The 224,190-nt window shown below is 71.3% G+C and carries 218 protein-coding genes and 4 riboswitches (2 of these 222 cut by a window edge); of the genes, 84 read left to right on the top strand and 134 right to left on the bottom strand.

Features of this window, described 5'->3' with window-relative positions; translation table 11 throughout:
- The 3 genes in view from ACGFNU_RS12810 to ACGFNU_RS12800 are tightly spaced (at most 3 nt apart) and all read right to left on the bottom strand, a layout consistent with a single transcriptional unit that may run on beyond the window.
- Nucleotides 1–90, bottom strand: the start of a protein-coding gene (locus tag ACGFNU_RS12810; protein ID WP_392592949.1) for an XdhC family protein. 1,029 nt of this gene lie to the left of the window's left edge; the window shows 90 of its 1,119 coding nt (coding positions 1–90); its start codon is at nt 88–90; the stop codon falls past the left edge of the window.
- Complete coding sequence (locus ACGFNU_RS12805; RefSeq protein ID WP_392592947.1) at nt 83–1,411, bottom strand: VWA domain-containing protein; 1,329 nt, start codon at nt 1,409–1,411, stop codon at nt 83–85. Before ACGFNU_RS12805 ends, ACGFNU_RS12810 begins: the two co-directional genes overlap by 8 nt.
- Before the next feature lie 3 nt (nt 1,412–1,414).
- Nucleotides 1,415–2,320: an AAA family ATPase gene (locus tag ACGFNU_RS12800; RefSeq protein WP_392593519.1), complete on the bottom strand. Its 906-nt coding sequence runs from the start codon at nt 2,318–2,320 to the stop codon at nt 1,415–1,417.
- Nucleotides 2,321–2,426: 106 nt separating this feature from the next.
- On the opposite strand from ACGFNU_RS12800, the gene ACGFNU_RS12795 reads away from it, so the two are divergent.
- The 4 genes from ACGFNU_RS12795 (at nt 2,427) to ACGFNU_RS12780 (ending at nt 6,880) form a co-directional block, all read left to right on the top strand.
- A complete protein-coding gene (locus tag ACGFNU_RS12795) occupies nt 2,427–3,692 on the top strand; it encodes a sulfite oxidase (RefSeq protein ID WP_392592945.1) in 1,266 nt (421 codons plus the stop codon).
- A 57-nt stretch (nt 3,693–3,749) separates the two neighbouring features.
- Nucleotides 3,750–5,153 carry a selenium-binding protein SBP56-related protein gene (locus tag ACGFNU_RS12790; protein ID WP_392592943.1) on the top strand — a complete coding sequence of 468 codons (1,404 nt, stop codon included), beginning with the start codon at nt 3,750–3,752 and terminating at the stop codon, nt 5,151–5,153.
- Between the two features lie 11 nt (nt 5,154–5,164).
- On the top strand, nt 5,165–5,776 hold the full coding sequence (locus ACGFNU_RS12785) for a hypothetical protein (protein WP_392593518.1): 612 nt from the start codon (nt 5,165–5,167) through the stop codon (nt 5,774–5,776).
- 156 nt (nt 5,777–5,932) lie between these two features.
- Nucleotides 5,933–6,880, top strand: a complete 948-nt coding sequence (locus ACGFNU_RS12780) for a D-alanyl-D-alanine carboxypeptidase family protein (protein WP_392592941.1) — start codon at nt 5,933–5,935, stop codon at nt 6,878–6,880.
- 57 nt (nt 6,881–6,937) lie between these two features.
- Here the strand turns inward: ACGFNU_RS12780 and ACGFNU_RS12775 are convergent, their stop codons facing one another.
- From ACGFNU_RS12775 to ACGFNU_RS12740, 8 genes are all read right to left on the bottom strand, one after another.
- Nucleotides 6,938–8,593 (bottom strand): serine/threonine-protein kinase, encoded by a 1,656-nt coding sequence (locus ACGFNU_RS12775; RefSeq protein WP_392592939.1) that lies wholly within the window; start codon nt 8,591–8,593, stop codon nt 6,938–6,940.
- A 66-nt stretch (nt 8,594–8,659) separates the two neighbouring features.
- Complete coding sequence (locus ACGFNU_RS12770; protein ID WP_392592937.1) at nt 8,660–9,241, bottom strand: Uma2 family endonuclease; 582 nt, start codon at nt 9,239–9,241, stop codon at nt 8,660–8,662.
- Nucleotides 9,242–9,369: 128 nt separating this feature from the next.
- A complete protein-coding gene (locus tag ACGFNU_RS12765; RefSeq protein WP_392592935.1) occupies nt 9,370–9,816 on the bottom strand; it encodes a PH domain-containing protein in 447 nt (148 codons plus the stop codon).
- Nucleotides 9,809–10,684, bottom strand: coding sequence for an ATP phosphoribosyltransferase (hisG, locus tag ACGFNU_RS12760; protein ID WP_392592933.1), 876 nt, complete (start codon nt 10,682–10,684; stop codon nt 9,809–9,811). Before hisG ends, ACGFNU_RS12765 begins: the two co-directional genes overlap by 8 nt.
- Nucleotides 10,685–10,726: 42 nt before the next feature.
- Entirely contained in the window at nt 10,727–11,239 is a 513-nt protein-coding gene (gene ribH, locus ACGFNU_RS12755; protein WP_392592931.1) for a 6,7-dimethyl-8-ribityllumazine synthase, read from the bottom strand.
- A complete protein-coding gene (locus tag ACGFNU_RS12750; RefSeq protein WP_392592929.1) occupies nt 11,240–12,469 on the bottom strand; it encodes a bifunctional 3,4-dihydroxy-2-butanone-4-phosphate synthase/GTP cyclohydrolase II in 1,230 nt (409 codons plus the stop codon). It abuts the gene before it with no gap.
- Complete coding sequence (pnuC, locus tag ACGFNU_RS12745) at nt 12,466–13,113, bottom strand: nicotinamide riboside transporter PnuC (protein WP_392592927.1); 648 nt, start codon at nt 13,111–13,113, stop codon at nt 12,466–12,468. The genes ACGFNU_RS12750 and pnuC overlap by 4 nt, the downstream gene beginning before the upstream one ends.
- Nucleotides 13,110–13,757, bottom strand: a complete 648-nt coding sequence (locus ACGFNU_RS12740) for a riboflavin synthase (protein ID WP_392592925.1) — start codon at nt 13,755–13,757, stop codon at nt 13,110–13,112. The genes pnuC and ACGFNU_RS12740 overlap by 4 nt, the downstream gene beginning before the upstream one ends.
- 82 nt (nt 13,758–13,839) lie before the next feature.
- Nucleotides 13,840–13,970, bottom strand: a riboswitch (FMN riboswitch).
- A 186-nt stretch (nt 13,971–14,156) separates the two neighbouring features.
- Between ACGFNU_RS12740 and ACGFNU_RS12735 the strand changes: the two genes are divergently transcribed.
- Entirely contained in the window at nt 14,157–14,564 is a 408-nt protein-coding gene (locus tag ACGFNU_RS12735; RefSeq protein ID WP_392592924.1) for a DoxX family protein, read from the top strand.
- Here ACGFNU_RS12735 and ACGFNU_RS12730 read toward each other — a convergent pair.
- Nucleotides 14,539–14,967 (bottom strand): DUF6069 family protein, encoded by a 429-nt coding sequence (locus tag ACGFNU_RS12730; RefSeq protein WP_392592922.1) that lies wholly within the window; start codon nt 14,965–14,967, stop codon nt 14,539–14,541. The genes ACGFNU_RS12735 and ACGFNU_RS12730 overlap by 26 nt on opposite strands.
- A gap of 114 nt (nt 14,968–15,081) precedes the next feature.
- Here ACGFNU_RS12730 and ACGFNU_RS12725 point away from each other — a divergent pair, with 114 nt between their 5' ends.
- Complete coding sequence (locus tag ACGFNU_RS12725) at nt 15,082–15,540, top strand: MarR family winged helix-turn-helix transcriptional regulator (protein ID WP_392592920.1); 459 nt, start codon at nt 15,082–15,084, stop codon at nt 15,538–15,540.
- A gap of 16 nt (nt 15,541–15,556) precedes the next feature.
- Here ACGFNU_RS12725 and ACGFNU_RS12720 read toward each other — a convergent pair whose 3' ends face one another.
- The 9 genes from ACGFNU_RS12720 to ACGFNU_RS12680 all read right to left on the bottom strand — a co-directional run bounded on the left by ACGFNU_RS12720 (nt 15,557) and on the right by ACGFNU_RS12680 (nt 26,013).
- On the bottom strand, nt 15,557–16,207 hold the full coding sequence (locus tag ACGFNU_RS12720) for an HAD-IA family hydrolase (RefSeq protein ID WP_392592919.1): 651 nt from the start codon (nt 16,205–16,207) through the stop codon (nt 15,557–15,559).
- Complete coding sequence (rpe, locus tag ACGFNU_RS12715; protein ID WP_392592917.1) at nt 16,204–16,887, bottom strand: ribulose-phosphate 3-epimerase; 684 nt, start codon at nt 16,885–16,887, stop codon at nt 16,204–16,206. The genes ACGFNU_RS12720 and rpe overlap by 4 nt, the downstream gene beginning before the upstream one ends.
- A 13-nt stretch (nt 16,888–16,900) precedes the next feature.
- Nucleotides 16,901–17,851 carry a phosphatase PAP2 family protein gene (locus ACGFNU_RS12710; RefSeq protein WP_392592915.1) on the bottom strand — a complete coding sequence of 317 codons (951 nt, stop codon included), beginning with the start codon at nt 17,849–17,851 and terminating at the stop codon, nt 16,901–16,903.
- 58 nt (nt 17,852–17,909) lie between these two features.
- Nucleotides 17,910–18,794 carry a PPK2 family polyphosphate kinase gene (locus ACGFNU_RS12705; RefSeq protein WP_392592913.1) on the bottom strand — a complete coding sequence of 295 codons (885 nt, stop codon included), beginning with the start codon at nt 18,792–18,794 and terminating at the stop codon, nt 17,910–17,912.
- Between the two features lie 35 nt (nt 18,795–18,829).
- Nucleotides 18,830–20,248 carry an RsmB/NOP family class I SAM-dependent RNA methyltransferase gene (locus ACGFNU_RS12700; protein WP_392592911.1) on the bottom strand — a complete coding sequence of 473 codons (1,419 nt, stop codon included), beginning with the start codon at nt 20,246–20,248 and terminating at the stop codon, nt 18,830–18,832.
- On the bottom strand, nt 20,248–21,186 hold the full coding sequence (fmt, locus tag ACGFNU_RS12695; RefSeq protein WP_392592910.1) for a methionyl-tRNA formyltransferase: 939 nt from the start codon (nt 21,184–21,186) through the stop codon (nt 20,248–20,250). The genes ACGFNU_RS12700 and fmt overlap by 1 nt, the downstream gene beginning before the upstream one ends.
- A gap of 238 nt (nt 21,187–21,424) precedes the next feature.
- Nucleotides 21,425–21,970 carry a peptide deformylase gene (gene def / locus ACGFNU_RS12690; RefSeq protein ID WP_392592908.1) on the bottom strand — a complete coding sequence of 182 codons (546 nt, stop codon included), beginning with the start codon at nt 21,968–21,970 and terminating at the stop codon, nt 21,425–21,427.
- Between the two features lie 88 nt (nt 21,971–22,058).
- Complete coding sequence (locus ACGFNU_RS12685) at nt 22,059–23,876, bottom strand: hypothetical protein (protein WP_392592906.1); 1,818 nt, start codon at nt 23,874–23,876, stop codon at nt 22,059–22,061.
- Between the two features lie 16 nt (nt 23,877–23,892).
- Nucleotides 23,893–26,013, bottom strand: a complete 2,121-nt coding sequence (locus ACGFNU_RS12680; protein ID WP_392592904.1) for a primosomal protein N' — start codon at nt 26,011–26,013, stop codon at nt 23,893–23,895.
- A gap of 150 nt (nt 26,014–26,163) precedes the next feature.
- Here ACGFNU_RS12680 and ACGFNU_RS12675 point away from each other — a divergent pair, with 150 nt between their 5' ends.
- Entirely contained in the window at nt 26,164–27,852 is a 1,689-nt protein-coding gene (locus ACGFNU_RS12675; RefSeq protein ID WP_392592903.1) for an MFS transporter, read from the top strand.
- Here ACGFNU_RS12675 and ACGFNU_RS12670 read toward each other — a convergent pair.
- Nucleotides 27,816–29,339, bottom strand: a complete 1,524-nt coding sequence (locus ACGFNU_RS12670) for a DHA2 family efflux MFS transporter permease subunit (protein WP_392592901.1) — start codon at nt 29,337–29,339, stop codon at nt 27,816–27,818. The genes ACGFNU_RS12675 and ACGFNU_RS12670 overlap by 37 nt on opposite strands.
- A 95-nt stretch (nt 29,340–29,434) precedes the next feature.
- On the opposite strand from ACGFNU_RS12670, the gene ACGFNU_RS12665 reads away from it, so the two are divergent.
- Nucleotides 29,435–30,070 carry a TetR/AcrR family transcriptional regulator gene (locus ACGFNU_RS12665; RefSeq protein WP_392592900.1) on the top strand — a complete coding sequence of 212 codons (636 nt, stop codon included), beginning with the start codon at nt 29,435–29,437 and terminating at the stop codon, nt 30,068–30,070.
- Nucleotides 30,067–30,552, top strand: coding sequence for a hypothetical protein (locus tag ACGFNU_RS12660; protein WP_392592898.1), 486 nt, complete (start codon nt 30,067–30,069; stop codon nt 30,550–30,552). The genes ACGFNU_RS12665 and ACGFNU_RS12660 overlap by 4 nt, the downstream gene beginning before the upstream one ends.
- A 220-nt stretch (nt 30,553–30,772) precedes the next feature.
- On the opposite strand, the gene metK is transcribed toward ACGFNU_RS12660, so the two are convergent.
- The 13 genes from metK to pyrR all read right to left on the bottom strand — a co-directional run bounded on the left by metK (nt 30,773) and on the right by pyrR (nt 45,455).
- A complete protein-coding gene (gene metK, locus ACGFNU_RS12655) occupies nt 30,773–31,975 on the bottom strand; it encodes a methionine adenosyltransferase (RefSeq protein ID WP_392592896.1) in 1,203 nt (400 codons plus the stop codon).
- Nucleotides 31,976–32,134: 159 nt separating this feature from the next.
- Complete coding sequence (gene coaBC, locus ACGFNU_RS12650) at nt 32,135–33,340, bottom strand: bifunctional phosphopantothenoylcysteine decarboxylase/phosphopantothenate--cysteine ligase CoaBC (protein WP_392592894.1); 1,206 nt, start codon at nt 33,338–33,340, stop codon at nt 32,135–32,137.
- Between the two features lie 138 nt (nt 33,341–33,478).
- Nucleotides 33,479–33,733, bottom strand: a complete 255-nt coding sequence (rpoZ, locus tag ACGFNU_RS12645; protein ID WP_151566392.1) for a DNA-directed RNA polymerase subunit omega — start codon at nt 33,731–33,733, stop codon at nt 33,479–33,481.
- Between the two features lie 21 nt (nt 33,734–33,754).
- Nucleotides 33,755–34,384: a guanylate kinase gene (gene gmk, locus ACGFNU_RS12640; RefSeq protein ID WP_392592892.1), complete on the bottom strand. Its 630-nt coding sequence runs from the start codon at nt 34,382–34,384 to the stop codon at nt 33,755–33,757.
- Between the two features lie 62 nt (nt 34,385–34,446).
- Entirely contained in the window at nt 34,447–34,770 is a 324-nt protein-coding gene (gene mihF, locus ACGFNU_RS12635) for an integration host factor, actinobacterial type (RefSeq protein ID WP_151566390.1), read from the bottom strand.
- Nucleotides 34,771–35,373: 603 nt separating this feature from the next.
- Complete coding sequence (gene pyrF / locus ACGFNU_RS12630; RefSeq protein WP_392592890.1) at nt 35,374–36,072, bottom strand: orotidine-5'-phosphate decarboxylase; 699 nt, start codon at nt 36,070–36,072, stop codon at nt 35,374–35,376.
- Nucleotides 36,069–37,061, bottom strand: coding sequence for a dihydroorotate dehydrogenase (locus ACGFNU_RS12625; protein WP_392592888.1), 993 nt, complete (start codon nt 37,059–37,061; stop codon nt 36,069–36,071). The genes pyrF and ACGFNU_RS12625 overlap by 4 nt, the downstream gene beginning before the upstream one ends.
- A 49-nt stretch (nt 37,062–37,110) precedes the next feature.
- Entirely contained in the window at nt 37,111–37,989 is an 879-nt protein-coding gene (locus ACGFNU_RS12620; RefSeq protein WP_392592887.1) for a dihydroorotate dehydrogenase electron transfer subunit, read from the bottom strand.
- A gap of 61 nt (nt 37,990–38,050) precedes the next feature.
- The gene (gene carB / locus ACGFNU_RS12615; protein ID WP_392592885.1) at nt 38,051–41,380 is read right to left on the bottom strand and encodes a carbamoyl-phosphate synthase large subunit; all 3,330 of its coding nucleotides are present in this window, start codon (nt 41,378–41,380) and stop codon (nt 38,051–38,053) included.
- Nucleotides 41,380–42,483, bottom strand: a complete 1,104-nt coding sequence (gene carA / locus ACGFNU_RS12610; RefSeq protein WP_392592883.1) for a glutamine-hydrolyzing carbamoyl-phosphate synthase small subunit — start codon at nt 42,481–42,483, stop codon at nt 41,380–41,382. Before carA ends, carB begins: the two co-directional genes overlap by 1 nt.
- A 14-nt stretch (nt 42,484–42,497) precedes the next feature.
- Nucleotides 42,498–43,787 (bottom strand): dihydroorotase, encoded by a 1,290-nt coding sequence (locus ACGFNU_RS12605; protein WP_392592882.1) that lies wholly within the window; start codon nt 43,785–43,787, stop codon nt 42,498–42,500.
- A 115-nt stretch (nt 43,788–43,902) separates the two neighbouring features.
- On the bottom strand, nt 43,903–44,844 hold the full coding sequence (locus tag ACGFNU_RS12600) for an aspartate carbamoyltransferase catalytic subunit (RefSeq protein WP_392592880.1): 942 nt from the start codon (nt 44,842–44,844) through the stop codon (nt 43,903–43,905).
- Nucleotides 44,841–45,455: a bifunctional pyr operon transcriptional regulator/uracil phosphoribosyltransferase PyrR gene (gene pyrR, locus ACGFNU_RS12595; RefSeq protein ID WP_392593516.1), complete on the bottom strand. Its 615-nt coding sequence runs from the start codon at nt 45,453–45,455 to the stop codon at nt 44,841–44,843. Before pyrR ends, ACGFNU_RS12600 begins: the two co-directional genes overlap by 4 nt.
- A gap of 398 nt (nt 45,456–45,853) precedes the next feature.
- On the opposite strand from pyrR, the gene ACGFNU_RS12590 reads away from it, so the two are divergent.
- Nucleotides 45,854–46,348, top strand: a complete 495-nt coding sequence (locus tag ACGFNU_RS12590) for a transcriptional regulator (protein ID WP_030145002.1) — start codon at nt 45,854–45,856, stop codon at nt 46,346–46,348.
- A gap of 124 nt (nt 46,349–46,472) precedes the next feature.
- Here ACGFNU_RS12590 and ACGFNU_RS12585 read toward each other — a convergent pair whose 3' ends face one another.
- From ACGFNU_RS12585 to ACGFNU_RS12570, 4 genes are all read right to left on the bottom strand, one after another.
- Nucleotides 46,473–47,909 (bottom strand): amidase, encoded by a 1,437-nt coding sequence (locus ACGFNU_RS12585; protein WP_392592879.1) that lies wholly within the window; start codon nt 47,907–47,909, stop codon nt 46,473–46,475.
- A 21-nt stretch (nt 47,910–47,930) separates the two neighbouring features.
- The gene (locus tag ACGFNU_RS12580; protein ID WP_392592877.1) at nt 47,931–49,343 is read right to left on the bottom strand and encodes an MFS transporter; all 1,413 of its coding nucleotides are present in this window, start codon (nt 49,341–49,343) and stop codon (nt 47,931–47,933) included.
- 626 nt (nt 49,344–49,969) lie between these two features.
- A complete protein-coding gene (locus ACGFNU_RS12575) occupies nt 49,970–50,467 on the bottom strand; it encodes an SAV_6107 family HEPN domain-containing protein (RefSeq protein ID WP_392592876.1) in 498 nt (165 codons plus the stop codon).
- Between the two features lie 264 nt (nt 50,468–50,731).
- Nucleotides 50,732–51,499, bottom strand: coding sequence for a peptidoglycan-binding protein (locus ACGFNU_RS12570; protein ID WP_392592875.1), 768 nt, complete (start codon nt 51,497–51,499; stop codon nt 50,732–50,734).
- A gap of 77 nt (nt 51,500–51,576) precedes the next feature.
- Between ACGFNU_RS12570 and ACGFNU_RS12565 the strand changes: the two genes are divergently transcribed.
- The 5 genes from ACGFNU_RS12565 to ACGFNU_RS12545 are packed head-to-tail and all read left to right on the top strand — an operon-like array spanning nt 51,577 to nt 54,299.
- Nucleotides 51,577–52,044, top strand: a complete 468-nt coding sequence (locus ACGFNU_RS12565) for a YbaK/EbsC family protein (protein WP_392592874.1) — start codon at nt 51,577–51,579, stop codon at nt 52,042–52,044.
- 4 nt (nt 52,045–52,048) lie between these two features.
- Nucleotides 52,049–52,405 (top strand): arsenate reductase family protein, encoded by a 357-nt coding sequence (locus ACGFNU_RS12560; RefSeq protein WP_392592872.1) that lies wholly within the window; start codon nt 52,049–52,051, stop codon nt 52,403–52,405.
- Between the two features lie 44 nt (nt 52,406–52,449).
- Entirely contained in the window at nt 52,450–53,286 is an 837-nt protein-coding gene (locus ACGFNU_RS12555) for a hypothetical protein (RefSeq protein WP_392592871.1), read from the top strand.
- Nucleotides 53,287–53,307: 21 nt separating this feature from the next.
- Nucleotides 53,308–53,640: a hypothetical protein gene (locus ACGFNU_RS12550; RefSeq protein ID WP_392592869.1), complete on the top strand. Its 333-nt coding sequence runs from the start codon at nt 53,308–53,310 to the stop codon at nt 53,638–53,640.
- Nucleotides 53,641–53,699: 59 nt separating this feature from the next.
- On the top strand, nt 53,700–54,299 hold the full coding sequence (locus tag ACGFNU_RS12545; protein WP_392592868.1) for a GNAT family N-acetyltransferase: 600 nt from the start codon (nt 53,700–53,702) through the stop codon (nt 54,297–54,299).
- Here ACGFNU_RS12545 and metF read toward each other — a convergent pair.
- Nucleotides 54,236–55,171: a methylenetetrahydrofolate reductase [NAD(P)H] gene (metF, locus tag ACGFNU_RS12540; protein WP_392592866.1), complete on the bottom strand. Its 936-nt coding sequence runs from the start codon at nt 55,169–55,171 to the stop codon at nt 54,236–54,238. The two genes, ACGFNU_RS12545 and metF, sit on opposite strands and share 64 nt — an antisense overlap.
- 70 nt (nt 55,172–55,241) lie before the next feature.
- Here metF and ACGFNU_RS12535 point away from each other — a divergent pair, with 70 nt between their 5' ends.
- The 4 genes from ACGFNU_RS12535 (at nt 55,242) to ACGFNU_RS12520 (ending at nt 60,109) form a co-directional block, all read left to right on the top strand.
- On the top strand, nt 55,242–56,294 hold the full coding sequence (locus tag ACGFNU_RS12535; RefSeq protein ID WP_392592864.1) for a polyprenyl synthetase family protein: 1,053 nt from the start codon (nt 55,242–55,244) through the stop codon (nt 56,292–56,294).
- A gap of 75 nt (nt 56,295–56,369) precedes the next feature.
- Nucleotides 56,370–56,897: a carboxymuconolactone decarboxylase family protein gene (locus tag ACGFNU_RS12530; RefSeq protein ID WP_392592862.1), complete on the top strand. Its 528-nt coding sequence runs from the start codon at nt 56,370–56,372 to the stop codon at nt 56,895–56,897.
- Nucleotides 56,897–59,062, top strand: coding sequence for a beta-glucosidase (locus tag ACGFNU_RS12525; RefSeq protein WP_392592860.1), 2,166 nt, complete (start codon nt 56,897–56,899; stop codon nt 59,060–59,062). Before ACGFNU_RS12530 ends, ACGFNU_RS12525 begins: the two co-directional genes overlap by 1 nt.
- 93 nt (nt 59,063–59,155) lie before the next feature.
- On the top strand, nt 59,156–60,109 hold the full coding sequence (locus ACGFNU_RS12520) for a serine/threonine-protein kinase (protein ID WP_392592858.1): 954 nt from the start codon (nt 59,156–59,158) through the stop codon (nt 60,107–60,109).
- Between the two features lie 36 nt (nt 60,110–60,145).
- Here ACGFNU_RS12520 and ACGFNU_RS12515 read toward each other — a convergent pair whose 3' ends face one another.
- The 4 genes from ACGFNU_RS12515 to ACGFNU_RS12500 all read right to left on the bottom strand — a co-directional run bounded on the left by ACGFNU_RS12515 (nt 60,146) and on the right by ACGFNU_RS12500 (nt 62,791).
- Nucleotides 60,146–60,310 (bottom strand): hypothetical protein, encoded by a 165-nt coding sequence (locus ACGFNU_RS12515; protein ID WP_392592856.1) that lies wholly within the window; start codon nt 60,308–60,310, stop codon nt 60,146–60,148.
- Nucleotides 60,311–60,380: 70 nt separating this feature from the next.
- Nucleotides 60,381–61,055, bottom strand: a complete 675-nt coding sequence (thiE, locus tag ACGFNU_RS12510; protein ID WP_392592854.1) for a thiamine phosphate synthase — start codon at nt 61,053–61,055, stop codon at nt 60,381–60,383.
- Between the two features lie 127 nt (nt 61,056–61,182).
- Nucleotides 61,183–61,557 (bottom strand): Rv2175c family DNA-binding protein, encoded by a 375-nt coding sequence (locus ACGFNU_RS12505; RefSeq protein WP_392592852.1) that lies wholly within the window; start codon nt 61,555–61,557, stop codon nt 61,183–61,185.
- A 46-nt stretch (nt 61,558–61,603) separates the two neighbouring features.
- Nucleotides 61,604–62,791, bottom strand: a complete 1,188-nt coding sequence (locus tag ACGFNU_RS12500; RefSeq protein WP_392592850.1) for an NAD(P)/FAD-dependent oxidoreductase — start codon at nt 62,789–62,791, stop codon at nt 61,604–61,606.
- Nucleotides 62,792–62,931: 140 nt separating this feature from the next.
- Nucleotides 62,932–63,077, top strand: a riboswitch (TPP riboswitch).
- Between ACGFNU_RS12500 and thiO the strand changes: the two genes are divergently transcribed.
- The 4 genes from thiO (at nt 63,066) to ACGFNU_RS12480 (ending at nt 66,334) form a co-directional block, all read left to right on the top strand.
- Nucleotides 63,066–64,190: a glycine oxidase ThiO gene (gene thiO, locus ACGFNU_RS12495; RefSeq protein WP_392592848.1), complete on the top strand. Its 1,125-nt coding sequence runs from the start codon at nt 63,066–63,068 to the stop codon at nt 64,188–64,190. It overlaps the preceding riboswitch by 12 nt.
- The gene (gene thiS / locus ACGFNU_RS12490) at nt 64,187–64,387 is read left to right on the top strand and encodes a sulfur carrier protein ThiS (protein ID WP_392592846.1); all 201 of its coding nucleotides are present in this window, start codon (nt 64,187–64,189) and stop codon (nt 64,385–64,387) included. The genes thiO and thiS overlap by 4 nt, the downstream gene beginning before the upstream one ends.
- 2 nt (nt 64,388–64,389) lie before the next feature.
- Entirely contained in the window at nt 64,390–65,199 is an 810-nt protein-coding gene (locus tag ACGFNU_RS12485; RefSeq protein ID WP_392592845.1) for a thiazole synthase, read from the top strand.
- Nucleotides 65,200–65,350: 151 nt separating this feature from the next.
- Entirely contained in the window at nt 65,351–66,334 is a 984-nt protein-coding gene (locus tag ACGFNU_RS12480; protein WP_392592843.1) for a DMT family transporter, read from the top strand.
- Here the strand turns inward: ACGFNU_RS12480 and ACGFNU_RS12475 are convergent.
- Entirely contained in the window at nt 66,304–67,395 is a 1,092-nt protein-coding gene (locus ACGFNU_RS12475) for a serpin family protein (RefSeq protein WP_392592841.1), read from the bottom strand. The two genes, ACGFNU_RS12480 and ACGFNU_RS12475, sit on opposite strands and share 31 nt — an antisense overlap.
- 121 nt (nt 67,396–67,516) lie before the next feature.
- On the opposite strand from ACGFNU_RS12475, the gene pknB reads away from it, so the two are divergent.
- Together pknB and ACGFNU_RS12465 are read left to right on the top strand one after the other, a co-directional pair.
- Nucleotides 67,517–69,466, top strand: a complete 1,950-nt coding sequence (pknB, locus tag ACGFNU_RS12470; protein WP_392592839.1) for a Stk1 family PASTA domain-containing Ser/Thr kinase — start codon at nt 67,517–67,519, stop codon at nt 69,464–69,466.
- A 28-nt stretch (nt 69,467–69,494) separates the two neighbouring features.
- The gene (locus tag ACGFNU_RS12465; RefSeq protein WP_392592837.1) at nt 69,495–70,346 is read left to right on the top strand and encodes a deoxyribonuclease IV; all 852 of its coding nucleotides are present in this window, start codon (nt 69,495–69,497) and stop codon (nt 70,344–70,346) included.
- A 658-nt stretch (nt 70,347–71,004) separates the two neighbouring features.
- Here the strand turns inward: ACGFNU_RS12465 and ACGFNU_RS12460 are convergent.
- The 4 genes from ACGFNU_RS12460 to ACGFNU_RS12445 form a co-directional block, all read right to left on the bottom strand.
- Nucleotides 71,005–72,711 (bottom strand): cation acetate symporter, encoded by a 1,707-nt coding sequence (locus tag ACGFNU_RS12460; protein ID WP_392593514.1) that lies wholly within the window; start codon nt 72,709–72,711, stop codon nt 71,005–71,007.
- Nucleotides 72,712–72,716: 5 nt separating this feature from the next.
- Nucleotides 72,717–73,094, bottom strand: a complete 378-nt coding sequence (locus ACGFNU_RS12455; protein ID WP_392592835.1) for a hypothetical protein — start codon at nt 73,092–73,094, stop codon at nt 72,717–72,719.
- On the bottom strand, nt 73,087–73,902 hold the full coding sequence (locus ACGFNU_RS12450; RefSeq protein WP_392592833.1) for a LytR/AlgR family response regulator transcription factor: 816 nt from the start codon (nt 73,900–73,902) through the stop codon (nt 73,087–73,089). Before ACGFNU_RS12450 ends, ACGFNU_RS12455 begins: the two co-directional genes overlap by 8 nt.
- 87 nt (nt 73,903–73,989) lie before the next feature.
- Nucleotides 73,990–74,850, bottom strand: a complete 861-nt coding sequence (locus tag ACGFNU_RS12445) for a sensor histidine kinase (RefSeq protein ID WP_392592832.1) — start codon at nt 74,848–74,850, stop codon at nt 73,990–73,992.
- A gap of 54 nt (nt 74,851–74,904) precedes the next feature.
- On the opposite strand from ACGFNU_RS12445, the gene ACGFNU_RS12440 reads away from it, so the two are divergent.
- The gene (locus ACGFNU_RS12440; RefSeq protein WP_392592830.1) at nt 74,905–75,543 is read left to right on the top strand and encodes a hypothetical protein; all 639 of its coding nucleotides are present in this window, start codon (nt 74,905–74,907) and stop codon (nt 75,541–75,543) included.
- 336 nt (nt 75,544–75,879) lie between these two features.
- Here ACGFNU_RS12440 and ACGFNU_RS12435 read toward each other — a convergent pair whose 3' ends face one another.
- Nucleotides 75,880–76,485 carry a sulfite oxidase-like oxidoreductase gene (locus ACGFNU_RS12435; protein ID WP_392592828.1) on the bottom strand — a complete coding sequence of 202 codons (606 nt, stop codon included), beginning with the start codon at nt 76,483–76,485 and terminating at the stop codon, nt 75,880–75,882.
- Between the two features lie 271 nt (nt 76,486–76,756).
- On the opposite strand from ACGFNU_RS12435, the gene aroF reads away from it, so the two are divergent.
- The 3 genes from aroF to ACGFNU_RS12420 all read left to right on the top strand — a co-directional run bounded on the left by aroF (nt 76,757) and on the right by ACGFNU_RS12420 (nt 80,352).
- The gene (gene aroF / locus ACGFNU_RS12430; protein WP_392592826.1) at nt 76,757–77,806 is read left to right on the top strand and encodes a 3-deoxy-7-phosphoheptulonate synthase; all 1,050 of its coding nucleotides are present in this window, start codon (nt 76,757–76,759) and stop codon (nt 77,804–77,806) included.
- 342 nt (nt 77,807–78,148) lie between these two features.
- The gene (locus ACGFNU_RS12425; protein WP_392592824.1) at nt 78,149–79,054 is read left to right on the top strand and encodes an EamA family transporter; all 906 of its coding nucleotides are present in this window, start codon (nt 78,149–78,151) and stop codon (nt 79,052–79,054) included.
- Nucleotides 79,055–79,458: 404 nt separating this feature from the next.
- Nucleotides 79,459–80,352, top strand: coding sequence for a DUF5954 family protein (locus tag ACGFNU_RS12420; protein ID WP_392592822.1), 894 nt, complete (start codon nt 79,459–79,461; stop codon nt 80,350–80,352).
- A gap of 91 nt (nt 80,353–80,443) precedes the next feature.
- Here ACGFNU_RS12420 and thiI read toward each other — a convergent pair whose 3' ends face one another.
- From thiI to ACGFNU_RS12400, 4 genes are all read right to left on the bottom strand, one after another.
- On the bottom strand, nt 80,444–81,670 hold the full coding sequence (gene thiI, locus ACGFNU_RS12415) for a tRNA uracil 4-sulfurtransferase ThiI (protein WP_392592820.1): 1,227 nt from the start codon (nt 81,668–81,670) through the stop codon (nt 80,444–80,446).
- Between the two features lie 266 nt (nt 81,671–81,936).
- Nucleotides 81,937–82,938: a Scr1 family TA system antitoxin-like transcriptional regulator gene (locus ACGFNU_RS12410; RefSeq protein ID WP_392592818.1), complete on the bottom strand. Its 1,002-nt coding sequence runs from the start codon at nt 82,936–82,938 to the stop codon at nt 81,937–81,939.
- Nucleotides 82,939–83,444: 506 nt separating this feature from the next.
- On the bottom strand, nt 83,445–84,296 hold the full coding sequence (locus tag ACGFNU_RS12405) for a LysR family transcriptional regulator (protein ID WP_392592816.1): 852 nt from the start codon (nt 84,294–84,296) through the stop codon (nt 83,445–83,447).
- Nucleotides 84,293–85,285, bottom strand: a complete 993-nt coding sequence (locus tag ACGFNU_RS12400; RefSeq protein ID WP_392592814.1) for an NAD(P)-dependent oxidoreductase — start codon at nt 85,283–85,285, stop codon at nt 84,293–84,295. Before ACGFNU_RS12400 ends, ACGFNU_RS12405 begins: the two co-directional genes overlap by 4 nt.
- A 59-nt stretch (nt 85,286–85,344) precedes the next feature.
- Here ACGFNU_RS12400 and ACGFNU_RS12395 point away from each other — a divergent pair, with 59 nt between their 5' ends.
- Entirely contained in the window at nt 85,345–86,160 is an 816-nt protein-coding gene (locus ACGFNU_RS12395; protein WP_392592813.1) for a sugar phosphate isomerase/epimerase family protein, read from the top strand.
- Between the two features lie 209 nt (nt 86,161–86,369).
- Here the strand turns inward: ACGFNU_RS12395 and ACGFNU_RS12390 are convergent, their stop codons facing one another.
- On the bottom strand, nt 86,370–87,410 hold the full coding sequence (locus ACGFNU_RS12390; protein ID WP_392592811.1) for a hypothetical protein: 1,041 nt from the start codon (nt 87,408–87,410) through the stop codon (nt 86,370–86,372).
- Nucleotides 87,411–87,967: 557 nt separating this feature from the next.
- Here ACGFNU_RS12390 and ACGFNU_RS12385 point away from each other — a divergent pair.
- The 3 genes from ACGFNU_RS12385 (at nt 87,968) to ACGFNU_RS12375 (ending at nt 91,046) form a co-directional block, all read left to right on the top strand.
- Nucleotides 87,968–89,245 carry an ABC transporter substrate-binding protein gene (locus ACGFNU_RS12385; protein ID WP_392592809.1) on the top strand — a complete coding sequence of 426 codons (1,278 nt, stop codon included), beginning with the start codon at nt 87,968–87,970 and terminating at the stop codon, nt 89,243–89,245.
- Between the two features lie 71 nt (nt 89,246–89,316).
- A complete protein-coding gene (locus tag ACGFNU_RS12380; RefSeq protein ID WP_392592807.1) occupies nt 89,317–90,186 on the top strand; it encodes a carbohydrate ABC transporter permease in 870 nt (289 codons plus the stop codon).
- Nucleotides 90,183–91,046, top strand: a complete 864-nt coding sequence (locus ACGFNU_RS12375) for a carbohydrate ABC transporter permease (protein WP_392592805.1) — start codon at nt 90,183–90,185, stop codon at nt 91,044–91,046. The genes ACGFNU_RS12380 and ACGFNU_RS12375 overlap by 4 nt, the downstream gene beginning before the upstream one ends.
- 59 nt (nt 91,047–91,105) lie before the next feature.
- Here the strand turns inward: ACGFNU_RS12375 and ACGFNU_RS12370 are convergent, their stop codons facing one another.
- The 10 genes from ACGFNU_RS12370 to ACGFNU_RS12325 form a co-directional block, all read right to left on the bottom strand.
- Entirely contained in the window at nt 91,106–91,867 is a 762-nt protein-coding gene (locus ACGFNU_RS12370) for a DeoR/GlpR family DNA-binding transcription regulator (RefSeq protein WP_392592804.1), read from the bottom strand.
- A 56-nt stretch (nt 91,868–91,923) separates the two neighbouring features.
- On the bottom strand, nt 91,924–92,847 hold the full coding sequence (locus ACGFNU_RS12365; protein ID WP_392592802.1) for a carbohydrate kinase family protein: 924 nt from the start codon (nt 92,845–92,847) through the stop codon (nt 91,924–91,926).
- Nucleotides 92,847–94,406 (bottom strand): alpha-galactosidase, encoded by a 1,560-nt coding sequence (melA, locus tag ACGFNU_RS12360; RefSeq protein ID WP_392592800.1) that lies wholly within the window; start codon nt 94,404–94,406, stop codon nt 92,847–92,849. Before melA ends, ACGFNU_RS12365 begins: the two co-directional genes overlap by 1 nt.
- Entirely contained in the window at nt 94,400–95,254 is an 855-nt protein-coding gene (locus ACGFNU_RS12355) for a ketose-bisphosphate aldolase (protein WP_392592798.1), read from the bottom strand. Before ACGFNU_RS12355 ends, melA begins: the two co-directional genes overlap by 7 nt.
- On the bottom strand, nt 95,242–96,138 hold the full coding sequence (locus tag ACGFNU_RS12350; protein ID WP_392592797.1) for a 1-phosphofructokinase family hexose kinase: 897 nt from the start codon (nt 96,136–96,138) through the stop codon (nt 95,242–95,244). The genes ACGFNU_RS12355 and ACGFNU_RS12350 overlap by 13 nt, the downstream gene beginning before the upstream one ends.
- Nucleotides 96,138–97,007 (bottom strand): SIS domain-containing protein, encoded by an 870-nt coding sequence (locus ACGFNU_RS12345; protein WP_392592795.1) that lies wholly within the window; start codon nt 97,005–97,007, stop codon nt 96,138–96,140. Before ACGFNU_RS12345 ends, ACGFNU_RS12350 begins: the two co-directional genes overlap by 1 nt.
- 313 nt (nt 97,008–97,320) lie before the next feature.
- Nucleotides 97,321–98,340: an ABC transporter permease subunit gene (locus ACGFNU_RS12340; protein ID WP_392592794.1), complete on the bottom strand. Its 1,020-nt coding sequence runs from the start codon at nt 98,338–98,340 to the stop codon at nt 97,321–97,323.
- A complete protein-coding gene (locus ACGFNU_RS12335; protein ID WP_392592793.1) occupies nt 98,337–99,245 on the bottom strand; it encodes an ABC transporter ATP-binding protein in 909 nt (302 codons plus the stop codon). The genes ACGFNU_RS12340 and ACGFNU_RS12335 overlap by 4 nt, the downstream gene beginning before the upstream one ends.
- A gap of 91 nt (nt 99,246–99,336) precedes the next feature.
- Nucleotides 99,337–99,990 (bottom strand): response regulator, encoded by a 654-nt coding sequence (locus tag ACGFNU_RS12330; RefSeq protein ID WP_392592792.1) that lies wholly within the window; start codon nt 99,988–99,990, stop codon nt 99,337–99,339.
- Nucleotides 99,987–101,315 carry a sensor histidine kinase gene (locus tag ACGFNU_RS12325; protein WP_392592791.1) on the bottom strand — a complete coding sequence of 443 codons (1,329 nt, stop codon included), beginning with the start codon at nt 101,313–101,315 and terminating at the stop codon, nt 99,987–99,989. The genes ACGFNU_RS12330 and ACGFNU_RS12325 overlap by 4 nt, the downstream gene beginning before the upstream one ends.
- Before the next feature lie 393 nt (nt 101,316–101,708).
- On the opposite strand from ACGFNU_RS12325, the gene ACGFNU_RS12320 reads away from it, so the two are divergent.
- Nucleotides 101,709–102,434, top strand: a complete 726-nt coding sequence (locus tag ACGFNU_RS12320; protein WP_392592790.1) for a DUF6891 domain-containing protein — start codon at nt 101,709–101,711, stop codon at nt 102,432–102,434.
- Nucleotides 102,435–102,547: 113 nt separating this feature from the next.
- Here ACGFNU_RS12320 and ACGFNU_RS12315 read toward each other — a convergent pair whose 3' ends face one another.
- The gene (locus tag ACGFNU_RS12315; protein ID WP_392593512.1) at nt 102,548–103,573 is read right to left on the bottom strand and encodes a 6-phosphofructokinase; all 1,026 of its coding nucleotides are present in this window, start codon (nt 103,571–103,573) and stop codon (nt 102,548–102,550) included.
- A gap of 141 nt (nt 103,574–103,714) precedes the next feature.
- On the opposite strand from ACGFNU_RS12315, the gene ACGFNU_RS12310 reads away from it, so the two are divergent.
- Nucleotides 103,715–104,116 (top strand): thiol-disulfide oxidoreductase DCC family protein, encoded by a 402-nt coding sequence (locus ACGFNU_RS12310; protein WP_392592789.1) that lies wholly within the window; start codon nt 103,715–103,717, stop codon nt 104,114–104,116.
- Nucleotides 104,117–104,204: 88 nt separating this feature from the next.
- Here ACGFNU_RS12310 and ACGFNU_RS12305 read toward each other — a convergent pair whose 3' ends face one another.
- The 5 genes from ACGFNU_RS12305 to ACGFNU_RS12285 form a co-directional block, all read right to left on the bottom strand.
- A complete protein-coding gene (locus ACGFNU_RS12305; RefSeq protein WP_392592788.1) occupies nt 104,205–104,648 on the bottom strand; it encodes a hypothetical protein in 444 nt (147 codons plus the stop codon).
- Nucleotides 104,645–105,454 carry a DUF692 domain-containing protein gene (locus tag ACGFNU_RS12300; protein WP_392592787.1) on the bottom strand — a complete coding sequence of 270 codons (810 nt, stop codon included), beginning with the start codon at nt 105,452–105,454 and terminating at the stop codon, nt 104,645–104,647. Before ACGFNU_RS12300 ends, ACGFNU_RS12305 begins: the two co-directional genes overlap by 4 nt.
- Nucleotides 105,454–106,329 (bottom strand): TIGR04222 domain-containing membrane protein, encoded by an 876-nt coding sequence (locus tag ACGFNU_RS12295; protein ID WP_392592785.1) that lies wholly within the window; start codon nt 106,327–106,329, stop codon nt 105,454–105,456. Before ACGFNU_RS12295 ends, ACGFNU_RS12300 begins: the two co-directional genes overlap by 1 nt.
- The gene (locus ACGFNU_RS12290; protein WP_392592783.1) at nt 106,326–107,234 is read right to left on the bottom strand and encodes a TIGR04222 domain-containing membrane protein; all 909 of its coding nucleotides are present in this window, start codon (nt 107,232–107,234) and stop codon (nt 106,326–106,328) included. Before ACGFNU_RS12290 ends, ACGFNU_RS12295 begins: the two co-directional genes overlap by 4 nt.
- Before the next feature lie 109 nt (nt 107,235–107,343).
- Nucleotides 107,344–107,979, bottom strand: a complete 636-nt coding sequence (locus tag ACGFNU_RS12285) for a response regulator (RefSeq protein ID WP_392593510.1) — start codon at nt 107,977–107,979, stop codon at nt 107,344–107,346.
- A gap of 151 nt (nt 107,980–108,130) precedes the next feature.
- Here ACGFNU_RS12285 and ACGFNU_RS12280 point away from each other — a divergent pair, with 151 nt between their 5' ends.
- Together ACGFNU_RS12280 and ACGFNU_RS12275 are read left to right on the top strand one after the other, a co-directional pair.
- A complete protein-coding gene (locus tag ACGFNU_RS12280; RefSeq protein ID WP_392592781.1) occupies nt 108,131–108,817 on the top strand; it encodes a hypothetical protein in 687 nt (228 codons plus the stop codon).
- A 1-nt stretch (nt 108,818) separates the two neighbouring features.
- Nucleotides 108,819–111,338 (top strand): AAA family ATPase, encoded by a 2,520-nt coding sequence (locus tag ACGFNU_RS12275; RefSeq protein WP_392592779.1) that lies wholly within the window; start codon nt 108,819–108,821, stop codon nt 111,336–111,338.
- Here ACGFNU_RS12275 and macS read toward each other — a convergent pair.
- Together macS and ACGFNU_RS12265 are read right to left on the bottom strand one after the other, a co-directional pair.
- The gene (gene macS / locus ACGFNU_RS12270) at nt 111,330–112,493 is read right to left on the bottom strand and encodes a MacS family sensor histidine kinase (protein WP_392592777.1); all 1,164 of its coding nucleotides are present in this window, start codon (nt 112,491–112,493) and stop codon (nt 111,330–111,332) included. The genes ACGFNU_RS12275 and macS overlap by 9 nt on opposite strands.
- A 12-nt stretch (nt 112,494–112,505) precedes the next feature.
- Nucleotides 112,506–113,222, bottom strand: a complete 717-nt coding sequence (locus ACGFNU_RS12265; protein WP_392592775.1) for a lysophospholipid acyltransferase family protein — start codon at nt 113,220–113,222, stop codon at nt 112,506–112,508.
- A gap of 382 nt (nt 113,223–113,604) precedes the next feature.
- Between ACGFNU_RS12265 and ACGFNU_RS12260 the strand changes: the two genes are divergently transcribed.
- Nucleotides 113,605–114,402, top strand: coding sequence for a hypothetical protein (locus tag ACGFNU_RS12260; protein ID WP_392592773.1), 798 nt, complete (start codon nt 113,605–113,607; stop codon nt 114,400–114,402).
- Nucleotides 114,403–114,430: 28 nt separating this feature from the next.
- On the opposite strand, the gene ACGFNU_RS12255 is transcribed toward ACGFNU_RS12260, so the two are convergent.
- The 6 genes from ACGFNU_RS12255 to ACGFNU_RS12230 form a co-directional block, all read right to left on the bottom strand.
- Nucleotides 114,431–115,138, bottom strand: a complete 708-nt coding sequence (locus ACGFNU_RS12255) for an endonuclease/exonuclease/phosphatase family protein (RefSeq protein ID WP_392592771.1) — start codon at nt 115,136–115,138, stop codon at nt 114,431–114,433.
- An 11-nt stretch (nt 115,139–115,149) separates the two neighbouring features.
- On the bottom strand, nt 115,150–116,094 hold the full coding sequence (locus ACGFNU_RS12250) for an ROK family glucokinase (RefSeq protein ID WP_392592769.1): 945 nt from the start codon (nt 116,092–116,094) through the stop codon (nt 115,150–115,152).
- 46 nt (nt 116,095–116,140) lie between these two features.
- Nucleotides 116,141–116,614, bottom strand: coding sequence for a hypothetical protein (locus ACGFNU_RS12245; RefSeq protein WP_392592767.1), 474 nt, complete (start codon nt 116,612–116,614; stop codon nt 116,141–116,143).
- A gap of 68 nt (nt 116,615–116,682) precedes the next feature.
- Complete coding sequence (locus ACGFNU_RS12240; protein ID WP_392592765.1) at nt 116,683–117,117, bottom strand: SRPBCC family protein; 435 nt, start codon at nt 117,115–117,117, stop codon at nt 116,683–116,685.
- Between the two features lie 70 nt (nt 117,118–117,187).
- Nucleotides 117,188–117,955 carry a metallophosphoesterase gene (locus ACGFNU_RS12235; RefSeq protein WP_392592764.1) on the bottom strand — a complete coding sequence of 256 codons (768 nt, stop codon included), beginning with the start codon at nt 117,953–117,955 and terminating at the stop codon, nt 117,188–117,190.
- Between the two features lie 237 nt (nt 117,956–118,192).
- On the bottom strand, nt 118,193–118,891 hold the full coding sequence (locus ACGFNU_RS12230; protein WP_392592762.1) for a copper homeostasis protein CutC: 699 nt from the start codon (nt 118,889–118,891) through the stop codon (nt 118,193–118,195).
- A gap of 229 nt (nt 118,892–119,120) precedes the next feature.
- Here ACGFNU_RS12230 and ACGFNU_RS12225 point away from each other — a divergent pair, with 229 nt between their 5' ends.
- Nucleotides 119,121–120,911, top strand: a complete 1,791-nt coding sequence (locus ACGFNU_RS12225) for an AMP-dependent synthetase/ligase (RefSeq protein WP_392592760.1) — start codon at nt 119,121–119,123, stop codon at nt 120,909–120,911.
- Between the two features lie 72 nt (nt 120,912–120,983).
- Here ACGFNU_RS12225 and ACGFNU_RS12220 read toward each other — a convergent pair whose 3' ends face one another.
- From ACGFNU_RS12220 to ACGFNU_RS12195, 6 genes are all read right to left on the bottom strand, one after another.
- Nucleotides 120,984–121,637, bottom strand: coding sequence for an SDR family oxidoreductase (locus ACGFNU_RS12220; RefSeq protein ID WP_392592758.1), 654 nt, complete (start codon nt 121,635–121,637; stop codon nt 120,984–120,986).
- Nucleotides 121,638–121,712: 75 nt separating this feature from the next.
- Nucleotides 121,713–123,020 carry a DUF1996 domain-containing protein gene (locus ACGFNU_RS12215; protein WP_392592756.1) on the bottom strand — a complete coding sequence of 436 codons (1,308 nt, stop codon included), beginning with the start codon at nt 123,018–123,020 and terminating at the stop codon, nt 121,713–121,715.
- Nucleotides 123,021–123,053: 33 nt separating this feature from the next.
- Entirely contained in the window at nt 123,054–123,659 is a 606-nt protein-coding gene (locus ACGFNU_RS12210; RefSeq protein WP_392592754.1) for a DUF4142 domain-containing protein, read from the bottom strand.
- Nucleotides 123,660–123,876: 217 nt separating this feature from the next.
- Nucleotides 123,877–125,388 (bottom strand): ferredoxin, encoded by a 1,512-nt coding sequence (locus tag ACGFNU_RS12205; protein WP_392592752.1) that lies wholly within the window; start codon nt 125,386–125,388, stop codon nt 123,877–123,879.
- On the bottom strand, nt 125,385–126,164 hold the full coding sequence (locus ACGFNU_RS12200; RefSeq protein ID WP_392592751.1) for a hypothetical protein: 780 nt from the start codon (nt 126,162–126,164) through the stop codon (nt 125,385–125,387). Before ACGFNU_RS12200 ends, ACGFNU_RS12205 begins: the two co-directional genes overlap by 4 nt.
- Nucleotides 126,145–127,707, bottom strand: a complete 1,563-nt coding sequence (locus ACGFNU_RS12195) for a hypothetical protein (RefSeq protein WP_392592749.1) — start codon at nt 127,705–127,707, stop codon at nt 126,145–126,147. The genes ACGFNU_RS12200 and ACGFNU_RS12195 overlap by 20 nt, the downstream gene beginning before the upstream one ends.
- Nucleotides 127,708–128,572: 865 nt before the next feature.
- Between ACGFNU_RS12195 and ACGFNU_RS12190 the strand changes: the two genes are divergently transcribed.
- Nucleotides 128,573–128,788, top strand: a complete 216-nt coding sequence (locus ACGFNU_RS12190; protein ID WP_392592747.1) for a hypothetical protein — start codon at nt 128,573–128,575, stop codon at nt 128,786–128,788.
- 474 nt (nt 128,789–129,262) lie between these two features.
- On the opposite strand, the gene ACGFNU_RS12185 is transcribed toward ACGFNU_RS12190, so the two are convergent.
- Nucleotides 129,263–129,871, bottom strand: a complete 609-nt coding sequence (locus tag ACGFNU_RS12185) for a TetR/AcrR family transcriptional regulator (RefSeq protein ID WP_392592745.1) — start codon at nt 129,869–129,871, stop codon at nt 129,263–129,265.
- 72 nt (nt 129,872–129,943) lie between these two features.
- On the opposite strand from ACGFNU_RS12185, the gene ACGFNU_RS12180 reads away from it, so the two are divergent.
- The gene (locus tag ACGFNU_RS12180; protein WP_392592743.1) at nt 129,944–131,125 is read left to right on the top strand and encodes an MFS transporter; all 1,182 of its coding nucleotides are present in this window, start codon (nt 129,944–129,946) and stop codon (nt 131,123–131,125) included.
- Between the two features lie 185 nt (nt 131,126–131,310).
- On the opposite strand, the gene ACGFNU_RS12175 is transcribed toward ACGFNU_RS12180, so the two are convergent.
- Nucleotides 131,311–132,861: a penicillin-binding transpeptidase domain-containing protein gene (locus ACGFNU_RS12175; RefSeq protein WP_392592741.1), complete on the bottom strand. Its 1,551-nt coding sequence runs from the start codon at nt 132,859–132,861 to the stop codon at nt 131,311–131,313.
- A gap of 584 nt (nt 132,862–133,445) precedes the next feature.
- On the opposite strand from ACGFNU_RS12175, the gene ACGFNU_RS12170 reads away from it, so the two are divergent.
- Both ACGFNU_RS12170 and ACGFNU_RS12165 read left to right on the top strand, forming a co-directional pair.
- The gene (locus tag ACGFNU_RS12170; protein WP_392592739.1) at nt 133,446–133,802 is read left to right on the top strand and encodes a hypothetical protein; all 357 of its coding nucleotides are present in this window, start codon (nt 133,446–133,448) and stop codon (nt 133,800–133,802) included.
- Nucleotides 133,803–133,950: 148 nt separating this feature from the next.
- The gene (locus ACGFNU_RS12165; RefSeq protein ID WP_392592737.1) at nt 133,951–134,940 is read left to right on the top strand and encodes an esterase/lipase family protein; all 990 of its coding nucleotides are present in this window, start codon (nt 133,951–133,953) and stop codon (nt 134,938–134,940) included.
- Nucleotides 134,941–134,963: 23 nt separating this feature from the next.
- On the opposite strand, the gene ACGFNU_RS12160 is transcribed toward ACGFNU_RS12165, so the two are convergent.
- The 5 genes from ACGFNU_RS12160 to ACGFNU_RS12140 form a co-directional block, all read right to left on the bottom strand.
- A complete protein-coding gene (locus ACGFNU_RS12160) occupies nt 134,964–136,091 on the bottom strand; it encodes a glycosyltransferase family 4 protein (RefSeq protein WP_392592735.1) in 1,128 nt (375 codons plus the stop codon).
- 165 nt (nt 136,092–136,256) lie between these two features.
- Nucleotides 136,257–137,933 carry a cytochrome bc complex cytochrome b subunit gene (locus ACGFNU_RS12155; RefSeq protein WP_392592733.1) on the bottom strand — a complete coding sequence of 559 codons (1,677 nt, stop codon included), beginning with the start codon at nt 137,931–137,933 and terminating at the stop codon, nt 136,257–136,259.
- On the bottom strand, nt 137,930–139,033 hold the full coding sequence (locus tag ACGFNU_RS12150; protein WP_392592731.1) for a Rieske 2Fe-2S domain-containing protein: 1,104 nt from the start codon (nt 139,031–139,033) through the stop codon (nt 137,930–137,932). The genes ACGFNU_RS12155 and ACGFNU_RS12150 overlap by 4 nt, the downstream gene beginning before the upstream one ends.
- Nucleotides 139,030–139,944, bottom strand: a complete 915-nt coding sequence (locus ACGFNU_RS12145; protein WP_392592729.1) for a cytochrome c — start codon at nt 139,942–139,944, stop codon at nt 139,030–139,032. Before ACGFNU_RS12145 ends, ACGFNU_RS12150 begins: the two co-directional genes overlap by 4 nt.
- A gap of 44 nt (nt 139,945–139,988) precedes the next feature.
- Nucleotides 139,989–140,648: a heme-copper oxidase subunit III gene (locus ACGFNU_RS12140; protein ID WP_392592727.1), complete on the bottom strand. Its 660-nt coding sequence runs from the start codon at nt 140,646–140,648 to the stop codon at nt 139,989–139,991.
- A 190-nt stretch (nt 140,649–140,838) separates the two neighbouring features.
- Here ACGFNU_RS12140 and ACGFNU_RS12135 point away from each other — a divergent pair, with 190 nt between their 5' ends.
- A complete protein-coding gene (locus ACGFNU_RS12135; RefSeq protein WP_392592725.1) occupies nt 140,839–141,264 on the top strand; it encodes a hypothetical protein in 426 nt (141 codons plus the stop codon).
- A gap of 65 nt (nt 141,265–141,329) precedes the next feature.
- The gene (gene trpD / locus ACGFNU_RS12130; protein WP_392592723.1) at nt 141,330–142,379 is read left to right on the top strand and encodes an anthranilate phosphoribosyltransferase; all 1,050 of its coding nucleotides are present in this window, start codon (nt 141,330–141,332) and stop codon (nt 142,377–142,379) included.
- Between the two features lie 291 nt (nt 142,380–142,670).
- Here the strand turns inward: trpD and ACGFNU_RS12125 are convergent, their stop codons facing one another.
- The 3 genes from ACGFNU_RS12125 to ACGFNU_RS12115 are packed head-to-tail and all read right to left on the bottom strand — an operon-like array spanning nt 142,671 to nt 144,389.
- Nucleotides 142,671–142,985, bottom strand: a complete 315-nt coding sequence (locus ACGFNU_RS12125; RefSeq protein ID WP_392593508.1) for a DUF6879 family protein — start codon at nt 142,983–142,985, stop codon at nt 142,671–142,673.
- 2 nt (nt 142,986–142,987) lie between these two features.
- Nucleotides 142,988–143,419, bottom strand: a complete 432-nt coding sequence (locus ACGFNU_RS12120) for a DUF6879 family protein (RefSeq protein ID WP_392592721.1) — start codon at nt 143,417–143,419, stop codon at nt 142,988–142,990.
- A 55-nt stretch (nt 143,420–143,474) separates the two neighbouring features.
- Nucleotides 143,475–144,389, bottom strand: a complete 915-nt coding sequence (locus ACGFNU_RS12115) for a helix-turn-helix domain-containing protein (protein ID WP_392592719.1) — start codon at nt 144,387–144,389, stop codon at nt 143,475–143,477.
- Between the two features lie 532 nt (nt 144,390–144,921).
- Between ACGFNU_RS12115 and ACGFNU_RS12110 the strand changes: the two genes are divergently transcribed.
- Both ACGFNU_RS12110 and ACGFNU_RS12105 read left to right on the top strand, forming a co-directional pair.
- Complete coding sequence (locus ACGFNU_RS12110; protein WP_392592717.1) at nt 144,922–145,134, top strand: DUF397 domain-containing protein; 213 nt, start codon at nt 144,922–144,924, stop codon at nt 145,132–145,134.
- A 184-nt stretch (nt 145,135–145,318) separates the two neighbouring features.
- Nucleotides 145,319–145,576, top strand: coding sequence for a hypothetical protein (locus ACGFNU_RS12105; protein WP_392592716.1), 258 nt, complete (start codon nt 145,319–145,321; stop codon nt 145,574–145,576).
- Between the two features lie 308 nt (nt 145,577–145,884).
- On the opposite strand, the gene ACGFNU_RS12100 is transcribed toward ACGFNU_RS12105, so the two are convergent.
- Together ACGFNU_RS12100 and ACGFNU_RS12095 are read right to left on the bottom strand one after the other, a co-directional pair.
- On the bottom strand, nt 145,885–146,076 hold the full coding sequence (locus ACGFNU_RS12100; RefSeq protein WP_392592714.1) for a DUF397 domain-containing protein: 192 nt from the start codon (nt 146,074–146,076) through the stop codon (nt 145,885–145,887).
- Nucleotides 146,057–146,914 carry a DUF5753 domain-containing protein gene (locus ACGFNU_RS12095; protein ID WP_392592712.1) on the bottom strand — a complete coding sequence of 286 codons (858 nt, stop codon included), beginning with the start codon at nt 146,912–146,914 and terminating at the stop codon, nt 146,057–146,059. Before ACGFNU_RS12095 ends, ACGFNU_RS12100 begins: the two co-directional genes overlap by 20 nt.
- 7 nt (nt 146,915–146,921) lie before the next feature.
- On the opposite strand from ACGFNU_RS12095, the gene ACGFNU_RS12090 reads away from it, so the two are divergent.
- Nucleotides 146,922–147,431: an ATP-binding protein gene (locus ACGFNU_RS12090; protein WP_392592711.1), complete on the top strand. Its 510-nt coding sequence runs from the start codon at nt 146,922–146,924 to the stop codon at nt 147,429–147,431.
- Nucleotides 147,432–147,633: 202 nt separating this feature from the next.
- Here the strand turns inward: ACGFNU_RS12090 and ACGFNU_RS12085 are convergent, their stop codons facing one another.
- From ACGFNU_RS12085 to ACGFNU_RS12075, 3 genes are read right to left on the bottom strand one after another with little or no spacing between them, the layout of a single operon-like run.
- A complete protein-coding gene (locus ACGFNU_RS12085) occupies nt 147,634–147,921 on the bottom strand; it encodes an Lrp/AsnC family transcriptional regulator (protein WP_392592709.1) in 288 nt (95 codons plus the stop codon).
- A gap of 30 nt (nt 147,922–147,951) precedes the next feature.
- Nucleotides 147,952–148,701, bottom strand: coding sequence for a rhomboid family intramembrane serine protease (locus ACGFNU_RS12080; protein ID WP_392592708.1), 750 nt, complete (start codon nt 148,699–148,701; stop codon nt 147,952–147,954).
- A 46-nt stretch (nt 148,702–148,747) separates the two neighbouring features.
- A complete protein-coding gene (locus ACGFNU_RS12075; RefSeq protein WP_392592706.1) occupies nt 148,748–150,547 on the bottom strand; it encodes a DEDD exonuclease domain-containing protein in 1,800 nt (599 codons plus the stop codon).
- Between the two features lie 109 nt (nt 150,548–150,656).
- Between ACGFNU_RS12075 and ACGFNU_RS12070 the strand changes: the two genes are divergently transcribed.
- The 7 genes from ACGFNU_RS12070 (at nt 150,657) to ACGFNU_RS12040 (ending at nt 159,127) form a co-directional block, all read left to right on the top strand.
- Nucleotides 150,657–152,066 carry an NYN domain-containing protein gene (locus ACGFNU_RS12070; protein WP_392592704.1) on the top strand — a complete coding sequence of 470 codons (1,410 nt, stop codon included), beginning with the start codon at nt 150,657–150,659 and terminating at the stop codon, nt 152,064–152,066.
- Nucleotides 152,067–152,203: 137 nt separating this feature from the next.
- Complete coding sequence (locus tag ACGFNU_RS12065; protein WP_392592703.1) at nt 152,204–152,413, top strand: hypothetical protein; 210 nt, start codon at nt 152,204–152,206, stop codon at nt 152,411–152,413.
- Between the two features lie 176 nt (nt 152,414–152,589).
- The gene (locus ACGFNU_RS12060) at nt 152,590–153,543 is read left to right on the top strand and encodes an NlpC/P60 family protein (RefSeq protein WP_392592701.1); all 954 of its coding nucleotides are present in this window, start codon (nt 152,590–152,592) and stop codon (nt 153,541–153,543) included.
- Between the two features lie 473 nt (nt 153,544–154,016).
- A riboswitch (cyclic di-AMP (ydaO/yuaA leader) is annotated at nt 154,017–154,203 on the top strand.
- 61 nt (nt 154,204–154,264) lie between these two features.
- Complete coding sequence (locus tag ACGFNU_RS12055; protein ID WP_392592699.1) at nt 154,265–154,765, top strand: C40 family peptidase; 501 nt, start codon at nt 154,265–154,267, stop codon at nt 154,763–154,765.
- 176 nt (nt 154,766–154,941) lie between these two features.
- A riboswitch (cyclic di-AMP (ydaO/yuaA leader) is annotated at nt 154,942–155,083 on the top strand.
- A 10-nt stretch (nt 155,084–155,093) separates the two neighbouring features.
- Nucleotides 155,094–155,870 carry a CHAP domain-containing protein gene (locus tag ACGFNU_RS12050; protein ID WP_392592697.1) on the top strand — a complete coding sequence of 259 codons (777 nt, stop codon included), beginning with the start codon at nt 155,094–155,096 and terminating at the stop codon, nt 155,868–155,870.
- Between the two features lie 45 nt (nt 155,871–155,915).
- Entirely contained in the window at nt 155,916–157,517 is a 1,602-nt protein-coding gene (locus tag ACGFNU_RS12045) for a hypothetical protein (protein ID WP_392592695.1), read from the top strand.
- Nucleotides 157,518–157,870: 353 nt separating this feature from the next.
- Complete coding sequence (locus ACGFNU_RS12040) at nt 157,871–159,127, top strand: M48 family metallopeptidase (protein ID WP_392592693.1); 1,257 nt, start codon at nt 157,871–157,873, stop codon at nt 159,125–159,127.
- A gap of 4 nt (nt 159,128–159,131) precedes the next feature.
- Here the strand turns inward: ACGFNU_RS12040 and ACGFNU_RS12035 are convergent, their stop codons facing one another.
- From ACGFNU_RS12035 to coxB, 4 genes are all read right to left on the bottom strand, one after another.
- Entirely contained in the window at nt 159,132–160,442 is a 1,311-nt protein-coding gene (locus ACGFNU_RS12035; protein WP_392592691.1) for an Ig-like domain-containing protein, read from the bottom strand.
- Nucleotides 160,443–160,566: 124 nt separating this feature from the next.
- On the bottom strand, nt 160,567–160,977 hold the full coding sequence (locus ACGFNU_RS12030) for a cytochrome c oxidase subunit 4 (RefSeq protein ID WP_392592689.1): 411 nt from the start codon (nt 160,975–160,977) through the stop codon (nt 160,567–160,569).
- Nucleotides 160,978–160,980: 3 nt separating this feature from the next.
- Complete coding sequence (gene ctaD, locus ACGFNU_RS12025; RefSeq protein WP_392593507.1) at nt 160,981–162,600, bottom strand: cytochrome c oxidase subunit I; 1,620 nt, start codon at nt 162,598–162,600, stop codon at nt 160,981–160,983.
- 74 nt (nt 162,601–162,674) lie between these two features.
- Nucleotides 162,675–163,469: a cytochrome c oxidase subunit II gene (coxB, locus tag ACGFNU_RS12020; RefSeq protein WP_392592687.1), complete on the bottom strand. Its 795-nt coding sequence runs from the start codon at nt 163,467–163,469 to the stop codon at nt 162,675–162,677.
- 194 nt (nt 163,470–163,663) lie between these two features.
- Between coxB and ACGFNU_RS12015 the strand changes: the two genes are divergently transcribed.
- Complete coding sequence (locus ACGFNU_RS12015) at nt 163,664–164,800, top strand: cysteine desulfurase family protein (protein WP_392593505.1); 1,137 nt, start codon at nt 163,664–163,666, stop codon at nt 164,798–164,800.
- A 43-nt stretch (nt 164,801–164,843) separates the two neighbouring features.
- Complete coding sequence (locus ACGFNU_RS12010; RefSeq protein ID WP_392592685.1) at nt 164,844–165,158, top strand: sulfurtransferase TusA family protein; 315 nt, start codon at nt 164,844–164,846, stop codon at nt 165,156–165,158.
- A gap of 284 nt (nt 165,159–165,442) precedes the next feature.
- On the opposite strand, the gene ACGFNU_RS12005 is transcribed toward ACGFNU_RS12010, so the two are convergent.
- Complete coding sequence (locus ACGFNU_RS12005; protein ID WP_392592683.1) at nt 165,443–166,429, bottom strand: carbohydrate kinase family protein; 987 nt, start codon at nt 166,427–166,429, stop codon at nt 165,443–165,445.
- A 230-nt stretch (nt 166,430–166,659) separates the two neighbouring features.
- Nucleotides 166,660–167,025, bottom strand: a complete 366-nt coding sequence (locus ACGFNU_RS12000) for an iron-sulfur cluster assembly accessory protein (RefSeq protein ID WP_151566302.1) — start codon at nt 167,023–167,025, stop codon at nt 166,660–166,662.
- Nucleotides 167,026–167,269: 244 nt separating this feature from the next.
- Here ACGFNU_RS12000 and nadA point away from each other — a divergent pair, with 244 nt between their 5' ends.
- A complete protein-coding gene (gene nadA / locus ACGFNU_RS11995) occupies nt 167,270–168,424 on the top strand; it encodes a quinolinate synthase NadA (RefSeq protein WP_392592681.1) in 1,155 nt (384 codons plus the stop codon).
- Nucleotides 168,425–168,538: 114 nt separating this feature from the next.
- Here the strand turns inward: nadA and ACGFNU_RS11990 are convergent, their stop codons facing one another.
- The 7 genes from ACGFNU_RS11990 to ACGFNU_RS11960 all read right to left on the bottom strand — a co-directional run bounded on the left by ACGFNU_RS11990 (nt 168,539) and on the right by ACGFNU_RS11960 (nt 173,771).
- Nucleotides 168,539–169,309, bottom strand: coding sequence for a maleylpyruvate isomerase family mycothiol-dependent enzyme (locus ACGFNU_RS11990; RefSeq protein ID WP_392592679.1), 771 nt, complete (start codon nt 169,307–169,309; stop codon nt 168,539–168,541).
- A gap of 75 nt (nt 169,310–169,384) precedes the next feature.
- Nucleotides 169,385–169,963 carry a hypothetical protein gene (locus ACGFNU_RS11985; protein WP_392592677.1) on the bottom strand — a complete coding sequence of 193 codons (579 nt, stop codon included), beginning with the start codon at nt 169,961–169,963 and terminating at the stop codon, nt 169,385–169,387.
- A gap of 2 nt (nt 169,964–169,965) precedes the next feature.
- Nucleotides 169,966–170,820 (bottom strand): M48 family metalloprotease, encoded by an 855-nt coding sequence (locus ACGFNU_RS11980; RefSeq protein ID WP_392592675.1) that lies wholly within the window; start codon nt 170,818–170,820, stop codon nt 169,966–169,968.
- Nucleotides 170,821–170,999: 179 nt separating this feature from the next.
- Complete coding sequence (locus ACGFNU_RS11975; RefSeq protein WP_392592673.1) at nt 171,000–171,569, bottom strand: hypothetical protein; 570 nt, start codon at nt 171,567–171,569, stop codon at nt 171,000–171,002.
- 3 nt (nt 171,570–171,572) lie between these two features.
- On the bottom strand, nt 171,573–172,490 hold the full coding sequence (gene htpX, locus ACGFNU_RS11970; RefSeq protein ID WP_392592671.1) for a zinc metalloprotease HtpX: 918 nt from the start codon (nt 172,488–172,490) through the stop codon (nt 171,573–171,575).
- A gap of 199 nt (nt 172,491–172,689) precedes the next feature.
- The gene (locus ACGFNU_RS11965; RefSeq protein ID WP_392592669.1) at nt 172,690–172,968 is read right to left on the bottom strand and encodes a hypothetical protein; all 279 of its coding nucleotides are present in this window, start codon (nt 172,966–172,968) and stop codon (nt 172,690–172,692) included.
- Nucleotides 172,965–173,771: a PspA/IM30 family protein gene (locus ACGFNU_RS11960; RefSeq protein ID WP_392592667.1), complete on the bottom strand. Its 807-nt coding sequence runs from the start codon at nt 173,769–173,771 to the stop codon at nt 172,965–172,967. The genes ACGFNU_RS11965 and ACGFNU_RS11960 overlap by 4 nt, the downstream gene beginning before the upstream one ends.
- A gap of 134 nt (nt 173,772–173,905) precedes the next feature.
- On the opposite strand from ACGFNU_RS11960, the gene ACGFNU_RS11955 reads away from it, so the two are divergent.
- Nucleotides 173,906–174,475 (top strand): DUF3043 domain-containing protein, encoded by a 570-nt coding sequence (locus ACGFNU_RS11955; RefSeq protein ID WP_392592665.1) that lies wholly within the window; start codon nt 173,906–173,908, stop codon nt 174,473–174,475.
- A gap of 57 nt (nt 174,476–174,532) precedes the next feature.
- Nucleotides 174,533–175,534 carry an aldo/keto reductase family protein gene (locus tag ACGFNU_RS11950; RefSeq protein WP_392592664.1) on the top strand — a complete coding sequence of 334 codons (1,002 nt, stop codon included), beginning with the start codon at nt 174,533–174,535 and terminating at the stop codon, nt 175,532–175,534.
- Nucleotides 175,535–175,704: 170 nt separating this feature from the next.
- Here the strand turns inward: ACGFNU_RS11950 and ACGFNU_RS11945 are convergent, their stop codons facing one another.
- Nucleotides 175,705–175,905, bottom strand: coding sequence for a hypothetical protein (locus tag ACGFNU_RS11945; protein WP_392592662.1), 201 nt, complete (start codon nt 175,903–175,905; stop codon nt 175,705–175,707).
- Nucleotides 175,906–176,004: 99 nt separating this feature from the next.
- Between ACGFNU_RS11945 and ACGFNU_RS11940 the strand changes: the two genes are divergently transcribed.
- On the top strand, nt 176,005–176,949 hold the full coding sequence (locus ACGFNU_RS11940) for a bifunctional adenosylcobinamide kinase/adenosylcobinamide-phosphate guanylyltransferase (RefSeq protein WP_392592660.1): 945 nt from the start codon (nt 176,005–176,007) through the stop codon (nt 176,947–176,949).
- Nucleotides 176,946–177,692 (top strand): adenosylcobinamide-GDP ribazoletransferase, encoded by a 747-nt coding sequence (locus ACGFNU_RS11935; RefSeq protein ID WP_392592658.1) that lies wholly within the window; start codon nt 176,946–176,948, stop codon nt 177,690–177,692. The genes ACGFNU_RS11940 and ACGFNU_RS11935 overlap by 4 nt, the downstream gene beginning before the upstream one ends.
- Here the strand turns inward: ACGFNU_RS11935 and ACGFNU_RS11930 are convergent, their stop codons facing one another.
- Genes ACGFNU_RS11930 through ACGFNU_RS11905 form a run of 6 tightly spaced genes read right to left on the bottom strand, consistent with a single transcriptional unit; the run spans nt 177,693 to nt 184,433 of the window.
- Complete coding sequence (locus ACGFNU_RS11930) at nt 177,693–180,410, bottom strand: fumarate reductase/succinate dehydrogenase flavoprotein subunit (RefSeq protein ID WP_392592656.1); 2,718 nt, start codon at nt 180,408–180,410, stop codon at nt 177,693–177,695.
- A complete protein-coding gene (locus ACGFNU_RS11925) occupies nt 180,410–181,171 on the bottom strand; it encodes an ABC transporter ATP-binding protein (protein ID WP_392592654.1) in 762 nt (253 codons plus the stop codon). The genes ACGFNU_RS11930 and ACGFNU_RS11925 overlap by 1 nt, the downstream gene beginning before the upstream one ends.
- Nucleotides 181,168–181,944, bottom strand: coding sequence for an ABC transporter permease (locus tag ACGFNU_RS11920; protein WP_392592652.1), 777 nt, complete (start codon nt 181,942–181,944; stop codon nt 181,168–181,170). The genes ACGFNU_RS11925 and ACGFNU_RS11920 overlap by 4 nt, the downstream gene beginning before the upstream one ends.
- Entirely contained in the window at nt 181,941–183,326 is a 1,386-nt protein-coding gene (locus ACGFNU_RS11915) for an ABC transporter substrate-binding protein (RefSeq protein ID WP_392592650.1), read from the bottom strand. Before ACGFNU_RS11915 ends, ACGFNU_RS11920 begins: the two co-directional genes overlap by 4 nt.
- A gap of 20 nt (nt 183,327–183,346) precedes the next feature.
- Complete coding sequence (locus ACGFNU_RS11910; protein ID WP_392592649.1) at nt 183,347–183,574, bottom strand: ferredoxin family protein; 228 nt, start codon at nt 183,572–183,574, stop codon at nt 183,347–183,349.
- Complete coding sequence (locus ACGFNU_RS11905) at nt 183,549–184,433, bottom strand: GntR family transcriptional regulator (protein ID WP_392592648.1); 885 nt, start codon at nt 184,431–184,433, stop codon at nt 183,549–183,551. Before ACGFNU_RS11905 ends, ACGFNU_RS11910 begins: the two co-directional genes overlap by 26 nt.
- A gap of 242 nt (nt 184,434–184,675) precedes the next feature.
- Here ACGFNU_RS11905 and ACGFNU_RS11900 point away from each other — a divergent pair, with 242 nt between their 5' ends.
- From ACGFNU_RS11900 to lipB, 6 genes are all read left to right on the top strand, one after another.
- Nucleotides 184,676–186,139 carry a leucyl aminopeptidase gene (locus ACGFNU_RS11900; RefSeq protein WP_392592646.1) on the top strand — a complete coding sequence of 488 codons (1,464 nt, stop codon included), beginning with the start codon at nt 184,676–184,678 and terminating at the stop codon, nt 186,137–186,139.
- Between the two features lie 154 nt (nt 186,140–186,293).
- Nucleotides 186,294–187,685, top strand: coding sequence for a dihydrolipoyl dehydrogenase (gene lpdA, locus ACGFNU_RS11895; RefSeq protein ID WP_392592644.1), 1,392 nt, complete (start codon nt 186,294–186,296; stop codon nt 187,683–187,685).
- A gap of 37 nt (nt 187,686–187,722) precedes the next feature.
- Nucleotides 187,723–189,216, top strand: coding sequence for a 2-oxoglutarate dehydrogenase, E2 component, dihydrolipoamide succinyltransferase (gene sucB, locus ACGFNU_RS11890; protein ID WP_392592643.1), 1,494 nt, complete (start codon nt 187,723–187,725; stop codon nt 189,214–189,216).
- Nucleotides 189,217–189,435: 219 nt separating this feature from the next.
- Complete coding sequence (locus tag ACGFNU_RS11885) at nt 189,436–190,323, top strand: TIGR01777 family oxidoreductase (RefSeq protein WP_392592641.1); 888 nt, start codon at nt 189,436–189,438, stop codon at nt 190,321–190,323.
- A 103-nt stretch (nt 190,324–190,426) separates the two neighbouring features.
- Nucleotides 190,427–191,161, top strand: a complete 735-nt coding sequence (locus ACGFNU_RS11880; protein ID WP_392592639.1) for a Type 1 glutamine amidotransferase-like domain-containing protein — start codon at nt 190,427–190,429, stop codon at nt 191,159–191,161.
- A gap of 26 nt (nt 191,162–191,187) precedes the next feature.
- The gene (lipB, locus tag ACGFNU_RS11875) at nt 191,188–191,904 is read left to right on the top strand and encodes a lipoyl(octanoyl) transferase LipB (RefSeq protein WP_392592637.1); all 717 of its coding nucleotides are present in this window, start codon (nt 191,188–191,190) and stop codon (nt 191,902–191,904) included.
- Nucleotides 191,905–191,986: 82 nt separating this feature from the next.
- Here lipB and ACGFNU_RS11870 read toward each other — a convergent pair whose 3' ends face one another.
- Nucleotides 191,987–192,457: a YfbM family protein gene (locus ACGFNU_RS11870; protein WP_392592635.1), complete on the bottom strand. Its 471-nt coding sequence runs from the start codon at nt 192,455–192,457 to the stop codon at nt 191,987–191,989.
- A 245-nt stretch (nt 192,458–192,702) separates the two neighbouring features.
- Here ACGFNU_RS11870 and lipA point away from each other — a divergent pair, with 245 nt between their 5' ends.
- The gene (gene lipA, locus ACGFNU_RS11865; RefSeq protein ID WP_392592633.1) at nt 192,703–193,632 is read left to right on the top strand and encodes a lipoyl synthase; all 930 of its coding nucleotides are present in this window, start codon (nt 192,703–192,705) and stop codon (nt 193,630–193,632) included.
- 57 nt (nt 193,633–193,689) lie between these two features.
- Nucleotides 193,690–194,385, top strand: a complete 696-nt coding sequence (locus ACGFNU_RS11860) for a DUF4191 domain-containing protein (RefSeq protein ID WP_392592632.1) — start codon at nt 193,690–193,692, stop codon at nt 194,383–194,385.
- Nucleotides 194,386–194,494: 109 nt separating this feature from the next.
- Here the strand turns inward: ACGFNU_RS11860 and ACGFNU_RS11855 are convergent, their stop codons facing one another.
- Nucleotides 194,495–194,965: an RDD family protein gene (locus ACGFNU_RS11855; protein ID WP_392592630.1), complete on the bottom strand. Its 471-nt coding sequence runs from the start codon at nt 194,963–194,965 to the stop codon at nt 194,495–194,497.
- Nucleotides 194,966–195,141: 176 nt separating this feature from the next.
- On the opposite strand from ACGFNU_RS11855, the gene glnA (ACGFNU_RS11850) reads away from it, so the two are divergent.
- Nucleotides 195,142–196,566 carry a type I glutamate--ammonia ligase gene (gene glnA / locus ACGFNU_RS11850; RefSeq protein WP_392592629.1) on the top strand — a complete coding sequence of 475 codons (1,425 nt, stop codon included), beginning with the start codon at nt 195,142–195,144 and terminating at the stop codon, nt 196,564–196,566.
- Nucleotides 196,567–196,653: 87 nt separating this feature from the next.
- Here the strand turns inward: glnA (ACGFNU_RS11850) and ACGFNU_RS11845 are convergent, their stop codons facing one another.
- Entirely contained in the window at nt 196,654–198,003 is a 1,350-nt protein-coding gene (locus ACGFNU_RS11845; RefSeq protein ID WP_392592627.1) for a peptidase C39 family protein, read from the bottom strand.
- A gap of 141 nt (nt 198,004–198,144) precedes the next feature.
- Here ACGFNU_RS11845 and ACGFNU_RS11840 point away from each other — a divergent pair, with 141 nt between their 5' ends.
- The 4 genes from ACGFNU_RS11840 to ACGFNU_RS11825 all read left to right on the top strand — a co-directional run bounded on the left by ACGFNU_RS11840 (nt 198,145) and on the right by ACGFNU_RS11825 (nt 202,970).
- Nucleotides 198,145–200,319: a DEAD/DEAH box helicase gene (locus ACGFNU_RS11840; protein WP_392592625.1), complete on the top strand. Its 2,175-nt coding sequence runs from the start codon at nt 198,145–198,147 to the stop codon at nt 200,317–200,319.
- Between the two features lie 156 nt (nt 200,320–200,475).
- The gene (locus ACGFNU_RS11835) at nt 200,476–200,877 is read left to right on the top strand and encodes an OsmC family protein (RefSeq protein ID WP_392592623.1); all 402 of its coding nucleotides are present in this window, start codon (nt 200,476–200,478) and stop codon (nt 200,875–200,877) included.
- 382 nt (nt 200,878–201,259) lie between these two features.
- Entirely contained in the window at nt 201,260–202,174 is a 915-nt protein-coding gene (locus ACGFNU_RS11830) for a phosphatase PAP2 family protein (RefSeq protein WP_392592622.1), read from the top strand.
- A 13-nt stretch (nt 202,175–202,187) separates the two neighbouring features.
- Nucleotides 202,188–202,970: a phosphatase PAP2 family protein gene (locus ACGFNU_RS11825; RefSeq protein ID WP_392592620.1), complete on the top strand. Its 783-nt coding sequence runs from the start codon at nt 202,188–202,190 to the stop codon at nt 202,968–202,970.
- Nucleotides 202,971–203,040: 70 nt separating this feature from the next.
- On the opposite strand, the gene ACGFNU_RS11820 is transcribed toward ACGFNU_RS11825, so the two are convergent.
- A complete protein-coding gene (locus tag ACGFNU_RS11820) occupies nt 203,041–206,265 on the bottom strand; it encodes a bifunctional [glutamine synthetase] adenylyltransferase/[glutamine synthetase]-adenylyl-L-tyrosine phosphorylase (RefSeq protein ID WP_392592618.1) in 3,225 nt (1,074 codons plus the stop codon).
- A 164-nt stretch (nt 206,266–206,429) separates the two neighbouring features.
- Between ACGFNU_RS11820 and ACGFNU_RS11815 the strand changes: the two genes are divergently transcribed.
- Nucleotides 206,430–206,792, top strand: a complete 363-nt coding sequence (locus ACGFNU_RS11815) for a hypothetical protein (protein ID WP_392592616.1) — start codon at nt 206,430–206,432, stop codon at nt 206,790–206,792.
- 39 nt (nt 206,793–206,831) lie between these two features.
- Here the strand turns inward: ACGFNU_RS11815 and glnA (ACGFNU_RS11810) are convergent, their stop codons facing one another.
- Nucleotides 206,832–208,193 carry a type I glutamate--ammonia ligase gene (gene glnA / locus ACGFNU_RS11810; RefSeq protein WP_392592615.1) on the bottom strand — a complete coding sequence of 454 codons (1,362 nt, stop codon included), beginning with the start codon at nt 208,191–208,193 and terminating at the stop codon, nt 206,832–206,834.
- Nucleotides 208,194–208,497: 304 nt separating this feature from the next.
- On the opposite strand from glnA (ACGFNU_RS11810), the gene ACGFNU_RS11805 reads away from it, so the two are divergent.
- Entirely contained in the window at nt 208,498–209,553 is a 1,056-nt protein-coding gene (locus ACGFNU_RS11805; RefSeq protein WP_392592613.1) for a terpene synthase family protein, read from the top strand.
- A gap of 64 nt (nt 209,554–209,617) precedes the next feature.
- Here the strand turns inward: ACGFNU_RS11805 and ACGFNU_RS11800 are convergent, their stop codons facing one another.
- Nucleotides 209,618–210,592 (bottom strand): DUF5937 family protein, encoded by a 975-nt coding sequence (locus tag ACGFNU_RS11800; RefSeq protein WP_392592611.1) that lies wholly within the window; start codon nt 210,590–210,592, stop codon nt 209,618–209,620.
- 55 nt (nt 210,593–210,647) lie between these two features.
- Between ACGFNU_RS11800 and ACGFNU_RS11795 the strand changes: the two genes are divergently transcribed.
- A complete protein-coding gene (locus ACGFNU_RS11795) occupies nt 210,648–211,916 on the top strand; it encodes an MDR family MFS transporter (protein WP_392592610.1) in 1,269 nt (422 codons plus the stop codon).
- 20 nt (nt 211,917–211,936) lie between these two features.
- On the opposite strand, the gene ACGFNU_RS11790 is transcribed toward ACGFNU_RS11795, so the two are convergent.
- From ACGFNU_RS11790 to ACGFNU_RS11780, 3 genes are all read right to left on the bottom strand, one after another.
- Complete coding sequence (locus tag ACGFNU_RS11790) at nt 211,937–214,045, bottom strand: SpoIIE family protein phosphatase (protein ID WP_392592608.1); 2,109 nt, start codon at nt 214,043–214,045, stop codon at nt 211,937–211,939.
- Between the two features lie 165 nt (nt 214,046–214,210).
- On the bottom strand, nt 214,211–214,819 hold the full coding sequence (locus ACGFNU_RS11785; RefSeq protein WP_392592607.1) for a TetR/AcrR family transcriptional regulator: 609 nt from the start codon (nt 214,817–214,819) through the stop codon (nt 214,211–214,213).
- Between the two features lie 38 nt (nt 214,820–214,857).
- Nucleotides 214,858–216,435 (bottom strand): MFS transporter, encoded by a 1,578-nt coding sequence (locus tag ACGFNU_RS11780; RefSeq protein WP_392592606.1) that lies wholly within the window; start codon nt 216,433–216,435, stop codon nt 214,858–214,860.
- 200 nt (nt 216,436–216,635) lie between these two features.
- Here ACGFNU_RS11780 and panB point away from each other — a divergent pair, with 200 nt between their 5' ends.
- Nucleotides 216,636–217,529: a 3-methyl-2-oxobutanoate hydroxymethyltransferase gene (gene panB / locus ACGFNU_RS11775; protein ID WP_392592604.1), complete on the top strand. Its 894-nt coding sequence runs from the start codon at nt 216,636–216,638 to the stop codon at nt 217,527–217,529.
- Between the two features lie 64 nt (nt 217,530–217,593).
- Here the strand turns inward: panB and ACGFNU_RS11770 are convergent, their stop codons facing one another.
- From ACGFNU_RS11770 to npdG, 4 genes are all read right to left on the bottom strand, one after another.
- Complete coding sequence (locus tag ACGFNU_RS11770) at nt 217,594–218,331, bottom strand: hypothetical protein (RefSeq protein WP_392592602.1); 738 nt, start codon at nt 218,329–218,331, stop codon at nt 217,594–217,596.
- The gene (locus ACGFNU_RS11765; protein ID WP_392592600.1) at nt 218,331–218,687 is read right to left on the bottom strand and encodes a hypothetical protein; all 357 of its coding nucleotides are present in this window, start codon (nt 218,685–218,687) and stop codon (nt 218,331–218,333) included. Before ACGFNU_RS11765 ends, ACGFNU_RS11770 begins: the two co-directional genes overlap by 1 nt.
- Before the next feature lie 67 nt (nt 218,688–218,754).
- Entirely contained in the window at nt 218,755–219,801 is a 1,047-nt protein-coding gene (locus tag ACGFNU_RS11760; RefSeq protein WP_392592598.1) for a potassium channel family protein, read from the bottom strand.
- A gap of 77 nt (nt 219,802–219,878) precedes the next feature.
- A complete protein-coding gene (gene npdG / locus ACGFNU_RS11755; RefSeq protein ID WP_392592596.1) occupies nt 219,879–220,571 on the bottom strand; it encodes an NADPH-dependent F420 reductase in 693 nt (230 codons plus the stop codon).
- Nucleotides 220,572–220,637: 66 nt separating this feature from the next.
- Between npdG and ACGFNU_RS11750 the strand changes: the two genes are divergently transcribed.
- Both ACGFNU_RS11750 and ACGFNU_RS11745 read left to right on the top strand, forming a co-directional pair.
- On the top strand, nt 220,638–221,255 hold the full coding sequence (locus tag ACGFNU_RS11750; protein WP_392592594.1) for a hypothetical protein: 618 nt from the start codon (nt 220,638–220,640) through the stop codon (nt 221,253–221,255).
- Nucleotides 221,256–221,288: 33 nt separating this feature from the next.
- On the top strand, nt 221,289–222,194 hold the full coding sequence (locus ACGFNU_RS11745) for a cyclase family protein (RefSeq protein ID WP_392592592.1): 906 nt from the start codon (nt 221,289–221,291) through the stop codon (nt 222,192–222,194).
- A gap of 3 nt (nt 222,195–222,197) precedes the next feature.
- On the opposite strand, the gene ACGFNU_RS11740 is transcribed toward ACGFNU_RS11745, so the two are convergent.
- Complete coding sequence (locus ACGFNU_RS11740) at nt 222,198–222,389, bottom strand: hypothetical protein (RefSeq protein WP_392592591.1); 192 nt, start codon at nt 222,387–222,389, stop codon at nt 222,198–222,200.
- 65 nt (nt 222,390–222,454) lie between these two features.
- Here ACGFNU_RS11740 and map point away from each other — a divergent pair, with 65 nt between their 5' ends.
- The 3 genes from map to ACGFNU_RS11725 form a co-directional block, all read left to right on the top strand.
- A complete protein-coding gene (gene map, locus ACGFNU_RS11735; protein WP_392592589.1) occupies nt 222,455–223,306 on the top strand; it encodes a type I methionyl aminopeptidase in 852 nt (283 codons plus the stop codon).
- Between the two features lie 94 nt (nt 223,307–223,400).
- Nucleotides 223,401–224,042 (top strand): ComEA family DNA-binding protein, encoded by a 642-nt coding sequence (locus tag ACGFNU_RS11730; protein WP_392592587.1) that lies wholly within the window; start codon nt 223,401–223,403, stop codon nt 224,040–224,042.
- A gap of 55 nt (nt 224,043–224,097) precedes the next feature.
- A protein-coding gene (locus tag ACGFNU_RS11725) for a DNA polymerase ligase N-terminal domain-containing protein (RefSeq protein WP_392592585.1) crosses the window boundary here: on the top strand, nt 224,098–224,190 show its start. Its footprint extends 936 nt past the window's final position; the window shows 93 of its 1,029 coding nt (coding positions 1–93); its start codon is at nt 224,098–224,100; its stop codon lies off the right edge, out of view.

Below are 224,190 nucleotides of genomic sequence, written 5' to 3'. Positions count from 1 at the left end.
CGCACTGCGAAAGGTGTTGACGACCGTGGCCAGCCCGAACGTCTCCCCGGCCTCGTACCAGCGCACAATGTCATCAAGCACGTCACGCATGACGCTTGCCCTCTCTTTCGAGGGGGGACGACCCCCCACGCCCCCCGGAGCGCGATGGAGGCGGCTTCGCCGCCGGATGGGCGCCCTCCCCTTCGAGGGGGGACGACCCCCCACACCCCCCGGAGCGCGATGGAGGCGGCTTCGCCGCCGGATGGGCGCCCTCCCCTTCGAGGGGGGACGACCCCCCACGCCCCCCGGAGCGCGATGGAGGCGGCTTCGCCGCCGGATGGGCGCCGCCTACCAGCCTGGCCAATTCCTCCAGGGCGGCGAGGCTGTGCCCGGAGGTGAAGTCGTCGACGTGCGGGAGGGCCGCCGCCATTCCGGCGGTCAGCGGCTCGTAGCCGGGCCGCGCCTTGTGCGGGTTGGCCCACACCACCCGGTGGGCGAGCCGGTGCAGCCGCGCCATCTGGGTACCGAGCAGCCCGGCGTCGCCGCGTTCCCAGCCGTCCGAGGCGATGACCACGACGGCGCCGCGGGCCATGCCGCGCTGCCCGAACCGGTCGAGGAACTCCTTGAGCTCCTCCCCCAGCCGGGTGCCGCCGCTCCAGTCGGGGATCGCGGCGGACGCCGCCGCCATCGCGGTGTCGGGGTCGCGGTGCCGCAGCTCACGGGTGAGGCGGGTCAGGCGCGTTCCGGCGCTGAACACCTCGACGTTCCGGCCGCCCGCGCGGGCGGCGGCGTGCGCGAAGCGCAGCAGCGCGTCGGCGTACGGGGTCATCGAGCCGCTGACGTCGATGAGGAGCACCACGCGGCGCGGCCGGGTCCGGTGGGCCCGGTGGCGCAGCGACGAGATCTCGCCGCCCCGGCGCAGCACCTCGCGGATCGTCCGGCCGGGATCGAGGCGGCCGCGGGCCGCCGGGGCGAAGCGGCGGGACCGGCGATGCTCGGCCACGGCGGACAGGAGCGCGATGAGCCGCTCGACCTCGGCGCGCTCGGCGGCGTTGAGCCGGGCGACGTCGCGGTCGCGCAGCACCTCCACGTCGCTGGCGGTGGCCAATTGCACGTCCGTCGCTCGTTCCTCCCCTGCGGGCGCCCGCGGGTTGGGGACCACCGTGTAACGCCGGACGACCGGTGGCACGCGGCGCGTGAAACGGGCCGTGCGACCGGCGAAGTAGGCGGCGAAGCAACGGTCGTAGCGGGCGATGTCGTCGGGGCCCGCGCACAGCGTGAACCGGCCCGCCCAGTAGACGTCGGCCGGATCGAGCACGTCCAGGTGGCCGAGCGCGCTCAGCAGCGCCTGCACCCGTTCGGTGTCGGCGGGGCCGCCCGCCGCGCGCACCGTCCGGGCGAAGCCGATGATCGTCTCAGTGCCGTCGCGCATGCCTCACCCGCCGTCGAGGAGGGCGGCCAGGCCGTTCTTGACGACGCGTTCCTGGTCGTCGCGGTACTTCAGCACCGCGCCCAGCGTGACCGCGGCGGTCTCGGGGTCGAGCTCGCGCGCGCCGAGCGCGACCAGCGCCTCGGTCCAGTCCAGGCTCTCGGCGACCCCGGGCGGCTTGAGCAGGTCGTCGGCGCGGAGCCGCTGCGCGGCGCCGGCGACCTGCCGGGCCAGCCGGTCGGCGGCCTCGGGCAGCCGGCGCCGGATGATCGCTACCTCGCGCTGGTAGGACGGGTGCTCCAGCCAGTGGTAGAGGCAGCGGCGCTTGAGCGCGTCGTGCACCTCGCGGGTGCGGTTGGACGTGACGACCACGACCGGCGGCACCTGCGCCCGGACGGTCCCGAGCTCGGGAACGGAGATCGTGAAGTCGCTCAGGACCTCCAGCAGGAACGCCTCGAACTCGTCGTCGGCGCGGTCGATCTCGTCGACGAGGAGCACGCTCGGCACGGTCTCCAGGGCCCGCAGCAGCGGCCGGGCGAGCAGGAAGCGCCGGTCGTAGAGCTCGCCCTCCAGCCGGTCGACGTCGGCGATCCCGGCGGCCTCGGCGGCGCGCAGATGCAGGAGCTGGCGGGGGAAGTCCCAGTCGTACAGCGCCTGCGCCGCGTCCAGGCCCTCGTAGCACTGGAGCCGGATCAGCGGCGCGTCGAGCACCGCGGCGAGCGCCTTGGCCAGGGCGGTCTTGCCGACGCCGGCCTCGCCTTCGAGGAACAGCGGCCGCCGCATCCGCAACGCGAGGAAGCCCGCCGTCGCCAGGCCCTCGTCGGCCAGGTAGGCCTGCCCGTCCAGAAGCCGCAGGAGGTCGCCGGGCGACTCGATGCCGGACTCGGCCCCGGGCACGCCGTCCGCCGCGATACGCGTCACGACCTCAGGCTACCCACCGGAACGCGAACGAGTGGTGGGCAACTATTCCTACATGTAAGGTTGACTTAATAGGGATTCGTGGCGGACGATCGGTTCCATGGAGCCTGACCTCACCGACGAGGCCACGTACGAGCGGGTGCGCGGCGAGCAATGGAGCCGGTTGTCCCGCCGGGGCATGCTCCGGGCCACCGCCGGCGTGGGCCTCGGCGCCGCGTTCGCCGGAACCGGCTCGGCCCGCGCGGCCGTGCCCGTCCGGGGGCTCGCCCCCGGCGGCCCGATCGTCAAGCCGCTGCCGCCCGAGCTCTTCATCACGCACGGCACGAACGCCGAGACCCGGTGGGAGGCGCTCAAGGGCACCGGGCAGCACACGCCGGTCGACCGGTTCTTCGTCCGCAACCACACCGCCACGCCGCTCATCGACGCGCGCACCTGGCGGCTCAAGCTGTGGGGCGGCGGTCTGCGCGGGGCGCCGGACCCCGATCACCCGATCGAGTTCTCGTACGAGGATCTGCTCGGCCTGCGCGCCGAGACCGTCACCGCGTCCATCGAGTGCACGGGCAACGGCCGGAGCTTCTACACCTCGCAACAGGGGCAGCAGGTCTCCGGCACACCGTGGAAGCTCGGCGCCGTCGGTGTCGCGCGCTGGCGCGGCGTCCCACTGTCGACCGTGCTGGCACGCGCCGGGCTGACCCGGCGGGCGGTGGACCTCCTCCCGCGCGGCCTCGACCCCGAGTACGTCGACAAGGGCGAGAACCTCGGCCGCGTGCGCCGTCCCCTCCCGGTCGCCAAGGCCCTCAAGGACGTGCTGCTCGCGTACGAGATGAACGGCGAACCGCTCGCCCCCGACCACGGCCACCCGGTCCGCCTCGTCGTGCCGTCCTGGGTGGGGATCGCGTCCATCAAGTGGCTCGGCGACATCGAGGTGGCGGACCGGCCGCTGTTCTCGCCGTGGAACACGCGCTTCTACCGGCTGTTCGGGCCGGACCACCCGGCGGAGGGCAGCTCGCCGCTCACGCGGATGAACGTGAAGAGCGCCTTCGAACTCCCCTGGGACGCCCAGCTCACCGGGGGCCGCACGCACGTGCTGACCGGGCGTTCCTGGTCGGGCAACGGGAGGATCCGCCGGGTCGAGGTGAGCGTCGACGGCGGCGCCACCTGGCGGCACGCCCGGACGATCGGGCCGCCCCGATCACGAGGCTGGGTGCGCTGGGAGTTCCCGTGGCGCCCCAAGACCCCGGGATCGTACGAGCTGCTCGCGCGCGCCGTGGACGAGACCGGCGCCGGGCAGCCCGCGACCGCCCCGTACAACACCCTCGGCTATCTCTTCGGCGCGGTCGTCCGGCATCCCGTAAGGATCTCGTAGCCGCCTCTTGCCGGTGTCACAACGAGGGAGAAGCATGCACAGATAACGGGAGGAACCATGGCACTCTGGAAGCCCGATCCCACCTTCTACGCCTCGCCGCGCGACGCCGTCTCCGCACCCCCCGAAAAGCTCGCCTACGTCGCCGCGTTCGACCGTGCCGCGGCCAAACCCGACGCGATCGCGGTGCTGGACGTGGATCCCGGCTCGGACTCCTACGGCGGCGTCGTCGGCTGGGCCGACATGCCGAGCACGGGCGACGAGCTGCACCACTTCGGCTGGAACGCGTGCAGCAGCGCGCTGTGCCCCTACGCGCCGCATCCGCACGTCGAACGCCGCTACCTGATCGTGCCGGGGCTGCGGTCGTCGCGGATCCACGTCTTCGACACCAAGGACGACCCGCTGAAGCCCCAGCTGGTGAAGACCCTGGAGGCTGCGGAGCTCGCCAAGCGCGCGGGTTACTCGCGGCCGCACACCGTGCACTGCGGCCCGGCGGGCCTCTACGTGACGGCGCTGGGCGGCGCCGACGGAGAGGACGGGCCCGGCGGGATCGCGCTGCTCGACCACACCTCGTTCGAAGTGCTGGGCCGATGGGAGGTCGACCGGGGCCCGCAGTACTTCGCGTACGACGCCTGGTGGCACATCGCGCACGACGTGCTGGTGACCTCCGAATGGGGCACGCCCTCGATGATCGAGGACGGGGTCGTCGCCGAACTGCTGCTCGGCCGCAAGTACGGGCACGCGCTGCACTTCTGGGACCTGCGCAAGCGCAAGCACGTCCAGACCGTCGACCTCGGCGACGAGCACCAGATGGCGCTGGAGCTACGCCCGGCCCATGACCCGACCAAGCTCTACGGGTTCGCCGGCGTCGTGGTCAGCGTCGAGGACCTGTCGGCCTCGGTCTGGCTCTGGCACCGCGACGGCGACACCTGGGCGGCGAAGAAGGTCATCTCGATCCCGGCCGAGGCCGTCGCCGACCCCGCGACGCTCCCTCCGGTCATCCAGCCGTTCGGCGCGGTGCCGCCGCTGGTCAGCGACATCGACCTGTCGGTGGACGACCAGTGGCTGTACGTGTCGTGCTGGGGCACCGGCGAGCTCAAGCGCTACGACGTGAGCGACCCGTTCAACCCGGTCGAGGCAGGCTCGGTCCGCATCGGCGGCATCGCGGGCCGGACCCCGCATCCCGCCGCGCCCGACCAGCCGCTCGCCGGCGGCCCGCAGATGGTGGAGGTCAGCCGCGACGGCACGCGGGTGTACGTGACCAACTCGCTGTACGGCGCATGGGACGACCAGTTCTTCCCCGACGGCGTCGGCGCGTGGATGGCCAAGCTCGACTCGACGCCGGAGGGCTTCACGTTCGACGAACGGTTCTTCCCGCACGGCGACGACTTCCGCGGCCTGCGCCCGCACCAGACCCGGCTGCAAGGCGGCGACGCGTCCTCCGACTCCTACTGCTATCCGTGACCCTGCCCTCCGTGGAGCAGGGATCGCTCGCGGCCCTGCTCGTCCTGGGCGCGTTCCACGGCCTCAATCCCGGCATGGGCTGGCTCTTCGCGGTCGCCCGCGGGCTCCAGGAACGCAGCCGCGCGCTGGTGCTGCAGTCGCTGCCCGCCATCGCCGCCGGGCACGCCGCGTCGGTGGGCGTCGTGGCCGTGCTGGTGTCGCTGACCCGGTCGGTCGTCGCCACGCAGGTGGTGGCGATCGCCGGAGGCGCGCTCCTGGTGGGCTTCGGGCTGTGGCGCCTGCTGTCCCAGCGGCATTTCCGCTGGGTCGGCATGCGCCTCACGCTCTGGCAGCTCGCGGGCTGGTCGTTCCTCATGTCGTCGGTGCACGGCGCCGGGCTCATGCTGCTGCCCGTGCTCACCACGACCCCGTCCGGGCACCGGCACGCCGCCGACGGGCTGTCCGCGGGCGTCTTCGTCACGGGCGTGCACACCCTCGCGATGTTCACCGTCGCCGGGGTCGTCGCGGTCGCGGTGTACGAGATCGTCGGCCTGGCGATCCTCCGCCGCGCCTGGTTCAACCTCGACCGGGTCTGGGCGGTCGCGCTCATCGGGGCCGGCGCCGCGACGCTCCTCACCGCCTGACCGAACGTCCGCCGGACGGAACGTCCGACTGACCGGATCATGCCGACTGACCAGATCACGCCAATTTGATCATTCCCCTGCGGCGGCCGTCCCGGGGCTGGCAGTCTCCTTTCGCCATCAGTGGGGCCTATGTGGCCGATGTGAACGGGGGACGTCATGGGATCGACCATGCGCTGGACCACGCGTACGACGGTCGCGGTCGTGGTGACCGCGCCGCTCGTCACGATCCCGATCTCAGCGGAGGCCGCCCCGGCCGCGCCGCTCGCCCCTGCCTCGGCCGCCGCCGGTCCAGCCGGGGTCGCCGCCAAGTCGGCCTTCCTCTACGACAGCGGCACCCGCAAGACCCGCTGGTCGCGCGCCGCCGACACCCGCCGCCCCATCGCGAGCATCACCAAGCTGATGACCGCCATGGTGGTCATCCGCGGCGGCAAGCTCGACCGGAAGATCACGGTCAAGAAGAAGCACATCGACTACGTCAACAAGAACGACGCGAGCCGGGCCTGGCTGCGGGTGGGCGACAGGCTCACCGTGCGCCAGCTCCTCAACGCGATGCTGCTGCCGTCCGGATGCGACGCCGCCTACGTCCTCGCCGACACCTACGGCCCGGGCTGGAAGGGCTTCGTCGCGAAGATGAACAAGACGGCCCGCCAGCTCAAGATGACCCGGACCAAGTACGCCAACTTCGACGGGCTCCCCTGGCCGTCCGGGACCGCGACCAACTCGACCGCGCGCGACCAGATCAAGCTGGCCGACTACGCGATGAAGAACAGGGAGTTCCGCGCGATCGTCGCCCGCAAGAGCTACACGCTCAAGGCGGGCGGCGGGCACGGCACCTACCGCTGGACGAACACCAACCGCCTCCTGAAGTCCTACCGCGGCGCCGTCGGCATCAAGACGGGCACGACCGACCTGGCGGGCTACTCGCTGGTGTTCTCCGCCAAGCGCGGCAAGCGCACCCTCATCGGCGTGGTGCTCAACAGCTCGAAGACCACCGAGCAGGTGCGCTTCACCGACGCCATGAAGATGCTCAACTGGGGCTTCGGCGTCCGCGCCACGAGCGTCCTCAACGTCGCCCCCGTGGAGCCCGGCGCCAACATCGACTGACCGTCCTCCAGCCCCACCCAGCCACCTATCAACGGACAAGCTTCGCTTGGCCGACTGTCAGCTTTCGCTGCGGTACACGACCTTGGCCTTCTGGTTGGCCGCGATGTAGCCGCCGCTGCTGTAAGCGCCCGACAGGTAGAACATCATGACCGGCTTGTCCCCGTAGAAGGTCCAGGCCGGGTCCACGATGATGTAGCGGTTGACGGGCTTGACCGCCTCCAGCTTCTTTTCCGCGTAGCGGAACAGCGTCGGGACGGCGTCCCACTTGAAGGTCGTGAGGTCGACGAGGCCGTCCTCGGAGTCGATCTTGCCGCCCTCGCGCTGCCGCGATACCTGCCCCTCGCGGTACTCGTACTCGTCGTAGTACTTCTTGTTGGCGCGCAGGGGGACCTTGGCGTAGGCGTAATCGGGATAGATCGTGGCCCCCACGAACCGCTTGCTCCCGGTGGCCTTCTCGAACGCCGCGATCATTTGCTTGATGCCCGCCGGCGTCAGCAGATTGACCTTCTTGCCCCCCGTCTCCGTCCCCGTCCTCGGCTCACCGCCACGGGGCCGCAGGCTGCTGCCGGAAGGAATCTCCTGCTTGGTGGCGTCCCAGAACTGCGAAACGACCACGACCACGGTGATCAGCAGCACCCCGGCGAGCGCGACGGCGCCGAGGGGAAGGGCGATGAGCACGATCTTGAGCCCCCGCCGCGACTTCTTGGGCTGCCTCCCGAACCCCGGCCCTGTCGTGTGACCGAGTCCCGGCCCGGTGGGGCGACCGCCGACCCCCGGCGCCGTGGGCAGTGGAAACGGCGGCTCGCTCGGCGGCCCCGGCGGCGGAAACCGCGGCTCGCTGGGCGGGGCGGGCGGGAACGCGAACGGCTCGGGCGTCGTCTGCCCGATCGCCGCCTGGGCGAGCATGCGGTCCAGCTGGTCCGCCGTCGGCCGCGCCGCCGGATCGGGCACCAGCAGGGCCTGCAGCACGCCGGTCAGCGCCCCGGCCCGCGAAGGCGGCGGAACCTGCGCCCGCAACACGGCCGCCAGCGTGGCGGCCGTCGTGGGGCGCCGCATGGGACTGTGCCCCTCGACCGCGACGTACAGCAGCATGCCGAGCGACCACAGGTCGGACGCCGGGTCGCCCTCCTGACCGTGCAGCCGCTCCGGCGCGATGTACTCGGGTGACCCGGCCAGCCCGCCGGTCATCGTCAGCCGCGACGCCTCGTCGATCGCCGCGATGCCGAAGTCCGTCAGCACCGGGCTGCCGTCCGTCCGCAGCAGCACGTTCGCGGGCTTCACGTCACGGTGGCAGATCCCGGCCTCATGTGCCGCCCGCAGCGCCCCGAGGACCCCACGTCCGACCACCGCCGCCTCCGCGGGCGACAGATCACCCTCGGCCAGCCGCCCGCTCAGCGAACCACCCCGTACCAGCTCCATGACGAGCCACGGATAGTCCATGTCGGGCTCGTCAACGATGTGGTGAATCCGCACGACATTCGGATGGTCGATCCGGGCGAGCGCCCGGGCCTCCCGCAGCACCCGCTCGCGCATCTGCCGCGCCATCTCGGGATCGTCCCGGGCCGGGTCGGCCCCCGCCGGACGCACCTCCTTCAGCGCCACCTCGCGATGCAAGGCCATGTCGCGGGCACGCCAGACGGTGCCCATCCCCCCGCTGCCCAGCCGGTCGATCAGCTCGAACCGGCCGTCGACCACCTTCTGTCCCGACGTCACGGCGCTGATCCTAGGCCCCCGGACCGACACACACCCGCCTAATCCCCCCACCACAACCACTTCGACCTAGCGACGTCCGACCGCGTTGAGGTCGATCTCGATGTCGAAGGGCACAGAGACCTTCAACTGATCGTGATGGATGCCGCTCAGGCCGTAGCATCCGGTGGCCGGATCACGTTCGTACACGTAGACGACAGTGCGGCCCTCGTCGTTCTCGACGCGCCAGAAATGCCGGATCCCCGCCGCCGCGTACTTGCGTGGCTTGGTGTCCCGATCACGGTCCTCGGACTCCGGTGAGACCGCCTCGACGGCCAGTACGAGGTCCTCCAGGAAGTAATACGTGGACGGCTCGTCCCGCTCGAACGCTTCGGCGGTCACGACCAGCACATCCGGCTCGGGCACCTGCCGCTTGGCCAGCCGGACCGACATGTCCCGTTGGGCTCTCAGATGTCCGGGTGCCTGTCGGTCCAGCTCATTGGTGAGCAGATCGACCACACGAACGTGCCACTTTTGCTGAGGGCTCGCGAAGATGAGGCTTCCGTCGATCAGCTCGATGTGGCGGGGAAGGCCGCGCATCTTCAGAAAGTCATCGGCGGTGAACCCACCGGTCGGAGGTATGACCCAGTCCGGCAGTGGCGCGAAACCCATTTCGTCACTTTCTGCTCAGGAGCGCTGACGGAACGAGACGCCGCCAGAGGAGCAGCAATATTACGCAGCATTCTGCCTGTGGGGTGGGCCTTCAGCTGTGTGGACCGGAGCCGGGCCGGGCATCCCGGTCATTGGGGGTCGGGGGCTTCGCCTCGTTCGTGGACGAGGAGCTGGAGCTCGGCCAGCTGGTGGGCGGCCAGGGTCTTCTCGGCGCCGTTGATGCCCATGGCGCCCAGGGACGTGCCGTCGGCCAGGTCCAGGGTCGGCCAGGGCTCGCCTGCCGACATGGTCACGTCGAGGACCTCGGGCCACTCCAGGCGGCGGGTGCGGAAGGCGTTGACCACGGTGAGGCCGGCGTCGTCAGCGGCCACCTTGCAGCGGGCGAGCATGTGCAGGATCCAGGCGATGAACAGGCCGAACACGACCATCAGGACGCGGTCGAACACCTTGAACTGGGGCGCCACCACCACGGCGAGCACGAACATGCCGAGCACGATCGCGCCCGCCGTGGCGTAGGCGACGAGCCGGGTGGTGCGGGGGCGCCACACGGTCGGCAGGGCCGGTGCGTCAGTCAACGATCTTGGAGATCGGGATCTCGAGGATGTCGTGGGCGCCGGCGGCCTTCAGGGCCGGGATGAGCGTGTTGACGCCGCGCTTGGCGACCACGCTCTCGACCGCGTTCGACTCGCCGCCCGCGAGCGCGGTGACGGTGGGCGAGGCCATCGCCGGCATGATGTCGAGGACCGCCTGGAGGTCCGACGACGCGACGTTGAGCTTGAGCAGGACGTTGCCCCGGGCCCGGATCGCCCCCTGGAGGAGCAGGGCGACGTCTTCCATCGCGGCGCGCTTGTCGGCGTCCTCGTAGGCCTCGCGGTTGGCGACCAGCTCGGTGTAGCTGGTCAGGAGGGTGTCGAGGATGCGCAGGCCGTTCTTGCGCAGCGACGAGCCGGTCTCGGTGAGGTCGACGATCACGTCGACGATGTCGGGGACCTTGGCCTCGGTGGCGCCGTAGGAGGGGACGACCTTGGCCTTGACGCCGTGGCGCTCCAGGAACCGCTTGGTCATCGCCGGGAACTCGGTGGAGATCCGGACGCCCTCGGGCAGGTCGGAGACGCTCTGCCAGGGCGCGTCGGCCGGCACCGCCATGATCACGCGGACCGGGTTGGAGGTGGCCTTGGAGTACTTCAGCTCGCCGAGGCTGACGACGTCGGAGTCGGTCTCGGTGATCCAGTCGCGGCCGGTGATGCCGAGGTCGAAGAGCCCCTGTTCGAGGTAGGTCGGGATCTCCTGCGGGCGCAGCACGCGCACGCGGTCGATGCGCGGATCGTCGATCTGCGCGCGGTAGTCACGGTCGGAGGACCGCCGGACGGTCAGGTCGGCGGCGTCGAACAGCTCGAGGGTCGCCTTTTCGAGAGAGCCCTTGGGCAGTACGAGAGACAGCACGATGAAGCCTTTCGATGGGATGTCGTACGGGAGTCCGGGTGATCAGGAGCTCAGATGCTCCGCGCGATGCCCGGCGTGACCGTGATGCCGCAGACCTCGCAGGGTCAGAGCCGTGTCGAGTGCGGCCACAGTCGCCTCCCATCCCTTGTCCTCATGGCTGCCCGGCAGCCCGCTGCGATCCAGTGCCTGCTCAATGGTGTCACATGTGAGCACCCCGTTGCCCACCGGAGTCGACTCGTCGAGCGCGACGCGGGTCACACCGGCGGTCACCGAGTCGCACACGTAGTCGAAATGGGCCGTCTCGCCCCGGATCACGGCGCCGAGGACGACGACCGCGTCGAGATCGCGGGCCATCTGCTGGGCGACGACCGGAAGCTCCAGGGCGCCCGCGACGCGCACCGCGACGGGCTCGGCGACGCCGCACGCCTTGGCGGCGTCGAGGGCCCGCTCGAACAGCTTGTCGGTGATCTGCCCGTGCCAGCGGGTGCAGGCGATGCCGAGGGTCAGCTCCCCGGCGTCGACGGTACGGTCCTCGGGACGTCCTGCTCCGCTCATTTACAGGTCCTCGATCTCGTGTCCGAGACGGTCGCGCTTGACCGTCAGGTAGCGGCGGTTGTGCTCGGTGACCACGACCGGCATGCCCTCGCGGCCCCGCACGTCCAGGCCGAAGCCCGCCAGGCCCCGGAGCTTGGCCGGGTTGTTGGTGAGCACGCGGATCGAGCGTACGCCGAGGTCGAGCAGCATCTGGGCGGCATTGGAGTACTCGCGCGCGTCGGCGGGCAGGCCGAGCTCCAGGTTGGCGTCGACGGTGTCGGAGCCGTTGTCCTGCAGCGCGTACGCCCGCAGCTTGGACAGCAGGCCGATCCCCCGGCCCTCGTGCCCGCGCAGGTAGAGGACGACGCCGCGTCCCTCGGCGCTGATGCGTTCCATGGCCGCGTCGAGCTGGGTGCCGCAGTCGCAGCGCTCGGAGTGCAGGACGTCGCCGGTGAGGCACTCGGAGTGGGCGCGGATCAGCACGTCCTCGCCGTCGCCGAGGTCGCCGTAGACCATGGCGACGTGCTCGCCGCCGTCGATGGCGCTGGCGAAGCCCACCGCGCGCCACATGCCGAAGCGGTTGGGCAGCCGCGTCTCGACGACCCGCTGGACCATCGACTCGGTGCGCTTGCGGTACTCGACGAGCTGCTCGATCGAGATCAGCTTGAGGCCGTGCTCCTTGGCGAACACCTGGAGCTCGGGCAGCCGCGCCATGGTGCCGTCGTCGTTGACCACCTCGGCCAGCACGCCCGACGGGTGCAGGCCGGCCATCCGGGCGAGGTCGACCGAGGCCTCGGTGTGGCCGCGCCGGCGCAGCACGCCGCCCGGGTGGTAGCGCAGCGGGAAGATGTGGCCGGGGCGGACGAGCTCGTACGGTTCCGTCGCCGAGTCGCACAGCGTACGGATCGTCTTGGCCCGGTCGGCCGCCGAGATTCCCGTGGCCACGCCGTCGCGGGCGTCGACGCTGACCGTGTAGGCGGTGCGCAGCTTCTCGGTGTTCTGCGCGGTCATCAGCGGGATCTGCAGCCGGTCGAGATCGGCGCCCTCCATCGGCACGCAGATCACCCCGCTGGTGTAGCGGATGGTGAACGCGAGCAGCTCGGGCGTCGACTTGGCCGCCGCGAAGATGATGTCGCCCTCGTTCTCACGGTCCTCGTCGTCGACCACCACGACCGGCTTGCCGGCCGCGATGTCGGCGATCGCGTCCTCGATCGAGTCGAAGATCCCGTTGTCGTCGTCGTTGCCGCTCATGCGGTCACCGCCTTGTTCCGTGGGCTCGCCTGCCGCCGGTCCCGGGACTCCCGGAGCCAGTTGCGGAACCCGGCCATCACCATGACGAAGAAGATCCCGTAGACCGCCGCCGAGACGTACAGCCCGGACTTGAGCGCCAGCGGCACCCCGACCAGGTCCACGAGCACCCAGATGATCCAGAAGTCGACCAGGGCGCGGCTCTGCGCGAACGTCGCGACCGCGCTGCCGACGAAGATGTAGGCGTTGGCCCACGGCGACCAGGCCACCTTGAGCCAGTCGAGGTGGATGAACAGCTGCGCCACGACGGCGGTGCCGACCGCCAGCGCGGCCAGCAGCACGACGCGTTCGCGCACCGTCGCCTGGCGCACCAGCAGGCCGTGGTCGGAACGCTTGCCGCGCGACCAGCTCCACCAGCCGAAGGACGCCAGCAGGATGAAGAGCACCTGCTTGAGCGCGTTGCCGGGGGCGGCCGCGTGCCAGGAGGCGGCCAGCAGCAGGAGGGCGCCGGCGAGCTGCACCGGCCAGGTCCAGATGGTCTTGCGCATGGCCAGCCACACGACGGCGAGCGAGAGCACGTTGCCGATGAGATCGGTCCAGAGGATGTGCTCGCCGAAGAGCGTGAAGCTCGCGTTCAGCCAGCTCACGCCGCACCACCGGCCGCAGCGGCGCCGAGGCGCTCACCGCTGTGCCCATTGCGCGCCTCCGGCGCGAGCATTCGTTCCACGTACTTGGCCACCACGTCGACTTCGAGGTTGACCGGGTCGCCGGGCTTCTTGTGGCCGAGCGTCGTGAGGGACAGCGTGGTGGGGATGAGCGCGACGCTGAAGCGGTCGGCGCCCGCCTCGACCACGGTGAGGCTGATGCCGTCGATGGTGATCGAGCCCTTGTCGACCAGGTAGCGGCTGAGGTGCGCGGGGAGCGAGAACGTGACGACGTCCCAGCGCTCCCCCGGCTCGCGGGAGACGATCTCGCCGACGCCGTCGACGTGGCCCTGGACCAGGTGCCCGCCGAGCCGGTCGGACAGGCGGACGGGGCGTTCGAGGTTGACGCGGGAGCCGGGCTCGAGGGCGCCGAGGCTGGACTTGTCGAGGGTCTCCTGGATGACGTCCGCGGTGAAGGTCTCGTCCTTGACGTCGACGACCGTGAGACAGACGCCGTTGACCGCGATCGAGGCGCCGTGCACGGCGTCCTGGGTGACGAGCGGGCCGCGGATCGTCAGCTTGACCGAGTCGTGGACGGACTCGATGGCCTCGATCTCGCCGAGCTCCTCGACGATGCCGGTGAACATCTCCCGGGCCTCCTCATATGCCTGTGCATAGGGGCTCCGGGGACGTACGACGAAAGACGGCACCCCTGGGTACAGGGGTGTACAGCGCGCTGCCTCCCATCCGGACTTTAACCGTCGGTCCCGGAGTTCCACCGGGTCAACCGGCCGATGGCTTCGGCCGGGTCGCGGACTGTCACCGCCGGTTCGGACTTTCACCGACCCCGGAGCACGCGTTCACTGCTTGCCAACCAGTGTGCCACGACTTGCATTCCCACCTGTATGTGAGGATGCCCACGGCCACTTTTGGCCAACCAAGCGCTCGTTAGGTTGTATCATCCTTCGTTCAATCTTCAACTTTCCGCGTTCGATGATCTCCGATCATGGGTAGGACGGGCACACGATGATCCGCCAGGAGGAATCATGGACGTCATCGCACTGATCGGCCGCATCCTCTTCGCCGCGCTCTTCCTCGGCTCCGCCTTCGGGCATCTGACCTCCGCCGACGCGATGGCGGGCTACGCGGCCGGCAAGAAACTCCCGCAACCCAAGCTCGCCGTCCAGGTCTCCGGCGTCTACATCGGCCTGGCCGCGGTCATGCTCATCCTCGGCATCTGGCCGGACCTCGCCGCCCTGGCACTGGTCCCGTTCCTGGTGCTCACGGCGGTCCTGTTCCACGACTTCTGGAGGCAGGAGAGCCCCGAGGCCCGCCAGATGGAGATGATCCAGTTCAACAAGGACGTCGGGCTGGCGGGCGCCGCGCTCGGCTTCTTCGCCCTCTACGCGTCGGACGCGAATCCCGGGCTCAACCTCGTCGGCCCGCTCTTCTGAATCCCGTGATGAGCACCCCGGCGACCACCAGGTGCAGCAGGGCGAGCGTGACCTTCGTGCCACCGGTGGCCTCGACCTGAACGAACGGCAGGTACGAGAGCACCAGGACGACGGCCGCCACGACGGTCCAGACGGTCAGGGCCCGAGCCGGGACGAACCGCTCCAGGACCGCGAGGAACGCCCAGCCGAGCAGGGCCGGGACGAGCGAGAAGAACACGACCTGCCCGGCTCCGAGCTCCATCGCGTCCTGACCCGGCTGCTGGACGACGAGGTCGTCCTGCCCGAACGCCAGCGCGGCGACCGCCCAGACCGCCACCGTGGTGAGCACCGTCGCCACCACCGTGATCCCGCGAGCCCGCATCCGCTCCCCGGTACCGCTTTCCCGCCCTGTCTCCGTGACCATTCCCTACTCCTTGAGCTCGCACATTGTTGAGTACCTCAACCTTTGAGGATCATAAGGGAAATACTTGAGGACCTCAACATTCGATGGCGGCAATGGCTGCCTATGATCGAAGGCATGCACGCCACGTCCGACGACCGCCGCGCCATCAGCCGTGAGCTCGTGGAGCTCGTCTTCCAGGTCACCGGGCGCCTGCGCGAGGGTTTCACCCGTGCCGCCGCCGACCTGGAACTCCCGCCCGCGCAGGCACAGGCGCTCGTCTCGCTGCAGGGTTCCGCGCGGATGCGCGATCTGGCCGAGATCCTCGCCTGCGACGCCTCGAACGTCACCGGCATCGTGGACGGGCTGGAGCAGCGCGGCCTGCTCACCCGCCAGCCCGACCCCGCCGACCGGCGCGTCAAGCACCTGGTCCTGACCGAGGAAGGCGAACGCAGGCGGGCCGCCCTCCTCGCCCAGAACGCCCAGGCGGCGGACGAGGTCTTCGATCTCCCCGAGCGCGATCAACTGGCCCTGCGCGACCTCCTCAAGACCCTCGTGCCGGACGGCCGGCACGGGAGCTGCGGCCCACGCCCGTAGACCGGACCGGGCCGGGTCACTCGCTCCCGGGGAGCACCAGTCCGGCCTCGATGGCCCTGACGCCGGTCAGGCGGGGGAGCACCACGTCGGCTTCGGCGAGCTCTCCGGCCGGGTGGCTGGTGGTGACGGCGATGACCGTGGCTCCGGCCTCCTTGCCCGCGCGGATTCCCGCCGGGGCGTCCTCGACCACGACGCAGTCGGCCGGCCGCACGCCCAGCCGCCGGGCGGCCAGCAGGTAGCCCTCGGGGTTCGGCTTGCCGTGGGTGACGTCGTCGGCGGTCACGATGACCTCGGGCAGGGGCACGCCCGCGACCCGCGTACGCGCCGCGAGCTGGCCGTTGTCCATCGACGTCACGATGGCCCAGGGCAGCCCGTTCATCGAGCCCAGCAGGGCCAGCACGCCCGGCAGCGCCACCACGCCGCCCTCGGCGAGGAGCTCGGCCTCCAGCCCGTCCAGCCGTTCGGTGGCCGCGCGGACCTCGGCCGGCGGCAGGAACTCGGCGATGCGGTCACTGGTGCGGCGGCCGTGCGAGCCCGCGAGGAACTCCTCCGCGTCGATGCCGTAGCCGCCCGCCCAGACGTGCGCCGCGCGCTCGATCAGCGGCGTCGAGTCGACCAGCGTGCCGTCGGTGTCGAACAGGACCGCCGCGCAAGGGAACGTGGTCACTGAGCCCATGCGGCGCCGGACGTGGCGTGCTGGGCCTGGCCCCGGAGCGCCCGCACCGCCTCGGCGGGGTCACCGGCACCGTAGACCGCGTTGCCCGCGACGAACACGTCCGCGCCCGCCTCGGCGCACCGCTCGATCGTCTCGGCGCTCACCCCGCCGTCGACCTGCAGCCACACCGGCAGGTCACGACCCTTGATCATCTCCCGGGCGCGGCGCACCTTGGGCAGCACCACGTCGAGGAACTTCTGGCCGCCGAAGCCCGGCTCGACCGTCATCAGCAGCAGCATGTCGATCTCACCGAGCAGGTCGCCGTACGGCTCGACCGGGGTGGCCGGGTTGATGCCCAGCCCGGCGCGGGCCCCGGCCGCGCGGATCGTCCGCAGCGTGCGGATCGGCGCCTTGGCGGCCTCGGCGTGGATGGTGACGCTGCCCGCGCCGGCCTCGGCGTACTGGGGCGCCCAGCGGTCGGGGTCCTCGATCATGAGATGGCAGTCGAGGGGCAGCGCGCTGTGCTTGAGCAGCGCCTCCACCACCGGCAGGCCGAGGGTCAGGTTGGGCACGAAGTGGTTGTCCATCACGTCGACGTGCACCCAGTCGGCGGCGTCGGAGACGAGCGCGACGTCGTCGGCGAGCTTGGCGAAGTCGGCGGACAGGATGCTGGGAGAGATCTGCGGAGCCATGATGCCCCCGAGTCTATTGCGGCAGTTCCGAGAGCCCCTCACCCGGCCGGGTGAGAGCGCGGGGGGCCCGGGCGGCCAGCCCGAGCCGGACGAACGCCTCGGGCGCGCCGGCCGCCACCCACAGGCTGAGCAGCGCCTGGATCACGAATCCGGGCACCGGGTCGGTGGTGCCGAACGGGAGGCCGAGCCCGTAGATCGCCAGTACGCCGAGGACGCCGACCGGGATCCGGGCCAGCCGCCGCCAGGTCTCCCCTCCCGTCTCGAACCAGCCGTGCGCGTTCAGCCAGGAGAGCCCGGCGAGGGTGCCGAAGAGCGCGCCCGCGGCGGCGGCCCCCGAATACTGGCTCACCGGCTCGGGGCTGCCGCCCGCGTCCACGATCGCGCGCGCCCAGGGCTCGGGCCAGCGCCATCCGTCCAGGGAGCGCACGGCCGTCCAGGAGGCCGCCAGGCACAGGCCCGACACCGCCAGGCTGAGCGCGAGCTGGAGCATGAGCCGCTGCCGCGCCCACAGCGGCACCAGCCGCGGCGCCCCCCACAGGGCGAGCGCCGCCAGCGTCAGCCCGATGGCCCAACCGGCCAGGACCTGGCCGACCGAGTGGACACCCAGGTAGACGCGCGAGACGCCGATCATCACCACCATCACGGTCGCGGCGGCCCAGACGCTCCAGCGGACCGAGCGGAGGGCCAGGTACCCGTAGAGCGCCCCCGCGCTCTGCGCGTGGCCCGAGGGCATGCCGAACGAGTCCCGTGCCTCGTGCCCGGTGATGGACGGGTCGGTCCAGAACGGCCGGGGCTCGTTGAACGTGAGCTTGAGAACGTTGTTGAGCACGCCGCTCACCGCCATGAGCACCGCCAGCCGGGCGCCCAGCCTGGTGTCGACGCACCAGAAGACGACCACCAGCACCGGCACGAAGAGCGCCGCGCTGCCGATGAACGAGATCAGCTGCATGACTCCGGTGAGCACCGCGATCCTCCAGGGTCCGCGTCCGTCGGATCATCGAGGCTACCCAGCGTCCGCGCGATTATGAGCCGGCCACGCGAGCCTTCTCCGTCGCGAGGTCGAAGTCGCCCGGCGGCCAGCGCGGATCCAGCCCCTCGAACACCTCCAGCAGCAACATCATGATCGCGTAGTTGCGGTACCACTTGCGGTCGGACGGGATCACGAACCAGGGCGCCGCCTTGGTGTTGCACTTCTCGAGGGCGGCCCCGTACGCCTCCTGGTAGTCGCCCCAGAGCAGGCGCTCCTCGACGTCCTGCGGGTTGTACTTCCAGTGCTTGGTCGGATCCTCGAGCCGCGCCGTGAGGCGTTCCTTCTGCTTCTCGGACGAGATGTGGAGGAAACACTTCACGACGGTGCAGCCGTCGGCGGCCAGCCGTTCCTCGAACCGGTTGATGGTCCCGTAGCGCCGCGACCAGACCTGGCGAGGCACGAGCTCCCGGACGCGGGCGATCAGCACGTCCTCGTAGTGCGAACGGTCGAAGACGCCGAGGTGCCCTGGGTGGGGCAGGGCGTTCCGGATCCGCCACAGGAAGTCGTGGCTGAGCTCCTCCTTGGTAGGAGCCTTGAACGACTTGACCTGGCAGCCGTACGGGTTGAGCTCCCCGACGACGTGCTTGACCACGCCGCCCTTGCCGGAGGTGTCCATGCCCTGCAGGACGAGCAGCACCCTGCGGCGGTCACCGTCGACCTGGGCACACGCGTACAACTGCTCCTGCAGCTCCGCGACGCGCTGCCCGAGACCGGCCATGGCCTCGCGGGTGGCGGACTTGCCTTCGAGCGCGCCGGGCGTCGCCGCCGGGTCGAACCCGCTCAGGTCCACCGGCCCCGGCGGGCAGCGCAGCAGCTCGCCGAACGGTGCGCTCTTCTTCGTGGCCTTCTTCTCTTTGGCCTTCTTCGTGGCGCCCATCCAACAGTGATCACCCTCGCCGGGACGACGAAACGTCAGCCTCGGCGGAGCAGGGCCAGGAACATGGCGTCGGTGCCGTGCCGGTGCGGCCAGAACTGGGCGTACGGCCCCGCGCCGATCCCTTCGAGCCCGGACGAGACCTCGCGGAGCACCGACGGCGCGTCCAGCCGTTCGACGTCGTCACGGCCGCGCAGGACGTCGTCGACGACGACCCGCGTCTCGGCCAGATGCGGCGAGCAGGTCACGTACGCGACCACCCCGCCCGGCCGGACGGACTCCAGCGCGCTCTCCAAAAGTTTGCGCTGCAACGGGCCGAGCTCGGCGACGGAGCCGGGGCCCCGCCGCCAGCGCGCCTCGGGGCGGCGGCGCAGCGCGCCCAGGCCGGTGCACGGCACGTCGACGAGGACCCGGTCGAACGAGCCGGGCCGCCACGCCGGGGCGGTGCCGTCGGCGACGATCACGGTGGCGCGGTCGGTCACGGTGCGCTGGACGAGCCCCGCCCGGTGCGGCTGGACGTCGGCGGCGAGCAGCCTGGCGTCGCGTCCGGTGGCGACGGCCGACAGCAGGCCCGCCTTGCCGCCGGGCCCGGCGCACAGGTCGGCCCAGCGGCCGTCGGGCCCCTCCAGGGGCGCGGCGGTCAGCGCCAGCGCGACGAGCTGGCTCGCCTCGTCCTGCACGGCCGCCCTGCCGTCGCGCACGGCGGCGATGGCGGCCGGATCGCCCTCGGGCAGCAGGGCCGCGTACGGCGAGTAGGGGGCGGGCTCGGCGCCCGCCTCGTACAACTCGTCCAGTGTCGCCCGGCCGGGCCGCGCGACGAGCGTCACCCGGGGCCGGTCGTTGTCGGCGGCGAGCAGCGCGTCGATCTCGTCCCGCTCGGGGCCGAGCGCGTCGCGAAGGGCCGACACGATCCAGCGTGGGTGGCTGTGGGCGATCGACAGCCGCTCGGTCTCGTTGCCGCCCGCCGGCGCGACGATCGTGAGCCAGCCGCCGAGATCGCGGGTGGCCACCTTGCGCAGCACCGCGTTGGCGAACTTGGCCTGCCCCGGGCCCGAGACCGACCGCGCCAGCTCGACGGCGGTGGCCACGGCGGCGTGCGCCGGGATCCGGGTGGCGAGCAGCTGGTGGGCGCCGAGCCGCAGCACGTCGAGCAGCGGGCCGTCGACGCGGCGCAGCTCGCGGTCGCTGCACAGCGCCAGCACGGCGTCGTAGGTGCCGCGGCCGCGCAGCGTGCCGTACGTCAGCTCGGTCGCCAGCGCGGCGTCGCGGCCGGTGAGCCCGCGCTCGCGCAGCCGGGTCGGCAGGAGCAGATTGGCGTAGGCGTCGCGGGTCTCGACGGCCCGGATGACGTCGAACGCGGTGCGGCGGACAAGGTCCTCGGGCCGGCCGGTGCGGCGCGGCGTCCCGGGCCTGCGGTTGCGGTCGCGGTCACCGCGCCGGTTTCGGGTGGGCGGCATCAGCTGAAACGATCCTCGTCGGTGAGCGGGTGGCCGCGGGTCCAGTCCAGGGCGTTCATGCGGCGCTTGCCGGGCGGCTGGAGCTCGCCGAGGACCACCGGGTGGGTGCCGGTGCCGACGAGGACCTCCTTCTTGCCCGCGCGCAGTTCGCCGGGCGCCAGGGGCCCGCCCTCGGGCACGGCGTCCGGCGCGGGCCGGACCGGGCCGAGCTTGACGCGCTCGCCGCGCAGCGTGGTCCAGGCGCCCGGCGCGGGCGTGCACGCGCGGACGAGCCGGTCGACGCGCATCGCGGGCGCGGTCCAGTCGACCCGGGCGTCGTCGGGGCTGAGCTTGGCGGCGTGCGAGACGCCCTCCGCCGGCTGCGGCCGGGCGGTGAGGACGCCGGCCTCGATGCCGTTCATGGTGTCGAGGAGCAGCGTGGCGCCGGCGATCGCCAGCCGGCCGAGCAGGTCGCCGGTGGTGTCGGTGGGCAGGATCGGCTCGGTGAGCACGCCGTAGACCGGCCCGGTGTCGAGCCCTTCCTCGATCTGGAAGGTGGCCGCGCCGGTGACGTCGTCGCCGTGCAGGATCGCGCGCTGGACGGGCGCCGCGCCGCGCCAGGCGGGCAGCAGCGAGAAGTGCAGGTTGACCCAGCCGTGCCGCGGGATCTCCAGGGCCGCGGGCCGCAGCAGCGCCCCGTACGCCACGACCGGGCAGCAGTCGGGCGCGATGGCCCGCAGCCGGTCGAGGAACTCCGGGGCGCTCGCCTTGGCGGGCTTGAGGACCTCGACCCCGGCCTCCTCGGCGCGCCGCGCCACCGGGCTCGCGACCAGCTTGCGGCCCCGGCCGGACGGCGCGTCGGGCCGGGTGACCACCGCGGCCACCTCATGCCCGGACGCCAGCAGCGCCTCCAGCGACGGGACGGCGGTCTCGGGCGTACCAGCGAATACGAGACGCATCAGGTCAGCGCTCCGTCTCGGGCGTACCAGCGCTGCGCTGATTCATTGGCGAGACGCATCAGGTCAGCGCTCCGTCCTGGGCGTACCAGCGCTGCGCTGATTCATTGGCGAGACGCATCAGGTCAGCGCTCCGTCCCGGGCGTACCAGCGCTGCGCTGATTCATTGGCGAGACGCATCAGGTCAGCGCTCCGTCCCGGGCGTACCTGCGCTGCGCTGATTCATTGGCCAGTTTCAAGGTCAGAGAGCCTTCCCGAACGTGCGGTGCGGGGACTCCTTGACGACCGGCGCCGGGTCGCCGAACCACTCGGCCTCGCGGATGGCCTTCATCGCGGCCTTGCGCTGCTCGGGGTCCATGCGGTCGATGAAGATGATCCCGTCCAGGTGGTCGGTCTCGTGCTGGACGCAGCGGGCCAGCAGGTCCGTGCCCTCCAGCGTGATCGGCTCACCGTGCATGTTGAAGCCCCTGGCGACGGCGCGGTAGGCGCGCGGCGTGGGGAAGCTCAGCCCGGGCAGGGAGAGGCAGCCCTCCTCCCCGTCCTGCTGCTCGTCCGACAGGTCCAGCGTGGGGTTGACCACGTGGCCCAGCCGGTCGTCGACGTAGTAGGTGAACACCCGCAGGCCCACGCCGAGCTGCGGCGCGGCCAGGCCCGCCCCGGGGGCGTCGATCATCGTGTCGGTGAGGTCCTTGACGAGCTGGCGCAGCTCCTTGTCGAAGTCCTTCACCGGCTCGGCCGGGGTGCGAAGCACAGGATCGCCGAAGAGGCGGATGGGCTTGACGGCCAACGGGGACTCCGTTTCCTGCGGGTGCGTTCAGAGCGAGGTCGTGCATTGCGAGTGAATGGGAGACCTCCCCACCCAGTCTACGGAGCTCTCAGGCACCGCCCTGACCCGAGCGTGCTTTGTACGCCGCCTTGCGGGCCGCCTTGGCGACGGCCTTGTCGGGGACGTGGTCGCCCAGGGCCGCGAGGACGTCGGCGGTGTCGGGGTGTTCGCAGCGCCACATGTCGTCGATCATGGCGCCCAGCTCCACCTCGACCGGCGCGCCGGCCAGGGCCGCGGCCACCGCGTCCGCGGGCTCGGCGGTCTCCAGCATGCCCGCGACGGTGTCGACGAACATCCAGACGAACTCCTCGCGTTCCAGCTCGATCGGCGCGCCGGTCTTCTGGTTGAGCCACAGCGCCGCGTACGGGCGCACCAGCGGATGGTCGCCGGCGCCCCGCATCAGCGGCGCGATCTCGGCGTCCATCCGGTGCAGCACGGCGGCGGCGAGGTTGCGGGCGCCGGGCCCGCCCCGCCGCATGACCTCCAGGAGCTCGGCCGCGGCGGGCTCGGCCTCGCGGCCGGCCAGCCAGCCGGCGATCTCCTCGTCGGCGGTGTCCTGCCGGTGCCAGATCAGCCCGGTCACCAGGTCCGCGGCGGTGGCCTCGGCGAGATCGCCCACCACCGGGGCGACGAAGCCGTCGGCGACCAGCAGCTCGCGCACGCCCCAAACGCCGAGCGGGGTGAGCGCGTAACCGTCGCCGGCCGATTCGAGGGCGCCCCACCGGACGAGGTCGCCGAGCTCCAGGTCGAGGGCCTGCCGGGCGGCGCCGGCCACCGCGTGGGCGTCGGAGAGCTCGTAGGCGTCGGCGACGTGCTCGATCAGGACGTCGCCCAGGACCTTGGCGGACGAGGGCGACTCCTGCTCGTACAGGTGGATGAGGACGCCGGTGAGCTCGTTCTGCACCAGCTCGATCGCGTCGAGACCGTCCTCGCCCTCGTGCTCGGGCACGGCCATCGCGTCGAACAGCCGCAGCCAGACGCCGAGGATCGTCTCGTCGTCGCCCGCCGCGAGATCGGGCAGCGACGGCCCCGCGGCCGCCGTGCCGCCGGTGGTCACGAGCACCTCCGACTCGACCACGGCCCACCAGAGCCGGTCGAGCTCGGGCAGGCCGGACTGGTCGTCGACCGGCGTGCCGGCGGCCCGCGGGGTCTCCAGGCCGAGCGCGGCCACGGCCGCCGCGGCGTCGTCTCCGTCGAGATCGCCGAACTCGGTGACGGGGCGGCCCTGCGCCCACTCGGCGAGCGCGCGGGCCTGGACGGTCAGCTCGGACGCGCGGGCGGCGGCGGCCAGATCGGCCTCGGGCGCCAGCCGTACGGGCGGCACGACGAGCTCCTCGGCCTGCCGCAGGTACTCCTCGGTGCGGGCGTACCGTTCGTCCTCGGGAAGCCCCTCGAAGGCCGACACCCACTCCTCGACCGCGTCCTGGTCGTCCAGGGAGATGCCGTCGGCCACCATCATCGCGGTGATCACCTCGGCGGCGGCCTGCCGCTCGCCGGTGTCGGTCTCGGCGACGACCTCGGCGAACTCGGGGGCCAGCCGGTCGAGCTCGGCGCGGAGCGCGGCGGCCTGGCCGGCCGGGACCGCGCCGGACTCGCCGAGGAAGTCCATCAGCGTGGCCGCGGTCGCCAGGATCGCGGGCACCTCGTCGGCCCCGGCGACGACCTCGTCCGGGAAGACCTTGAGCAGCAGATCACCGAGCCGCTCCGGGGTGAGCTCCGGCGCGGCGGCGAGTGCCAGCTCCTCCCTGGCCAGGTCCAGGAGCAGCAACGCTCCCTGGACGTCGACCGGCGCGCCGCCGGTGTCGGCGCGGCCGCCGGCCCAGCGCTGAAGATCATCGGTGAGACTCTCCACCCAGTTGTCTGCCACGCGGAAACCCTAGTGCTCAGAGCAGTTCGAGGGGGTCGATCTGGACGCGTACGTACTCGTCGGCCTTGCGGGCGCTGCGCACGCCCTGCGCCTCCTTCAGCGCCCTCGCCAGCGGCACGCCGGCCGCGCGCGGCACCCGGACGAGGGCGCGTTCCCTCTCGGGGTCGCCGCCCTCCTGCGGGGCGGGGCCCTGACCGGGCGCCGGAGCGGACACCGGGACCGGGCCGAGGACTTCGGCGCCCTCGGGCAGCCTCGCGTCCGACAGCAGCCCGCGGATCGCGGCCGGCGAGGCCGTCAGCGAGGCCATCCGGACGGCGGGCGGGAAGCCGACCTCGCGCCGTTCGGCCAGCTCGCGCTCGGCGAAGGTGACCGGGTCCCAGCGGATGAGCGCCTGGACGGCCGGGAGCGACCCGTCGGCCGAGACGACGACCGGCCCCGCCGGGCGGACGAGGGCGGCGGCGTTCATCCAGCGGCGGAGCGTCTCCTCGCCCGCCCGGAGGTCGGCCCTGCCGAGCAGTGCCCAGCCGTCCAGCAGGAGGGCGGCGGCGTAGCCCTCGTCGGCCACCGGCTCGGCGCCCGGCGTGGCCACGACGAGCGCGCGCTGCGGCCCGATCCTGTCGAGGATCGCGTCGCGGCCGGAGGTCTTCACCGGCACGCCGGGGAAGGCCCGGCCGAGCTCCTCGGCGGTCCGCTTGGCGCCGACCACGATGGCGCGGATGTGGATGTGCCCGCATTCGGGGCATCGCCAGTCTCCGGCGATGCGGCCGCACCAGCGGCAGTACGGGGTGGCATGCGACGACTGGAGGGCGAGCGGGCCCTGGCAGGCGGTGCAGTGCGCCTGCGTACGGCACCGGCCGCAGGCGAGCGCCGGAAGGTAGCCGCGCCGAGGCACCTGCACGAGCACCGGGCCCTCCTCCAGCGCGCGGCGGGCCGCCTGGAACGCCACGTTGGGCAGCCGGGCGCTGCGGGCGGCGGCGTCCTTGGGCAGCTCCGCGTCGTCGCCGACCGGCCCGATGCGGGGCATGAGCTCCCTGATCCGCACGCGGTCGGCGGCGAGCGCGTGCGCCCAGCCCGACTCGACCAGCTGCGTCGCCTCGGTCGTCCGGGTGAACCCGCCGATGAGGGCCGCCGCGCCGGCGCGGTGCGCCCGCAGCGCCAGGACCTCGCGCGGATGGGGGTACGGGGCGTGCGGGTCGGGGTGCACGTCGTCGCCGTCGTCCCAGAGCACGGTCAGGCCGAGATCGTGGACGGGGGCGAACATCGCGGCGCGGGTGCCGACCACCACCCGGACCGTGCCGCGCAGGATCGTCAGCCAGCGGCGGTAGCGCTCGGACGGCTTGAGATCCGCCGTCAGGGCGACGTGCCGGCCCTCCCCCAGCTCGGCGGTGAGCGCCTCGTCCACGCGCGCCACGTCCCGCCAGTCGGCCACCACGACGAGCGCGCCGCGCCCGCCCGCGAGGGTGACCGCCGCCGCCCGTGCCATCGCGGCGGGCCAGGCCGGGCCGGGCAGCGCGCTCCACACCGCGCGCGGCGCCCGCCGCTCGCCGAGCGCGGCGAGGAAGGACGGGCCGGCCGGGTAGTCGGCCCAGGGCCCGGGGCCGCCGGGCGCCTCGTACTCCAGGCGCTCGCCCGGCGGCTCGGCCTCGACCCGGGCGTGGCGCGGCGGGATGGCCAGCCGCAGCACGTCGTAGAGCGAGCCCGCGTAGCGGTCGGCGACCTCGCGGGCCAGCGCGGCGATCTCCGGCGCGAGCACCGGCTCGGGGGAGGTGACCCGTTCGAGGAAGCGCAGCGTGCCCTCGTGGTCGCTCTCGCCGGCCCGTTCGAGCAGGAAGCCGTCGACGAGCTTCCCGGCGAACCGCACCCGGACGCGGCAGCCCGGAACGGCCTTGTCGGCCAGCTCGGCGGGGATCAGGTAGTCGAACGGGCGGTCGAGGTGCGGCAGGGCCACGTCCACGGCGATCCGGGCGACCGGCAGGGTCTCGGCGGGCACCCGGACACCCTTCTTGGGCGTCTTGCGCGGCTTACCCGCCTTCGTCGGCTTCGCAGGCCGGCCAGGCCTGGCGGGCTTCGCGGCGGGCACCGGGACGATGTCCCCCAGCCCCGGGATGAGCTCCGCCGCGCCGCCGTCGTTCGTCACTCCACCGTCCTACCAGATGAGCGGTCCGTGCTCGCCCATGGCTCTTCCGGGCCGCCCCGCGGGCGCCCGGTTTGAACTACCACCAAGTTGACGGGATCATTGCCCGATGCCGCCGGTCCCCCAGATGTCCTTCCGACCCGTCCCGGCTCCGTGACGACCGCGGAGACCCCGGAGAGGGTCGAGGGCGCAGTCCTCACCGTGCCGCAGCCGCGGCGCGTCCGCCTGCCGTCCCCGCCGGGCGGCGGGCACCGCTGGCGCGAGCGGCTCGACCCGCGCCGCCCGGTGATGGCCGCCACGCTGACGGCCGGGATCCTGCACCTGCTGTGGGGCTTCTACGTGGCCAACAACGGCGGCGACCTCGCCGCGCAGGCCGCGTGGACGACGTTCGCCCGCCAGCATCCGGAGGCCTCGTACAACCTGGCCTGGTACGGCGGCATGCACCCGGCCTCCTACAGCGTGCTCTCCCCCTACCTCATGGGCTGGTTCGGGATCCGCACGGTCGCCGTGGTCACCGGCACGCTGTCGGCCACTCTGACGGCGATGCTGCTGGTGCGGTTCAAGGCCCCGGTGGCGACGGCGGCGGCGATGTGGGCCGCGTTCGCCATCTCGTGCAACTCGGCGTCCGGGCGGGTGACCTTCGGGCTCGGCCTGCTGTTCGCCCTGGCCGCGGTGTTCCCGGCCTTCTCGCCGCGCGGCACCCCGCCGCTGCGGGCGGCCGGGATGTTGCTCCTCGGCGTGCTGGCCACCCTCGCGAGCCCCGTCGCCGGGCTGTTCGTCCTGGTGCTGGCGGCGGCGCTCTTCCTGACCGGACGGCGTCGGGCCGGGCTCATGCTCGCCCTGGGGCCGCCGCTGGTCGTGGCGGCGACGTCGGCGCTGTTCCCCTTCTACGGCAAGCAGCCGATCTCCACGACCGCCATCGTCCTTCCCACGCTCGCCAGCGTGGTCGCGGTGACGCTCTGCGCGCCGCGCTCCTGGCGGGTCGTGCGCGTCGGCGCGGGCGTCTACCTCCTCGGAATCCTCCTGACCTGGGCGATCCCGTCCCCGATCGGCAGCAACGTCGAACGGCTCGCGCTGATGTTCGGCGGCATGTTCCTGATCATCGCGGTGGCGCGCGCCACCGGCCGGCTCCGCCTGGCCGTGCTGTCGGTGGCCTTCTTGGTCACCGCCGGCTGGCAGGTGGTCAAGCCGGTCGACGACATCATCCACACCCGCCCGGCCGGGGCGACCGCCCGGTACTCCACGGGGCTGATCACCGCGCTCAAGGGGCTCGGCGCGGCCCAGGGCCGGATCGAGGTCGTCCCGCTGCGCTCCCACTGGGAGGCGTACGGGCTCAGCCGGCACTTCATCCTCGCCCGCGGCTGGAACCGCCAGGTCGACGCCCACCGCAACGAGCTCTTCTACGACGAGACCCTTTTCAACGCCACCAGCTACCGCGATTGGCTGCGCACGTGGGCCGTGCAGTACGTCGTCCTGCCGGAACGTGAGGTCGACTGGGCCGCCCGGCGTGAGGCGGCCCTCGTCCGCAGCGGCCAGCCGTATCTGAGCGAGGTCTGGCGGGACCGGCACTGGCGCGTCTACCGGGTCGCCGATCCCAAGCCGCTCGCCGACGCCCCCGCCACGGTCGAGCGGATCAGCCCCGACCGCATGGTGGTGAAGGTTCCCGGCAAGAGCTCGGTGCTGCTGCGCATCTCCTGGTCGCCCTGGCTGAGCGTGCACGGGCCGGGGAAGGGCTGCCTGGCCCGCGCCGGTGACTTCGTCCGGCTCGACGCCCCCGGCCCCGGCCGCTACCACGTGGGCGCCCGCTACGAGCTGCCCCGCGGCACCCCCTGCCCCGGCTGATCCGCCCGATCCGACTGATCGGGCGATAGGGCGAGCGGCTCCGGCTCCGGCTGCGCGGCGCGGCGGCGGCGTTCGGTGACCATGAGCACGACGGCCGGCAGGACGGCCACCGCGGTCACCGCCAGCACCCAGCCGAAGGCGCCGCCGAACGCGTCGGCCTGCCGGGCGGGCGCCGTCCCCGCGCCGTCGAGCCCCTGCTGGAGCGCGACCGCGAAGATGGCGGTGCCGACCGAGGCGCCGACCCGCTGGAGCACCGTGAGCTGCGGGCTCGCGTCGGCGATCTGGGCCGGGGAGAGCGCCTGGAACGCCGCGGTCATCGGCGGCATCGCCGACAGGCCGATGCCGATGCCCCGGCCGACCATGGCCAGGGCCAGCAGGGGGTACGAGACGTCCTCGGTGACGAGCACGTACGGCACGGTGGTGACCACGGCGACCAGCCCGCCGAGGAGCGAGGTCAGGCCGGCGCCCAGCCGTTCGGTGATCCGGCCGGACGCCCACATCGCCGCCGCGGCGCCCAGCCCCTGCGGCGCGACGAGGAGACCTGTGGCGACCGCGTCCTCATGCCGGACGGTCTGGAAGTAGAGCGGCAGCAGGATCATCCCGCCGAACATCGCGGCGCTGAGGGTGAACGAGGCGAGCGAGGCCGCGGCGAACCCCGCGTTGCGGAAGAGCCGCACGTCCAGCAGCGGCCGTCGCACCCGCAGGGAGCGCAGCACGAAGAGCGCGAGCAGCACGGCGCCGCCCCCTGCCCAGACCGCGCCCGCCAAGGCGCCGCCCGGCTCGCCGGCCTCGGCCAGGCCGTAGGTGAGGCCGACGGTGCCGGCCGCGGCCAGCGCCAGACCCGGCACGTCCAGTGGCCCTGCCTTCTCGCCCGCCCCGTCGGACGGCAGCATGCGCCACGCCAGCCAGGTCGCGACGATCCCGACCGGCACGTTCACCAGGAAGATCCACTCCCAGGAGGCGTGCTCCAGCAGCAGCCCGCCCAGGGTCGGCCCCACCACCGGCGCCATGATCATCGGCAGGCCGAGGACGGCCATCACCCGGGGGAGCCGGTCCGGCCCGGCCGCGCGCACCAGGATGATCTGGCCCACGGGCATCATGAGGCCGCCCGCCAGCCCCTGCAGCACCCGGAACGCGATCAGCTGCGCCGGATCCTGCGCCAGGCCGCACAGCAACGACGCCACCGTGAACGTCGCGGTGGCGGCGACGACGAGCCGCCGCGCCCCGGCCCGGCGGGCGAGCCAGCCGCTCACCGGGATCACCAGGCCCATGGCGAGGGTGTAGGCGGTGACGACCCACTGGACGCCGGCGAGCGTGGTGTCCAGCTCGGCCGAGAGCGTGTGCAACGCGATGTTGACGATCGTCGAGTCGAGCATCACCAGGACGCCGCCGAGCACGAGGGCGGCGATCACACGGCGCAGTTCGGGACTGAAGCGGGCGGGCGGCGGCATGGCCGCCGCGACGGCCTCGGCATGGATCCGGGTCATGGCGGCAAGCATTTATCCATCTAGACAATTCTGTCAACCGTCTGGACAATCAACTCGCTTGTCTCTACGGTCGAGGAGCGATCTAGACTGGCCGCATGGCGGAGAAGACCACCTCGAAACGCTGGCGCGCCCCGGCGCCCGAGGAACGGCAGCGCGACGCCGAACGCACCCAGGCGGCCCTGCTCGACGCCGCGGTGACCGAGTTCGCGGCCAAGGGCTACGCCGGCGCCAGGGTCCAGGACATCGCCGACCGGGCGGGCGTCAACAAGCACCTCATCAGCTACTACTTCGGCGGCAAGGAGGGCCTCTACCGCGAGATGCAGCGCTGCTGGCTGGAGAGCGAGAAGTCCTTCGCCGGCCTCGATGTCCCCCTGTGCGAGGTGGCGGTGCGCTATCTGCGGCGCGGCTTGGCCGACCCTCGTCCGCCCCGCCTGATGCTCTGGCGCGGCCTGGAGGACGACGACATCGAATCGGCGCCGGTCGACACGTCCATCGGTGACGATCTCGCCCACATCCGGCAACGCCAGGAGCGCGGCGAACTGCCCGCCGACCTCGACCCGGCGGCCGTGCGGCTGGCGCTGCAGGGCATGGCCATGGCCCCCATGATGATGCCGCACCTCGCCCGCGAGGCGTTCGGCATCGACCCCCGCACTCCGGAGTTCGAGGAACGCTACAGCGAACAGCTGCGCCTGATGATCGGCCTCATCAGCGGCAAGCCGCCCACGGAATGACACCCGAGAGCATCCGGCAGGCGGTCAGCCGCGGACAGCACGCGGTCTTCACCGTCCCCGACCCGTTCGCCGCCGTGTCCCGGTTGAAGCCGTCACTCGCAGCCGAAGACATCGACGTCTTCGTCTCGGGCGCCTCGACCATCACCGCGATGCGGCTCGTGAGCCGCGAGGAGGCCGGTCGCGCCCGCGCCGAGCTCGACGCCCTCATGGCCGACTTCCGCCGCCTCGCCCGGCAACTGGCCGCAAGCGAGCCCGATCCCGAGTCGTGGCACGCCGATCCGCACGGCGAACACTGCAGGTTCGAGAACGTGGCGACCGGCGTGGTGGTCGAGGTGAACGTCGAGCACCCGGACGCCCTCGACCCGTACTTCCTGCTCGAATACGCCGAGACGTCCGGCGGCTATCCAGGCGTCATGGCCGCCTGCGTTCACGGCTACCACGACATGCGCCGGCTCCTCCAGCTCGCCGGGCACGCACTCTGATGCTGCCAACAGCAAAGGCCCCGAGCAATCCTCGGGGCCTTTGCGCAGCGAGACCAGCCGTCCGACCGCTGCAAGCGAACCGTCACGCGGGCGCGCCACCTGAGCTGGAGCGAGCCGCCAGGCGAAGCTTCACGCGAAGATCGCGAAGCGATGCCGCGCCCGCACGCTTCTCGGTTCGAGAGGCGAGCCGCCAGGCGAGCCCCTCGAGGCCGAGGAGCAGTTAACGCGCCGCCTGGGCGAGGGCCTCGGCGCGGTCGGTGCGCTCCCAGGAGAAGTCCGGCTCGGGACGGCCGAAGTGGCCGTACGCGGCGGTCTGGGAGTAGATCGGGCGGAGCAGGTCCAGGTCGCGGACGATGGCGGCCGGACGAAGGTCGAAGACCTGCTGCACGGCTTCCGTGATCTTGTCGACCGGGAGCTTCTCGGTGCCGAAGGTCTCCACGAACACGCCGACCGGGTGGGCCTTGCCGATCGCGTAGGCGACCTGCACCTCGGCGCGGTCGGCCAGCTGCGCGGCGACGATGTTCTTGGCGACCCAGCGCATGGCGTAGGCGGCGGACCGGTCGACCTTGGACGGGTCCTTGCCGGAGAACGCGCCGCCGCCGTGCCGGGCCATGCCGCCGTAGGTGTCAACGATGATCTTGCGGCCGGTGAGGCCGGCGTCGCCCATCGGGCCGCCGATCTCGAAGCGGCCGGTCGGGTTGACCAGCAGCCGGTAGTCGCTCGTGTCGAGCTCGAACTGGGCGAGCACGGGGTCGACCACGTGCTCCTTGATGTCGGGGGTCAGCAGCTCCTTGAGATCGATGTCGGGAGCGTGCTGGCTGGAGACCACGACGGTGTCGAGGCGCAGCGCCCGGTCGCCGTCGTACTCGATGGTGACCTGGGTCTTGCCGTCGGGCCGCAGGTAGGGCACCTGGCCGGACTTGCGGACCGCCGACAGCCGGTGCGCCAGCTTGTGCGCGATGGTGATCGGCAGCGGCATGAGATCGGGCGTCTCGTTGGTCGCGTAGCCGAACATCAGGCCCTGGTCGCCGGCGCCCTGGCGGTCGAGGTCGTCGCCCTGCTTGTCGCGGTCCTCGCCCTCGCGGGTCTCGTAGGCGTCGTCGACGCCCTGCGCGATGTCGGGCGACTGCGCGCCGATGGACACCGACACGCCGCAGGAGTGGCCGTCGAAGCCCTTCTTGGACGAGTCGTAGCCGATCTCGAGGATCTTCTCCCGGATGACACCGGGAATGTCCACGTAGGTCTCGGTGGTCACCTCGCCGGCCACGTGCACCTGGCCGGTGGTGATCATGGTCTCGACGGCGACCCGGCTCGCGGGGTCGTCCTTGAGCATCGAATCGAGGATCGCGTCACTGATCTGGTCCGCGATCTTGTCCGGATGCCCTTCGGTCACGGACTCGGAGGTGAAGAGGCGACGAGACACGTACGTGAACTCCTATGCAGCGGCTGCTGACTGAAATTGTCGCAGAGGCGGACGGACTTGTGGCGGGCGGCAGGCCACCGCCGTTCTTATGGGCTTGTCGGCGAAGTTTATCGGGCCCCGCTGGAGGGCTGCTCAATCCTCACCGAAGTGGTATGTATATCACTCGAGACGCGCGGCGACGAGATCCCATACGACGTCTGCCAGGGCTTCCTTCGCTCCGCGCGGCACTTCGGTGGATTCGCCGTCCGCCGCCAGAATGGTGGCGGCGTTGTCGGCCTGGCCGAAGGTGAGGCCGTCCCCCACCTGGTTGACGACGAGCAGGTCACAGCCCTTGCGGGCGAGCTTCTCGCGCCCGTTGGCGAGCACGTCGTCGGTCTCGGCCGCGAAGCCGACGATCACCTGGCCGGCCCGCCGGCGTTGGCCTAGCTCGGCCAGAATGTCGGCGTTCTTGGACAGGTGGATCGGCTCGGGTTCGGCGCCCGGCGTCTTCTTGATCTTCGAGCCCTGGTAGCCGGCGGGCCGGAAGTCGGCCACCGCGGCGGCCATCACCACCGCGTCGGCGCCGTCGGCGGCCTCCAGGACCGCCTTGCGCATCTCCTCCGCCGATCCCACCGGGACGATGTCGGCCCCGGCCGGATCCGCCAGTGCCACGTTGGCGGCCACCAGGGTGACCCTGGCCCCGCGCGCCACGGCCGTACGGGCCAGCGCGTAACCCTGAAGCCCCGACGAGCGGTTGCCGATGAAGCGGACCGGGTCGATGGGCTCACGCGTGCCCCCGGCAGAGACCACCACGTGCCGCCCGGCCAGATCCTGCTCCGCACCACCACGCGCCAGCACGCGCCGCGCCACCTCGAACAACTCGGCGGGATCGGGCAGCCGCCCCTTGCCGGTGTCCTTGCCGGTCAGCCGCCCGGAGGCGGGCTCGACCACGACGGCGCCCCGGGCCCGCAGCGTCGCCACGTTCGCCTGGATGGCGGGGTGCTCCCACATCTCGGTGTGCATCGCGGGCGCGAACACGACCGGGCACCGCGCCGTCAGCAGCGTGTTGGTGAGCAGGTCGTCGGCGAGGCCGTGCGCGGCCTTGGCGAGCATGTCGGCCGTCGCCGGGGCGACGAAGACGAGATCGGCCTCCTGCCCCAGCCGCACATGCGGAACCTCGTCGACCCCGTTCCACACCTCGGTGCTCACGGGGTTGCCCGACAGCGCCGCCCAGGTGGGTTCGCCGACGAAGCGCAGCGCGTCCCGCGTGGGCACGACACGGACGTCATGCCCCGACTCGGTGAGACGCCGCAGCAGCTCGCACACCTTGTAAGCGGCGATCCCCGCGCTGACGCCAAGCACAACACGCGGCTTACGTGAGGTCATGTTCGATGGTTCCCAAGAGCCCGGCGACCCCCGTACGGGGATCCATCGGGGGTTCCAGGGGTCGCCCCCCTGGGCAGACATGAGGGTTGGCGAGTGCCGGAGAAGGTGCTCTAGGCACCGACCACACTCGTCCCCCCGCTAACCCTCGATGGGCTCGGCGTTGAGGAGGCCTTCGCGCGTCTCGCGGAGGGCGATCGACAGCGGCTTCTCCTGGACCTGGGTCTCGACGAGCGGGCCGACGTACTCCAGCAGGCCCTCGCCCAGCTGGGCGTAGTAGGCGTTGATCTGCCGCGCGCGCTTGGCCGCGATGCTCACGAGGCCGTACTTGGTGTCGACGACCTCGAGGAGCTCGTCGATCGACGGGTTGGTGATGCCTTCGGTGCTGGCTGCCACACCGTCGCCTTCCACTAGTGGTTATTCAACGGACATCAACGTTACCAGCTCATGACACACGTCCCCGACGGCCGTGTTGATCAGGGTGAGGTCGAACTCCTTCTCGGCCGCCAGCTCGACGCGGGCCGCCTCCAGGCGGCGTTCGATCACCTCGGGGGGCTCGGTGCCGCGGCCGACGAGGCGGCGCACCAGCTCCTCCCAGGACGGGGGCGCGAGGAAGACCAGCAGGGCCTCCGGCATGCTCTGCCGGACCTGCCGGGCCCCCTGAAGGTCGATCTCCAGGAGGACGGCCTCGCCGCGTTCGAGCCGTTCGAGCACGGGCCGCCGCGGCGTGCCGTAGCGGTTGCCCGCGAACTCGGCCCACTCGAGCAGTTCCCCTCCGGCGACGAGCCGGTCGAAACCGGCGTCGTCGACGAAGAAGTACTGCACGCCGTGGGTCTCACCCGGCCGGGGGGGCCGGGTGGTCACCGAGACCGACAGCCACACCCGCGGGTGTGCTCGCCGGATCTCGGCGACGACCGTGCTCTTGCCGACGCCTGACGGGCCGGAGAGGACCGTCAGCCGCCGTACAAGCCGATCTTGCGAATGGGAGCCGTCCGGCACAGGAATGGGTGCGCCGGAGCTGGACGGGATGGGGCCGGAGGCGGGCATGCCCATGGGTATACCCGAGCCGGCCGCGGCGTCCGAACCGCCGCGCCCGTCCGCGAGTCGCATCAGCGGTTGCCGCCGCCGAACTCACGCTCCAGGGAGGCGCGCTGGTTGGCACCGAGGCCGCGCACGCGGCGCGACTCGGCGATCCCCAGACGCTCCATGATCTGCTTCGCACGCACCTTGCCCACACCGGGCAGGGATTCGAGGAGGGCCGACACCTTCATCTTTCCGATGACGTCGTCGGTCTGCCCCTCCTTGAGGACCTCGGCAAGCGAGGTTCCCCCGTGCTTGAGCTTGTTCTTCACCTCGGCCCGCTCCTTGCGAGCCTTGGCAGCCTTCTCAAGGGCTGCGGCGCGCTGTTCGGGGGTTAGGGGCGGAAGAGCCACGCCGGGTCACCTCAGGTTTCCACTCGACGGAGTCGGACGGGTTGGGAAACTAGCGAGTTCAGACCCCATAAGGCAACGTGAAGTGCCGTTTAGCACGCCACAAAATCGCGAAAATCACTCCTTGGAGTGTCCTGAATACGGACTGTGGGCAACTCGGGCCCTTCAACCGCGAACCCCCTGCCATCCTGGGGCTTTCGCAAGATCGCAAAAAACCACCCACCAAGGCCCTAACGGTGTCACCCGGCACCTCCAGCAGGCCCCGCCCCCGGACACCCTCCGTGATCCCCATCACATTCCCGTCACTGCACCGGGATCGAACCCCATTTGACCCAATGTGTCCATTTCCCGGCAATGCGAGTCAAGAGCGGGCCATGTGCCTCAGCCCGCACGCGAGTGCGCTAACGGGTCGTGGAGCCAGCCGAAGGCGAGGCTTCACGAGAGATCGCGAAGCGATGTCGCGCTCGCCGCTTGCGGTTCGGGGGTGAGCCGCCAGGCGAGGACCCGAGGCCGCGAAGCTCGCAAACACAGTCGCGCTCGCCGCTTTGCGGTTCGGGGGTGAGCCGCCAGGCGAGGACCCGAGGCCGCGAAAGCCATCAACACCGCTCAGGTCGTCGAGACGCGGCGGAGGGCCGCGGCGATTCCCGCGGCGGCGGCGCCGGGGTCGGGGGCGCCGGTGATGGGGCGGCCGATCACGAGGAGGTCGGCGCCGGCGGCCAGCGCGTCCTCGGGGGTGGCCACGCGCGCCTGGTCCTGTGTGGCGGCCCCCGCGGGCCGTACGCCCGGGGTGATGAGCGTGATGCCGGGACCGACCTCTGCACGGACCGCAGCGGCCTCCTGAGGCGAGCAGACGAGCGCTTGGGCACCCGCGTCCACCGCGAGGGCCGCGAGGCGGCGTACGGCGTCTGAGGCCGGTCCGGCGACGCCGAGGTCGGCGAGGTCGGCGTCGCGGAGCGAGGTGAGCACCGTGACGGCGGCGATCCTGGTGGCCGGGGCGGCCTCCACGGCGGCGCGGATCATCGCCCGGCCGCCCGTCGCGTGGACGGTCAGGAAGGCCGGCTTGAGGCGCGCCACGGCGCGGGTGGCGCCGGCGACGGTGGCCGGGATGTCGTGGAGCTTGAGGTCCAGGAAGACCTGGACGCGGCTGGCGCCGCGGACGCTCGCCACGACGTCGGGGCCGTAGCGCAGGTAGAGCTCCAGGCCGACCTTGACGGTGCTGACGTGCGGGGTGACGAGGCTGGCCCAGCGCGCGGCCGTCTCCAGGTCGGGAGCGTCCAGGGCGACGGCGATGGGGGCAGGATTCACGGAAGCCTCTCCTTCAGCTCTCCCGGCTCGTCGACCTTCGGTTCGGGACGGACCTGGGGCGGTACGTATCCAGCGGGTTTGTGGGCGAGGCCGACGGCGTCGGCGAGGCTCATACGGCGCGCCGCGAGGGCGTCCTCCAGCTCGCGCAGGACGCGCGGGCCGGCGGACGGATCGTGGAACAGCGTCGTGCCGACCGCCACGGCCGACGCCCCCGCGAGGACGAACTCCAGCGCGTCGAGGCCGGTCGCGATCCCGCCCACACCGATGATCGGCGTGGTGGGGAGGGCGGCGTGCACCTGGTAGACGCAGCGGAGCGCGATGGGGCGGACGGCCGGGCCCGAGAGCCCGCCCGACACGCCGGTGAGCGCGGGGCGCAGGGTCTGAGCGTCGATGGCCATGCCCTCGATGGTGTTGATGAGGGTCAGGCCGTCGGCGCCCGCGTCGGCGCAGGCCAGCGCGATGGTGACGATGTCGGTGACGTCCGGGGCCAGCTTGGCCAGGACGGGGACGCGGGCGTTGGACTTGACGGCCCGGACGACGGCGGCCGCCGCCGTGGGGTGCCAGGCGAACATGCGTCCGCGGTCCTCGACGTTGGGGCACGCGACGTTCACCTCGATCGCCGCGATGCCCGGCTCGTTGCGGAGGCGCCCGGCGAGTTCGGCGAACTCCTCCACGCTGTTGCCGGCCACTGAGACGATGACGCGCGCGTCCTGTTCCCGCAGCCAGGGCAGGTCGCGTTCGAGGAACGACTCGATGCCGGGACCGGGCAGGCCCATGGCGGTGAGCAGGCCGCTGGGCGTCTCGGCCATGCGCGGGGTGGGCCGCCCCGCCCGCGGTTGCGGCATGACGGAGGTCGTGACGAACGCGCCGAGCTTGGCCAGGTCGAAGAACTGCGCGAGCTCGCGGCCCGAGCCGCCGCACCCGGCGGCCGTCATCACGGGGTTGGGCAGCTCCAGGGAGCCGAGTGCCGTCCTCGTGCGTGTGCTCATCGGTCCACTCCGCTCACCGGCGCGCGGCCGCCTTCCCGCGACCGCGCGCTCACTTGGGGCCTCCGCTCAGCGCGCGCGGCGCGCCCAGCGCGTCGAACGGGATCGTGCCGAGATCGTTCCAGCGGACCCGGTCGCCGCGCAGCACCGGGCCGTCGGCGCAGGCCCGCACCATGCGGGTCACGCCGTCCTCCCCGTGGATGGGCAGCACGCAGGTCATGCAGACCCCGATGCCGCAGGCGCCGGTCTCCTGGAGGAACTCCTCCACCGAGACCTGGGAGGGCAGCCCGTGTTCGGCGGCGATGCCGGTGACGGTGCGCAGGAGGCGGGTGGGGCCGCAGGCGTAGACCACGTCGGCGCCCGTCTCCTGGATGACCCTGGGCAGGACGTCGCGGACGGTGCCGCTCTCGCCGAGCGAGCCGTCCTCGGTGGTGATGACGGCACTGTCGCCGATGCGCTGCGCCATCCGCGAGCCGAACACCTGCCGGGCGGCCGGGCCGCCGAGCACGAAGTGCACCTGGCAGCCGCGCCGGTGCAGCGTGTCGGCGAGCGCGAACAGCGCCGCGCCGCCGGGGCCGCCGCCGATCAGCAGGCAGCTGACCGGGTCGCGCGGGAGCCGGAACGGGCGGCCGAGGGGCCCGACGAGGTCCACCTGGTCACGGGCCCGGCGGCCGGCCAGCCACGCGGTGCCGGGGTCGCGGTCGGCGAATACGACCTCGACGGTGCCGCCGTAGTCGGACTTCACCTCGTACACCCCGAAACAGCGCCGGACCAGCCGGCTGGTGTGCTCGCCGCCCACCGCGAGCGCGACGAACTGCCCTGGCCGGAACCGCTCGGCGATCGCCGGGGCCACCAGCGTCATCGCGTGGTAGTCCTGCACCTGGCGGACCGTCAGAACGGTTGCCGACGTCTGCACCGGTGTGTCGGACACCCATCTCCCTCTCGTCGTGTGCGGCCGGGGCCGCCCCGCCAGGGGACGGCCCCTGCCGAGATCACCCCCGGCCGTGCGCGCCCCGCAGCCGTTCGGCGTGCTCCTGGAGCGAGCGCACGCCGACCTGGCCGCCCGCGACGGCCTCGATGCCCTGCACCGCGGCCGCGAGGCCCTGGACGGTGGTCACGCACGGCACGCCGCGCAGCACCGCGGCGGTCCGGATCTCGTAACCGTCGAGACGGGGCCCCGACTGGCCGGGGCTTCCGAAGGGAGTATTGACGATGAGGTCCACCTCGCCGTCGAGGACGCGCCGCACGATCGTGGGCTCGCCGCCGGATCCGGGGCCTTCGCTGTGCTTGCGCACGATCTTGGCACGGACCCCGTTGCGGCGCAGGACCTCGGCGGTCCCCTCGGTGGCGAGGATCTCGAACCCCAGGTCGGCGAGCCGCTTCACCGGGAAGATCATGTGCCGCTTGTCCCGGTTGGCGACCGACACGAACGCCCGGCCCTTGGTCGGCAGCGCGCCGTACGCGGCCTGCTGCGACTTGGCGTAGGCGGTGCCGAAGACCTCGTCGATGCCCATGACCTCGCCGGTCGAGCGCATCTCCGGGCCGAGCACGGTGTCGACGCCCTGGCCCTGGGCGTTGCGGAACCGGTCGAACGGGAGCACCGCCTCCTTGACCGCGATCGGCGCGTCCAGCGGCAGCGAGCCGCCGTCACCGGCCTCGGGCAGCAGCCCCTCGCCGCGCAGCTGGGAGATCGTGGCGCCCATCATGACGCGGGCGGCCGCCTTGGCCAGCGGCACCGCGGTCGCCTTGGAGACGAACGGGATGGTCCGGGAGGCGCGCGGGTTGGCCTCCAGCACGTAGAGCACGCCCGCCGACAGCGCGTACTGCACGTTCATCAGGCCGCGCACTCCGATGCCGCGCGCGAGCGCCTCGGTGGACTCGCGGATGCGCCGGATGTCGTCGTGGCCGAGGGTGATCGGCGGCAGCGCGCACGCCGAGTCGCCGGAGTGGATGCCGGCCTCCTCGATGTGCTCCATGACGCCGCCGAGGTAGAGCTCCTCGCCGTCGAACAGCGCGTCGACGTCGATCTCGATGGCCTCGTCCAGGAACCGGTCGACCAGCACCGGGTGCTCGGGGCTGGCGTCGGTCGCCTTGGCCATGTACGTCGACAGCGTGGCGTCGTCGTAGACGATCTCCATGCCGCGGCCGCCCAGCACGTACGAGGGCCGCACCAGGACCGGGTAGCCGATCTCGTCGGCGATCTCGCGCGCCTCCTCGAACGAGGTGGCGGTGCCGTGCTTGGGCGCGGCGAGCCCGGCGCGGTGCAGGACGCGGCCGAACGCGCCGCGCTCCTCGGCGAGGTGGATGCTCTCGGGCGAGGTGCCGACGATCGGCACGCCCGCGTCCTTGAGCTTCTGCGCCAGGCCGAGCGGCGTCTGCCCGCCGAGCTGGACGATCACGCCCGCGACCTCGCCGGACTTCTGCTCGGCGTGCACGACCTCCAGGACGTCCTCCAGCGTGAGCGGCTCGAAGTAGAGCCGGTCGGAGGTGTCGTAGTCGGTCGAGACGGTCTCGGGGTTGCAGTTGACCATGACGGTCTCGTAGCCCGCGTCGGCCAGCGTGAACGAGGCGTGCACGCAGCTGTAGTCGAACTCGACGCCCTGGCCGATGCGGTTGGGCCCGGACCCGAGGATGATCACCTTGGGCTTCTCGCCCGGCGGCACCTCGGTCTCGATGTCGTATGCCGAGTACAGGTACGGGGTCTGCGCCGCGAATTCGGCCGCGCACGTGTCGACGGTCAGGTAGACCGGCCGGATGCCGAGGGCGTGCCTCAGCTCGCGGACGACCTCCTCCGACAGCCCGCGCAGCTGCCCGATCTGCGCGTCGGAGAAGCCGTGCCGCTTGGCGCGCAGGATCTTGTCCTTGGTGAGCGCGTCCTCGGCGGTGCGGATCTCGTCGGCGATCTCGTTGATCCCGGCGATCTGGTCGAGGAACCAGGGGTCGATGCCCGTGGCCTCGTACAGCCGCTGGATCGAGGCGCCCGCGTGCAGCGCCTGCTGCACCTTGCGGAGCCGCCCGTCGTGCGGCCGCCTGGTCTCGTCGATGAGCGCGTCGAGGCCGGTGACCGGCTCCGCCCACGAGAAGGCCGAGCCCTTCTGCTCCAGCGAGCGCAGCGCCTTCTGCAGGGCCTCGGTGAAGTTGCGGCCGATGGCCATGGCCTCGCCCACGGACTTCATGTGGGTGGTGAGGGTGCCGTCGGCGCCGGGGAACTTCTCGAACGCGAACCGCGGGACCTTGACCACGATGTAGTCGAGGCTCGGCTCGAAGCTCGCCGGGGTCTCGCGGGTGATGTCGTTCGGGATCTCGTCGAGCGTGTAGCCGACCGCCAGCCGTGCCGCGATCTTGGCGATCGGGAAGCCGGTGGCCTTGGACGCCAGCGCCGACGACCGCGACACCCGCGGGTTCATCTCGATGACGATCATGCGGCCGGTGCCCGGGTGCACGGCGAACTGGATGTTGCAGCCGCCGGTGTCGACGCCGACCTCGCGGATGACCGCGATCGCCACGTCCCGCATGTTCTGGTACTCGCGGTCGGTGAGCGTCAGCGCGGGCGCCACGGTGATCGAGTCGCCGGTGTGCACGCCCATCGGGTCGAGGTTCTCGATCGAGCAGACGATCACGACGTTGTCGTGCCTGTCACGCATGACCTCCAGCTCGTACTCCTTCCAGCCGAGGATCGACTCCTCCAGGAGCACCTCGCTGGTCGGGGACGCGTCGAGGCCGGCGCCGGCGATGCGGCGCAGGTCGTCCTCGGTGTGCGCGAAGCCGGAGCCGGCGCCGCCCATGGTGAACGAGGGCCGCACGACCAGCGGGTAGCCGAGCTCGCCCGCGGCCGCCATGACCTCGTCCATGGTGTGGCAGATGATCGAGCGCGCGGACTCGGCGTTCAGGCCCTGCTCGCGCGCGACCTTGGCGACGACCTCCTTGAAACGCTCGCGGTTCTCCCCCGCCTGGATGGCGTCGACGTCGGCGCCGATCAGCTCGACGCCGTACCGCTCCAGCGCGCCGCTCTCGAACAGCGCGATGGCGGTGTTGAGCGCGGTCTGACCGCCCAGCGTCGGCAGCAGCGCGTCCGGGCGCTCCTTGGCGATGATCTTCTCGACGACCTCGGGGGTGATCGGCTCGACGTAGGTGGCGTCGGCGAACTCCGGGTCGGTCATGATCGTCGCCGGGTTGCTGTTGACCAGCACGACCCGCAGGCCCTCGGCCTTGAGCACCCGGCACGCCTGCGTCCCGGAGTAGTCGAACTCGCAGGCCTGGCCGATGACGATCGGGCCGGACCCGATGACCAGGACGGATTTCAGATCTTCGCGGCGCGGCATTACCTCGGCCCTTCCATGATCTGGCAGAACTGGTCGAAGAGGCCGGTCGCGTCGTGCGGACCCGCCGCGGCTTCCGGGTGGTACTGGACGCTGAACGCCGGGCGGTCGAGGAGCCGCAGGCCCTCCACGCAGTCGTCGTTCAGGTTGACGTGGCTGACCTCGGCGCGGCCGTAGTCGGTGTCGAACGGGCCGTCGGTCGGCGCGTCGACGGCGAAGCCGTGGTTGTGCGCGGAGACGTCGACCTTGCCGGTGCGCTTGTCCTGCACGGGCTGGTTGACGCCGCGGTGGCCGAACCGCAGCTTGTACGTGCCGAGGCCGAGCGCGCGCCCGAAGATCTGGTTGCCGAAGCAGATGCCGAAGAACGGCTTGCCCGCGTCGAGGACCCCGCGCAGCGCCTCGACCTGGTGATCGGCGGCGGCCGGGTCGCCGGGTCCGTTGCTGAAGAACACCCCGTCGGGGTCGATCGACAGGATGTCGGCGGCCGTCACGGTCGCGGGCAGCACGTGCACCTCGCAGCCGCGCTCGGCCATCCGGTGGGGGGTCATCGACTTGATGCCCAGGTCGACCGCCGCCACGGTGAAGCGCTTCTCGCCGATGGCAGGGACGACGTACGGCTCGGTCGTGGCGACCTCGGCGGCCAGGTCGGCGCCCTCCATCTTGGGCGACGCGAGCACCCTGTCCAGGAGCTCGCTCTCGGCGGCCTCGGCCGCCCCGCCGCTGAAGATTCCGGCGCGCATGGCGCCGCGGTCGCGCAGGTGGCGGGTGAGCGCGCGCGTGCCGGGCATCGCGATGCCCACCACACCCTGGTCGCGCAGCGCCGAGCCCAGCGAGCCCGTGGCCCGCCAGTTGGACGCGACGCGGGCGGGCTCGCGCACCACATAACCGGCCACCTGGATGCGGCGCGACTCCGGGTCTTCGGTGTTGACGCCGGTGTTGCCGATGTGCGGAGCGGTCATCGCCACGATCTGACGGGCGTACGAGGGATCGGTGAGCGTCTCCTGATAACCGGTCATGCCGGTGTTGAAGACCATCTCGCCGAAGGTCTCTCCCTCAGCCCCGTACGCGACGCCGTGGAAGACCCTTCCGTCTTCAAGGACGAGCAAGGCGGGAGCTTGGGTCACTGAAGTTTCCCTTCGAGCACGGTCGCGCGGCCTCGCAGGAACGTGGCGACGACCCTGCCAGGCAGCTCCAGCCCCTCGAACGGGGTGTTGCGGCTCTTGGAGGTCATGGCCGACGGGTCCACGGCGCGGCGCGGCGACGGGTCGTACAGCGTGATGTTGGCCGGCGAGCCGGCCTCCAGCGGACGACCTTGGCCGCTGAGGCGCCCGATGCGGGCGGGACGGTAGGACATGCGGTCGGCGACCCCGGCCCAGTCGAGCAGGTCGGTCTCCACCATGGCCTCCTGGACGACCGGCAGCGCGGTCTCCAGGCCGATCATGCCCATGGCCGCCACGGCCCACTCGGTCTCCTTGGCCTCGACCGGGTGCGGCGCGTGGTCGGTGGCGACGCAGTCGATGGTGCCGTCGGCGAGGGCGTGCCGGAGCGCGGTGACGTCGTCGGCGGTGCGCAGCGGCGGGTTGACCTTGAAGATCGGGTCGTAGGTCTCGGCCTTGGCGTCGTTCAGCAGCAGGTGGTGCGGCGTGACCTCGGCGGTGACCTGGACGCCCTTGCTCTTGGCCCACCGGATCAGCTCGACCGAGCCCGCGGTGGAGACGTGGCAGACGTGCAGGCGCGAGCCGACGTGCTCGGCGAGCAGCACGTCGCGGGCGATGATGGCCTCCTCGGCGACGGCGGGCCAGCCGCGCATGCCGAGGGCCGCCGACATGACGCCCTCGTTCATCTGCGCGCCCTCGGTGAGCCGCGGCTCCTGGGCGTGCTGGGCGACGACGCCGTCGAACGCCTTCACGTACTCCAGCGCGCGCCGCATGATGACCGCGTCCGACACGCAGTGGCCGTCGTCGGAGAACACGCGGACCCGTGCGGCCGAGTCGGCCATCGCGCCGAGCTCGGCGAGCTGCTCGCCCGCGATGCCGCGGGTCACGGCGCCGACGGGCTGCACGTCGCAGTAGCCGGCCTCGCGGCCGAGACGCCAGACCTGCTCGACGACGCCGGCGGTGTCGGCGACCGGGTCGGTGTTGGCCATGGCGTGCACGGCGGTGAACCCGCCCATCGCGGCGGCCCGGGTGCCGGAGTCGACCGTCTCGGCGTCCTCGCGGCCCGGCTCCCGCAGGTGGGTGTGCAGGTCGACCAGCCCGGGCAGCGCGATCAGGCCGTCGGCCTCCACGACCTCGACGCCCGTCGCGTCGAGACCCGTGCCGACCCCGGCGATCTCGCCGCCGCGGATCAGGATGTCGGCGGGCTCCCCGCCCAGCACCCGCGCGTTCTTGATGATGTACGTGTGGCTCACGCCGTGCTCCCCACTTGCCCAGGGGCGCCCTTCAGGCGCCGCCTTCCCTCGTCGCTCGTGCCTCGCCCCTCAGTCGAGGCGGCAGTCCAGGCGGCGCCGCGCCCCTGCGCGGCGCTCATTCCTGGACCTCCATGCCGATGGCGGGCTCCGAGCCGCCCAGCAACAGGTAGAGCACGGCCATGCGGGCGCTGACGCCGTTGGCGACCTGCTCGACGATGGTGGAACGGACGGAGTCGGCCACCTCGGCGGCGATCTCGACGCCGCGGTTCATCGGGCCGGGGTGCATGACGATGGCGTGTTCGGGCAGGGCGGCCATGCGCGGGGCGTCCAGGCCGTACCGCCGGCTGTACTCGCGCACGGTCGGGAAGTACGAGGCGTTCATGCGCTCGTGCTGGACGCGCAGCATCATGACGACGTCGCTCTTGGGGAGCACCGCGTCGAGGTCGTAGGACACCTCGCACGGCCAGGTGCCGACCGCGACCGGGAAGAGCGTCGGCGGCGCGACCAGCGTGACCTCGGCGCCGAGGGTCGTGAGCAGCAGCGTGTTGGACCGTGCCACCCGGCTGTGCAGGATGTCGCCGACGATCGTGATCCGGCGTCCGTCCAGGCTGCCGAGGCGCTTGCGCATCGTGAACGCGTCGAGCAGCGCCTGCGTCGGGTGCTCGTGCGTGCCGTCGCCGGCGTTGATCACGCTGCCCCGGACCCAGTTGGCCAGCCGGTGCGGCGCGCCGGAGGCCATGTGCCGGATGACGACGCCGTCGGCGCCCATGGCCTCCAGCGTCAGCGCGGTGTCCTTCAGGCTCTCGCCCTTGGAGACGCTGGAGCCCTTGGCGGAGAAGTTGATCACATCCGCCGACAGCCGCTTGGCGGCAGCCTCGAACGAGATGCGGGTGCGGGTGGAGTCCTCGAAGAAGAGGTTGACGACGGTGCGGCCGCGCAGCGTCGGCAGCTTCTTGATGGAGCGTTCGGCCACCTGGGCCAGCTCCTGCGCCGTGTCGAGGACGAGCAGCGCGTCGTCCCTGGTCAGGTCCGCGGCGGAGATGAGATGGCGCTTCACTTCGCGCTTCCTCCCTTCATGACCGCTCCCTGGGCCGGGCCGAGGAGGACGGCGTCGCGCGCGTCGTTCTCGGCCAGCAGCACCTTCACGGTCTCGCGCATCGACGTGGGCAGGTTCTTGCCGACGTAGTCGGCGCGGATCGGCAGCTGGCGATGGCCGCGGTCGACGAGGACGGCGAGCTGGACGGCGCGCGGGCGGCCCAGGTCGCCCAGCGCGTCGAGGGCGGCGCGCACGGTCCGGCCCGAGAACAGCACGTCGTCGACCAGGACCACGATGCGGTCGTCGACGCCGGCGGCGGGCAGCTCGGTGCGGCCGAGGGCCCGGGCGGGCTTCATGCGCAGGTCGTCGCGGTACATCGTCACGTCGAGCGAGCCCCAGGGGACGGGGCGGCCCTCGACCTCGCGCAGCAGCGCGGCGAGCCGCTCGGCGAGCGTGACGCCGCGGGTCTGGATGCCGAGGAGGACGACGTCGTCGCCGCCCTTGGTCCGTTCGAGGATCTCGTGTGCGATCCGGGTGAGCGCGCGGCGGATGTCAGGCCCTTCCAGAACGGCCTTGTGACCGTCTGCCACGCGCGCCCCGGCCGGTTCTTCCGGCCGGAAGGCAGCATTCACCACCGAAACCTCCTTTCCCGCCTCACAGGACGGGTCTTAAAGGACGCCTTGTCCCCCTCACCGTAGCAGTCATGCCTGTTCGGCCAGTACCCGGCACGGTGGCGTCTTGCCTGGTGAGAGGGGTCACACTCGGCCGCCCGGAGGGCCGCCGCGCGGGCCGGTGAAACGCCTGGCCCGCCACCCCTGCGGGGCTTCGCGCCGATCCGGACGGCCCGGATCGAGACCTGCGGATTCGACCCCTTTTTTCCAATCAGCTTGACCTAGAGCCGTCACCGTTTTACCGTCACTGTCCGTAACCATCCCTGGAGATGGAGCCCAAGGGCGAAAAGGCCCGCCGGATCCTGATCTTTTCCAGGGCCCCGACAACGACGACGAAAGTGAGCCTGGGGGGCCGCAACATGCCGTCTGAATACGCTAAGGCTCTCGGCGCGCGACTGCGCGCCATCCGTACCCAGCAGGGGCTTTCCCTGCATGGGGTGGAAGAGAAGTCACGTGGCCGCTGGAAGGCCGTCGTCGTGGGTTCGTACGAGCGGGGCGACCGCGCCGTCACCGTTCAGAAGCTGGCCGAGCTCGCCGATTTCTATGGCGTGCCGGTATCCGAGTTGCTGCCCGGCGGAGCCGCGCCGAGCCCGCTCGGGCCAACACCGAAGCTCGTGATCGATCTCGAGCGTCTGCAGCAGCTTCCGAAGGATAAGGCCGGTCCACTCGCCCGTTACGCCGCGACGATTCAGAGCCAGCGGGGCGACTACAACGGAAAGGTCCTGTCCATCCGGCAGGAGGACCTGCGATCGCTCGCAGTGATCTATGACAAGTCCCCGACCGAGTTGACCGAAGAGCTCATCACCTGGGGCGTTCTCGACCCGGAGGCGCGGCGCGCCGTCGAGTCGTTCTGACGCTCGCCGGGCGGGACGCCCCCGCGTTCCGCCCGCACCCGGCCCGGTGGTCACCGGGCCATGCTTCGGTGTCCGGGGCGCGACCGTGCGGTCGCGCCCCGGATTCTTTTCGGTCCGGTGCCCGTCAGTGGCCGCAGCCGTCGTGCCCGTCGGGAGTGCGCCCGGTCAGCGCCGCGCTCTCCGCGATCAGGGCGGGGTCCGCCGCGACGCCGTAGCCGGGCGCGTACCGCTGCCAGGGCAGGGCCGCCTCCAGCTGGGCGGCCAGGCCGAGCAGCAGCGCCTCCTTGCCGGGAGCGGCGACCAGTTGCACCGACAGCGGCAGGCCTGAGTCGCCCACGCCCATCGGCACGCTCGCGGCAGGGAATCCCGCCAGGTTCCAGGCGCCCGTCATTGGCGCGTACGTCATGGCGGAGCCCACGCTGTGCAGCCAGGAGCCCGATCGCCCCTGGCGGGCCTTAGGCGCCCGCTGAGCGAGCGTAGGCATCACCAGCACGTCGCGTCGTTCGAACAGCGGGGCCACGGCCTCCTTGAACCGCTCACGGTCGCCGGCGTGCGGCGCCCGCACCTTGGAGATGAGCCGCCCGGCCCGGAAGTGGCGCCGCGTGCGCTTCTCGAGCCGCGAGACGGCCAGGTCGGACGCCACGTCCGCCTCCGGAAGCGCCAGCCACCGGGAGAGCACCGCCGGCCCCGCCCAGAGCGGATACGCCGGATCGTCGCGGACGACGTGGTGACCGAGCCCGACGAACGCCTTGCCCGCCGTCCGCACGGCCGCCTTCAGATCCGGCCGGATCCGGACACCGGGCGCGGGCGGCTTGATCGACAGCGCCACCCGCACACCGGACGGCTCGTGCACTTCGGCGAGCTCGGGCGTTCCCGCCATCACCGCCAGCATCACGGCGGCGTCGCCGACCGTGGTGGCCAGCGGGCCGTTCTCGGACATCGCGTCCCAGGCGTCGGTGCCGATCTCGGCGGGAACCACGCCCAGGCCCGGCTTGATGCCGAAAAGCCCGCAGTTGGCCGCCGGGATCCTGATCGACCCGGCGCCGTCGTTCCCGTGCGCGAGCGGCACCATGCCGGCCGCGACCGCCGCGGCCGAGCCGCCCGACGACCCGCCCGCCGTCCGGCTCGGATCCCACGGATTGCGCGCCGTCCCGAACGCGTTGTCGGTGAACGGATAGATGCCCAGCTCGGGCAGGTTGGTCAGCCCGACCACGACCGCGCCCGCGGCCCGCAGCCGCGCCACCACCGGATGGTCGGCCTGCTGCGGGGTGTCCGGCGTCGCCGCCGACCCGCTGCGCATCGGCTCGCCCGCGACCGGCACGTTGTCCTTGATCGCCACCGGCACCCCGGCCAGCGGCAGCTCGCCCCGGTCGCTCCGCGCGTCCACCGCCGCGGCCTCCGCCAGGGCCCGCTCCCGGCGCACCCGGACGAACGCGCCCAGCTCGCCGTCCAGCGCGGCGATGGTGTCCAGATGTTCGCGGACGACCTCGGCCGCCGTGACCTCGCCCGCCCGTACCGCCGCCGCGATCTCCGTCGCGGTCCGCCCTGCCCACTCGCTCATGGGGACAGAGTCTGCCATTCGTCACCGGTGAACCGGCTCGGCGATGTCGACCCGCCCGCCCCACCGCTCCCCCGGCGTCCGGCGCGGAGCGATCAGCGCGACGACGACCACCCCCGCCATCAGCGCCCCGCTGACCGCGAACCCCACCGTGAAGCCCCGCTCGGCCGGGAATCCCCCAGCGGTCACCGACGCCGCCACGATCACGGCGCTGGCCTGGGTGCCCAGCGACGCCCCCACGGTGCGGATCAGGGTGTTGATCCCGGTGGCGACCCCGGTCTCGCTCAGCGGAACCGCGGCGACCACGAGATTGGCCACCGCCGCGTAGGCGAAGCCCAGGCCGATCCCCCGCACCGTCCCGCCCAGATACATCTGCCACATGGCCTCGTGCTCGAACGCCAGGAACCCGTATCCCAGACCGGTCATCACGGCCCCCACCATCAACACGGCCCGCGAGCCGACCCGCCGGTCCAGCAGACCCGCCGTCATCCCCGCCACGGTCATCCCGACACTCGCTGGGATCTGCAGCAAGGCGGCCTGCGTGGCGGTCCCGCCGAACCCGAACCCCGACCGCTCCGGAAGCTGGACCAGCAACGGGAAAAGGACACCCCCGGCCATCAGCGCGTACCCCGAGAGCAACGACGCCGCATTGGCCGTCCACACCCCCCGCCGCCGCATCAACCGCAGATCAATGAGCGGCTCATCCACCCGCCGCTCCACCACCAGCCAGCAAACAGCCAGCACAACGGCGAGCCCCAGCAACCCGATCACCCCGGGTGAGGCCCAACCCCAGTCCATCCCCTGCGTCAGCGCGGTCAAAGCAGCCACCAGCCACCCCGCGAACAGCACCGCGCCCCACCAGTCGACGCCCGCGCCCGCCTGCGGCGCCGCCGATGGAACGATCCACCACGCGGCCACCAGCCCAGGCACGAGCCCCAGCACGGGCACCCACAACAACCACCGCCAGCCCAGATGATCGATAATCGGCCCCGCGATGCACCACGACACCGCACCCCCAAGACCCAGCATCGAGGACATCAGCCCGACCGCCGCCGCCGTCCGCTCAGGCGGAAAGACCTCCCGGACGATGGTGTAGGCCAGCGGAAAAACGCCACCCCCCACCCCGCTCAGCACCCGCCCGACGAGCATGATCTGCAACGACCCCGCGGCCGCCGCGATCACCATCCCCACCGTCGCGATCGCCACGACGACCAGCAGCACCCGTCGCGGCCCGTACAGATCCCCCAGCCGCCCGATCACCGGCGTCGCCACCGCGGCCGACAACGTCATCGCCGTCAGCGCCCACGCCGCCCCCGCCGCCGTCGTGTGCAACCCCTCCTGCAACAGCGGCAGAGCGGGCGTCACCACCGCCATCGAGAGCGAGTAGGCCATCACCCCGAGAAACGCGAGCAACGGCACCAGCCCCCGACCGCCCACGCTCCCGCCCCTTCACAAGACCGCCCCAACCCTCTCATGCAACCTAGAATCCCGCTCTAGTGCTACCCGCACTCCCAGTGCTGGCGGCGGTCTGGCTTCGCGCGTCACCGCGCGGAAGGCCACTGAGGCGGAGACGGGCCAGGAAGCGCCCGCCGAGCCGCTGGCGACGTTCGCCAAGTCAAAGGACGCGAACGCGCGCAGCCTCGACGCACGACGGTGATGCCGTGGAGAGCCGCCAAGTGGTGCTGAACCGTTTCGGGCCGGTGAACCGCGCCGATGGGGCCGCCTCGGGGGTTACGGCCGCCATCGGCGCGGTCGTGGGAGCTGGAACCGCCCCTCGACGGAGGATGTTGACCAGGCGGTTCCAGCGACTCGGGCGCCGGGACCGCCGCCCGCCGGTGAGGAATGGCGGACGGCGGCCCCGGCCTTCCGGCGCGGCCGCGCAGGGGGGAGGGCGGCCGAACCCCTCGACCGGGACTCTGGAGCCGAACCCCGGAAGAGGCGGGGGCGTGGGGGCTTGCCCCCACACCGGGGGTTCCAGGGGGTCGCCCCCCTGGGCAGACATTGAGCGTCCGAGACCGGGGAAGATGCCGAAGGCATCAACCACACCTATCCCCGAGAGACGGTCAGCTCGCTTCTGGGATCGGCAACGTCGGTTGGCTGGGGATGCCGAGGGACTCCTCGACCAGGGACACGAAGATCTCGGCGTCGTGGAGGAGTTCTTCGGCCTCGCGCGGGGTGACCGCTCTGGGGAGGCCCGCCTCGGCGGCGGCGCGCTTGTCGGCGCCGGCGGCGAAGAAGGCGGCCCATTCACGGAGTGCCGGGTCGGCCTCGGGGAGGAGGACCCAGACGCTGCGCGGGCGGCCGCGGCGGTGGGTCTCCAGGGGTTCCTTGGACGCGAGGACGGCCGCGGCGGCGCGCAGGGCCGCCAGGTGGGCGCAGACGTAGCGGACGGCGGCCGAGGTCGCCTCGGCCGCTTCGGCCAGGCCCATGCGGGCGGCCTGGAGCTGCCCGACGGCGGTGTGCGCCGGCCTGGGTGCAGGAAGCGGTCGGGGGCGAGGGCCCGGTGGCGGGCTGAACTGGGCGGACGAGTGAACGCTGTGCGCGGTCATCGTTGCGGACATGTTCTGTCTCCTTCCGGCTCGGGCCGGCCGGGCGGAGAGCTTCCCCTCACTCCGCCCGACCGTCCGTCCCGTGGACAACCTCCACGGGGACGTCGCCCTGGCGCGGGCCGCGAGTCCCGCACCACGTCGAACATAAGTTCGACGCACTCACAGTAAATCGCCCTGACGGCGATTCGTCAATGCGTTCGAACGCGTGTCGCTGACCAGCGCGATCACGCTGTTCAGCGGCACAGAACCAGTAGAACAGGGGGGTCGGACAATTCCTCAGCGCGGCCGGCGGACGTGCACGGGGACGCCGGTTCCCACCAGCTCCGGGAAGTCCTCGGCGACGTGCATGGGCATCCGCACGCAGCCGTGCGAGGCCGGGTACCGGGGGACGTCGAGGGCGCCGTGGAAGGCGATGCCGCCGTTGAAGTAGATCGGGTTGTAGAGCTGCCCGAGCGGCGAGATCTCCCAGCCGGAGGCGCGCCGGCCGGTCTCGAAGTCGCCGGTGCCGGTGGTGGCGTACCGGCAGCGCGCGACGGTGGCGCCGCGGTCCTTCGCGCAGTAGTACTCGCCCGAGCCGGACGAGATGTGCGTGATGAGGGCGGGCTTGCCGTCCTTGTAGACGACCAGGTACTGGCGGCGCAGGTCGACGTCCACGCGGTCGGCCTCGCGTCCCTTGGCCATGGGCCGTGGGGGCTTGGGGGCGTCCAGTGCCGCCCAGACGCTTTTGCCCACGGTGTTGCTGACCTTGAGGCGGTTGACCTTCTGGAACGCCCACACGGCCATCTGGGTGCCGATCCCGTACTTCCCGTCCACCTTGCCCGGGTCGTAGTTGAGCTGCTTCAGACGCTGCTGCAGCTCGCGCACGGCGGCTCCCTTGGCGCCCGGCTTCAGTTTGGGGTGCTGGGGAGGGGCAGGCGAGGGTGGCGGCACGGACTTGGCAGGGGCGGATGACGGCGTGGAGGCGCCCGTGGTCGATCCGTCGGCGGAACAACCGGCCAGCGCCACCGCCCCGGCGATGACGATCACGCTCGTACGCACGTTCATAGGTCTCCCTCATGCCCCATGCCTCCCCTTGGACGCATGGTCGGGCGGTGAGGTTCGCACGCCCTAAAGTGCTGGCCATGCATCCCAACGCCGAACGTGTGACCTCGGCCCTGCGCGCGACCGGGGCGGCGGGCGAGGTCATCGAGCTCCCCGAGTCCGCCCCCACCGCCCAGGCCGCCGCCGACCAGCTGGGCTGCGAGATCGGGGCCATCGCCAACAGCCTGATCTTCAACGCCGACGGGGCGCCGCTGCTGGTGCTGACGAGCGGCGCGCACCGGGTCGACACCACCAGGATCGCCGCGCTGGTCGGGGCCGAGAAGGTCAAGCGCGCGACCCCCGAGTTCGTCCGGGCGGCGACCGGGCAGCCGATCGGCGGCGTGGCCCCGGTCGGTCATCCCGCGCCGGTCCGTACCCTCGTGGACGTCTGGCTGAAGAAGTACGACCAGGTCTGGGCGGCGGGCGGGCACCCGCACACCGTCTTCCCGACCTCGTTCGACGAACTGCTGCGCATCACCGGGGGCGACCCCGCCGAAGTGGGAGAATGAGCACGTGAGCACCGAGATCTGGCACAACCCGCGCTGCTCGAAGAGCCGCACGGCCAAGGCCGCGCTGGACGAGGCGGGCGTCGAGTACGTCGAGCGCCGCTATCTGGACGAGCCGCCGACGGCGCGGGAGTTCGCGGACGTCCTCGACCGGATCGGCGCGGAGCCGTGGGAGGTGGCGCGGCTGTCCGAGCCCGTCGCCAAGGAGCTGGGCCTGAAGGACCTCGAGCACGACCGGGCGCGGTGGATCGAGATCATGGTGGCCAACCCGGTGCTCATCCAGCGGCCGATCGTCGTCTCCGATACGGACGCCGTGGTCGCCCGCGACCCGCAGTCGGTCCGCAAGGCCCTCGACAGCGCGTGATGTCGGTGTGATTCTGGGGAACCGAACGCCGGTTGGGAGGGGCGATGACCGCTGAGATGCGGACCGGCCCGGGAGCGCGCCACGCGGACTTCCGGGGGATCGATCCCGCCGCGCTCAATCAGCTCGTCCGGCAGGTCAAGGACGCCGACAACGCGATCAAGAGCTGGCTGAACGGGCACCGGCCGCCGCCCGGGGTGTCCTCGGCCGGGTACCGCCAGGCCGACCAGGTGGCGCAGTGGGCCGCCGACCAGCTGGGGATGCTGACCCGCCGCTACAACTACGCGATCACGCATCCGGACCAGGGCGGCGGTGTCGACACGCCCCCCGCGCCGCCGTCGCCCGGCACGGGGACGCCCGATCCCGGCAAGCCCCGGAACGGGAGCACGCCCGCGCCGCCGGCCCCGCCGCCGCTCCGTCCGCACCACAAGAAGACCGTTCCGCGGGGTGCGGGCGACCTCGGCGGCTTTCCCGACCGGCAGGCGGCCCTCAAGGCGGCCAAGACCGACGCGCTCGCGGTGGCCGGCGCCCTCCAGGACCGCCGGCCGATCCCCGGCTCGGTGTGGAAGCACCTCAAGGCCAACGCCGACGACCCCGACTACACCGAGAAGCTGTACGAGCGGCTCGGCCCGGCCGGGGTCGCCGGTCTGGTCGAGGCGGCGAACGGCGACAAGGCGAAGCTCAAGGCGATCCAGGAGGCGCTGGGCATGGCCAGCCACCACCTGGCGATGGACGTCAAGTGGCTGCGGGCGCTGCTGGCCGAGGCCGATCGCACCGGGACCCGGCCGCTGGTCGTCCAGCTCCTCACCGGCGCCGACGTGACGCAGAAGACCCGTGACGCCATGGCCAAGCTCGGCCTGCACCCCCGCCCGCAGTCGGCATAGCTTCGGCATAGTGAGGTCCTGATGGCCGCTCCGCCGCCCCCCGGCAGCCTCCCCCCGCCCCTGGACGAGGCGGCGGCGGTGAGCCTGCCGCCCACCGAGCAGCCCAACCCCGCCTACCGGCAGCTCTACCAGTCGTACGTCGACGCCTACGGCAGCATCGGCCAGCTCCGCAAGGCCCTCGACCCCGCGCTCAAGACGCTGCGCGGCACCGACGCGTGGCTCGGCCCGGAGGCCCGCGAGTGGGGCGGCCAGCTCGACGCCCGGCGCGGCCACCTCCAGAAGGCCGCCGACCGCATCCTCTGGGACATCTACGACCGCCTGTCCGCCACCCAGCGCGTCATCACCCGCATCTGAACGCCCGCCGGAACGGGCGTCAAGCGAAGCTCGCCGGTGGAGGTCTACTCTTCTGATCCGTGAGGGAGCCGAAGCTGCGTGAGATCGACGAGCGGGTCTTCCTGCGCCGTCTGAACCCGATCCTGGACGTCTACGCCGCGGCGATGCGGCCGCCGTCCGAGCAGTTGCCGGGCCGTCACACGATCATGGAACGGCACGCCTCGTACCCGGGGTTCCGGGCGTTCGTGGCCGAACGGCGTGGATCGTTCCTCGCCCCCGTCGAGGTCGCGGGCTTCGCGTACGGCTTCCACGGCGCGCGGGGGCAGTGGTGGCACGACGTGGTCCACCAGGCCCTCACCGACCTCGGCGGCCCCGACCACGCGTCGGAGTGGCTCGACGACCCGTTCGAGGTGGCCGAGCTGCACGTCCATCCGGAGCATCAGGGGCAGGGCCTCGGCCGCGCGCTGCTGACCTCGCTCTGCGAGGGGCGCCGCGAGCGGACGGTGGTGCTGTCGACGCTGGATCTGAAGCCCGACTCGCCCGCGCGGCACCTGTACCGGTCGGTGGGCATGGTCGATCTGCTCACCGACTTCGAGTTCCCCGGCGGGGGGCCGCGCTACGCGGTGATGGGGGCGGCGTTCCCGTTGTCGCCGTACGCGGCGGCGTCGAGCAGCCCGTAGACCTCGCGGGTCGCCGTCGACTTGTTGAACGTGATGAAGTGGATGCCGGGGGCGTCCTGCTCCAGCAGCTCGCGGCAGAGCTCGGCGGCGTGCTCGATGCCCAGCCGCCGCACGGCCTCGGGGTCGTCGGCGACGGCCTCGAAGCGGGCGCGCACCTCCGGCGGGAACGGCGCGCCGGACAGCTGCTCGGACCGCTCGATCGTGCTCAGCTGCGTCACCGGCATGATGCCGGGCAGGATCGGCACGTCACAGCCCTGCGCCGTGACGCGGTCGCGCAGCCGGAAGTAGTCGTCGGCGCGGAAGAACATCTGCGTGATCGCGTAGTCGGCGCCCGCCCGGCACTTCTCCACGAAGTAGCGGGTGTCGCTCTCGACATCGCGCGATCGCGGATGTTTATAGGGGAACGCCGCGACGCCCACGCAGAAGTCGCCGTACGACCGGATCATCTTGACCAGCTCGGCCGCGTACTCGACGCCCTCGGGGTGCTTGACCCACTCGCCCATGGGGTCGCCCGGCGGGTCGCCGCGCAGGGCCAGGATGTTGCGCACGCCCACGGCGGCGAACCGGCCGACGAGGTTGCGCAGCTCGGCCTGGGAGTGGTTGACCGCGGTGAAGTGCGCCACCGGGGTCAGGGTGGTCTCGGTGGCGATCCGCTCGACGATGTCGACGGTCGTGTCGCGGGTGCCGCCGCCCGCCCCGTACGTCACCGAGACGAACGTCGGGTTGAGCGACTCCAGCTCGCGGATCGCACGCCAGAGGCTCCGGACGCCCTTGTCGGTCTTGGGGGGGAAGAACTCGAAGGAGAAGGATCGGCCGCCCTGCGCGAGCAGTTCGCGGATGGTCGGCGTCCGGTCCGGGCGTGCGTGAGGCATCCCCCCAGAATAGTGGAGGCCCGGCGGCCCCCCGCGTCTCCGAGCCCGCCAGATCGATACGATCGCGGACATGTCCACCCGGCTCCTCCGCAAAGAGGTCGACGAGGCCCTGCTGGCCTTCGTCGACCGGCAGCGCCCCGGCCTGCTGGCCATCAGCGACGAGCTGGGCCCGATGTTGTCGGCGCTGGACGCGCTGCTGGCGGGCGGCAAGCGGCTGCGCCCGGCCTTCTGCTACTGGGGCTGGCGCGGCGCCGGCGGTGACGCGTCGCCCGGCATCGTGACCGCCGCCGCGTCCCTGGAGCTGCTGCAGGCCAGCGCGCTGATCCACGACGACGTCATGGACTCCAGCGACACCCGCCGGGGGCAGCCGTCCACGCACCGCCGGTTCGAGGCCATGCACCGCGAGCGGGGCTGGCCGGGTGCGGCCGTCCCGTTCGGCACGGGCGCCGCGATCCTGCTGGGTGATCTCTGTCTCGCGTGGTCCGGCGAGATGTACGAGGCCAGCGCGCTGGACGCCGGCCGGCTGAGCCGGGGCCGCGCCTTCCATGACCTGATGCGCACCGAGGTCATGGCCGGCCAGTACCTCGACATGCTGGAGGGCACCCGCGACACCGGCACGGTCGAGACCGCGCTGCGGGTGGTGGAGTACAAGAGCGCCAAGTACACGATCGAGCGGCCGCTGCATCTGGGCGCGGCGCTCGCCGGGGCGTCCCCGGAGGTCATCGAGGCGCTGAGCGCGTACGGGCGCCCGCTGGGCATCGCGTTCCAGCTCCGCGACGACGTGCTCGGGGTGTTCGGCGACCCGGCCGAGACCGGCAAGCCGGCCGGTGACGATCTTCGCGAGGGCAAGCGGACGGTCCTGGTCGCCCTCACCCTCGACCGGGCGGACGACGCGACGGCCGCGGTCGTCCGGCGGCTGCTCGGCGATCCGGCGCTGGACGGCACCGGGGTGGCCGAGCTGCGCACGATCATCGAGGAGACGGGCGGGCTGGCGGCCTGCGAGGCGATGATCGACCGGTACGCGGCGGAGGCGGGGGCCGCCCTGGACGCCGCTCCGCTGACCGGCGAGGCCCGGGAGGCGCTGGGCGAGCTCACGATCGCCGCCACCGCCCGCCGCGGCTGAGCGAAATGACACGATCTGGCCACATCGGCCAGTCGGGGTAGCACTGTTCCACCGTTTGGTGGCAGAAATGTCGCCATGGCCGACGACACGCCCCGGATCGCCCCGCTCCCCCAGGACGAATGGAACGACCTGCTGAAGGCCGTGGTCGACACGACCGGCCCGCTCAACATCTTCACCACCCTGGGCCGTCACCCCGCCCTGTTCGAGTCGTGGATCGGCTTCGGGTCGATGTTGCTCATGAAGGGCACGCTGAGCGGGCGCGACCGTGAGCTCGCCATCCTGCGCACGGCCCACCACCGATCCTGCGCGTACGAGTGGCACCACCACCATCGGATAGGCCTGGAGGCGGGCCTCACCGAGGTGGAGATCGCCGCGCTGCGGCTCGGCCTCGACGACCACGCCTGGAGCGCGGACGACCGCATGATCGTGGCCGCCGCCGACGAGCTCCACGCTCGCGGCACCGTGACCGACGAGACCTGGGCCGAGCTGGCGGGCCGGTTCGACGAGCGCGAGCTGATCGAGCTCGTGATCCTCATCGGTCACTACCACCTGGTGGCGTTCGCGCTGAACGCGCTGCGCGTCCAGCCGGAGGAGGACCACTGATGGGCCGCACCGGCCCCGCCAAGGGATTGGTCGCGGCGGCGGGTGCGCTGGCCTCCGTTCTCGCGCTGGTCGCCGCGCCCTCCCCGGCGGAGGCGGCCGGGCGGTGCGGGAACCCGGCGCAGCGGCCGTGGTGCAAGACCTCGCTCAGCCCGGACCGGCGGGCGGGCCTGCTGCTGGCGAAGCTGACGCTGGACGAGAAGATCGCGCTGATGGCGGCGGACGACCCGATGGGCGGGCCGCTCGGCGGGTTCAGCGAGAACGCGCACGCCGACACCAATGCCGGGATCTCCCGTCTGGGCGTCCCGCCGCTCTACATGGCCGACGGGCCCGCCGGAGTGCGCCAGGGCAAGGCCACACAGCTGCCCGCGCCGATCTCCGTCGCCGCCGGGTTCGACCCCTCCGTGGCCAGGCGGTACGGCGGCGTGATCGGCTGGGAGGCCCGGCACCGCGGCAACGACGTGATCTTCGGTCCGGCCGTCGACGTGTCGCGGACGCCCTGGAACGGGCGCACCTTCGAGGCCTTCGGCGAGGACCCGTACCTCTCCGCGGCGACCGGCGCGTCCTGGATCCGCGGCGCGCAGGAGCAGGGCGTGGCCGCCTCGGTCAAGCACCTGGCCGTCTACACCCAGGAGACCGACCGCCACAGCCTCGGCATGAAGATGGCGCGGCGCACGCTCCGCGAGATCTACCTGCCGCCGTTCGAGGCGGCCGTGAAGGACGCCAGATCCGGCAGCGTGATGTGCGGTTTCGGGCAGCTGAACGGGCGGCAGTCCTGCGAGGACGGGTCGGTCCTCAACAAGATCCTGCGCACCGAGTGGGGCTTCAAGGGCTTCGTGTCGTCCGACCACACCGCCCTGCGCGACGCGGTGACCGGCGCCAACGGCGGGCTCGACATGGAGCTGCCGGTCGGGCTGAGGTTCAACGCCTGGAGTCTCAAGAAGGCGATCGACCAGAAGAAGGTCCCGCGGGCCAAGATCGACGGTGCCGCCCGCAACATCCTCCGCACGATGTTCGCCTTCGGCGTCTTCGACCGCCCCGCGTACGCCAACGACCTCACGAAGATCGACCGGACCGCGAGCGAGACCGCCGCGCGGCAGCTCGCCGAGGCCGGGATCACCCTGCTCAAGAACACCGGTGGCGCGCTGCCCCTGAAGGCGCCCGCGTCGATCGCGCTGATCGGCAAGAACGCCGACGAGAACCCGAGCGGCTTCGGCTCGGCTCAGGTGCAGCCGTTCTCCACCGTCACCCCGCGCCAGGGCATCGCCCGCCGCGCCGGGACGGGCACCAAGGTCACCTATGACGACGGCGGTGACCGGAGCCGTGCCGCCGCGGCCGCCGGGCAGGCCGAGGTCGCGATCGTCTTCGCCGCCGACGGGCAGGGCGAGTTCTTCGACAAGTCGTGCCTGACGCTGACCTGCAGCGGCGTCCTCGCGCGCGACCACGACGCGCTGATCGCCGAGGTGGCCAGGGCCAATCCCAACACCATCGTGGTCCTGGAGACCGGCGGGCCCGTGACGGCCCCGTGGGCCGACCAGGTCAAGGGCATCGTCGAGGCCTGGTACCCCGGCCAGCAGGGCGGCGACGCGATCGCCCGCGTGCTGTACGGGGACGTCGATCCCGGCGGCCGCCTCCCGGTGAGCTTCCCCGTCCGCGAGAGCGACGCACCGACGGCCGGCGATCCGGCGCAATTCCCAGGTGTGAACAGGACCGTGACGTTCTCCGAGGGCGTCTTCGTCGGGTACCGGCACTACGACGCCAAGGGGATCGCGCCGCGCTTCCCGTTCGGTCACGGCCTCTCCTACACCCGCTTCCGTTACAGCGGCCTCTCCGTGAGCCCTGCCGCCGTCCAGGTCACCGTGACGAACACCGGCTCACGCCCCGGCATCGCCGTACCGCAGCTCTACCTCGGTCTGCCGTCCCCAGGCGTGGACGTCCCGCAACCGCCACGGCAGCTGAAGGGTTACCGCAAGGTCTCGCTCGCCCCTGGCGCGAGCACTCGCGTCACGTTCCCTCTGACGCCGCGTTCCCTCGCCTACTGGAACGAGTCGTCAAGCAGCTGGAAGGTCGCCCCGGGCTGCTACAAGGTGATGGTCGGCGAGTCCTCCCGGGACATCGCCCTGAACGGCTCGTTCGGCCAGGGCGGAGCCGCCTGCCGGGGCGCCTGACCAGGAAGATCCGAGATACCCGCCCGGCTGTCGGCCGCGCGCGGTACAAATGAGGCAATCCATAACTCGTCCCCGCCGAGCCGGAGCCCCCCAGTGCCGCATGATTCCCTCCAAGGGAGGACGCTTCCGCGTCCGTCCCGCCACGACCGGCCGCTGGGGCCGGACGATCCGCGTCGCGTCGGCGACTACGAGCTGCTCGGCCGCCTCGGTGAGGGCGGCCAGGGCGTGGTCTATCTCGGCCGCGCCGATGACGGCGAGCTCGTGACCGTCAAGCTGCTGCGCGGTGGCGCCGCCGCCGGGCAGCGGGCGCGCAGCCGGTTCGGCAAGGAGGTCGACGCCGCCCTCCAGGTGGCCAACCGGCACACGGCCCGGGTGCTGGACGCCGACGTGACCGGCGACCGCCCCTACATCGTCAGCGAGTACGTCGAGGGCCCGTCGCTCCAGCACGTCGTCGACGAGGACGGCCCGCTGCCGGAGCCGCAGCTGCACCGGCTGGCGCTGCGCACCGCGGGCGCGCTGGCCGCGATCCACCGGGCGGGCGTCGTGCACCGCGACTTCAAGCCCGGCAACGTGCTGCTCGGCCCGGACGGGGCCAAGGTCATCGACTTCGGCATCGCCCGGATCCCGGACGCGACGCCGATCACCACCGGCCCGGTCGGCACCCCCGCCTACATGGCGCCCGAGCAGATCGAGGACGAGCCCGTCGGGCCGCCCGCCGACGTCTTCTCCTGGGGCGCCACGATGGTGTTCGCCGCCACGGGGCGGCCGCCCTTCGGCACCGGCGCGAGCGCGGCCGTGATGCGCCGGGTCACCACGCGGCGGCCCGATCTCGGCGAGCTGGACGGCCCGATGCGCGACCTGGTCGCCCGGTGCCTCGACAAGAACCCGGCCGCCCGCCCGAAGGCCGGGCAGATCGTCCGGGCGCTGCGCGGCGACGAGACGCCGCAGCCCAAGCCGAAGCCCAAGCGCATCCCCGCCTACCGCTGGCGCATGATGGTCGCCCTCGCGGCCGTGATGGCGGCGGGCTTCCTCATCGGGCTGCTGTAGAGGCGGCTCCGCGGCCGCTCCAGGGCCGCCGCCCGGTCACCAGTGCGGCGGGCGCTCCTCCAGCAGGCGGTCGTCGTCGCTGCCGCCGCCGCGCCACTCGCCCCAGCCGGTGTCGGTGTCGTCCGACGTCTGGTCCGGCAGGATCTCCAGGTCGTCGTCGGCCAGGTCGACCGGCCGATCGTCGTCGGGTCCCAAACTCATGCCCCCATTCTGGGGCATGCCGCGACCTGCTCCGGGCCGGCCCCCGGCGTCGGCCGGGTGAACGGATCATTCAGTCCGCGGGCGGGAGCCGCCGCGCGAACTCGGCCGCCGCGGCGCCGGGGTCGGCGGCCTCGGTGAGCGCCCGGACGACCACGACGCGGCGCGCGCCGGTGGCGAGCACCTGGTCGAGGTTGCCGAGGTCGATCCCGCCGATCGCGAACCAGGCCCGCCCCTCCCGCTGCGCCGCCACGTACTCCAGCAGCTTGGGCCCCGGCGCCTCGCGGCCGGGCTTGGTCGGGGTCGGCCAGACCGGGCCCGCGCAGAAGTAGTCGACGCCGGGCTCCGCGGCGGCGGCAGCGGCCTGCTCGTCGGAGTGGGTGGACCGGCCGATCAGGAGGTCCTCGCCCGCGATGGCGCGCGCCGCCGGGACGGGCAGGTCGTCCTGGCCCAGGTGCAGCACGTCGGCGTGCACGGTCTGCGCGATGTCGGCGCGGTCGTTGACGGCCAGCAGGGCGCCGTGCCGGTCGCAGGCGGCCCGGAAGACCCGCAGGTGCTCGATCTCCTGCCGTGCCTCCAGGCCCTTCTGGCGGAGCTGGACGATGTCCACCCCGTTCGCCAGGACGGCGTCGAGGAACTCCGGCAGGTCTCCCTGGCGCTCGCGGGCGTCGGTGCAGAGATAGAGGCGCGCGCGGCTGAGCCGGGCTCGCAGGGTGACCGCGCGATCGGAGAGCAGGTGCCTGGACACGGTGCGGGCCGGTTCCTTCCTCGGACGTGGACGCGGGGCCACACGGACGTCCCCCGCGTGACCCCGCAATCCTGTCACGTCGGACTTTCTTCTCGATTTTCGGTGTTGTCGGGCGGCGGAACCGTCGTCAGAACGCGAGCGCCTGCGCGCGCCTGCGCACCTCGGTCCCCCGGTTCTCGCTGAGCGCCTGGACCGGCGTGCCCGGCAGCGTGTCGTCCGCGGTGAACAGCCACCGCAGCGTCTCGACGTCGTCGAAGCCGGCGTCGGAGAGCAGCGTCAGCGTGCCGGACAGGCCCTTGATGACCTGGCCGTCCTTGATGAAGGCCGCGGGCACCGCGGGGCTCCCCTCCCGCCGCACGGCCAGGAGCCTGCGTTCGCTGAGGAGCTGCTTGGTGCGGTTGACCTTGATGCCGAGGCGCTCGGTCGCCTCGTTCAGGGTGAGCCACTCCCCCACCAGGGCATCGGTCCGCGAGTCGAGAGCATTGTCGACGGTTGCGTGCATCTGCGTCACGCCACCTGCCTACCACGCGCACGGATGGGTCAAACCCTCAGGTTTTCACCGCCTGGCGAACGGGCACGTCCGGATCGGCCATGGCCCGGGGGTCGACCGGCGTGCCGGCGGCGATGACGCGCCTGGCCTGCACCAGGTCACGCGGTCTGTCCACGGTGAGGATCGCGTCCAGGCGGTCGCCGGTGAGCCAGCACACCGCCCACTTGTCCGCGGCCGGATCGCCCCGGAACACCATGCTCTCGGCCGCCGCGTGGTAGCCCGCGTACTGCACCATCTTCCCGAACTGCTCGGACCAGAAGTACGGCGCGGCGTCGTAGGCGGCCTCCTGGCCGAGCAGGGTCGCGGCGGCCACCTCCGGCGCGTTGAGGGCCGTGTCCCAGTGCTCGACGAGCAGCCTGCGGCCGTACCGTTCCGACCACCAGGCGGCGCAGTCGCCGACCGCGACGATCTCGGGGCGGCTCGTGCGCAGCGACGCGTCCGTCACGACGCCGCGCTCGATCTCCAGCCCGGAGCCCGCCAGCCAGCCCACCTCGGGCCGGACGCCGACGCCCACGACGATCTCGTCGGCCGGCACCTGGTCGCCGTCGGCCAGCAGGAGGCGGCCGTGCTCGATGGCCGCGACCTTGACGCCGGTGCGCAGGTCGATCCCGGCCTCGGCGTACCAGCGCGCGGTCAGGCCGCCGACCTCGGGGCCGAGCGCGTTCGCCAGCGGCGCGTCCGCGGCCTCGACCACCGTGACCGCACAGCCCTTCTTGGCGGCGGTGGTCGCGACCTCGGCGCCGATCCAGCCGGCGCCGACGATGACGACGCGGGCGCCCTCGACCAGCCCGGCGCGCAGGCGGCGGGCGTCGTCGATGGTGCGCAGCACGTGCTGTGGCCCGTCGCCGGGGAGCGTGATCGGGGTCGCGCCGGTGGCGATGACGAGCCCGTCGAACGGCAGGTCGCCCGCCGTGGTCGCGACCGTCCCGCCGCTCCCGGCGTCCAGGCGCAGCGCCGTGGCCCGCTCGCCGAGCAACAGCCGGCAGCGCAGCGCGTCCCAGGCGGCGTCGACCGTGGTGTCGTCGGTGTCGCCGGCGAGGACCGCCTTCGACAGCGGTGGCCGGTCGTACGGCCGGTGCCGTTCGGCCGAGACGAGGGTCAGCTCGCCCTCGTACCCCTTGCTCCGCAGGGCCTCCACGGCCCGAACGCCCGCCAGCCCGCCGCCCGCGACGACCACTCTGTCCATGAGCGCACACCCTAGCCGGGGCCCCTCAAGGACAAATGGACGGGTGTCCAGACATATGCATAGATGCAGGAAGACGTAGGCTGCAAGGGCAGCCGAGCGCAGCTCGTCCGTTGGCAGGGTGGCTGGGCGGGGCGCTGTGGGAAGGCAATCGCGGGAGTCTGGTTCGACCGGGCTGAGAGGGCGGCTGAGGCCGGTAGTCGATTGATCGATCACCGGGCGCATGGGCCGCCGACCGCCACGACCTGATCCGGATCATGCCGGCGAAGGGAGCGCGATGGACGTAGTGATCGTTGGGGCCGGGGTCATCGGCCTCGCCACCGCCTGGCGTGCCGCCGCCCGCGGCGCCGCCGTCACCCTGGTCGATCCCGATCCGGCGAGCGGCGCCTCCGCCGTCGCCGCCGGGATGCTGACCCCCGTCAGCGAGCTGACGTACGGCGAGGAGCCGCTGCTGCGCCTGGGGCTCGCCTCCAGGGACCGGTACGCGGCGTTCGTCGCCGAGCTGGAGGAGCTGACGGGCCACGACACCGGCCACCGCACCGACGGCATCCTGGAGGTCGCGTTCGACTCCGACGACCTCGGCTATCTGAACGATCTGCGGCGCTTCCAGGAGTCGCTGGGCATCCCCGCCGAGGCGCTCACGGGCCGCGAGTGCCGCAAGGCCGAGCCGATGCTCGCGCCGGGCGTGCGCGGCGGGCTGCTGGCGCCCGCGGACGGCTCGATCGACCCGCGGCGCCTCACTCCGGCGCTACAGGCCGCCGGCGACAAGCTGGGCGTGCGGCTCGTACGGCAGCGGGCCACCGGCCTCATCGTCGAGAACGACACGGCCACGGGCGTGCGGCTGGCGGACGGCTCGGAGGTGCGGGGCGCGAAGGTTCTGCTGGCCGCCGGTCCCTGGTCGGGTGATCTCGACGGCCTGCCTCCTGGGACCGTTCCCGCCGTGCGGCCGGTCAAGGGCCAGGTGATCCGCCTCCGCACCCGCGTGCCGTTCCTCCGGCGATCCACCCGCGGCCTGGTGAAGGGCTCCTCGATCTATCTCGTGCCGCGCGCGGACGGGGAGATCGTGATCGGCGCCACCCAGGAGGAGCTGGGCTTCGACACCCGCGTCACCGCCGGTGGACTGTGGGAGCTGCTCCGCGACGCCCGCGAGCTGCTGCCCGGCATCACCGAGCTGGAGTTCGCCGAGGTCACCGCGGGGCTGCGGCCCGGCTCGCCGGACAACGCGCCGGTGATGGGCCCGAGCGCGCTGCCCGGCCTCGTCCTCGGCACCGGGCACTTCCGCAACGGGATCCTGCTCACCCCGGTCAGCGCGGACATTCTCACCGAGGTACTGCTGGACGGCACGGTGCCGGACGTCGGCAGGCCGTTCACTCCGGAGCGTTTCGAGGTGGTCCCATCGTGAAGGTCATCGTCAACGGCGAGGCGCGCGAGCTGCCGGCGGGCACGAGCGTCGCCGAGGTGGTCGCCACCGTCACCACGGCCGGGTCCGGGGTGGCCGCGGCGCTCAACGACGAGGTCGTCCGCCGCTCCGAGTGGGACGCGACGACGGTACGGGACGCGGATCGGCTCGAGGTGCTGACCGCCGTGCAGGGAGGCTGAGGATGAGCACGAACAACGCGGCCGTCGACGCGGCTGTGGACGCCGAGCGGCTGGTCATCGGGGGCGAGGGGTTCGGCTCCCGCCTGATCATGGGCACCGGCGGCGCGCCGAGCATGCACGTGCTGCGCGAGGCGCTCGTCGCCTCCGGCACGGAGCTCACCACGGTCGCGATGCGCCGCGTCGACCCGGCGGCGCGCGGATCGGTGCTGGACGTCCTGCGCGACTGCGGCATCAAGGTGCTGCCCAACACGGCCGGGTGCTTCACGGCGGGCGAGGCCGTGCTGACCGCCAAGCTCGCCCGCGAGGCGCTGGAGACCGATCTGGTCAAGCTGGAGGTCATCGCGGACGAGCACACGCTCCTGCCCGACCCGATCGAGCTGGTCGAGGCCGCCGAGCAGCTGGTCGACGACGGCTTCACGGTGATGGCCTACACCAACGACGACCCGGTGCTGGCCCGCCGGCTGGAGCAGCTGGGCTGCGCGGCCGTCATGCCGCTGGGCTCGCCGATCGGCTCCGGCCTCGGCATCCGCAACCCGCACAACATCGAGCTGATCGTCGAACGGGCGAACGTGCCGATCATTCTGGACGCCGGGCTCGGAACCGCGAGCGACGCCGCGCTGGCGATGGAGCTCGGCTGCGACGCCGTCCTCCTCGCGACCGCCGTCACGCGGGCCCAGTCCCCCACCATGATGGCCGCCGCGATGAGGCATGCCGTCGAGGGCGGCCGTCTCGCCCGGCTGGCGGGCCGCATCCCCAAGCGCCGCTACGCCCGGGCGTCCTCGCCGTGGGAGGGAATGAGCCGTCCCGAGTGACGCGACTCAGTGAAGCAACGCTAATCATCCACGTGAAGAAATAATCACTGGACCTGAACGGTAGCGGGCCACAAAACTGGCCTGACCAGCACCGCAACCACCGGCCATCCTTCGGTGTTCGTGGAAGTGTCCCCTACCTAAGGTTCAGCGTATGGATCACGTCAAGGCGGCTCGACCGGGAGCCGAACGCCTCGCCATCGCGGCCGCGACCGTCACGGTCGTCCTGTGGGCCTCGGCCTTCGTCGCCATCCGCAGCGCCGGGCAGGACTACAGCCCGGGGGCGCTGGCGCTCGGCCGCCTCCTGGCCGGCTCGATCGCGCTCGGCGTCATCTGCCTGGCGCGGCGGGAGGGTTTTCCGCCGCGCGCCGCCTGGCCCGGGATCCTCGCCTCCGGGCTCCTCTGGTTCGGCCTCTACATGGTCGCGCTCAACTGGGGCGAGCAGGAGGTGGACGCGGGCACCGCGGCCCTGCTGGTCAACGTCGGGCCGATCCTGATCGCGCTCCTGGGCGGCTGGCTCCTCAAGGAGGGCTTCCCGCCCCGGCTGCTGGCCGGAATGGCCGTCTCGTTCGCCGGTGCCGCCGTCGTCGGCGTCTCGATGTCCGACGGCGGGAGTTCCTCGCTCCTCGGCGTCGGGCTGTGCCTCCTCGCCGCGGTCACGTACGCGGCGGGCGTCGTGAGCCAGAAGCCCGCGCTGCGGCACGGCTCGGCGCTCCAGGTCACCACGTTCGGCTGCGTCGTCGGAACGGTCGTCTGCCTGCCGTTCTCCGGCCAGCTGATCTCCGAGGTGCCCGACGCCTCGCTGACCGCCACCCTGAACGTGATCTACCTGGGCGTCTTCCCGACCGCCCTGGCGTTCACGACCTGGGCCTACGCCCTCGCCCGGACGTCCGCGGGCAAGATGGGCGCCACCACCTACGCCGCCCCGGCCCTCGTCGTCCTGATGTCGTGGCTGTTCCTCGCCGAGATCCCCGGCTGGCTGACCCTCCTCGGCGGCGTGCTCTGCCTGGCGGGCGTGGCCGTCTCGCGCGGCGGCAAGAAGACCACCGCGGCTCCCGCGCCGGTCGTGGAGCCCGAGACGGATGTGGAGCCCGAGCCGGAGCTGGTTCAGGGCTCGATGACCCGCGCGACGAAGTAGATCGCGCCGGTCTCCCGGTGCCGGACGACGACGAGGAACGGCCGGTCCACGAGGAACGGCACCGGCGTGCCGAGGTCGATCGAGACCGTCCGCATGACGATCGCCGTCGCGGCGGCCCCCTCGAACCCCTCTTCGTCGACCGTCAGGACGGCCTTGTGGACGACCTGGTCGATCCAGATGCGCGTCTCCTCGCTGATTCCGGAGAAGTCGGCCCTTGGCGTGAACGCCTCGTTCACGCCAAGGGCTTGGAGCGCCCCGTTAAGGACCGCCTCGCCCTCGATCCGGAACCTGGGCAACGCCAGGTCGAGTTTGGCCCGCCCACTACCGCCGTACAGGGAGCCGAGCACATCCGCGTTCAGCGCGGCTTCCGCGGTGGCCAGATCACCGTCCGGCAGCAGCACGTCGACCGCGGCCTCGCCCTGAGTGTGCAGCGTCGCCATCCGCCACCCGTGGCCCTCCGCGTAGCCGAAATGCTCTGACTGCCGCATCGTCGGCACCTGGCGGGTCCCTGACGGCGCGTGGAACGCCGCTGGCTTGGTGATCGTCCGCTCGAACGCGTGCAGCCAGGCCACCTTCAGGTAGAGCGCGTTGACGATGACGGCCGCCGCGTCCGGGTGGATCGTCCCCTCGGCCAGAAGATCCTTGATCAGGCCCCTCGTCGTACGTTCCACCTCGAGGTTGATCTCGCGCCGCGCCCCGTCCGGATCTCCGGCGAAGTCGGCCGTGTGCAACGCGCCACCCGGCCAGCCGAGCACGGTCTTCTGGAATTCCCCGCCGAAGCCGAGCCCGTCGCGCATCCAGAGATCGTTCGCCACCGCCATCTCGGCGCCGCCGAGGTCGTGCGGGTCGATCCGGGTCGATCCCGCCAGCATGGCCGCGATGTCGCCCAGGTCACCGCCGGGCGCGATGGCCGCGGCCAGCTCGTCGTACGTCCGCCCACGCGCGCCCGCGGAGGCGATCCCGAGCGCCGACGCCACCGAGTAGGGCGACCACGCGAAGTTCTGGCCGGCCGGCAACTCGCGCAGCAGCGAGAGCGTGAAATCAAGGTGAGGAGAGCCCATAAGGCCGACCCTAGGCGAGGCCACAGGAGGATGCCGCGGGACGATCCAGTCCTATGGCGTGATTCATGCTCATACTCCCGAGTGATGAGAACACCATGAATTCGCCTCTAAACTCGCTCTGATGGACGCGACGGTTGCTGACCCACTCGTCGGGCAGGTGCTCGACGGGCGCTACCGCATTGAGTCCCGGATCGCCCGCGGCGGCATGGCCACGGTGTACGTGGCCCGCGACATCCGGCTGGACCGTGAGATCGCCCTGAAGGTGATGCACTCCCACCTGGCGGCGGACGACGACTTCGTCCGGCGTTTCATCGGGGAGGCCAAGGCGGCCGCGGCGCTGTCCCACCCCAACGTGGTCGCGGTCTACGACCAGCGGACCGACGGCGAGCACGTCTTCCTGGTGATGGAGTACGTGCCCGGCCGGACGCTGCGCGACCTGCTGGACGAGCGGGGCCGGCTCGGCCCGCGCGAGGCGCTGGAGATCATGCAGCCGGTGCTGGCCGCGCTCGGCGCCGCCCACCGCGGCGGGCTGGTGCACCGCGACGTCAAGCCCGAGAACGTGCTGATCGCCGACGACGGGACGATCAAGGTCGCCGACTTCGGGCTGGCGCGCGCCGAGTCCGCCAGCAAGATGACCAAGACCGGCCTGATCATCGGCACGGTCGGCTACCTGGCGCCCGAGCAGGTGCTGTCGGGCAACGCCGACGTGCGCTCGGACGTGTACGCCGCGGGCGTGCTGCTGTTCGAGCTGATCACCGGCTACCTGCCGCACCAGGGCGACTCGCCGCTCGCGGTGGCCTACAAGCACGTGAACGAGACGGTGCCCGCCCCGTCCACGGCCGTGCCGGGGCTCACCCCCGAGATCGACCTGCTGGTCACCCGCTCGACGTCGCACGATCCCGCCCGCCGCCCGCAGGACGCCAACCAGTTCCTCGCCGCGGTCGCCGAGGTGCACGGCGGCCTGCCGCGCAACTTCGACCAGCGCGTCCAGGCCGCCTCCCACAGCCGGACGGCGGTGTTCGAGTCGGGGCCTGCGGTCGACGGCCGCACCTCCGTCTTCGACCCGGGCGCCACCGCGCCGCCCGGTTACGAGGCTCCTCCCGGCTACGAGGCGCACTACGTCCCCCAGCGCACCGTGGCCGACCGCGCGATCGGCGCGATCACCGGCAAGTACGTGCTCATCGCCATCGGCGCGGTCGCGGCCGTGGTGCTCGGCTGGGCGGTCTGGTACCAGGTCTCCGGCCAGTACGACCACGTCCCGGAGAAGATCATCGGGATGGAGCTGAAGGACGCCCGGCAGCGGCTCCAGAAGGACGGCCTCCAGGTACGGGTCGCCGCCTCGATCTACTCGGACACGGTCAAGAAGGGCCAGGTCGCCAAGTCCGACCCGCCGGCGGGCTCCCGCGTGGCCAGCGGCGCGCTCATCACGCTGACGGTGTCCAAGGGCCGCTCGCCCAGGGAAGTGCCGGACGTGGAGGGCAAGACCCTCAGCGAGGCCCGCGAGACGCTCCAGGACAAGGGCTTCACGCCCGGCGACGTCCAGAAGGCGGCGAGCACGAGCATCCCCAAGGACAAGGCCATCCGCACCGACCCCGCGGCGGGCGAACGGCAGTCCCCCGACGAGCCGGTCGCCATCGTGATGAGCACCGGAATGTCCATGCCGTCGCTCGTCGGCCGCAACGCCGACGCCGCCGTGAACCAGTTGCGCTCGATGGGCCTGAAGGTCGACGTCGACAAGCAGCGCGACGGGAGCAAGCAGCCCAACACCGTCCTCAGCCAGTCCCCGGAGGCCGGCACCGGCGTCTCCAACGGCGACTCGGTGCGGATCACCATCAACAAGAAGGACTGCCTCTTCGGCGACTTCTTCTGCGATGACGGCAACGGCGGCGACGAGGAGAAGATCCCCGTCCCGAACATGACGGGCCGCGGCATCGACGAGGCCCGCCAGGCCCTGGAGAATTCGGGCTTCAGGGTCAACGTGATCGGGGTCGCCGGCAACACCGTCCGGGTCCAGACGCCCAGCGGCGGCGAGGCGGCCCGCGGCTCGACGGTGTTCCTCGTCCGCGGCTGAGGGGGCTCCCCACTAGGCTGGGACCCCTATGACCTCTAAGAAGAGCCCTGTCGGAGGGCATATCCCCGTCGCCGGCGGGATGGCCACCAAGGGACTGAAATACGCCGCCGAGATCGGCGCCGAGGCCGTGCAGGTCTTCGTGTCCAACCCGCGCGGGTGGGCACAGGCGACAGGCAAGTCCGACGAGGACGCCAAGATGCGCGAGAGCGATCTCCCCGTCTTCGTGCACGCCCCTTACCTGGTCAACTTCGGCTCCCCGAGCCCGGAGACGCTCGAGAAGTCGGTCTCGTCGGTCCGCCACTCGCTCCAGCGCGGCGCCGCCATCGGCGCCCGCGGCGTGGTCGTCCACACCGGTTCCGCCGTGAGCCAGCCCTTCGACGACGCCATGCGCCAGCTCCGCGAGCACGTCCTCCCGCTCCTCGACGAGCTCCCGGACGACGCCCCGGACCTCCTCCTGGAGCCGATGGCGGGCCAAGGAGCGATGCTCTGCGCCACGGTCGACCAGCTAGGCCCGTTCTTCGAGCAACTCGACAACCACCCCAAGCTGGGCGTCTGCCTCGACACGTGCCACGCCTACTGCGCCGGGCACGACCTGGCCGCCCCCGACGGCGTCCAGAAGACCCTCGACCTGCTCGTGGAGACCGTCGGCAAGGGCCGTCTCAAGCTCGTCCACGCCAACGACTCCAAGGACCCGTGCGCCTCGTTCAAGGACAGGCACGAGAACATCGGCGCCGGCCAGATCGGCGAGAAGCCCTTCGCCGAGCTCTTCCGCCACCCAGAGGTGGCAGGCGTCCCGTTCATCATCGAGACCCCGGGCCGCAGCGCCGACCCCCACCGCAAAGACATAGAAACCCTAAAACGCCTACGCGACGCCCCGTAACCCCCGCGAACGAGCCGCAACCACCACCGCCGAGCGCAACCATCTCAGCGCGACAACGCCAACCGTCACGCGAGCGGTGAACGGCAAGCACAACCATCTCAGCGTGACAATCTCAGCCGTCACGCGAGCGCGCTATCGGGTCGTGAAGCCAGCCGAAGGCGAGGCTTCACGAGAGATCGCGAAGCGATGTCGCGCTCGCCGCTTTTGCGGTTCGGGGGTGAGCCGCCAGGCGAGGCCGTCGAGGCCGTAAAAGAAATAAATAACGACTCGGGCGCTACTGAACAACCCCCCGACTGTTCAGCAGCGCCCGAGCCGACCGCCATCGGATCCCACCCCCCCGGTACGGGATCCGACGGCTCCTGATCCAGGCGTTCGACATGCGCCCGCCGGATCTCCAGTGTCGTCTTGGCCGAGGTCTCGCGGGCCCGTCGCCGGTCCCGCCCGCTCCCTCGGTTGCGGTACTGAGAACACTAGAGGCCACTCGATGCCGATCGTGGGGCAAGGAAGCGCGTCCGCGATGAACGGTGTGTAGCAATCGTTATACGTAGAGTAGTCACAGGACGAGCGGTCGATTCGGAGCGGCGAACGGCGCCGTCCGGGCCCGTGGGAACGATCCACGGCGAGTGGTGGCCGTCGAGCGGGGGCGAGAAGGGGGTTTTCAGCGAGTAACGATCTCTTCGGGAAGGTGCAGCCGGGCCATCGCGCGGTCCGCTCCCCGCGGAATGTGACTCCGTGTCAGCAGCGACACGGTGACCGTCACCGCGACGCCGATCGGCACGATCACCATGGCGGGCTGGGCCAGGAGCGTCGCCGGCCAGCCGGTCCAAGGGCCGCCGAGGAGCCAGGCGACGCCCGCCGCGACGGCGAGCCCGCCGCCGGCCACCAGTCCCGCGCCCGCGCCCGCGGGCGTCAGGCGGCGCCACCAGATGCCCAGGACGAGCAGCGGGCACAGGGAGCAGGCGGAGACGGTCAGCGCGAGCGTCACCAGGCCCGCCGCGCCCAGCGGCCCGATCCGGGTCACGAGGACGAGCGGCACGGCGAGGGCCAGCAGCGCGCCCACCCGGAACGCCCCGACGCCGCCGCGCCACAGGCACTGCGAGAACGTGCCGGCGATCGCCACGACGATCCCGCATGACGTCGAGATGAACGCGGCGAACGCGCCCGCCGCCACGAGACCGGTCAGCAGGGCGCCCGCCACGCCCGGTGCGAGCCGCTGGGGCAGCATCAGGATCGTCGCGTCGGTGTCGCCGGTCATGAGGAGGTCGGGGGTGTAGAGCCGGCCCAGCGCGCCGTACAGCGCCGGAAAGACGTAGAAGAGCGAGAGGAGCACCGGGACGAGCGCGGCGGTGCGGCGGGCGGCACGGCCGCAGCGGTCGGTGTAGAAGCGCATGAGGATGTGCGGCAGGCCCATCGTGCCGAGGAGCACGCCGAGGAGTGCCGAGTAGGTCGCGAACAGCGGGTGCCCGCCGTCCCGCCCGAACGGCATCGCCCACGTGTGCCCGTCTTGCAGGGGCAGACGTTCGGCGTGCGGAACGGGCACCCCCGCCGGGAAGACGAGCGTGCTGCCCTCGCCGATGACGTGCCGTGCGGCGGGGAGCCAGACCTCGGCCCCGTTGTGACGCGTCCCGTCCAAGACTCCGCGTACGGTCACGACGGTGTCGCTCGTGACGCGCACGGCCACCTCGGCCTGCACGCGCACGGTCGTGACTCGGTCGAACACGGGCAGCCGGTCGGCGGTCGGGTTGTCGCCACCGTCCAGGTGCCAGATCGACAGGAGCGCCACCGCCGGGACCGCCACGGCGACCAGCTTCACCCAGTACTGCACGCCCTGGACGACGGTGATGCTGCGCATCCCGCCCGACAGGACGACGGCCAGGACCACCGCGACCACGACGGCCCAGCCGGCCCAGACCGGCGCCCCGGTGAGCACCCGCAGCGTGACTCCGGCCCCCTGGAACTGCGGGAGCAGGTAGAACCAGCCGATGAAGCACACGCACGCGCTGACGATGTGCCGCACGCCCCGCGAGCCGAGCCGCCATTCGGCGAAGTCGGAGATCGTGTAGGCGCCGGAACGCCGCAGCGGCGCCGTCACGAACGCCAGCAGCAGCACGTAGCCCGCGGCGGCGGCGATCGGCAGCCACAGGACGTCGGCGCCGTAGGCCAGCACCATCCCCGCCGTGCCCAGGAAGGCCGCGGCCGAGATGTACTCGCTGCTGATCGCCGAGGCGTTCCACGCCGGCGTGACGCCGCGCGAGGCGACGAGGAAGTCGGAGGCCGAGGGGGTGCGGCGGCGCCCGCACGAGCCGAGGACCGCGACCATGCCGAGGACGGCGACCAGTGCGGTGAGCGCGGCCGCCACGGCCATGACGATCACGACCGGTCCACCAGCCTGGCGAAGTCCCGTTCGATCCGTTCGGCCTGGCGCAGGTGGCGGGCCGCGGCGCCGATCCAGATCGGCTGGACGCACAGCGCCAGGCCCAGCCACGGCACCGGAATCCCGTACAGCCGCGACCGGCTCAGCGAGGGGAGGAGGGCGAGCAGCAGCGGCAGCCCGGCGAGCACGACCGCGACGACCGTGAGGGTGGCGAGGGCGGTGCGCAGCTGGGCCCGGATCAGCGTGCGCACGTAGACGGCGCCGAGCTCGGTCTGCTCGTCGAGGTCGTGGGCGAGGCTCCAGCTCCGTTCGCCCGCCGACCGTGCCCGGTGGGTGCGCGGGCTCGACACCACGACCCGCCGCTGCTCAGTCATCCTCGTCCCGCCCCTGGCTCTCCGTGCCCTCGGCGTCGCGCGCGTCGCTGGACTCGACATGCCGGAACCGGCGGACGAGCAGATCGCGCACCTCGCGGGTGTGGCGGCGGCTCACCGGCAGCAGCTCGGCGCCGACCTGCACGGCCGCCCGCCCGCCGTCGAAGCGCAACTCGCTGATGTGGGCGGACGCGACGAGCGTGCTGCGGTGGATGCGGATGAACCCGGCCGCCTCCCACCGCCGGGCCAGCGAGGCCAGCGGCATCCGCACCAGGTAGCTGCCCTCGCCGGTGTGCAGCCGCACGTAGTCGCCCTGCGCCTCGACGTGCGTCACCGAGCGGCGGGAGACCAGGCGCGTGCGGCCGCCCAGCTCGACGGGCACCATCTCGTCCGGGGCGGGCTGCTCCGGCGCGCCGTCCTCGCGCGACGACCGGTGCACGGCCTCCTCGACGCGGCGGACCGCCTCGGCGAGGCGCTGCGGCCGGACCGGCTTGAGGAGGTAGTCGAGCGCGCCCAGCTCGTACGCGGCGACCGCGCAGTCGTCGTGGGCGGTCACGAAGACCACGTCGGGCGGTGCGGCGAACCCGGTCAGCAGCCGGGTGAAGTCGAGGCCGTCCAGCCCCGGCATGCGGATGTCGAGGAAGACGGCGTCGAGACGTTCGCCGGCGACGAGCATGCGGCTGAGGTCGCGCAGCGCCGCGGCCGCGTCACCGGCACCGGTGGCCTGTTCGATACGCGGATCCTCACGCAGCAGATAAAGCAGTTCCTCCAGCGCGGGGATCTCGTCATCGACGGCCAGGACACGCAGCATAAGAGGACCCTGCCGTGATTACTATCCGTCCGCAATCGATTCCGCTATGTGAAGGCAAAGTCGTTATCAGCATTCCCCCGGGCGCGGTCAGTCCGGAAAGACGCCCAGCCGGTATTTCGGCACCCGCAGGTTGACCTTGGCACCGGCGCCGACCGCCGTCTCCACGGTCAGGCCGTACTCGTCCCCGTAGACCTGCCGCATGCGCTCGTCCACGTTCGCCAGGCCGATCCCGGCGCCCGCGCCCGACCGCCGTTCGCGGCCGGTACCTGCGGAGAGGATCTCCCGCAGCCGCTCGGGATCCATGCCGATGCCGTCGTCCTCGACGCTGATGGCCGCCTCGGCGCCCGCGTCGCGCGCCACGATCCGGATGTGGAAGGACGCGCGGCTGCCCTCCATGCCGTGCCGGATGGCGTTCTCGACCAGCGGCTGCAGCGACAGGAACGGCACCGCCACCGGCAGCACCTCCGGCGCGACCTCCACGCTGAACTGCAGCCGGTCGCCGAACCTCGCCCGTTCCAGCAACAGGTAGCGGTCGATCGAACGCAACTCGTCGGCGAGCGTCGTGAAGTCGCGCGGGTTGCGGAACGAATAGCGGGCGAAGTCGGCGAAGTCGAGCAGCAGTTCCCTGGCCCGCTCCGGATCGGTCCGGACGAACGAGGCGATCGTGGTCAGCGAGTTGTAGACGAAGTGCGGGGAGATCTGCGCCCGCAGGGCCCGCATCTCCGCCTCGGCCAGCCGGGCGCGGGACGAGTCGAGCTCGGCCAGCTCCAGCTGGCTGGAGACCCAGCGCGCCACCTCGCACACCGCGCGGACGCGGGCTGCGGAGGCGTCCGGGCCGTACGCGGCGAGCGCGCCCTCGATACGCCCCTCGACCGACAGCGGCGCGATCATCGCCACCCGGATCCGGCACAGCGGATCCCCGCAGCCGCCGGGCTCGGGAGCGACCACGCGCGGACGGCCCGAAGTGAGCACCGGCAGGGCATGCAGAACAGCCTCGCAAGCATGCGCGTCACCGCCAGGCCCATCCCAAACCAGCAACCGCCCGTCCACGCCCGCAACGCCACCCTCAAACTCCCCATCGCCACCCGGACGCGTAGCCCCGACATGATGGCCCGCGTCGCAGTGACCGGTGCAGCCGTGCCCAGAGCCAGGCTGGCCGCGGTCCGGACGGCCGGGCTCGGTATGACCGGTGCCGGGTTGGTGGCCGGGCCCGGGATGAGCTACCTCTGGCTGGGCGGCGCAGGTATGGCCAGAGCCAGGATCGTCGGCGTCGCCGGGGCTGGTATGACCGGTGCCGGAGCCGGGGGGACCGGGATGGGAATGGCCGGTACCGGAGTGGTGGCCGGGACCGGGCTGACCGGGGCCGGGCTGGCCGAGACCAGCGTGGCCGGGACCGGGGTGAGCGGCCTCGTGCTGGGCGGTGCGGGCGTGGCCGGAGCCAGGACCTGCGTCGTCCGAATACCAGAGGCCGGCATGACCAGTGCCGGAGTAACCCGGACCGGGGTGGCCGGGGCCAGCGCGACCGGCGCCAGGGTGAGCGACACCGGGATGAGCGGCGGCGGGGGGGCTGGTGCAGGCGTGACAAGTGCTGGTGTGGGTGGGGGCGGGGTGGCGGGGGTCGGGTGGATGGATGGCTACTAGGGCCACGGCCTCGGCGCCCAAGAGGATGCGCAGGTGCTTGGCGGATTTGCGTGCCGACTCCCGGTTCAGGCCGCCGCGCAGGGAGGGCGAGGCTCGGGAGATGGTGTGCAGGGTCGAGAACGTCGCCTCGTCGGCCGGCGTGCCGAACCCGCGCCGCCGGGTGCGCAGCCAGCCGCGGGCGGCGCTCGCGAGGAGCGCCGAGCCGGTGATGACGGCGCACACCATCACGTCGATCACAGAGGGTGCGACCACGCAACTCACGGTAACGTTCTTCGGCGCGCACCGTGGTGAATCATGCACATCGCCGCTCAGGGCGGACCGTCCTCGGCCTGCGGCTCAGTGCGGGGGCGACTCGTCCTCGTCCTCCTGGTAGGAGTAGCGCTGCTCGCGCCAGGGGTCGGCGACGTTGTGGTAGCCGCGTTCCTCCCAGAAGCCGCGCCGGTCCTTCACCAGGTATTCGACCCCGCGGACCCACTTGACGCTCTTCCACGCGTACAGGTGCGGGACGACGATCCGGATCGGGAATCCGTGGTCGGGGCTGATCCGCTCGCCGTTCCGGTGGGTGGCGAAGAGGGTGCCCTCGGCCAGGAAGTCGCTCATGCGGATGTTGGCGCTGTAGCCGTATTCGGCCCACACCATCACGTGGGTGACGTCCGGGGCGGGGGGCGCCAGCTCGACGATCGCCGAGCCGGAGATCCCCTCCCACTCGTTGTCGGGGATCGTGAACTTGGTGACACAGTGGAAGTCGGAGACCGTCTTGATCTGCGGCAGCGCGTCGAACTCGTCCCAAGTCCAGCGATGCTGCTCCCCGGACTCGGTCGCGCCGAAGACCCTGAAGTCCCAGTCCTTGGGACGGAACTTGGGCACTGGTCCGTAGTGCAGTACCGGCCAGCCGCGGGGGATGTACTGCCCGGGCGGCAGTTGCTTTTCGGGTGGCGACATGACGCGGCCATACTGCCATCCGGGGTGAGCTGAGCCATATTCGCCCCCTCCCCCGCCGGAGCACCCGCGCCATGGGCTACGCTGGCGGGCATGCGCAGCGTGATCTATTTCTTTTGGTACGACCAGCCCGGGCGGCTGGTCTGCCAGACGTTGCGCTGACAGACCACAAGGCGAAAGCCCCGGGCCACGATGGCCCGGGGCTTTCGTCGTTTTCAGGGTGTTGTACGCGGGGGCCGCGCCGGTCCCCGCAGGATGAGGAGAGGCAGCAACCATGGTCGTCGTCATGGCCCCGGAGGCCAGCGAAGCAGATATCCAGGCCGTCGTCTCACTGGTCGAGACGGCGGGCGGCGACGCGTTCGTCAGCCGCGGCGTGGAACGCACCATCGTAGGACTGGTCGGCGACGTCCAGCAGTTCGGCACGCTCAACCTGCGCGGCATGCGCGGCGTGACCAACGTCATCCGGATCTCGGCGCCGTACAAGCTGGTCAGCCGCGAGAACCACGCCGAGCGCACGGTCGTCCGCGTCGGCGGTGTGCCGATCGGGCCGGGCACCATGACGCTCATCGCCGGGCCGTGCGCCGTGGAGACCCCGGAGCAGACCCTGGCGGCGGCGCAGATGGCCCAGGCGTCCGGCGCCACGCTCCTGCGCGGCGGCGCGTTCAAGCCGCGCAGCTCGCCGTACGCCTTCCAGGGTCTCGGCGAGGCCGGGCTGCGCATCCTGGCGGACGTTCGCGAGGAGACCGGCATGCCGGTCGTCACCGAGGTCGTGGACGCGCACGACGTCGAACTCGTCGCCTCGTACGCCGACATGCTGCAGATCGGCACCCGCAACGCGCAGAACTTCGCGCTGCTGCAGGCCGCCGGGGAGTCGGGCAAGCCGGTGATGCTCAAGCGCGGCATGAGCGGCACGATCGAGGAGTGGCTGATGGCCGCCGAGTACGTCGCGCAGCGCGGCAACCTCGACATCGTGCTGTGCGAGCGCGGCATCCGCACGTTCGAGAAGGCCACCCGCAACACCCTGGACATCTCCGCGGTCCCGGTCGCCCAGCGCCTCTCCCACCTGCCGGTGATCGTGGACCCGTCGCACTCGGGCGGCAGCCGCGACCTCGTCCTGCCGCTCACCCGGGCCGCCATCGCGGTCGGCGCGGACGGCGTGATCATCGACGTGCACCCGCACCCGGAGACCGCCCTCTGCGACGGCCCGCAGGCCCTCGTGGACGGCGACCTGCGCGAGCTCGCCAAGGTCGTGCGTGACCTGCCCCCCATGGTCGGCCGCGACCTCACCGTGCCGGCGGCCGCACGGCCCGAGGTCCTCGCCTAGCGCCTCGGAGCCGAACCGCTTTCTCGGCAACGTCCCGTCCACCGCCCATCGGCTGTCCTCCTGATGGGCGAGCGCGGCCCGCACGTGTCCTCTCCTCATCCACTCCAGCCGTGATCATGCAGACGGAGACCCCGCACCTGGTGATCACGGCTGATGGTAGGGTCGCGCTCATGGCGTACTGGACCCCCAACTGTGGACCGCCCCGCTCCTGACCGGGGCGTGGCGACTCTTCCCACACTGAGCGATCTTCGAGACCGGCGCTGACGCGCGCCCGGCCTCGATGTCCTGCGCCCCGGATTCGAACCCTTTCTTCTCCGGTTTCGAGTTCAGGAGCGATTCTTCGTGTCCGTACGCACACTCTCCCGTCCCGCGCCCGTGCGCGTGGGCGGGACCGCCGACATCCTCGTGGCCGCCTGTCTGTGGGGCACCACCGGGACGGTCCGCACCTTCGTGGACGGGGCGTCCAACGTCTCGATCGCGGCGTCCCGCATCGTTCTCGGCGGCGGGCTGCTGCTGGCGTTCGCGGTGCTCACCGCGCGCGCCGGCCTCGTCCGGCTGCTGAGCACGCACCGCAACCGGGCGCTCGTCGCCCTCGGCGCGGTCGCGATCGCCGTCTACCAGGCGGCGTTCTTCGTCGCCGCGGCCCGTACCGGCGTGGCGGTCGGCACCGTCGTCACGATCGGCAGCGCGCCCGCGTTCGCGGGTGTGCTCGGCGCGGTCACCGGCCAGGCGAGGCTGACGCCGCGCTGGCTCGCCGCCACCGGCGGGGCCGTGGCCGGCTGCGCCGCCCTGGTCGGCGGCGGCGAGTCCGCCGGTGTCGAGCCGATCGGCGTGGGACTGGCGCTGCTGTCGGGGCTGGCGTACGCGGTGTACGCCACCGTCGCGTCGGCGTTCATCTCGGGCGGCGAGGACGACCGGGCCGTGGTCGCCGCGCTCTTCGGAACAGCGGCGATCGTGCTGCTGCCCGTGCTGGCGACGACCGGGCCCGGCTGGATGACCACCCCCTCGGGCGCGCTGATCATCCTCTACCTGGGCGGGATCACCACGGCCGGCGGATACATGCTGTTCGCCCGCGGGCTCCGCACGACCCCGGCGACCACGGCGACGACTCTGACGCTCGCCGAGCCCGCGGTCGCCGCGGTACTGGGCGTCGTGGTGCTGAACGAGCAGCTGGGCGGCCTCGCCCTGGCCGGGCTCGCCCTGCTGGCGGTGAGCCTCGTCGTGCTGATCATGCCCGCCCGTAAGTGATCCGGTAGTGGACGGGTGGCCCCGCGAGAACGGGGCCACCCATCCGATCAGTCCTGTGAGAGCGGGCCTACCCATTCGAACAAGCTCCGTGGGAGCGGGGCCACCCGTCCGAACCAGCTCCATGGGAGCGGGGCCACCCGTCCGATCAGCCCTGTGAGAGCGGCCCCACCCGTTCGAACAAGCTCCGTGGGAGCGGGACCTCCTGTCCGGATCAGCCCCATGAGAGCGGAGCCACCGTCCGAACCAGCTCCATGGGAGTGGGGCCACCGTTCGAAGCGGCCCCGTGAGAGCGGGACTACGCGTCGGAATCGGCCCTGCGGGAGCGGGGCCATCCGTTCAAATAGGAACGGAAATGTGCCGTGAACCACTCGCCAGCGCCGGTCTCGGCGAGGATGATGTCGCGCATGACAACGGGCGATGGGGACGCCGGTGGGCGGTTGTTCCCCGAAGACCTGGACGGGGTGGATCCGGTCGCCGCGGTGATGCTGGCGGACGCCTGCCGCTCCATCGCCGCCTACCCCGAACTGGTGGTGGCCGGGGCGCTGTTCACCGCCGCCGAACGCGTGGCCGGCGGCTGGCAGGTCGTGTGTCCCTGCGACCCGATCCCCCAGGGCGCCCGGGAGTTGCTCGCCGAACATCTCAGCGACCGCGCCGCCCTGGCCGACTGGATCCCCGGCCGCGAACTGCGCGCCGCCGCGCGGAGCCTGGCGGGCGAGCCCCTCGACGAGCTGCGCGTGGCGGGCTCGCATTTCCGGATCGTGCGCATCGAGCAGGTGGTGCGGACGGGCCCGGACGGGCCGGAGCCGCCACGTCCGACCGATCGTGACCCCGCCCCGGACGACCTGCGGCTGCGGCCGTGCCGCCCGTACGACCTGATCCCCGACGGCCAGACCACCCCGGACATCGCCACCGCCGAGCTGCTGTGCCAGCTGCTGGACGCGACGGCGGCGGGGACCGCGACCGAGCCCGGGGCGTTCCTGACCCCGGTGCTGCTCTCGCCCGCGTTCACCGTGGCGGAACGTACCAGTGGACGCTGGCGCCCCGGTGGCCGACTGCACGACACGCCGCAGCAGGCCCGCGACTCGCTCGCCACCTACTTCCGGCACGTGGTGCCGGCGGTCGAGCACCCCGCCGCCGAGGAGCTGGAGGAGTACACCGAGGCCGCGACGCAACTGTCGGACCGTTCTCGCCGCAACGGGCTGGAGGTGGCCGGGCGCCGCTTCAGGATCGTCCGGATCGAACGCATAGCGCTGATGGGCGCCGAAGGCCCCGAGCCGCCGCGTCCGAGAGACGAGTAATCGGCCGAGGAATCGACCTCTGCCGAGGAGTCGCCCTCAGCCCGGGGGAATCAGCCCCGGCCCGGCCAGGGAGTCGGCTTTGGCCAAGGGCCTAGGAGTCGCCGTAAACGGGGCGGTGCTCCTGCACGGACTCGGCCAGCTGATCGGCGAGCTCCGCGACGTCCAGGCGCTTCTCGATCTGCCGCAGATCGTCGATCTTGGCCCGCGTCTCGGCCCGCCGCGGCGCCAGCAGCGTGCAGCAGTCCTCGTCGGGCAGCTCGGAGATCGACAGCGTCCGGATCCGGCGCGCCTGGTCCATGATCTCGATCTTGTCCATGCCGATCAGCGGCCGCAGGATCGGCAGCTCCACCGCGTCGTCCAGCGCGGTGATATTGGTCAGCGTCTGACTGCTGACCTGCCCCAGCGCGTCCCCGGTGATCAGCGTCCCGCCGCCCAGCCGGTGTGCGAGCACCTCGCCGGTCTTGAGCATGAGGCGGCGCTGCGCGATCACCGCGAGCTTGTCGGCGCCGGACGACTTGATCTGCTGCTGGGCCTTGCCGAACGGGACCACGAACAGCCGCGAGCCGCCCTGGAACTTGTCCAGCTCGCGTACCAGCGCGTACGCCTTGTAAATGGACTCCGGCCCCGTGAACGGCATGCCGGAGAAGTGCAGGTAGTCCACTCGCAGCCCGCGCCGCATCATCCGGTAGGCGGCGACCGGCGAGTCGATCCCCCCGGACATCAGCACCAAGCCGCGCCCGCTCATGCCGACCGGCAGCCCGCCCTGCCCGGGCAGGCCGCCCGAGAAGACGAACGCCTCGTCCCGGTCGATCTCGATCGAGAGCGTGTGGTCGGGCCCCTTCAGCTTGACCGGCAGCCCGTAGGTGTCGTTGATCAAGCCGCCGACGCGGCGGTCGAGCTCGGTGGAGATCAGCGGGAACCGCTTGTCCCGGCGCTTGGTCCGCACGGCGAACGACCCCGTGCGGCCGGCCATGAGCTCCAGCGCGGCCCGCTCGACGCTCTCGACGTCCTTGCCGACCCGCCAGGCCCGGTGCGCCCACACGATGCCCATGACATCGGTGATCCGCTCGGCCAGCGCGTCGACCCTCTCGACCGTGGCGTCCTTGGTCCGGACGATGAACACGCCATGCCGCCGGATCACGTCCACCCGGGCGATCCCCCGCGTGGCGGCCCGCACGTTGTCGGCCAGCCGCCGCTCGAACAGCTCGCGGTTCTTGCCCTTGAGCACGACCTCGCCCAGTTTGATCAGCACGCACGGCTCCCCGTCGACCGGCGTCTGCGCCTGAACGGCTTCGGTCGCGGCGTCGAGCGTGGGCATGCGTGATCCTCCTGGAAAGCGGAAAGGGGCCGACTCCAAGTGTGGCCCAGCGAACCCAACACCGCGACTCACTAACCTGTTCCCGCCCGGAGCCCCAGGCCCCCAGAACAAGCCCGACCCACCCAAAAGCAAGGCCCCTGGACCCCCACCCCTTCAGTGCCCCAACCCCTCCGCGAGGTCAGCCAGGCCCGGGCGGGGCCGGGCGACGAACACCCTCAAGACGTTGCAGAGGCCCGGCACAAGATCAGGGCGATGGTGAGCGGTGTTCAGGTCCAAGAGCTCAGTTCGCCCCGCTTCACGCGAGCGATGAGATCAGAGAAGGTCTGAGCGGAGAGGTTGAGGTGCCCCGCCTCGGGGGCCTTGCTGTCGCGCAGACCAATGGCCGAAGCAAACCGGGTCAGCTCAACACAATCCGTGCCTTGCGTTGTGCCACTGTGGCTGGATTTGCGCCATTTCGTCATTCGCAAGTCTCCAACTTTGCCAGCAATGACGCGCCGCGAGGAGGCGACGGACTCGGCCAGCGCTCCGATGCGGTCGTGCCTTATCCCGTACCTGCGCACCTCTGCTGGATCTTGCTCCAGTCTCCCACCGCCACAGGCTTCCATGTACGAAATGTCGCCTTCCCTGACGGTCAGCACCTCGAACGAGCCTTCGAGGCCGTCGTTGGCGCCCGCAGACCTGGGAAGCACCCGCACGGCAACATGCGGGAGTTCTCCGATTTCAAGGAGGTGGGCGAGCTGAGCCTTCATGACCTCCGGGCCGCCGACCGGCCAATCGAGAACGTTCTCGCAGAGGATCACCCACAGGTCCGGTGGGGACGGTCTGGCGAGGATCTCCTGACGCGCCAGCCTCCCCGCTACGGCTGCCTCCACGTCGTCGGCCCTACCAGCCGTAAGGAGTGCCCGCGCATAGCCGGGAGTCTGCAGGAGTCCTGGCAGCACGAGGGCCTCGTAAATCTTGATCGTGGTCGCCCGGGCCTCATATCTGACATGAGCTTTGAACCAGTCCGGATCGTGCCCGGTACGGGCGTAGTGAAGAAGTCTCTGGAAGTGCTTGTTCAAGTGCCAAAGATCATCGAGAATCTTGGCCTTTGTCTCGTCAAGGCGGTAGCGCCCGGCTTCCATGTTGGAGACAGCCTGCCTGTTGACCTTGAGACGCTGCCCGAGCTGAGCGCAGGACATCCCGTGCTTGGATCTGTAAAAGAACAGGTCAACCGCTATCCAGTCCCACAGGGAGTTGTCCGGGTCGAGTGACTCTCTGAGCACCATCGCTGACTCCTTGGTGTCTTGAATGTCTAGCGGAGACGCGACAAGTGTCTCCAGAAGCCGGATCCTCGTCAGCAGATGTCAAGAAGCCGCAGCAGACGGCGATGGGTGAGCGCGATGGGTCTCTACAGGCGGCACGACGGCAATGACAATTCCCTCCAAACTCCGCAAGAGCGGGCGGAAGGGCTGCGGCAGATGCATCGGGGGCGGTGGATGGTGCTCTGGTCGGTGTATGAGACGCGGTTCATCGCCTATCCGGTGTGGATAGGCGGAGGCGGTCACATGCTCAAGGCCCGCACCGAGGCGGAGCTGGAGCCTCAGATGTCCGAGATCGAGCGAGCCTCACTTCCGGTTCAGCGGGACCGGCCGTGATGTCCGGCGACGCCGAACAGGAGCCGCGACGAGTCATGCCGCTGGCAGTTGAGGTGGTCAGGGCGGCCTATGAGGAGGCCTTGATCAAGCACGGCATGCTGCCGTCCACGGTGTCCCGGCGGGTGTGGGGAACGGATTCAGGCTGGTTGCTTGGGCGGGGTTAGGAGGTCTATTAGCGACCAGGCGGGACTGGTCGTGGGTAGGTCTTGGCGGAGGATCACCCATAGGGGTTTGTGTAGTGGGGGCGTTAGGCGCAGGGCGTGCAGTTTGCCGGTGGCTAGTTCGTCCTGGATGGCGCCAGCTAGAACGAGGGAGATGCCCAGGCCGTTGCGTACAGCACGTTTTACCGCTTCGGTGCTGCCTAGGTTCATGGAGACGCGAAGGGGGGTGTCCAGGTGTTCGCGGAGGAGCGTGCCTGTGCCGGTTTGCGGTTCTCCGCCTAGGAGCGGTTCGACGGCGAGTTCTGCCGTGTGCACGGTGTCTCGGTCGCGCCAGGGGTGGGCTGGGCTGACGATCACTAGCAACTCTTCCTCGGCCCAGCGGACTGCCTGAAAGCCTGGACGGTCGTCCCACCATTCCATCAGCGCGACGTCCAGGCCCCCGGCCTCCAGCCGGTCGGCGATCTGTCCGTTGGGCGCGATCACGAGCTCGGCGTCGTTGGTCTCGGTGAAGCTCCGGAACGCCGGCTGGATCAGGTAGGTGCCGATGTTGGACGCGGTCCCGACCATCAGGCGGCGCCGTGACAGTACGTGGGAGGTGCGTTCGGCCAAGTCGATGAGCAGGCCCGCGTAGTGGGCGAACTCCTCGGTGCCCGGCACCGGGCGGCATCCGGCGCGATCTCGCACGATCAGGGTGGTGCGCTGTTGCTCTTCGAGGGCGCGAACATGCTGGGACACGCTCGCTTGCGAAAGTCCTCGATCGCGTGCGGCCGCATGGAAGCTGCCTGTGCGGATGACGGCCAGGTAGGAGGCCACCTGGTCGAGATTCATGCGCTTACCTCGTTCAGCGCGTACCCCGGGCGTCTCCCGGCCAGTGCGTCCTCTACCTGACGTGCAGCCGCAAGTGACATCTCGCGCCGTATGTTGTGGACGGCCGTGCCCAGATGCGGCGTGAAAAGCGTCCGCGGATGCTTCAGGAGCCGTTCTGGAATTCGTTGCGGCCGCTCGGGCTGGGCCCAGTCCTCCATCGCGAACACGTCGGCGGCATATCCCGCGAGATGGCCCGTCTCCAAAGCGTTGGCGACTGCCTCCTCGTCCACCACCGAGCCTCTGCCGACGTTCACCAGGTAGGTCCCCGGGCGCGTTGACGCGATTGCGGCGGTGTCCAGAAGGTGGCCTGTCTGCGGTGACAATGGCACCAGCGGGACCACCACGTCGCTGCTCGTCAGAAGCTCTGGCAGTGAGACCTGCCGCCAATTGTCGGTGTCATTCGGCGCGGACGTGGTGTCGCTGAAGATGATTCGTGCTCCGAAGGCGGCCAGCATGCCTGCGAGCGCCCGGCCCACGGCGCCCATTCCGATGATGCCGACCGTGGCATCGGCCAGCGAGAAGCCGTAGAGACGAGGCCGCCATCCCTCGTACCCGCCCTCACGGATCCGCCGATCTCCTTCGCCCACCCGGCGGAGCAGGCCGAGGATCAGGGCCATCGCGTGTTCGGCGGCCGGACGGGTGAGCTCGACGGGCAGGTTGGTGGCCCATATTCCCCGCTGCGTGCACGCGGCGATGTCGATGTTGTCGTAGCCCTTCAACGTCGCGCTGACGATGCGCAGGCGCGGGCCGGCGGCGAGGAACTCCTCGTCCACGTGATCGGCCATGCTCACGACGACGCCCACGGCGTCCCCGAGCCGCGCGATCACCTCGTCGCGCGGCATGACATCGCGCTCTGCCGGTGCCGTCGGCCTGCAGAAGCGCGCCAGGGCATCGAGCACCTCCGGGTGAACCCAGTGCGTAATGACTACCTGCCGCTCCCGGTCGTTCATTAGCTTCTCCAAATCATCCCGTCTATCGATTAGGCTAGCCGATTAAGGGAGGTGGCGGCGTGGAGCACTCACCATTGCTGGCGGGCACCACTTGGAGCTGTCCCGGCCAGACTCTGCTCGAAGCACTCGAAACCCTCGAACAGGCTGGGCTCTTCGACGTGGAGGTGTGGGCCGACGGCATGCATCTCGATCCGCGCGTCGATCCCGAACCCGACCGTGTCGCGCGATGGCTGGCCTCACGTCCGCTTCAGGTACGTTCCGTCCATCTGCCGTTCGACGCCGTGCTGCCCGGAGGGACCGCCGACCAGAGAACGGAGGAATGGGTCCGGCTGTGCGCGCGGACACTGGATTTCGCTCAGCGGCTCGGCGCAACGGTGGCGGTGGCGCACCCGGTGCTCTTCTCCGACGAGGACGACGGGCACGCCCGCACGATCGACCGCTTCGTCCCCGCCGTGCAGGCCATCGCTGACGACGCCACGTCCAGGGGCATGCGGCTCGCCGTCGAGAACATGCACACCATGCGCGGCGCCACGCTGCGCACGGTGAGGGAGATACGCGGCGCGCTCGCCAACGTCACCGGGCCTGTCGGGATCTGCCTTGACCTCGGCCACGCCGTCTTCAACGGCTGCGACCTTCGCGACGAGATCACCGCGGCCACCGGCCTTCTCATCAACGCGCACGTCCATGATTCGGACGGCACCGGCAGGGATCCCCACCTTCCGCCGGGAGACGGCATCGTCGACTGGCCAGCGGCGATGCACGCGTTCCAGGCGATCAATTACTCCGGACGCTACGTCCTCGAAGTCCGCGGCGGCGACGACCCCCTCGGCACCCTGCGGCGCTCGCGTGAGCGCCTGCTGTCGTTCATGTCCTGAACGGCTCCGGCTTCCCGCTCCGGCTTCCCGCTCTGGCTTCAGCCCTGGCTCCGGCTTCAGCTCGGACTCCGGCTCCGGCTCCGGTTTCAGCTCCGGCTCCGCTCGGCTTGCCGCCCCGTGATGATTCCGGTGATCGGACGAACTGGAGGCGTCCGATCACCGGAGCTCGGTGGCGGGTGGCCCGAGCCCCGGCAGAGCGGTTGGTTCGGTCAGTCCAGGCGGTAGACCGTGGCGTCGTAGGTGTCGGGCGTCTGGACGCGGCCGGCGCCCCAGAGCGATCGGGTTCCTCGGATCAACGCGAGGTCGCTGACCTGTGCCGTGCGGCCTTTGGCGTCGATCTGCGTCGTGGTCCATGCGCCGCTTGCCGTGCGATGCAGCAGATGGGTGCTGGACCCCTCGGGGTCGCTCGCGTTGTCGTCACCGATGATCCAGAGGCCGCCGCGACCGTCGGGCACCATCCGCAGCGGGGTCCGGCCGTTCGGCATGTCCACGTGCTGCCACGTACGGCCGTTCCAGTAAAGGAGAAGGGCTTCGTGGGTGTCGTTGCCCTCTCCGTCCGAGCGAGACACTTCGCCCGTGACCCACACGTCCTTCGTGGAGAGCGCCGCGACATCACGCAGATAGACGCATTGGGACGGGCCGCCGGTGTCCGGCTCTGGGATGTCGGGCGGCAATGCGCTCCCGGCCTCGACCTGCCTCCAGGTCTTGCCGTCGAAGCGCGCGATCGTGCGGTCGCCGCAGCCCGTGAGGTACTCGGCGCCGACGGCCCAGATGTCCTTGGCCGAGGTGGCACTGAGACGGTGCAGCAGCAGTTTGCCGGTGTCGACCTGCTTCCAGGCACCGCCGTTGAAATGCCAGGTGCCGATGCCTTCACCTGCCCGGGAGTAGCCGAGCACCCATACGTTGCGCGGCCCGAACGTCACCACGTCACTGGCGAGACCGTCGTTCCACTGTTTGGAGATGCTCCACTTGTGTCCGTTCCAGCGCAGGGCGTAGACCGGACCGCCATCGGCCACTCCGGCCAGCGCCCACGCGTTGGACGGCGAGGTGGCGCTGGCGGAGTACGCGGGCAGCTTGAGCGCGGCCGGCATGGGAACGTCGCGCCAGGCACGCCCCGTCCAGTGCCGGGCGATGGGACGTCCAGGTCCTTCGCCCGTATCGGCGCCCCCGAAGACCCAGGCGTCGTTCCTTCCGCTCGCCGCCAACGCGTTGTACGAGCTGTAGTCGGCGTAGTGATGCGTCTCGTACACGCGCCAGCCCGGCGCAGCCGTAGCCGTAACCGCTCCCGACTCAGCGTGGCCGGCAGACGCACCAGACGCAGCAGACACAGAAGATGCGGGCCAGATCGCGGCCCCTGAAACCGTCAGCATCACCACACCCGTGACGCTGGCCCAACGTGCAGACCGAATCACCATGGATCCTCTCTTCCGTGGGGCACTGCGGGGCCACCCCGAACGGGATTCGACTGTGCATGAAGGACGCCTTGAGATCTGGAACGGACCACCCTCCGGCCGCTGACGGCCAGTTTCACTCGTGAGGCCAACCCTGAGGCCTCCACCGCGTCCACGCGCCGCGTCCACCCCGTCCGCACGCCGCGTCCGCACGCCGCGTCCGCACGCCGTATCCACCGCGTCGACACGCGCGGACACCAACAAGCACCCAAGCAGACTGCGTCCTTCTGCTTGTTTGGCGGGGAGCTCACGCATGAAGGCCCACGGTGGCCTCGGAAATCCTTGCTCTGTGAGCGATTTTGTCCTAAAGTGCCGCACACCCTGCATAATCGAGCACCCTGCATCTGGAGGCGATCATGAGGCAGCCGAGCGGTCGCCCCATCACCACACTGGTCACGGGGATCGCCCTGATGGCCGGTGTCCTCACGGGCTGCGGGTCCGGCTCCGGGGGCGGCGGCAAGGCCGACAAGGTCACCTTCTGGCACGGGTACACCGACGCCCAGGCGACCGCGATCACCAAGCTCGTCGGCGAGTGGAACGCCGCGCATCCCGACCAGAAGGTCGAGCCGGTCTTCAGCAACAACGACAACACCCTGCAGAAGACCCTCGCCTCGTTCGTGTCCGGCAAGGCGCCCTCGATCGCCTACCAGTACAGCTCGTCGATCCCCGCGCTCAGCGGCCGCAACCAGACGCAGGACCTGACGTCCCTGGTCAAGAGCAGCCCGGACTTCGCCTGGGACGACTTCTTCCCCGCCGCCCGCCAGGGCGCGACCGTCTCCGGCAAGATCTACGGCGTCCCGGCGCTCGTGGACAACCTGAGCCTCGTCTACAACAAGAAGCTGTTCGACGCCGCCGGTGTGAAGTATCCGACGCCGGACTGGACGTGGGACGACTTCAGGAACGCGTCCAAGAAGCTGACCGGCAAGAACAAGTACGGATGGGCGTACGTCAACGACGGCACCGAAGACACCGTCTGGCGTTTCCTGGCGCTGCTCTGGCAGGCCGGCGGCGACCTGCTCGACGCCGGCGACAAGAAGGCCGCGTTCGCCACGCCGGCCGGCGAGCAGGCCATGCAACTGCTGGCCGACATGGCCGTGACCGACAAGTCCGTATATCTGGATGCCGGCGACCAGCAGTACCTCAACCTGTTCAACTCCGGACGCATCGGCATGCTGTGGACCGGCCCCTGGGACCTGGGCTCGATCAACAAGGACGTCTCGTACGGCGTCCAGTACCTGCCCGGCAAGGTCACCCACGCCACCATCGCCGGACCCGACAACTACATGGTCTTCGACAAGCGCGCCAAGGACGCCGCCTGGCCGTTCCTGAAGTGGCTGACCTCGCCGGAGATCCACCTGCGGTACGCGATGCAGACCGGTGACCTGCCGCTGCGGGCGTCCGAGCAGAAGCTGCCCGCCTACAAGGAATTCCTGGCCAAGTACCCCGGCAACAAGGTGTTCGTCGAGAACCTCGCCAAGAACGTGACGAAGTCCCGCCCGAACATCTCCCAGTACCCCCGCATCTCGCAGGTGCTCGGCACCGCCGTCCAGGCCGTGATGCTGGGCAAGAAGCAGCCGCGGGACGCGCTGAAGGACGCGGCCACCGAGGTCGACCAGATCCTGGCGGGCTCCTGATGGCCTCAACGGCCCTGACCACGCGTGCCGGTAACGCCGGCGGGCGACGTCCACGCAGGTCACGGGCACGATTGAACGAGCATCTGGCCGGCTGGGGCTTCGTCTCCCCCGCGATCCTGCTAATCGGGATCTTCGGCATGCTGCCGGTGCTGTGGTCGTTCTGGCTGTCGCTGCAGGAGACCGACCTGACATCGCCCGGCACGTTCGCGGGCGGCGCCAAGTACGCCGAGCTGGTGAAAGACCCGCTGATGTGGGACGCGGCCAAGCGGTCGGCCATCTACACCGTGCTGTTCGTGCCGCTGACGATGGTGCTCGCGCTGCCCATCGCGGTGCTGCTCAACCAGAAGATCCGCGGGATCACGCTGTACCGGATGGCGGTGTTCGTTCCGCTCGTCACCTCGACGGTCGCGACCGGGATCATCTTCAACTGGCTGCTCAACTCGCAGTTCGGCCCGGTCAACGCGGCGCTGGCCAAGGCCGGCCTGCCGCAGCAGGGCTTCTTCCAGGATCCCGGCCAGGCGCTGTTCGCGCTGGTGGCCATGACGGTGTGGGGCTGGCTCGGATTCGCGGTCATCATCTACCTGGCCGCGCTGCAGACCGTGCCGCACCAGCTGATGGAGGCCGCCGCGCTGGACGGCTGCGGCCGGTTCCGCGCGTTCCGCCACGTCGAGCTGCCGCTGCTGGCGCCCGCGTCGGGGTTCCTGCTGGTCTGGCTGACGATCAACTCGCTGCAGCTGTTCGACGAGGTGTACGTCACGACCAAGGGCGGCCCGCTGCGCGCCACCACGGTCATGGTCTACCACCTGTACAACAAGGCGTTCGTGGACTTCGACGGCGGTTACGCCGCCGCGGTCGGCTGCGTGCTGTTCCTGGTGATCCTGCTGGTGACGCTCGTGCAGCTCATGATCACCCGCCGTACCTCCTCCTATGAGGCCCGATGAGCATCCCGATGATGAAGGCCCCGGCGGTGAAGGGGCCGGCGTCCAACGCCCGGTCGCGGCGACCGAGCCCGCTGCATCTGATCCTGCTGCCGCTCTCGCTGGTCATGGTCGCGCCGCTGGCCTGGATGGTGCTGCTGTCGATCTCCACCCAGGCCGAGACCCGGCGGTTCCCGCCCGGCCTCCCCTCGGGGGTGCGGTGGCAGAACTACACCGACGCGCTGAACTCCGCGCCGCTGGGCCAGTGGCTGGGCAACAGCGCGATCGTGTCGATCAGCTGTGTGATCGGGAACCTGGTGTTCTGCTCGCTGGCGGGCTACGCGTTCGCGCGGATCCGGTTCCTCGGCAGCAAGGCGCTGTTCATCGCGGTCCTGGCCACGCTGATGGTGCCGTTCCAGATCGTCATGCTGCCGACACTGATCATGGTGCGGGCGGTCGGCCTCACCGACACCCTGGGCGCGCTGATCGTGCCCAACCTGGCGACCGCGTTCGGGATCTTCCTGCTGCGGCAGTTCTTCCTGACCGTGCCCAAGGAACTGGAGGAGGCCGCACGCATCGACGGCGCGAGGCGGCTGCGGATCCTGTTCCAGGTGTTCCTGCCGCTGATGCGCCCCACGTTGGCGACGCTGGCGGTGCTGACGTTCCTGCAGACGTGGAACGACTTCCTGTGGCCGCTGATCGCCGTGCAGAACCCCGAGCACATGACCGTGCAGATCGGCCTGCAGACCTTCCAGGGCTCGCACCGCACCGACTGGCCGCGGCTCATGGCCGGGACGGTGATCAGCCAGCTGCCGGTCTTCGTGCTGTTCTTCGTGGCCCAGCGCTTCTTCGTCCGCTCAGTGGCCACCGCAGGCCTGAAGTAACCGCAGACGCCGCGCAAGCACAGCCCGCGGGCGCGGGTCCTGGTCGCGATTGGCGGGGCTTAGGCGACGATCACTTCGACGCCGGCCGCCTTGATTCGGTCGAGCTCCGTCCGGTCGGCGGCGGCGTCGGTGATCAGCATGGTGATCTCGCCGATGGGTGCGATCCGGGAGAACGCGCGGCGCCCGATCTTGGACCCGTCGGCGAGCACCACGACGCGGCGGGTCGCGCGCATCAGGCAGTGATCGGTCTGCGCCTCGATCTCGTCGTGCGTGCTGATCCCGGCCTCGGCGTCGATGCCGTCGACGCCGAGGAAGACCAGGTCGAGACTGATGTCGGCCAGCGTCTTGTCGGCGATCGGCCCCACCAGCTCGTACGACTCGGGCCGGACGCCGCCGCCGGTGACGACCAGGTCGATGGCGGGCCGTACCGACAGGTCGGCGGCGATGTTGAGGGCGTTGGTCACGACCTTGAGCGCGCGGCCGGTGGACAGCAGACGGGCCAGCTCGGTGATGGTGGTGCCGCCGTTGAAGCCGACCGAGTGCACCGAGCCGTCGATCAGCCGCAGCGCGGCCTGCGCGATGCGGCGCTTCTCCTCCTGGCGGCGGCCGCCGCGGTAGCGCATCGGCAGCTCGTAGATGACCTCGGCCGCCACCGCGCCGCCGTGCGTGCGCTTGAGGAGCTGCTGCTCTTCGAGCACCTGCAGGTCACGGCGAATCGAGGCGGACGAGGCGGACAGCTCGGCCGACAGGTCGACCACGTTCACCGAGCCGTGCTCCGCGAGCCGTTCGAGGATGAGGGAGAGGCGATCCTGCTGGCGCATCCGCTCATTATAGAGTACGAAAGGTGCGCGGATATAAGTGTTTCAAGGGCAAATAGTCAGGGGATTTGCGCGAGTGCCTGCGCCTCGGTGAGAGTCGGCTGAGCTGCGGTCCCTCCGGCGGCGCGGGTGGAGAGAGCCCCGCACGCCGCGCCGAGTGCCAGCGCATACGTGAGGTCGCCGCCGTCCAGCCAGCCCGCCAGGAATCCGGCGTCGAAGCTGTCTCCCGCTCCGACGGTGTCCACGGGATCGGCGCGCGGCGCGTCCACGTGGACGACCGTTCCCTCCCGCATGGCGACGGCCCCCTGTGCACCGCGCTTGACTACTGGGACGCAGCCGGGCTTCGACAACGTGGTCAGCGCCTCGGACAGGGTCGCCTCGCCGCTCAGCGCGAGCGCCTCGGCTTCGTTGGGCAGCAGGAACGTGCATTCCTCGGCCAACCCGGGGGCGAGCTTCCATTGCCCGGCCGGGTCGTCGTTGGTGTCCAGAGAGGTCGTCGCGCCGGACGCGCGGTGCGCGCGCAGGACCGCGGGCAGGGCCGCCGCGAGCCTCGGCTGCAGGAAGTAGGACGCGGCATGCACGTGCCTGGCGGCGACGTCGGCGCTGTCGGGGAGGTGCTCCGGGCCGACGTGCGCGAGGCAGCCGGGCGCGGTGAGGATCGCCCGGTCGCCACCGGGCCGGTTGAGGCAGACGGTCAGCGCCGTCGGCAACGTCGCGTGCCGCGCGCACCGGGACACGTCGACGCCCACCGAGCTCAGCGCGTCCAACACGAAGTCGCCGGCGGCGTCGCGGCCGACCAGGCCGACGAAAGCGGTGGCCAGGCCGAGACGGGCCGCGCCATGCGCAGCGATCGCCGCCGATCCGCCGAGCGCGAGCACGCCTCCGCCGACGAGCGTCTCCGCCTGCCCGTACGGCGGGACGTCGGGAGCACCATGAACGAGCACATCGGGGTTGGCGTCGCCGATAACGAGCAGATCGAACATCAGTCGCTCCCCCGCGCATCGTCCTGAGGCGCAGCAGGTGACGCACCACCGCGCGGCGTGCCGGGTGACGCCTCGCCGCGCGGTGTGGCAGGCGGCGCGTCCCCACGCGGCGCGGTGGGTGGTGCGGCACCGCGCGGCGCGGTGGGTGACGTATTGCTGGGCGTGGAGGGTGGCGTGTCGTTGCGTGTTGCGATGGGTGACGCATCGCCCGACGGCGCGTCGCTGCGCGGCGTGGCAGATCGCTTGCCGGGCGGCGTCTTGCTGCGTAGGGCGGGGGGCAGGGCTGTGCCGTGTGCCTCTGTCAGGGCGTCGCACAGTGCCCAGATGCGTTCGACGGGCAGTGTCGCGGCGGTTGACGGGTCGCACATCGCGGCGTGCCGGACGTGCGCCGGGTCGCCCTCGACGGCGGCGGCGACGGTCAACTCGACCACGTTCAGGAAGTTGCGGTTCAGCGCCGCGAGCTGCGGCGGCAGGGCGCCGACGTGGTGCGGGTGCACGCCCGTCCGGTCGAGGGTGGCGGGGACCTCGACGGCCGCGCCGGCGGGCAGGTTGGTGATCAGGCCGGTGTTGGGGGTGGTGATCTGGATGGTGCGGCGTTCCCCGGTGGCCAGGCTGTGGATCACCTGCGGCGCGTACTCGACGGCGTCCTCGTCCTCGCGGGGTGAGGGGTGCTCGCCGCGCGCCAGGCAGTCGCGCACCCGCTCGTACTCGGCCAGGTTGGCGGCGCTGATCTGGACGTAGTCCCCGACCGGGATGCGCAGGCGCTCGATCTCGGCGTCGTCGCGCAGGTACCACGGGACGTACTCGGACGAGTGCTCGCTGGTCTCGGTCGGGTAGCGGCCGAGGTGCCGGTACATGTCGACACGCACCCGCCGGCGGAGCTCGGGATCGGCGTCGATGGCCGCGTCCAGCGCCGGGTAGAGGTCACGGCCCTGGTGTTCCCAGGCGAGCACCCACGCCTGGTGGTTGACGCCCGCCGACAGAAAGTCGATTTCCTCGAACGGCACCCCGACGAGCTCCGACAGGTCGCGCACCGTCCAGTACACCGAATGGCATAGGCCGACCGCCTTGACCTTCGGCGCGACCGCCGCGAGGTACTGCAGGTTCATCGCCATCGGATTGGTGTAGTTGAGCAGCCAGGCGTCCGGGCAGACCGCCAGAATGTCGGCGGCCAGCCCGTCCAGCAGGGGGAACGTGCGCAGCGCCCGGAAGATCCCGCCGATGCCGAGCGTGTCGCCGATGGTCTGCCGGACGCCGAAGCCCGCGGCGACCTCGAAGTCCTTCAGCGTCGCGGCGTGCCCGCCGACCGCGACCATGTTGACGACGACGTCGGCGCCGTCCAGGGTGCGCCGGCGGTCCAGGGACGTGGTGATGACCGGCTTCGCGCCGTGCTCCTCGGCGGTCAGCCTGGCCAGCCCCTCGGCGACCCGCAGCCGCTCGGGGTCGATGTCGTGCAGGGCCAGGCGGACGCCGCCGAGCTCGGGGAACGACAGGATGTCGCGCAGCAGCTGCCGGGTGAACTCCACCGAGCCGGCGCCGACGAAGGCGATGTTCAGCATGCAGGGTTTCCAATGCTCTCGGGCGAACCGCCGTCCGATGAAACGATCTCCAGCAGGTGCGCCACCGCGTCCCGCATGGCGTCGCGGGCGGGGGCGAGGTACCGGCGGGGGTCGACCCCCTCGTCCAGGGCCGCGCGGACCGCCCCGGTGAAGGCGATGTTGAGCGCCGTGCCAATGTTGATCTTCGTCATGCCGTGCCGTACCGCCCGGCGCAGGTCCTCGTCGCCGACGCCGGACGAGCCGTGCAGGACGAGCGGGACCGGCACCGCGTCGCGCAGCCGCGCGATCAGGTCGTGGTCGAGGGCGGCGGTACGCGTCGTCATGGCGTGCGAGCTGCCGACGGCGACCGCGAGGGCGTCCACGCCGGTGGCGTCGACGAACGTGGCGGCCTCCGCCGGATCGGTCCGGACGCCCGGCGCGTGCGCACCGTCCTTGCCGCCCACCTCGCCGAGCTCGGCCTCCAGCCAGAGGTTTTGCCCGTGGGCCCAGGCGGCGGCCTCGGCGGTACGAGACACGTTGTCGGCGTAGTCGTGGTGCGAGCCGTCGTACATCACCGATCCGAACCCATGGTCGGCGGCCTGTCGGAGCAAGTCTTCATCAGTGACATGGTCCAGGTGCAGCGCGACCCGGGCGGTGGAGGCCCCGGCCACGGCCGCCGTGCCGGCCGCGATGGGGCCCAGCAGCCCGCCATGGAAGCGCACCGCGTTCTGGCTGATCTGGCAGATCACCGGCCGTCCGGTCTGCTCGGCGGCCGCGATGATCGCCTCGGCGTGCTCCAGCGTGATCACGTTGAACGCGGCGATGCCGTGGCCGGGCCGTACGAGTTCGGCCGTCCTCACCAGGGGCATGGCGTCTCCCTCACCTTCGGGGCCCGGCGGTGCCGCCGGAGGACATCGGGATCGAACTCGCCGGCGGCGGGCGCGGCGACCGCGGCGGCCGACAGGGCGACGGCCTCGCCGAGCGCGCGCGGCCATTCGAGGCGGTCGCGCAGCGCCACCGCCAGGGCCGCCGCGGCCGCGTCTCCCGCGCCCGTCGGGTTGCCGGCGACGACCTCGTGCGGGACGGCCTCGAAGCAGCCCTCGGGGGTGACGGCGATCATCCCGTCGGCGCCCCGCGAGACGACGAGCGCGCCCGGGGCACGTTCCAGGCTCTGGTCCACCTCGCGGGGCAGATTCGCGGCGGCGAACTCGGCGGCGTTGGGTTTGAGCAGGTCAGGGCATGCCGTGGCGGCCGCACGCAGCGCGGCGCCGTCGGCGTCGACCAGCACCCTGGCGCCCGCCGTCCGAGCCAACCGGGTCAGGACGGCATAGGCGTCCTCGGGCAGCCCCGGAGGCAGGCTGCCGGACAAGACCACCACCGTGGCCTCGGCCGCCCGCGCGGCGAAGGACTCCTGGAAGGCCGACCACTCGTCCAGTCGCACTTCCGGGCCGGGCTCGTTGAAGATGGTGGCGTCGCTGTCGACGATCGTGACCGTGCGTCGCGTCTCCCCGGCGATCCCGACGAAGGCGTTGGGCACGTCGAAGGCGGCTTCGACCATGGCCCCGGTGGCGCCGCCCGCCAACCCCGTCGCCAAGACAGGTTGCCCAAGGGCGTGCAGGACGCGGGCGACGTTGAGCCCCTTGCCGCCCGGCCGCTGCAACATCGACCCGATCCGGTGGGAACCGTGCGGCGTGAGCCTGGGGACACGGTAGGTCACGTCCCAGGCGGGATTGAGGGTGACCGTGAGGATCATCAGGACAAGATGATCGAACGGGTGAGGTTGCGCGGCTGGTCCGGGTCCAGGTCCTTGGACTCGGCGAGCGCCACCGCGAGCCGCTGGACGCGCACGAGGTCGGCCAGCGGATCCGTTTCCGCGTCCTCGACGAGGGCCCCGGTACGCTCCACCTGCTTGACCAGACCGGCGGGCGGCGTGCCGAAGAACCACACGAGGCTTCGCTCGTCGCTCACACTGATCGGCCCGTGCCGGTACTCCATCGCGGGGTAGGACTCGGTCCACGCCCCCGCGGCCTCCCGGACCTTCAGCGCGGCCTCGTTGGCGATCCCGTTGGTCCAGCCCGCGCCCAGGAAAGTGAACTGGCCACGTGCAAGGGCCCCGGCGGGCAGCGGCCACTCGATCGCGGCACGGCACTGCTCGATCAGATCGTCCGGCAGCAGCCCCAGATGCGCACGCAGCAGGACGAGCGCCGTCGTGGCGAACCGGGTCTGCACCACCGACCGCTCATCGGCGAAGTCGAGCACGACACAGGTGTCGGCGGCCGCCACGATGGGCGTCCGCGGATCCCCGATCACCGCCACGGTCGGCAGCGTGGTCGCCCGCAGCAGCTCCAGCACCTCGGTGGTGGTCCCCGACCGGCAGATCACCACCACCCGGTCGTAGGTCCTCCCCCGGGGAAACTCCGAGGCCGGAAAGGCATCGCTCTCCCCCGCCCCGGCCGCCTCCCGCAGCGCGGCGTACGCCTGCGCGATGAACAACGAGGTGCCACACCCGACGACCGCGACGCGCTCGCCCGGCGCGGGCAGCCCGGCCACGCCGCCCGCCATCTCGGCGGCGCGCTGCCAGCAACCCGGCTGGGAAGCGATCTCCTCGATAACGAACGACACCGGAGCTCCTAGTTGCTCGTTTGTGCACTTTATCAGCGCTTAACGTACAAGAACGAGCAGACAACAGCAAGACCGAGCACACAACCCTCAAAAGTAAGCAAGGCCCCTGGACCCCCACCCCTTCCATGGCAAACCCCTCTGCAAAGCAGTGGAGCCCCTACGGGGCCACTGAGGGGGTGGGGTCCAGGGGGCTTGCCCCCGGCTTGGGGGTAGGGGCGGGAGCCCCTATGGACACTGTCCGAGCGCTAGCGAGGGCCTTGCTTTTGGTGTGGGGGAGTCGCCAGGGGGCTTTGGCGGCGACCTCCCCCTGGGTTCAGGCGCGTCTTACTCGGTGGAGGGCTAGGGCTATGAGGATGCCGCTGACCAGCAGGTAGAGGCCGGTCTCTGCTAGCTGGAACGACCAATAGCGGCTGCCTGGCTGGTACTTGATGTCGACGTGCAGGTTGAGTTTCGACAGGCACACCGCTGTGTCGCCGAATGTGCCGCCGGCGCCGGACTTCGATGGGCTGTCGAGGCACTTGTTGAACGTGCTCCCGCTGAGCGTCCGGCCGTCCGTGGTGCGCAGCGGGCTGGTCTCGCTGATCCACGCGTCGGGGGCGCCGGGCACCCGCAGGCCGCCGATGACCGGCGCGCCGGTGATGCTGCCCAGGTTGCGAGCCTGGTTGATGGTCTGCGCGGTCATCGGCAGGCTCGTCCTCTCGGACGGCATGAGGTGCGGCCGCACGAGGTTCGGCACCGCGAACTGGAGGACGAGGAACACGACGCCCGTGATGGCCATCGCCGGGAGCGTCCGGCGCACGAGCAGGCCGATGAGGGTGCCGAGCGTGAAGGCGAGCAGGGCGTAGCCGATCGGGGCGATGTTGCGGGCGCCGAACTCCACCGTGCCGAACCGGTCCGCGACGACCTGGTCGAACGGGGCGGCCGCCCAGGTGAGCAGCAGGCTGGCCAGGCCCGTCACGATCATCGCGGCCAGGCCGACGAACGCCATCCTGCTGATCAGCCAGCGGCGGCGCGTGACGCTCTGGTTCCACACCAGCCGGTGGGTGTTGCTCTCCAGCTCCCGTGCGATCAGCGGTGCTCCCCAGAACGCGCCGATGACGATGGGGATCAGCCCGAGCCCGGCGGCCAGGAAGAGCAGCGTGTTCTGGTAGGCGCTCTGGAACTGGCTCTTGGCCTGCGCGCAGTCGCCGGGGTCACCGCAATGGGAGCGGTAGCCGTCGTAGGCGTCCCGGATCTCTGTTCCCAGATACAGCAGGTAGATGGCCATCAGGGCGAGCGCGATGGCGCCGGCGAGCGCCTGGATGCGGAACTGCCGCCAGTTCAACCAGATCATCGCCGTCCCTCCCCGGCTGCGACTCCGGCGGGGAAGGCGGACGCGGCGTTCGCTCTGGACATATAGCCGAGCACCAGTTCCTCTAGCGTGACCGGTTCGAGCGGGTACGGGATCGACGGCGGTGGCAGGTGGGTGCGCACCAGGGCGCGGCCGTGATGATCTATCTGGACCACCTCGACACCGGCGGGCAGCCGGTCCAGTTCGCGCGGTGGCGCGATCAGGCGATGGTGCTCGGCCAGCAGGTCGTGGACGCCCCCGGCCACCTGGACACGCGTCGCGCACAGCACGATGAGGTGGTCGCAGACGCGTTCGATGTCGCTGAGCAGGTGCGACGACAGCACGGCGCTGGCGCCGAGCTCGGCGACGAACTCCACCAGGTTCTCCAGGAACCCCCGGCGGGCCAAGGGGTCGAGCGCGGCCGCCGGCTCGTCGAAGATCAGCAGTTCGGGACGCTTGGCGGCGGCGATCGTCATCGCCAGCTGCGCGCGCTGGCCGCCGGACAGCCGTCCCGCCTTCTGGCCCGGGTTCAGCCCGACCTGCGCGACGCGCCGCGCGGCCAGACCGTGATCCCAGGACGGGTTCAGGCGCGCGCCCAAGCGCAGATGGTCGGCCACGCTGAATGACGGGTACACCGGGGTGTCCTGCGCCACGAACCCGACCCGGGCCAGGTGCGCGGCGTCCTCCGCCGGACGGGACCCCAGGACGCGCAGCGAGCCCGACGTCGGTTCGAGCAGCCCGCAGGCCAGGTTGAGCAGCGTCGACTTGCCGGCGCCGTTCGGGCCGACGAGGCCGACGACGCGGCCGGCCGGAACGACCAGGTCGACCTCGCTCAGCGCCACCCGGCGGCCGTATCTCTTCGTCAATCCCTCGGCCCGCAGGACCGGGACGGACTCCACATTTGACATGCGTCCATCCTGGAAATCGGTGCCACGTCCGGGCATCGGCCCAAAGCACGGCCGGGGCCGCCGGCGATCGTACTTTCGACCAGTTCGATCGCTATCTGGTGTCGATGAGGCGGTTCTCCCATGCCCACGCGGCGATCCCCACGCGGTTGCGCACGCCCAGCTTGGCCTGGATGCCCGACACATGGCTCTTGACCGTGCTCAGCGAGATGAACAGCTCCGAGGCGATCTCCTGGTTGGTGCGGCCGCGCGCGAGGGCGCGGACCACCTCGAGCTCTCGGTTCGACAGCGGCGAAGGCTGCGTCGAGCCGGACGGCGCGGACGAGGTGAGGTGTTGGAGCAGGCGGACGGTGACCGACGGCGAGACCAATGCCTCGCCCTTGTGCGCGGCCCGGACCGCCTCGACGAGCAGGGCGGGCCCGGCGTCCTTCAGGACGAACCCCACCGCACCGCCGCGAAGCGCCCCATAGACGTACTCGTCGAGGTCGAACGTGGTCACCACGATGACCCGCATCGGGTCGGGCACCCCCGGACCGGCCAGGACGCGGGTCACCTCGATGCCGTCGAGCCGGGGCATCCTGATGTCCAGCAGGCACACGTCGGGACGCAGCCGCCGGGCCATGGCGACCGCCTCGGCCCCGTCGGGCGCCTCCCCGACGACGCTGATGTCGGGCTGGTCCTCCAGGATCAGCCGCAGCCCGCGACGGATCATCGCCTGGTCGTCGGCGAGCAGGACCGAGATGGTCATCGATGCTCCCCGGCCGGGACGGGCAGGACCGCCCGCACGGACCAGCCACCGCCGGGCCGCGGGCCGGCGCGCAGCGAGCCGCCGAGCGTCTCGACGCGTTCGCGCATGCCGATCAGGCCGTATCCGCCACGGTGGTGTGACCGGGCCGGGGCCGCCGGGGCGTCGTCGGCGACCTCGACGATGACGTCCTGCGCGCTCTCCTCGACGGTGACCACGACCGAGCGGGCCTTGGGCGCGTGCCGCAGCACGTTCGTCAGCGACTCCTGGACGACGCGGTACACGGTGCTGGTCACCTCCGGCGGCCACTCCCCGCCCCCGAGACCGGTCCCGGCCTCGGGACCATCCCCGGTCTCAAGGCCATCCCCAGCCTCGGGGCCACCCCTAGTCTCGGGGCCACCCCGGTCTCCGCCCCGCCCCCCGGTCTCGCCCCCAGTCCCGGCCCCTGCCCCGTCCCCGGTCCCAGTCCCGGCTCCGGCTCCGCCGCGATCCCAGACCCGCATCTCGAGCCGTACTGCCGGACCCTGCCTGCGGAAACGTTCCACGAGCGCGCCGAGCCGCTCCGGTCCGGGGGACGCCGGTGCCGCGTCGGCCTCGTCGCGCAGCAGCCCGACGACCCGCCGCATCGCCGCCAGAGCGTCGGTGCCGGCGGTCTCCATCTCGCTGAGGTACTCGGCCACCCGCTCCGGATCCCGCCGTGCGACCACCTGGGCGCCCTGCGCCTGGACGACCATGCCCGTGATGTGGTGGGCCACGACGTCGTGCAGTTCCCGGGCGAGCTCCAGCCGTTCGGCCTGGCGCACCTGCTCGGCGGTGTCACGCGCCCGGACGTCCAGCAGCCGCAGCGACAGCCCGGCGCCGATAGCGGCCAGCCAGATCATCCCGCTCAGCGCCGTCACCGCCGCGATGCCGGACGATGGCCCGGCGGCGAACTGATCGGTGGCGACCACCGCGAGGCCCGCGCCCGCGACGGCACCGGCCGGTATCGGCGGCTGGGCCCGGAGTGTCATGGCGATCAGCACGGCCAGGCCCAGGGCCATGGCCGGACTCGGCTCGGCCGGAAGCTCGGGACCGGCCAGGTGGGTCGCCGCGATCGCCAGCGCCGCGACGCCGAGCCCCGCGACCGCCGGCCAGAGCGACCGGCCCCGTCCCGGCAACGCCGGCAGCGCCAGGAGGCACACCGCTGCGGCGGAGGCGCTGCCCGGCATCCAGTACCAGGCGCCCCAACTCTGCGCGATCGCGAGGGCCTGCGCAGCGATCGCCGCGAGGAACACGGCGCCGAGCCCGGTCACCGAAGCGACCCTGACCCGCCGCTCCGGAACGATCACGCCGGCCAGGCCACCGACGCGCGGCCGCCCGCGTCGGCCACCATTCCGCCCGGCCCTGCGGGCCGTCCCACGGTATTCATGGAGCTGAGGATAGGAAGCGGCGGCCGCCCCTGTAACCAGCCGAAAGTACGGAAGTAGGCCATGCGGGCCGTGCTGTGGACGGATGCTCCGCCAATCACCGTCACGGTCGCCGCCGCCTGCGACGGCAAGGTACCGGCCTGGCCGGTCACCGTGCGCGCCGCTCCTCGCGTCCGCGGGTCACGGTGCGCGCCGGTCCTCGCGTCCGCCGGTCACCGTGCGCCGGTCCCCTCGTCCGCTTTCTCATTTCGACCGGCTGGTGTCGGTGGTGCTCTCTAGCATGGGCCGTTCTACATGCCGGAGAAAGGCTGACACATGTCCGATGCTCCCCTGGCGCGGTTGCGCGCTTACGCCGCGAACCTCGATGAGGAATTCGACGACATCGAGGATCTCGCCGAGGAGCTTCGCGCCCATGCCGAGGAACACGATCTGACCGTGTCCGAGGAAGACCTTCTCACTGTCGCCTCGGAAGAGATGGTCCGAGCTAAGGCCAGGATTCTCGTATGCGTGGGGTATTCCGGCCATGACAATCCCATCACCCCCGAAGACATCGTCGACGAGATGGTGGAAATGGTGGAGGAGGCCGAGGCCGATTTCAGTCCCGACGCCATCGAGGACATCGTCGATGGATTGTGGCAGGCCCGCGTCGAGGAGCAGCGGGAGTGGCCGGAGGTCACGGACAACGACCTGCTCGAACGTGCCTTCGCCGACCTCTGGAACAGCGGGATCGTGGCTGAGGAGAACTTCACCTGCTGCCAGGGGTGTGGCGTGTCCGAGATCCGCGGCGAGATTCCCGAAGGCTCCGTCATGGACGGATACGCCTTCTTCCATCAGCAGGACACCGAGAGCGTGGTGCTCAGCGGCCGGCTGCTCCTCAGTTACGGCACGTTCGGCTCGGAGCCCGATGAGCAGAAGGCCGCCGGCATCGGCGAGCGCGTGGTGGCGGCGCTCAATGCCAACGGGCTTCGCACCGAGTGGAATGGATCGACCGCAAAACGCATCACCGTGTTCATGGAATGGCGCAATCGTCTTCTGGTCTGAACGAGAGGCCGGACGCGCCACGGCGCCGGCCAAAGCCTCCCGACGACAATGGCCCCGGAAGATTCCGGGGCCATCATCGGTCTCGTCACCACGGAGCCGACTCCGCGAAAGGCTCAGCCGAAGAAGACCTCGGCCTCGGCGTAACGCTCGACGGGCACGGTCTTGAGCTCGGTCGTCGCGTCGGCCAGGTCGACACGGGCGATGTCGGTGCCACGGAGGGCGACCATCTTGCCGTAGTCGCCGTCGCGCACCGCGTCGATCGCCTGGAGTCCGAACCGGGTGGCCAGGACGCGGTCGAACGCGCTGGGCGTGCCGCCGCGCTGGATGTGGCCGAGGACGGTCGCGCGGGCCTCCTTGCCGGTGCGCTTCTCGATCTCGTCGGCGAGGCGCTGCCCGATGCCGCCGAGCCGGACGTGGCCGAACGCGTCGAGCTCGCCCGTCTGGATCTGCATCTGGCCGTCGATCGGGTGGGCGCCCTCGGACACCACGATGATCGGCGCGTAGCGGGTCTTGAAACGGCTCTCGACGTACTCGACGACCTTGTCGATGTCGAACGGCCGCTCGGGGATGAGGATGACGTTGGCGCCCGCGGCCATGCCCGCGTGCAGCGCGATCCAGCCCGCGTGCCGGCCCATGACCTCGCAGATCAGCGCTCGGTGGTGGCTCTCGGCCGTGGTGTGCAGCCGGTCGATGGCCTCCATCGCGATGTTGACGGCGGTGTCGAAGCCGAACGTGTAGTCGGTGGCGTTGAGGTCGTTGTCGATGGTCTTGGGCACCCCGACGACGTTGACGCCGTTGTCGTACAGCTCGCGGGCGACGCCGAGAGTGTCCTCGCCGCCGATGGCGATGAGCGCGTCGACGCCCAGCCCGGCGAGGTTGTCCTTGATCTTCTCGATGCCGCCCTCGACCTTGATCGGGTTGGTCCGCGAGGAGCCGAGGATCGTCCCGCCGCGCGGCAGGATGCCCCGCACCGCCTGCACGTCGAGCGCGATCGTGTCGCCCTCGAGCGGCCCGCGCCAGCCGGCGCGGAAGCCCACGAACTCGTAGCCGAAGACCTGGACGCCCTTGCGCACCACCGCGCGGATCACGGCGTTCAGGCCGGGACAGTCACCTCCGCCGGTCAGCACTCCGACGCGCATGCCCTCTTGCTCGGTCAACAGGCCCTCCCTGGTGGTTCGGCATCCCAGCCTAGTCGTGCGGGCGAGCCGGCACACGGCATTCGCCGAGCCGTGTTCATGCCCGCATTGGTCTAGACCATACCGGGTGGGAGCATGGGGATCATGAGCTTCCGAGAACGTCCGGTGCTGCTGTACGACGGCGACTGCGGCTTCTGCACGACGTCCGTCCGGTTCCTCGACCGGCGCGTGCCGACGTCGGCGGAGGTGGTCGCCTTCCAGTTCGCCGATCTCGCCGCGCTGGGCACCGACGCGGAGCAGGTCTCGTACGAGGTGGTGTGGGTCGCCCGCGACGGCCGGACGTACGGCGGCGCGCAGGGCGTCGCGCGGCTTCTGATCGACGCCGGAGGCCTGTGGCGGCCGCTCGGGATGATCGCCGTGGTGCCGCCGTTCCGCTGGCTGGCGCACGGCCTCTACCGGCTGGTGGCCGACAACCGCTACCGCCTGCCAGGCGGCACCCCCGCATGCGCCCTCCCCCCGAACCGCCGCCCCGGCCCCACCGCATGACCACCCAAACGCCAGTGCCACCCCGACCTTGCCGCGTAGTCGCTCCGGCCTCGCCGCATGTTGTTCCAGGTCCGCCGCATGGGCGTGGTTACGGGCGTCCTATGACTCGGGTTTGGCCGTTCAGCTGGAACGCTACGCTGCCGGGTATGCGGCGAATCGCCATGCGGCGGGGGCGCGGGGCCGACGCGGCGTCATAGGTGAAGCGCGTCTCCATCAGGGCCAGTTCCAGCGCGGCGCCTCTGTCTAGGTCGTCCTTGTGGGCGCGGGCGAAGTCCCAGCCGTCGCGAAGCGAGCCGTTGGTCGGACGTCCGGCCGCCCACCGGACGAACGTCCCAGTCCAATCCTGACCGTACGAGGCGGCCAGCGCCGGCCAGACCCGCGCCACCTCTCCGGCACGCTTGCGCAGGATGGCGTGTGCCGCGGCCCGCACGCCTCCCTCGTCGAAGCCGGGCGGCAGTGGACCGCCCGCCGTCATGGCCCGCACCAGCGCTTCCTGCGCCGCCGCCAGCTCGGTGTCGATGTCCGCGGTCATGTGATGAGGTCCATCTCGGCGGCGGTTGCGATGGCGTCCAGTTCGGCGCGCAACTCGGCGGCGGGTGGGTAGCGGCCGTCGCGTTCCAGCAGGAGTCCCGGCGGGCGGTGCCTCGCGCAGAGTTCTTTCACCAGCGCGAGGACGTCGCCGGGCACCGACGCCGTGTGCGTGTCGTGGTAGCGCCCGCCCGCCTCGTCGCCCCCGGCCACATGGCAGTACGCGACGCGCTCCAGCGGCAGCCGGTCCAGCAGCACGGTGGGGTCCTCGCCCCGGTTGCGCGCGTTGGCGTAGACGTTGGCGATGTCGAGCAGCAGCAGCGCGCCGGTGCGTTCCACCAGCTCGGTGAGGAAATCACCCTCCTCGTACTCCGCGTCGGGCCAGTCGAAGAGCGCGGCGATGGGCTCCACGGCGAGCGGCACCGGCAGCTCCGCCTGCGTGCGGCGGATGTTGGCGGTGAGCGCGTCGAGCGAGGCCCGCGTGCGCGGCACCGGAAGCAGGTGCCCGGCCTCGACTCCCCCGGCCCGGACGAACGCCACGTGCTCGCTGACCAGCGGCGCGTTCAGATACTCCGCGCACCACGCCAGGTGCGCGACCCGTTCCGCCGCGACCGGTTCGGCGCCGCCGAGCGACAGCTTGACGCCGTGCGGCACGACCTGGACGCCCCGGTCGCGCAGCTCCAGCAGACCGGCGAGTGGATGCCCCTCGTGCACCGACTCCGCGATCACCTCGGTGAAGCGCAGGCCGGGCAGCTCCTTCACGAAGCCGGCGATCTCGGGCCGCCAGCCGATCCCCACACCGAGGCCCATCACCCTCCGCCTCCTCCACAGCCGCCGCCACCGCAACCGGACCCGCCACACGAGCTCCCGCCGCACGAACTCCCGCAGCTCGCGCCGCAACCGCCGGAGCCTCCGTCGCCCGAACCCGAGCCCATGAAGTCGCTCGCCCCCGAGTCGGTCGCGAACCCGGGGTCGATGCTCACCAGGGCCGCCGCGCCGAACAGCGCGGCGCCGAGGGCGGCTCCCTCCGTCCCGTACGTCGTCCAGGCGGGAGAGTTGCCGGGGTCCAGATGACTGTTGCGCTGGAGCGTGTCGGCGACGGCGTCCCGCCCGGAACGGGTCGCCCGCGGCACGTCCTTCATCCGGCTGAATCCGAAGATGATCGCGGCGAACATCGGGACCACATAGAAGCCCTTCATGTCCCCCACGGTCACCGCCAGCATCCCGATGACCAGGAAGGCGACCGCGTAGGGCCAGACCGCCAGGCGCATCCTCGTCCGTTCACCGGCGCCGGGCGCGAGTCCCTGCCGTTCCAGCCCGGCGCGCAGCACCTCCACCTCCGCGCGCACCGCCGGGTGCTCGGGGAGGTCCCGCGCGCGGCGCGCCGCGCCGGACGCGATCGCGTGGTGGATCGCGACGTCCAGCGGCGTCCGCAGCTTCCGCGGCGGGGAGACGGCCTGGAGCCCTCCGCCCGAGCCGGCCACCACCCCGTCCATCCGCAGCCCGGCCAGCGCCGCGCCGACCACGCGGCGCGGCCCGCCGTTGATGTAGGCCACCTCGTACGGGTGGAGCGGACGGTCCGGTGCCCGGCCCGTCCCGTGCCCGCGGCGCAGCCACGACGTGGTGACGTGCGCTGCCAGGAGTGCGACCGCGCTGCCGCCGAAGTAGAGCAGGTGAGGGATCATCCGCCGCACCCTCCGCCGCCGCCGCAACCACCGCCCCCGCAGCTACTGCCCCCTGAGCAGCCAGAACCGCCGCTCGAACCACTGGAACCGCTGCCGGAGCTGGACACGGTCATGTACGCCCGGAGCTGGGCCTCTTCGGCGAACGCGGGGTCGAAGTTCATCAGGGCCGAGGTGCCGAAGAGCGCGACGCCGAAGGCCGCGCCACCAGCGCCGTAGGTCGCCCACGCCGGGTTGGCGGACGGGTTGAGGTGGCCGAGCCGATCGCGGGTGGCGTTCAGTGCGGCCCGTCCCGCGCGGGTCCCCTTGCCGACGATCAGGAAGCCGATGCTGACGAAGGCGAGGAGCAGCATCACGACGATGAGGAGGCCCACCGGCCTGCCGTTGGCGGCGCCCGCCGCGAGCCGCGCGACCCCGACGGCCAGCAGCCCCCAGAGCAAGAGCGAGGCCAGCCGCATCATGGCCTTGTCCCGGCCGCTCAGCACCAGGCGCTCACGTTCGAGGGACGCCTCCAGTGCCGCCATCTCGTCGCGCACCCGCTGGTCGTGCGGCAGCCAGCTGACCTTGATCTCGCCCGCGTCGCGGATCACCTCGTGGACGACGACCTCGAGGGGCGCGGCGTCCGGCAGCGGTGTCTCGGTGACGCGGACCTGGCCACTGCCGGCGGACTCGATCGCCCCGTGCGCGCGCAGCGCGGCGACGACGGTTCCGATGACGCGGGTGCGGCCGCCGGTGAGATGGGCCACCTCGTACGGGTGGAGCTCGCGCTTGGTCTCCGGTCCCCCCGAGATCGACCTGCGGATCAGCACGACGATGACGATCAGTGCGAGGGCGGCCGGAACGAAGATCCCCCAGAGGAAGACCGGCCCCGCGATTCCCCATGTGTTCCCTGCTGCGGCAAGTGGCATTCCGCTCTCCCCGTCGCCTCGGTACCGGTGCCCCGGTTCCTCCTACTTCATAGATGCAGGGAGAGCCGGTTCGGTTTCGCGTCATCCGACGCACCGCGGGCAGAGATCTTCACTCCTGGTCGAGGCCCTTCTCGATGGCGTAGCGGACCAGCTCGACGCGGTTGTGCAGCTGCAGCTTGTTGAGGGTGTTCTGGACGTGGTTCTGCACGGTGCGGTGGGAGAGCACCAGGCGCTGGGCGATCTGCTTGTACGTGAGCCCCTTGGCGACCAGGCGCAGCACCTCGGTCTCGCGCTCGGTGAGCCGGGGCGCGTCGTCGTCCTCGCGCCGCGGCGCCGACGCGAGCCTGCGGTACTCGCCCAGCACCAGCCCGGCCAGTCCCGGCGTGAACACCGCGTCGCCGGCCCCGGTGCGCTCGACCGCGTCGAGGAACTCCTCCCGCGCCGCCGACTTGAGCAGGTAGCCGGTCGCGCCCGCCTTGACCGCGTCGAGGACGTCCTGCTGCTCGCCGCTGGCCGACAGCACCAGGACCCGCACCGGCGGCTCGGCGGCGGCCAGCTGGCGGGTCACCTCGACGCCGCTGATGTCGGGCAGCTGGAGGTCGACGACCGCGACCTGGGGACGGGCGGCGGCGGCGATGCGCACCGCGGTCCGGCCCTCGCCCGCGGTCGCCACCACCTCGTGCCCGGCCTCGGTCAGGTCGCGGGCGACTGACTCGCGCCACATCGGGTGGTCGTCGACGACCATCACCTTGAGAGGAACAGTGCTCACGGCGACACCTTAGGCCACGGTCCGGCACCGATATGTTCATGTGATCTGACCGGGATATGGGTGTAATACGTGATTCGGGGCATACAGAGGTAGAGATGCCCCTCTGTTTAATCCCCGCGGAGGCCTCATGGCCCGAGGAGTGGCGCGCGCGTTCCCGCCCGGCCGATCGGCCGCCGCCCCAGTGATCGCCCTGGTCATGTCAGTGGCCGCATGCGGATCACCGAATTACACCTATGTGAAGAATTCCTCGGCGCAGACCTATTTCAAGGTCCCCGTGGAATGGAACAAGATCGAACAGAAGGCGCTCGACGCGGCGATCAGCTCCGACGATCCCGACTCCGCCGCCGCCCGGCTGCGCCCCAAGGTGTCGTGGTCGGTTGCCTACGACGCGCACAGGTCCCCCGACCCGAACCACCTGTTCGGGCTCGGCACGGACCAGCCGTTTGTTTACGCCATCGTCCGTCCGCTCACCCGGGACGAACGGGGCTCGATATCGCTCGACCGGCTCCGCGACGCCTTCCTGCCGGTGACCGAGCAGAGCCGCCGGACCGTCGCCGAGCAGGGCTCCCCGCTCACCGGCTTCGAGCTGCTGCGCGACGAGGAGCTCAAGCCCAAGGGCGGGATACGCGGCGTGCGCACCGCCTACAACTACCGCCTTCCGCCCATGCCGTTCCTGCAGACCTTCGACGTGACCTCCTACGTCAGCGACGAGGGGCGGCTCTACGTGATGGTCGTCCGCTGTTCGGCGCGCTGCTTCCTGGATCGCGCGGACGAGCTGGACGCCGTCGCGCGATCGTTCACGGTGAGGACCTGAAATGATCTTCCGGCGCGGGCGGAGGCGCGGCGGCGCCTCCCGGCCCAAGGTGTCCCTGGTGAAGATGTCCCTGGTCGAGGACGGGACCGAGCCCCCCGAAGCTGCCGAGCCGCCCGAAGGTGAGGGGCGGGGGCTCCGGCCGCCCGATGACGCACCGCACGGCGACATGGCGGCGACCCGTAAGAAGCAGTCGTTGTGGGACCGGGTGCGTTACGTCATCCTGCTCACGCTGCTGTGGTTCGTCCTCGTGTGGGCGGCCATGGCGGACAACCCGCTGCTGCCGTTCAGCGACGCGATGCGCCAGCAGTCCACCGCCGCGTCCTGGGTGTTCGTGCTCCTCGGCCTCGAACTGGTGCGCCAGGCGCACTTCTTCGTCAGCGAACGATGGGCGCGCTACCACCGCTTCTGGACGCACCGAGTCTTCGGCGGGTTCGAACGCTTCACGCACCGCAGGTTCAAGCCGTGGACCCGCTTCCGCGTGTGGCGGGCCGTGATCTGGGCGTTCTGGATCGCGGTCTTCGCGCTGGTGGCGAGCAAGATCCTCGACACCTCGCCGGTGCTGGCGCTGTTCGAGGCGCCCGCGCTGCTCTGGAAGGCGCTGCCGTTCCTGCTCCAGATCGTCTTCCTGTTCTTCGTGATCATCATCCAGTTCGTCGGGCTCTTCTGGTTCCTGTCCCGCGGCGGCATCGACACCTACATGCCCGACGACATCACGACGCGCTTCAGCGACGTGTGGGGCCAGGACCACGTCGTCGACCGCGTCAAGGAGAACATCGTCTTCCTGGAGAAGCCGCAGGAGATCGAGGCCAAGGGCGGCTACGTGCCCGGCGGCATCCTGCTCTGGGGGCCGCCCGGCACCGGCAAGACCCTGATGGCGGAGGCCGTCGCGGGCGAGACCGGCCACCCGTACGTCTTCGTCGACCCCGGCGCGTTCGTCCAGATGTTCATGGGCATCGGCGTGCTCAAGGTGAAGTCGCTGTTCCGCAAGCTGCGCAAGCTCGCGCTGCGGTACGGCGGGGTGATCGTCTTCTTCGACGAGGCCGACTCCCTCGGCCGCCGCGGCTCGCTCGCCCAGGTCGGCCCCGGCGGTGGCCGCCCGGCCGGGATCGGCGCCCTTCCGTCCGGCACGACCGTCGTCGCGCCGTCCGGCACGAGCGGCGCCTCGTCTTCCGGCAGGCCCGGCGCCTTGCCGTTCGACAGGACGGACGGCGCCGCGATCTGCCACGGCATGTCGTACCTCTCGTCCGACACCCGGTGGCAACTCGCCCAGGACCGGTTCTTCATGGGCGGCGGCATGAACGGCGGCGGTGGCGACATGGGCACGCTGCAGGCCCTGCTCACCGAGCTGTCCGGGTTGAAGAAGCCGCGCGGGTTCGTCAACAGGTACGTCCGGCGGCTGCTCGGCATGAAGCCCAAGCCGCCGCCGAAGTACCGGATCCTGGTCATGATGGCGACCAACATGCCCGAGGCCCTCGACGAGGCGCTGCTCCGGCCGGGCCGCATCGACCGCATCTACAAGGTCGGCTACCCGTCCAAGGCCGGCCGCGTCCGCACGTACGAGGGGTACTTCTCCAAGGTCCGCCACGACCTGACCGGCGAGGAGCTCGACAAGCTCGCCACCATCACCCCGTACGCGACCGGCGCGAGCATCAAGGACCTGGTGAACGAGGCGCTCATCACCGCCATCCGGGACGGCCGCGAGGTCATCACCTGGGGCGACGTCATGAAGGCCAAGCAGCTCAAGAGCCTCGGGCCGCCGGAGGGCGTGGAGTACCACGACCGCGAACGGCACGCGACGGCCGTGCACGAGGCGTGCCACGCGGTGGTGGCCATCCGGGCGCGCCGCCATCTGGAGATCGACATCGCGACGATCGAGAAGGGCGCCGAGTATCTCGGGATGGTCGCCAGCATCCCGGTGGAGGACCAGTTCACGCAGTGGCGCAGCGAGTACCAGGCCGACATCCTCGTCTCGCTGGCCTCGCTCGCCGGCGAACGGATGTTCTTCGGCGGGGACAGCTCGTCGGGCGTCTCCGGCGACCTGGAGTCAGCGACCCGGGTGGCCTCGCTGATGGAGGGCTACTGGGGCATGGGTTCCACGATCTCCTCGCACGCGATCTCCAACCAGCTCGGCATGGGCACGCCCGGCGCCGGCGGCAAGGGCGCCAAGGAGGCGGAGAAGGAGATGCGCCGCGCCCTCGCCGACCGCATCGAGGACCAGCTCACCGCGCTCCTCAAGCAGGTCGAGCGGATGCTGGAGGAGGACCGCGCCGCGGTGCTCGCGGTGGCGCACGCCCTGGAGACCCACAAGACCCTGCAGGGCGAGGACGTGCTGGCGGTCATCGACGGCAGGGAGGGGCCGCTCGTCGACGGGCGGATCTACGCCGATCCCGCGTTCCGCCGCGAACTGGAGGCCTACCACCAGGCGGCGCTGGCGGCGCATGGCGGCCGCACCCCGGTGCAGCTGACCCTGCCCGCCAGCCCGGAGCCGCCGGTACGCGACAGCGCCCGCACCTCATCCTGACGAGGGGATGGTCATCTCGATCTCGGTGCCCTCTCCCGGCGCCGTGATGATCGAGACGGTGCCGCCGAGGTCGCGGACGCGGCCCTGGATGGACTGGGCCACGCCCAGGCGACCGTCGGCGGCGGCCTGGGCGAGCCGTCCGGGCTCCATGCCGGGACCGTCGTCGCGCACGCTCACCGTGACCTCGCCCGGCCCCGGCCCGTCCTCCAGGAGGACCCAGGCGCGGACCCCGTCGCCGCCGTGCCGCCGCACGTTGTCGAGCGCCGCCGCGACCGCCGAGCCCAGCTCGGCCGCGGCGTTCTCCGGCAGGAGGACGGGGGTGGCCGGGGTCGACACGGTCACGGTCGTGGACGAATGCCCGGTGAGCACGGGCCGCAGATCGACCGGCTCGCCCGCCACGGCCGCCGATCGGGCGCGCACGGGCGGCGGCGCGCCCAGCCCGGCGCCGATCAGGGCCCGCAGCGCGGCCTCCTGCTCCCCCGCCAGGCGCCCCAGCTCGGCGGCCTCGCCGCCCATCTCGTTGCCGCGTTTCTGGACCATGGCCAGCACCTGGAGCACCGAGTCGTGGATCCGGCGGGCCAGCCGCTCGCGCTCGCGCGTGGCCGACTCCAGCTCGACGGCACGGGCGAGCCGGGCCTCGGCGTCCCGGGCCAGCTTGACCACGTGCCCGACGACCAGCCCGGCCATGAAGAGCAGCACGATGCCGTTGATCGTGCTGCCCTGGTTGAGGCCGGTCCTCGATCTGGCGATCACGTGGACGGACACGCCTGCCGTGCCGAGGATCAGCGCGGCCGTGATGCCGAACCGTATGCCGCCCACGACGGCCCACGCGAGCACCGACGCCGCCACCCAGGAGACCGGGAGGGTGGGATGGCCGAGGGAGAGGTTGACGTCCGTCTCGACCCAGGCGGTGGCCAGCAGGCAGCCCGCCGCCACGGCGAGGTCGGCGACCAGGAGCGGCCGGCCACGGCGGGACTCGTCGGAGTAGGCGTAGGTGGCGAACGCGGTCCAGGCGATCATCACGCCGAGCACGATCCAGCCGCCCGACGGGTGCTTGTAGGTGTCGAAGTTGATCGAGATCGTGATCGCCGCGTAGATCAGCGCGACGAACCGGTAGACGGTGACCGCCCGCCAGAGCGCGGTCTCAAGCCCCATGCGGCCGCCCGGTCAGTCGTCGTCCTCGGACGGGCGCGGCTCCCGGCCCGCCAGCTCGGCCTTGACGTCGGCGGCGTACCGGTCGACGTACTCCTGGCCGGACAGCTCGCGGATCGCCTCCATGATCTCGTCGGTGATCTTGCGCAGCACCTCGTGGTCGTCCTCGCTGCCGTAGTAGCGCGAGAAGTCCAGCGGCGCCCCGAACCGCACGCCGGGGCGGATGCCCAGCTTGGGGTAGGCCTGGCCGGGCGGCATCAGCTCGAACGTGTTGATCATCGCCATCGGGATCACCGGCACGCGCGCCTTCAGGGCCAGCCGGGCGACGCCGGTCTTGCCCCGGTAGAGCCGGTTGTCGGGGGCGCGGGTGCCCTCCGGGTAGATCCCCAGCAGCTTGCCCTCGTTCAGGATCCGCAGGCCGGTCTGCAGGGCGGCCTCGGCGGCGCTGCCGCCGGTGCGGTCGACGGGCACGACCCCCACGCCGGTGAAGAAGGCCTTGCTGATCAGGCCCTTGACGCCCCGGCCGGTGAAGTAGTCGTCCTTGCCGATGAAGAAGATCGGGCGGAACAGCGGCAGCGGGCCGAAGAAGTGGTCGGCGAACGACAGGTGGTTGCCCACCATCAGCGCCGGTCCCTTCTTCGGGACGTGCTTCATGCCCGAGTTCTGCGGCCGCCACACGATGTACATGATCGGCGAGAGAACGATCCTGAGCAGGATCCAGAACCAGAGCATGCCGACACCCTTCCTCCGCCCGCGTGTGCATGCGACGCGCGAGCCCTCACTCCAGACAGCAAGTCTCCGACGAACCGGGGATGATGGCACATCTTCCCATCTCGCCGCCATGCTGCCCACACCTGGAGGGCGGGCGGTCTCGCCCCGTGGTGTCCGGCACGGCCCGGGGAACGTAGGCTCTCCGGAGGAAAACCCAATCGGGTGCGTCCGAGGGCTTGTCCCGGGCGGCGCAGCGAATACCGTGGGACACACGTTTCGGGGTGTCCGGGAGTGGTCGGCGCGCGGCGCGGGCAGGCCACCCGGGGCACAGAGGTCATAGGGGGGCGGAGGCCGCCATGCCGGTGCTGCCGGTCACGCCGGAGTCGACGAAGGAGCCGGCCCCGTGAATCGCCGTGGCAATGGACTCTCAGCGGACACCTACGCTCCGCTCGTCGACCTGGCACCGCATCTGGCCGACGCCATGCTGACGGCGTTGCGCGAGGCGGGTGTCGCGGCGTACGCGACGCCGCCGGACGGGCCGGCCGAGCCCGCCGGGGAGCCCGGCGACGACGTGCTCGACCGGCTGTACGTCGACGTCGACATGAAGCCGACCGCCGAGAGCGTCCTGCGCGCCCACCTGACCCGGCTGCGCGACGCCCGCGGCGCCGACGCCGACCTGCTGGACGACCACCTGGACGTCGAGACCCGCGACCCGGCCGACCCCGACCGGGCCGACGCCGCGCCGGACGAACGCGACGAGGACGCCATCTGGGCCGAGATCGTCGCCGGGTTCGACGCCACTCCCGAGGGCGACCGGGTGCCCTGGCCCGACCAGGAGAACCTGCGGGACGAGCCCGAGCCCGCGGACGAGGGCGACGACCGCACCGGCCGCCTCCCCCGCGCCCGCGTGATCAAGTCGGCGGACGAGGAGGAGGAGGAGGAGTTCCCCGAGGCCGACGACGACGGCCACTATGTACCGCCGCCGCCCCCGCCGCTGCCCAGCGCCGACCCGCTCACCAAGGGCGCCTGGATCGCCCTGATCGGCGGCCCGGTCTACCTGCTGATCACCGTGGTCCTCAACTGGGAGGTGCCCGGCTGGGCCGCGTTCCTGGCGGTCGCCGCGTTCATCGGCGGCTTCGTGACGCTGGTGCTCCGCATGGGCGACGAACCCCGAGACCCCGACGACGGCGCGGTCGTCTGACCTGCCCACCCACGCGACTGCGAGGGCGCTAGGGGCGGGGTGGGCGGAGTTCGGCCAGCACTGGGCGGTGGTCGGTGGCCCGGGGGTAGTCGGCGGTGATCGACGGGTCGGCGGGGACGCCGCAGCCGATCACCTCGATGCCGGGGTCGGCGAAGACTCCGTCGATGCGGCGTCGCGGGGCGCGGGCGGAGAAGGTCAGCTCCTCCCCCGCGGGCGCCACGGCCCAGGCGTCCTGGCGGCCGTCGCACAGCATCGTCCAGCAGGGGCCGCCGGGCTCCTCGTTGATGTCGCCCGTCACCACGACGGGCGCCCCGTACCGGCGGCGGGCCCGGTCGAGGTGCGCGATCACCTCGGCGGTGTGGGCCCGGCGCGGGTCGTCGTAGAGATCCAGGTGCGTGCTCGCCGCGATCAGCCGTGTTCCGTCGATCTCCAGGGCCGCGATGGCCAGCGCCCGCCGGTGGATGCCGGGCACGCGGGTCAGCAGATGGAACCTGCGGCCCACCCGCCGGACGCGCGGGGCGGTGAACACGGCGAGGCCGCACGCCCGCCGTCCGGCGGCGATCCGGAGCCCGCAGGCGCGCGCCAGGCGCCGTCGCTGCCAGCGCCAGAACCAGAAGCGCGGCACCTCCTGAAGGCACAGCACATCGGGCCTCAGGGCGCGCACCACGCGCGCCACCGCGGCGGGGTCGTCGCGCAGCGACCGGATGTTGTAGCTGACGACCCGGACGGTGGTCACCGCCGGTCCGATCAGGTCCGGGCGAGGTCGGCGGCGCCCACGATGCCGGCCGCCGAACCGAGCTCGGCGATCTTGATCTCGGCCATCGGACGGTGCCCGCGGCCGGTGAGCGCGTCCTCGAACGCGGCGCGCACCGGGTCGAGCAGCAGATCGCCCGCGTCCGACAACCCGCCGCCGAGGACGAACGCCCCGGGGTCGAGGATGGCGGCCAGGTCGGCGAGTCCTTGACCGGTCCATTGCGCGACCGTGCGGAAGCACTCCAGGGCGGCCTTGTCGCCCTCCCGGGCGGCCTCGGTGATCTCCGGGCCGTTGATGCCCTCGGGCGAGCCGTCGCCGAGCTCCAGCAGCCGTCCCGCCATCGCCGGGGACACCCGGGCCAGCTCGCGGGCCTCGTGGACGAGGGCGTTGCCGCTGGCGTACTGCTCCCAGCAGCCGCGATTGCCGCAGCCGCAGCGGCGGCCCTCCGGCACGACCCGGAAGTGCCCGGCCTCAGCCCCGATGCCGAACCGGCCCCGGTAGAGCTCGCCGTTGATGATGATCCCGCAGCCGATGCCGGTGCCGAGCGTGATCAGGACGAAGAAGTCCTCACCGCGCCCCGCACCGAACCGGGCCTCGCCCCAGGCCGTGGCGTTGGCGTCGTTCTCCACGACGACCGGCAGCCCGACCTGTTCCTCGACCTTCTGCTTGATGGGTTCTTCGCGCCAGGCGAGGTTGGGCGCGAACAGGACGGTGGAACGGGTCTCGTCCACGAACCCGGCGGTGCCGAGACCGACCGCGGAAACGTCCTCGAACTTGCCCTTGAGCAGGTCGACGACCTCGGCGATGACCTCGGCGGTCTCCTTGGGGTTGGTGGAGGGCGTGGGACGCCGTACCTTCTCCAGGATCGTGCCGCGGTCGTCCACCACCCCCGCGGCGACCTTCGTACCCCCCACATCCACGCCGATGGTCAGGGCCACTACGTTTCCTCCTCTTCACGCGCCCCGGTCGGGGCCCGTTCGTGCACTACCCGATGTCGATGGGTTCGTCGCGCGCCGCCTCGGCCCACGGGTCCGAGTCCGGGCGCCGGGATCCGCCCGGCGCGGCCGATCCGCCGGACGACTCCGGCGGACGGGGCCCGCGCGACGGGCCGGATCCGCCGGCCGGCCGGGGCCCGCGCGTACGTTCGAAGGCCGCCATCACGTCGAAGGCCGCCGCCATCAGTGACTGCCCGGCCTGCCGGACATGCTCCGAGACGTCCGGCCCCGACTCGCGTGCCAGCGCGATGGCACGGCAGACGGGGCAGTTGCGGCACTCGGGGGCGCCGGTCGCGATGTGCGGATCCTCGGCCGTCGCCCGGCTCCACACGTCGTCGCCCGCGTCCTCGGCGCCACGATCTCCGGCGCCGTCTCCACCGCCTCCGCCTCCGCCGATCTTGCGCCACAGGGAGTCGAAGAGCTTGACGGCCTCATCGAGGACATCGCCTGGCTGCTCGGTCATGAGAAACATTTTCCATCTGTCGTCGGCGAGAAACCGTACCGTCCCCGCCGCGGTGACGAACACATCGGTCAGCGCTCGACGTGTCGCTTCAGCCCCTTGAGCGCCGAGTCGATGATGCGCTTCTCGGCCTTGCGCTTGACCATGCCGATCATGGGGACCCGCACGTCCACCGCGAGCTCGTAGGTGACCTCGGTCTCGGCGTCCCCCTCCACCAGGGAGTAGCTGCCGTGCAGGCCGGTCACCACGTTCCCCTTCTCCACCAGTTCCCAGCGGACGGAGTCGTCACCCTCCCAGTGGTAGGAGAGGCCGACCGTGTCGCTGAACGGGCCGCCGTCGAAGGTCAGCCTGGCCCGCGCCGCCCGGCCGTCCGCGCCGGTCTCCTCGACCGCGAACTCGCGGATGCCGCTGGCCCAGTCCGGGTAGGCCTCGAGATCGGCGATCACCGCCATGATCTCGGCCTTGCCCGCCTTGATCGTGGTCGAAGAACTCGTCCGGTCCGCCATCTGCGTTCCCTTCCTCCGGCTCGGCATGCGCGCGCCCGCGCACGGGCCCGGCGTTTCCAGAAAGTATTTTTCACACCGACAGCACGTAAGGCACCCCGCTGGCCCGGAAATGCCCCACATTCACGCATTCGGTCCGTCCGATGCGCATGCGCCGGGCGAGGGGCTGGTGAACGTGCCCGAAGAGCACGTACTTCGGCTGTGTCCGGTGGATGGCCTCCAGCACGGCCTCGCTGCCCCGTTCGAACCGCCTCGCCACCGTGTCGTACACCAGTTCGGGCACGGCGGGCGGGATGTGGCAGCACAGCACGTCCACCTCCCCCACCGCGGCGACCTTGGCGGCGTAGACGTCGTCGTCCAGCTCGTACGGCGTACGGTATTCGGTGCGCAGACCGCCGCCGACGAACCCGAAGCGCAGGCCGCCGAGCTCGACGACCTGGCCGTCCAGGACCGTGTGCCCCTCCTTCAGGTGCTCCGGCCACATGCGCGGGACGTCGACATTGCCGTAGGTGAGGTACGCCGGGACGGGCATCGCCTCGAACAGCTCCTCGTACTGCCCGTGCACGGCGCGTTCGATATGCGGCCAGGCGTCGCCGTCCAGCGACGCCCACATGCGCCGGGAGAAGTCCCGCGCCTCGTCGAAGCGTTTCTGGGTGCGCAGCTCGATGAAGCGGTCGGCGTTCTCCTGCCCGAACAGCTCGGCGAAGATGCCCTGGCCATGGTCGGAGTAGTCGATGAACAGGATCAGGTCGCCCAGGCAGATGAACGCGTCCGCCCCGTCGCCCGCCCGCTTGAGGGCCTCGGCGCGACCGTGGACGTCGCTCACCACGTGGATCCGCATGAACCGACTCTAATAGGACGGACCCCGTACCAATGACCCCCACCCTGGCCGCGTGTCAGCGCCTAGGGCCTGTCTCGACGTGGCCTCGACCACCGCGCGAGCGCGCTACCTGGCCGGTGAAGCAATGCCGAAGGCGAGCTTCGCCGGGCAGATCGCGAAGCGATGTCGCGCTCGCCTGATCCCGGTGAGGGGCGAGCCGCCAGGCGAACCCCGTGGGCCGGGATTTTGAAATAGAGCCTAGTCGCCGGTCGCGGCGGAGACCAGGGCGCGCCACTCGCCGACGAGGGCCGCGTCGACCGGGGCCTCCCAGGCGCCGTCGGGGCGCACCGCCGTGCCGACGTGGAACTTGGCGATGCCGGCGGCGGCCAGGAGCGCCACGTGCTTGCGGCGCAGACCACCCCCGGCCATGATCATCTCGGCGGACGCGGCGCCCTCGGCGGCCCGGCGGGCCAGCACGTCCACGCCGGCGTCGACGCCCCGCGCCGAGCCCGCGGTGAGAACGGTGTCGAGCGTGCCGCCCAGCTCCTTGACCGCCGCCCAGGCGGGAGCCGCGTCGTGAGCGTGGTCGAGCGCGCGGTGGAACGTCCACGGCAGCGGCGCCACGACGGCCGCCAGCTTGCTGGTCGCGCCGGCGTCGATCTGGCCGAACGAGTCGAGGAACCCGAGCACGAAGCCGTCGGCGCCGGCCTCCTTGAGGGTGTCGGCGGCGACCCGCAGCCGGTCGAGCTCGTGCGTGGAGGTGCGGAAGCCCGCATTGGCCCGCAACATCACCCGCAGTGGCAGCGATGTGACTTCTCTCATCTTCGCCACGACGTCCGGATCGGGGGTGAGGCCGTCCGCGGCCATGTCGGCGACGACCTCGATCCGGTCGGCGCCGCCCTCCTGGGCCGCCCGCGCGTCGGCGGCGTCGAGCGCGATCACTTCGAGCAGCGACATGGCCCTCCCCGAGTCACGTCCGTGAAACTCCCGCGTCGTTCCAGCTCAAGCGTAGGCGACGGGGCGGCCACGTCCGGGTGACCGGTCTCGGACTTTGCCTCACCGTTAACGAGGAGGCAATCCCCTCGGCTGGGTGAACGGATGCTTTCCTACCCGTGGGTATCCTCTGCGTTAAGGAAACCTGTACCGTCTTGCCCGCCGTTTGCAGTGTTCAAGCAAGGAGTAGGCCGTGCGCGAGTTCAGCGTCCCCGCCATGGTGGAAGTGCCCGGCTCCACCAATCTGACCGACGCGCCGTTCGATCGGGCCGCCGAGCAGCCCGGCCGGATCGTCCTCCGTCGCAAGAACGGGAGTGCCTGGCGGGCCGTCACCGCGGCCGAGTTCGCCGGCGAGGTCACCGCCATCGCCAAGGGCCTGGTCGCCGCCGGCATCGAGCCCGGCGACCGGGTCGCCCTCATGTCCAAGACGCGGTACGAATGGACCGTTCTCGACTACGCCGTGTGGACCGCCGGCGCCGTGGCGGTGCCGATCTACGAGACCTCGTCCCCCGAGCAGGTCCAGTGGATCATCGGCGACTCCGCCGCCAAGGCCGTGTTCGCCGAGACCGACCAGCACGTGGCCGCGATCGCCGGGGTCCGGGAGGAACTCCCGGGCCTCTCGCATGTCTGGGGCATCGACGTGGGCGATCTCGACGCCGTGGTGGCGCAGGGCAAGGACGTCGCCGACGAGGTGATCGAGGAACGGCGCCGCAGCCGCACCGGCCAGGATCTGGCCACGCTCGTCTACACCTCCGGCACCACGGGCCGCCCCAAGGGCTGTGAGCTCACGCACGCCAACTTCGTCCTGACCTCGCGCAACGCCATCCAGGGCGCGATCGCCGAGGTCGCGGTCGACGGCAGCTCGACCCTGCTGTTCCTGCCGCTGGCGCACGTGTTCGCCCGGCTCATCCAGGTGGCCTGCATCGAGGGCGGAATCGTCCTCGGGCACAGCGACATCGGCAGCCTGCTGCCAGACCTTGCCTCGTTCCAGCCGACGTTCCTGCTCGCGGTTCCGCGCGTCTTCGAGAAGGTCTACAACGGCGCCGAGCAGAAGGCGGCGGCCGACGGCAAGGGCAAGATCTTCGCGGCCGCCGCGGACACCGCGATCGCCTACAGCAAGGCCCTCCAGGACGGCGGGCCGGGCCTCGGCCTCAAGCTCAAGCACAAGGTCTTCGACGTGCTGGTGTACGGCAAGCTGCGCGCCGCGGTCGGCGGCCGGGTGCAGTACGCGGTGTCCGGCGGCGCGGCGCTCGGCGAGCGGCTCGGCCACTTCTTCCGCGGCGTGGGCATCACGATCCTGGAGGGCTACGGCCTGACCGAGACCACCGCCCCCGCGACCGTCAACCGGCCCACCGCCATCAAGATCGGCACCGTCGGGAAGCCGATCCCCGGCGTGACGATCCGCATCGCCGACGACGGCGAGGTGCTGGTCCAGGGCATCAACATCCTGACCGGCTACTGGAACAACGAGACCGCGTCCAAGGAGGCCCTGGAGGACGGCTGGTTCCACACCGGCGACCTGGGCTCCCTGGACGACGAGGGCTACCTCAAGATCACCGGCCGCAAGAAGGAGATCCTCGTCACCGCGGCGGGCAAGAACGTGGCGCCCGCGCCGCTGGAGGACCGGCTGCGCGCCCACCCGCTGATCAGCCAGTGCCTGGTCGTCGGCGACGGCCGCAAGTTCATCGGCGCCCTGATCACGCTGGACGAGGAGGCGCTCACGCCCTGGAAGGCCCAGCACGGCAAGCCCGCCGCCATGACGGTGGAGGACCTGCGCCGCGACGCCGACGTCATCGCCGCCATCGAGGCCGCCGTCGCCGGCGCCAACAAGTCGGTCTCGCACGCCGAGGCGATCAAGAAGTACGAGATCCTCGGCGTCGACTTCACCGAGGAGGCCGGTCACATGACGCCCAGCCTCAAGGTGAAGCGCAACGTCGTCATGCGCGACTTCGCCGCCGAGATCGACGAGATGTACTCCGCCTGACGGGCCGGCCGCCGGACCACGAGACATCGGAGCCGCGAGACGCCAGCGCCGCGACAGGCCGGACGAGCGGGCTCACAGGGCCGCGACGGCGGCCTCGATCGGGGTGTCGCCGTTCACGAGCTCCAGGGTGCGGCGCTCGACCCCGGACGCCCGCAGCAGCGCCACGATGACCGCGGCCACGTCGTCGCGGGTCACGGCGCCGCGGCCCACTTCCGGCTCGGCGAGCGTCACCTTGCCGGTGCCCTCATCGTTGGTGAGGGCACCGGGGCGCAGCACGATCCAGTCGAGGTCGCGCGCCCGCAGGTCGTCCTCGGCCTCCCCCTTGGCCTTGACGTAGGCGGCCCAGACGTCGTCGGTCCCGGCGCGCGGCGGCTGCCCGGCCCCCATCGACGAGACCTGGACGAACGTGCGGACCCCCGCCCGCTCCGCCGCGTCGGCCAGCAGCACCGAGGCCGCCCTGTCGACGGTGTCCTTGCGCGCGGCGCCGCTCCCCGGCCCGGCCCCCGCCGCGAAGACGACGGCGTCCGCGCCGGTCAGCTGGTCGGCGACCTCGTCCACGGTCGCCCTCTCCAGGTCGCACTCGACCGGCCCCGCACCCGTCTCGCGTACGTCGCCGGCGTGGTCCGGGTTCCGGATCAGGCTCAGCACGTGGTCCCCCCGGGCGGTCAAGAGCCGGGCCAGCCGCAACGCGATCTGACCGTGCCCTCCCGCGATCACAACGTTCATGCGTCGATCATACGGACGCCCGCCCCCGCCGCCTCGTGGTGAGGCGGCGGGGGCGGGCGTCCAGCGGTGGGCGGGTCAGCAGCGGCGACCGCTGTTGACACAGTTGACGACCTGCTGCATCAGGTTCTCCGGCATCACGTTCTCGAAGTCGGCGTGGTCGGTGACCGGTGCGTGCCCCTGCTCGGGGAACGAGTCGACGGCGAAGGCGAGGGGCTGGTTGGGAAGGTTGTAGGTGAGGGTCATCTGCAGGCGCGGGATCGCCTGGGTGCCCTGCGCGCAGTTGCCCTGCTGGTCGGGGAAGACGACGTGCGTCCGGTGGTTGGCGCTGTCGGTGTTACGCCCGTCCCAGCAGCTGGGGAACTCCAGGACGCGGGTCACCTGGCTGTTGCCCGGGCAGATCGGGTACTTGTCGGTGAGGGCCCGGTTCTGGAAGCCGGTGCAGGTCCACGAGGCCTTGGCGTTGGCCACCCCGTTCGTCCCCGCCTTGGCGTCGCCGGTGATGATCCGCAGGAACTGCGGCATCGCCGTCACCTTGCTCTGCCCGTTGCCGAGGAAGGTCATGCTCGCCCTGGAGGGTGCCACGATGCGGCCGACGTTGCCGTCAGCGGTGCTCTGCTGGGCCTGGTTGGAATCGTCCTGCTGCTGGCGCACGCGCATGACGGGCCAGAAGTACGTGGACTTGTCCTGGCGGGCGCACGTGGTGCCGGCCGCGGCGAGGCTCTCGTCGGTCGAGAAGCCGTCGGTGGACAGGTTGCCGACGTAGTCGTGGATATGGTGGGCGCCGTTCTGGACGCCGGGAGCGACGATGAAGTTGTCGGGGTTGTGGTGCTCGTTCTGGTTCGTTCCGCACTGCGAGGTGAACGAACCCCGGGAGGCGTTCTGCCCCTGCTGGGCACGGGCCTTGGCCGGCGCCTGCTGGATGGGGACGAAGTCGGCCGCGACGGGCCCTTCCTTCACCGCCTGCTGGTTGTCGTTGCCCTGGTTGTCGTTTCCTTGGTTGTTGTTGCCCTGGTTGTTGTTCTGGTCGTTGTTCTGGTCTCCGTTCTGACCGTTCTGGTCACCGTTCTGACCGTTGTTCTGGTCGCCGTTCTGGCCGTTCTGCCCGTCTCCGTTCTGGCCGTTCTGGCCGTCGCCGTTCTGACCGTCGCCTCCCTGGCCACCGTTGTTCTGGCCGCCGTTGTTCGGATCGTTCGGGTCGGCCTGGCCGCCGTTCCCGCCGTTCTGGCCGCCGTTCTGGCCGCCCTGATCGGGGGGGTCGGTCGGATCCGCCGCGACCACGGCGCCCAGCCGCGCCTGGGGTGCCGCACCGGCTCGCGCGTCCGTCGCCGAGGCGAGCAGCAGCAGCGCCGGGATGACGACCGCGATGCCTTTCCTTCTCATCATTTCGATCTCCTTGGAAGCTGGCTGCCATTCCCGTCAGGAGGCAAGGGCGTCCGTGGTGGCCAGACCCGTGCTCTCCAGCAGCGCCATGTGGGTGTTGACGAATCTGAGGCAGCGCTCGGCGAACGCCCGGATCTCGGAGTTCTCCGTGCTCGCCCGCGTCTTGGCGATGACGCCGAAGACCTTGCCGTGCGCGGCGCGCAGCCTGAGCACGAAGGTCCGGTCGTAGTCCGCGCCGAACTTGCCCGACATCTCGGCCAGCCAGCGCTTCTGGTCGGCGTTCGGCTCGCTGGGCAGGATGACGCCGAGGCGGGCGGCGGTGGCGCGAGTGTCCTCATCGAGCTGCATGTGCTGCTCCATGATCATGTCTCCCACCTCCTTCACCCGCTGGCTGGCGGCCCGCTGCTGGGCCTGCTGCCCGGCGGGCATCTCCCAGAGGCCGGCCCGCCGGACGGCGGCCAGCAGGGAGCGGTCCGCCTCGGAGAGCCGGCCCCAGCGGGTCTCGGTCACGCCGTTGCGGGTCTCGCCGTCCGCCGGCGCTCCGGGTGGACTGAGCACGACGAAGAGCGCCGCCAGCACGGCGGCGCCCGCGGCCGCCACCAGAAGGAACTGACCGCGTCCCAGCCGTCGCATGGTGCGCATTTCCGCGATTCCGTACGACTTCCTCAAAGCGACCAAGCTCCTTTCCGGGAATGCACCTTTCGACCCGAACAGGGGTCGTTATGGGGTACGCAGGTCCGTGGCGAGGGGGTTCAGCGGTTCGGGCCTTTTTCGCAACGTTTTTCAGGGCGTTTTCAGGCATGCCGAAAGGGGCCCCGCCGCATGCTGAGGGGCCCCGCCTCGTGCTGTTCGAATGACGTCAGGAACGGCGGGCCGAGGCCCCCGGCATACTGCTCGTGACACGCAGGGCGAGAGCCGGGCACATGGCCACCGCCCGCTGCACGTCGCGTTCCATCCAGGTCGGAACGTCGGAGCCGAGCACGACCGGGAAACCGTGCCGGTCCAGCTGAATGAGCTCGGGCACGAGATAGGCGCAGAGGCCGTGCCCGTCGCACCGGCTCCAGTCGATCGCGACGCGGCCCTCGGCGCCGGTCGGCACCGGCAGCGGCAGTACGCCGAACACCGGGAGCCCGCACGAGCCCCCGTACCGGTGCATCTCGATGTCGGGGCCGAAGGCGTCGACGGCCGACAGCACGAACTTCGCCGTCCCGTCCGGGTGGCTGCAGGCGCCGCGGCCGCGGCCGATGCCGGCCGCGCGGCGCACGTCGTCGACGCTGCCCGACCCGTCCGACAGCGCGGTCAGCGTGCGCACCACGTCCGGCAGGCCGAGGCGGCAGGGCCCGCACTGGCCGGCGGACTGGGCCGCGAGATACGAGGCGATCCGGGTGACCTCTCCGAGCGGGCAGGTGCCCTGGCCCAGCGGCAGGATGATGCCCGCGCCGACCGTGCCGTTCACCGCCCGCATGCCCTTGCGCGACAACACCGCGAGGGAGACGCCGCGCGGGTCGAGCCACATGCCGTGGTAGCCGCCGACCAGGACTCCCTGGCCCGGCGGGACGTCACAGTGGTCGAGGACCGCCTGCAACGGCGTGCCGTACGGCGCCTCGACGACCCTGGTGCCGCCGATGGTCAGCAGCGTGGTGCCGGGCTCGTCCTCGGTGCCGGCCGACGCGTACAGGTCGGGGCCGAGCGAGGTCAGCACCGCGAGCTGGGCGAACGTCTCGGTGTTCGACAGCAGCGTGGGGAAGCCGTCGACGCCGGACTCGGACGCGCGGACCTTGACGCCCGGCGGGATCGGGGTCTCGCCGTTGATCGCCCGGATCACCGAGCCGCTCTCGCCCGAGATGAACCGTTCGGTCAGCCTGACGACGCGGGCGGGCATGTTGCGTTCGGCGATGGCGGCGCGGACCGACCGGGCCGCCTCGTCGTCCTCGACCGCCACGACGATCCGCTGCGTGCCGAGGGCGGTGGCGGCGATGACCGCGCCGTCCAGCACCAGGTGCGGGGCGCGGGTGAGCATGACCTTGTCCTTGGAGCTGCCCGGCTCGCCCTCCGCCCCGTTGACCACCACGACCGCGTCCTCGTGCGACCGCCGCCGCTCCGCCGCCTCGCCCGGGAGCAGCTCGCCCGCGCCCTCCGGCGAGGTGATCTGCGCGGCGACCGCCATCAGCTTGCGCGCGAACGGGAAGCCCGCCCCGCCGCGGCCGCGCATGTCCACCTGCTCGGCCAGCTTGACCAGGTCGTCGAGCACCGGCGCGTACAGCTTGCCGTGCACGGCGAGGTGCCGATCCAGGTCGAGCCGTTCGAACCGGTCGAAGCCCAGGGTCAGGCGGGGCCCGCCGATGTTGCTGACGGTGACGGTCGAGCTCATCCAAGTACCTCGGTCTCACGTTCTCCGGACGAGGCCGCGCGCGCGGCGGGTGCCGGCGCGGGTGCGGCTGTTTGACGGCGGGGTCCCCGCTCGCGAATGGGCTGGGCCAGGGGCGCGCCGGCGGTGTCGCCGACGTACCGCACGGTCCGCGGCCGGATCCCGACGATCATCCGCGTGATCAGGCCGAGCGACACGGCGCCCGCGCACATCAGGTAGCTGAGCGTCACCCAGTTCGCCGCCGGCCGGCCCGCGGTCAGCCCGTGCCAGATCGACAGCGGCCAGCTCGCGTAGGCGACCGCGTGCATCGACCGCCACACCCACGGCTTGGAGCCGAACGCGAAGCGGCGGCGCAGGAGGCCGGTCACCACGATCACGATCATCAGGTCGAGGGCGACCGTGCCGACCCCGATCGGGCCGGCGGTGGGGATGACGATCTGGGACGGCGCGGCGAGCCCGCTGAGCACCTTCACCATGAAGTGCGCGATCAGGAAGGTCACCGCCAGCAGGGAGGCGGCGCGGTGCATGCCCTGCGCCCAGACGCGGTGCTGGATGCGCAGGATCAGGCGGTCGGTGGCCAGCAACCCGGTGACGACCGACGTGGTCATCGCGAGCAGGGCGAAGACTCCCGCGTAGAACGAGAGGAAGCGCTGCACGTCGCCCGCCACCGACGCGCCGGCCGGGGTCGCCGCGCCGACCAGGACCGCGATGGACCCGACCACCAGGACGCGCAGCGCCCAGTTCGGCAGCGCCGGATCGTCACTGCTCTTCGTCTGCACTGTTCGAACTCCCCTTCTGCGTACCATCGGCCGGCGGAGTGCTCGGCCGGGCGCCGGGCGCCGGCTGGTCGGCCGGGCCCGGCGGCTCCGTCGGCGGCACCGGCCCGAGATTGGCCAGCGGCGCGCCAGGGAGCACCTGGAGAAGACCTCGTTCGGCGAATCCGAGGAGGGGACGGGCCCGCTCCCGGAAGATCCAGCCCCCGAGTTGCGCGCCGTCCAGCGGCACGTTCTCGCTCGCCCCGCGGAGGGCGAACTGCACCTCGGCACGAGGAGCCGGGGCGCCGCCGCACGGCAGGTCGCCGCCGGTCCGGCCGAGCGGGTCGCCCTGCTTGACCACGCTGCCGTCCCGGAGCTGCGCGACGTCGCGCATGCGGTAGTAGGCGCTGGCGAGGCCGCTCGGATGGATCACCATCACGAAGCCGCGGCTGCCCGCCGCGCAGAACCGGTACAGCCGCCCGTCGCCGGCGGCCGCCACCTGGCCGTCGCCACCCGTGAAGGCCAGCGCGGCGAGCGGTCGCGCCCCGGCCCCCTCGGTGGCGCCGAGCGTCCAGGACGCCCCGACCCGCCACGGCAGCATCAGGCCGTCGCCGACCCGGGTGCCGTTGGCGGCGGAGGCGCCCTGCCCTGCCGTCATGGCGCTGTGCTTGCTGAGCAGGCTCGCCTCGCTGACCGACATCATCGCGGGTGGCATCCGGCCGACGATCCCCGCGAACGCGGTGGTGCCCGACAGCGCGGGCTGCCACCTGCCCGCCGTCCAGCGCGCCGCGAACAGCGCGACATGCGGCATCGACGAGCGGCCGGCGGGCACGGGCAGCGCCGTCGTGCCGAACGCCCAGGTCCGGTCGCGGCTGACCCGGCTGACCACGACCAGCGGCGGCTTGTCGGCGGGCACCCCGTACTCCTGCCGCGCCGCCGCGCCGCGCTGGGCCACCGTGAGCTCGCGGATCTGCGACGTCAGCACCTGGAGGTCGGGCACCGCGGCGGCGCCGCCACCGGTGGTGCCGCCGCCGCCCTGCCGGGACGGTGCCTGCTTCTGCGGGCTCCGGTCCGGGAGCGCGGCCTTGGCGTTGGGCTTGCTGAGCGGCCGTTCGGCACCGGCCGGGCCGGAGTCCCCGATCGGCCCGCCCTCGATCACGCTCCGCTCGACGATCGCCAGCAGCGCGAGACCGGTGATGATCGAGAAGACGATGGCCCCCGCGTTCATCCGCTCCGTCCCGAACGACCGGCGTGCCGGTCCCGGGCGCCGGGGCCGTCCCACCGGCTCCCGCTCGGGCCGCCGCCCGCGCTCGGGCGGCGCGCCCGCCCGCCGCTTGGCGGCCGGTCGCCGCTTGGGCTCGGACTCGCCCCACCCCGCCGACTCGAGCGCCTTCCAGCGTTCGGCCTCGGACGGGGTGGCCCGCCCGGCCTCGGCCGCCACGCGCCGCGCCGACTCCGAGGGCCGCTCGGGAGGCGCCGCCGGGCGCTCGGCCTCGGCAGGCCGTACGGTGCCGGGCAGCGGCGGCCGCCCACGCTCGGCGACCCTCCCCCGCGTGGGCTCGGGCACCGTCCGGGCTCCAGGCCCAGATGCCAGCCACTCCTTGGTCGCCGGAGCATCGGACCGGAACGCGGCAGGCCGGGCGGACTCAGGCGCGGCGGCGGGCATCCGCGGCTGCTCAGGTCTGACCACGGGCAAGCCCTCATGCTGAGGTGTGGTGGCACGCGCAGACTCGGGCATGGCAGGCCGAGCGGGCGCGGGCGCTCCCCAACCCTCAGGCTGAGCTGCCGCAGCACGCCCAGCCTCAGGTACGGGCGCCGACGGCATCCCACGCTCAGGCACACGTCGCTGCGCCGCCGGGCGGGCAGCCGCGGGCGGCATTCCGCGCTCAGGCACCCGCTGCTGGCCAGGCGCCGCCTGGCGTCCCGGCGCAGGCATCGTCCGCTGCTCGGCTTGGGACGCAGGCACTGACGGCATCCCACGCGCAGGCACCCGCCGCTGGCCAGGTGCAGCCTGCCGTCCGGGTTCAGGCACCCGCCGCTGTGCGGCGGGTTGGGCAGGCGCAGGAGGCATGCCGCGTTCGGGCACTCGCTGCCGACCGGGCGCCGCCACGCGACCAGGCTCAGGCATCCGCCGCTGCGCTGCGGGGCGGGCGGGCGCAGGAGGCATGCCGCGTTCGGGCACTCGCTGCCGACCGGGCGCTGTCGGGCGGCCAGGCTCGGGCATGCTTCGCTGCTCGGCTTGGGGCGTGGGCATTGACGGCATTCCGCGCTCGGGCACCCGCTCCTGGCCCGGTGCCGCTTGGCGTCCAGGTTCAGGCACTCTCCGCTGCTCGACCGGGCGAGTGGGCGCGGGCGCCATTCCACGCTCAGGCACCCGCCGTTGCGCGGACGCCGCCTGGCGTCCGGGCTCGGGCATGCTTCGCTGCTCGGGCTTGGACGGAGCGGACTCGGAAGCCGACCGGCGGCCGCGCTCGGGGGTGCCGCGGCGGCGGGAGCGGGAGGCCGCCCGCCGGCCGGGCTGCGGCGCCGACTGCCGGTCCATCTCGGGCATCGCCCGGCGCCAGGTCGGCGACATCACCTGCTCGCCCGCGGCGGCCATCGCCGGGTTCGCGGACGGGGCGGGGGTGGAAGGAGGCGGGGTCGCCTGACGCCCGGCCGAGGATGACCGGCCGGTCACGCCCTCGGGGCGCGCCGAAGCAGGCGGCTGTTGCTGCCGCTCAAGCTGCGGTTGCCGCTCCTGCTTACGCCGACGGGACCGCTGGTCCCGAGGCGTCCGCTGCCGCGTCTGCAACTCAAGTTCGGGTCGCTCCCATGGCAGGGGGCGATCCCAGTTATCGCGTCGCACCATGCCCTCTCCTGTGGAGGAGACGGAGTCACGGTGAACGACGGCATTGGTTCCGTCCGGCTCGCTCCGGGTCCGCTCAAACCCGGGCGTGCCTGCTTCCTGAGACGTCGTGGACGCTACCGCGTGGAGCCCGCTCTGCTCCAGTGGCGCCCGTGGGCGGTCACCCGCCCCGACGCCTCAGGAGCATACGCCCCAGAGACCACTTTGATGAGAGATGGCGGCAAAAAAGCCGCCGCGAGTCCCCTTTCGGGGGCCGTCTCCCTCATCAGAGGGCAGGTCACCGTGATGGGTTCACGTCGTTCCCATCGGTGTCCCGAAGTGCGGTACGTGCGAAAGCCATGACATGTTCACGCATCGCCGCGATTGATTCGGGATCGTCCATCCTGCCACCGACGAGGATCTCGGCGAGCTGGGGCATCACCATCGGCATCATGGCCATGCCCTTCAGCGTCAGCAGGGTGCGGCCGACCTCGGGTGAGGGCTCGCGGTCCATGCGCGCGGCGAGCGAGGCGACCGCCTTGCGGCAGCGTTCGACGCGCCACTCCTGCTCGGGCAGGGCGCCCGGCCTGACGTGCAGGCCCTCCCAGGTGAGGAGCCGCAGCAGGTCGGGGTGCTCCTGGTAGTAGTCGAAGAGGTGCCCGACGTACTCGACGGGGTCCTCGCCGGGCTGCGGGGTGATCGCCGCGAACTCGTCCAGGGCGACCTGGATCACCGCGTCGAAGAGCTTGTCCTTGTTGCCGAAGTAGCCGTAGATGCGCTCCTTGTTGACGCCGGCCCGCTGCGCGATGCGGTCGACGCGCGCGCCCGCCACGCCGTGCTCGGCGAACTCCTCGCGGGCCGCGGCGAGCAGGGCGTCCTTGGTCGTCAGGCTGTCCTTCTTCGGCATGGCCCCAGCATAGCCGACCTGCGACCAACTAGTTGGTTGACATCCAACCAGTTGGTTGGCTACGGTCGCTCCATGACCACCGCCACGCACCCTGCCACCGGGCCCGCCGTCCCGGCCGCCGCCCCCCGGTACGCGCCGTTCGCCCGCACGCTCGTGGTGTTCTCGATCACCGCGATGCTGGCCACCGGCCAGCTCTACGGGCTGATCCCGCTGGTGAACGCGATCGCCGCCGACTGGCAGACCACCCCCACCGCGGTGACCTGGCTGATGACCGTCTACGGGTTCGGCTACGCGGCCGGGTTCCTGCTCTTCGGCCCGCTGTCGGACCGCTACGGCCGCCGCCGGGTGATCGTCACCGGCGTCGCGGCCACCGCCGTCACCACGCTCCTGGTCGCCACCGCGCCCGGCCTGGGCGCGGCGGTCGCGCTCCGGATCGTGCAGGGCATGACCATGGGCGCCTTCCCGCCGGTCGCGATGGCCTACGTCGGCGAACGCATCGAACCCCGGCGCCGGCTCGTCACGGTGACCATGATGACCACCGGCTTCCTCGCCGCCGCGGTCGTCGGCCAGCTCGCCGCCCAGTGGCTCGCCGGGTTCGGCTGGCGGCTGTTCTTCGTGGCCGGCGCGGCCGCCTTCACCGTCGCGGCCGCCGCGCTGCGCTGGGCGATGCTGCCCGACGGGCCCGTCTCGGACGCCTCGCCGCTCGACGCGTACCGGATCATGCCGTCGCTGCTGCGCTCACCCGGCCTGCGCCTGCTGTACGCGGCGGTGCCCACCGTCCTCACCGCGTTCGTCGCGATCTACACCGGGCTCCAGCTCACCGGCATCAGCGGGCTGCTGGGGCTGCGGGCGAGCGCACTGCCCGTGATCCTCGCGATCCCGTTCCTCACGCCGCAGCTGGCACGGATCCCGGGACCGCGCCGCGCCGCCGTCGCCCTGGCGATGGCCGCCGCCGGCACCGCCCTGATCGGCCTGCTGACCCCCTCGACCGTGGGGCTCGCGCTGCTGCTCATGCTGGTCACGGCCGGCATCGCGGTCGCCGCGCCCAGCCTCGTCGACACGATCGGCTCCCGGGCGGGGACAGCACGCGGCCCGGCGATCTCGCTCTTCACCGCGCTGCTGTTCGCCGGGGCGAGTCTCGGCCCGCAGGTAGCCGGCCTCCTCGCCGACCACGGCATCGCCCCGCTCGCATTCGCCCTGACCGGCATGCTGACCGTAGGCGCCGCCCTGACCCTCGCAGCCCGCCGCTCCTAAGCCCCCGACCACCGCGCCTAACGATCGCGGCCCGCCGCGCTTGACGTCCCGACCGGCGGGCCTGACGGTCGCGGGCCGTGCCCTTGAAGGTCTTGTCCGGCGGACCTGACGATGCGGCCACTGGCCCTGGCGGTCTCGGCCTGGGTGGCTCGGTCCGCATCTGATGGTCGTGCCGGGTCCGGCGGTCAGTCGGTTTGGCGGAGGAAGGCGGCGGCTAGCGGGACGGCGACCTTGGGGCCGGAGCCGCCGCCCTGCACGAACGCCGCGAAGGCCAGGTCGCCGCGGAAACCGATGAACCAGGCATGGGACGGCTCGCCGGTCCCGACCTCGGCGGTGCCGGTCTTGCCTCCCGTACCGGGCGGAAGGCCGGCACCCGCGGCGGTGCCCCCGGTCACGACCGCGCGCATCATGGCGCGGAGCGCGGTCGCGTCCGGCACGTCGTGCGAGGGGCGGACCGGGTCGCCGGTCTTGCGGATGAGCCGGGTCGCCACCATCCGGGGTGAACGCCACGTCCCGTCCGCGACCGCTCCGGCGACCATCGCCATCATCAGCGGGCTCGCCTCGACCCGCCCCTGCCCGATGGCGGCCTCGGCCAGTTCGGCACCGCCGCCGGGCTTGGGGAAACTTCCCCGGGACGCGGGCACGCCTGGCGTGACGGGCTCGCCGAAGCCGAACGTCCGCGCGCCGGCCGCCAGCTTGTCCGCCTTCAGCCGTTCGACCGCCAGGCTCGCGAACGTGGTGTTGCATGACTGGGCGAACGCGTCGCGCAGCGAGGCCCGGCCCACCGATGTCCCGTCGTGGTTGCGGATCGTGCGCTGCGCCGTCACCACTGTGGCGGGGCAGTCGGCGCCGGCGTCCGCGCTCATGCCGTCGTCCAGCAGGGCCGCCGCGGTGACCACCTTGAAGGTGGAGCCGGGCGGGTAGAGGCCGAGGAACGCGTTGCGCCCGCCCAACCCGTCGGCGACGGCGAGGATCTCCCCCGTGGAGGGCCGCAGGGCCACGATCGCGGCCTCGCCCGCGTCCTGGACGGCCTTCTCGGCGGCCTCCTGCACCCGCCGGTCCACGGTGGTCCGGATCTTCTTGCCCTTCGGGCCGCCGAACAGCTTGACCCGCTGCACGGGCCCCCCGCCGTCCTGCAACTCGATGACCCAGGGCGACGCGCCGTCCGTCTCGTCGTCGCTGAGGTCGAGCCGTTCGGCGAGCTCACTGACGTACGGCTCCAGCGAACCGCCCTCGGGCAGCGCCTTGCCGTCGCGATCGGTCAGGGTGAGCGGCGGCACCTCGATCTGGCGCAGCCGCCAGGAACCCACGCCCTTGAGCCCCGGGTAGAGCGTGGCGGGCGACCACTTCACCCGCCACCGGCCGTCGACCTTGCCCAGCCGCAGCACCGAGCGGAACGACCAGGTCCCGTGTCCGGACAGCTCCCGGCTCACCGTGAAGTCCAGGTGCGCCTGGTCCGGCCCGGTCCGGACGAGGCGTCCGGGCCGCAGGTCGATCGACGTCACCCCCAGCCCGCGGGACAGCGACCGGTGCTGATCGGCGAAGTTCGCCGGAGCGTCCGCGATCAGCTTCTCCATCCGCGGGAACGAGCCGTCGCCCCACGCGGTGAGGTAGTCCGCCGCGACCTTCTCCGGGGTCGGCTCGTTTCCGCGCGGAAACCCGAGCGCCGCCACGACTCCGGCGGTGAGGACAAGGACTACAGCCCCCGCCAATACGACCAATCCACGTGCACGCATCGAGATCTCCCGGGCTCGACGATCAGCACGATCATTACAGCGTTTCCTGGCAACGCGGAAGCGTCCTGTTACTCACGTTTCTATTGAGTTGTCATACTTAGCGGCATCTCAGACCTGCCTTAAGTGCGTCCTAATGGTGGAGACATGGGGCTTTTGGCGGCATAACTTCGGGAGTGTCATCCGGTCGACGACAGGACGGAGGAGGTGCCCCCGATGAGGAACGGACGAGCTGGGGCGGCCCACCCTCCCCCGGGGAGTCGCGGCCGCATGCCGGGGTCGTGCCCGGCACTCCCGTCCACGCATCCGCGGTCCCACGGGACCGGCAGGCCGGCACGGCGCACCTACCTCCAGGTTCTCCCCCTTATTGAGGGCGCCGGGCCGGCACGCACGGAGAACGACCCCACCTCGACAGGGGCGTCGCGTGGAACTGGTCTCCGGGACGAAGGGCACGACCCCCACCCCTAGACGTGGGGTGGGCTACCCGCCGACGGCGCGGCGGCGGGGAGCCCACCTCACAAAGTTCTCAGGGACGATTGAGTACCTGTACTCATGGCGGCGGACGCCCGGCGCGAGATCGTCATCTCATGAGCATCTCGCCCCGTTTCGAGCCCCGACCCGGACGAACTTCCGAGCGGAGGACGCTCGGCCGCGCCGCCGGCATCGGGGCCCTGATCGGACTCGCCGCGGTCGCCCCCGTCCTGGTGACGGCCGTCGGCCCCCAGGTCCTGGCGGCCCTCCGTCCCGGCGGGCTCATCGGCCCGCACCTCCTGACCGGCCTCCGTCCCGGCGGGACGCTGACCGGCCTGCGCACCGGCACCGGCGCGCTCACCGGGCTCAAGCCGCTGTCGATGCCAATCTCGGTGGGGCCCGCGGACCGCGCCCGCGTCACGCTCCTCAAGGCCTCCTGCGGGCGGCGGTTCAGCGGCCTCCGGGACCGCTGACCGACGCGGACGTGGCCGGAAGATGACGATCTGGCAGCGACGCGTGGTTCGCAGCCGGGCGGCCCCTCGTCCTTCGTATGATCTCCCCTGGCCCGGACCGCCGATCCGACGGGGGACGGCGTAGAGACCGTGCCGAGGGAGTCTCATCGTGCGTCGCCGCCTCAGGCCTGCCCGGCTCATGCCCGGTCTCGTTCTCACCGTCGTCCTCGCACCAGGAACACCCGCCCACGCACAAATCACACCTGCGCAGAGCGCACCCGCAGAGACCACGCCCACGCAATCAGCATCCGCGCAATCAACGTCCGCACACGCCGCGTCCGCGCAAACCGCGTTCGCCGCATACGGCGCGCCTGCGCAAGTCGCACAGGCCGCCCCGCCCGCGCCCATCAAGCGGCCGGTCTATCTCGTCCACGGCGTCCAGTGGGACGGCGGTACGGATTGCGAGACGTCCTGGCAGAACGCCAAGGGCGCCCTCCGCCGCCAGAACTTCCGCGGGCCGCTGATCACCTGGGGCTACTACCGGGACGACCGGCGTTGCTCGGTCACCTATCAGGGCGACGTCGACACCGGGATCATGGAGCTCGGCCGCCGGCTCGCCTGGGAGATCTACACCAGGCACTCCCGGCATGGGCGGCCGGTCGGGCTCCTCGGCCACTCCATGGGCGGTCTCATCGCGGCCGCCGCCCTGGTGGGCGTGCACAAGTACGGCGGGAGGACGCGGACCTGGCCGCCGTACCTGAGGGTGACCGACGTCGTCACGCTCAGCACGCCGTTCCAGGGCGTCACCTGCGCGGCCGCGCGCCTCCAGTGCCACGATCTGAGAGCGGGGAGCCCGTTCCTGCGGTGGCTGGCGTCCTACCAGAACCCGCAGGGCCGCGGCGGTACGGACTGGACGCTCATCGGCGCCTACGACGACACCCAGGTGGTCCCGCGATCGGCCCTCGGCACCGCGGCCCGGCACAAGATCGTCTACCTGCGCGGGCAGCGCGTCACGCACACCAACGTGCGTTACTTCGCCAAGGGCGCGCGCTGGAAGTTCCGGTACTCCCACCAGTGGGGCAAGCAGGTACACCAGACCGCCAAGGGCGCCGCCCCGCTGCGGGCGGCCGCCCTGGCGCTTCGCGGAAGAGCCCAGTAGTCAGCCGGTGAGCGGCCAGCCGGTCAGCCGGTGAGCAGGGCGTCGAGACGCGCGGCCTGGATCGTCCAGCGCCACTCGCGTTCGATCCAGGCGCGGCCCTGCTCGCCCATCTTGCGGGCCTTCTCCGGGTCCAGCAGGAGGTCGATCAGGGCCTCCGCCACCCCACGAACGGACCGGCCCGGCACGACCACGCCCGTCTCACCGTCCAAGACGGCGTCGGGCGCGCCACCGGAGTCGCCCGCCACGACGGGCAGGCCTGTGGCGGACGCCTCCAGATAGACGATCCCGAGGCCCTCGACGTCGAGCCCATGGTTCCGCGTGCGGCACGGCATCGCGAACACGTCGCCGGCGTCGTAGTGGGCGGGCAGTTCCTCCCAGGGCACGCTGCCGGTGAAGACCACCGAGTTGCCGGCTCCGGTCGACGCGGCCAGCTTCTCCAGCTCCGCGCGGTACGGGCCGCCGCCGACGATCAGCAGGGCGGCGGCGGGGATCGCCTTCCGTACGTGCGGCCAGGCGTGCAGCAGCGCGTCCTGCCCCTTCCGGGGAACGAGCCGGGACACGCACACCACCACGGGACGCCCCGTCAGCCCGTGCCGCGCACGCACCTCCGCACCGCCCGCCCCCCGGAAGTAGACGGTCTCGTCCACACCGGGTGCCAGCCGGGCCATCCGTGCCACCGCGGCCGACGAAAGGGCCCGCGCCATCCGGGACCGGGTGTACTCCCCCAGATACGTCAGCGCGTCGACGCCCTCGCCGATCCGGCGCAGCAGGCTCCGCGCCACGGGCAGCGACGCCCACCCGGCCTCGTGCCCGTGCGTGACGCCGACGAGGCGCTCCGCCCCGTGCCGCCGCAGCCCGGACGCCAGCAGCCCGAGCGGGGCGGACGCCCCGAAGAGCACCGAGTCGCAGCCCTCCGACCGCAGGATCTCCCCCGCCCGCCGCAGCACGCGCGGCTCGGAGATCATCAGCGACGTCGGATGGCGGACGACCGGATACGGCTGCGCCGCGTCGAACTGGGCCGCGCCCTTCCAGGCCGGCGCGTAGACCACGACCGAGCCCGGCGGCCGTCGCAGCACCAGCCCATGGACGAACGTCTGGATGCCGCCCGGGCGCGGCGGGAAGTCGTTGGTCACGACAAGTGTCCTGGTCATCTCACCCCCAGGATCCCATGCCCCCGCAGCACAGAGCCCGCCACCAGTACCGGTGGCGGGCTCTGCTTCAGCGAGACGAACTTCGGGCCAGGCGGCTCAGTTCCTCTGGCCGCCTAGCGGCTCAGCTCTTCCGAGCTGTTCAGCGGCTCAGTTCCTTCCGGCTGCTTACCGGCTCAGTTCCTTCTGGCTCTTGCCCTCTTCGAGCTCGTGGCCGTCGTGACCGTCGCCGTGCCCGTGCTCCTCGATGGGGATGTCATCGAACGTCCAGGCGCGCTGGAGCCGCGACCGGAGCATCCCCAGCGGACCCTTGGTGTCCGGGGCGGGAATGCCGTTGGCGTCCGTCTTGGGCGCCTCCGGCCTGGCGTTCTCCTTGGAGAGGATCGTGACCCGCTCCTCCTCGCGCGCCGGCTCGTGCCGCTCGCTGAACATGCCGTCCGGCGAGGCGACGATGATGCCGCTCTCGACGCCGTGACCGATCGTGTCGGCGTCCGAGCGCTGCAGCCCGAGGCAGACGCGCTTGGTGATGATGTACGCCAGGATCGGGCCGATGATGACCGCGAACCGGAAGAACCAGGTCGTCGCGAACAGCGAGACGTGGAACTTGTCGGCGATGACGTCGTTCGCGCCGGCCACCCACAGCAGCCCGTAGAAGGCCACCGCCGCCATGCCCACACCGGTGCGGACGGGGGCGTTGCGCGGCCGGTCGTTCACGTGGTGGCTGCGGTTGTCGCCGGTCACCCAGCGTTCGAGGAACGGCCAGACCGCGGCACCGGTGAAGATGATGCCGAGCGGCCCGAGGGCCGGGATCAGCACGTTCAGGCTGAGCGTGTGGCCCCAGGCGGTGATCTCCCAGTTGGGCATGATCCGCAGCGAGCCCTCGAGGATGCCCATGTAGAAGTCGGGCTGCGAGCCCGACGAGATGGCTCCGGGGTCGTACGGCCCGAACTGCCAGATCGGGTTGATCTGGGCGAACGCGCCGAGCAGCGCCACCACGCCGAACGTGAACAGGAAGTAGGCGCCCGTCTTGGCCATGAAGACCGGGTAGAACGGGTAGCCGTACACCTGCTCCTCGGTCTGGTTCTTGACCGGCATCGAGGTGTGCTTCTGGTGCCACATGATCATCATGTGCGCGGTGATCAGGGCCAGGAAGATGCCCGGGATCAGCAGGATGTGCAGCGTGAACAGCCGCGGGATCAGCTCGCCGTTCAGGCCCTCGGGGAACTCGCCCCCGAACAGGAACATGTAACCGTACGTGCCGACCAGCGGGATCGACTCGAGCACGCCCTGGGTGATCCGCAGCCCCGTGCCGGACAGCAGGTCGTCCGGCAGCGAGTAGCCGAACAGGCCCTCCAGCATGCCCAGCGTGAACATCACGATGCCGATGAGCCAGTTGAGCTCGCGCGGCTTGCGGTAGGCGCCGGTGAAGAACACCCGCAGCATGTGCGCCATGATCGACGCCATGAAGAGGATCGCGGCCCAGTGGTGGATCTGCCGCATGAGCAGGCCGCCGCGCACGTCGAAGCTGATGTGCAGCGCCGAGGCGTAGGCCTGCGACATCTCCACGCCCTTCAACGGCTCGTACGAACCGTCGTACACCGTCTCGTGCATGCTCGGCTGGAACCAGAGCGTGAGGAACGTTCCGGTCAGCAGCAGGATGATGAACGAGTACAGCGCGATCTCGCCCAGCATGAACGACCAGTGGTCCGGAAAGACCTTCTTGACGTTCCGCTGGAAGAACCCGGTGGATCCCAGGCGCTCGTCGAGGAACGTCAGCGTGCCGTCCACTGCCTTCGGAGCGGTCGCCTTCTGGGCGGTCGCCTTCGGGGCTGTCGCCTCGCTCATCCGCGCTCCCAGAAGCTCGGCCCGATCGGTTCGGGGAAGTCGGAGGTCGCCACGAGATAACCGTCCTCCACGGCGAGCGGCAACTGCGGCAGCGACCGGGCGGCCGGGCCGAAGATCACCTTGGCCGCGTCGGTCGCGTCGAAGGTCGACTGGTGGCACGGGCACAGGATGTGGTGCGTGGTCTGCTCGTACAGGGCCGCCGGGCAGCCGACGTGCGTGCAGATCTTGGAGTACGCGACGATCCCGTTGACGTGCCAGTTCTCGCGGCCCTTGGCCGGCTTGAACTTCTCGGCGGGCACGTTGATGAGGATGGTCACCGACTTGGCGATCTCGTTGAGCGCGTGGTGGCTCTTCTCGACGCCCTCCGGCAGCACCGTGATCATGCCGCCCGGGGTGGCGAAGTCGCTCACCTTCAGCGGCTTGTTGGTGCCGTCGACGACCAGCCGGACGCCCTTCTTGCCCTCGGACTGCGCCTGCTTGACGGCCTCGCCCCAGAACGTGTGGCGCAGCCGCTTCTCCGGCAGCGGGCCGAGGTCGCGCAGCAGCACCAGCGGCGCCAGGCCCAGCGGCGCGGCGGCCAGCAGCAGCGTGCGGCGCAGCAGCGGCCGCTTGGTGATGGCACTGTCGGCGGCGCCCTCCAGGAAGTCCTGGGTGAACGCCTCGCGCGTCTCGGGGTCCGTGACGAGCTCGTGCCGCTCCTGGATGATCGGCGCGCTGGTCATCAGGCGCCGCACCCAGATGGTCACGCCGATGGCCATCGCCAGGAACGACAGCGCCATCGTGCCGCCGAGCCAGAAATTGGACTCGCGGGCGCGGAAGATGCCGTGCATGCCGCCGTCGCGGCCGCTCCAGCCGATGTAGTAGGCGATGAACGCCACGCTGGCGGCGAAGGCGATGAGGAAGAACAGCGCGACGACGCGTTCGGCCCGCTTGGCCGACTCCTCGTCCAGCTGCGCTCCGGCGCCGGCGGGCGCCGGGTCCTCGTCGACGGCCAGCAGCTGCCGATCCTTCGCCGGCGACGGCGTACCGATCACGCGGTCGCGCGGCCCGTCCTGCTCCTGCGGCTCCGGCGTGCCGCCTGGTCCCTTGTTGTCGCTCATGTCTTCTTCAGCTTCTTCGGCTTCTTGGCGGTGATCCACATGGCCGCCAGCACCAGCAGGCCGATTCCGATCAGCCAGCCGGCCAGGCCCTCCGACACCGGGCCGATGCGGCCCAGGCCGTTGCCAGCCGGGTTCGGCTCCTCACGCGACTGGACGATGTAGGCGATGATCGCCTGCTTGTCCTTCTCGGTGAAGGTCGTGTCGTTGAAGACCGGCATCGCCTGCGGGCCCGTCAGCATGGCCTCGTAGATCTGGGTCGGCGTGACGTCGCTCTTGCTGAGCGGCGGGGCGTACTTGCCACCGGTGAGCGCGCCGCCCTGACCGGTGAAGTTGTGGCACTGCGCGCAGTTGGTGCGGAACAGCTTGCCGCCGAGCGCGGCGTTCCCCGTCTTGGGGTCGCCGATCTGCTCCTTGGTCGGCACGGCCGGGCCGCCGCCGAGGGAGGCGACGTACTCGCGCAGGTCGGCGAGGTTCTTCTCGGCCAGCGCCTTCTGCTTCTCCGCCTGCTCCCGCTTCTCCGGCTCGGAGTAGTCGGTCTTGATCTCGGTGTTGAACTCGGGGATCGGCTCCTTGCGCGGCATCTGCGCACCAGGGTTCATCGCGGGCATGCGGCCCGTACTGACCTGGAAGTCGACCGATGCGGCGCCCACGCCCAGCAGGCTCGGCGCGATCGGATTGCCCTTGGCGTCCTTGGTGCCCTCGCCGTTCAGACCGTGGCAGCTCGCGCAGTTCTTGTTGAACAGCTGCTGCCCGTTCTTCAGATCCGCGGCGGCCTGCGTGTTGTTCGCCGCCTCGGCACGGTCAGTCTGCGGCGAGAATCCGGCGTAGATGCCGGCGATCGCCGCCAGGGCCGCCAGCACGACGGCGTAGCCCGCCCAGGGGCGCCGTCGCCATGCGGTGATCCTCTTCACGGATATCCCCGTTCGGGTCATGTCGTCGGTTGAGGTTGAGCTGGTCAGAGGTCGAGCAGGTAGATCGTCGCGAACAGCCCGATCCACACCACGTCGACGAAGTGCCAGTAGTACGAAACGACGATCGCGCTCGTCGCCTGCTCATGGGTCCAGCGCTTCGCGGCGTACGTTCGTCCGAGGACGAAGAGGAACGCGACCAGGCCGCCCGTGACGTGCAGGCCGTGGAAGCCGGTGGTCAGGTAGAAGACCGAGCCGTACGCCGAGGACGACAGCGTGAGGCCGTCGTGGGTGACCAGCTGGTAGTACTCGTAACCCTGACCGGCGACGAAGTACGCGCCCATGATGAGGGAGAGCACGTACCACTCGCGCAGACCCCAGCGCCGGAAGTTCAGCAGGCCGCCGTCACGCCCGACCTTGCCCGCCTCGGCCTTGAACACGCCCATCTGGCACGTCACGGAGGACAGCACCAGGACGGTGGTGTTGAAGGCGGACAGCGGCAGGTCGAGCTCGGCGCCGGGCCAGGCCTCGTGGCCCTGCTGACCGATGGTCACCGAGCGGATCGTGAAGTACATCGCGAACAACGCCGCGAAGAACATGAGCTCAGACGACAACCAGACGATCGTCCCCACGCTGACCAGATTGGGCCGATTTGCCCGAGCGTGGGGTGTTGTCTCTATCGCGGATGCTGTTGCCACGGGCAGCATTATTACGTCACCCGATCCAACACTGACGCATGACCCCCCTTCTGGAGTTCCCGAGCGTGTTCCGGCGGCTCCCCGCGAAACCGCGAAAACCCCACGTGACAAGGGCTTTGAGCACGTTCGGAAGTCAGATGGGCGCGCAACCGGACCCGGCACCTCGTGCGCGCGGGGGCGAACCGGTAGCCTTCTCGCCATGAGCACCACCGCCCCGGAGACTCCGATGAAGGTTCTCGTCTACAGCGACGACGCGAACACTCGCAGCCAGATCCGGCTCGCCCTCGGCCGCCGGCCGGCCGCCGACCTGCCGCTGGTCGAGTACGTCGAGGTCGCGACGCAGCCCGCCGTGGTGGCGCGGCTCGACGAGGGCGACATCGACGTCGCGATCGTGGACGGCGAGGCGCAGCCCGCGGGCGGGCTCGGGGTCTGCCGCCAGGCCAAGGACGAGGTCTACGACTGCCCGCCGGTGCTCGCGATCATCGCCCGGCGCGACGACGGCTGGCTGGCGACCTGGTCGCGCGCCGACGCCGTGGTCAGCCTGCCGCTCGACCCGATGGCCCTGGCCAACTCCGTCGCCGACCTGCTGCGCCGGCGCGCCGAGAACCGCCTCCCGGCACTCTAGAAACCTGCCACCCGGGGCCGCGCCCCCGGCGCATCCCCCGCACCGACCCACTCTCTGGGGGAAGCATGGACGCGCGTACGACCTGGCCGGCACTGCTCAACGCCCTGCTCGACGGCCAGTCGCTGTCGAGCGACGAGACCGCCTGGGCCATGAACCAGATCATGGCCGGCGAGGCGACCGACGCGCAGATCGCGGGCTTCGCCGTGGCCATGCGCGCCAAGGGCGAGACCGTCGCCGAGGTCGCCGGCCTGGCCGCCGGCATGTACGCCAACGCCACCCCGATCGAGATCCCCGGCGCCATCGCCGACCTCGTCGGCACCGGCGGCGACCGGGCCCACACGGTGAACATCTCCACGATGGCGGCCGTGGTGGCGGCGGCCGCGGGCGTCAAAGTGGTCAAACACGGCAACCGTGCCGCGTCCTCGTCCTGCGGCGCCGCCGACCTCCTCGAAGGCCTGGGCATAGCGATCGACCTTCCCCCCGCCCGCACCGCCCAGATAGCCGAGGAGATCGGCATCACGTTCTGCTTCGCGCCGATCTACCACCCGGCTCTCAAGTACGCGGGTCGGACGCGCAAGGAGCTGGGCACCCCGACGGTGTTCAACTTCCTGGGCCCGCTGACCAACCCGGCCCGTCCCAAGGCCCAGGCGGTCGGCGTCTTCCACCCCCGCATGGCCGGCGTCATCGCGGGCGTCTTCGCCGAACGCGGCTGCTCGTCCCTGGTCTTCCGAGGCGACGACGGCCTGGACGAGCTCACCACCACGGGCACCTCGACGGTCTGGGTGGTCCGCGAGGGCACCTCCACGGAGACCACGTTCAACCCGGCCGACCTGGGCATCCCGCCCGCCAAGCCCGAAGACCTCCGAGGCGCCGACGCCGCGTACAACGGCCGCGTAGCCCGCGAGACCTTCGCCGGAGCCCCGGGCGCCGTCCGCGACATGGTCCGTCTGAACGCAGCCGCGCTAATCGTGGCCGCCGAAGGCACCCCGCCCGCCCCCAACCTCACCGAGACCCTGGCCAGCGCCTACGAGCGCACTGGCGAAGCCATCGACTCCGGCGCCTCCACAGCCCTCCTAGACCGCTGGATCCAGGTCTCCCAAAGCCTCAAAAACTGAAGATGTAGCTCGCGCCAGAGCGGGCGCAAGCAACCCCCCATAAAACACAGCAGCGCCAGAGACAGAACAAGGCTATCCGGATGCACGGATAGCCTTGCCTCTGATGCAGAGACTTCCGCACGCTGTGGCCGCCTGGGTGGAAGTACTAGCGAATGAGAAATGTTGTGTTTGCCGATAGGCCCATTCCTTCAAGGGAAACCGAGGCCCTGCGTCTACTCAGGAGCGTCCCTGGCCCTGAAGGCGCGCGACATCTTCAGCGATCAGGCAGACGTCTCTACGCGGATGGACCGTCTACACAGCGTGCTCGGCGTGGGGCACGGCTCGTTCCCAGACCATCTCGAATGCCGCGACGACCTGGGCGGTCCTGCGGGGGTCGGACACGAACTCGTATTCTTCCAGCATCGTCCCGTCGCCTGCGTCGAAGTGGAACCGCACCAGGCGTTGATCGAACATCCAAAAGTCCGCACCGGGGAGCATCAGGTCCCATGCCTGCCGCCGAGGAAGCCAACGGACCTCTTCCCCTGCCTTGAGGTTCACGTCCGTGACCGAGTGGAGCCAGCGCACATAATCCGACGCAGGCTCACTGATGATGCGAGCACGGCGCATCTTCACGCCCCGCCCCACACAGCTTCCTCCACTTGGGCAACCCATCTCGACCGGTCCGTGCGGCCCGAACCTCCGGCTTTCCAGTCCTCATAGCCGGGAGACGGTCGGTAGAAGTCCCGCATCTCCAGATGAACGGCCGACCGTTTGGTGTTGGCCAGCAGTTCCGCAAAAGTCGGAATGCCGTGTCCCTGGCGTCCCTTCTCATAGGTGCCCGATGCCGCCTCTGCGAGTTGCTCCGCCATGCGTGCGGGCTGCCAGATCACAACTTCATCAGGAGCGAGCGCCACATGCTCCCCCAGAGCCTTCAAGACCTCCGGGTCGGTCACGAGACGTCCCTGCTGATAGAAGTCGCCGGTGTCAGGATCGCGCGCCACTGCCGGACAGCGCTCGTCCTCCGAACCGGGGTCGGAGCCGATGAAGTCGATCTCACGCATGGGAGCCTCCAGCAGCCGAGAACGGTATGACCTTCACTCGGTCAGCACCTCTCGCTCACTCGGTTGATACCTCTTGCGGCGACTCCCCAAGCACCGCGAGCGGGGCGAGCGGGGCGAGTATCAGCGCCCGCGCCCTGTCCCCGTGGACAGCCAACCCGAACAACCGCTCCCACGCTTCGGCGTACATGCGGGTTTCGTAGGATTGCGTCAGGGTGAGAGTGCCCGAGACCAGCTCGACCGTGACCACCACCGAGCGACCGGGAAGCTCCGACATCGTGAACGACTCCTCAGGATTGACACCGTGCCGGGCGATGTCGCGAGGAATGACCCCCAGCGAAACCGTGGGACGTCTCATGACCTCCAGCAGATAACGCAGTTGGTTCGCGTGTATCTCCGGTCCTGCCGGCCGGTACCACAACACGTCCTCCTCCAGCAGGAACAGCCATCGGGCGTCCGGCCGGTTCAGGCAGCGTTGCCGGTCTAGCCGCGCCTCTACGGCGTCGGCCACGTCGTCCAGTTCGAGATGCTGTTCAAGGCGGGCCGTGGTCAGGTAGTGGGTCATCAGGCCGCGCGTCTGGAGTAGGCCGGGGATGTACTTGGTCTGGTAGACGCGGTGCAGGCGCACGGTCCAGTACTTGTCTCGCAGCTTCTCCTGGCGGCCCTTGAGCCCTGCCCGGTTGCCCTCCTGGTGGGTCTGCCACATCCCGGCGACGGCGCGTTGCTCGGCGAGCAGTTCGGCCAGCACGCGATCAGGCTTGGCGCAGATTCTGCACCAGAGCCGTACGTGATCTGGGGTGATGCCACGTTGCCCACGCTCGATCATGCTGACCTGTGCGGAAGAACGCCAGCCGGCGAGTTCGGCGAAACGCACACCTGATATCCGCGCCTCCTGGCGCATTTGGCGCAGCCTTTCCCCAAGGCGCTGGCGTGCGGCTTGCGCACTGGACGAGGGCGAACGAGACGACGGCATCGATGCTGATCCTCGCGCATGAGGTTCTGCAGGAGGAGCGCTTCACGATGATTCACGCGCTCATGCCCGTCATCCTCCCACCCCTGGGTGTGAAAGATAGTGAAATCTCTGGCTCCCAGAGCTCGGGGTGAGCCAACGTCGTGGCCATGACCTGCAACGGGCCCAAACACCAAGAGACCAGGCCCCACGCACAGACGCCGGATGACCAACTGGCCGTACTCACGGCCTGATCATGGCTGAGGCGCAGATCTGCTGTCACTGCCGGAAGCCCATTACCTACGGCCCTGGCTGGTGGGAACACGTTGGCGGAACGGTGGCCTGCAACCCTCACCAGGCGACGTCCCCGCCACGGGGGACGAACGCGGCTCCGATGGTCAAGAGCATCGAGAGTCAGGCGGCGGAACCACAACAACTACCTCCACAGGCCGTCGACCGATGACGCGGAGTTTTGAGCTCCGCCCCATGGTCCCGGTTGGCCACCTTTAGGGGCACCGTCGGCCAGTTCCAACACCCAACAGCCCGAGGAGTCCATGTGTTCATCAAGTCCAGCAGATGCGACGGACAGCAGGAGACATGTGGGTGCGTGAACGTCGCGATCGTGCGTGACGCGGTCGTGGTCACCGACGAGGAAGGCAACGTCTCCAAATTCGACCACTTCGAGTGGCGCGACTTCATCGCAGGAGCGAAAGCAGGCGAGTTCGATCTGCCCGCAGGCTCCCCGGCCCTGGCCACCATCACGGCCTAGGCACTCCACACATCAACCAACAAGCAGGCCTCGCCTTGGGGGCAGCAAGGCGAGGCCTACATTTCTCGAAGGACGCTCCTGGATGGCCTTTCAGTGCTACTTCTGGCATGGCGATACCGCCACAGCCCAGGGGCCCAAACGCGACTTGTTGTGCGGTGACCTGAGCATGGCTACACCACCAGTGATGACTCGCGACTGGCTGAAGAAACCGCAGAGCATGTTGCAGCGGAAAGCCAGCACGCCCGAGGAGGCGGTGGAGTGGTTGGAAGAGGTCTTTGACCACTACGCTCCGAAAATGGCTTACTCGCAGGCTATGGGAATCAGCCGAGACGACCGGTTTGGCTCTGCGCTGTCGGACCTCCGAAGTGGCAACGACGTATCCTGGGGCTTCCCCCTAGTGGGCAGCAAGTACGTGGCCCTGGCCGTCATTGTGGTGCGCTGAAGTCGCGAACCGGCCTCCGTCGCTGAACGGCGGCGGCTTTATGTTCACAGGACAGGTTCAAGTCGCCCAAGGCGGATTGAGTTCATCGACGGTCGCCACCATAAACCATCGCCCGCTGGCGGCGACGTTCTGGCGGTGATGCCCGTGCTGGACCAGCTAACCCCAGTAAAGCGCCCAGGGGTGCTGACGCAGGAACGCGGCCCGCCTCGTGGTGATTCCGCCGTTCCGTTCACGCCTTGCAGAGGAAGCGATCGGACCCGTTGGAAACGTGACACCAGCATGCTCAGGAAGCAATTCTCGGCCGGTACTTAGAGGTCGATTTTGTTGGCCTTGATGGCCGCCAACATGACGGCCAGCTCGGCTTGGCCGACTCTAAGGTGTCCTGCTTCGGGGGTATTGCTGTCCCTGATGCCGATCTCATGATCGAGCGCGGCCAGCTCTATGCACTGTCCCGAGGTTCCGCCCTCGCTGTAGCTGCTCTTACGCCAGAGCAGGTCCATACAGCCTCTCCATCTTCTCTTGGACCAGGTCATGGGACTGGCTTTCAGACAGCGCCTTGGCGCAGATCCGCTCGAACCTGTTCCGAAACTCGTTCACATCAGCTGTTTCCGAGACTAGCCGTCCTTCCTTGGCGGCTTCGCAAAAGGCCACCGGGCCGTCCGGGGTTGTGACCACGCGGAACGGCCCGTCCAAAGCCTCGGATGCTCCACTGCTTCGAGGGAGCACACGGAAGACCACGTTCCTGAGCTGGGAAAGTTCCAAGAGGCGCTCCAGTTGCCTTCTCATCACCCCCGCGCCTCCCACGGGCCAGTCCAGCACATTCTCCGAGACTGTGATCCACAGGTCTGGGGCGTTCGGCCTGGTGAGGATCTTTTGTCGATTCATCCGGTCGGTCAGCGAGCGCTCGACGTCCGGTTCGCGTCCCGATTCCAGCAGCGCGCGAGCGTAGTCCTCATTCTGGACCAGGCCGGGCACGTGCAGTGCAGCGAAGATTCGCAGTTCTGCCGCCTGCTCCTCGTGGGCCGTCACGCTCTTGAACCAGTCAGGATCGCTGGCTCTTCTCGCGAAGTAGATCAGCCACGTCAGGATCCCGCCGGTGTTCCACGCCTTGTCGATCTTTTGTGCCTGCTTGTCGGTGAGGTGCTGCTCGCCTGTCTCGATTCTGGAAATGGTGGAGGGCGCGCACCCCGCCACAGCGGCCGCGTCGGCGCCGTTCAGCCCTCGTGTCTTCCGAAGAAACCGCAGGTGATTGCCTATCAAATTCCACATGGAGGCACGAGGGTCGGCCGCCGCCTTCTCCACCATCAGACCAGCCTCCCGCCCGTTGATCAATTCCATGACTTCCATGGAACTGCAGAGAGTCATCGACAGGCTACGCACAGAGGTGCAATCTGGCCAGCGAATCGGAACGAACAACCCACCCACCGGGCAGACGGGCGCAGCAATGATGACCGGCATCAACAGGCAACCGCACCTACAGATCAATCTGACCCAGAGCAGGACCGAAGTAAGCCGCGCTCGCGCCGCGACCACGCGCGCGTTGAAAGACCTGGGCTTCCCCGAGCTGATCGACGATGCACGCCTGATCGTCTCCGAACTGGTCACCAACGCGCTCGACGCAACAGCGGCGGGCAGGGTGATCTTCGCGGTCTACCACAACGATGGCCGCCCACTCGTCGAAGTCTGGGACTCCGAGACCGCAAGACGCCCTCAGCCGCAACGACCAGCGCACATGGCACAAGGCGGCCGCGGACTCCTGGTGGTCGAGGAACTCGCCGCCGACTGGGGCCACCACCTGGCGCAGCTCACACCCAACGGTCCGCCATGGAAGTGCGTCTGGGCGTTGCTCAAGTGACCACCTCACCCTCCGCAAGCCCGACTCGCCTTGCGGAGGAAGTTTGGCCACTGAAGGGGTGGGGGGCTGGGGGTTTGCCCCCGGCTTGGGTTTTGGGGCGAGAGCCCCAATAGAGACAGTCCGAGCGCTAGCGAGGGCCTTGCTTTTGGCGCGAGGCGAGCGTTGGCGCGGGCCTTGCTTTTCGCGAGGCGAGCGTTGGCTCTTAGTCGGCGTCGGGGAGGCCCAGGGAGAAGGCGGCGTCCAGGTCGTGCTTGGAGTAGGTCTCGAAGGCGATGTGCGTCTCGGTCTCGAGGATGCCCGGGACCTTGTTGAGGCGGCCGGGGATCACGTCGTTGAACTCCTCGTGGCGGTGGACCCGGACCATCGCGATCAGGTCGTACTTGCCGGTGATGGAGTAGACCTCGCTGACGCCGTCCAGCGCGGCGATCGTCTCGGCGACCTCGCGGATGCGGACGACATCGGTCTTGACCAGCACGATCGCGGTATGCACTGACTCCTCCTCCGGACGCTTGAGCCGAGCCTATCCCCTGGAAAGGGCCGCGATGCGACGGGCCGGCCCGGCTCTGCGGGCCAGCACGGCGAAGGCCACTCCGGCCACGAAGCCGTAGATGTGCGCCACGTACGCGACGTTGCTCTCTTCGTCGCCGAGGGAGAGCCATTGCAGGACGAACCAGTAGCCCAGTACTACCCAGACCGGCAGCCGGATCACGATGATCGGCGGCACGAAGCTGACCACCCGGCCGCGCGGGTTGAGGATCAGGTAGGCGCCCAGCACCCCGGCGATCGCGCCGGAGGCGCCTATGAGGGGGACCCGCGAGTCGGGCGAGGTGTAGGCGAACCCGTAGACGGCGACGAGCCCGAAGAACAGATAGCTGAGCAGGTAGCGCAGGCGCCCGAGCCTGTCTTCGACTCCCATGCCGATGACAAAGAGCGCGACCAGGTTGCCCAGCAGGTGCAGCCAGTTCGAATGCAGGAACATCGAGCTGAACGCGGAGAGCCATGGGATCTTGTCGTAGCCTCCCTCCCCGCATTCGCGCACGACCTGCGGCGGCAGGGGCTGCTGATCGCCGGTCGTGAGCTCCTTGGGAATGGCGCCATGCTCCAGCGTGAACTGGACGGCCTTGCACTCGCGGACCTGGCCGTCTCCGTACCAGGTGGCGAAGTTGGCCATGGGGGTCATCAGGAAGACCACGACGTTGGCCGCCACCAGGAGATACGTCACCCAGGGGACGCGCCGCGCGGGCTGACTGTCGTAGAGAGGCAGAGCCATGTACGCCCGTCCTCTCCGCTTGCCTGAATTTCCCCGGTTCCTCCGCTTACCTTAGTGGGCGGCCGCCACCGCGGTCCGCCGACTCTGTGCCGGTATAGGCGTTGTCGATCCACTCTCGCAGGCTCTCGGCGCCGTACGCGGGGCAGCTCCACTCGTCAGAGACCTCGGCCAGCCGCGCGCCGGGGGTGTCGAGCCAGCGCAGCACGCACTCCATCTCCTCGGCGGTGGCGCTGCCCGACGGGCCCGGCCCGGGGAAGACCGTCTCGGCCGTCGCGACGAGCGCGTCGAGGTAGGGCCTCGGGTGGGCGCGGGGCGGGATCATGCCCGCGGCGACGAGCCGGCCATGGCGGACGACCGCCACCTCCCAGCCCCCGTCGAACGACGGGCGGGCCGCCACGAGCTGCGCGATGCGGGCCAGCGCGGTCAGCCGCTGGCCGCGCGCGGCCGCCCGGACGAACGCGGCGAGCCGGTCGCGCTGGGCGGCGGCCTCCTCGTAGCGGAGCTCCACGGTGAGGCGGTCGATGCGCACCCGGGCGGCCGCCACGACGGGCCGTACGTCGCCGCGCATGATGGAACGGGCCTGGTCGGCGTGCACCTCGTAGGCCGTGGCGGGCTCGCGGCCCTCGCACGGCGCGCCGCAGCGGCCGATCTCGCCCAGGAGGCAGGTGCGGGCCGCGCCGCGTTCGATGAGACGGAGGGTGAGGCGCTGGGTGCACTGCCGCAGCGGCACCGCCTCGTGCAGCGCCGCCTGGGCCTCCTCGGCCTGCCGCCGGGACGACAGCGGGCCCAGGTAGACGGCGCCGTCGTCCTTGCACTCGCGGACGATCGACAGCCGGGGGAACGGCTCGACGGTGAGCTTGAGCCACATCGCCCGTTCGGGGAACTTGGAGCGCCGGTTGTAGCGGGGTTTGTGCTCTGCGATCAGGCGCAGCTCACGGACCTCGGCCTCCAGGCCGGTGGCGCACACGATCGTGCGGACCTTCTCGGCGAGGCCGACCATCTCGCGCACCCGGTGCCGGGTCTCCGAGCCGGTGAAGTAGCTGCGCACCCGCGCCCGCAGGTCGCCGCTCTTGCCGACGTAGAGCACCTCGCCGCGATCGTCCTCGAACAGGTAGACGCCGGGGGCGCTCGGCACGTCGTCGGCGAGGTAGCGCTTGCGACGCTGCTCGGGCGTGGGCGCTTTGGCGAAGGACTTGAGCTCCTCCAGCGAGGTGACGTTGAACGAGCCGAGCCGTTCGATCAGGCCGTGCAGCACGTCGACGGTGGCGCGGGCGTCGGCCAGCGCGCGGTGGATCGGCTCGGTGGACGCGCGGAAGAAGCGGGCCAGCGTGCCCAGCTTGCAGTTGGGCACCTCGTCCTTGGTGAGGACGCGTCGCGCCAGGTCGACGGTGTCGATGATGGTGAACGCGGGCCACGCGTAACCCTGCGCGGCGCAGGCGGCCTTGAGGAAACCGATGTCGAACGGGGCGTTGTGCGCGACGAGCACGCAGCCCCTGGCGAACTCAAGGAACGCCGGCAGCACCTGCTCCATCTTGGGCGCGGCGTAGACCATCTGCTGGGTGATGCCAGTGAGCGCGGTGATGAACGGCGGAATCTCTCCGCCGGGGTCGACCAGCGTGCCGAAGTCACCGAGGACCTCTCCCCCGCGCACTTTGACGGCCCCGATCTCGGTGATCGCCGACTCCGAAGGGGAGCCGCCGGTCGTCTCCAGGTCGACGACGACGAAGGTCACGTCGGCGAGCGGGGTACCGAGATCGTCCAGGGTGCCCTGAACGCCCTGGGCGCCCTGAACGCCGGGACCGCCGGGTGGATGCCCGGGGTTGGCGGGGCGGGCCGGGTGGGTCATGACCGCGACCGTAGAGGGGGCCACCGACAGTTCACCGAGCGCTAGGGTTGGAACACGGGCCGGGGGCGACCCGTAGCGGCGCCGGCCGGCGCCGTGACGCCGCCCATACGTGCTGGTTAAGGTGCTGGACACCCGGAAATACTCAGCGTACGGCGTCAAAACGGGCACTGGGAGGAGCGGGATCATCGACAGCGGCCCCGGAGCGGAAGCCGAGCGTCCGGCCCGTCCCCTGCCCGAGGCGGTCCGCCAGGGCGTGGTGGAGGCGGCCGCCGAGCTGATCGGCACACTGCCCGCCACCGAGGTCCCCCTGCCGTTGCGCCGCTTCGCCCAGTTCGAGCGCCGCAAACGCGCCAAGCTCGCCGGGCAGCACATCGCCGCGCTGCTGGAGAAGGACGCCGACTTCCGGCTCAAGGTCGCCGAACACCTCCGCGAGGCCGAGCCCGAGCTGGTCGCCGCGGTCGAGGACGGCCAGGTGCCGCCCGCCGCCGATCCGGTGCGGGTCGCGACGCTCGGCTACCTGCTGCGGCCGGCCGGCTGGCCGGAGCTGGCCGAGGCCGCCCGCGCCGAGCTGGAACGATCCGCGAGCGCCTCCGAGGGCGAGGCCGCCGAACGCAAGATCAACGCGCTCCGGGACGAGCTCGCGGCCGCCCGCGCGGCGCGTGCGTCCGAGACCGACAAGCTCCGCGGCGAGCTGCGCGACACCAAGGCGGAGGTCGCCGAGCTGCGCCGAAAGCTGCACGACGCCCGTCAGAAGGCCAGGGCCGCCGAGCAGCGCGCCGCGGAACTGGCCACCGAGACCGCGCGCGAGCTGACCACCGCCCGCGAGACCACCGCCGCCGCCGAGAAGGAGTTGCGCAAGCTGCGCGTCCGCCTCGACCAGGCCGAGACCGCCGCCGAGCACGCCCGCCGCGCCGCCCGCGAGGGCCGCAACGTCGAGGACGTGCGGCTGCGCATGCTGCTCGACACGCTGGTGGACGCGGCGCAGGGCGTCCGGCGCGAGCTGGCCCTCCCCACCATGATCGAACGCCCGGCGGACGCCGTCGCCGGGGTCGAGCCGGACAAGCTCGCCCACCGCAACCTGCCCGGCCGGGCCCTCTCCGACGACGACCCGCAGTTGCTCGACCGGCTGCTGACGCTGCCGCAGGTCCATCTGGTCGTGGACGGCTACAACGTCACCAAGACCGGCTACGGCGAGCTGCCGCTGGCCGACCAGCGCACCCGCCTGGTGTCCGGGCTCGGCGGCCTGGCCGCGCAGACCCGCGCCGAGGTCACCTGCGTCTTCGACGGGGCCGAGCTGGACGCGCCCGTGGCGATCGCCGCGCCGCGCGGCGTCCGCGTGCTGTTCAGCCATCCGGGCCAGACCGCCGACGAGCTCATCGGCGAGCTGGTCCGCGCCGAGCCCACCGGCCGCGCGGTGGTCGTGGTCTCCTCCGACCGCGAGGTGGCCGACGCCGCCCGCCGCGCCGGCGCCCGCCCCGCTGTGTCTACTTTGCTCCTCCGTCGCCTTTCGCGGCCCTGACCCCTCGCCTTCGGTTTGCTTCACGACCCGTCAGCGCGCTCGCGTGCGGGGTCGATGCTCGCGGTCACGGTTTTGTCACACCCTCCGCGTACCGTCCGTCACAACCGAGGTAGAGAGACCTAGGTACGGAGGACGACATGCTGGTCGAGTGCGACGGCTGCCAGGTGCGCGGCGCGGGCTGCGGCGACTGCGTGGTCACGACACTGCTGGCGGCGCCGGCCCAGCCCGGCGGCGGCGACGATGTGGTGGATCTCGACGTGGACGAGCGGCGCGCGCTGCAGGTGCTGGCCGATCTCGACATGGTGCCGCCGCTGCGGCTCGCACCAGGTCACGAACGCGCTTCGTGATCGTTCGATCACCGGGCGCGGTAATTGTCACTCGGGCTTGACGAATACTGACGTTTCGGTTGTGACTGCTGTGGCCCCTCGCTAATGTCTCCCGCGAATAGCGGACGAGAGGGGCAATTCCGACCGTGGCCAGTGATCGCAGCTCCCGGCGGCTGATGGCGTCAGCATGCCTCGCCGTGACGACCTCCATGGCGCTGCCCGTGGCTCTGCCCGCGTCGACGGCGCACGCCGACCCCAAGCCGACGGCGAGCCAGGTTCAGAAGAAGCTGAACAAGCTCAACGAGGACGTCGACAAGCTGGTCGAGAAGTACAACCAGGTGACCGAGGACCTCAAGCGCGCCAAGAAGAAGCTCCGGGCGACGCAGAAGGCCAGCCAGGACGAGGAGCTCGCCTTCGCGACGCTCCGCACCAAGGTCGCCCAGATGGCCGCCACCGCGTACAAGAACGGCGAGACCGGCGACGTCGCGGGCTTCATCGGCAGCGGCGACCCGCAGGCCGTCCTCGACCAGGCGGCGGTCTTCTCCCACCTGTCGCGCAACCGCAACTCCGAGCTGGGCCAGTTCCTGGCCGCCGCGCAGCGGGTGCGCCGCGAGAAGGCCCAGGCCCAGAACGCCTACGACGAGGTCGCGGCCAAGGCCAAGGAGCTGAAGAACCAGAAGGCCACCGTCGACAAGTCGATCAAGCAGCAGCAGAAGCTGCTGAAGAAGCTCGGCGTCAAGAGCGACAAGCCCGGCAGCGGCGGCGGCGGTACCGGCGGCACCTACAAGGGCCCGGCGAGCGGTTCGGCCCGCACCGCGCTGAACTTCGCCTACAGCAAGCTCGGCACGCCCTACCTGTACGGCGGCACCGGCCCCCGCTACGACTGCTCCGGCCTGACCATGCGCGCCTGGGAGGCCGCCGGGGTCAGCATCACCCGAACCACCAACTCGCAGTACGCGGCCACCAAGCGGGTCGCCAAGAGCGACCTGCAGCCCGGCGACCTCGTGTTCTTCAGCAGCCTCGGCCACGTCGGCCTGTACGTGGGCAACGGCCAGATGATCCACTCCCCGCGCACCGGCAAGAGCGTCGAGGTCGTGAGCATCTCGTCCGGCTACTACGCGTCGAACTTCTACGGGGCCGGGCGCCCCTGACGGAGCCAGTGAGCCACGCCACACCACGAGCGGACCAGGCCTGACCTGGTCCGTTCTGTTTTGCTGGGGATTTGCTTTCGCATGACCTTTTGATACTTTGTGGCGACCTGCGACGCCCACCATGCGTCGCAGCGCCCCCGACGCCCCCGGGCGTCACGGGAGGCGGGCACCCTCCAGGTGCCGCCTCTCCGCGCGACACCTTCCAGGTGCCGCCGCCGGTGCGACGCCTTCCACGCGCCGCACCCGGTCTCCACGGAGACCGGCCGGCCCACCCGTACCGTGCGCACGCTCCGCGGCTCGAACGAGCTTGGCGTGCATGGCGCCAGCGAGCGCGACACGGCGGTTCTCCCCCGGGCCCGGCCGACGAGCGAACGCCCATCCGAGGCCGCTCATTTCACAACACATCAGCGCCGCGCTTTCGCACGCGGGACAAAGGGTCCCGCGCACAGGGCCCCATCGCGCCCCCCAGGATCGCCGCGGCAGCGCCGAGTCCGCCATCGCGCGGAGCCGGGGACCCACATCTCGGCGGCCGGCCCTTCCTTGGACCTGCCTCCGAACGGGGTGAATCGGCGCGCCCTCCTCTCGAACAGGGCGCACCGTAGGGCCACTTCCACGCCCGAACCCGTCAGCTAACCCGGTAGGCGTCTGGAAGAAGGAGATCCCCCTGTCCAGCAACGCTGTCAACTGCACGACCCGTCGTGCCCGCGTCGCCGGTGGCCTTGTGATCGCCACCGCGGTCGTCACGCCCCTCGTGGCGGCGGGCCCGGCTCCCTCCGCCGAGGCGGCCACCAAGGCCGTTCCCGTGGCGAAGGTGGTCAAGCAGGCCAAGCAGAAGTCGTGGTCCCAGCGCCAGAAGACGGCGCAGAAGGCCCTCACGGCTGCCTACAAGAAGAAGGGCAAGCCGTACCGCTACGGCGCGGCGGGCCCGAACGCCTTCGACTGTTCCGGTCTGGTCCAGTGGTCCTACCGGAAGGCGGGCGTCAAACTCCCCCGCGTCACCACCGCCCAGTACCGCGCCGTGAAGAACAAGGTGTCCTGGAAGAAGCTCGCTCCGGGTGACCTCGTCTTCTTCCACGGCAAGGGCCACGTGGGCATCGTGACCAAGCGCCAGGGGAGCAAGGTGTGGATGATCCACGCCCCCAACTCCGGTAGCCACGTGAAGGTCGTCAAGCTCAACAGCTATCGCAAGAAGACCTTCTCGGGCGCCGTTCGCCCCTACTGATCGCTAGAAACGGACGCGGCCGTCCTCCACGGGCGGCCGCGTCCGCTCCCTCATCGAATCTCAGGCCGTCCCGCACGGCCACCGCCGAGTCCGCGCCACGCGGAGCCGGGGACCCGCCATCCCGCAGCCCCCACCCATCCACCCTTTCAACGGACGGGCTGCGCCCGGCAAGTCTCCCGCAGCCCCCACCCATCCACCCTTTCAACGGGCGGGCTGCGCCCGACATGTCCCTGGGGTGAATCGGCCTCTCGCAGGCCGTAGGGCAGCTTCCACGCCCGAACCCGTCAGCTAACCCGGTAGGCGGCATGGAAGCCAAGGAGAGCCCCCCGTGGCAGGCAAGCACCGCAAACCCAGCCCCGTCGCCGTCACCCTGCGGACGGCCGGCGGCCTCGTCGCCGGCGCGGCCGTGATCGGCACGGCCACCGTCACCGCCCAGGCCGCCGTCGGCGCGGCCCCCGCCGGGACCGACATGGCCAGGCCCCCGGCCGCCGCCGCGGCGGCCGAACGGCCGAGCAAGGCCCCCACCGCGCACAACGTGCCCGAGAAGCTCTCCGGTGCCGCGAGCAAGGCGAACACCGCCCCCAAGACCAAGGCCCCGGTGAAGACCGCGCCGAGGAAGCCCACCGCCGAGGCCGCCATCAAGCTGGCCAAGTCCCAGGTCGGCATCAGCGAGGACGGCAACGGCGAGACCAAGTTCCAGGACTGGTACATGGGCACTGCCCGCGCCAAAGAGACGCTGGCACGCGACGGCGGCGACCTGGAGGGCTACAACGACGCCCAGTGGTGCGACATGTTCGTCTCCTGGGTCGGCGAGCAGCTCGGCTTCAGCCAGGGCGTGGGCAGCGACGCCTGGACGGTGGAGCACGCCAAGTGGTTCGAGCAGCAGGACCGCTGGGGCGACAAGCCCGAGCCCGGCGCGATCGTCTTCTTCAACTGGGGCGGCTCCAAGAACGTCGACGACATCGAGCACGTCGGCATGGTGATCAAGGACAACGGCGACGGCACCGTCCAGACCGTGGAGGGCAACAGCTCCGACGCGGTCAGGCTCCAGGAACGTTCGGCCGACCAGATCGTGGGCTACGGCTACCCCGACTACGCGAAATGATCCGTCCGGCGCGCCCGCCGAGGCCGGGTCAATAGGATCGGCCGCATGGAAGACCAGCGGTCCGGCCCGCCGCCGAACGACCGCCCCGCCGAGCGTGGACTTGAACGGCCCGGTGATCCTCGTGGCGTGCGCCCGGCCAGCGCCGCCCACCCCGGCGAGCCGCCCAGCAAGACCCATGCCGAGGCACTCGGCGTGGTCGGTGGTTCCGGCGAGGCCGATAGTGAGCGGCTCGACGAGCTCGCTGCCGAGCGACCCAGTGAGCCCGCGGTCGAGCCGCCGCCTGACGAGCCGCCCAGCACGCTCGGTAGCAAGCCGCCCGGTGAGACCGGTGGGGGCGAGCGGCCCGGTGAGAGCGTCGGCGCACGGCCCGGCGAGCGCGGTGACGTGCCGCCCGGCGGGCTCGGTGGTTTGTCGCGGCGGCGGGGCTTTGCGCTGGTTGGGGTGGGGGTGGCTGCGTGCGCGCTTGTGGCTGTCGCTGGGTTCGCTACTACCGGGAACGATGGGGCTCCGCGGAAGGCCGCTGTGGCGGCTCCGGTTCCGGGTGTTCCGGACGTGGGGGCGGTCGAGACGGTGCTGGCCAACCGCGCCACCGCGGTACGCGAGCATGATCGCGCGCGGTTCCTCGCCACGATCGTCTCGGCGCCGGTCGCCTACCAGGCGGCGCAGGCCAAGGTCTTCGACAATCTGAGCAAGTTGCCGCTGGAGTCCTGGCAGGAGCGGTACGAGGCGATCGAGCCGGCGGGCATGTCCGGCGCGCCCGCCGTCCGGGTCAGCCTCCGGTACAAGCTGCGCGGCTTCGATCGCGGCGCGGTGGCCCGCACGCGTTATCTCTCGTTCGCCTCCCGGGCCGGTACCTGGGTGATCGTCGGTGATGCCGCGGGGCGGGGGCTGCGCGACGACGTCGACATCTGGGACGGCGGCCCGCTGACCGTGCGGCGTGGCCACAGCGGGCTCGTCATCGGCGACGCCCCCGGCCTCGACGGGATCGCCCGGCGCCTGGACGCCGCCGTGCCCGTCGTGACCGGGGTGGTCGGCTCCGACTGGCCCAGGCGCGCGGTCGCGCTCGTACCGGCCGATCCCGCGCTGGCGGCGGCCCTGGTCGGCGACGCCCAGAACCTCAAGGAGATCGCCGCGCTGGCCACGGTGGCCCCCTCGGCCGACGGCGGGCGCGGCGAGGACCGCGTCATCATCTCGCCGGGCACGTTCGGCCGCCTGAACGACCTCGGCCAGAGCGTCGTCCTCACCCACGAGCTCACGCATGTGGCCACCGGCGGCGCCCAGGACGGCCGTACGCCGCTCTGGCTCATCGAGGGCTTCGCCGACTATGTCGGCTACAGCGACACCAAGGTGAGCGTGCGGTCGGCCGCCCGTGAGCTGCGCCGGGAGATCACCGCGGGACGCACGCCCGCGGCTCTTCCCGGCCGCGCCGCGTTCGAGGGCACCTCACCGCGGCTCTCCCAGGCCTACCAGGAGGCGTGGCTGGCCTGCCGGATGATCGCCGGCCGCTACGGTGAAGCGGAGCTCGTCCGGCTCTACCGCGCGGCCGGGCGCCGGTCCGAATCGGCCGCCCTGCGCGAGGTGCTGGGCGTCACCCCTGCCCGCTTCACCGCCATGTGGCGTGAATACCTGCGCGAGGAGCTGCGTTGACCGAGCCGGAGAACCGCGCGAAGGGCGAAGCCGACGCGAGCGACCAGACCGAGGTTGGCGGCGAAACCAGCGCGACGGGCGCTAGCGGCCAAACCAGCGCAACTGACGCGAGTGGCCAGACCGAGGTTGGCGGCCAAACCAGCGCGACGGGCGCTAGTGGACAGACCGACGCGAGCGGCCAAGCCAACGCGACCGGCGCTAGCCGCCAAACCGACGCTGGCGGCCAAGACAACGCGACAGGCGCCAGCCGCCAGACCGACGCGAGCGGCCAAGCAGACTCGGGCGACGAGGCCCGTGCGGACGGGGCGGGGGGTATGCGGCGGCCTCGGGTTGCTGCTGCTATCGCCGCCGCCGTGCTCTTCGCGGCGGTCGGGGTGATCTTGGCCCTGACCACGCCGTGGCATCCGATTCCCGAGCAGGTGCCGGGCGGATCCGTCGCCGTTGATCCGGCTCTGGACTTCACGCCCGCGGAGATCGCCCGGTCGCGCGCCTTCGACTCCGCCCTCAATCCGCCCGCTTACGCCCGGCTCGTGCTGGTTCTGGCCTTGGTCCTCGTCCTCGGGCTCACTCCGCTGGGCTCCCGCCTGATCGCCTGGGCGACGGCGCGCGTCCGCCGGTGGCCGCTCCGGGTGATCGGGGCGGCCCTCGTCGTCACGACCGTGGTCCGGCTGGCGGGGCTGCCGTTCTCCATCCGGAGCGAGTGGGTGCTGCGCCGGTACGGGCTGTCCACGCAGAGCTGGCCGGAATGGCTGATCGACCAGGCGAAGTCGCTCGGCGTCACCTGGGTGATCTGGTCGATCGCGCTCGTGCTGCTGTACGCGTTGCTGCGCCGCTTCCCGCGCTACTGGTGGACGGGCGCGGCGGCGGGCGGGTTCGCCCTGGTGATCGCGGTGTCGTTCCTCTATCCGATCGTGGTCGAGCCGGTCTTCAACAAGTTCCACCCGCTGCCGGCCGGGCAGCTCCGGACCGACCTGCTGGCCATGGCCGAACGGGACGGCGTGCCGGTGGAGGACGTGCTGGTCGCGGACGCCTCGCGCCGGACGACCTCGCTCAACGCTTATGTCTCCGGCTTCGGCTCGACGCGGCGCATCGTCGTGTACGACACGCTGCTGAAGTCGCCGCCCAAGCGCATCGAGTCGATCGTGGCGCACGAGCTGGGCCACGCCAAGCACAAGGACGTCCTCTACGGGACGCTGATCGGCGCCCTGGCCGTGGCGGGGGCCGTGTGCCTGCTGCAGTTGCTGCTGACCTCGCCCGCCCTGCGACGCCGCGCTGGGGCGGGCCAGAGCCTGGCCGATCCCCGTTCCGTGGCGCTGCTGCTCGCCTTCATCACGGTGGCGACCCAGCTGGGCGGCCCCGTCCAGAACCTCATCAGCCGTCACATCGAGGCCCGGGCCGACGCGCACGCCCTCGACCTGACCCGTGACCCCGAGACGTTCGTGACGATGCAGCACGAGCTCTCGGTGCGCAACATCTCCGATCTCGAACCGGACGCCCTCGAGTACCTTCTCTGGCTCACCCACCCCGCGGGGCCCGAACGCATCGCGATGGCGCGCGACTGGGCCCGGCAGAACCGCGTACCGGAGCCTCCCCCGCTCAATCCCCGCTAGCCGGTCAACTTGACTGCGGTGTGCCGCTGACGGGGGTGCTCGGAGCGGTGTCGGTCACCGGCCCTCCGGAGGGGGTGGGTGCCGGCGCGGCCGGGGTGGCGCCTTGCGGGCCGACGAGGAGGCTCTGCTTGAGGGCGCTGCCCTTCGTCCAGTCGTCCCAGTCGAGCTGCCAGAAGCCCCAGCCGTTCTCCGGCTCCAGCTCCCGCGCGGTGCCCGTGATCTTCACCGGGTCGCCGCGGTAGACCAGGTCGTAGAACCAGGAGGCGTTGCCGGGGCTCACGTTGACGCAGCCGTGGCTGACGTTGCTGTTGCCCTGGTCGCCGACCGACCACGGCGCGCTGTGGACGTACTCGCCGCTGTCGGAGATGCGCACGGCCGAGTAGACCGTCTGGCGGTAGTAGCCCGGGCAGCCCGGGCCGCATCCGACCGTGGAGGAGTCCATGATGACCGGGCTGCCCTTGTCCATGGTCAGGTGATCGCCATTGGTGGTGATGTACTTCGTGAGGCCGCCCATCCCCATGCTCACCGGAATTGTGCGCTTGAGCTTGCCGTTCACCCTGACCGACATCTCGTGCGAGTTCTCGCTCGCCTTGACGATGTGCTCGTCGCCGATCGTGAAGTCGATGTTCTGGTTGCCGGTGCCGTAGACCCCGCCGGCGAAGCGTACGCCGCTCAGATGGGCGCGGAAGCTGACCTTGGTGTGCCGCGGCCAGTACTGCTTGGTCCGGAACACCACCCGCTGGTCGCTGAACCAGTGCCAGGCGCCTTCGACGGGCCTGGACGAACGGATCTCCAGGGCCCGTTCGACGGCGGCCCGATCGTCCACCTCGCCGTCGAAGTTCAAGATGATCGGTATCCCGACCCCGACCGTCTCCTTGTTCGCGGGCGCCTCGACCGCGGTCTCCAGCGACTTCTTCGCCTTGGCGGTGCTGAACCGGCTCGTCACGGTCTGGGTCTTGCCATCACGGCCGAGCGCGGTGACGGTGACCTTGTACTTGGTGGCGGGATCGAGCGTCCAGCGCGACTGCCAGCTGCTCTTGTCGGCGCTGAGGACGCCCTCGACCGCCTCGCCCTTGGTGCTGACGGTGACGTTCTCGATGGTGCCGTTCTGCGCCCGCACCGCGATGGCGCTGTCCGGACGCAGCGAGCCCGTGCCGTCGCCCGGCGTCAGCGAGAGCTTGACGGCGTCCCTGCCGTCGGTCAGGCCGCCGTCCGAGCATCCGGCGGCACCGGCCGCCATCGTCATTCCGATCATCGCGGCGGTGGCGCGGCGGCAGCGCCGCGCCGATCCTGGGACGCCGACCTGCACCGTCACGCTCCGGTCCTCACTGTATGCATGGCTCCGTGTCCGCACGGTGACGTGCGGACCGCGGACCATTATGAAGGGGCCGGTGCCCGCCCGCTGGCGAACACCGGCCCCTTCGAGGATCCTTTGCCTGTCAGTGGGAGAAGTGACCCCGGTAGTACTCGAAGACCAGACCGACCGAAGTCATGATCGTCGCCGCGGCGCCCAGGATCACCAGCCACCAGCCGAAGACCACGCCGAGCGCGACCATCGCGGCCGACATCGCCAGGAACAGCGGCCACCAGCTGTGCGGGCTGAAGAAGCCCAGCTCGCCCGCGGCGTCGGCGATGTCACCCTCGGGGTCGTCCTCGTACAGCGGACCGCCGTTGGCGCTCTCCAGCCGCCGGACCGTGAAGTGGATGTAGAACCCGATCAGGCCGGCCAGGCCGACGGCCAGAGCCATCGCAGTGGTGCCCGTCCAGTCCTTGGACCAGAGCCAGTAGACGACGTCGGTGGCGAGGAAGAACACCGCGCACCCGTAGAACATGAACGCCTGAACGCGCATCGGCTACTTCCCTTCCAGGACGCCGCCGGACCCGGTGCCCTTGCCGGCCTCGGCGAGCTCGCCCTTGGCGCCCACGTGCGGGTGGTGCAGGTCGAACGCCGGCCGCTCGGAGCGGATCTTCGGGATCGAGTTGAAGTTGTGCCGCGGCGGCGGGCAGGTGGTCGCCCACTCGAGCGACGAGCCGTAGCCCCACGGGTCGTCGACCTCGACCTTCTTGCCCTTCTTCGCCGTGATGTAGACGTTGTAGAAGAAGGGGAGCAGCGAGCAGCCGAGGAGGAACGAGAAGATCGTCGAGACCTGGTTCATCCCCATGAACTCGCCGGGGTAGTCGGCGTACCGGCGCGGCATGCCCGCCGCACCCAGCCAGTGCTGGATGAGGAACGTGCCGTGGAAGCCGATGAAGAGCATCCAGAAGTGCACCTTGCCGAGCGTGTCGTTCAGCATCTTGCCGGTGAACTTGGGCCACCAGAAGTAGAAGCCGGCGAACATCGCGAACACCACGGTGCCGAAGACCACGTAGTGGAAGTGCGCCACCACGAAGTAGGAGTCCGACAGCTGGAAGTCCATCGGCGGCGAGGCCAGGATGACGCCGGTCAGGCCACCGAAGAGGAACGTCACGAGGAAGCCGAGCGACCAGAGCATCGGCGACTCGAAGGTGAGTTGCCCTCGCCAGATCGTTCCGACCCAGTTGAAGAACTTCACCCCCGTGGGCACCGCGATGAGGAACGTCATGAACGAGAAGAACGGCAGCAGCACCTGGCCGGTCACGAACATGTGGTGCGCCCACACGGTGACGGACAGGCCCGCGATGGTGATCGTCGCGAACACCAGGCCGATGTAACCGAACACCGGCTTGCGGCTGAACACCGGAAGGATCTCCGTCACGATGCCGAAGAAGGGCAACGCGATGATGTAGACCTCCGGATGCCCGAAGAACCAGAACAGGTGCTGCCAGAGCAGCGCGCCACCGTGCGCGGCGTCGAAGACGTGGGCGCCGAGCTTGCGGTCGGCCTCCAGGGCGAGCAGCGCGGCGGCCAGGACCGGGAACGCCAGCAGGACCAGGATCGAGGTCAGCAGGATGTTCCAGGTGAAGATCGGCATCCGGAACATCGTCATGCCCGGCGCGCGCATGCACAGGATCGTGGTGATGAAGTTGACGGCGCCCATGATCGTGCCGAAGCCCGACATCGCCAGGCCCATCACCCACATGTCGCCGCCGATGCCCGGCGAGCGCACCGCGTCCGACAGCGGCGCGTAGGCGAACCAGCCGAAGCTGGCGGCGCCGCCCGGGGTGAGGAAGCCCGCGAGCACGATCAGGCTGCCGAACAGGAACAGCCAGTAGGCCAGCATGTTCATGCGCGGGAACGCCACGTCGGGCGCGCCGATCTGCAGCGGCATGATGACGTTGGCGAAACCGGCGAACAGCGGCGTCGCGAACATCAGGAGCATGATCGTGCCGTGCATGGTGAACAGCTGGTTGAACTGCTCGTTGCTCACGACCTGCAGGCCCGGCTTGTACAGCTCGGCCCGCATGATCAGCGCCATCACGCCGCCGATCATGAACATCACGAACGACGTGATCAGATAGAGATAGCCGATCACCTTGTGGTCGGTGGACGACATCCAGGAGGCGACCAGCCGCCCCTTGCTCGTCCGCGACGCGGCGATCGGCGCGCTCGGTGCGTGACCGATGGCCGTCACTTCGCACCCCCCGCTGCCTTGGCCTTGGAATCGGCGATGAACTTGGCGTACTCCGCGGGCTCCACGACCTTCAGCTGGAAGAGCATCCGGCTGTGGTCGACGCCGCAGAGTTCGGCGCAGCGGCCCTCGTAGGTGCCGGTCTTACGCGCGGTGAACTCGAACTCGTTGGTGTAGCCCGGCATGACGTCCTTCTTGTAGAGGAGCGCCGGCACCCAGAACGAGTGGATGACGTCGTTGGCGTGCAACCGCACGCGGACCGTCTGGCCGGTCGGGATCGTCATGACCGGCTTGGCCCCCGACGGGGCGTTCGGCGCGACCGGAGTGCCGACCACGGAGGCGACCGTCTGTTCCTTGCCCGCGGCGTCCTTCTCCTTGTAGTCGAACTGCCAGCTCCACTGGAAGCCGGTGACGTCGACCGTGACCGCGGGGTTGTCAGTGGTCTTCTCGACGTAGTTCTCGTCGCGCGCGGTGAAGTAGAAGAGCACCGCGATGATGACGAACGGGACCGCCGTATAGAGGATCTCGATCGGCATGTTGTAGCGCACCTGCGGCGGCAGGTCGTCGGAGCGCTTGCGGTGGAACAGCACCGCCCAGATGATCAGTCCCCAGACGACGGCGCCCACGGCGAACGCCGCGATCCAGGAGCCCTGCCAGAGCTTGAGCATGCGCTCGGCCTGGTCACTGATCGGCTCGGGCATGCCCAGGCGGGACACCTCGCCGCTGCAGGCGGTGGCGGTCATCGCCAGCAGGCCCAGCGCGGCGGCGCTCCTCAATGCACGGCGACCGCGCACAGGCGTGCGCCGCTCCCTAGAGCGGGTCGGACTCACGGAATGCCTTCCCCACGGATGAGAGCCCAGGGAACTCCCGGGCGGTGAGATCAGTTGTTACACGTTTGGGGGACACAGTAGCGCGCGGGTCACCCACCCCCTCTGTCGGGTGCCCGGTTAGGGTTTCTGGCGTGGCTAACTCGCTCGGCGCTCCGCCGATGATCGCGTACTTCGACGCGGCGTCGACCGAACCCCTGCATCCGGCGGGCCGCGAGGCCCTGCTCAGGGCCCTGGAGACGGGATGGGCCGATCCGGCGCGGCTGTACGGCCCGGCCCGCGGCGCCCGGCTGCTCCTCGACCAGGCTCGTGCGCGCGTCGCCGAGGTGCTCGGGGTACGGCCCGACGAGGTGTCGTTCACCACGTCCGGCACCCAGGCGGTGCACCTGGGCGTCCTCGGCGCGCTGCGGGCGCGCCGGCGTATCGGCCGCCACCTGGTGGTGAGCGCCGTCGAGCACTCCAGCGTGCTGCACGCCGCCGGGATGCACGAGCGCGACGACGGCAAGGTGACCACGGTCGGGGTCGACCGGCACGGCCGGGTGGACGTGGCCGAGTTCGCCGCCGCGCTGCGGCCGGACACGGCGCTGGCCTGCCTGCAGTCGGCCAACCACGAGGTGGGAACGGTGCAGCCGGTCGCGGAGATCGCCGAGATCTGCCGCGTCGCCCGGGTGCCGCTGTTCGTGGACGCCGCGCAGTCGGCGGGCCGGATGGACGTGCCGCCCGGATGGTCCGTGCTCGCCGCCAGCGCCCACAAATGGGGCGGCCCCGCGGGCGTCGGCGTGCTGGTCGTCCGCAAGAACACCCGCTGGCGCTCGCCGCTGCCCGAGGACGAGCGCGAGGGACGGCGGGTCCCCGGATTCGAGAACGTGCCGGCCGCCTGCGCGGCGGCCGCCGCGCTGGCGGCCTACCGGTCCGAGATGGCGGCCGACGGGCCCCGCCTGTCGGCGCTGGTCGACCAGATCCGCGACCGGGTCCCCCGCGCCATCCCCGACGTCCAGGTGGTCGGCGACCCCGTCGCGCGCCTGCCCCACCTCGTGACGTTCTCGTGCCTGTACGTCGAGGGCGAGGCACTTCTCACCGAACTGGACAGGCTGGGATTCGCGGTTTCCTCGGGAAGTTCCTGTACGGCGGATACGCTGCGTCCCAGTCACGTCCTCGAGGCGATGGGAGTGATTACCCATGGGAACGTCCGGGTATCGCTGCCGCGTGGAGCAAAATCGACCGATGTCGACCGCTTCCTCGCCGTTCTCCCCGAGGCCGTCACCCGGCTCCGCCGGACCGCCGGAGTGACACCATGATTTCCATCTCCCAGACCCCGACGACAGGGAGGCGGGTGCGCCCATGAGGTTCCGAAGCCGCGCCAAGAACGGCTCGCGGGACGGCGCCGACAGCGCCGCCCAGCAACCCGCCGTCCCCGACGAGCCGCCGCCCGCCCTGGTGATCGACGCGCTGGGCCGCAAATGCCCGATCCCGATCATCATGCTGGCCGAGCGCCTCCGCGAGGTCCCCGTCGGCGACGTCATCGCGGTCCTCGCCGACGACGTGGCCGCCCGCACCGACATCCCCGCCTGGTGCCGCATGAAGTCCCAGGACTTCGTCCGCGAAGAGACCCTCCCCCACGGCGGCTGGGGCTTCCACATTCGCCGTACTTATTGATTCTTTTACGGCCTCGACGGCATCGCTTCGCGATCTCTCGTGAAGCCTTGCCTTCGGCTGGCTTCACGACCCGTTAGCGCGCTCGCGTGACGGCTGAACTCTCCCCGGGAGGGAACAAGCAGCCACCACGCGTGTGCAGGCCAGAGCACAGCCGTGGCTCGGCCCCAACGGACGGGCGGGGTACCAGGGCACAGACGTGCGCCAGCCCAACTGACGGGCGGGGGGCTCCAAATACAGACGTGCCCCCGCCTCGCGCCAGCGAGGCGGGGGCACGGCCATTTGCTTTATGGGTTGGGGGTGTTGAGGTGCGGTTCTACCTCGGTGGCGGCGGTGTCGCCGTAGGCGGCGGTCAGGCGCTCCAGGAAGCGGGCCTTGGACAGGTGGTACTCCTGCGGGCCCGCGACCTCCAGGACGTGCGCGGCGGTGAGGTTGCCGACCTGGGCGGCGCGCTCCAGTGAGAGGCCCCAGGCGATCGCGGTGAGGAAGCCGGCGCGGAAGGCGTCGCCGCCGCCGGTCGGGTCGACCACGGCGTCCACGCGGACGGCGGGGACGTGCAGGCCCTCCTCGTCCTCGCGGTCGATCACCACGCCCTTGGCGCCGAGGGTGGTGACGCGGACGCCGGTGCGGCCGAGGATCTCGGCGTCGGTCCAGCCGGTCTTCTCCTCGGTGAGGGCCTTCTCGTACTCGTTGGTGAACAGGTACGCGGCGCCGTCGATGAGGCGGCGGATGTCGGCGCCGTCCATGCGGGCGAGTTGCTGGGACGGGTCGGCGGCGAACGGGATGCCCCGGCCGCGGCACTCGTCGGTGTGCCGCAGCATCGCCTCGGGGTCGTTCGGGCTGACCAGCACGAGGTCGAGCCCGCCGACGCGGTCGGCGATCGGCTGCAGCTCGATCAGGCGGGCCTCGCTCATCGCGCCGGCGTAGAACGTGGCGATCTGGTTCTGGTCCTGGTCGGTGGTGCACAGGAACCGGGCGGTGTGGTGCAGCTCGGAGACGTGCACCGAGGCGGTGTCGACCCGGTGCCGCTCCAGCCAGGAGCGGTAGTCGGCGAAGTCGTCGCCGACCGACCCCACCAGCAGGGACTCCTTGCCCAGGCAGCCCATGGCGAAGCAGATGTTGGGGGCGACGCCACCGCGCCGGATGTCGAGCTGGTCCACCAGGAAGGACAGCGAGACCGTGTCGAGCTGGTCGGGGCGCAGGCTGTCGGTGAACCTTCCCGGGAAGGTCATCAGATGGTCGGTCGCGATGGAGCCAGTCACGGCGATGCGCACGGCGGGTCGCTCTCCTCGTGGTGGTGTCGTCCGGCTATTTGTCCGGCTTCTCTACAACCCGGCTGGGGAATGACGGGCCAACGTCGTGGGGGTCGTGCCCGCAAGGGCCACAGCCTACTGGCCATCGCGGTACGGAACCCACCTGACGTCCGCCCCCCGCACCGTCATGGAAACACGAACGAAGCGGCCCGGACAAGGATCGTCCGGGCCGCTCGGGTGTCGCTCGCGCTCTAGTTGAACGAATCGCCGCAGGCGCAGGAGCCGGAGGCGTTCGGGTTGTCGATCGTGAAGCCCTGCTTCTCGATCGAGTCGACGAAGTCGATCGTGGCGCCGGTCAGGTAGGGGGCGCTCATCCGGTCGACGCGCACGCTCAGGCCGTCGAAGTCCTGGACCTGGTCGCCGTCCATCTCGCGCTCGTCGAAGAAGAGCTGGTAGATCAGGCCCGAGCAGCCGCCCGGCTGCACGGCGACACGCAGCGCAAGGTCGTCGCGGCCCTCCTGCTCGAGCAGGCCCTTGGCCTTCTCGGCGGCGGCGTCGGTGAGGACGACGCCCTGCTGCGTGGTCTCCTGCGTACTGGTCTCGCCTGAAACCGTCATGTGTTCAGCTCCCGGGTCTCGCTACGCCGCTCAGGCGGCGAACTGTCGCATGTCCACGAGGGCGTTGCCGCCTTCTTCCACAGGACAACGTACCTCGCCCCGTGGGCATTCCACCTTCTCACGTCCCGCGGAACTGCGTTCTATGTCACAGCGACGACCCCGGCAGGGTCAATTGTCCGCTATGTATGCGACTATTAGTCGTCAAAGCGACGATAAGCCCCCCATCTCGGGGAGGGAGACTCCAGTGACCACCCCAGTGCGCGATCTTCCTTTGCTCTTCCTGGGCACCGGGTCCGACCCGGCCAGCGAGCGCGGCGTCGACTGTCCCGGCGAGCTTCCCGCGGCCTCCGACCCGGGTCTGGTGGCCCGGGCCAGGGCGGCCAAGGCGGCGCTCGGCGACCAGGTGTTCGTCCTCGGGCACCACTACCAGCGGGACGAGGTGATCCAGTTCGCGGACGTGACGGGCGACTCGTTCAAGCTCGCCCAGCAGGCCGCGGCCCGGCCGGACGCCCCGTACATCGTGTTCTGCGGCGTTCACTTCATGGCCGAGTCGGCCGACATCCTCACCGCCGGGCACCAGCAGGTCGTGCTGCCCGACCTGGCGGCGGGCTGCTCCATGGCCGACATGGCGACCTTCGACCAGGTCGAGGAGTGCTGGGACGCCCTGGAGGACGCCGGGATCGCCGACGACGTGGTCCCCGTCACGTACATGAACTCCTCTGCCGACATCAAGGCCTTCGTCGGCCGCCACGGCGGGGTCGTGTGCACCTCGTCCAACGCCAAGCGCGCGCTGGACTGGGCGTACTCGAAGGGTTCCAAGGTGTTGTTCCTGCCCGACCAGCACCTCGGGCGCAACACCGCCGTGCTGGAGATGGGCCTCTCCCTGGACGACTGCGTCGTCTACAACCCGCACCGCCCCGACGGTGGGCTCTCCCAGCAGCAGATGCGCGACGCCAAGATGCTCCTCTGGCGCGGGCACTGTTCGGTGCACGGCCGGTTCAGCAAGGAGTCGGTGGACGACGTGCGGGCCCGCGTCCCCGGCGTGAACGTCCTCGTCCACCCCGAGTGCCGGCACGACGTGGTCCTGAACGCCGACCAGATCGGCTCGACCGAGTACATCATCAAGACCATCGAGGCCGCGCCCGCCGGGTCGGCGTGGGCCGTGGGCACCGAGCTCAACCTGGTCAAGCGGCTGGCGAACGCCCACCCGGACAAGAACATCATGTTCCTGGACAAGACGGTCTGCTACTGCTCGACCATGAACCGGATCGACCTGCCGCACCTGGTCTGGTCGCTGGAGGCGCTGGCCCGCGGCGAGGTCGTCAACCGCATCGAGGTGGACGCCGAGACCGCCCACTACGCCCGCGTCGCCCTCGACCAGATGCTCGCCCTTCCGTAGCCGGAAACCGTCCGCCGGATGGGGCGCCCTCATCCGGCGGACGAAGGCCCGGCCGGCGGCCGTACGCCTGCGGACGAACGAAGGCCGGAACCCGGCGGTTCCCGGGCTTTGCGATCAGATGGCGGTGTGCTCGACCCAGCGAATGAGCAGGGCCTCGTCGCCGGAGATCGCCAGCCGCGGGTCGCCCAGCTTCCGGCGGCCCCACAGGAACAGGTAGAGATCGCCGGCGGCGGCGTCCACCGCGGCGCCGGGATCGCCCGCCGCGGCGCCGGGCCCCTCGGTGAAGCCCTCGGGGGTCAGGCGGAACGACCACCGGCCGCCGGTGTCGGCGGCGCTGAAGGCGAGGGTCTCGCCGTCCCCCGCGAGCTCCTTGATCTTGGGGGTGAAGGCGGCGGCGTAGGAGAGGTTCCCCACCAGCTCGTCGATGCCGTCGTCCGCCACGTCCGGCTCGATCACCGGCTCCCGGCCGAGCGCGAGCTCGGCGTCGCAGCGGTGCACGACGGTCTCCTGCAACATCCGCCGCGACCAGAACCCCACGCGCTGGTCGGCGCCCCACGTCCACACCGGCGTGCCCGGATCGGTCGAACGCAACGCCCGCAGCAGCTCGGCCCCGCCCTCGGCGAACCAGGGCAGCAGGTCGGCGGGATCCTCGGGGAACTTCACGCCGAGATCACGCAGGCCGAGGCGGCGTTCCGAGCGCGCCGCCACCATGCCGCCCGCCCACCGGTGCACACCGCCGATGTGCCGGACCAGCGTGGCCACGTCCCAGCCCGGGCAGGTCGGCACCGGCGCAGCGAGATCGGCCTCCCGGGCGGCGCCGGCGAGCCGTGAGATCTCCAGCTCGACCGCGTCGCAGTACCGGTCATGGCTCCAGGGCGCGCCCACGGATCCTCCCTCGCTCGGGACTCCAGGCTCCACAAGATCGAGCCTGTCACACGCGGCGACGGCCAGCCAGGGGCGTCAGATCGCGGGAGCGTCCCACAGCGGGAACCACCGGCCACGATCCCGCTCGAAGGGCAGCTCGGCTCCGACGGCGTCCCTCGCGCGGTCCTCCAGGCCGTCGTCGCGGCCGCCGCCCGCAGCCGGGGCGAACGGGTAGAACGTGCCGCTCGCGTACGTGTGGACGAGGGCGAGGCGGCGCCCGTCGGGCCGGGCGAACCCGGTCAGCGAGCACAGCAGGTACGGCCCGAAGCCCCCGGCCTCGAACGCCGCGTCGACGGTGTGCAGGTCGCCGACGACGCGTTCCAGCTCGCCCGGCGGATGCCGCGCCAGCACCCAGCCGCAGCCGTACGCGTCGGTGGTGTACTCGGCGGTGGCGTCGGGCTCGGTCGCGACCAGGCGCCGCAGCTCCCGCTGGACCTGGGCGAACGCGCCGAAGACGCCGCCGTCGACCGTGCGGAAGCACACCGAGCCCAGCCCCGACGGGACGAAGCCCGTCGCGGCCGCCAGCGCGGCGGCCGCGGGCACCAGACCGAAGATCGCGTCCAGGTCCGGGCCGGCGGGCCCCGAGCGGCCGAGCACGACGTCTCCGAACGACATGGTCACCTTCTTCCGCTCGCGAGCCGCTGGGAGACCTCGGTGAGCCGCTGGACCCGCACGTCCACCGGCGGGTGGGTCGACAGCAGGTCGCCGGCCGCGCGGCCCCGGGCCCGCGCGGGCACGGTGAGGAGGCCGTTCAGCGGCCGCAGCCCCCGGAGCTCCGCCGCGGGCGCGGCCTCGATCTCCTCGCAGATCTTCGTGAGGGCGGCGGACGCGGCCGACGGGCGGCCGGTCAGCAGCGCCCCGGCGCGGTCGGCGCACAGCTCGCGCTGCCGCGAGATCGCGAGGTCCAGCAGCAGGCTCACCGGGAAGAGCAGCGCGGCCAGCGGCACCATGGGCAGCAGGACCACGCCGGCGACCCGGGCGGCCGGACGGCCCTCGCCCAGCAGCAGCCCGCTCACGGTCGTGACGATCAGCCCGCCGCAGAACGCCGGGAACCCCGCGATCGTGGCCACCACCACGTCCCGATGCGCGAGATGCGCCATCTCATGGGCCAAGACGCTTTCGAGCTCGGCCACGTCGAGCCGTTCGCGCAGGCCGGTGGTGACACAGACCACCGCGTGGTCGCGGCGGCATCCGGCGGCGAACGCGTTGGGGACGTCGGTGACGGCGACGGCGACGCGCGGCTTGGGGAGCCCGGACGACATGCACAGGCGCTCGACGAGGGCGTGCAGCTCGGGCTCCTCGTCCGCGGCGACCTCCCGCGCGTCCATCGCCCACAACGCGACCTGGTCGGCGTAGCGGAACTGGGCCGTGAGCAGGACGGCGACGGCCGCGACCGCCACGCCGCCCCAGAGCGTCGAGATCTGGAAGAAGGGCCACACCAGCAGGCCGTACAGGACCGCCAGCAACGCCATCGCCAGCACCATTCGCAAGGTGAGGGCTCTCTCGCGTGCATAGCGCGCAGGCACCATCGATCCCCCTGCATTCCAGGTACGGAACGAACAGTAGGACGCGCGTGCGGGCGATTACGTGCCCTGTGACACAAAAATCCCGTTCAGAGACCCCCGGAGTCTCCCGCTCGGAGGCCTTCCGTTCAGAGGCCTGGGGCGCCCCAGACGGGGAACCAGCGCGACAGGTCGTCCTCGAACGGCAGGTCGGCGCCGACCGCGCCGCGCACCTGCAGCTCCAGCGCGTTGTCGCGCTTGTCGCCGGGCAGGGGCGCGAACGGGTAGAACGTGCCGCGCTTGTACAGGTAGACCAGCGCCAGCCGTTGCCCCTCCGGCCCCGTGAAGCCCACGAGGGAGCACAGCAGGTGCGGGCCGAAGCCGTTGGCCTCCAGTGTCGCGTTGACCGCGTGGAGGTCGGTGACCAGCGCGGGCAGGTCGTCGGCGGGCTGCCGGGCCAGCAGCCAGGTGTAGCCGTAGGAGTCGGTGCTCAGCTCGACCTCCGGCCCGTCGCCCGCGTCCAGCAGCTCCTGGACCTCCTTCTGCATGCGGGCGAACGCCCCGCCCTCGACCGCGCGGAAGCACACCGACCCGAGGCCGGTCGGGGTGAAGCCCGTGCCCGCCTCCAGCGTCAGCGCGGCGGTGGACAGCGCGAACAGCCGGTCAAGGTCCGGCTTGACCGGCTTGGACCGGCCGAGCAGCGTGTCGAGGAATCCCACGGGTCAGACTCCCCTGCTCATCTGGTCGGAGATCTTCGACAGCTGGGCGAGCCGCTTGTCGAGCGGCGGGTGGGTGGCGAGCAGCGAGGAGACGCTGAAGCCCTTGGTGAAGGCGGGGGCGAAGAAGAAGGCGTTGAACGGCTCGGCCGCCCGCAGGTCCTTGGTGGGGATCCTGGCGATCTCACCCGAGACCTTCGTCAGCGCGCTGGCCAGCGACGACGGGCGGCCGGTCAGCAGCGCGGCGGCCCGGTCGGCCGACAGCTCGCGGTAGCGGGACAGGGCGCGGGTGAGCAGGAAGCTGATCGCGTACGCGACCGCGCTCACCGCGACGACGGCGAGCAGGACGAGCCCGGTGTTCTGGTCGCCGTCGCGGCGGCTGAAGCCGCCCCAGAGGCCCCACTCCAGCCCGAACCGGGTGATGAGCCCCGCGCAGACGCCCAGGAACGAGGCGATCGTCATGACCGCGACGTCCTTGTGGGCGATGTGCGCCATCTCGTGCGCGAGGACGCCCTCCAACTCCACCGGGTCGAGCCGGCGCAGCAGCCCGGTGGTGACGCAGACGACGGCCTTCTTCTGGTTGCGGCCGGTCGCGAACGCGTTGGGCACGTCGGTGTCGGCGATCGCCACCCGCGGCTTGGGCGCGTCCGACATCGCGCAGATCCGGTCGATCACCCCGTGCAGCTCGGGCGCCTCGTCCGGCGTGACCTCCCGGCCGTGCATGGCGAAGAGCGTCATCCGGTCGGAGAAGAAGTACTGGGCGAACAGGAAGACCGAGGCGCCGATCAGCGCGAACACGCCCCAGGTCGGTGAGATGACGAAGAACGCCGTCACGAAGACGACGTAGACCAGTCCGAGCAGGAACATCGTCACGAGCATGCGTGACGTCAGCCCCCGGTCCGATGCATATCGCGTGCGCGCCATGCCGCCCCCTTTCCGTACCGGCACGGCTCCGTGCACCCTGAACAACGTTCAAGGACGCCGGTTCGTGCCCTGGTGTCCGATACCACTCCCCGGTATCGAACCCGGTACGAGGCCCCGCACCGCAACCGCCGGTGCCACGCCGAGGCCACGGCCCCGGGCCCCCCGACCCGGTCCCCGTGCGAAACAAGATCTCGGACGCTCAGTCCGGGATGAGCCCCTCGTCGCCCAGCATGGCCTTGACCTCGTCCATCGTGGCGTCGGACGGCGGCAGGATCAGCTCGGACGGCTCCAGATCGTCGTCCGGAAGCGGCTTGCCGATCTTGCGGGCCTCTTCGAGCAGCGCGTGCAGCGCGGTGCGGAAGGCGGTCTCGTCCCCGGACTCGATCGCCTGCTCGACCCGCTCGTCGAGCTCGTTGAGCCCGGCCAGGTCGCCGGGCGCCACGTCGACCTGCCCCTCCCCCATGATCCGGACGATCACTGCTGGCCTCCGGGCTGCTGCGGCCACTGCTGGGCCTGCTGCGGGGTGTCGTGCTGCTGGGGCGCGGCGTTGGGCGTGCCCTGGTTGAGCTCCTTGGGCGCCGGGCCCTGACCCAGCTCGGCCTTCAACCGTTCCAGTTCGAGGTCGACGCCGGGACCCGAGCCCATGCGGTCGAGCTCGGCCTGGATATCGTCCTTGGGACCGGAGAAGTCTTCCAGGGCGCCGGAGGCGAGCAGCTCGTCGATCGCGCCGGCCCGGGCCTTCATGGTCTCGGTCTTCTCCTCGGCGCGCTGGATCGCCAGGCCGACGTCGCCCATCTCCTCGGAGATGCCGCTGAAGGCCTCGTTGATCTTGGTCTGCGCCTCGGCCGCCGTGTAGGTGGCCTTGATCGTCTCCTTGCGGGTCCGGAAGGAGTCGACCTTGGCCTGCAGCCGCTGGGAGGCGAGCGTGAGCTTCTCCTCCTCGCCCTGGAGCTGCTGGTACTGCGCGCGCAGGTCGGTCAGCTGGCCGTCCAGACCGGCACGGCGCGTCAGCGCCTCGCGGGCCAGATCCTCACGGCCCACCTGGAGCGCCTTCTTGCCCTGGTCGGTCAGCTTGTTCTGCTGGCCCTCAAGCTGGTTGATCTGCAGCTCGAGACGCTTGCGCGAGGTCGCGACGTCGGCAACGCCCCGGCGCACCTTCTGCAGCATCTCCAGCTGACGCTGGTAGGAATAGTCGAGGGTCTCCCGAGGATCTTCCATGCGGTCCAGGGCCCTGTTCGCCTTGGACTTGAAGATCATCGACATTCGCTTCATCACGCTCATCGCGCGGCGCCGGTCCCTTCGTGTGCTGTAGCTCAGTCACAAACTGGGCTCAATGACCACTGCTGGGGTTCATATCACCCTACGCGTTAACGCGCGAGGCAGCCACGATGTTCGCAGCCGGTAGGCTGATCTCTGTGTTCCGACGTCGTACCCAGGAAGCCCCCGCAGATCCTCCTCAGGTAGTAAAGCCGGGAGGCAAGGGGCGCCCCACGCCCAAGCGCGCGGAGGCCCAGAAGGCCCGCCGCCAGCCGATCACGGCACCCTCCACTCGCAAAGAGGCCTACAAGAGGGTGCGCGAGAAGCAGGCCGACCAGCGGGTCAAGGCCCGTGAGGGCATGGCCAGGGGTGACGAGAAATACCTCCTGAAGCGCGACAAGGGCCCCGTCCGCCGGCTCGCCCGCGACTACGTCGACGGGCGCCGCACGATCGGGTCCTACCTGATGTACGGCATGTTCGCGATCGTGGCCCTCAGCCTGCTGCCGATCGCGGCGGCCAAGCTGCTGGTGCTGTTCGCGCCGCCGCTGCTGCTCGCCGCGGTCTTCATCGAGGGCCTGCTCATCAGCCGCCGGATCAAGAAGCTGGCGGCCGAGCGGTATCCGGACGAGGACACCAAAGGCGTCGGCCTGTACGCGGCGATGCGCGCCATGCAGATCCGGCGGCTCCGGGTGCCGGCCCCTCAGGCCAAGCCGGGCGCCAAGGCCTGACCCACCGGCCCGAGCGCGATCCGGGGCCGGTGATCTCGCGCCAGTAGTGTCGGGGGCATGGAGTTTCGACGACTGGGCCGCAGCGGCCTGAAGATCAGCGAGATCGCGTACGGCAACTGGCTCACCCACGGTTCGCAGGTCGAGGAGGACGCGGCGGTCGCCTGCGTCCAGGCGGCGCTCGACGAGGGCGTCACGACGTTCGACACCGCCGACGTCTACGCCGCGACCCGCGCCGAGGACGTGCTCGGCCGGGCGCTCAAGGGGCAGCGCCGCGAGGGCCTGGAGATCTTCACGAAGGTCTACTGGCCGACCGGTCCGGGGGTGAACGACCGCGGGCTGTCGCGTAAGCACGTCTTCGAATCGATCCACGGCTCGCTACGCCGTCTGCAGACCGACTACGTCGACCTCTACCAGGCGCACCGGTTCGACCATGAGACGCCGCTGGAGGAGACGCTCAAGGCGTTCGACGACCTGGTGCGGCAGGGCAAGGTGCTGTACGTCGGCGTCTCGGAGTGGCGCGCGGAGGAGATCGCCCGCGCGCTGGAGATCGCCGACGAGATGGGCTTCGACCGGATCGTGTCGAGCCAGCCGCAGTACTCGATGTTGTGGCGGGTCATCGAGAGCGAGGTCGTCCCCCTCTGCGAGAAGGAGGGCATCGGCCAGATCGTCTGGTCGCCGATCGCGCAGGGCGTGCTGAGCGGCAAGTACAAGCCGGGCCAGCCGCTGCCCGCGGGCACGCGCGCCACCGACGAGAAGGGCGGCGCCGACATGGTCCGGCGCTACCTGAACGACGAGACGCTCACCCGCGTGCAGAACCTGCAGCCGATCGCCGGCGAGCTCGGCCTCACCATGGCGCAGCTCGCCGTCGCCTGGGTGCTGCAGAACCCGAACGTCTCCGCCGCGATCGTGGGCGCCTCCCGCCCCGAGCAGGTGCGCGACAACGTCAAGGCCGCCGGGGTGAAGCTGGACGCCGACGTGCTCCGGCGCATCGACGACGCGCTCGGCCCGATCGTGGAACGCGACCCCGCCCGCACGATCAGCCCCCCGCGGCGCCCATAACGGACGCCCCTCCACCAACCCGCCCCAGCCACCACGCGAGTGCGCCATCGGGTCGTGAAGCAAGCCGAAGGCGAAGCTTCACGAGAGATCGCGAAGCGATGCCGCACTCGCACGCTTTTGCGGTTCGGGGGCCGAGCCGCCAGGCGAGGCCCCCGAGGCCGCGAAAGCCATCAAACAGGGTCTTGCAGGCTCATCGGCCCATAGATGACGCTTTCGTCGTCCAGGAGCGTGACCTGGTCGACCTCGTCTCCGCGCAGGGCACGCCAGTTTTCGCCGAGCCACGTCTCCGCGTCGGCCTGGGTGGAGAACGTTTCCTCCGACATGCCGACCGAGCGCCCGTCGGCCTTTTCCAATCGCCAGCTCCACGCCATCGCGCTTGTCCTCCCTCGTTGCGGCGAGAGTAGCCTCTCGATCAACGGTCCGTGTCGCCACCGAGGTCGCGCGCACCGGGCCCGTAGAGTTTTCGACCGATGAACATCGACCTCAAGGGCATCGCCGGCCCGGGCGGCTGGCCGCAGCCCGGCTGCCGCTGCGCCTCCTGCAATCGCCTGCGCACCGCCGGGATCAGCCACGAGCCCACCAGCATCCTGATCGACGGGGTTCCGCTCGAAGAGTGCTCGCGCTGGGAGGTGCCCGGCGGCTACGACGTGCGGACCGCCACCGGGCGGCGGATCCTGGTGGCGGGCGGGCCCGGCGCGCGGCCGGATCCGGTCGCCGAGATCGTGTACGACGCCGCCCTGCTGGATCTGGTGGGCTGCCCCGACCACCTCGGGGCGCTGCGGCACCTCGGGGCGGTCACCGCCGCCACCGAGATCATCGCCGTGCACGTCGACCACCGCGTCTCCTCGTCCGCCGAGCTGGACCGCCGCATGGCCTTCTGGCTGCCGCTGCGGGAGGGCCCGCACCGCACGCTGCTGCTCGGCGGCTCCCGGTCGGGCAAGTCGGCCGAGGCGGAGCTGCGGTTGGCGGGCGACCCGTACGTGACCTACATGGCGACCGCCACCGTGCGCGACGGCGATCCCGAGTGGGCCGCCCGGATCGCCGCCCATCAGCGGCGCCGGCCGTCCTGGTGGAAGACGGTCGAGACGACGGGCGATCTGGCGCACCTGCTGACCTCGACGGCGGGCGCGATCCTGGTGGACGGCATCGGGACCTGGCTGGCCGCCGTCATGAACGAGACCGGCGCGTGGGAGGACCCGGCCCGGGTCGGGCCGCGCGTCGACGAGCTGATCGCCGCGTGGCGCGCGGCGACCGCCCGCGTCATCGCCGTGAGCGACGAGGTCGGGCTGTCGCTGGTGCCCACGACCCCGGCGGGACGGGCCTACCGCGACGTCCTCGGGACGCTCAACCAGCGGCTGGCCGCCGAGTCCGAGGAGACGGCCCTCGTGGTGGCCGGGCGCGTCACCGAGCTGTGAACGGGCTGCGCCTGGCCGTCTCGCTGCTGACCGCCGTTCCGGTCGGGGCGCCGCGGGTCGGCCGGGACGCGGGCCGGCAGGCGATGATCCTCGCTCCGGTCGTCGGTCTCGTCGTCGGTGGCGGCGCGGCGCTCGTCCTCGTCCTGGGCGAGTTCCTCGGCCTGGCGCCGTTCCTGCGGGCGGCCCTGGCCGTCGCGGCGATGGCCGTGATCACCCGTGCGCTCCACCTGGACGGCCTGGCCGACCTCGCGGACGGCCTCGGCAGCGGCCGCCCGGCCGGGGACGCTCTGACGATCATGAAGCGCTCGGACATCGGCCCCTTCGGCGTGGTGACCTTGCTTCTCACCCTGCTGATCCAGGTCGCCGCGCTCGCCGCAGCCCCGGACGCGCCCGTCGCCGTGCTGCTCGCCGCCGTGACGGGCCGGCTGGCGCTCCCGTGGGCGTGCCGCACCGGCGTCCCCTCCGCCCGTCCGGACGGCTTGGGCGCCTTGGTCGCCGGCACGGTCACCACCCGCGCGGCTCTGGCCGTCACTGTGGTCTGCCTCCTTGCCGCCACAAGCGCGGGCCTGGCCATCGGACGCGTCCCGTACGCCGTGGCCGCGGTTCTCGCAGGCGTAGGAGCGGCGCTTCTGCTTCTCCGTCACGCCGCCCGGCGTCTGGGCGGCGTGACGGGTGACGTCTTCGGCGCCCTGGTCGAGACCGCCACCACGGCCGCCTTGATCGTGCTCGCCCTCCATCTCTGATCAGGTGGTCAGGGCACGCCGGGCGTAGGCGCGGACGTCGGCGTCGGTGTCGTCCTGAGCGGCGCCGAGGGCGCCGGCGACCTCCGGAAGGGCCGCCCACCGGCCCAGAGTGATGACGGCGGCCTTGCGGACGTCCAGATGCGGATCGGCGAGAGCCTTGATCAGCGGGCCCGCGGCGAGCTCCGGATCAGCGCCCGCCAGCCCCTTGGCCGCTCCCGTCCTGACCTGCCAGGCGGGGTCGTGCAGGGCCGCCACGGCGGTCTCGGCGAGGGGGCTCGGGGTGCCGATCCCGGCGAGGGACTCCAGGGCCGCGGCACGAACGAGATCATCCGGATCGCGGACGAGGGCCCCGAGGGACGGCGCCGAGGCCGCCGCGCCGACGGTGCCGAGACCATGGGCGGCCGCGACGCGCACCTCCCGGTTGAGGTCGGCCACGGCCTCGGCGACGCCCGCCGCGTCGTCCAGGGAGACCAGGCCGCGGACCGCCTGCAGACGCACGCGGTGGTCTTCGTCGGCCAGGGCATCGGCGAAGCGGGAGCGGTCGCCGAGGCGGAGGGCGCGCAGAACGTCGAGCGTCACGGCTCGCACGACGGCGTCCCGGCTGGCGAGCACGGGGAGCAGCACGTCGCGTACATCTGCGGTGGCGGGAAGCACCTCGACCAGTTCGCGCAGCGCGGTCGCGGCGGCGTGCCGGACCGAACCGTGCTCGTCGGTGAGCGCCCGCGCGAGCGCGGTGGTGACGCCGGCGGGCACGACCTCCGTCAGGGTCGCCACGGCCGCCCGGCGCACCTTGGGGTCGGGATCCTCCAGGTAGGGGACGAGCCGTTCGAGCGGCGGCTCGGTCTCGGCGAGTTCGAGCAGTTCGAGGATGCGGGGCGAACGGCCGATCGGCCGCGCCTTGGCCGGGGCCGCGGCGGCAGGACCGGCACCCGCGGCGGGACCGGACCGGGCGGCCAGGAGCACAGGCTCCTGATCACGCTCCGGGACGGTGATCCCCTCGACCGGGACGAGGTACGGCGCGACCGGGCGCTTGAGGAACTCCATCGCCCCGTCCGCACGGCGGCGCAGGTTGAGGTGGAAGAACCACGAGGCGTCGTCGCGCTCGGGCAGGTCCGCCCGGTCGTGGTAGAGCCCCCAGCGGCTCTCGGTCCGGGTCAGCGACGACCGCGCGGCCATCTCGGCGCAGTCCCGGATGAAGGTCACCTCGGCGCAGCGCATCAGCTCGTGCGGCGTGCGCGCGCCCATCGCCGCGATCTCGGCCTCCATCCGGGTGAACGTCTCGACGGCGATGTCGAGCCGGGCCGCGGTCTTGGGCGGCGCGACGTAGTCGTTCACGAAGCGCCGGAGCTTGTACTCGACCTGCGGCTGCGGCGGGCCGTCGGGGTTGCGCAGCGGACGGTAGATCAGCTCGTGCGCGGCGGCGATCTGCTCCTCGTCCAGCGGGCCGCGCTCCACAGGGGCGGAAGCCTGCCCGGAGGCCCGCCCGGTGGTGTGCGCGGCGGCGTCCGCCCCGGCGAGGTCGCCGAAGACGAACGCGCCGATCATGTAGTTGTGCGGCACGCAGGCCAGGTCGCCCGCCGCGTACAGCCCCGGCACGGTCGTCCGGGCGTTCTCGTCCACCCACACCCCGGACGCGGAGTGCCCGCCGCACAGGCCGATCTCGGAGATGTGCATCTCGACGTCGTGCGTGCGGTAGTCGTGCCCGCGCCCCGCGTGGAACGTGCCGCGGGTCGGGCGTTCGGTGGTGTGCAGGATGCCTTCGAGCGTCGTCAGCGTCTCGTCCGGCAGATGGCTCAGCTTGAGGTAGATCGGCCCGCGGGCGGAGTCGATCTCCCGCTTGACCTCGGCCATCATCGCGCCGGACCAGTAGTCGCAGTCCACGAACCGGTCGCCCCGCGCGTTGACCTGGTAGCCGCCGAACGGGTTGGCGACGTAGGCGCAGGCCGGGCCGTTGTAGTCCTTGATCAGCGGGTTGATCTGGAAGCACTCGATCCCGCTCAGCTCGGCTCCGGCGTGGTAGGCCATCGCGTAGCCGTCCCCCGCGTTGGTGGGGTTCTCGTACGTGCCGTACAGGTAGCCGCTGGCGGGCAGGCCGAGACGCCCGCAGGGGCCGGTGGCCAGGATGACCGCGCCCGCCGAGACCGTCACGAACTCGCCGCTGCGGGTGTCGAAGCCGGCCGCGCCCACGGCCCGGCCGTCCTCCGACGTCAGGATCCGCACCGGCATGACACGGTTCTCGATCTGGACCTTCTCCCGGATCGAACGTTGCCGCAGCACCCGGTACAGGACCTTCTTGACGTCCTTGCCCTCGGGCATCGGCAGCACGTACGAGCCGGACCGGTGCACCCGGCGGACCGCGTACTCGCCGTGCTCGTCCTTCTCGAACTTCACACCGTAGCGTTCGAGCCGCTTCACCATGGCGAATCCGCGGGTGGCCGTCTGGTGGACGGTCCGCTGGTCGACGATGCCGTCGTTGGCCCGCGTGATCTCGGCGACGTACGCCTCGGGGGTCGCCTTGCCGGGGACGACCGCGTTGTTGACGCCGTCCATGCCCATGGCGAGCGCGCCGGAGTGCCGGACGTGCGCCTTCTCCAGCAGCAGCACCGACGCGCCCTTCTCGGCGGCCGTGATGGCGGCCATCGTCCCGGCGGTACCGCCGCCGATGACCAGCACGTCGCAGCTCAGCTCGCGCCGCTCGGTCAGGGAGGGGATCTCCATCAGGCCACTTCCTCCTTCAGGATGGCGACGCCGAGCTCGGCGAGGATGAGGTCGCGCAGCCCGGGACGTTCGTCGCGGCGGAATCCGGCGGCGACGCCGTCGGGGCCGAGCACCACGATCCGGTCGCCGAGCAGCAGCGCCTCGTCCACGTCGTGGGTGACGAAGACGACGGTGGCCGGAGCGTCGGCGAGCACGTCGGCGAGGAGCCGCTGCATGGTGGTGCGGGTCTGGGCGTCCAGCGCGCCGAACGGCTCGTCCATGAGGATCACCCGGGGCTCGGCGGCGAGGGTGCGGGCGAGCTGGACGCGCTGGCGCATGCCGCCCGAGAGTTCGCGCGGCAGCCGGCCGCCCTTGCCGGTCAGCCCGACCCGTTCGAGCCAGGTCAGCGCCTCGGCGCGGCGGCGGGCCCGCGGGACGCCGCGCATCGCGAGCGCGAGCTCGACGTTGCGGCGGGCGGTGCGCCACGGCAGCAGCGCGTCGTCCTGGAAGACCAGCGCCCGGTCGCGGGACGGGCCGGTGATCGGGGCGTCACCGGCCTGGACGCGGCCCGCCCGGACCTTGAGCAGGCCGGCGAACGCGCGGAGCAGCGTGGACTTGCCGCAGCCGGACGGCCCGACGATGACCAGCACCTCCCCCGCCTCCACCTGGAGATCGAGGCCGGTGACGACGGGAGTGCCGTCGTAGGCGAGCGTGACCCCGCTCGCGTGCAGGGACAGTGCGCCTTTCGATGACAGTGTCCCTTTCGATGACAGTGCGGTCATTTCTGCTCCCTCGGCAGCCAGCGGGTGGCGCGGCGCCCGGCCAGCTCGACCGCGCCGGAGGTCAGCCAGCCGAGCAGCCCGATGGTGATCATCCCGACCAGCACGCCGGGGTAGTCGACGATCGTGTAGGCCTGCCAGGTGCGGTAGCCGACGCCGAAGTCACCCGAGATCATCTCGGCGGAGATCACGCAGATCCACGCGACGCCCATGCCGACCGACAGGCCGCCGAAGGCCCCGGGCAGGACGCCGGGCAGCACCACGTTCGCCAGCACGCGCGCCCGGCTCCCGCCCAGCGTGCGCACCGCGTCCTCCCACACCAGCGGGAGCGCCCGCACGGCGTGCCGCGTGCTCACCAGGATCGGGAAGAACGCGGCGACGAACGTGATGAAGACGATCCCCTGCTCGTTCGCCGGGAAGAGCAGGATCGCCACCGGCACCAGCGCGATCGCGGGGATCGGACGGACCACCTCGAACAGCGGCTGCAGCACGTTCCCCGCCCAGCGGGACCTCGCCACCGCGATGCCGAGCGCGATGCCGAAGACCGCCGCCAGCGCGAAGCCGGTCAGGATGCGGACGAGGCTCTGCGCGACGTCCTCGTAGAACTGGGCGTGCTGGATCTGGCGCCGGAGCTCGCGGGCCACGTCCAGCGGGCCGGGGAACCGGTCGAAGCGCACCCACAGCCGGACGTTCGCGGCGGTCAGCAGATGCCAGGCGAGGAGCGCGGCGGCGAGGGACGCCAGCTTGGTCAGTTTCGCCAGTACGTTCGCCGTCATGCGCGTTTCACCGCGTCCTGATAGCTGACGATCTTGCTGCCGGGGTGAGCGGCCAGATACTTGCGCGCGACCTCGTCGGTGGCGAACGCCTGGAAGCGCTTGGCTCCGGGGGCCGCGGGGTCCTCGATCCACACGTCCTTGGCGGCGAACCAGCGCGTGCCGGTGGTGGCGTCGGCGACGTAGGCGGCCTTGATCTGCTTGCCCTGCTTCTGCGCGTCCCGTACGCCGCGCAGCAGGGCGACCGGTCCGGGGAACTTGAGGGTCTTCTCCTCCCCCGCGAACCAGATCTCGCCCCCGTCCGGCTTGGTCGTCTTGGCGACGTCGGCGTCGTAGGACGAGCCGTACGCCCGTCTGATGTAGGAGTCGTTGATGAACGGTTTGAGGTCGAGGGGCTGCTGGAGGACGCCGATCGACTTCAGGAACGGCACGTCGTGCGCGAGCACGTCCTGGAGCTGCTTCTTGAGCGTCACGTCGAACGTGGAGACGCCGCCCGCGCCGTTGTAGAGGTAGACGGCCTCGACGGGCAGCCCGGTGGCCGACGCGACCGACTCGGCGGACTTGACCGGGTTGTCGTTCAGGTAGCGGGTGGCGTCGATCTGCGCCTTCAGGAACTCCTGGACGATCGTGGCCTTCTCTCCGGCGAACTTCCTCCGGACGACGACGCCGTGGAACGTGGGCACGTCCAGGTCGCCGCCGTCATAGAGCAGCCGGGCCCGGTCCTGGGCGACGAGCACGCCCGGCCACGCCACGAACTGCGAGAGCCCGGCGGCCTTGCCCGACTCCAGCGAGGTCGCGCCCACCGACGGCTGCTGGTTCTCGATCGTGACGTCCTTCGCGCCGTCGAACCCGTACTTCTTCGCGGCCTGGACGAACGTGCCGTGGCCCGCCGAGCCCACGCTCGTGGAGACCGTCCTTCCCTTGAGGTCGCGCAGCGTCGCGGCCTTGGAGTCCTTGGCCACCACGACGCCGTTGAGCGCGCCCTTGAGGTTGTAGCCGGTGACCGAGACCAGCTCGGTCCGCGCGTCACCGCCCTGCGCCTGGGCGCGCGAGCCGTTGATGAGCAGCGGGTAGTCGCCCATCGAGCCGATATCGATCTTCCCGGCGAGCATCTGGGCGGTGATCGGCGCACCGGTGTCGTAGTCCTGCCAGACCACGGAGTACTTCTTGCCCTCGGCGTCGCCCAGCGCCTTCAGCCGCTTCTCGAAGTAGCCGAGGGAACGGAGCAGGGTGCCCGCCGTGACGGTGTTGATGGTCTTGGACTGGTAGCCGACGACGACCCGGGTCGAGCCGCCGCCGTCGGCGGCGTTGCCGGCGACGGTGCAGCCGGCCAGGAGGGGCAGGACGGGCAGGCAGGCGGCGGCCACCGCGATCTTGCGGTTCATGAGCGTGTCCTTCGGGGGGTTCAGCGGAGGAGGTACGGCATGTTCACGGTCACGGCGCCGGTGGGACACCGGTCGGCGCAGGGGCCGCAGTACCAGCACTCGTCCACGTGCATGTAGGCCTTGCCGGTCTCCGGGTGGACGGCGAGGGCGTCCAGGGGGCAGACATCGACGCAGAGGGTGCAGCCGTCGATGCAGAGGGCCTCGTCGACGGTGACGGGGACGTCAGCGCGGTTCTCGGCCAGGGACATGGCGATGCTCCAGGGACTCTGTGGGCTGGACAGGCTCTGTGGGCCGGACAGGCTCGATCGGCTGGACGGGCTCTGTGGGCTGGACGGGCAAGGAGGAGTCGCCCCGGCGGAGGGTGCCGCTCATGGTGATGCGGTCGCCGCGGAAGCGGATGAACTCCAGATCGACGGGACGGCCGTCGGCGAGGTGGGTCAGGCGCTCGACCATGAGCAGGGCCGCGCCGCGCGGGGCGTCGAGCATCGCGGCGGAGTGCGGGTCGGCGTTGACCGCCTCCACGGTGAGCTCGCCCCGCCCCAGCGGCTGCCCCGAGATGCGTTCGAGCAGGACGAAGACGTCGGTGTGCGCCAGGTCCTCGCCGAGCAGCGGCTCGCCGAGGTCGCGCGCGACATAGGTGAGGTCGAGCGAGAGCGGGAGCCCGTTGAGGCGGCGCAGCCGCTCGATGTAGACCACCGGCTCCCCGGCGGCCAGCCGCAGCCTGGCGGTGATCTCGCGCGGCGGCGTGATGAGGCCGGTCGTGCGCACCTCGTTGGTGACCTCGCCGTGCTCGCGCAGCGTCTCGGCCAGGCCGAGCAGGCGTTCCAGGCCGTGCGGGTACTTCTCGGTGGCCACGGTCGTGCCGACGCCCGGGCACCGTTCGATCAGCCCCTCCGCCCGCAGCAGGTCGAGCGCGTCGCGGACGGCGTTGCGCGAGGTGGCGAAGTCGCGCACCAGGTCCGCCTCGGCGGGCAGGACGCCCGACCGGAAGGCGCCGTGCAGCACCTGCCGGCGCAGCACGTCCGCGATCTGCCGCGCCCGGTCGGCCCGCAGCCGCCGGGCGTCGGCCAGCGTGAGCGCCCGTGCCTCGATGTCCTTGCTGGTCACGGCCATGAACCTACTAAATCAGTCGGAATAGTGGAATAGCTGCCGGGCTCCGCCACCCGGAACGGGCCGCGCCCGCCTCCGACCTGCGCGCGGGCGGCCCGCCAAGACCATTACGCCACCCCGTGCCGCCCGCGCCGGGGCCGCCCACTGCGGCGGGGAGGACGATTCCGGAGGTGAGCGGGAAGGCAATGCTTGATCCAAAAGGGCGAAACCGGTCACCAGGAGGACTAACATCGGACTACGTGACGAGCCTCAGCCTTGACAGCGCACCCACCGCCGCCCTGGACGCCGACGCGATCGTGATCGGCGTCGTTCCCGCCGATGCCGGCCCGCGACCGGCCGCGGGCGCCGAGGAGGTCGAGCGGGCCCTGGACGGACGGCTCGCGAGCGCGCTCCAAGCCCTGGGCGCCACCGGCAAGGCCGGCGAGGTCACCAAGCTCCCGACGCTCGGCGCCGTGACGGCGCCCGTCATCGTCGCGGTCGGGCTGGGCGACGAGCCCGGCCCCGAAGAGCTCCGCCGGGCCGCCGGCGCGGCGCTCCGCGCGCTGGCCGGCACCGCCAGGGTGGCCGTCGCGCTGCCCGCGGGCTCCGCCGAGGAGACCGAGGCCGTGGCCCTCGGCGCGCTCCTGGGCAACTACAGCTTCGGCGCCTACCGCACCGGCGAGCAGAAGAGCCCGGTCGAGCAGATCACGATCGTCGGTGACGGCGACGCCGACCGCGCCCGGACGCTCGCCGACGCCATCACGCTCGTCCGCGACATGGTCAACACCCCGCCGTCCGACCTCAACCCCGAGGTCTTCGCCGAGACCGCCGAGCGCGTCGCGGCCGAGGCCGGCCTCGACGTCGAGGTGCTCGACGAGAAGGCGCTCGTCGAGGGCGGCTACGGCGGCATCGCCGGCGTCGGCCAGGGTTCGGCCAACCCGCCGCGACTCGTCCGCCTCGCCTACGGCCACCCTGAGGCCACCAAGACCCTCGCCCTGGTCGGCAAGGGCATCACGTTCGACTCCGGCGGCCTGTCCCTCAAGCCGTCCGAGGCCATGGACTGGATGAAGTCCGACATGGGCGGCGCCGCCGCCGTGCTCGGCGCGCTCCAGGCCCTCGCGGCGCTCCGTCCCAAGGTCAACGTGATCGGCTACCTGGCGCTGGCCGAGAACATGCCGAGCGGCACGGCGCAGCGCCCGTCCGACGTGATCCGCATCTACGGCGGCAAGACCGTCGAGGTCCTCAACACCGACGCCGAGGGCCGCCTGGTCATGGCCGACGCCCTCGTCCGCTGCGGCGAGGACGCCCCCGACCTGATCGTCGACATCGCCACCCTGACCGGCGCCCAGCTCGTCGCGCTGGGCACCCGCACTACCGGGGTCATGGCCAACGACGACGACGTCCGGGCGAAGGTCGTGGCGGCCGCCGAGCGCGCGGGCGAGCCCTCGTGGGGCATGCCGTTGCCGGCCGACCTGCGCAAGGGGCTCGACTCCGCGGTGGCCGACATCGCCAACATCAGCGGCGAGCGCTGGGGCGGCATGCTGGTGGCGGGCGTGTTCCTCAAGGAGTTCGTCCCGGACGGCGTCCGCTGGGCGCACCTCGACATCGCGGGCCCCTCGTTCAACAAGGGCGAGGCTTATGGGTACACCCCCAAGGGCGGCACCGGTGCCGCAACGCGTACGTTGGTGGAAATCGCGGAAGACCTCGCGGCCGGAACCCTGTAACTCCTCCGGCCAGGCCAGAATTGAATAGATTTCCTCACGGTTGCGGGGCCCGCCTGAGGTGCGCCCCGTACAGCCGCGAGGGCCGGCCTGAGCGTGCTCGGGAGCATGCCCGCGGCCGGTGAGCCCGACACAGCGCGAGTAAAGGGAGCGTCCAGTGGCCAACAGCGGCCCCTTCGACATCGTCGTCCTAGGTGGTGGCAGCGGCGGATACGCGTGTGCGCTCCGAGCCGCCGAGCTCGGCAAGTCCGTGGCGCTCGTCGAGCGCGACAAGCTCGGCGGGACGTGCCTCAACCGGGGCTGCATCCCGACCAAGGCGCTCCTGCACGCGGCGGAGGTGGCCGACCAGACCCGCGAGGCCGCCACGTTCGGCGTGAAGGCCACCTTCGAGGGCATCGACGTCGCGGGCGTCAACGCCTACAAAGACAAGATCGTCTCGACCACGGTCAAGGGCCTGACCGGCCTGATCAAGTCCAAGGGCATCACGGTCGTCGAGGGCGACGGTCGGCTCACCGGGCCGACCACCGTGCAGGTGACCGGCTCGGGCGGCGAGACCACCACGCTGGAGGGGGCGCACATCGTGCTCGCCACCGGCTCGGTGCCGAAGTCGCTGCCCGGCCTCGACATCGACGGCGAGCGGGTGATCTCCAGCGACCACGCCCTGGTGCTGGAGCACGTCCCGGCCTCCGTCGTCGTCCTCGGCGGCGGCGTCATCGGCGTCGAGTTCGCCAGCGTGTGGCGCTCGTTCGGCGCCGAGGTCACCATCGTCGAGGCGCTCCCGCACCTGCTGCCGCTGGAGGAGGAGACCAGTTCCAAGCGCTTGGAGCGGGCCTTCCGCAAGCGCGGCATCAAGTACGAGCTGGGCGTGAAGTTCCAGGGCGTGAAGCCGACGCAGGGCGGCGTCTCGGTGACGCTCGACAACGGCAAGACGATCGACGCCGAGCTGCTGCTCGTCGCGGTCGGCCGCGGCCCGGTCTCCGAGGGCATCGGCCTCACCGAGGTCGGCGTCGAGACCGAGCGCGGATTCGTCAAGGTCGACGAGTTCTGCCGGACGAACGTCCCCACCATCTCGGCGGTCGGCGACCTGATCCCGACCCCCCAGCTGGCGCATGTCGGCTTCGCCGAGGGCATCCTCGTCGCCGAGCGGCTCGGCGGGCTCACCCCGCCGGCGATCGACTACGACGGCGTGCCCCGCATCACCTACTCCGACCCCGAGGTCGCCGCGGTGGGCATCACCACCAAGGTCGCCGCGGAGCGCGGATACGAGATCAACGAGGTCACCTACGACCTGGCCGGGAACCCCAAGAGCAAGATCCTCGGGACCCAGGGCGAGGTCAAGGTGATCGCGGCCGTGGACGGGCCCGTCCTCGGCATCCACATGGTCGGCGCGCGCGTGGGCGAGCTCATCACGGAGGGGCAGCTCATCTACAACTGGGAGGCCCTGCCCGCGGAGGTCGCCCAGTTGATCCATCCCCACCCGACCCAATCCGAAGCGGTCGGCGAAGCACACCTCGCTCTCGCCGGCAAGCCACTGCACGTGCACGGCTGAACGCCCGCACAGGAAATTCGAAGGAGTCGCGAGAGCCATGCCGGTCTCCGTCACAATGCCCCAGCTCGGCGAGAGCGTCACCGAGGGCACCGTCACCCGCTGGCTGAAGAAGGAGGGTGAGCACGTCGAGACGGACGAGCCGCTCCTCGAGGTGTCGACCGACAAGGTCGACACCGAGATCCCTTCGCCCGCGTCGGGCATCCTGACCAGCATCACCGTCGCCGAGGACGAGACCGTCGAGGTCGGCGCCGAGCTGGCGGTCATCGGGGACGAGGGCGACGCCCCGGCCCCCGCGGCCGAGCCCGAGCAGGAGGCCGCGCCCGAGCCGCAGCCCGAGGCCCAGAACGCCGAGGCCCCCGCCCAGGAGGCCCCTCAGCAGCCACAGGCCCAGCAGCCGCAGGCCCAGCAGGCGCCCGCCCAGCAGGGCCCGCCGCCCGCCGCGTGGCCGCCGCCCGCGCAGGCCCAGCAGGCGCCGCCCGCGCAGCAGCAGCCGGCCCAGCAGCAGCAGCCCACGCCGCCGCAACCGGCCCCGGCCGCCGAGGCGCCGTCGGGTGACGGCCCGTACGTGACGCCGCTGGTCCGCAAGCTCGCCGCCGAGCACGACGTCGACCTCACCAAGGTCAACGGAACCGGCGTCGGCGGCCGCATCCGCAAGCAGGACGTGCTGGAGGCGGCCCGCGCCGCCAAGGCCGCGCAGGCGCCCGCGCCGCAGGCCCCGGCGGCCCAGGCCCCGGCCGCGCCCGCCGCCCAGGCGCCCCGCGCCGCCGCCCCGGCTCCGGCCGCCCCGACGGCCGAGGCCGCCGCGCTGCGCGGCAAGACCGAGAAGATGTCCCGCATCCGGCAGACCATCGCCCGCCGCATGGTCGAGTCGCTGCAGGTCTCCGCGCAGCTCACCACCGTGGTCGAGGTGGACATCACCAAGATCGCGCGGCTGCGCGACCGCGCCAAGGCCGACTTCCAGGCCCGCGAGGGCGTCAAGCTGTCGTTCCTGCCGTTCTTCGCGCTGGCGACGATCGAGGCCCTCAAGACCCACCCGAAGGTCAACGCGGTCATCGACACCGAGACCAACGAGGTCACCTACCACGACGTCGAGAACCTCGGCATCGCGGTGGACGTGCCCGAGCGCGGCCTGATGGTCCCGGTCATCCACAGCGCCGGCCAGCTCAACCTCGGCGGCCTCGCGCAGCGGATCGCCGACGTGGCCGAGCGCACCCGCACCAACAAGGTCAGCCCCGACGAGCTGGCCGGCGGCACGTTCACGCTGACCAACACCGGCAGCCGCGGCGCGCTGTTCGACACCCCGATCCTCAACCAGCCGCAGGTCGGCATGCTCGGCACCGGCGCCGTCGTCAAGCGCCCCGCCGTCATCGACGACCCCGACCTGGGCGAGGTCATCGCCGTCCGGTCCATGGTCTACCTGGCCCTGACCTACGACCACCGCCTGATCGACGGCGCCGACGCCGCCCGCTTCCTCGGCACGATCAAGCACCGCCTCGAAGAGGGCAACTTCGAAGCCGAGCTGGCTCTATAGCTTTTACGGCCTCGGATCCTCGCCTGGCGGCTCGGACCCGAACCGCGAAAGCGGCGAACCCGACATCGCTTCGCGATCTTCGCGTGAAGCTTCGCCTGGCGGCTCGCTCCAGCTCAGGTAGCGCGTTCGCGGTGCGTGAGAAGAGGTGTGTTGAGACCCGTCGTTCCTTCGGGAGCGGCGGGTCTCTCGCCTTTCCAGGACGCGTTCTAGGGTGGGGTTATGAAGGTCGCGATCACCGGGGCTAGCGGGCTTATCGGGGGCGCGCTCGTCGAGGATCTGCGCGGGGGCGGGCATGACGTCGTGCGGCTGGTGCGGCGGGAGCCCGTCACGGCGGATGAGGCGCGCTGGGATCCGCACGGGACGGTCGACGGCAAGGCGCTGGAGGGGTGCGACGCGGTCGTCCATCTTGCGGGTGCCGGAGTCGCCGACCGGCCGTGGACCGACGCGTACAAGCGGAAGATCCGGGACAGCCGCGTGCGCGGCACCCGGGCGCTGGCCGAGGCGATCGCGACGCTGGGCGACGGGCCGAAGGTGCTGGTGTCCGGATCGGCGATCGGCTACTACGGCGACACCGCGGGCAGGGAGGTCGACGAGGAGTCCCCGATGGGCGGCGGGTTCCTGGCCGAGCTGGTCAGGGACTGGGAGGCCGCCGCCGCTCCGGCCGTGGACGCGGGCGTACGGGTCGTCCACGCGCGCACAGGGATCGTCCTGGCGCGGGAGGGCGGCTCGCTCGGCAAGACCCTGCCGCTCTTCAAGCTCGGGCTGGGCGGCAAGCTGGGCGACGGCCGCCAGTGGGTCAGCTGGATCTCGATGACCGACCAGATCGCCGCGCTGCGCCATCTGATCGAGGGTGAGCTGTCCGGGCCGGTCAACCTGACCGCGCCCAGCCCTGTGACGAACGCGACGTACACGCGGGCCGTGGGGAAGGCCCTGGGGCGTCCGGCCGTACTCGCGGTGCCCAAGGTCGCGCTGAGGCTGGCGCTGCGCGGGCTGGCGGACGAGGGCCCGCTGATCAGCCAGCGGGTGCTCCCCCGGCGGCTGGAGACCTCGGGCTTCTCCTTCGCCCACGCGGACGTCGCTTCGGCCGTCCGCGCGGCCATCGGATAGCCGACACCCCAAGAAACATCAAAGTCGTGCTTGTTTCCCGCCGGTAGCCGTACGGTGACTCTGAGACGAGCGCCGACGCCAGCTCCGAGCCGGAGGCAAGACCATGAGCACCGACGGGCAGCCGCACATCCTCGCGATCGGCGGGGGCACCTTCCTGCCGGACGGCCGGTACGGGATGACGCCCGGCCCCCTGCTGCGCTACGCCCTCGACCTGACCGGGCAGGACCGGCCCCGCATCTGCTTCCTCGCCACGGCACTGGGCGACGGCGTCGACCACATCGCGCGGGGTTACGCCGCGCTGTCCCAGCTGGACGCCGAGGTCAGCCATGTGGCGCTGTTCCCGATGCCCAACCTGCAAGACATCCGGTCCCACCTGCTGAGCCAGGATCTGGTGTACGTGTTCGGCGGCAGCGTGGCCAACCTCCTGGCCCTGTGGCGGCTGCACGGCGTGGACGAGGCCATGCGCGAGGCGTGGAACGAGGGCGTGGTGTTGTCGGGCCAGAGCGCCGGGGCGCTGTGCTGGCACGTCGGCGGCAACACCGACTCCTACGGGCCCCAGCTGCGGCCGCTCACCGACGGGCTCGGCTTCCTGCCGTACTCCTGCGGCGTCCACTACGACAGCGACACCCAGCGCCGCCCCCTGCTTCAGCAGTTGATCGGCGAGGGCACCCTGCCGGGCGGGTACGCGGCGGACGAGACGGTCGCCCTGCACTACGTGGGCACCGAGTTCGTCCAGGCCGTCTCCTACGGCAGGGACGCCGGCGCCTACCGCGTCGAGCCGGACGGCGGCGGCGCCAAGGAGACCAGGCTCGAACCGAGGCTCCTCTCCGCGATGTGAGGCGTCCCGCGGATAAGCTGCACATCGTGAGCGAACTGGACGTACGCGACGACGCGCCCCCGGCCGCGCGCGAGCTGGTCTTCGTCCACGTGGGCTTCGGCACCGCCGCGGTCCCGTACGAGAAGGCCTGGGACCTGCAACGACGCACCCAGGAACGGCGGATCGACGACGAGATCTCCGATGCCGTCCTGCTGCTGGAGCACGAGCCCGTCTACACCGCGGGCAAGCGCACCGGTCCTCTGGACCGGCCGGTCGGCGACCCGGGCGCACCGGTGATCGAGGTCGACCGCGGCGGGAAGATCACCTGGCATGGCCCGGGACAGCTCACCGGCTATCCGATCGTGAAGCTGCCCGACTCGCGGGGCGGTGTCGCGTTCGTTCGGCTGCTCGAACAGATGATGATGAACGTCTGCGCGGAGTTCGGCCTGGAGACCAAGTTCGTCGAAGACCGCAGCGGCCTGTGGGTGCCCGGCACCCCCGACCGCAAGCTCGGCTCGATCGGGCTGCGGGTCCGGCGCGGCGTGACGATGCACGGCTTCCAGATCAACTGCGACTGCGACATGTCATGGTTTGACCGGATCATCCCGTGCGGGATCAGCGACGCCGGATCGACGTCCCTCTCCAAGGAGCTGGGCCGCCGGGTCACCGTCGCCGAGGTCGTCCCGCTGGTCGAGCGCCACCTCACCGACCTGCTCGGCGCCACCGCCCCCCTCCACCGGACCACCGCCCAGCTGGAGGCCTGACGCGGCGCGGCGGCCGGGCCCGGGGCAGCACGAAATCCCGGCCCGGCTGAAGCCCCGGGACCGGGTCGGCGGTGCGGGCGGGTCAGGACTGGGTCATGACCTTGAAGACGGCCTGGCCGTCGGCGGCCGCCTTGGCGAAGAACCGGCTGAGGTCCTCGTAGGCGGGCTTGAGCACGCGGTCGCGCGTCCTGCCGTCCAGCCGGGCGGCGTCCTGCACCTCGGCGGCGGCCATCGCGGCCGGGTCGTACCGTTCCGCGATCGCGCCGAACGGGGTGCCCGCCAGATGGTCGGCGGCGGGCTTGACCCGGTCCGGCGCCAGGAAGATGACGTCCAGGCCGAGCTCGGCCGCGCCGTCCTCGGTCAGCAGCCGCCCGCCGCACACGACATCGGACTCCGGCTGGCGCCCGTCCCACGGATCGCCCGTGATCAGGTAGTGCAGCGCCTGCCAGTGGCCGCCCAGATCGAGTACCTGCTCGGCGGGCTGGCGGCGCCGCCAGTCGGGCGTGCCGAAGACCAGGCGGGCGATCCGGCCCGGGTCCGGCTCCCCCTCCATTGCCGGCGGCACCCTGAGGTACGACATTGCCAGACCCACGGTGGTCCCTCCTGCGTACGACGTGACGACAGGGAGTTACCTTAGAGAGATCAAATGCTACCCAGGGGGGAAACGCGGGAATCGACCTGTGTCCGGTCCCGTGATCTTCCTAATCCTTGCCTGACGGCAGCCTACCGATCCTCCCGGCGGTGCCGGAGATCCGCCCTGATGTGCCGACACGCGTGATCGGCACGTAATCTGAGGGGGTGACGACGGTGACACCTGAGGGGCGCAAGCTCCTGCGCATTGAGGCCCGCAACGCCGAGACCCCCATCGAGCGCAAGCCCGACTGGATCAAGACCCGGCTGAAGATGGGCCCGCAGTACCGGGAGCTCACCAAGCTGGTGAAGTCCGAGGGTCTGCACACCGTCTGCCAGGAGGCGGGCTGCCCCAACATCTACGAGTGCTGGGAAGACCGCGAGGCCACGTTCCTCATCGGCGGCGACCAGTGCACGCGCCGCTGCGACTTCTGCCAGATCGACACCGGCAAGCCCGCCGAGTTCGACCGGGACGAGCCGCGCCGCGTCGCCGAGTCCGTCGCGCAGATGGGCCTGCGGTACGCCACGGTCACCGGCGTGGCCCGTGACGACCTGGAGGACGGCGGCGCCTGGCTGTACGCCGAGACCGTGCGCCAGATCCACGCGGCGATCCCCGGCTGCGGCGTCGAGCTGCTGATCCCCGACTTCAACGCCGAGCCCGAGCTCCTCGCCGAGGTCTTCGGCTCCCGTCCCGAGGTGCTCGCCCACAACGTCGAGACCGTGCCGCGGATCTTCAAGCGGATCCGCCCGGGCTTCCGCTACGAGCGCTCCCTCGACGTCATCACCCAGGCGCGCGCCGCCGGGCTGGTCACCAAGTCCAACCTCATCCTCGGCATGGGCGAGACCCGCGAGGAGGTCTCCCAGGCCCTGCGCGACCTCCACGGGGCGGGCACCGAGCTGGTGACGATCACCCAGTACCTCCGTCCCAGCCCGCGCCACCACCCGGTCGAGCGCTGGGTCAAGCCCGAGGAGTTCGTCGAGCTCGCGGCCGAGGCCGAGGAGATCGGCTTCGCCGGCGTCATGTCGGGCCCGCTGGTGCGCTCCAGCTACCGCGCCGGCCGCCTCTACCAGCAGGCGATCGAGGCGCGTCAGGCCTGACAAGGAAGCCCGGCGGGGGTGTCTGCCCAGGGGTAGGACACGACTATCCTTAGGGCCATGTCGAAAAACGCCACGGACGGGGCCCAGGAGCGTCCGGGCCGCCTCAAGCAGATCCGCATGGTCGCCCAGGTTCTCCGCCAGGCGGACCCGAAGGCCCTCCCGATCGTCTTCGCCTCCGCGATCGGCACTCTGGTGGTCGTCGTCCTCGTCGGATGGCTCATCGGCCAGCTGTGGTTCTTCATTCCGCTCGGGCTCCTGGCCGCGGTGGCCGTCGGCATGATCGTCTTTGGTCAGATGGCGCAGCGCGCCCAGTACAAGGTGATCGCCGGTCAGCCCGGCGCCGCCGCCGCGATCCTCAAGAACATGCGCGGCGGGTGGACCGTCACCGAGGCCGTCAGCGGCAACCGCAACCTCGACATGGTCCACCGCGCGGTCGGCCGCGCCGGGGTGGTCCTGGTCTCCGAGGGCCCGAGCAACCGCGTCGGCCAGCTCCTCGGCGCCGAGAAGAAGCGCATCTCCCGCGCCGCCCAGCAGGTCCCCATCTACGACATCCAGGTGGGCGACGACGAGGGCCAGGTCGCGGTCGACAAGCTCCAGCGCCACCTGATGAAGCTCCCGCGCAACCTCACCAAGGCGCAGGTCTCCGAGCTGAACGACCGCCTCCAGGCGCTCCCCCGCTCCATGCAGATGCCCAAGGGCCCCATGCCGAAGGGCTCGCGCATGCCCAAGGGCCCCAAGCCCAAGATGCGCTGAGCCCAAGATGCGCTGAGTCCAAGACGCGCTGGGCGCGACCCGACGACCAGCGACGAAAGAGGAGCGAGCCCGCGGGGCTCGCTCCTCTTTCGTTTTGCGTTGACGACGCTCAGCTGTTGATGACGATGGTGTTGGCGGCGCGGTCGTGCATGCCCCGGTAGTCGCGGTCCCAGATCATGGCGGGGATGATCAGGATGAGGAGCAGCGTGCGGGCCAGCGCCCAGCCGGGGCCGACGGGCCTGCCGCCGAGCCGGACGACGCGGATGCCGGTGAGGCGCTTGCCGATCGTCATTCCGATGGTGGCGGTGAGCAGCCAGGCCTGGAGCGCGAAGACCCCGGTGTTGGCCAGCGAGCGGGTGCCCGGCGACCAGTCGAGGACGCGGGCGAGGAAGGCCCCGATGAGCGCGGCGACCAGAAGGTCGATCAGCAGGGCGAGAACGCGGCGGCCGTAGCTCGCGGCCGAGCCCCTGCCCGCCGCGGGAAGCCCGAGCCGTTCGCCCGGATAGCCGAGATCGGCGCCCGCCGCGCGGGCGCCGCCCAGCCAGGTCTGCGTCCACCGGGTGCCCTTGGCGCTGCTCATGGGCCATACGCTATCCGGTTCCGTAAAGGAGTCGGACTCGGGGCGTGGCTTGCGCCCCATGAAGCGGTGACCTACTCCACAATGTGATGCGTAACACAGGCGAAACATATGGGACACGGACGGGAAACCGCCCGCCCATAGCCTTCCGTAAGCCAAAAGCGCCCCAAGGAGGCTGGATGTTCAGCAGCGCCGATGAGGTCCTGAGCTTCATCAGGAACGAAGGTGTGCGATTCGTCGACTGTCGGTTCGTGGACCTCCCCGGGAAGATGCAGCACTTCACTTTCCCCGTGGAGAGCTTCGGCGAGAGCGTCTTCACCGAGGGGCTCATGTTCGACGGTTCGTCGGTCCGCGGGTTCCAGGAGATCCACGAGTCGGACATGCTCCTGCTCCCGGACCCGAGCACGGCGGTGGTCGACCCCTTCCGTCAGCACAAGACGCTGAACCTCAACTTCTTCGTCCACGACCCGCTGACCGGGGAGCCCTACAGCCGCGACCCGCGCAACGTCGCCAAGAAGGCCCAGGACTACCTGCGCGGCACCAACATCGCCGACACGTGCTACTTCGGCCCCGAGGCCGAGTTCTACATCTTCGACGACGTGCGGTTCGAGACGAAGGAGAACGCGGGCTACTACTACCTCGACTCGGTCGAGGGCGCCTGGAACACCGGGCGTGAGGAGCCGGGCGGCAACCTCGGCGCCAAGCCTCCGTACAAGGGCGGCTACTTCCCCGTGCCGCCGATGGACCACTACACCGACCTGCGCTCGGAGATGGTGTCGCAGCTGCTCGAGGCCGGCATCATCGTCGAGATGCAGCACCACGAGGTCGGCACCGCGGGCCAGGCCGAGATCGACTTCCGCTTCGACACGCTGCTGAAGACGGCCGACAACCTGCTGCTCTACAAGTACATCGTCAAGAACGTCGCGCGCGCCGCCGGCAAGACGGTGACGTTCATGCCGAAGCCCATCTTCGGCGACAACGGCTCGGGCATGCACTGCCACCAGTCGCTGTGGAAGGACGGCTCGCCGCTGTTCTACGACGAGGTCGGCTACGCGGGCCTGTCGGACAACGCGCGCTACTACATCGGCGGCCTGCTCAAGCACGCGCCGTCGCTGCTGGCCTTCACCAACCCGACGGTGAACTCCTACCACCGGCTGGTGCCCGGCTTCGAGGCGCCGGTCAACCTGGTCTACTCCCAGCGCAACCGCTCGGCGTGCATCCGCATCCCGATCACGGGCTCCAACCCCAAGGCCAAGCGCGTCGAGTTCCGCGTGCCGGACCCGTCCTGCAACCCCTACCTCGCCTTCTCGGCGATGCTGATGGCGGGCCTGGACGGCATCAAGAACAAGATCGAGCCCGCCGAGCCGGTGGACAAGGACCTCTACGAGCTGCCGCCCGAGGAGGCCCGCGCCATCCCGACGGTGCCCGGCTCCCTGGAGGCGGTCCTCGCGGCGCTGGAGGCCGACCACGACTACCTGCTCGAAGGCGGCGTCTTCACGCCCGACCTCATCGAGACGTGGATCGCCATGAAGCGCGAGTTCGAGATCGACCCGATCCGGCTCCGTCCCCACCCGCACGAGTTCGAGCTGTACTACGACATCTGATCGTCCCCGTCGCGAGGCCGCCGGCCGTCCGTCCCGTCAGGGGCGGGCGGCCGGCGGCCTTTGACTAGTGCCGGCCGGTGCGGCGGGTCAGCGCACGCCGACCGCTCGCAGCGCGCGGTGCTGCGCCGGGGTGAGGCGGACCGGGAAGTAGAGGTAGCAGACACCACCCGTGCCGCTGACGACCTTGCCGCCGGCGTTGTAGCGCTTGGTCCGCAGCCAGATGTTCTCCCACTGGCGGCGCTTGTAGACGCGGCGGACGGCGGCGTTGCTCGGGGAGGCCGGGTCGTTGGCGATGACGTCGCCGTCCGCGGTGAAGCCGATGACGGTCATCAGGTGGCCCGAGGTGCCGTACCCCGCCCCGTCCAGCTCCGAGGCCAGGAACGACTGCGAGGTGATGAGCGGGATCCCCGCACGGATCAGCGTCTCCGCGTCCGGCAGCGAGGCCAGGCGGGTGACGACGCCCTGCATGTCCTTGTACGTCGCGGCGTAGGCGGCGTTGAAGGGCCAGTTGCCGCACCCCTCGTACTGGTAGTCGTAGGTGAAGCGCGCGGCGTGGCACACCTGCGGGTCGGTGAAGGCGGGGTCGACCCAGGCCAGATCCTCCGCGCTCGGCCGCCGGCCCCAGTACTCGATGATCATCTGGGACGAGGTGGGGCTGCACCACGCCTCTCCCCCGTTGTCGTACTCGGGATACTGCCCCTGGTGGATCGACTGCGAGTACCGCGGCACGGCGAGCTCGCGGCCGGTGGCGACGCCGGGGGCGGAGGCGGGCACCTCGAAGCGGCCGGGGACGTCGGATCCCATCGCGCCCAGCCGCCAGACCGCGGGGCCGCCTCGGGCGCCCGGCCTGCGATGGAGCGTCAGCCTCAGCTGGTACGAGACCAGGCGCAGGCCGCTCTCCGGGGCGTCGATGGAGAACGTGTCGGTCCAGATGGTGCTCTTGCCGTCCGTCTGGTCGTCCACGGAGGTCCGGCGGATGTCGCCGTCCCCGGCCGCCCACCGGCCCATCACGTACCACGGTGTGCGCGTCGTGTCGTTGTAGGTGCCGCGCAGCTCGATCGCGATCCACATCCCCGCGGGGGCGTGGGCGTTCCAGGAGGCGATCACCTCGGTGGACGGCACGCGCAGGTGGTGCACGGGCGAGGTCCAGGTGGCGTACTCCCAGGTGGACGCCTGACCCGTGTGCGGATCCTGGTAGTCGACGGTCCCGAGGGGCCGGCCGATGGTGACGCCCGGACGGGGTCCCGGCGCGAGCCGCGTCCCCCGTCCCTTGCCGCCGGCCCAGTCGGCGCGGCCGACCCACGCACGATTGTCGACCAGGGACATGCCTCGGCCCGCCAGGGGAACAGCGGAGGCATGCGAAGGCGAGACGGCCGAGCCCGCCACGACGGCGAGTCCCGTGGTGAGCACAGTGCGCCGGGATATCGAACTGCTCATGGCGGGGGCTCCTCAAGATGAGATCAACGCGGTGAACACGTCGAGTGTCCGCCTAGAAGATCACGTCGGCAACGGCCGACAATGCCGGACGATGTCGGACCTCGGTGGCATCATGTGCTGCGGACGGAGGTGGCGGTCACGATGACGCAGGAGTTGCTCAGGGGACGGCCGTCTGAGGCGCCCAAGGAGCTTCTGCGCAACGCGTACGACCTGCGGGACGCGGCGCGCGCCCTGATCGAGGACCATCGGCGGGCCAGGGTGGCCGTCCAGGAGGCGCTGGGGCCGTTGCGGCGGCGGGCCGCGCGGGCGCAGCTGGCGACGATGCCGGTTTCGCGGCTCAAGGACGTGACCAGCGGCAGGTTGCAACTCCCCGCGCTGGAACGGGCCGAGATCGAGACGGTGCTCCAGGTCCTCGACACCACCGCGTACGAGCTGCAGTGCCTGCCCGGTATCGGGCCGCAGACGGCCGGCCAGCTGCAGGCGGCGGCGCAGCAGATCTGCGAGGCGGCCGAACGCGCCGCGAGCATCCGCATCGGGCTCGACCGCAACGATGCGGCCACCACCGCGCTGGTGGTGGCGCTGCACCTGCTCGTCAACGCCGGGCCGGACGTCCCGCGGGCGAGCGAGCTGGCGGTCGCGCTCGACGAGCGGCTCTCGCCGCTGGTGGCCACGGCGCGGCCGGCGGTGAGCTGGTGGCGGCGGCTGTTCTCGAGCCGCGAACGGCGCGAGGAGGCGATGGGCGCGCTCGCCGAGCTCGGCCAGGTGCTCCGCGAAGAGCACGCCCGCGGCACGCCGGAGTTCTTCGCGCAGGCGTCGGTCGATCTGCTGCGGCCGAGGGTGACCGCCGACGAGGCGTGGATCGACTTCGAGCTGCGCGCGTCCGACTACTACGCCCTGCTCGCCGAGCTGGCGGCGCTCGACCCGGAACGCGATCCCGGCGAGGGCTTCCTGCCGGACGACATCACGAGGCGGGTCAAGGCACAGCCTCTGGACGAGACGCATCTGCGCGTCTCGCTCCGCGGCTACCAGTCGTTCGGCGCCCGCTTCGCGCTGGCCCAGCGGCGCGTCGTCCTCGGCGACGAGATGGGCCTCGGCAAGACCGTGCAGGCCATCGCGGCGATCGCGCACCTGGCCGCCGAGGGTGCGACGCACTTCCTGGTGGCGTGCCCGGCCAGCGTGCTCATCAACTGGCTCCGCGAGATCGACGCGCGCAGCGCCCTGGACGCGCATCCGGTGCACGGCTCCGGCCGCGCCGCCGCCCTCCGCGACTGGGTGCGCGACGGCGGCATCGCGGTGACCACCCTGGACGTGCTGCACACCCTGGACGTCCCGCACACCGTCCGGATCGGCATGCTCGTCGTCGACGAGGCGCACTTCGTCAAGAATCCCGAGACCCGCCGTTCCCGGTCCGTCGGCGCCTGGTGCGCGCGGGCCGACAGGGTGCTGTTCCTCACCGGCACGCCGATGGAGAACCGCGTCGAGGAGTTCCGCAACCTGGTCGCCCACCTGCAGCCCGTCCTGGTCCCCGACATCCGGCGGAGCGACGCGGCGATGGGCCCGCGCGCCTTCCGCTCCGCCGTGGCCCCGGCCTACCTGCGCCGCAACCAGCTCGACGTCCTCGTCGAGCTGCCCGAGGTGGTGCACGTCGACGAGTGGGAGCAGTTCAGCCATGCCGACGCCGCGGCCTACCGCCGTGCCGTCGCCGCCGGCAACTTCATGGCCATGCGCAACGCGGCGTACGCCAACCCGCGCAGGTCGGCCAAGCTCAAGCGCGTGGTCGAGCTGGTCGAGGAGGCCGCCGCCAACGAGCTGAAGGTCGTCGTCTTCTCGTTCTTCCGCGACGTGCTCACCACCGTCGGCGCCGCGCTCGGCGAGCGCGCGCACGGCCCCATCTCCGGCTCCGTCCCGCCGGCCGGACGCCAGGCGATGGTCGACGCGTTCACCGCCGACCCGGGGCACGCCGTGCTGCTGAGCCAGATCCAGGCGGGCGGCACCGGCCTCAACCTCCAGGCCGCCTCCGTCGTCATCATCTGCGAGCCCCAGGTCAAGCCCACGTTGGAAAGCCAGGCCGTGGCGCGGGCGCACCGGATGGGCCAGGTCCGCCCCGTCCAGGTGCACCGCATCCTCACCACCGACAGCGTCGACCAGCGCATGCTCGACCTGCTGCGGGGCAAGAACGCGCTCTTCGACGCCTACGCGCGCCGCAGCGACATCGCCGAGGCCTCCCCCGACGCCGTCGACATCTCCGAGCAGGCCCTCGCCCGCCAGATCGTCGAAGAGGAGCAGCTCCGCCTGGAGACCCCCCGCACCGCCTGATCCCGCAGTGTGCGGCCGCCCCGAGATGGCGGTGAGCGCGGAAGAACGTGAGGGAAGGCGAGGTGAACGCCGTCCTCGTGGGAAGATCCAGGGCGGCCGTCGTGTTCCGATGGGCGACAGCACGAAGGCGTGTTCGGCAGTGACTAAGGAGATCCCATGGCCACGGTGAAGGTGGAGCGGACCGACGACGGCTACCAGGCCACCAACGACCGCGGAGCGCGCGTCGCCATCAGCGACTCCGGCGAGGCCGAGGGCGCGTTCACCCCGGTCGAGCTGCTGCTGGCCGCGCTGGGCGGTTGCGAAATCGTGACCGTGGAGCCGCTCACGGCGCAGCGCGGCCACCGGATGGTCAAGCTCGCCGCCACCGTCTCCGCCGACAAGGTCGCCACGAGCAAGCTCGGCACGATCACCGTCAGCTACGAGGTGGAGCTCCCCCCGGGCGACGACAAGGCCGCGGAGGTGCTCGCGAAGGTCGCCGAGCGCGTCCACGACCGCTACTGCACGGTCGGAAACGCTCTGAAGGAGCCGATGAAGGTCGACCAGGTCATCTCCACCTGAGGAGGACCCCAGCCCGGCCCGGTGCCCGGCCCGTGCACGCCGCCCTAGGCCCGGCCCTGGGCCGTCCGTACCACCCGGGCCTCGTCCTAGGCCGTGCGCACCAGTCGGAGCCGCCAGGCCGAAAGCGGTCATCGGGGCGGCACTTACGGCCCAGGTGTCGGGTATCGACTTCCTCTATGCCGTTCGTCCCCCCGTTCTCCCGCGGGGAGCCGTGCCGACCTCCCCACGTCCTCTTATGCTGACTCCTGATCAAGCCCAGACCCTGATCCCTCCTCCCCCAAAGGTCCGGAGGCCACATCAGGGATGTACTACTCAAGGCTGAGATAAAGACCATTCGTCGCGGTGATCTCAAAGAGGTGGCCGCACCGCAAAGATAGGGAGCATGGCCCAAATCGCCCCACCCGCTCCTCGTGGCCAGACGGCACAGGCCCGCCCCGCCCCCGCGCGGCGGGTCGCAGGTGTGCCGGCGGCCAAGCGGATCTCCGTGCCGCCGGTGTGGCGCGAACTGCTGCTGATCGCGATCTTCTATACCGGTTATACGTTGACGCGCATCGTCCTGGTTCAGGACGGGACGGGTCCGGCGTTCGCGCACGCCGACCAGATCCTCTCCACGGAGCGGTTCCTGGGGATCGACGTCGAACTCGGCCTCAACCAGTGGCTGCTCCAGGTGCCGTGGCTGGCCCGTACGGCCAACATCTTCTACGCCACCGCCCATTTCGCGGTGACGCTGACGATCGTGGTGTGGCTGTACCGCCGCCGGCCGCAGGACTACCGCTGGGCGCGCACCGGGATCATGATCGCCACGGGCGTGGCGCTGCTGGGCTTCTGGCTCTACCCGCTGGCGCCGCCGCGGTTCCTGCACTCCGAGGGGTTCGTCGACCCGGTCACGGCCCTGCACTCGCTGGGCCTGTACGCGAGCGACGCCTCCGGCACCCTCACCAACCAGTACGCGGCGATGCCCTCGATGCACGCGGGCTGGGCGATGTGGTGCGGGTTCCTGATGATCAAGCTGGCGGCGCGCCGCTGGGCCAAGGTGCTCGGGGTGATCTACCCGGCGACCACAGTGTTCGTGATCCTTTCCACCGCGAACCACTACATCCTGGACGCGGTGGCCGGAATCGCGCTGATCGGCGCGGCGATGACCCTGTCGTGGGTCCTCTACCACCACTGCCCGAAATCGATTCTGGCGCTCCGGGACCGGACGACATCCCTGCTGGTACAGCGATTGCGGGCACGGCCCAGTCCCGCCACGGCCGATTCCGGCGGGGTCAGGGGTGCGCGGGAGACCGGCATTTGAGATCCTTGGGATCATGTCAGGAACGGTCGGGGGGCCGGAGTCCGGCGCCGCGCACCGCGCCGGGGCGAAGGCTGCCGTCCGGCCCCGGCTGCGGACCGAGCTGCTGCTCCTGCTGATCTGCTACGCCGCGTACGAGGTGGTCCGCAACCTGGTGCCGGCCGATCACGTGATGGCCGCCCATCGCGCGCGCCAGCTCCTCGACCTCGAGTACGCCGCGAACCTGGACGTCGAGTACGCCCTCAACCGGCTCTTCACCGATCACGCCTGGGTCGCCATCCCGGCCAACTACTTCTACTCGACGATGCACTTCGTCGTGACGATCGGCGTGATGGTCTGGCTGTACGTGTGGCATCCGCGCCGCTATCCGGTGTACCGGTCCCTGCTCTTCGCCACCACGCTGGTCGGGCTCGTCGGCTTCTGGGTGTTCCCGCTGGCCCCGCCCCGCATGCTGCCGGGCTTCACCGACACCGTGATCAACTTCGGTACGTGGGGCATCTACGACTCCGGGCCGACCGCCACGGTGTCCAACCAGTACGCCGCCATGCCCTCGATGCACATGGCCTGGGCCCTCTGGTCGGCCGCCGCGGTCATCGCCATCGCCCGGCGGCGCTGGGTCGTGACCCTCGCGGTGCTCTACCCCGCGGTGACCGTGCTGGTGATCATGGGCACGGCCAACCACTACCTCCTCGACGCCGTCGGCGGCGCGATGGCCCTGGCCCTCGGCTACGCCCTCGTGCGCGGCGCGTTCCGGGCCGGCACGCTCGCCCTCCTGTCCCGCGACCATCCCCTGATCTGAACGGGATCAGCCGACGCTCCGTGGTGATCAGCCGACGCGCCCCAGGCGTTCGACCGGCGCGCCGCAGGGATCACTCGGCGCCGTAGAAGACGCGTTCCACCACGGCGCGGGCCCGGCGGGCATGGCGGCGGTAGTCCTCGATGAGGTCGCCGGTGCCGGGGTAGCCGAGCACGCGGGTGACGGCGGTGCGCTCGCGGTGGTGGTCGGTCGGAAGGAGATCGGAGGCCCGGCCGCGGACCAGCATGATCACGCCGCGGATCCGGGTCGCCAGCTGCCAGGCCTGCGAGAGGACGCGGGCGTCGCCCTCGTCGAGCAGACCGGCCTCGACGGCCGCGTCGAGGGTGGCGAGCGTCCGGGTCGTCCGCAGCGTGGGGATCTCGTGGGCGTGCCGGAGCTGGGTCAGCTGGGCGACCCACTCCACGTCCGACAGGCCGCCGGGGCCGAGCTTGATGTGCTGGCGCCGGTCGATCCCGCGGGGCAGGCGCTCGGACTCCATCCGGGCCTTGAGCCGCCGGATCTCGCGGACGGTGTCGTCGCCGATGCCGCCCTCCGGCCACCGCACGGGGTCGATCAGGGCACGGAAACGTTCGCACAGGTCCGGGTCGCCGATGATCGGGTCGGCGCGGAGCAGCGCCTGGCTCTCCCAGGGCGCCGACCAGCGGGCGTAGTACGCGGCGTACGAGGCGAGCGTGCGGACCAGCGGGCCCTGCCGTCCCTCGGGCCGCAGGTTCGGGTCGATCTCCAGCGCCGGGTCGGGGGCGGGCAGCGCCAGCAGCCTGCGCAGTTCCTCGGCGACGGCGTGCGCGGCACGGCTGGCGTCGCGTTCGTCGGCGCCGTCGAGCGGATCGTGGACGAACATCACGTCGGCGTCGCTGCCGTAGCCGAGCTCGTGCCCGCCGAACCGGCCCATCGCCACGATCGCCATCCGCGTCGGCAGCGGTCCGCCCCGGTCGATCTCGATCTTGTTGATGGCGGCCCGCAGCGCGGCCTCGACCGTGACGGTCGTGATGTCGGTGAGCGCCTCGCCGACCGTGCGGACGTCGGCGAGGTCGAGCAGGTCGGCGACCGCGACCCGGAACAGCTCGCGGCGGCGCAGCCCGCGCACCACCGCGACCGCGGCCTCGGCCCGCTGCTTGACCGCGTCGCCGTCGGCTCCGCGCTTGTTCACCTCGCCGTCGGCTCCGCGCTCTTTCGTCTCACCTTCGGCTCTGTGCCTTCTCGTATCGCCTTCGGCTCTGTGCCTTCTCGTATCGCCTTCGGCTCTGTGCCTTCTCGTATCGCCTTCGGCTCTGTGCCTTCTCGTATCGCCTTCGGCTCTGCGGAGCACCGCCGCCAGCGCCTCCGCGCGCAGCGTCTCGTACGGCCGCGGCGCGAGACCGGCCTCGCTGCCGAGCATCGCGACCGCCTCCGGAGCGCGCAGCAGCAGATCGGTGGCGTAGCGGCTGGACCCGAGGACGCAGGCCATGCGCTCGGCGACGGTCACCTCGTCGCGCAGCAGCCGCAGGTACCAGGGGGTCGTGCCGAGCGCGTCGCTCACCTGCCGGAAGCCCAGCAGCCCGGCGTCGGGGTCGGGGGCGTCGGCGAACCACCCGAGCATCACCGGCAGCAGCGTCCGCTGGATGGAGGCGCGCCGCGACACCCCGGAGGTGAGCGCCTCGATGTGCCGGAGCGCGCCCGCCGGATCATCGAAGCCGAGCGCCTCCAGCCGGACCCGGGCGGCACCGGGCGTCAGCCGGGACTCCTCCCCCGGCAGCCGCGCGACGGCCAGCAGCAGCGGCCGGTAGAACAGCTTCTCGTGGATGCGGCGCACCTCGCGGGCGTGCCGCCGCCACAGCGCGGTGAACTCGCCCACCGGGTCGGTGCGCAGGCCCAGCGCCCGGCCCAGCCGGCGCAGGTCGATCACGTCGTCGGGCACCAGGTGCGTGCGGCGCAGGCGGTGGAGCTGGATGAGGTGCTCGACCCGGCGCAGGAACCGGTAGGCCGAGGTCAGCGCGGCCGCGTCGTCACGGCCGACGTAGCCGCCGTGGGACAGCGCCGCCAGCGCCTCCAGGGTGCCGGCGCTGCGCAGCGTGGCGTCCGCGCGTCCGTGGACGAGTTGCAGCAGCTGCACGGCGAACTCGACGTCGCGCAGGCCACCCGGGCCGAGCTTCAGCTGGCGTTCGGCGTCCTCCCCCCGCTCGCTCAGATGGGCCTCGACACGGCGCCGCATCGCCTGGACGTCCGCGACGAAGCTCTCGCCCCCCGCCGCACGGGTCTCGCTGCCCTCGCCGCGCCCCACCGCGCCCCAGACGATCGGCGTGATCGTCTCCATGTAGCGCCGGCCGAGTTCCGCGTCGCCCGCGACCGGCCGCGCCTTGAGGAGCGCCTGGAACTCCCAGGTCTTGGCCCAGCGCTCGTAGTACGCCCGGTGGCTGGCGACCGTCCGTACGAGCGGGCCTGCCTTCCCCTCGGGGCGCAGCGCCGCGTCGACCTCCCACAGGGCGCCCTCCTCGGTGCTGGCCGAGCACGCGCGCATCAGGGCCGACGCCAGCCGCGTGGCCGTGCGCAGGCCCGTCTCCTCCGGATGGCCCTCCCGCGCCTCCGCCACGAAGATCACGTCGACGTCGCTGACGTAGTTGAGCTCCCGCCCGCCGCACTTGCCCATGCCGATGACCGCCAGCCGGCACGCCGCGTGCTCGGGCACCGCCGCCCGCGCCACCGCCAGCCCCGCCTCCAGCGCGGCCGCGGCGAGGTCGGCGAGCTCGGCGGCGACCTGCCCCACATCGGCCGCGCCGATGAGGTCGCGGCCCGCCAGCTGGAGCAGGTGCCGCCGGTACGCCGCGCGCAGCGCCACCAGCGTCTCGGGACCCGAGCCGCCCGCGACCGGCGCAGGCCCCGGCTCGGCACCGACGGCGCGCAGCAGATCCGCCCGCACCGTCGCGGGCGAGACCGTTTGGAGCGCTCCATCTCCCTGCAGCACGCGCCAGTCCGCCGGATGCCGGGCAAGATGATCACCAAGGGCCGCGCTCACCCCGAGGACCGTGAACAGCCGTTCCCGGGTCGCCGAGTCCTTGTGCAGGACGGCCCGCAGATCGCCGCCGTCCTCACCCGCCGCCGCGAGCAGCCGCAGGACGCCCGTCAGCGCCAGATCGGGATCGGCGGTGGCGCCGAGCGCGTCCAGCCGCCCGTCGCCGAGCACGCCGTCCGGATCCTCCTCGATCAGCCGCCGCTCCGCGAGTCCCGCGTCGGTGAAGCCGAGCCTGGCCAGACGACCGGCCAGCGAAGGACGACGATCAGGAGTCCACGGCTGCTGCACGACTCCACCGTAATCGGACGCCCCCGCGACGGAGGAGGAAGGCCGCACCCCGAAAGATCTCGATTCCATCTCCCCCAACCACGCCACCGAAGAGTGGCAGCCATGTGAACCACCGGGGATCTTGGAGCGTCTCCTGCGAACGATCATTTCTCGGGGGAGCCATCATGACGAACCGCCCCATCGCGGCCTTCAGCGCCGTAGCCGCGATCACCGTGGCTCTCGGCACCGTCGTCGCGGTGTCGGCCCAGGAGAACGAGGCGCTGGACGCCGCGCTCGCGGCGGGCGTCGGGGTGCGCAAGCCCGCGAAACCCTCCGACTTCAACGGCCGCGCCGAGCTCGTCGTCGGCACCCCGTTCGAGAACGGCTACAAGGTCGCCGGCACGTCGCGGTACGTCTGGCCCGGCCGCCTGTACGTCTTCACCGGCACCCGCGCGGGCCTGACCGTCAAGGGCGTCAGGAACCTCGGCCCCGCCGACATCGGCGTCAACCGGCACAACGCCCTGCTCGCCGACCCACTGCTGCCGTGAGGTGAGGTGGCGGTCCTGCCCCTGGGGGCAGGACCGCTGTTACAGGACGGCGATGAGGCGCTGGCGTTCGTAGGCGGTCACCTGGCGGCGGTAGTCCTCCCATTCCTGGCGCTTGTTGCGCAGGAAGAAGTCGAAGACGTGCTCGCCGAGGACGTCGGCCATCAGCTCGGAGCGCTCCATGGCGTGGATGGCCTCGTCCAGGCTCTGCGGGAGCGGCTCGATGCCCAGTGCGCGGCGTTCGGCGGCCGTGAGGGCCCAGACGTCGTCCTCGGCGCCCTGGGGCAGCTCGTAGCCCTCTTCGATGCCCTTGAGGCCGGCGCCGAGGATCGCGGCGAACGCCAGGTAGGGGTTGGCGGCGGTGTCGAGGGAGCGGAACTCGATGCGGGTCGCGTGGCCCTTCTGCGGCTTGTACATCGGGACGCGCACCAGGGCGGACCGGTTGTTGTGGCCCCAGCAGATGTAGGAGGGGGCCTCGCCGCCCGCGCCCGCGGTCGAGCCGACGCCGCCCCACAGGCGCTTGTAGGAGTTGACCCACTGGTTGCAGACGGCGGTGATCTCGGCCGAGTGGCGGAGGACGCCGGCGATGAACGCGCGGCCGACCTTGGAGAGCTGGAACTCGGCGCCCGGCTCGTAGAAGGCGTTGCGGTCGCCCTCGAAGAGCGACATGTGGGTGTGCATGCCCGAGCCCGGGTGGTCGGTGAAGGGCTTGGGCATGAACGAGGCGAACACGCCCTGCTCCAGCGCCACCTCCTTCATCACCAGCCGGAACGTCATGATGTTGTCGGCGGTGGTGAGCGCGTCGGCGTAGCGGAGGTCGATCTCCTGCTGGCCGGGGGCGCCCTCGTGGTGGCTGAACTCCACCGAGATCCCCATGGCCTCCAGCATCATGATCGCGTTGCGCCGGAAGTCGTGCGCGGCGCTGTGGGGCGTGTGGTCGAAGTAGCCGCCCGAGTCGACCGGGACCGGCTCGCGCCCGTCCTCCGGCCGGTCCTTGAGCAGGAAGAACTCGACCTCGGGATGGGTGTAGAAGGTGAAGCCGAGATCGGCCGCGCGGGCCAGCGCGCGCTTGAGCACGTAGCGCGGGTCGGCGAAGCTCGGCGTTCCGTCGGGCATGAGGATGTCGCAGAAGATCCGCGCGACCCCGGGGCCCTCGGACCGCCACGGCAGCACCTGGAACGTGGACGGGTCCGGCTTGGCGATCATGTCGGCCTCGTAGACTCGCGCGAAGCCCTCGATCGCCGAGCCGTCGAAGCCGATGCCCTCGGCGAAGGCGCCTTCGAGCTCGGCGGGCGCGACGGCGACGGACTTCAGGAAGCCGAGCACGTCGGTGAACCACAGCCGGATGAAGCGGATGTCGCGCTCCTCCAGCGTGCGGAGCACGAACTCCTGCTGACGGTCCAAAGCCTTCTCCCTACCGATCGCCGTGCCGACTTCCGACGTATGCCCGTGCCGGCCGCCGTCACACAGAGTTTCCGCAGGTGCCGACAGGTCCAGCCACTTCGCAGTATGCCCCGGCGCTGTTTCGGAGACGTTACACGCCCGAGATCACGTCGCAGCCGGGTACGAAGCCGCACATACCGCCACCCCGAACTCTGCCACACGACCTGCGCGTCCTCACAGCAGCAACCCCGATCGTGAGCCATTACCGGGGCTTCCCCCAAATTTGACGTGGCGGGCATCGAGATGCGGCAAGGTGATCATTAGCGTGGGACGGGTCGTGGACACCCTGCTGCACTCGCTGACCGACCGGCTCGCCGCCCTCGCCGCCCCTTCGGACATGCATCCGGATGCCTGGCCGCTGGGCGAACGGCTGGAGGCCTGGGGACGCGGCAGCGGGCTCGTGCTGGGCGATCCCGACACCTCACCGCTGGGCAGGGGACGGTTCGAACGGCTGGCTGCGAGAGTCTTCCCGGCCGGTGACCTGGAGCGGGTGGAGCTGTTCGCCCGCTGGCTGACCTGGACCTTCGCGGTGGACGACCTCCTCGACGACGCGCCCATGGCGACCAGTGCCACCGCCGTGCACGGGCTGTACGGGGATCTGCTGAAGGCGATGCGCCGCGGTCACGCGGCCCCGGGGGCGCGGCCTCTGGAGGCGACGGCCGTGGAGCTGTGGCGGGCCGCCGCGGCCGGCATGAGCCGCGACTGGCGCCGCCGGTTCCTGCTGCACATGGAGGAGCACCGGGCCGGGTGCGCGGCGGAGGCGGTGGGCCGTCGGATGGGCGAGACTCCCACACCGGACGCGTATCCGGCGCTCCGGCGGCGGGCCGCCGGGCCGTTCCTGCTCGATCTGATCGAGCCGGTGCTGGGCGTGGAACTGCCGCCCCGCCTGCTCGGCACCTCGCCGTGGAAGACCGTGGCCGAGGGCACCGCCGACGTGCTGGCCTGGAGCAACGACCTCGCCTCGTACGGCAAGGAGACGGCGCGCGGCGACGTGCACAACCACGTCGTGGTGCTGGCGGCCGCCCGCGGCCTCGAACCGGCGCAGGCCGCCGACCGGGTGGTGGATCACATCGTCGACCGCGTCATGGACGTGCGGGGGGCCGTCCGGGCGATGAACGACACGTTCGCCATGCTGGGCCTCTCCCCGGCGGAACGCGACGCCGTGACGCGGATCGTCGGCGCCTTCGTGGGCGCGCCCCGGGCCCACCTCGACTGGCTCACCGAGTCCGGCCGCTACTGCCGGTCCGGCGTGCCGGACCAGGCCTCGCCGGCGCCCGGTCAGCGCCAGCCGCGCCTCGACGCCCTCGCCTCACTGCGCTGATCCCCTCTGCGCTGATCCCCTCTGCGCTGATCCCCTCGGCGCTGATCCCCTCGGCGCTGATGCCTCACTGCACTGACGGCGACTCCGCCAGAGCGTCGCCGGCCCTGGTGCGCGTGTAGAGGACGCGGCGGCCGAGGCGGTGCCCGGTGACCAGCCCGCAGGCCCGCAGGACGCCGAGATGCTGGCTGATCGCGCCCGGCGTCACGTTCAGGCGCCGGGAGAGCTCGGTGGTCGAGGCCGGGGAGCCGAGCGCGAGGAGCAGTTCGGCGCGGCGCCGTCCGATGAGGGCGGCGAGGGCGTCCGGCGGCGCGGCCGGGCTCGACTCCCAGAGGGTCGCCACGCCGTACGGCGGATAGCTGAGCATGGGTTGATACGGCGGCACCATCACCGAGACCTGAGGCCACACGAAGACGCTGGGCACGAGCAGCAGCCCGCGGCCGGCGAGCTCGCCCCGGTAGTCCCACCGGCGGTCGACGAAGAGGGTGCCGCCGTGCCAGCGGACGGCCGGGTGGAGATCGGCGAAGACGCCCTCCGCGCCGTTCGCCGCCAGGGCCCGGGTCCGCCGCAGCACGTCGCCTTCCAGCAGATCCCGGATCCGCTCCCAGTACGGCTCGACGGCGGCGCTCCAGAACCGTCCGAGCTGGACGCAGACCGCCTCCAGAGTGCGGGCGGGCTCGGCCGCCATCGCCCGCCGCGCCGCCCCCGCCGCGCCGCCCCGTTCGGTCAGGCGGAGCTCCTCGGCGACGACCTCGGGCGGCGTCGCCCGGACGATCTCCAGCTCGGCGGCGAAGTCCGGCAGCGGCGTCCCTGGCGGCGGGGTCAGGAAGTCCGGGATGTAGTCGGTCGCCGGTACCGCGCTCCGCAGGAACCCCACGTCGAGCCCGCGCAGTTTCGGCCGCACGGCGTGCACCCACGGCAGGTGCAGCGCGTGCCGGGACGGGTCGGCCAGGACCCGCAGCCCGCGTACCAGTTCCCAGAGCGGCGAGAACGCGAACCGCACCCGCGCCACGTCGTCCGTGTGGAAGACGAACTCGATCATTTAGTCCAGGCTAAATGATTTTCGCGGCCCCGCCACCGCCCGGAACATCGATCATGTGACCGCCCTAGAGGAGACCCCCGCCGCCGTCCCCGTCGTCGAACCCCTGAGCCGCGCCAGGCTGCCCGCGTTCCTGCACGACCGGATCGGCGGTTTCCCGCGGACGTTCTGGATCCTGTGGTCGGGCACGCTGCTCAACCGGCTCGGCACGATGGTCGAGCCGTTCCTGGGCCTCTACCTGACCACCACCCGCGGGCTGTCGCTGGGCCAAGCGGGCCTGGTGATGGCCGTGCTCGGAGCCGGGTCGCTCGGGAGCCAGATCGTCGGCGGCATCCTGACCGACCGGATCGGACGCAGGATCACGCTGGCCCTCGGCACCGTCCTCACCGGGCTGGCGATGCTCGCGCTCGGCTACGCGCAGGGCATCGTGTCGATCGTCGCGGCGGTGCTGGTCCTCGGACTGGTCCTGGACATCTACCGGCCCGCGTCGCAGGCGATGGTCGCCGACATCATCTCCCCCGCCGAACGGCCGCGCGCGTTCGCGCTGCTGTTCTGGGCGATCAACCTGGGCTGGGCGATCGCGACCGTCCTCGGCGGCACGCTGGCCCAGCACGGCTTCCTGTGGCTGTTCTGGATCGACGCGATCACCTGCGCCGGCTTCGGCGTCCTCGTCTGGCGGGCGGTCCCGGACTCGCGGCCCGAGCGCGCCCGCGCCGGCCGTGACGAGGGCGGCTTCCTCGACGTGCTGCGCGACCGGGTCATGGTCTTCTACGTGCTCATCGGGATCGTCTACACGTTCGTGCTCCTCCAGGGCATGACCACCATGGCCCTCGCCATGAAGGAGGACGGCCTCGGGCCGCAGGCGTACGGGATCGCGATCGCCGCCAACGGCGTCATCATCATCGCCGTGCAGCCCCTGGTCGCCGCGTGGCTGAGCCGCCGCGACCACAGCCGGGTGCTGGCCACCGGGATGGCGCTCGTCGGTCTCGGCTACGGGCTGACGGCCGTCGCCTCGTCGCTCTGGAGCTACGTCGGCACGGTCCTGGTCTGGACGCTGGGCGAGATCATCGCCGCGTCCGTGCTCCAGGCGGTCGTCGCCGACCTCGCGCCGGTCCATCTGCGCGGGCGCTACAGCGGCCTGTACGGGATGGCGTGGTCGGGCGGGTTCCTGCTGGCCCCGCTCGGCGGCACCCAGCTGCTGGGCATCGGCGCGCCCGCGCTGTGGCTGACCTGCCTCGGGCTCGGTCTCGTGGCGGCCGCGGGCCAGCTCGGCCTCGGCCCGGCGATCCGCGGCCGCCGCGAGCAGGCCCTGCTCGCGGCCGTCTGACCCCGGCCGGACCCGCGCCGCTACTCGCGGTGGTGGTTCTCGCCGGGCCAGGCGGGGACGGGCTCGGAGGGGTCGGGGTCGACGCCCGGGACGATCTGCTCGCACCAGACGACCTTGCCGGCGGCGGTGCGGCGGGTGCCCCAGCGGTGGGCGAGCTGGCTGACGACCAGCAGGCCGCGCCCGTTCTCCTCGTCGTCGGTGGCGTGCCGCAGTCGCGGTAGTGCGGCGGAGCGGTCCAACACTTCACAGACGACGGTGCGCTCCAGCAGCAGCCGCAGCTGGATCGGGCCGCCGGGGGCGTAGCGCAGCGCGTTGGTGACGAGCTCGGAGGCGAGCAGCTCGGTCGTGTAGGAGAGGTCGCCGAGCTCCCACTCGTCCAGCTTGCTGCGGACCAGGCCGCGGGCGCGGCGGACGGCGGCGGGATCGGCGGGCAGTGTCCAGGTGACGAAGCGGTCTTCGGGGAGACGGTGCAGCCGCGCGATGAGCAGCGCGATGTCGTCGCGGTGGTGGTCGGCGTAGACGCCGTCGAGGGTCGCCTTGGCCAGGTGCTCCATCGGCAGGCTGGTGCTCTCGGGGCCGAAGATGCCCTGCAGCCGGGCCAGGCCGTCGTCGATGTCGGTGCCGCGGTTCTCGACGAGGCCGTCGGTGTAGATGACGAAGACGCTGCCGTCCTCGACGGTGAACTCGCGGCTCTCGATCGTCGCGCCGCCCGAGACGCCCAGCGGCGGCGCGGGCGGGATCTCCAGGAAGTCGTTGGCGCCCTCAGGGGAGACGAGCAGCGGCGGCAGGTGGCCCGCTGAGGCGACCTCGACGGTGCCGGTGGTGGCGTCGTAGACCGCGTAGACGCAGGTGGCGAAGTGCGGCTCCTGCTCGCCCAGCTCGATCATCAGCTCGTGCATGACGTGCAGCGCGTCGGCGGGCGGCAGTTCGAGGTTGGCGAGGGTGTGCAGCGCGGTGCGCAGCCGGCCCATGGTGACGGCGGCGCGCACACCGTGCCCGGCGACGTCACCGACGATCAGCGCGACGCGGGCGCCGGGCAGCGCGATCGACTCGTACCAGTCGCCGCCGACCTCGACCAGCTTGCTGCCGGGCAGGTAGCGGTGCCGGACCTCGACCGACGACGGCGCGGACAGCCGGTTGGGCAGCAGGCTGCGCTGGAGGGTGAGCGCGGTCGCGCGCTCGCGGCTGAACAGCCGGGCGTTGTCGATGACGATGGCGGCGCGGGAGGCGAACTCCATGCCGATCTCGACGTCGTAGGCGTCGAACTTGCGGAAGCCGGGCACGCGGGTGCAGGCGATGAAGCCGAGCAGCGTGTCGCGGGCGATGAGGGGCAGCAGGACCATCGAGACGCCGGTGAGGAGCTGGCCCACGGGCTGGCGCCGCCACTTGCCGGCGATGTCGCCCGCGAGCTGGACGTCGACGTGCGGCAGGTGCACCGGGCGGGCGGACTCGAGCACGTCGCGGTAGGGCGTGCCCTCCGGGTAGATGAGCACCTCGCCCACCGGAAATGTCGCGGTCCATGCTGGATTGCCGTCGTCAGAGGTGACCGCGATCCGCCGCAGCACCGCCGAGCCGGACTCGCTGTGCACCTCGTCGGCGGCGACCAGGCTCTCCAGGACCAGCACCGACGCGGTCGTGCAGAAGTGCGGGACGATGACGTCGACGAGGCCCTTGGCGGTCTGGTCGAGGTCGAGGGAGGCGCCGAACCGCGCCAGCGGGTCGTCCATGAGGGCACGCCTCATCAGGGCAGGGTCCTGATAGCGCTCGCTGACCGGCAGCGCCACGCGGACGTACAGCAGCCCCGCGGGCGAGCCGGGCGCCACGCCGCCCACCAGGGGCTGCGCCGTCACCACCGACTCGGTCGTGCTGCCGTCGCCACGCCGGACGATCAGCACGGCCCGGCGTTCCTGGCCCGCGACGATCGCTTCGAGCAGGCCCTCGAGGTCGCTCTTGGAATCCTCGTCGACCAGTTCGGCGGCGGGCCGCCCGATCAGGTCCGCGGGCGGACGGCCGAGCACGGCCTCGGCGTTCGGGCCGCACTGCACGATGCCCTGGGCACCGTCGATGCCGAGCACGAGCGTCCGCGACGCCGAATCGGTAGCGGCCGTTTCGCCTTGCGGCGCAATCACGGATCTCACCTGAGGCGCTCCAGAAAGCCGGTCCTCCTACCACTCCCCAGCCGCCAGTATGGAGCATTACGGGGCACGGTGGGGAGAAGATCACACTGACCAGGCAGAAAACGGCACGGACCTGCGGCCACTTTCGGTCTTTCCGCTACCGGAACGGGCCCGGCGTCACGTTCCGGGGGCCGCGATCCCCTTCAGGAGGGTCTCCACCACGGCCTCGGGGAACCCCTCGGGCAGCTCGTCCTTCGGCGTCTTCAGGCTGAGCGATCCGATGAGCATGGCGAGCGCGACCTCGACGTCGACGTCCGCCCGGAGCTCGCCGGTGCCGAGGCCGCGCCGCAGGACCGCGCGGACGACGTCGCGGCGCGGCTCCATCACGTCCTGCCGGTAGCGGGCGTACAGCTCGGGGTGTTTCTCCGCGCCGCCGATCACGTTCCAGAAGCACTTGGCGTGCTTGCGGTGCCGGTCGGTGTGCATCGCGAGGGCGAGCACCAGCAGGTCTTCGCGCACCGAGTCGCCGGGCGGCGTGGGCAGCGTGCCCTTCACCGACGCCAGCGCGTCGACGATCAGGGCCTCCTTGTTGGTCCAGCGCCGGTAGATCGTGGTCTTGCCGACGCCGGCCCGGGCGGCCACCGCCTCGATGGAGACCCCGGCCACGCCGGACTCCTCGGCGAGCAGATCGAGCGTCGCCTCGATGATCGCCCTCTCGGCGCGCTCGCTGCGCGGCCGCCCGGGCGACCTGCCGGCCCCCGGGCGCTGCTGCGTGGTCTCTGTCATCGCGTCACGGTTTCATACTCCGGTCCCGCACTCCCGGTTCACACTCCGGCGGTCTCCCGCTCCTGGGTCTCCACGTCTCCAGTCTGCCCGGTCTCCGGCGTGATCGCGGGGGCACGGCCGGGCATCCACTTGAGGACGACCATCGCGCCGAGGAAGGCGATCACTGCCGCGGCGATCGCGGCGATGTGCATCCCGTGCATGAACGCGTGGTTGGCCGAGTCGACGAGGCCCTGACCGGCGGGGCCCATACCGGCGCCCACGTGGTTGGCGCCCTCGACGGACTCGGTCGCGACCTCGCGCGCCTGCGGCGGCAGCGCCGCGAGCCGGTCGGACAGGTCCTGGCGGTAGACCGAGGCGACGACCGAGCCGAGCACGGCGACGCCGAGGGCCACGGCGACCTGCCGGGCGGTGTTGTTGATGGCCGATCCGGCGCCGGCCTTCTCCTTCGGCAGTGCCGACATGACCGACTCGGTCGCGGGCGGCATCACGTTGGCCATGCCCGCGCCCTGCACGAAGAAGATCACGCCGAGCACCCACAGCGGGCTCGTCTCGTCCACGAACTGGTAGCCGGTCAGGGCGGCCGCGACCATGAGCAGGCCGGCGGTGCAGACCGCCTTGGCGCCGAACCGGCGCACCATGGTCGAGCTGCGCGGCGAGAAGATCAGCTGGGCGGCCGCGAACGGCAGCACCATCATCCCCGACTGCAGCGGGGTCAGCCCGCGCACCGACTGCATGTAGAAGTTGGTGAAGAAGAACACACCCGCCGCGGCGAAGAAGCAGAGTGCGATGGACGCCACGGCGGCGGACAGGCGCGGGTCACGGAAGAGCCGCACGTCGAACGCGGGGTGCTCGGTACGGGCCTCGTGCCAGACGAACAGCGCCAGCACGGCCAGGCCGAGCACGACCGGGCCCAGCACCGCGGGGGCGAGCCAGTCGCCGCGCTCGCCGCCCTGGATGATCCCGTACGAGACGGCGACCAGGCCGACGATCGACAGCAGCACGCCCGCGGGGTCGAGGCCGCCGGGCAGCGGGTTGCGCGACTCGGGCACGAGGAACGTCATCAGAAGCAGGCCGATCACCACGACCGGCACGTTGATGAGGAACACCGAGCCCCACCAGAAGTGGGCGAGCAGCAGGCCGCCGGTGACCGGGCCGATGGCCACGGCCAGGCCGACCGCGCCGGCCCAGATGCCGATCGCGCGGCCGCGCTCGTGCGGCTCGAAGACGTTGGTGATGATCGAGAGCGTCTGCGGCATGATCGCGGCACCGCCGAGGCCCATCAGGGCGCGGGCCCAGATCAGCTGGTCGGGGGTCTGCGCGTACGCCGACGCCAGCGAGGCGACGGCGAAGACGACCATGCCGCCCATGAGGACGCGCTTGCGGCCGAGCCGGTCGCCGATCACTCCGAACGTGAACAGCAGGCCCGCGAAGACCAGCGTGTAGGAGTTGATCGACCACTCGAGCTGGCTCTGCGTCGCCCCCAGCCCCTGGTTGGGGTCTGCGATGGTCTTGAGCGCCACGTTGAGGATCGTGTTGTCGAGCACGACGACGAGCAGGCTGAAGGTCAGCACGCCCAGGACGGCCCAGCGGCGGCGCTGGATGGTTTCTTGATCCACTGCACTCCCTCGGATCTTCGGGGAAGATCCAACGACACGGATGCGTTTCGTAATGAACGTACTCCTCCTCACTCCGATACGCAACCGTATCGTTTCGAAACTACCCGGGAATCCGGGAGGGTTCCCGAATCGTTGGGAGAGTGGGATCATCGGTTCCGTCCGGGTACGCCACAGTGGCGCCTCGAGACTGGAGGTTCAGCGTGTCTACTTCTTCAGCTCCCGCTGCTCAGCCGGCAGCCTTCTCTTCACCCGCCCGCCGTCCCCCATCAACCGAGACCTCCCTGTATGGCGACAAGAGCAATCGCCGGGTCACCGTACGCGACATCGCCGCCGCCAAGGAGCGGCATGAGAAGTGGCCGATGCTCACCGCGTACGACGCCCTCACCGCGCGCGTCTTCGACGAGGCCGGGATCCCCGTGCTGCTCGTGGGCGACTCCGCCGCGATGGTGGTCTACGGCTACGACTCCACGATCCCCGTCACGGTCGACGACCTGATCCCGCTGACCGCCGCCGTGGTCCGCGGCTCCAAGCGCGCCATGGTCGTCGCCGACCTGCCGTTCGGCTCGTACCAGACCGGCGTCGCCGAGGGCCTCGCCACCGCAACCCGCTTCCTCAAGGAGACCGGCGCCCACGCCGTCAAGCTCGAAGGCGGCCGCCGCGTCCTGCCCCAGGCCGAGGCCATGGTCGCCGCCGGCATCCCGGTGATGGGCCACCTCGGCCTCACGCCGCAGTCGGTCAACGTCTTCGGCGGTTACCGCGTCCAGGGCCGGGGCCAGGCGGGCGACGAGCTCATGGCCGACGCCAAGGCGCTCGAAGCCGCCGGCGCGTTCGCCGTCGTGCTCGAATGTGTCCCCGAGGACCTCGCCGCCCGGGTCACCGCCTCGCTCTCGATCCCGACCATCGGCATCGGCGCGGGCGACACCACCGACGCCCAGGTGCTGGTCTGGCAGGACATGGCCGGGCTCACCCCGCACACCGCCAAGTTCGTCAAGAAGTACGCCGACCTGCAGACCGTCCTCGGTGACGCGGCCCGGCAGTACGCGGACGAGGTCGTGGGCGGCGCCTTCCCCACGGCCGAGCACGCCTACCACTGACACGACACGCGAAAACGGCTGGAGACACCGTCTCCAGCCGTTTCGTGTCTCTGTGATTCGCGTCTCAGTCGGGGTTCGAACGGACCGGATCGCGCTGCGGCTCACCGTCGGCGAGCTCGCGCCGCGGCCCGGGTACGCGCGCCCCGTTGCCGGACACGGCGTCGACCTCGATCTCCGACCGGAGCGTACCGACGGCGGCGCGCAGGACGTCGGGACCGGCGACGTTGATCAGCAACAAGCCGAGGTTGAGCGCCTTCTGCCGGTCGGTCATCTCGTCGGCGCCGCTCAGCGCGTCCACGGCGGTGCGCAGCGCGGCCTGGTCCTCGGCCGAGACGTTCATGAGCAGCCCGAGGCAGTAGGTGGGCAGCGCGAGCCGGGCCTTGCGGAACGAGATGTCCTTCATGATCTCGCCCGCCTCGTTCGCCCGGGCCTTGGCCTGCATGCGGTCCACGCCGCGGTCGGCGGCGGCCAGCAGCGCGCTGAGCAGCGTGCTCGGCCCGACGGCCACGTCCTCGTCGCCGACCCGGACGGTGAACACCGCGCTCCGGAAGATCATCATCGAGCCGAGGCTGGCGGCCAGCACCTGCGCGGCCCCGGCCATGTCGGGCCTCGGCACGCCGAGCTTCCAGTCGAAGGTGTGAAGCAGCAGCAGTGAGCCCGCGCCCGCGGCGCCGTTGATGAGCACGTACGCCCAGGTGCTCGGGACCCGCACGAGCTTGCCCGGATGATCTCGGTAGCGGCTGATGAGCTCCGCGACCCCGACGAGACAGCTCAGGGCGATCGTGACGAGGTAACCGGCCATCACACCGGCCCGCTGCCGCCCGTCCGGCGGACGACCTCGTCGACCTCGCGTTCCACCGCGACCAGCCCGCGGTCGCGCAACGCCTCGACGGCCTCGGCCACCTCCAGCAACCCCAGCCCGGTGCCGTGGTGGATCTCTTCCAGCGTCTGCGGTGAGTTCACGGCGTCGAGCTGGTTCAGTACCCGGCGGCAGCCTTCGGGCAGGTCGGCGGCGTCACCGCCGCCCGGCGCACGGCGCCGCCCGGGGGCGGGCTCGGCCGCCGAGATGTGCCTGTCAGCCGAGGTGGGGGCGCCGCCGCCTCGCGCCGAAGTGGTGAGGAACGTGCTCCACGGATCGGCCGAGCGCTTCTGCCTCATGTTCACCTGCCCTGTTGAATTCAGATGATACGACGCGCGAACGCGGGACGGCGTTCCCCGGCGGCCGTCAGCTCTCGTCGTCGTCCTCGTGCGCCGGGCGCGACGACCGGACGACGATCAGGCGGTCGCCGCGCTTCAGCTCGCGGCAGTCCTTGGCGTCGTAGGGCAGGGTGCGGCCGTCGCGGATCAGCGCGAGGGCCGGTTCGCGGACGGCCCGGATCGTCTTGCCCAGCTCCTCGACCCGCACCTCGCGTTCGAAGAGGTCCAGGCCGCTGCCCTGCTCCAGCAGGTCCTCGATGACCTCGCTGATGTTCGGCTGCGACGTCGAGACGCCGAGGAGCCGCCCGGCCGCCTCGGACGAGGTGATGACGTGGTCGGCGCCGCTCTGCCGGAGCAGCTGGAGGTTCTCCGACTCCCGTACCGACGCCTGGATCCCCGCGGTCGGGTTGAGGTGCCGCGCGGACAGCGTGACCAGGACGGCGGTGTCGTCGCGCGCGGTGGCCACGATGATCTCCTTGGCCAGGTGCACCGACGCCTGGCGCAGGACCGAGTTCTGGGTGGCGTCTCCGACGACCCCGACGAAACCGGCCTCGGCGGCCTCCGCGGCCGCGCGCGGGTCGGGGTCGACCACGACGATCGAGGCGCGGGGGATGCCCGTGCTGAGCAGGGTCTTGATGGCGCTGCGGCCCTTCGTGCCGTAGCCGACCACCACGATGTGGTCTCGCACCCGATCCCTCCAACGGGACTGCCGCCAGTTCTGGCGGGTGCGTTCCGCGAGCACCTCGAGGGTCGTGCCGACGAGGACGATGAGGAACAGCACCCGGACGGGCGTGATGAAGACGGTGTTGACCAGCCGCGCGAACGGGGTGACCGGCGCGATGTCGCCGTACCCGGTGGTCGAGATGGTCACCGTGGCGTAGTAGAAGCAGTCGAGCAGCGAGAGCGGGCCGTCGCTGTTGTCCTTGTAGCCGTCGCGGTCGAGGTACACCGCGGCGACCACGGCGAGCAGCAGGGCGCACGCGAGCGCGACCCGGTAGAGCACCGAGCGCAGCGGCCCGACCCTGGGCGAGGGCAGCAGCACATGGACCCGCCGCGTGCCGTTCTCCTCGCCCATGATCAGCACCGTACTGAGTCAGGGGCCCGGCCGTCCCGCGCCCACGTCGATCGGGCCGCGGACATGCGTGATGAGGGTCACACGTCGGTGATGCGGAGCCCGGCGTGGGCCTTGTAGCGCCGGTTGATCGAGATCAGGTTGGCGGTGAAGGCCTCGATCTGGTGCGCGTTGCGCAACCGGCCGCCGTAGACGCCGCGCATGCCGGGGATCCGGCCGGCGAGGGCCTGCACCAGGTCGGTCGCCTCCCGGTCGTCGCCGAGGACGAGCACGTCCAGCTCCATCTCGTCGACCTCGGGGTCGAGCAGCAGTTTGGCGGAGACATGGTGGAACGCCGCGACGACCCGGCTCTCGGTGAGCACGGACTCGGCCTGCTGGGCGGCGCTGCCCTCCTCGACCGGCAGCGGGAACGCGCCCTTCTTGTCGAAGCCCATCGGGTTCACGCAGTCCACGACGATCTTGCCCGCCAGCTCGGCGCGCAGCGACTCCAGGGTGGCCTTGTGCCCCTCCCACGGCACCGCGATGATCACCACGTCGGCCTCGTTCGCGGCGGCCGCGTTCTCGGCGCCGCGCACGGGCAGCCCCTCGCCCAGCGCCTCGGCCGCCTGCTGGGCGCGCTCCGCCTTGCGCGAGCCGATGATCACCTGGTGGCCGGCCAGCGCGAAGCGGCGCGCGAGGCCGCCGCCCTGGTCGCCCGTGCCGCCGAGGATCCCGATCGTCAGGCCGCTCGCGTCGGTGAGGTCATAGGGCGTCTTCGTCTGCTGCTCAGTCATGGTCACGAGTCTGCCAGGTAGGGCCGAACCCGATTCCACCTCCCCCGGCCCCCGCGGTGCGGCACGATGGAGCGCGTGGACGCCGAGCGGGTGACGTTGCTGCGGGAGGTGCTGGCCGCCACCGGCTGGCTGGAGCGCACCGACGAGTTCGGCCGGGCGCTGCGGGTGAGCGCCCGGACGCCGGGCGGGCTGCTGCTGGTGGGCACGCCCGCCGAGGATCCCTGGCATCTGGCCGCGCACCTCGACGACGAGAGCCGCCTCGCCGAGACGCCCGAGCTGTCCCCCACGCTGGTGCGCTGGTCGCCGCCGGCGGACGCGCCGCCGCACCTCCGGATCGGGCTCGAACGCCTCGAACGGGCACAGCGGGGCGAGACGCTCTTCGTCGTCGCCGAGGAGGAGGCGCCCGTCCCGCTGCTGGAACGCGTGGACGACGCGCGGCGCACCGGCGCGGTGATCCTGGCGATGGACGGCGGCGACCGCGAGCTCCGGGGCCTGGCGCACGAGGCGCTCACGGTGTCGCCCGACGAGTCGCTCCTCTCGTTCGACGGCGCCCAGCACCTGGTCAGCGCGGCCGCCGGCCAGGCGCCCGCGCGGGCCCGGCCCGGCCCCGGCCTGCGCGACCGGCTGGCTCGCCTGCTGGACAGGATCAGCGGCACGGTCGCCGACGAGCCGCCCCTCCGCTGAGTCGCCCCCGGCCGACCAGGCAGAATGTGCCGCATGAGCGACCCGGCCGAGTTCCGCGTGCAGTTCGACGCCGACCTGACCTTCCGCAACGGCGGTGGGCTGCAGGTTCAGGGGTTCCGGCTCGACCTGCCCGGCGACACGATCTCCGATGACGATCTCGCGGCGCTGTTCGTCCGGCACCTGGGCCTGCTCATGGTCGGGACGGTCGCGATCAGCAACAAGACCGTGCTGGCGGAGGCCCACAAGGGATCGCGCGGAGTGGCGACCGGCCGGCCCGCCGAGCGGCGCGTCGTCGACCTCTCGCACGTCCTGCGGGACGGCGTGATCACGGTGCCCGGGCTGCCCGGACCGGAGATCGGCGCTCACCTGAGCAGGGCGGAGTCGGCCTCGCGCTACGCGCCGGGCACGAGCTTCCAGTTCGACCGGATCACGATGGTCTCCGGCACCGGCACGTACGTCGACAGCCCCAACCACCGGTTCGCCGACGGCGCGGACGTGGCGGGGCTGCCGCTGGCGCGGCTGGCCGACCTCGACGGGCTCGTGGTGCGGATCACCGAGGGCGGGCCGATCGACGTCACCGTGCTCGCGCCGTACGACGTGCGCGGCCGGGCGGTGCTCATCCACACCGGCTGGGACCGGCACTGGGGCACCGCGGCCTACGGCTCGGGCGAGCACCCGTACGTCACCGCGGAGGCCGCCGCCTGGCTCGTCCGGCAGGACGCCGCGCTGGTGGGCATCGACACCGTGAACATCGACACCAACGCCGACCCGGCCCGCCCCGCGCACACCACGCTGCTCGCCGCCGGGATCCCGATCGTCGAGCACCTGACCGGGCTCGGCCAATTGCCGCCGGACGGCTTCCGGTTCCACGCCGCGCCGCCCGCCGTCGAGGACATGTGCTCGTTCACGGTGCGCGCCTACGCGGTGATCGGTGCCTGACTCCTAGTCGTCACCGTCGAACGTCGCGTCCTGCTTGCGCCAGGTCTCGTTGCGCTCGCGGGCCGTGGCCAGGGCGTCGGCCGCCTCCCCCTGGGACTGGTAAGGGCCCATGCGATCCTTGTTGGGACAGCCCGCGCCGTGCTCGACCTTCATGTGCTTGAGACAGAACCACCAGTCACCGTCGTCCTTGCTCATCCAAATCCTCCGATCTTGACCTGCCTCAGATTCGTGCCCGGATCCGCTGACTACACTCCAGGTATATGACGACCCAACTTCTCCGGCCCGGCCGCGTCTCGCCCATGCGCAAGGTTCCCGCCCACATCGCGCGGCCGGAGTACGTCGGCAAGAAGCGTCCCAGGACGGGCGAGCCGGACGTCAAGACCCCCGAGATCATCGAGCGGATGCGGGTGGCCGGCCGGATCGCCGCGCAGGCGCTGGAGGAGGTCGGCCGGCATGTGCGGCCCGGCGTCACCACCGACGAGCTGGACGTCATCGGGCACGAGTTCCTGCTGGAGCACGACGCCTACCCCTCCACGCTCGGCTACCGCGGTTTCCCCAAGTCGCTCTGCACCTCGGTCAACGAGGTGATCTGCCATGGGATCCCGGACGACACCGTGCTGCGCGACGGCGACATCGTCAACGTCGACATCACGGCGTTCATCGACGGCGTGCACGGCGACACCGACGCCACGTTCCTGTGCGGCGACGTCGACGAGGAGTCGCGGCTCCTGGTCGAGCGCACCCGCGAGGCCACGACGCGCGCCATCAAGGCGGTCGCGCCGGGCCGCGCGCTCAACGTGATCGGCCGCGTGATCGAGTCGTACGCCAAGCGGTTCGGGTACGGAGTCGTGCGCGACTTCACCGGCCACGGCATCGGCACCACGTTCCACTCCGGGCTGGTCGTGCCGCACTACGACGACCCGGGCGCCACCACGATGATGCAGCCGGGCATGACGTTCACCATCGAGCCGATGCTCACGCTCGGCACCCACGACTACGACATGTGGGACGACGGCTGGACGGTCGTCACCAAGGACCGCAGGCGCACCGCGCAGTTCGAGCACACGCTCCTGGTGACCGAGGACGGCCACGAGATCCTGACCCTGCCCTGACCCCTCCCCCGACAACGAAATCACCGATACCGGCTCGGGAGATCGCTCGATGAACGCCCCAGCGCCGTACGAACCACGGGTTCCCTCGGACAGCATGCCGCCCGGTCGAGCGGCGTTGAGCGTGACCTGGGCGGCGTTGCCGTTCCTCAGCCTCGGCTATGCCACCCCGTTCACGTTCGCCGCGGCGGCGCTCTGGCGGCGCAGCGCCCATCTCCTGGTGGCGTCCGCGGCCTACATCTCGGCGTTCACGCTGCTGCTCGTGCTCATGCCGGACATCGACGAGGCCGGCACCAGGAGGGTCATCGGCATCCTCATCTTCCTGCTGGCCATCGTCGGCTGCGGGCACGCCTTCCTGATCCGGCGCCGGGTGTTCGACCCCGACGGCCTGTCCGGCGTCGACAACGACGCGGTCATCGAGCGGGTGCGGCGGCAGCGGCTGCTGCGCGACAAGGCCCGCAAGCTGGCCGCAGACGATCCCGGCCTGGCCCGCGAGCTGCGCATCGGCCGTCCCGACCTGCCGCGCGAGTACAACGACGGCGGCCTGGTCGACGTCAACCACGCCCCGGCGGAGGTGCTGGCGCTGCTGCCGGGCATCACCCCGCAGCTCGCCGTGCAGATCGAGCGGGTGCGCGCCGAGGCCGGCGGGTTCGTGTCGGCCGAGGAGCTGTCGGCGCTGGCGGGGCTGCCGCCGGCCCTCACGGCGGGCGTGGCCGACTACGCGGTCTTCATCCGCTGACGGGCGAGGCGCGGCCACGACGTAGCACCGGGCGATTCCCGGGTAGGTAGCCTGCGTGGCCGCGAAGGACGGGAAGGCGAAGAAGGGCGGGACGGGCGATCCGCTCGCCGAGTACCGGGACAAGCGCGACGCGGGCAGGACGCCCGAG

The sequence above is a fragment of the Spirillospora sp. NPDC048911 genome, from assembly GCF_043198015.1.
Classification (GTDB): Bacteria; Actinomycetota; Actinomycetes; order Streptosporangiales; family Streptosporangiaceae; genus Spirillospora.
Note: the sequence above shows the minus strand (reverse complement) of the source record. Positions and strands in the feature narration are given on the sequence as shown.

Coding starts and splice junctions, on each gene's coding strand:
- ACGFNU_RS12780 (WP_392592941.1), top strand. CDS start 5,933: ATGGGATCGACCATGCGCTGGACCACGCGTACGACGGTCGCGGTCGTG.
- ACGFNU_RS11945 (WP_392592662.1), bottom strand. CDS start 175,905: ATGGCGTGGAGCTGGCGATTGGAAAAGGCCGACGGGCGCTCGGTCGGC.
- ACGFNU_RS12410 (WP_392592818.1), bottom strand. CDS start 82,938: ATGGTGCTCAGAGAGTCACTCGACCCGGACAACTCCCTGTGGGACTGG.
- ACGFNU_RS11925 (WP_392592654.1), bottom strand. CDS start 181,171: ATGACCGCACTGTCATCGAAAGGGACACTGTCATCGAAAGGCGCACTG.
- ACGFNU_RS11840 (WP_392592625.1), top strand. CDS start 198,145: ATGACGCAGGAGTTGCTCAGGGGACGGCCGTCTGAGGCGCCCAAGGAG.
- ACGFNU_RS12000 (WP_151566302.1), bottom strand. CDS start 167,025: ATGACGGTTTCAGGCGAGACCAGTACGCAGGAGACCACGCAGCAGGGC.
- ACGFNU_RS12795 (WP_392592945.1), top strand. CDS start 2,427: ATGGAGCCTGACCTCACCGACGAGGCCACGTACGAGCGGGTGCGCGGC.
- ACGFNU_RS12805 (WP_392592947.1), bottom strand. CDS start 1,411: ATGCGCGACGGCACTGAGACGATCATCGGCTTCGCCCGGACGGTGCGC.
- ACGFNU_RS12435 (WP_392592828.1), bottom strand. CDS start 76,485: ATGTCGCCACCCGAAAAGCAACTGCCGCCCGGGCAGTACATCCCCCGC.
- ACGFNU_RS12525 (WP_392592860.1), top strand. CDS start 56,897: ATGGGCCGCACCGGCCCCGCCAAGGGATTGGTCGCGGCGGCGGGTGCG.
- ACGFNU_RS12100 (WP_392592714.1), bottom strand. CDS start 146,076: ATGGACCTGCTCTGGCGTAAGAGCAGCTACAGCGAGGGCGGAACCTCG.
- ACGFNU_RS12265 (WP_392592775.1), bottom strand. CDS start 113,222: ATGCTCTGGTTCTGGATCCTGCTCAGGATCGTTCTCTCGCCGATCATG.
- ACGFNU_RS12300 (WP_392592787.1), bottom strand. CDS start 105,454: ATGGGCCTCGGTGTGGGGATCGGCTGGCGGCCCGAGATCGCCGGCTTC.
- ACGFNU_RS11800 (WP_392592611.1), bottom strand. CDS start 210,592: ATGATCGAGTTCGTCTTCCACACGGACGACGTGGCGCGGGTGCGGTTC.
- ACGFNU_RS11885 (WP_392592641.1), top strand. CDS start 189,436: ATGAAGGTCGCGATCACCGGGGCTAGCGGGCTTATCGGGGGCGCGCTC.
- ACGFNU_RS12590 (WP_030145002.1), top strand. CDS start 45,854: ATGCCGTCTGAATACGCTAAGGCTCTCGGCGCGCGACTGCGCGCCATC.
- ACGFNU_RS12400 (WP_392592814.1), bottom strand. CDS start 85,285: ATGAACGACCGGGAGCGGCAGGTAGTCATTACGCACTGGGTTCACCCG.
- ACGFNU_RS11910 (WP_392592649.1), bottom strand. CDS start 183,574: ATGTCCCTGGCCGAGAACCGCGCTGACGTCCCCGTCACCGTCGACGAG.
- ACGFNU_RS12030 (WP_392592689.1), bottom strand. CDS start 160,977: ATGCGCGTTCAGGCGTTCATGTTCTACGGGTGCGCGGTGTTCTTCCTC.
- ACGFNU_RS12740 (WP_392592925.1), bottom strand. CDS start 13,757: ATGTTCACCGGCATCGTCGAGGAGCTCGGCGAGATCGAGGCCATCGAG.
- ACGFNU_RS12205 (WP_392592752.1), bottom strand. CDS start 125,388: ATGAGCTCGACCGTCACCGTCAGCAACATCGGCGGGCCCCGCCTGACC.
- ACGFNU_RS12075 (WP_392592706.1), bottom strand. CDS start 150,547: ATGACCCACCCGGCCCGCCCCGCCAACCCCGGGCATCCACCCGGCGGT.
- ACGFNU_RS12730 (WP_392592922.1), bottom strand. CDS start 14,967: ATGGTCACGGAGACAGGGCGGGAAAGCGGTACCGGGGAGCGGATGCGG.
- ACGFNU_RS12350 (WP_392592797.1), bottom strand. CDS start 96,138: ATGATCCTCACGGTCACCCTCAATCCCGCCTGGGACGTGACCTACCGT.
- ACGFNU_RS11860 (WP_392592632.1), top strand. CDS start 193,690: ATGTCGAAAAACGCCACGGACGGGGCCCAGGAGCGTCCGGGCCGCCTC.
- ACGFNU_RS12160 (WP_392592735.1), bottom strand. CDS start 136,091: ATGACCAGGACACTTGTCGTGACCAACGACTTCCCGCCGCGCCCGGGC.
- ACGFNU_RS11745 (WP_392592592.1), top strand. CDS start 221,289: ATGAGCGACCCGGCCGAGTTCCGCGTGCAGTTCGACGCCGACCTGACC.
- map (WP_392592589.1), top strand. CDS start 222,455: ATGACGACCCAACTTCTCCGGCCCGGCCGCGTCTCGCCCATGCGCAAG.
- ACGFNU_RS11930 (WP_392592656.1), bottom strand. CDS start 180,410: ATGGAGATCCCCTCCCTGACCGAGCGGCGCGAGCTGAGCTGCGACGTG.
- ACGFNU_RS11960 (WP_392592667.1), bottom strand. CDS start 173,771: ATGAGCGTGATGAAGCGAATGTCGATGATCTTCAAGTCCAAGGCGAAC.
- ACGFNU_RS12705 (WP_392592913.1), bottom strand. CDS start 18,794: ATGGGCGCCACGAAGAAGGCCAAAGAGAAGAAGGCCACGAAGAAGAGC.
- ACGFNU_RS11825 (WP_392592620.1), top strand. CDS start 202,188: ATGTCAGGAACGGTCGGGGGGCCGGAGTCCGGCGCCGCGCACCGCGCC.
- ACGFNU_RS12530 (WP_392592862.1), top strand. CDS start 56,370: ATGGCCGACGACACGCCCCGGATCGCCCCGCTCCCCCAGGACGAATGG.
- ACGFNU_RS12355 (WP_392592798.1), bottom strand. CDS start 95,254: ATGCCCCTGGTGAGGACGGCCGAACTCGTACGGCCCGGCCACGGCATC.
- ACGFNU_RS12170 (WP_392592739.1), top strand. CDS start 133,446: ATGAGCATCTCGCCCCGTTTCGAGCCCCGACCCGGACGAACTTCCGAG.
- ACGFNU_RS12295 (WP_392592785.1), bottom strand. CDS start 106,329: ATGATCCCTCACCTGCTCTACTTCGGCGGCAGCGCGGTCGCACTCCTG.
- ACGFNU_RS11830 (WP_392592622.1), top strand. CDS start 201,260: ATGGCCCAAATCGCCCCACCCGCTCCTCGTGGCCAGACGGCACAGGCC.
- ACGFNU_RS12135 (WP_392592725.1), top strand. CDS start 140,839: ATGAGCACCACCGCCCCGGAGACTCCGATGAAGGTTCTCGTCTACAGC.
- ACGFNU_RS12665 (WP_392592900.1), top strand. CDS start 29,435: ATGGCGGAGAAGACCACCTCGAAACGCTGGCGCGCCCCGGCGCCCGAG.
- ACGFNU_RS12045 (WP_392592695.1), top strand. CDS start 155,916: ATGGAAGACCAGCGGTCCGGCCCGCCGCCGAACGACCGCCCCGCCGAG.
- ACGFNU_RS12670 (WP_392592901.1), bottom strand. CDS start 29,339: ATGACCCGGATCCATGCCGAGGCCGTCGCGGCGGCCATGCCGCCGCCC.
- ACGFNU_RS12505 (WP_392592852.1), bottom strand. CDS start 61,557: ATGCACGCAACCGTCGACAATGCTCTCGACTCGCGGACCGATGCCCTG.
- ACGFNU_RS12565 (WP_392592874.1), top strand. CDS start 51,577: ATGCATCCCAACGCCGAACGTGTGACCTCGGCCCTGCGCGCGACCGGG.
- ACGFNU_RS12575 (WP_392592876.1), bottom strand. CDS start 50,467: ATGTCCGCAACGATGACCGCGCACAGCGTTCACTCGTCCGCCCAGTTC.
- ACGFNU_RS12335 (WP_392592793.1), bottom strand. CDS start 99,245: ATGTCAAATGTGGAGTCCGTCCCGGTCCTGCGGGCCGAGGGATTGACG.
- ACGFNU_RS12440 (WP_392592830.1), top strand. CDS start 74,905: ATGCGCGTCACCGCCAGGCCCATCCCAAACCAGCAACCGCCCGTCCAC.
- ACGFNU_RS11765 (WP_392592600.1), bottom strand. CDS start 218,687: ATGAGGCAGAAGCGCTCGGCCGATCCGTGGAGCACGTTCCTCACCACT.
- ACGFNU_RS12570 (WP_392592875.1), bottom strand. CDS start 51,499: ATGAACGTGCGTACGAGCGTGATCGTCATCGCCGGGGCGGTGGCGCTG.
- ACGFNU_RS12305 (WP_392592788.1), bottom strand. CDS start 104,648: ATGACCGCGGACATCGACACCGAGCTGGCGGCGGCGCAGGAAGCGCTG.
- ACGFNU_RS12625 (WP_392592888.1), bottom strand. CDS start 37,061: ATGAGCACACGCACGAGGACGGCACTCGGCTCCCTGGAGCTGCCCAAC.
- metF (WP_392592866.1), bottom strand. CDS start 55,171: ATGCCTCACGCACGCCCGGACCGGACGCCGACCATCCGCGAACTGCTC.
- ACGFNU_RS12535 (WP_392592864.1), top strand. CDS start 55,242: ATGTCCACCCGGCTCCTCCGCAAAGAGGTCGACGAGGCCCTGCTGGCC.
- ACGFNU_RS12340 (WP_392592794.1), bottom strand. CDS start 98,340: ATGATCTGGTTGAACTGGCGGCAGTTCCGCATCCAGGCGCTCGCCGGC.
- ACGFNU_RS12175 (WP_392592741.1), bottom strand. CDS start 132,861: ATGCGTGCACGTGGATTGGTCGTATTGGCGGGGGCTGTAGTCCTTGTC.
- aroF (WP_392592826.1), top strand. CDS start 76,757: ATGGTCGTCGTCATGGCCCCGGAGGCCAGCGAAGCAGATATCCAGGCC.
- ACGFNU_RS11815 (WP_392592616.1), top strand. CDS start 206,430: ATGACGAACCGCCCCATCGCGGCCTTCAGCGCCGTAGCCGCGATCACC.
- ACGFNU_RS11760 (WP_392592598.1), bottom strand. CDS start 219,801: ATGGGCGAGGAGAACGGCACGCGGCGGGTCCATGTGCTGCTGCCCTCG.
- ACGFNU_RS12090 (WP_392592711.1), top strand. CDS start 146,922: ATGGAACTGCAGAGAGTCATCGACAGGCTACGCACAGAGGTGCAATCT.
- ACGFNU_RS12155 (WP_392592733.1), bottom strand. CDS start 137,933: ATGAGCGAGGCGACAGCCCCGAAGGCGACCGCCCAGAAGGCGACCGCT.
- ACGFNU_RS11845 (WP_392592627.1), bottom strand. CDS start 198,003: ATGAGCAGTTCGATATCCCGGCGCACTGTGCTCACCACGGGACTCGCC.
- ACGFNU_RS12080 (WP_392592708.1), bottom strand. CDS start 148,701: ATGGCTCTGCCTCTCTACGACAGTCAGCCCGCGCGGCGCGTCCCCTGG.
- htpX (WP_392592671.1), bottom strand. CDS start 172,490: ATGGCGCGCACGCGATATGCATCGGACCGGGGGCTGACGTCACGCATG.
- ACGFNU_RS12280 (WP_392592781.1), top strand. CDS start 108,131: ATGGCCCGAGGAGTGGCGCGCGCGTTCCCGCCCGGCCGATCGGCCGCC.
- rpe (WP_392592917.1), bottom strand. CDS start 16,887: ATGGCTCCGCAGATCTCTCCCAGCATCCTGTCCGCCGACTTCGCCAAG.
- ACGFNU_RS12140 (WP_392592727.1), bottom strand. CDS start 140,648: ATGCTGCCCGTGGCAACAGCATCCGCGATAGAGACAACACCCCACGCT.
- ACGFNU_RS12015 (WP_392593505.1), top strand. CDS start 163,664: ATGATCGCGTACTTCGACGCGGCGTCGACCGAACCCCTGCATCCGGCG.
- ACGFNU_RS12735 (WP_392592924.1), top strand. CDS start 14,157: ATGGACGTCATCGCACTGATCGGCCGCATCCTCTTCGCCGCGCTCTTC.
- glnA (WP_392592629.1), top strand. CDS start 195,142: ATGTTCAGCAGCGCCGATGAGGTCCTGAGCTTCATCAGGAACGAAGGT.
- ACGFNU_RS12420 (WP_392592822.1), top strand. CDS start 79,459: ATGACAACGGGCGATGGGGACGCCGGTGGGCGGTTGTTCCCCGAAGAC.
- ACGFNU_RS12480 (WP_392592843.1), top strand. CDS start 65,351: ATGGATCACGTCAAGGCGGCTCGACCGGGAGCCGAACGCCTCGCCATC.
- ACGFNU_RS12215 (WP_392592756.1), bottom strand. CDS start 123,020: ATGATGAGAAGGAAAGGCATCGCGGTCGTCATCCCGGCGCTGCTGCTG.
- ACGFNU_RS12180 (WP_392592743.1), top strand. CDS start 129,944: ATGACCACCGCCACGCACCCTGCCACCGGGCCCGCCGTCCCGGCCGCC.
- thiO (WP_392592848.1), top strand. CDS start 63,066: ATGGACGTAGTGATCGTTGGGGCCGGGGTCATCGGCCTCGCCACCGCC.
- ACGFNU_RS11920 (WP_392592652.1), bottom strand. CDS start 181,944: ATGACGGCGAACGTACTGGCGAAACTGACCAAGCTGGCGTCCCTCGCC.
- ACGFNU_RS12010 (WP_392592685.1), top strand. CDS start 164,844: ATGAGGTTCCGAAGCCGCGCCAAGAACGGCTCGCGGGACGGCGCCGAC.
- trpD (WP_392592723.1), top strand. CDS start 141,330: ATGGACGCGCGTACGACCTGGCCGGCACTGCTCAACGCCCTGCTCGAC.
- ACGFNU_RS12275 (WP_392592779.1), top strand. CDS start 108,819: ATGATCTTCCGGCGCGGGCGGAGGCGCGGCGGCGCCTCCCGGCCCAAG.
- ACGFNU_RS11785 (WP_392592607.1), bottom strand. CDS start 214,819: ATGACAGAGACCACGCAGCAGCGCCCGGGGGCCGGCAGGTCGCCCGGG.
- ACGFNU_RS12485 (WP_392592845.1), top strand. CDS start 64,390: ATGAGCACGAACAACGCGGCCGTCGACGCGGCTGTGGACGCCGAGCGG.
- ACGFNU_RS12365 (WP_392592802.1), bottom strand. CDS start 92,847: ATGTTCGATCTGCTCGTTATCGGCGACGCCAACCCCGATGTGCTCGTT.
- ACGFNU_RS12385 (WP_392592809.1), top strand. CDS start 87,968: ATGAGGCAGCCGAGCGGTCGCCCCATCACCACACTGGTCACGGGGATC.
- ACGFNU_RS12585 (WP_392592879.1), bottom strand. CDS start 47,909: ATGAGCGAGTGGGCAGGGCGGACCGCGACGGAGATCGCGGCGGCGGTA.
- ACGFNU_RS11740 (WP_392592591.1), bottom strand. CDS start 222,389: ATGAGCAAGGACGACGGTGACTGGTGGTTCTGTCTCAAGCACATGAAG.
- coaBC (WP_392592894.1), bottom strand. CDS start 33,340: ATGACCTCACGTAAGCCGCGTGTTGTGCTTGGCGTCAGCGCGGGGATC.
- ACGFNU_RS11770 (WP_392592602.1), bottom strand. CDS start 218,331: ATGGCCGGTTACCTCGTCACGATCGCCCTGAGCTGTCTCGTCGGGGTC.
- ACGFNU_RS12290 (WP_392592783.1), bottom strand. CDS start 107,234: ATGCCACTTGCCGCAGCAGGGAACACATGGGGAATCGCGGGGCCGGTC.
- ACGFNU_RS12460 (WP_392593514.1), bottom strand. CDS start 72,711: ATGGCCGTGGCGGCCGCGCTCACCGCACTGGTCGCCGTCCTCGGCATG.
- ACGFNU_RS12065 (WP_392592703.1), top strand. CDS start 152,204: ATGCTGGTCGAGTGCGACGGCTGCCAGGTGCGCGGCGCGGGCTGCGGC.
- ACGFNU_RS12555 (WP_392592871.1), top strand. CDS start 52,450: ATGACCGCTGAGATGCGGACCGGCCCGGGAGCGCGCCACGCGGACTTC.
- fmt (WP_392592910.1), bottom strand. CDS start 21,186: ATGCGTCTCGTATTCGCTGGTACGCCCGAGACCGCCGTCCCGTCGCTG.
- ACGFNU_RS11940 (WP_392592660.1), top strand. CDS start 176,005: ATGAACATCGACCTCAAGGGCATCGCCGGCCCGGGCGGCTGGCCGCAG.
- pknB (WP_392592839.1), top strand. CDS start 67,517: ATGGACGCGACGGTTGCTGACCCACTCGTCGGGCAGGTGCTCGACGGG.
- ACGFNU_RS11870 (WP_392592635.1), bottom strand. CDS start 192,457: ATGGAGGGGGAGCCGGACCCGGGCCGGATCGCCCGCCTGGTCTTCGGC.
- ACGFNU_RS12660 (WP_392592898.1), top strand. CDS start 30,067: ATGACACCCGAGAGCATCCGGCAGGCGGTCAGCCGCGGACAGCACGCG.
- ACGFNU_RS11915 (WP_392592650.1), bottom strand. CDS start 183,326: ATGAACCGCAAGATCGCGGTGGCCGCCGCCTGCCTGCCCGTCCTGCCC.
- ACGFNU_RS12315 (WP_392593512.1), bottom strand. CDS start 103,573: ATGCGCGTCGGAGTGCTGACCGGCGGAGGTGACTGTCCCGGCCTGAAC.
- ACGFNU_RS12725 (WP_392592920.1), top strand. CDS start 15,082: ATGCACGCCACGTCCGACGACCGCCGCGCCATCAGCCGTGAGCTCGTG.
- ctaD (WP_392593507.1), bottom strand. CDS start 162,600: ATGTCGTCCACCGACCACAAGGTGATCGGCTATCTCTATCTGATCACG.
- ACGFNU_RS12450 (WP_392592833.1), bottom strand. CDS start 73,902: ATGCTGCGTGTCCTGGCCGTCGATGACGAGATCCCCGCGCTGGAGGAA.
- thiI (WP_392592820.1), bottom strand. CDS start 81,670: ATGCCCACGCTCGACGCCGCGACCGAAGCCGTTCAGGCGCAGACGCCG.
- ACGFNU_RS12240 (WP_392592765.1), bottom strand. CDS start 117,117: ATGGCGGACCGGACGAGTTCTTCGACCACGATCAAGGCGGGCAAGGCC.
- ACGFNU_RS12330 (WP_392592792.1), bottom strand. CDS start 99,990: ATGACCATCTCGGTCCTGCTCGCCGACGACCAGGCGATGATCCGTCGC.
- ACGFNU_RS12320 (WP_392592790.1), top strand. CDS start 101,709: ATGTCCGATGCTCCCCTGGCGCGGTTGCGCGCTTACGCCGCGAACCTC.
- ACGFNU_RS12235 (WP_392592764.1), bottom strand. CDS start 117,955: ATGCGGATCCACGTGGTGAGCGACGTCCACGGTCGCGCCGAGGCCCTC.
- ACGFNU_RS12230 (WP_392592762.1), bottom strand. CDS start 118,891: ATGTCGCTGCTCGAAGTGATCGCGCTCGACGCCGCCGACGCGCGGGCG.
- ACGFNU_RS12700 (WP_392592911.1), bottom strand. CDS start 20,248: ATGCCGCCCACCCGAAACCGGCGCGGTGACCGCGACCGCAACCGCAGG.
- ACGFNU_RS12285 (WP_392593510.1), bottom strand. CDS start 107,979: ATGGTCGTCGACGACCACCCGATGTGGCGCGAGTCAGTCGCCCGCGAC.
- ACGFNU_RS12150 (WP_392592731.1), bottom strand. CDS start 139,033: ATGAGCGACAACAAGGGACCAGGCGGCACGCCGGAGCCGCAGGAGCAG.
- gmk (WP_392592892.1), bottom strand. CDS start 34,384: ATGCCCGCCTCCGGCCCCATCCCGTCCAGCTCCGGCGCACCCATTCCT.
- ACGFNU_RS12500 (WP_392592850.1), bottom strand. CDS start 62,791: ATGGACAGAGTGGTCGTCGCGGGCGGCGGGCTGGCGGGCGTTCGGGCC.
- ACGFNU_RS11950 (WP_392592664.1), top strand. CDS start 174,533: ATGGAGTTTCGACGACTGGGCCGCAGCGGCCTGAAGATCAGCGAGATC.
- ACGFNU_RS12105 (WP_392592716.1), top strand. CDS start 145,319: ATGACTCGCGACTGGCTGAAGAAACCGCAGAGCATGTTGCAGCGGAAA.
- ACGFNU_RS12465 (WP_392592837.1), top strand. CDS start 69,495: ATGACCTCTAAGAAGAGCCCTGTCGGAGGGCATATCCCCGTCGCCGGC.
- ACGFNU_RS11880 (WP_392592639.1), top strand. CDS start 190,427: ATGAGCACCGACGGGCAGCCGCACATCCTCGCGATCGGCGGGGGCACC.
- ACGFNU_RS11855 (WP_392592630.1), bottom strand. CDS start 194,965: ATGAGCAGCGCCAAGGGCACCCGGTGGACGCAGACCTGGCTGGGCGGC.
- melA (WP_392592800.1), bottom strand. CDS start 94,406: ATGCTGAACATCGCCTTCGTCGGCGCCGGCTCGGTGGAGTTCACCCGG.
- ACGFNU_RS12220 (WP_392592758.1), bottom strand. CDS start 121,637: ATGAACGTTGTGATCGCGGGAGGGCACGGTCAGATCGCGTTGCGGCTG.
- ACGFNU_RS12115 (WP_392592719.1), bottom strand. CDS start 144,389: ATGCCGTCGTCTCGTTCGCCCTCGTCCAGTGCGCAAGCCGCACGCCAG.
- ACGFNU_RS11750 (WP_392592594.1), top strand. CDS start 220,638: ATGGAGCGCGTGGACGCCGAGCGGGTGACGTTGCTGCGGGAGGTGCTG.
- npdG (WP_392592596.1), bottom strand. CDS start 220,571: ATGACTGAGCAGCAGACGAAGACGCCCTATGACCTCACCGACGCGAGC.
- ACGFNU_RS11835 (WP_392592623.1), top strand. CDS start 200,476: ATGGCCACGGTGAAGGTGGAGCGGACCGACGACGGCTACCAGGCCACC.
- ACGFNU_RS12125 (WP_392593508.1), bottom strand. CDS start 142,985: ATGCGCCGTGCTCGCATCATCAGTGAGCCTGCGTCGGATTATGTGCGC.
- macS (WP_392592777.1), bottom strand. CDS start 112,493: ATGGGGCTTGAGACCGCGCTCTGGCGGGCGGTCACCGTCTACCGGTTC.
- ACGFNU_RS12550 (WP_392592869.1), top strand. CDS start 53,308: ATGGCCGCTCCGCCGCCCCCCGGCAGCCTCCCCCCGCCCCTGGACGAG.
- ACGFNU_RS12770 (WP_392592937.1), bottom strand. CDS start 9,241: ATGGGTTTCGCGCCACTGCCGGACTGGGTCATACCTCCGACCGGTGGG.
- ACGFNU_RS12245 (WP_392592767.1), bottom strand. CDS start 116,614: ATGACCGAGCAGCCAGGCGATGTCCTCGATGAGGCCGTCAAGCTCTTC.
- ACGFNU_RS12455 (WP_392592835.1), bottom strand. CDS start 73,094: ATGACTGAGCAGCGGCGGGTCGTGGTGTCGAGCCCGCGCACCCACCGG.
- ACGFNU_RS12750 (WP_392592929.1), bottom strand. CDS start 12,469: ATGAGCGGCAACGACGACGACAACGGGATCTTCGACTCGATCGAGGAC.
- ACGFNU_RS12120 (WP_392592721.1), bottom strand. CDS start 143,419: ATGCGTGAGATCGACTTCATCGGCTCCGACCCCGGTTCGGAGGACGAG.
- ACGFNU_RS12210 (WP_392592754.1), bottom strand. CDS start 123,659: ATGCGCACCATGCGACGGCTGGGACGCGGTCAGTTCCTTCTGGTGGCG.
- ACGFNU_RS12515 (WP_392592856.1), bottom strand. CDS start 60,310: ATGAGTTTGGGACCCGACGACGATCGGCCGGTCGACCTGGCCGACGAC.
- ACGFNU_RS11985 (WP_392592677.1), bottom strand. CDS start 169,963: ATGTCGTTCGGAGACGTCGTGCTCGGCCGCTCGGGGCCCGCCGGCCCG.
- carB (WP_392592885.1), bottom strand. CDS start 41,380: ATGCCGCGCCGCGAAGATCTGAAATCCGTCCTGGTCATCGGGTCCGGC.
- ACGFNU_RS12095 (WP_392592712.1), bottom strand. CDS start 146,914: ATGGAATTGATCAACGGGCGGGAGGCTGGTCTGATGGTGGAGAAGGCG.
- ACGFNU_RS12405 (WP_392592816.1), bottom strand. CDS start 84,296: ATGAATCTCGACCAGGTGGCCTCCTACCTGGCCGTCATCCGCACAGGC.
- ACGFNU_RS11980 (WP_392592675.1), bottom strand. CDS start 170,820: ATGGCGTTGCTGGCGGTCCTGTACGGCCTGCTGGTGTGGCCCTTCTTC.
- ACGFNU_RS12475 (WP_392592841.1), bottom strand. CDS start 67,395: ATGGGCTCTCCTCACCTTGATTTCACGCTCTCGCTGCTGCGCGAGTTG.
- ACGFNU_RS12185 (WP_392592745.1), bottom strand. CDS start 129,871: ATGCCGAAGAAGGACAGCCTGACGACCAAGGACGCCCTGCTCGCCGCG.
- ACGFNU_RS12370 (WP_392592804.1), bottom strand. CDS start 91,867: ATGCGCCAGCAGGATCGCCTCTCCCTCATCCTCGAACGGCTCGCGGAG.
- sucB (WP_392592643.1), top strand. CDS start 187,723: ATGCCGGTCTCCGTCACAATGCCCCAGCTCGGCGAGAGCGTCACCGAG.
- ribH (WP_392592931.1), bottom strand. CDS start 11,239: ATGAGCGGAGCAGGACGTCCCGAGGACCGTACCGTCGACGCCGGGGAG.
- ACGFNU_RS12375 (WP_392592805.1), top strand. CDS start 90,183: ATGAGCATCCCGATGATGAAGGCCCCGGCGGTGAAGGGGCCGGCGTCC.
- ACGFNU_RS12310 (WP_392592789.1), top strand. CDS start 103,715: ATGAGCTTCCGAGAACGTCCGGTGCTGCTGTACGACGGCGACTGCGGC.
- ACGFNU_RS11730 (WP_392592587.1), top strand. CDS start 223,401: ATGCCGCCCGGTCGAGCGGCGTTGAGCGTGACCTGGGCGGCGTTGCCG.
- ACGFNU_RS12790 (WP_392592943.1), top strand. CDS start 3,750: ATGGCACTCTGGAAGCCCGATCCCACCTTCTACGCCTCGCCGCGCGAC.